Source organism: Chitinophaga rupis, from assembly GCF_900109685.1.
Lineage (GTDB): Bacteria > Bacteroidota > Bacteroidia > Chitinophagales > Chitinophagaceae > Chitinophaga > Chitinophaga rupis.
The window spans coordinates 115,343-338,658 of record NZ_FOBB01000009.1 but is presented as its reverse complement, the minus strand read 5'-3'; the positions used below and the strand labels follow the sequence as shown (position 1 = coordinate 338,658).

Sequence of the window (223,316 nt, the reverse complement as noted above, 5' to 3'; positions counted from 1 at the left end):
AGCCCCTACGATAATGCTATGGCAGAACGCGTAAATGGCATTTTAAAACATGAGTTTGGGCTGAAAAGGACGTTTAGCAACTATGGCGACGCCGTCAATGCTGTTGGTAAGGCCATCGACTATTATAACCGTGTCAGGCCTCATATGAGTTGTAACTATCTGACACCCAATGAGGCACATACCAGAACAGGCCCTTTGGCCAAAAAATGGAAGCCAAGAAAAAAAACAATGAGTAAATTACCCTTGTAAAGCGCTCGCTGAAACAATCTACAACCTGTAAAGCCAATTCTGCATTCAATACGTCAACTGTAAGGTTTTTCTGTACTAAGACAAGCCATCTCTTATAAGGGATGGCTTATATATAGTTCACATATAGCTTACATATAGCTTATATATGGCTTATTCCTTCTTTTGCAATGGGTTGCAGTAGCACCCGGAGGCAATTTATCCCGGGCAAAAAAAAGACCTGGCAGCTGCCAGGTCCGGGTATTATTAAGGTGTAAGATGGAATCAGGTTACTTCGTTGATCAGGTCTGCAAAGTTGCGGATGCCGATAGCTTTGGCGCTGGTATACCCTTCCGCATACTCAACCCCTACCATCTTGCCCAGCATGCGGCAGCGGTGTATTACGCTGTCAAAAAAGCCGGGGGATGAGATGTAGGTTTGCAGTGAATCATCCTGCGGGGCCAGGAACTGGGTTTTAAAAGCGCGGATAGCTTCCAGCTTGCGCTCCATTACCGGGGTAATATCCACCACCAGGTCCGGTTTATAATAACGGTCCTGTATAAAGTGATATACCTGTTTGGGACGCCAGGCTTGCTGGGGCTGCCCGTTATCAAAGGTTTCCACTTTACGCAGGCCGGCCAGAAAACAGCTGTCGGCTATTAACCTGGCGGCCCTTCCATGATCCGGGTGACGGTCGTCTATAGCATTAGCAAGCACAATGTCCGGCCGGTACTTTCGTATAGCCGTTACTACTGCCAGCTGGTCTTCTTTTGTGTTCTGGAAAAATCCGTCGGCCAGGCCAAGGTTATCACGTACCTGCAGGCCCATTACTGCAGCGGCGGCCTGTGCTTCTGTTACTCTTATTTCAGGTGTACCGCGGGTGCCTAGTTCCCCTCTAGTAAGATCGGCTACCCCTACTTTCATTCCCTGTGCGGCATGTACCATTAAGGTGCCTGCGCAGGATAGCTCCACATCGTCCGGATGGGCGGCTATAGCCAGTATATCCAATTTCATGGGTGCAAAGGAACATAAAAAAATGAAGTTTTTCCGGGGGCTGTTTAAAGTATGACTATAACATGTCATATAGCAGTGTTTATTTGTATATTAGGCACCTAAAAAATCCCCCCCGTTATGCCACTATCGAAAACCCTTGTTCACCCAGGTTACAACAAAACCCATTTGCCAGCAAGATCAAATGACCATGCAAAAAAACATTCCGCCGGCTGGCTAAGCCTGGCCGCCCTTGCCCTGTGTATGCTGGGCAGCGCCTGCAGCCGGGAAAAACAGCAGGAGGTGCAGCAGCTGCCGGACACACAGCCCAATGAAAACGGCAACCAGCCTAATGCCGCCAAAACAGGTCCTAAGAATGTAGTGTACATCGAGGTTAATAACAACCACATGGCCAATGCCGGTTGTTATACTATGAAAGGCAACGGGCAGCCGTTCTTTGACATAGCCATTATTTTTGCGGCCAACATCAACTATGATACGCAAGCCAAAAAAGCCGTATTGTACAACAACCCGAATGTGACCAATGTACTGAACAACAAGGCCACCTTTATTAAGCCCCTGCAGGACAAAGGCATTAAAGTGCTGCTGTCTATACTGGGTAACCACCAGGGCGCGGGTTTTGCCAACTTTACCAGCCGTGCGGCAGCCAAAGCCTTTGCACAGCAGCTTAGCAGCACGGTTACCACTTATGGGCTGGATGGTATTGACTTTGATGATGAGTATGCGGAGTATGGCAAGAACGGGCTGCCGCAGCCTAACGACAGCTCTTTTGTATTCCTGCTGGATGAGCTGCGTAAGCTGATACCCACTAAGCTCATTACCCTGTATAACATAGGCCCTGCCGCTGCAAGGCCCAGCTATGGCGGTAAAAAGATAGGCGACTTTGTGAACTATGCCTGGAACCCTTATTACGGCACTTATGCTGCGCCTAACTTTGCCGGCATGACCAAGAGCCAGTTAGGCCCCGCTGCCATCTGGATCAATCACACAACTGTAACTACTGCCAAATCACTGGTTACAAGAACTATGAATGATAGTTATGGTGTAGTGTTGTATTATGATCTGAACCAGACCAACAATCAAAGTTATTTCAACACACTGGGCCTGGTTACGCAGAAAGACAGTGTGCGGCTTAGTTCCGGCTGCCTGCGTGCGCTGAACTAATAACTACCAGGCATATATTATCTTGCGGGGTAGATGTTTTAATAACAGGCAAAAGTCTGTATATTACCATCTACCCCATTTTTATTATGAATAGAGTATCCCTTAAAGACGTTGCTAAAAAAGCCGGAGTAGCACCTTCAACTGTGTCATTGGTACTAAACGGGAAAGCTAAGCAAAGGCGCATCAGCGATACGCTGGCTGCCAAAATACAAAGCGTGGCCAAAGCCGCCGGGTACCAGCCGCACCCTGTAGCTGTTCACCTGCGTACCGGCCAGTCCAAAATACTGGGATTGATCGTAGAAAGCATTTCCGGCAGCTTCTTTGCCGCCCTTGCCCGCACCATAGAGCAGGAAGCAGAAAAATACGGTTACAAGGTTTTGTATTGCAGTACGGAGAACAATCCACTCAAAGGCCGTGAGCTGATTCAAATGATGCTTAAGCACCAGGTGGATGGTTATTTAATTACCCCTGCGCCAGGCATGGAAAAAGATATACAGCAGCTGGTGCAGGACGGTAAGCACCTGGTATTAATGGATAGTTATTTTGAGCATATTGATACGCCCTATGTGCTGATAGATAATTACAAAGGTATTTATACCTGCATGGATCACCTGCTGAAAAAAGGCTACCGCAAAATAGGCTTTGTTACTGTAGACCTGGAGCTGGTGCAGCTGCAACAACGTTTGCTGGCTTACCACAATGCCTGCAAAGCATATAAGATCCCTGCCACGCAGCAACCAGTATTAAAGATCCCTTACAACGAGCCCACTAAAAATATTACCCGCCATATCAACCGCTTTTTAAACAAGCATAAAACACTGGATGCAGTATTATTTGCCACTAACTACCTGGGCGTAGCAGGCGTGGAAAGCCTTACCCACCTGGGTTTACGCGTACCGGACGATCTGGCGGTTGTATGTTTTGACGATCATGATGTGTTCCGGTTGTACCCACCCGGCATCAGCGCATTGCAGCAACCTATTGCCGATATTGCCAAAGCAGCAATATCATTACTTATGAAACAGCTGGGCGCCAGTAAAGGAAAAATAGGCAAGCAGCAGATCGTTTTGGAGGGCAAGTTTATTCAGCGGAAGTCAACGTGAGTAGCTAGCTGTTAGCAGTTGGCAGTTAGCCTTTAGCTGTTGGCTGTTGACTATTAGCCATTAGCGGTTAGCAGTCTTTGTAGGCTGAAAAGTTACCGTAATTAAATGTTCCTGACTGTTCATGCCCCCACTGCAAACTATTCAATAAACTCATATCACTGCATCAAATATCCGGTCAACATCCATCCGCAGTACCCTACTGCTAGCAGCTAACAGCCAACAGCTAATAGCTAACAGCTAATAGCTAACTATTAACTGCAAACTATTTTTTTAACAATACTTTTTGGATTCTTAAAAAGAATATTATTTTTACGTAGAACTTATTGCGAACTAGAGTATAATTCCACTTCATACTGTGGCTGAAACCAAAGAATCTATCACCATTTAAAAAGCTTGTTATTCGTAAATATGTAATGTACTGGCATCGGGTCCTGTGAGGACTTTTTTTTAATTCCAATGTGCTAAATCGATTTTGCTTTACGGGGAGGGACACCGCGTTCCGGGACATCTATTTTAAAAACTACGGTATTTAAACTTGTTCTCCGCTGCATAACAATATGCGGCCTGCTACTGCTATGTCCCTCCTCCCGCTGATCTGCTGTGCTGTAAAAGCATACTGGCATTGCTTTGCTCATCTATTCTACTAATAAACAAAAAACCAAAGCGTATGAAGAAAACATCAACCTTTCTTATGCGAAGTGGCTTACTAAGCACGTTATGGCTCCTAACGTGTTTGTTAGCCTTTTCCCAGTCCCGGAAAATTACGGGGCGGGTTATTGACGCAAAAGACAACTCTCCCCTACCCGGTGTTACCGTGCAGGTAAAAGGTACTGCCACCGGTACCCAAACACAGGCAGACGGCAGCTTTACGCTGGATGCCGCTGAAGGCGCCACCCTCAGCTTTTCATTTGTAGGTTACATTGCGCAGGACAAAGCCATTGGCGCAGGTCCTTTAAATGTAGCATTAGCTCCCGATGTAAAATCACTGCAGGATGTAGTGGTGATCGGTTATGGTACACAAAAACGATCCGACATTACAGGTGCAGTAGCCTCCATCAAAGCTGCACAGCTGGAAGAAAGACCTTTACCCTCCGTGAACCAGGCCCTGGCAGGCCGTTTGCCGGGTGTGAACGTATCTGAGAACTCCGGCCGTCCCGGCGGACAAACAAGGGTACGTATCCGCGGTTTCAGCTCCATTAACACCTCCAACAACCCGCTGTATATTATAGACGGGGTAATGTTGCCGGTAGGTACACAAACACAGAATTCCAACGCTATTGACTTCATTAATCCATCAGACATTGGTTCTGTAGAAGTGCTGAAAGATGCATCTGCCACCGCTATTTACGGTTCCAGGGGCGCTAACGGCGTAGTGCTGCTTACTACCAAACGTGGCTCTACCACCGGTGGTAAAATTACGTACGATGTAAACTTTGGCTTGCCCACCATTGGCCCCCACCGTGTAAAAATGCTGGATGCCAATGAATTCCTTTTTGTAGAAGAGCAGGCCTATAAAAATGCGCAAACCTACGACCCTGCAGGTTGGGCGGCCGGTAAATACAAAGACCCGGTTGTAAAAAGAATGCAGTACCTGGAAGGTAATACTGCCGGCAAACCAGAGCTGTTCCGCTTAGATGCAAGCGGTAAACCGGCGCCGATCTATAATACCGACTGGTTAAAAGAATCTACCCAAAGCAAGCTGTCGCAGAACCACCAGGTATCCTTTACCAATGGCAATGAAAAGGGCTCCTATGGCGTGTTCATGGGCTACCTGAACGATAATGGCCTGCTGCTGAACTCTTACCTGAAACGCTACTCAGCCCGTTTTACATTTGATACGGAAATTAAACCCTGGTTAAGCGTAGGCGGTAACCTGAGCTACAACTACCAGAAAGAAAATGTGGTGGATATTGGTACCGGCGGTTTGAACTCCGTGCGTATGATCACAGAAGCACTGCCCATACTGCCCATCAAATATAAGAATGGCGCGTGGGCTGGTAACTACCAGTATGAAGGTATGGAAGGCGGCGAAAACCCGGTGAACATTATGACGAACCGTTTCTATGAAATGGTAAGCCAGACCGTATTGGGTAATTTTTATGCTAACATTCACCTGGCTCCCGGACTGGAGCTGCGCTCTGTATTAGGTACATCCGTAGTGAACCGCGACCGCAGTGAATACAATGGCCGTAACCTGAACCAGATCTCTGCCGATCAGAAAGGCCGTGCAGTGCTGGATGATAACCGCGAAGGTTTTATCTCCACAGAAACTTACATGACCTACACTAAAAAGATCGCGGAAGACCATTCCATTACCGCCATGGGAGGCGCCTCCTGGTACCTGACCAACATTAAAGGTTTCCAAACCATTGGTGAAGGTTTCCAGAGTGATTACCTGAAATTCAACAGCGTAGGCGCTGCTACAACTTTCCCAACGCCCAGCTCCCGTGCAGCGCGTTTTGCATTTAACTCCTACTACGGCAGGATCAACTATGCGTTTAAGGAAAAATACCTGTTAACGCTGACCGGCCGTGCGGATGGCGCCTCTAAATTCGGTGAATCCAATAAATACGCGTTCTTCCCGTCTGCCGCAGTAGCCTGGAGGATTTCTGAAGAGCCTTTCCTGAAAGGCAATCCTACCATTTCGCATTTGAAGCTGCGTACCAGCTATGGCGCTACCGGTAACTCAGAGATCAATACTTATGCATCCCTGCCTTTACTGGGTAACTATACTTCCATTTTCAATGATGCACGCGCCGCAGGCATTGGCATTAGCCGCCTGGCTAACCCTGACCTGAAATGGGAAAGGACCAAACAGGCCGACATTGGTTTGGAAATAGGCCTGCTACGGAACAGGATCTCTCTGGAAGTGGACGGTTATTACCGCAAAACCACCGACATGCTGCTGGAAGCGCCCCTGCCCTTCTCCACCGGTTATGCTACCATTATCCGTAACATAGGCAGCATGGAGAACAAGGGTATTGAAATTGGTATCAACACAGTGAACATCCAGACAAAAGACTTCACCTGGAGCACCAGCTTCAACGTATCCCGCAACAAGAACAAAGTATTATCACTGGCTACGCCGGCGCCCCTTTTCAGCGGTAACCCCGGCTTTACCAACCCTACCGGTATCCTGAAAGTAGGCGCCTCTGTAGGCTCTTTCTGGGGCCTGGTGCGTGAAGGTACCTGGGCATCAAAAGATGCAGCAGAAGCGGCCAAATTTGCCAGCTACCGCAGCAGCCAGAAAATACTGCCCGGTGATATCAAATACCGCGATGTGAATGGCGATTACCAGATCAATGATGCTGACCGCATGATCATTGGTGATAACAACCCGGATGCTTACGGTTCATTGATCAACACTTTCCGTTACAAGAACTTTGAGCTGACCGTGGACCTGCAATACTCTTACGGTGCAGATGTGCTGAACATGACCCACCACTCCGGCGAAGACCGTGTGGCAATTGCCAACAGCTTCAAATCCGTACTGGATGCATGGACGCCTGATCACCAGAACACGCCTATTGCAGCGCTGCGCGATACCCGTGCCGGTTATGTAACGAATGTGGATACACGCTGGGTAGAGGATGGTTCTTTCCTCCGCGGCCGCAACCTGCTGCTGGCGTATACTTTCCCTACAGATGCGCTGAAAAGATGGTACCTGAACAAGCTAAGGATCTATGGATCTGTACAGAACTTTTTCCTGTGGACCAAGTTCTCCGGTAATGATCCGGAAGTAACTACCTACGGTGAAGCATTTGCGCAGGGACAAACCTTCTTTGACTATCCCAAACCTACCCGGTTCACGCTGGGATTGAATGTTGGTTTGTAATTCATTGTTGACAAAAAGAACTTACATTATGAAACTACTGAAGATAAAATATATAGCCCTGCTGCTTTCCGGCACCTTATTGCTGGGTGCAGGCTGCACCAAGTTCCTGGAAGAGCAGGACCCATCCAACCTTTCGCCGGACAGTTATTTTACGCTGCCGGAACATGCGGAAGCATCTGTAAACGCCGTGTATGCCAACTTAAGGTTCCAGTCGGACGGTGCGGGCATTTTCTCCGCCAACTTCCAGCTGCTGGAAGCCATGACCGGTACCTCCACTTCACAAACCGGCCAGAACTCTGATCTGAACAACCTGTTAAACCTGGCGTTTAATCCCGATAACGTGCACATACGCCAATGGTGGCAGGCGCTGTACAGGGGTATTTCCAATGCCAACCTCTCCATCAAAAAAATACCGGACATTAACCCGATGGATGAAACACTGCGTAAAAGATATATCGGCGAAGCCAAGTTCCTGCGCGCACTGCATTACTACTGGCTGGTAAGGCTGTGGGGCGATGTGCCTTTGCTTACGGAGCCTATCCAAAACGTAAACGCACCGGAAGTATACGCCGGCCGTACCTCACAGGACAGCGTGTACATGCAGATCGTAAAAGACCTGACAGAAGCAGAAGCATCCGGCCTGCCGAATACGGAGACCAGCGGCCGCGCCTCCCTGGGCGCAGTAAAATCACTGCTGGCAAGCGTATACCTGACCATGGCCGGGCAGCCGCTGAACAAAGGCGCCGCTTATTACAAGCTGGCTGCAGATAAGGCTAATGAAGTGATCACCAGCGGTTCTTACAGCCTGTTCACCCGTTACATGGACCTGCACAACCCATCTACCAAGAACCGTGGAGAACACATCTTCATGGCGCAATATTCTGCATCTGTATCTGATGCACGTAATGGTTTCCAGAGCATTCTGCTGCCTAACTTTGGCGGTATCTCTGCTTACGGAACACAGGTGGGCAGCACTGTACCTACTGTTTCCTTCTTTGATTCCTTTGAAGATGGTGATAAACGTACGGAAGAGCAGCAGTTCTTTTACACCAAGTATTATACAGATGGTAATGGTGCATTGAAGGATCTGAATGCCCCCTACATTTACAAACATTTTGATACTACTGCTAACGGCACCTTTGGTATAAAAGGTACTGCGCAAAGTGGCTTGAACTGGCCGCTGCTGCGCTATGCAGAAGTATTGCTGATCTATGCAGAAGCACAAAATGAAGTAGGCGGCCCTACCGCTGCTACCATTGCCGCGCTGAAACAGATCCGCGACCGCGCTAAATTAACCACGCCTGCTACCTTTACACAGGCCACTTTCCGTGAAGCTGTATGGCGCGAGCGCTGGCATGAGCTGTGCTATGAAGGTAAAAGCTGGTTCGATATGGTGCGCCTGCGTAAGGTGTATAATGAGAGCACACAGGGCTTTGATAACTTTGTGGGCCACAAGTTCAGCTACGGCCCTACCCTTGCTGAAAAACACCTGCTGGTGCCCCTGCCCACGCTGGAGTATAACAATAATCCCAGCCTGCGCCCGCAGAACCCGGGATACACAAATTGATGATGTTTTGAGTAATAAACGAAGAAGGAGGTATGTTATACCTCCTTCTTCGTTTATATATGCTTGTTATGCTACTTAGTTTTCACAACCACACCTATCTCACCCTCCTTCAATCCGTATTGTTTTAGCTGCGCCGGGTCAGTGAGCACCTTCACTTCTGTAATATCCCGTGGTTCTATGGCTGCTAACTGTGATTCCAGGTTGGTGGTGAGCACACTATCGCCCATAATATACCTGAAGCTGCTGTCGCTGCCCAGCTTTTGCAGGGCGGCTGCATATGCAGGCGACAGATTGCTGAATAAGCGGTTATAACGTTTACGGGCAAACGGTTTTGTTTCCAGGTAAAAAACGCCATTAGCAGCCCGCTCTCCAAACTTTTCAATCGTCTTGCGGCCCCTTGCAATGGTGATCATGGCTATCTGGTCGGGGCCAATATTGTTTACGGCTGATGATTCCACTTCCACGCTGTCTACCACGTATACCTGCACCGCATCGTCTGCAGCTTCCTGCGCTTTAGCGCCGGCGCCCATCAATAGTAAACAGCAAATACCTGTGAATAATTTCATGGCCCTAAATTAGGCCTTAATTCGTTAAAGTAGTGTTAGTGTGAAAAGGGGTTAGTTATACGCGCGGTAGTAGCGGTACATTTCTATTTCCTGTACAATGGCTTCAATATCACGGTCTTCTTCCGTATCATATTCGCTTTTAAGATTGCCGCCAAAAAAGAAGGCTACGGTTTGCCACATGCGTGCATTAAAACCGCCTTTCAGCTCCTTGATGATCTCATAGCAGTTTTCGCCGCTTTCGCGGTCAATCAGCTTCATTAATACCTTGCCCTGGTAAATGGAAAGGTTTTCCAGCTTATCGCCAAATTCAGCCTTTAATTCTTTCTCTTTGGTAGCCAGGTAAGCCTTGCGGTCTTTTTTATTGGGCAGGGTAGCCAGGCGGCTGTTCACATCTTTCAATATGCGGGCCGCAGATTTAGCGTATGGGTAAGTTACATATACTGCATTGCGTAAGCGGGTCCAGCGTTCGCGTTCCTTACGGAGCTTGCGGGGCAGCTTTTCTGTTATTTCAAATATTTGCAGGGTAATGGAAGGGAGGGTATCTGTGCCGACGATCACTACTCTCGCATTTACACCCTGGCCGCCGGCAGATTGCGCTGCCACATCTTTCCGGCATAGGCTGCATAAGACAAGTGTGAGAATAAATACTACTGTTCTAAGACGGCACATTCAGGTGAAACGGGATTTTATCTACTAAAGTTACAATAAAAAGATCTGAGATTTCAGCTTTACGATCTGTCATTTTATTGTGCCGCACCACACTTTCAAATCTAAAATCGTAAATCGTAAATCTAAAATCTCATAACGGTTTCAATTTCAACACCTGTTCGGCAAAATTATTCATGGCATGCGTTACAGCGGGCAGATCGTGCGAAGTAAGGGAGCTGCCTAATACGTGCACGCCTGCGCCCGGTATAGGCACGGCTGCTTTCCGGGTGGCAGGGGTTCCCAGCGCTTTTTCCATATCCAGAATGGCGGCTACCCGCACGGTGGGATCCTGGTGAGTTTCATCTTTATAATAATAAAGATTTAACACCGGCTGGTGGATCTTTTCAAAGGTGCTTTTCGTCATGCCGCTTTCCAGCAGGTTCTCCAGTTGCACCACGGCTTCCAGCCGGTAGGTAGTGTTCCAATAGCGTGCTACTGCCGGATCACCCTCCTTATTGGTATGATTGTAATTGCCTTTTTTCACAATGCGCGCTACCTGCAGGCCCCAGGGATTATTAGCCAGGAAAGCCAGCGGATCATTAATAGCAATGTTGGGCGAAAGGTTCATTACTGCATATACTTGTTTGGGGTACTGCGCGGCCAGCATCAGCGCCAGCGTGCCGCCGGTGGAGGTTCCGGCAATGATCACGGTATCGCCCAAAGCCATTCCTATGGCCAGGGCTTCCTTCGCATCGCGCCACAGGCCTTCTGCCGTCATGTTCAGTAAAGGTTCGGTAGTATCAATGCCATGCCCGTCCAGGCGGGAAAGGTACAGGTTACAGCCATAGCGGCGGGCAAAGTCCGGCACTACGGGATCGCCCTCTTTACGGCTGGCAGAAAAACCATGCAGGTATACAACACTATAGGGTGTTTTGCGGTGCAGGGAATCGTACCATACAATACGGGCGTCGTTATCCGGCTTCAGGTGATGCCGGCTTTCACGGAGGGCAATGTAGCCGGTTAAACCGGCTGAATCGGTGGGTACTGCAGGCAATGCGGGATCATACACAGGTGTGGCAGGGCTGGGGCCCAGGTAATAGACCACTACTAATACTACGATCACCACTAGGGCTATACGCAGCCATTTGCGTTTCATGGGGAAGGATTTTTGAGTCCATAGTCCATAGTCGATGGTCCATAGCCTACTGCGGAAATCAACTACTTCATGGTACAGCTTGTATCCGGATACCAGTCTACAGCCACTGTTTACGGCATCGAGCGTAATGCAAACTACACGATATTCACAACGTCATAACCATTGTAAGTTACCATGCGCAAAATGCAATGGACCATGGACCATCGACCATGGACCAACTCACGCCTCCTGCAATGCCGTGGCGGGCCGTGCCCCGCGTACAGGGGTCTGTTTATTACCCTTTATGCGCTGGTACATACTCATCAAAAAGCCGGCGATCATAATCAGCACACCAATCCACAACACATTGATAAAGGGGAAAATAAAGGCCTTCAGCACAATGTAATCATCAAACGTACCTGCTTCCTTCACTTCCAGCTCTATCTTGTTTTCCTTGGGCAGTATTTTGCTGAACCGCACATAAAGCGCTAAAGGCGATAAGGTATCCGGGATGCTGAACTGGTAAGTATTGTCACGAATGAAATACACCGGCTGCAGCTTAAATTCTTCGTTATTCTTGGTATGTACTTCCAGCTGCGCACCTACTGCCAGGTCGCCGGGTTGCGGCTCATAATTGCGGTGTTTGGGCTGCGGCTGTAAAGCGGTGAAGATGATGTAACCGTTGGAGAAAAATATTGAATCGCCCTGTTTTACTTCATGCGGGCTGTATTGCGCAGTATCATTGGCTTCATCCTTACGCGGCACGGCGGTTACATACGTAAAAATATCGCGGGTGAGGTAGTGTCGGCTGGATGGGTTAGGCGTTAAGCCCTCCTGCCCTTTGGTATTAATGAAAGCATCCGGGTACAGCGTAAAATTCTCCAGCATGGCGCCGTTGGCCGGATCTTTTTTCTCATACCGTACTACATAATATGTTTTAGGATCACCGGCGGCAGTAGAGTCACCGGCGTAAGTTACATGGTAAGCACCCATCTGCACCGGGAAGTTGCGGGGCAGCATCAGGTTCTCCCGGGGATTCTCCTTGCTTTCCTTACCAAAGAAACCATTATCCAGCATCTTCATACGGTCAATGGAGATGGTTTCTTTTTTAGAGGAAGAAATGAGCACGCCCAGTAATACCAGCCCAAAACCAATATGCGCTACAGAAGCGCCGGCAGACTTTACCTTACCTTTTAACCCGGTAAAAATATAGCCGAAGTTGGCCACCACCGCGTAAACGCTGCCAAACAGCATTATGTAAATAGCTACCAGGAAACCGGCGCCATAGGTATCAAAGTTTATGTTGCCCAGCCAGCCTATCAACGCAGTAGCTGCAATTGCAATAAGAGTAGGCCACAATAGTTTGGCGGTAAGCTGTTTGCGCGGTGTATCCTTATACTTCAGGTATTGCACCATAGCGGTAAGCAGGCCCAGTACAATAGCCACCCAGATCTGGATCTTATTGTAATGGAATACCGGTTCCAGCGGGGGCGCCAGCTGTTTAATATTAAATGCCTTGCGCAGGCCGGAAAGGTCCAGCAGCTTGTTCCACACCGGTATAGAAGTGGTGAAGGTGATCTGTATAGCAGCTATCAGCAGCACCAGGGCGCCTACAAATAACCAGAACTCACGGGAGTAAGAGCTTTCTTCCCTTTTTATATCCGGTATCTCTTTGCGGCGTGCTATCAGCAGCCAGAAAGCAGGAATGGTAAATACACCCATATATACCAGCAGCTGCCCGCTCATACCCAGGTCGGTAAAGGAGTGTACGGAGGTATCGCCCAAAACGCCGCTACGGGTAAGGAAAGTAGCGTACAGTATTAATACAAAGGATATAAAGAAGAAGAAGAAGGTGGATTTAAGCGCATGGCCCGTGTGCCGGAAGGCCAGCAGGGTATGGATGCCTGCTACCATGGTTAACCAGGGAACCAGGGAACCATTTTCAACCGGGTCCCAGGCCCAGTAACCGCCAAACGTAAGGGATTCATAAGCCCAGGCAGCGCCCATCATTACGCCGGTGCCCAGTATCATACCGGCAAACAGTGCCCAGGGCAGCGCGGGTTTGGTCCACTCCGTATACTGGCGGGTCCATAAGCCGCTTAAAGCATAGGCAAAAGGTATGATCATGGAAGCAAATCCCAGGAATAATACCGGCGGGTGTATCACCATCCAGTAGTTCTGCAGCAGCGGGTTAAGGCCGTTACCATCTGTGATCATGCTCAGGTAATCTGGTCTGGATACCCAGGGCAGGTTTATATTCTCCTCTGCCTGCCTTAATAACAGGAAGGGGTTGCTGCCTACGCGGTAGCCCAGTATATAAATGCCCAGCAGCATGCTGGCCAGGCAAAGCTGTGCAAAGGAAAGTACGGTCATTACCGGCGCTTCCCATTTTTTAGCCCTGAACAGTAAAATAACGCCTAATACACAGTGCCAGATGCTCCAGAGTAAAAAGCTGCCTTCCTGGTCGGCCCAGAAGCTGGACAGGAGGTATTTTACTTCCAGGCTGCGCGATGAGTTGCGCCACACATATTTATATTCAAAAAAGTGGTTATACAGTACGTAATATAGAATACCGAAAACGGCAAATACGGAAGCTATTTCTATTACAAAGGCTATGCGGGCCAGCTTTTTCCAGGAATCCTGCAGGGTGGTTTCTTTGGCCCTTATTACGTTAAAATAAGCGATGGTGGCTACCAGGGAGGCGATGAATGACAGTACAGCGAAAAAATGTCCAAACTGGCCGGGCAGCAGATGTTCCCCTATGTATTTAGTTTCCAAAATGTTGCGATGATTAAACGTCCAAAAATTTCAGACCTCAGATCCTGGATTTAAATGCAGTAATACCCTTTAAACCGTACATCTGAGATCGTAAATCCACTCCACTTACATTTGCTTGGTACTCATGGCTACCTGGTCATCCTTGTACTTGGAAGGGCATTTCATCAGGATCTTATTGCAGTGAAACTCCCCTTTTTCTATTTTACCGGTCAGCACCAGCTGTTCAGCCTTTTCAAAATCCGTAGGTTTGGTACCAAAAAAGATCACTTTACGGGTTTCGCCTACCTTATCCTTCATATAAAAGGTAAAGTAGTTGGCATCTTTTACCGGGTTGTATGAGAGGGCCTGCGCCTTGTCCAGCGTGCCGATCACATGATATTCCTTTCCTTCCTTTTCCCGGGCTGTAGCAAATGTTTCATAGGTGCTAAAATCTCCTACCATAGTCACAATTATGCCAATGGCTACGGCAATCACCACCAGTAAAACGATATTTGTTTTCTTCATAACTTATTTTTTCAGGCAAGCTTCCTTTTTCCAGCCGCAAAATTAACGCAAAAAGGAGTTGAGTGTTCTTAATTTTATATAAAAGGCAGCCGATTTACGATTTTAGACCCCGGATCCTGGATTTTGAAGCCCCGGCCGCCCCTGAAATCTAAAATCGTAAATCTGAAATCTAAAATATTAGTTCCCTATCTTTGCGCCGAAATAAGAATTGAATTTTCAATATCATGGCCGATCTGTCACAATTTGATCCTAATTCAGTAGGTATCCTTTCCAACAACATTTTTGGGCTGCCTTTCAATGAAGAGGATGCAAAGCTGGTACTGTTGCCTGTTCCCTGGGAAGTAACCGTATCCTATTCCAATGGTACGGCCCGTGGCCCGGAACAGATCTTTAAAGCCTCCTTCCAGGTAGACCTTCTTGACCCGGACGTAAAGGATGGCTGGAAAAAGGGTTTTTTCATGCGGGAACCGGATAAGCACATGCTGCTGCGCAGCGATTACCTGCGTAAAGAGGCTGAGCTGTACATTAAATTCCTGACCGAAGGCGGTGATATTGGGGATAACCAGTTCCTGAAAAAGACCCTGGTGGATGTGAATACCGGCACCAAGGTAATGAACGAATGGGTATACAACCAAACCCTGGCCCTGCTGAACAAAGGCAAGCTGGTAGGGTTAATTGGCGGTGACCACAGCACCCCCCTGGGCTATTATAAAGCCATTGGGGAAAAGAAAGGCGACTTTGGCATTTTACAGATAGATGCCCATTGCGACCTGCGGGATAGCTACGAAGGTTTCAAATACTCCCACGCCTCCATTATGTACAATGCCCTGAACGAAGTACCCCAGCTCAAAAAGCTGGTACAGGTGGGTATTCGCGACTATTGCGAGGAGGAGCTGGACTTTGTGGAAAATAATAAAGACCGTGTAACCACCTTCTTTGATAAAGATATTAAGGAAGCCCAGTTTGAAGGAGAGTCATGGAAAGATACCTGCGACCGTATTATTGCTGCCCTGCCCCAGCAGGTGTACATCAGCTTTGATATCGATGGGCTGGATCCCAAGCTGTGCCCGCATACCGGTACCCCGGTGCCCGGCGGTTTTGAAGTAGCGCAGATCTTTTATTTATTCAAACGCTTACTGGCCAGCGGCCGGCAGCTGATCGGCTTTGACCTGAACGAGGTGAGCACCTCTCACGATGAATGGGATGCCAATGTAGGCGCACGCGTGCTGTTTAAGCTGTGTAACCTGCTTGTAATGAACAATGAATAATTAAGAATTAATAATTACGGAGGCATATTTGCAGCGCAACAATAATATTCCGCGCAGTCCGTCATTACCATTATTAATTCTTCATTTTTAATTATTACCTAAAATGTTCAAGATAAGGATATTGCACCCCAATACCATCACCCGCCTGCGTTTGCAGCCCGTGGTACATGGCATGGCAGGCCTGTTGTTCTTCTTTAACGCCATCGGTATTTATAACAGCCGGCAGCCCAATGGATTTATGACAACATTCTTCCTGCTGCTGGGGTTGGCGAGTCTTGTTTTTCCGTTCATTATGCGGCGTTTCCGCAACTTTTCCGGCGCTAACAGCCTGATGCGCCTGTTACAGGCATTTGCCTGTTTCAGCGGCTGCTTATATTTCCTTACCCACCTGCAACCCCTTATTGGCGTCCTGCATCTGCTGGTAGGCATAGGCCTGGGCTATATTGGCTGGACGGAGCATAACATGCTGCAGCCGGTATATGTAGTGCTGGATACCATTGGCGTTACCATGCCTACCACCTTTTCCAAACAGGTAATAGGCTGGAACCAGCTCAATAACGTAATTTTGCGTAACGACCTGCTGACCATTGACTTTAAGAACAACAAGATCATTCAGCTGGAAGTGCTGGACAACATACCGGATATTAAAGCCGCAGAGATTAACGGTTTTGCGAAAAGCAGGATCGCTTAGATAGAATTAAGCTAAAAGCAGAAAGCACAAAGCATAAAGCATAAAGCATAAAGCATAGGGGATAACACAATCAGCTTTATGCTTTCAGCTTTTAGCTATTAAACAAACACGATGCTTACACAAAGCCCATACATATTGTACTCCGACGGGAACGGAAATATTTTTGAGGATACCTCCCTGTACGCTACCGGCCGTAGCGCCTGGGATGCGCTGCCTATACCGGCAGAAGAGTGGATTGAGCTGCCCGAAGGAGGCCAGTTGTACGAGCTGCCCGGCCGCCGGGGTATTGGCATTAATGCCGGTACGGAAGAAATGGCCCTGTGTGATAAAGGCTGGGCCGTAGCTGCTTTTATTCCTCCGGCACATACCGGTTTTTATTTAGCAGCGTATGAAACCCTGCCGGATGCTCCCACCCTGCCCCTGTTCTGCTATACGGCAGTAGGCTGGCTGGATGGTAAGTTCTATGTACCGGCTACCCGTATTGAGCAGGACATTCGCCAGGAGTGCGCCGGTTTTGATGATAAGCAGGTAAAACAAGGCGTAAAGGACTTATTACAAGCATACCCGCATAACCGCCTGGTGAAACACCTGGCAGATAATTGCGCCTTAACCTACCACTGCCCTGCAGCCCGTAACTATTTTATGGGACGCTGGGAATGCCCCATCCCCTCTTCCCCCGCCTGTAATGCCAACTGCGTAGGCTGTATATCTTTTCAGCCGGAAGAGGAGAGCATTGTATCTACCCAGGAACGCCTTACGTTTAAACCCTCTCCCGAAGAGATCGTAGAATATACCGTGCCCCACCTGGAAAGCGCACCCTTCCCTATTGTTAGTTTTGGACAGGGTTGTGAAGGCGAGCCTTTGCTGATGTGGGAAACTATCCGCGAATCTATTTTAGAGATCCGTAAGCACACGCCGAAAGGCAGCATTAACATTAACACCAACGGCAGTAAGCCCGATGCAGTACGCGTGCTTTGTAAAGCAGGCCTTAACAGTATTCGCGTAAGCACCAACTCAGCCCAGGAAAGATGGTACACGCCCTATTACCGGCCCAATAACTACCACTTTGAAGATATTGTGGAAAGCCTGAAAATAGTGCGCGGATTTGGCGGGTGGACCTCCATTAATTATTTCGTGTTCCCGGGCATGACGGATAGTGAATCTGAATACGAAGCCCTGCGTAAGCTCATTAAGGATACAGACCTGTGCATGATACAATGGCGCAACTTTAACATTGATCCTGACTGGTACCTGGGTAAGCTGGGTATTACGGATACGGGCGATCGTTTGGGTATGGCGCAATTACTGGAACTCATACACGAAGAATTCCCACATCTGAAATTCGGGTATTTTAACCCGCCCATGGAAAGGATCAAAGGGGATTATGCACGGGATTTTGCGCACTAAACTTACGTTGCAGTAACATAAAACCCAGGGAGGTTAACAGGCACCAGCCCGTTACTACATACCACCAATCCCGGAAGCCAAGCCGCTCTACCAGGTATGCGCTTAATGAAGGAGCTACTATCTGCGCTACAGAATAGGCGATGGTATACAATGCAGCATACTGCCCGCGGTTATGCTCCTGGCTGCGGCTGATCCAAAAGGCATTCATAAAAGGCATGCTGAACATTTCACTGAAAGTAAAGAACAGGATGTATACCCATGCAGCTATTCCCCAGGCAGGCAGCAGGTTAAAGCTCAGGTAAGCCATCGCAGTTAGTAATATGCCCCGGGAAATAAAGGTGAGATTGGGTTTGGTGCCTTCCAGCTTGTACACCAGTATCATTTCCAATAGCGCGATCGTTAACCCGTTGGAGCCCAGTACTATGCCAATGTAAAACTCGCTGAGGTGCAGCGCTGATTTAAAGTACAGCGGCACAATAGATCCCAGCTGGAAAAAGCCCATTGCAAAAAAAGTTACCAATACCGCAAATAGCAAGTACAGCACATCTTTGTAGGCCGATGGCCCTTTAGGGATTTCCTGTGCGGTGGTATCTGCCGCTGCGCCGCCTTTTACTATTTTGCCCGGCGGCAAAAATACCCGCATCAGCAGCGCTGCCAGGATACACGTTAACCCATCTGCCCAGAACAAAAAATTATAGCTGATGCCTGCCAGCATGCCCCCTACGGCCGGGCCAATGGAAAAGCCCAGGTTCACGGCCAAACGGTTTAAGGAATAGGAACGCACCCGGTTCTCCGGGCTGCTGTACCAGGCCGTGGCCGCGGCATTGGCCGGGCGGAAAGCATCGCCCACCATGCTGAGTACAAAAGTGCAGATGCTGATCTGCAGCATGGTTTGCATTTGTCCTAATATGATAAACAAAATACCGTTCAGGAACAGGCTCCAGAACTGGATTGGGTAAAAACCGATCTTATCGGATAAGCGCCCGCCCAATAATGCGCCGAATATAGACCCTACGCCAAAAATGCCTACTACCAGCCCGGCCTGCGCTATGCTCATATGCATATGCTGGGTAAGGTAAATGGTGAGGAAAGGCAGCACCATGTTACCGCTACGGTTAATGAGCAATACCAATGACAATAACCAGGTAGACGGACTGAGTCCGGAAAAGGCTTTTTTGTATAATGATAACAAGGAAGACGGGTTTGGGAGTGCGAAGTTAGTAAATAGTTGGCAGTGGGCAGTTGGCAGTTCTTGGGAAAATGTACAAGGAAAGATGGAGTAGCTGTTATGTTATTTTAAATGCTGAGAAAGTTTGCAATTGCTTTTAAGACTTCAATTGCCGGGGCGTTTAAAAAACATGCTTTACAGTTATTGAACATAAACATACAATCAATCAGATCGGCCAGCATATGAAGCAGTAACCCCAATCCGATTATATTAAATGGTTTCCGCAAAAACAGTAATACAAAATAAACGGCTATCACATAACCGGTATGCAGGTAGTGAAAGCCCAAACTGCACCGGTTAGCCTGAAATACAGGAGTAGCCAGCAGGTGGTCTGCATCTACCAGCATGGTTGCAATTAATATCAAATAAACCTTTTTCCATTCCTTCCTGAAAAAAAGAAATGCAATAAAAAATGGAAACCCTAAGTGTAAAAAATAATGTAGGAATACCTGCAATTGTATCGGTTTGTGCTGTTGATCAGTCTCTTTTAAGCATTTACTAAATCTTAAAAATAATAATACAAAAAACAATGGCCGCAAAATACTTACAAAAAACTAAGTTCAGTTAAACATCCTACGCTCCCCTCCACCTCCCCGGACTACCCGCTGCAAACTGCCAACTTTTTTACTAGCTTTGCCCGCTATGACAATGGACCTGGTCCTGCTTTTCTGTTTTTCCCTATGTGCAGGTTTTATTGATGCAATTGTTGGCGGTGGCGGATTGATTCAAACACCAGCCATCCTGTTCACCTTTCCGCAATACCCGGTAGCTACCCTGCTGGGTACTACCAAAATACCTTCGTTCTCCGGCACCAGTATGGCTGCCTGGCAATATGCCAAACGGGTACAGTTTGACAGACCGCTGCTGCTGGTTACAGCGGTCACTGCTTTTTTTGCCGCGCTCTGCGGCTCGTCGCTGGTGGCATATTTACCCAATCATTTTCTAAAGCCGGTAATGCTGGTGCTGTTAATAGCAGTAGCCATTTACACCTATCTGAAAAAGGATTTCGGGCAGCAACCCCACCAGCCTGCCGGCCCCGTGCGCAATACCTGGGCATGGGGGATCGTTATTGGAGGAGTATTAGGGTTTTACGACGGATTTTTTGGTCCGGGCACCGGCAGTTTCCTGATCCTGGCATTCATTAGCCTTATGGGCTTTGATTTTTTACATGCCAGCGCCCATGCGAAAGTGGTGAACCTGGCCACCAACGTGGCTTCTATTACTTATTTTGCATCGCACGGGCACATTTTATGGCCGGTAACCATTTTAATGGCTGTCAGCAACTTAACCGGCTCTTTCTTTGGCGCACGTTTAGCCATTTTAAAAGGTAACAGCCTGGTACGCAGGTTCTTTTTGCTGGTAGTGTGCGGCACTATATTGCGGTTTGCGTATGAGCTGTGGAAATAAATGGCCCACGGTTAGCAGTCCACTGACAACTGCCAGCTGATGACAGACCCCGGATGTTAATATTTGGTTATCGAAGCAAATGACGACGGACCGCTGCCAACGGATATGAACCTGGATGTTAATGTTTGGTTATCGAAGCAATGACGACGGACCGCCGCCAGCGGATATGAACCTGGATGTTAATGTTTGGTTATGGCTACACGAAGGCCGGCTGCCAGCGATGATGGAGCAGATGCTAATATCTGATTTTGGTGCAAACACTTATATATAAAAGGGTTAAAAACCGCTAACAACTCCGCGGACAGTGGACGGTCGTCTGTGATCCGCGGACTGCAAAAAAAACATTACATTTGAGGATATGCAGGAGCAGGATAATCAGAAAAGTATCAAAGCCTTAGGCGTAACCATTGGCGTACACGCGTTACTGTTAGTAGCGCTGATGTTTGCCGGCTTTTCTGCGCCCCCGCCCCTGCCAGACCAGGACTTAGGTATGGAAGTAAACCTGGGCACATCAGATGAAGGGATGGGCGACGAACAACCGCTGAATCCCAACCCGCCCAGCAGCGCTTCCGCCAACGCCTCTACGCCGCAAAACCAACCCACACCTGCGCAGGACAATGCCACTACGCAAGACATTGCTACACAGGATGAAGAAGCGGCTCCGGAGATCACCAAGCCGGAAAAACCGGTAGAGCGGCCCAAAGAAATTCCAAAGAACCTGGAGCCCAAACCCACTAAAACCGTTAAAAAGCCTTCCGAAAACCCGCCCGCGCCGGTGCCTCCCGCACCCAAGCCCAAAGCGGTTTACAGCGGAGGTACAGCCAATAATGCCAACAGTGGTAACAATGCCAATGGTACCAACAACTCAACCGGTGAGGGTAATACCGGCAAACCCGGCGACCGCGGACAGATCAACGGTGATCCTAACGCCAGCGGCTACACGGGTGGCGGTTTAGGCGGTGGCAGAAGTGATTTCCGCCTGCACGGCAGGTCGCTGCTAAGCCGCCCGCAGCCTACGTATGACGGAGATGAAACAGGATACATCGCAATCAATATCAAAGTAGACAGGCAGGGGAATGTGATCGAAACTACCCATAGCCTCCGGGGTTCTACCCTTAATAATGCCAGACTTATAGAAATTGCCAAGAGAGCTGCCCGGGAAATTAAGTACAATGCAAGTCCGGATGCGCCGGAAGTGCAGTTCGGGACTATCCGTTTTTATTTCAAGGTACAATAATACGAACAGGACAATACTGGCATAAAAAATGCTAAGAAAGTAAACACATCCATAATCAGGAAGGTGAATTGAACGTTATAGTGTAGTACAGCTGTGCACTTTCCATTTTTTGCGCCCATCAGTCTATCAATGATTCTATGCGAAAAATTGTCATTGCCACTTTAGGCCCGCTATTGCTTTGTCAACTAGCACAGGCCCAATCATTTGCAGGTTTTCATACAAGTAACTACGCCGGTATTTACGGCGTGTTAACCAACCCGGCATCTGCCGCGGGCACCCGTTATAAATGGGATGTGAATATCATTGGAGTAGACGCAAAGGCCGGTAATACCTATGCCAGTGTAAAAAAGTCTTCTTTAATTAACCAGCCCAATAAATTTATACGTGACCGTGATTATTTCCTAGATACCAGCGCCAGCAGCCGGCAATATGGCTGGGGCATGGCAGAGATCCTGATGCCCTCCGTATTATACTCTATTGATGAAACGCAGTCCATTGCTTTCACCTGGCGCATACGCGCCGCAGCCAATGGGGGTAATGTGGAAACACCCATCGCCAATTTCTTTGGAATAGATTTTCCCAACCCGCGTTTTGTGGGCCGTAACTATAACCTTGATTATGCGAATGTTGCAGTGCACACCTGGAACGAGTTTGGCCTGAGCTATGCCCGTGTAATCAAAGATGACGGGGAGAACCGCTGGAAGGCCGGCGCTACCCTCAAGTACCTGAGCGGCATTGCTTCCGGTTATGCCGTGGCCAATGACGCTACTTTTATAATGAACACCCGGCGGGATGCGACCATTAGCCGCGGTACCCTTAAAGTAGGTTATAATGAAACCGTTGATAACTGGGAGAACCCGGATTACAAGAACTTCAAGCTCTTTGAAAATCCGGGTGTTAGCCTGGACCTGGGCGTGATCTACGAATGGCGGCCGGACGGCGGCGATGGTTTTGGCGATTATGACAGCGAGGCCTGGAACCCGGATGCCAGCACCTATAAATTGCGTATAGGGGCTTCCGTTACTGACATAGGCGGCATCTTTTACAAAAAAGCGCCGGCCAATGCGGACCTGGACCTTACCACAGGCCACATTAGCCCCGATTCGCTCAAATACCGCGATAATGAAGGCTGGCAGCGTTACTACCGCCGCGTACGGGATTATTTTACACCCATCCCTACCTACGATGGGTATTTCATGAACTTACCTACAGCCCTGCATTTGTCCGGTGATTATAATATTGACGGCCGCTTTTTTATAAGCGCCAATGCGGTAGTAGGTTTTTTATCCGGGAAAAAGGATGACAGTAAGAACTATGCAATTACACAATTACAGGTAACTCCACATTTTGATATCCGCAATTTTGGCGCTTATTTACCCATGGTGGTGAACCGCTTTGGCCAGGTAGATGCCGGTGTGGGCTTACGCTTAGGGCCCTTGGTGATAGGCTCTGCCAGCATTATCTCCAACCTGCTGCGTTCACAGCTCAACCATGCAGATGGGTTCCTGGCCCTGCGTGTGCCCATGATCAGCCTGAAGAAGCGGGATGGCAGCGGTGGCCGCTACGGTAAACAATTACAGCAGATACAGTGCGCGCCTAATTGATGCGCACATGTCTGATTTAATGCACCGCGGCACACCGGTTAAACAGCCAATAAATGCCTGGCAGCATTCTAATGCTTAAAAATACCTTCATTTAATTTTTTTATCGAAGTTTGCATTACGGAATGGTTTTTCTGTAATACCAACTTATATGAACTATCAGCAAACTGTTGATTACCTCTACCAGCACCTGCCCATGTTTACCCGGGTAGGCGCCGTAGCCCTGAAGAATGATCTGCATAATACACTGGAGCTGTGTAACCTGCTGGATAATCCCCAGCACAAGTTTAAATCCATACATATAGCCGGTACTAACGGCAAGGGCTCTACGAGCCATATGCTGGCCGCCATCTTACAGCAGGCCGGTTATAAGGTAGGCCTGTATACCTCCCCTCACCTGCAGGATTTCCGCGAACGGATACGTATAAACGGGCAAATGGTACCGGAGAAGTTTGTGGTGGAGTTTGTGGAGCAAATGCAGGACGCCATTGCCGGCATAGAACCTTCCTTCTTTGAGCTTACCGTAGCTATGGCCTTCCATTATTTTGCGCTGGAGCAGGTAGATGTAGCGGTAATAGAAGTAGGCCTGGGCGGGCGGCTGGACAGCACCAACGTAATTACGCCGGAGCTGTCTGTGATCACCAACATCAGCTATGATCATATGCACATACTGGGCAATACCCTGCCGGCAATTGCAGCAGAAAAAGCAGGCATTATAAAAGCAGGCGTACCGGTAGTAATTGGCGAAACACAGCCCGCTGTACAATCCGTATTCATTAACAAAGCGGCGGAAATGCAGGCGCCCATTCACTTTGCCGACCAGGAATGGCTGGTGCAGGAAAGCAATTTAAACCCCACCCATCCCGGCAGCGGTTTGCAAATGCAGCTGCTGCATAAACAGCAACAGCAGGTAAAACATATCACCCTGGGCCTTAGCGGGCAATACCAGGAAAAGAATATTATGACGGTGCTGAGCGCTGTAAAAGTATTACAGCACAGCGGATGGAATATTCCGGATGCAGCCCTGCACGATGGTTTGTTACACGTAAAAAAGCTTACCGGCCTGCGCGGACGTTGGGAGGTAATGGGCGAAAACCCGCTGCTGGTAATGGATGTAGGCCACAATGAAGCCGGCATAAAAGAGATCATACAACAATTGCGGCACACCAGGTACCAGCAGCTGCATATTGTAACCGGTTTTGTAAAAGATAAAGCGGTGGATGCGGTATTGCCCCTGTTCCCGGCTACCGCCACATACTATTTCACCAAAGCGCAGATACCGCGTGCGCTGGATGAGCATATCCTGGCGGAAATGGCTGCTGCAAGCGGTTTAAAGGGGCACACCTATGCCACCGTGCAGGAAGCCTTACAGGCTGCCAAACAGCATGCCCATAAGGATGATATGATACTGGTATGCGGCAGCTTCTTTATAGTATCAGAAGCTATGTAGCCCTTAAACGATCTTTAGCTGCTCCAGCTTCAGCAGGGCGTATAAGATACAGGTTACGTGCAGGCTTTGTTTGATCTCATGCTTTAACAGCATTTGCTTCAGCTCCTCCATAGTAAGATATACGATCTCTATTTCTTCGTTCTGGTCCAGCTGCTGCTCCTGTACCTTTTTACCGCCGGTAGCCAGGAACATATGCGTTACGTTGTTGCTGGATGCCGGATTCGGGCAGATCTCGCCCAGATATGTCATCTGCTCAAATGAATGGCCGGTTTCTTCCAGCAGCTCACGGCGCATGGCTATTTCCGGCGATGTATCTTCCGGGTCCATGGTGCCGCCGGGTATCTCCAACAGGGTTTGTCTGAATCCCTGCCGGAACTGCCTTACCATGATCACGCGCCCATCTTCTGCAATGGCCAGGCCATTTACCCAGTTAGCATATTCCAGCACGTAATAAGGTTCTACAATTTTGCCGGTGGGGGTGATACAGCGGTCTTTACGGGCCGTTAGCCAGGCATCCTTATAAATGTATTCTGAATGCAGCGTTTTCCAGTCTAATGAAGCCATTATGATTGTTTAATGTTGGTTGGCGGTACTATTGTTTCCTACTTATCAAATCCCCTCTCCTTCAGCTTTTCAATGTGCGCAAAATGATGCTTGCCATGCCAGGCATAATTGGCGGCAACGGTTTTCAGCTTAAAGGTTGTATTGTGCTCCGGGTGTACAAAAGACCGCTCCCAGTCCTCCGGCGACATGCTTTCCATTAAATTCACCCAGCGGGCATGCAAGGCATGCAGCAATGTGATGGACATGTTGATAGGGGTGCGTTCCATATCGCCCAGCTTAGCCCAGGCAGCTTCATCGTAAGGTTTAATAACCGGGTTATCTTCTGTAAGCGCCAGCTTAAAGCGGGTTAGGGCATTCATGTGGCTGTCTGCTACATGGTGCACCACCTGCATCACCGTCCAGCCACCTGGGCGGTAGGGTGTGTTCAGCTGCCACGCATCCAGGTCCTGTACGGCTATTTCCAGCAGGGAAGGTAAATAACGTATATCGTTGATATAGATCTTAAGGTCTTCGGGCTTAATAAGCATGGGGGCCTCAAAGCGGCCGATCGGGTATTGTAGCTGTTCCAGCATAATTAATAATGAATGAGTAATTAATAATTAAGAATGAATAATTAATAATCGAAAAGCAAGTACTTAAAGCTACAATAATAGTACAGGAATGCAAATAGAAGAGAGCTCACAGGCTTAATAATTCATCTAATCATGCAGTATAAATAAGGGCAATTACATTCCCAGTAATAACGCATCCCAGGCATATACCTGCACTGCATGCCACCATTATTATTAGTTCTTAATTATTCATTATTAATTATTCTTCGCGCAGCGCTCTTCCCGTCATGTGCAGGAACACATCCTCCAGGTTCGCTTGCTTCACCTCTTTCTGGCGCTCAAAGCCGCCGGCTACCAGGTTATCAATTAAAGCGTCGGGGGAGTTAATGGCAATGATCTCGCCTTTATCTACAATGGCGCAGCGGTCGCAAAGGAACTCTGCTTCGTCCATATAATGGGTGGTGATCACTACCGTAGTGCCCTGGGAGCGCACCAGCTGTATCAGCTCCCACAGGTTGCGCCGCGCCTGGGGGTCCAGGCCGGTGGTGGGTTCATCCAGGAAAATGATCTTGGGTTTGTTAATGAGCGTAGTGGCTATGGAAAAGCGCTGTTTTTGCCCCCCGGAAAGCTGCTTGTACTTGGCGGTAGCCTTATCTTCCAGGTTAAACCGCTGTAGCAGCTCCTTAGGATCCACGGGCTGGTTGTATAAACCGCTGAACAGGTCTATCAGCTCCGTGAGGTTCAGGTTGGGGTAATAACCGGAGCTTTGCAGCTGCACGCCAATGATCTTTTTAATACCATTGGGATCTTTATCCAGGTCCATTCCATCTACCATTACCTGCCCGGAGGTTTTATCACGTAAGGTTTCTATGATCTCCAGCGTGGTGGATTTACCGGCGCCGTTGGGCCCCAGCAGGCCAAAGATCTCGTTCTCATACACCTCAAAGCTGATGCCTTTAACCGCGGTAAAGTCGCCATACTGTTTTACCAGGTCCTTCACCGTAATGATCGTTCTCTTTTCCATCTTTCAAAAGTAAAAAAGTAAAAGTAAAAAAGTAAAAAAAGCGAAGAAGCCGCACTCCATAGGCAAATGCCTACAGTCTGCGGCTTCCAGTTTTTAATTTTTACTTTTTTACTTTCCTTAGTGTTTAATAAAAACCTGGGTAAAGAAAATAATGTTGCCCTTGCCCTGTGCGGAGCCAATACCTATCAGGTTATAGTCGCCCAGCATATTGCGGCGGTGCCCGGGGCTTTTGATCCAGCCATTCACTACGCCTTCTGCATCCAGGTTGCCATAGGCCACATTTTCAGCGGCGGCAGCTACCCGGCCCAGTTTTTTACCTACATGGTCCACGCGCTCCTCAAAACCCTCGTGCCCAAAACCGGTACGGCCTTTGGCCATATCCTGGCTATGGTCTTCTGCCTCTTTGCTGATGGTTGATACCAGCTGCAACGGAGCCAGCCCTTTGGATTCCCGGAACTTGTTGGTGTAATACAGGATCTGCTCATCCATGCTCTTGGCGGCCACGCTGCTATCAGCAGCCACAGTGCCCCGGTGGCAGGCCCAGGCCTGCATGCTCAGGAAAAAGCTCAAAAATAACAGTACGATCTTGCGTTGTTTACTAATAACCATATACTTATTAAATAATTGAAAAAGGGAATGTCCCTGTTAGACTATTTAAAACGGTTCAGGTTTAGCAAGTATTGTACCTATTTTTAATTTATAAGCAGAAAGCATAAAGCGGAAAGCACAAAGCTGATTGTCTGGTATGCTTACCATTGCTTTGTGTTTTCCGCTTTCTGCTTTACGCTTTATGCTTTTTGCTTACCCCCGGTAATTCGTAACAATCTGCTGCCAGGTATCCATCATGTTTTTGGAGCCTATGAAAATAGGTACCCGCTGGTGCAGCTGTGCGGGCTTCAGCTCCAGCAGGCGTTGCCGCCCGTTGGCCATAGCCACGCCCCCGGCCTTTTCCATAATGAACGACATGGGATTGCACTCATAGCACAGGCGCAGGCGCCCTGCGGAGAATTTGCCAAAGGCGGGGTACATGAAAATGCCGCCCTGGATCAGCGTACGGTGTATTTCCGCTACCAGGCAGCCTACAAAGCGGTGCCGGTATAGCTTATCCTGCTCATTACGGGCCATAAACTGGTCAATAGCGGCGCGGATGCGGGGCTCATACATATGGTAATACCCGATGTTCACAGAGAAAATATCGCTGTCAGCAGGGCATTTAAGGTTCGGGTGCGACAGGCAGAACTCCCCTATGGAGGGGTCCAGGGTAAAACCCTGCACGCTGCGGCGGGTAGCATATACCAGCATGGTAGAGGAGCCGTAAATAATATACCCGGCTGCAATCTGCTGGGTACCCGGCTGCAGGAAGTCTTCCAGCTCACAACGGCTGCCGTTAGGGCTTAAACGCCGGTATACGGAGAAAATAGTGCCTATGGAAACGTTTACATCTATATTATTGGAACCGTCCAGGGGATCCAATAAAACAACATATTTAGAGTTCCTGGAATGCTCATCATCAAAAGCAATAAAGGTTTCATTCTCTTCAGAAGCCACGCCACAGCAGTAAATGCTGGTTTGCAGGGAGTCAATGAACTGATCATTCGCAAATTCATCCAGTTTTTTAACGGATTCGCCCTGTACATTGGTTTTACCAACCTCACCCAGTATATCGGCAATACCGGCCTTGTTCACCTCTACATTCACACGTTTGGCAGCCAGCCCTATATCCCGTAATAAGCCGGATAGCTGGCCGGTTGCTCCCGGGTAATTCCTAAGCTCCTGGATGGTAAATTCATCTAAGGTCATCACCTTTTGCTTGCTGTTCATATATGGTTATTAGATTTGGGTACGAACGAATATAAAGTAAAATAGTTCTATTTTAACGGGACTGTCATTTCTTTTCTAACATATTTTAAAACAATTTCAAAGTTGCCGTAATTTGCCGGAACTTTTTTTAACAGAAGATATTTTGCCCTATGAAGGTTTTCAAATTTGGCGGAGCAAGTTTAGAAAGTATTGAACGCATCCATAAAGTGGGCGCCATTGTGCAGTCTTTTCCCGATGAAAAGATCCTGATCGTTATATCCGCCATGGGTAAAACCACCAATGAGCTGGAAAAGGTGGCCCAGAACTTTTTTATGCGTAAACGGGAAATAGCCGCCCAGCTGCTCTTTAATTTAGAGCAGGCACATATAGAAACCGCCGCTGCCCTGCTGGGTAACCGGGAGCATGCCGTGTTCCAGCAGCTGCAGCAGTTCTTCACCGAAGCGGAATGGACCCTGGGTGAAAAACCCCTGCGTACCTTCGATTACTACTATGACCAGCTGGTAAGCCTGGGCGAGCTGTTAAGCACCGCCATTGTAAGCGCATGGTTTAACCAGGCAGGCATTGCCAATACCTGGATAGATGTGCGCGACATTTTCCGTACCGACGATAACTTCCGTGATGCCAACATTGACTGGGCAGTGACCCAGCGTAACATTACAGAAAAGGTATTGCCCCTGTTTAACAGCACCAATGTGGTAATAGCACAGGGCTTCATTGGCAGCACCGATCAGAATGAAAGCGTAACCCTGGGCCGCGAGGGCAGCGACTACTCCGCCGCTGTATTTGCCAACATGCTGGATGCCGAAAGCCAAACCATCTGGAAAGATGTGGAAGGCTTAAAGAATGCCGATCCCAAGCTGTTCCCCAACACTATTAATATACCGGAGATCAGCTACAGCGAGGTGATTGAAATGGCTTATTACGGCGCACAGGTTATTCACCCCAAAACCATTAAGCCGCTGCAGAACAAACAGATCCCGCTGTATGTAAAATCATTCCTGAACAAAGATCTTCCCGGCACTGTGATCAAAGAGGAAGCAGACCATGCGCAGCTGCCGCCCATTATTGTGCTAAAGCAAAACCAGGTGCTGATCACCGTTACCTCCCGCGATTATGCTTTTATTACGGAAGATAAGATCAGCGATCTCTATGACATCTTCCACGCCCTCAAAATAAAGATCAACCTGATGCAGAATGCGGCTATCAGCTTCTCCTGCTGTATTGATAACAGCCCGGAAAAAATTGAGCAGCTTATTAAAACCCTGCACCAGGATTTTAAGCTGGCCTATAATGAAGCGCTGCAATTGCTTACCGTACGTTATTATGAAAATGGTTTACTGGAAGAGCTAAGCAATAACAAAACCATTTTACTGGAACAAAGATCACCCATTACCGTGCAAAGAATTTTAAAGGACCCCGCACCACTCGCCAGCGACATGCAGTTATAATACACTGATTTTCAATACCCATACAGGGGAAATATTGCATTACGTCACAATTTATATTGACGTGTGCAACCTTTCTTTAACTTGCTCGTCTTTATAAGAAAGTAATCAAAATGAAAAAGGTCATCCTGCTATTAATGTTCTGTATCGTTGTACTGGCATTATGTACCTGGGGAAACCGTCTTTCAAAAGCACCAGCCGCTGATAAAGTAGAGTTACGCCCTGAATTGGTGCCGTTTTACCTGGTTACACGCATACCGGAATTTTTCATACCATCAAAACAACACAACGATGCATGCACTAATGCATGCCGCAAGATCTAAACTGTAGGCATTTTCTAAAACCGTCAATAAATATTACAACATTTAATGCCGTAGCCGTCCGTCATGGCTGCGACCAATCTGTGAATATGAACAGGATCATACTAACGGGGCTTTTTATGCTCTTAACCCTGGGTTCCGCATGGGCCCAAAGCGCCAGCAAACAAGGCAAAATAACAGTCAGGATCATTGATAGCAAGAACCAACCCCTGGGCTTTGCCAACGTGCTGGTACGCGCCGTAAAGGATAGCGCGCTGGTAAAAGGTGAGCTGAGTAACGAACAAGGCAATTGCACCATTGATAATATACCTTTCGGACATTACTATATACAATCTACCCTCATGGGGTATGCCCCCGTACAGAGCCCGGCCTTCATCCTGGATGCGAACCACCAAAACCTCTCCTTACCCGCCATACAATTAGTACAGCAAACCAAGAACCTGCAGGCGGTTAATGTAACCGCACAAAAGCCTTTTATTGAACGCAGCGCCGGCAAAACCACGCTGAACGTGGAAAGCAGCGTATCGTCTGCCGGACAGAGCGTGCTGGACCTGCTGCGCAAAGCGCCCGGCGTTACCATTGATAAGGATGATAACGTAATGGTAAAAGGCAACCAGGGTGTAACCATTATGCTGGATGGTAAGCTCACCTATTTATCCGGTGAGCAGCTGAGCAACCTGCTGAAAAGCACGCCCGCTGAAACCATTTCCCAGATAGAGATCATTACCACCCCCGGCGCCAAGTATGATGCAGCCGGCAACAGCGGCATCATTAACATTAAAACCAAAAAGGGACAGCTTACCGGCATCAACGGCACCATAAATGCCAGCATGGGCCAAAGCCGCTACCCCATTTACAATGCCGGTGGTACCCTGAACTGGCGCACCACTAAGTTTAACCTGTTTGGTAACTACAACTACGGCAACCGCCGTTTTTATACCCTGCGGGAGCTGTGGCGTTATATTAATGCGGATGAGCCCATGCTGTTCCACCAGGATATCTGGCAGCGCAACCAGTTTAAGAACAGCACCTACAAAGCCGGTATGGATTACTTCATTAGCAAGCAGCATACTATAGGTGTACTGGTGAACGGGTACAACAATTCTTTCCGCAACAGCATTTACAGCGCTACCGATATCGGCAAGCAAACCGGCGAAATAGATTCTGTGCTGAACACCCTTACCACCAATAACAACAAGTTCAATAACGTAGCCGTAAACCTGAACTATAAGGGCCAGCTGGATACCAACGGCACAGAAATAAGCATGGATGCAGATTACGCCCGGTTTAAGAATAACCGTAACCTGAACCTGCGCGACAGCCTGTACGACCGCCACCAGGAAACCGTGCGTGACCCGCACGCCATCCGCAACATGGGTAATACCAATGTTACCATTAAAAGCATTAAAGCCGACCTGGTGCTGCCCCTGAACAAACAATCTAAAATAGAAGCCGGCGTAAAAGCCAGCTTTGTGGAAACAGATAACAAGCTGCGCTATGATTCGCTGAAAGGGAAGGACTATGTATACGCCCCTTCCCAAAGCGACCAGTTTATTTATAAGGAGAACATCCTGGCGGCCTACACCACCTATAAGCTGCAATGGCGCAAGTGGGATGTGCAGGCCGGCCTGCGCCTGGAGAAAACCATTTCAGAAGGGAACTCTATCAGCCTGCAAAGCAAGATCAAACGTTCTTACCTGGACTTTTTCCCCAGCCTGGCAGCAGATTATAAAGTGAATGAGGATAACAAAGTGGGTCTGTCCTATTCCCGCCGTATTGACCGCCCGGGCTACAACGGGTTAAACCCCTTCCTGTTCTTCCTGGACAAGTATACCTATGCCCGCGGTAACCCTTACCTGCGGCCGGAGTACACGGATAATACAGAGCTGTCATACTCCTATAAGCAAAAATATATTCTTACCATAGGGTACAGCTATACCCGGGATGTGATCGATGAGCTGCTTACGCAGAACGACAGCACCAAGATCACCCTTAGCACCAACATTAACTATAACAACCGGAAGAACTACAGCCTGTCGCTGGTACTGCCGTTTGATGTTACCAAATGGTGGAACATGAGCAATACGCTGAGCATGTATTACAATAAATACGACCTGCAATCTGCCAATATTAATGTGCAGAACAGCCGGGTGGAATACTACTTCAGCTCCACCAACACCTTTACCCTGCCGTATGATATGAAGGCGGAGGTAAGCCCCTATTATAACTCTCCCTTTGTGGCGGGTATTTTCAGGGGGCAGGCCCAGTATGATGTAAGCCTGGGTTTGCAAAAACAGGTACTGAATAAGAGCGGCACCATCAAGTTCAACGTAACCAACATTTGCAAGGCTGGCAATATGTTCAAGGGCACTGCGCTGTATGATAATGTGGATACCCGTATCCGCAATACCTGGAACCAGACCGTTTATACCCTTGCTTTTAGCTACCGCTTTGGCAACAACAATATAAAAGGCGCCCGCGAGCGGCAGACGGGGACTACGGAGGAAGCGAGGAGAGCGGGGAACTAGAGTGAAGTTGCTTTTGGGATAGGGATAGTTTACAGATCACCGGTTACGTTATTTACCGCCATTTATGATAGTAGCCGGTGATTTGTTTTAAGATGCACTTATTATTGTTTACAAGCCATTTACCGCCATTTGTAGTTTGTAAGGATAGTAAGAGAGGCCGCCACACGGATGTGGGCGGCCTTTTTCTTATGGGGGAAAAACAGTCATGAGCATTCCCTGGGCGGAAGGAGAATGGGAACTAACGGATCAATAGAAGAACTGCTCTGAAACAACTTTACCATCCTTTACTTCAAAGATGCCAATTTCCTCCGTTTCCATACGGGGCTTGTCCTTATAAGTAACATCCCGCCTTAACACCACGCTAAAGAAATTACCCGCTACTAACGGCTCGCTGCAATACTGGCTATGAACGGTTTCTATCATTCCACGGTGCGCTACGCCTTTGGCCTTCAATGCTTCCAGGCCTTGGGTTATTACCTGCACGCCCCTTAATGCAGCATGTTCCGGTTCCCGGGATAGCACCTGCCCGTCATAAAGCCCGTCCTGTATTTCAATCCATTTACTTTGGCTGGCTAGTTCGTAATACCGGTTTGCAAGTTCCTGTGTTGTCATAAATTCCTTTTTTTAAGAATGATCTTTTAACACCACAAAGATGTCCGGGCGGAGTGACAACCCTATGTCAGCAGCCCTGAAGTAAGTTTCTAACGGCAATAACGGCAGCATGCCGGAAGGTGATGCCATTATATAGGCCGTATTACACTGCCGTTTTTACGAGGGGCCTTAAAAATGACACAAGGCGTATGATTTTTCATAGTGTGGAAGAAGGAACTGCTTTTCCAGCAGTAAGAAACTATAATTCTATAAATTTACAAATCTAATTAGCTCGGTTTTATTAAAGTATCTTATTGAGCATATGTGTAAATTTTGTTACAATGAATGGTCGTCCTTCGAGATAATAAAATATTTATCCTCTTGACTAATTTACAATTGGTACCAGATAGGTAAATCCTTAAAAAGCAGTTGTTTTGCAGGGATGGTGACACTTACTATTGTCTTTATTGATCTAACCCAATAGAGGATAGTAACATAAGCTAATAATTGCTGGTGCTTACCCTTAAGATCCGCACACATAAAAAGCCCGCTGAATTTGAATCAGCGGGCTTTTTAGTAACGGCGCTTACGAGATCATTTAACAGCATGATATGATTGCAGGTCTAATTTTTCTATTTTATCTCTTAGTCGATCAAGGTTATAAGTAGTTTGCATATTCATCCATACCTCAGCAGAGCCTCCAAATACCTTACTAATTTTTAAACTCATTTCTGGTGAAATGTCTGCATGTCCGTTTAATACATTTGACAACGCTGGCCTCGTTATTTTAAGCAAGGCAGCGGCATCAGTCACCGTTATCCCAAGTTCATTTATTACGTTGTCACGAAATAAAATTCCGGGATGTTGGATGGTCATTTTACGTTCCATCTATAGTACATTTTTTTTCTTCGCTAATGGTAGTCCCTATAATCTAAATCATAGGCATCGCCATTCTCAAACCTAAACATCACTCTCCAATTTCCATTAACAGTCAAGCTCCAAAATCCTTCATATTCACCATTTAGGGGGTGAATCTTCCAGTTTATAAAGGCTCCAAAATCATGTGGAACCGCTCTAGCCTGATCTATTACCTGTAGCATATGTCTTATTTTAGTAATCCACTCTTTTGGTAGCTTACTATCATCATCTTTGCACCATAGTAATTTTAGTGCTTTGTTCTGAAAAGACTGAATCATTGATTCGATATTTTACTTTTTTTAATGCTGCGAACAGCTGATAATTTGTTTTCGTCTCCATGTGATTACAATTAAAGGGATTTTCGATTAAATTATATTGTATAGCGTAAAGTTACACTTTACATCCTTAACCGCCAAATTTTATTGACAAAAATTTAGTTGTATTTCCCCATTCGTAGTAATTCGTAATTATTTTTCCCTTGTTTGTACGTAATTTTCCCAAATTCCCTGTCCTACTAAGGAAAGGGGGAAAATTACCTTAGGGGTTTCTATCCGCATCCGCGTATGAACAATGTGAAAATTACAGAGTGGCAGCATCAAATTGCACGTTACGGGAATGAGCAGGCCTTTGCAGAGCTGTTCCGCCATTTCTACGACCGCTTGTTACGCTTTTGCCTGCAATACGTACAGGCACGGGAGGCCGCGGAAGAAATTGTGTCTGATGTATTTGTAAAGGTCTGGAACCGCCGGGAGGCGCTGGAAGGCATTCACAACCTGGAAGTATACCTCTTTGTAGCCATAAAAAATCATTCGCTCAATTACCTGCAGCAATATTCCAACCTGCGCATAACACCGCTTCCTGAAAATGGCCTGGCGCAGCTTACCAGCCCCATTGACCCTGAACGGGAAATGGAATGGAAAGAGATCCTTTTTAAAATGGACCAGGAAGTAGAGCGCCTGCCCGACCAGTGCCGTAAAGTTTTTAAGCTCATCAAAGAAGAAGGTTTTAAGTATAAAGAAGTAGCAGAGATCCTCAATATATCGCCCCGTACTGTTGAAACACAATTGGTGCGCGCTATGCGCCGCCTCAATGAAGCCATTGGCCCTTACCTCTCCGGCAATAAAGAAAATGGAAAAAAGATCTTCCCCTTGTAAGTAATTCTCACTCCTCGCCCTGTCCTCTCTGTAACAATCAGCTCCATCTATGAATGAAGAATTATTTGTTACACTCATGACCAGGAAACTTGCAGGCGAAGCTACCATGCACGAGCTGCAGGAACTGGAGGCCCTGTTGCAGGCGCATGCAGAACTAAGGGAGCGTGCTGCCATCCTGCAAAAACATTTTACAGAATCGCACTATTATTCATCTGCCAATACAGAACAGGCATTGCAACGTACGCTGCAAAGGCTGCAGCTGCCGGAGCAGGCGCCGCTTACAAGCCTAAGCACGCCACCGCCTAAACGCAGGTATTTGCAGCGCAGCCTGATCATAGGATCTGCCATTGCCGCATCTGTAGTATTGGTTTTGTCGCTGTCTGATCTGCTGAACCGCAGCACACCTGTTAAACAGCTGGCCGCTGTTAAAGCAGATACTGCGCAGTGGATGAAACGGCAGAATGGTAAGGCCACCAAAGCGGTTATTGAATTAACGGATGGCAGTAAAATATGGCTGAATGCCGACAGCCGCCTCAGTTATCCGGAAGTGTTCAGCAACGCCTCCCGCGAAGTATACCTGGAAGGTGAGGCCTTTTTTGATGTAGCCAACAATCCCGGCCGCCCGTTTATTATTCACCTGCGTAAAGGCACTATACAGGTGCTGGGCACCTCCTTTAACATACGCGCTTATGAGAATGAGCCCGTGCAAACCTCTGTAAGCACCGGTAAAGTAGCCTTCATTCCCCTGTATGAAAATGGGCAGCGCAAGCCGGATACTATCTTAATTACACCGGATGTAAAGGTTACCTATGCACAACAAACCGGCCAGCTGATAAAAGAAGCTACTACAAGTAATGATGATAAAGCCTGGACGGAAGGCCGCCTGGTATTTAAGAATGCCACACTGGAAAGCATTGGCGCCGAGCTGGAACGCACCTTTGGTAAAAAAGTAGAGTTCCTTTCTGAAACGCCGCGGCAGTACCGCCTCACCGGCTCTTTCCAGCACAACTCATTACAGGATATTATGTACTACCTGGCCAGGTCCAGGGCATTCCGTTATGAGATCACCGACAGCACGCTCTTGATCAATGAATAATTAAACCAAAACCTAACAAACAATCATTATTTAAACCAAAGTCTCCACGCTATGAAAGAAAGACCTTTACCAGGCTTCTTACTGCCAGCTTTCCGCTCATGGTGCTTCCCGGTCCTTGTCTGCATGGCTTTATTCAGCATGCTGGATCTTAAAGCCCAGGTAGCACTTGCATACGGCATGCCGCCGCCGTATAGAATGCAACAGGAAAAAACAACTGATACCAACCCGCTGGACAACCGGGTTAGCCTGCAGGTTAAAAATGAAAACCTGGACCAGGTACTGGAAAAAATTGAGCAGCAAACCGCTTATGTGTTTGTATACTCAAACGACGTGATTAAAACCACGCAGCGCATCACGCTCAATGTAAAAGATAAACAGCTTTCTGAAGTACTGCCCATGGTGCTTTCCCCGCTGAATGTAAGCTATGAGCTGATCAGCAATAAGATCATTCTTCGCCAGGGAAACGAACCCGCCGCAGAGTACCGGCAACAGGAAACCGTTACCATCAGCGGCAACGTAGTAGATGATAAAGGCGATGGCATTCCGGGAGTGAATGTACGCCTGAAGAATACCAATACCGGCACCACTACAAGGGAAGACGGTTTTTTTACGTTAAAGATCCCCAGTGGGCAAGCCAATGGTACCTTGGTTTACTCGTCCATTGGCTTCATCACAAAAGAAGTGGGGATCAATAGCCGCACCAGCATTACTGTTATGCTGAATGCGGAGTCAAAAGACCTGGGCGAGATAGTGGTTACCGCCTACACTACACAAAAGAAAGCGCAGGTAACAGCCGCTATCAGCACGGTATCCACCAAGGATATCACCAGCCGCCCTTCCAGCAACATGTTCCAGGCCTTACAGGGTTTGGCGCCTAACTTAACCATCCAGCAGAATAATGCGGAACCCGGCGCTGCGCTGAACCTGAACATACGCGGGGTAGGCAGCTTAACCGGTAATGCACCGCTGATCATTATAGATGGGGTACAGGCAGGCAGCACCGGCCTGCAGAACCTGAACCCCTATGATGTAGAAAGTATTTCCGTGTTAAAAGATGCCGCTTCTTCTGCCATTTATGGATCACAGGCCGCTAACGGCGTTATCTACATCACTACCAAAAGAGGTAAGAAAGATGATAAGCCCAGTGTGCAGTACAACGGCATGTACGGCCTGCAAACGCCTACTACCCTGCCCCGGCAGGTAGAAGCATGGGAATATATGACCATGAAGAATGAAGCTTTGGTGAACTCCGGTAAAACCCCGCAGTTCTCATCAGAAGAAATTCAGTACTGGCATAACCGTGGCTCCTACCCTGCCCTGCTGCGCGAAATGGTGCGTAAAACCACCCCGCAGCAAAACCATAGCCTGAGCGTAACCGGTGGCGGCAAAAGCAGCAGCTACCTGATATCACTGGGTTATGTGGATCAGGGCAACATGCTGCAGAACAAATGGCTGCCATCAGACCAGGCGTTCTACTACAAACGTTACAATGCCCGTGCTAATATAGGCATAGACGTTAGTAAGTATGTAAAGGTGGCCGCTAACATCGCTTACACCAAATCCTACACCCGTACACATTCCGCAGATATGGGCATCCTGATGCGCGATGCCATGCGCGTACCGCGTATTTACCCTGTAAAAGACAGCCTGGGCAACTGGGTAGTGCCTGCGCTTACCAGCAACAGCGTGTTTGCGCAGCTGGGTGAAGGCGGCTACAAGCTCAATGAGCAGGATAACCTGCTGGGTGGTGTGGATGTAACCATTACACCGGTTAACCACTTCAGACTGAACTTTAATGCCTCCGGTGTATATAACATCAATAACGAAACACGCCGCATTAACAAGTACACCTATGCGCCCTATTATACCACGGCCGCACCGCCTCTGTATAATGAGATGCATGAGAGCGAGTATAAAGACCTGAACACAAACGTATATGCCACTGCCGAATACGAGAACACCTTTGGTAAACATTATGTAAAAGCACAGGTAGGCGCCCGTACAGATGCTATAAATGAAGGCTATGGTTTCCGGGCCGACCGTTTTGGCACCACTAACCTGGATAATGACTGGGCCATTGGCGGCGGTTACCGCCCCAAACCAGATGGTACCTTTGATTATGGCAGCATTGGCGATTACAATGATATTATCAACCCGAACCTCTACGCGCTGAACTCCCTCTTTGGCCGTTTGAACTATGCCTACGACGATAAATACCTGGCAGAGTTCACCTGGCGTTACGATGGATCTTCCAAGCTGGCCCCCGGCCACCGCTGGCAGTTCTTCCCCGCCTTTTCACTGGGCTGGCGTATTACTGAAGAAAACTTTATGCAGTATGTAAAGGAGAATATCGGCAATGTAAAGTTCCGCTTTTCTTACGGCCAGGTGGGCAACTCCAACATTGGCGGGTTTAACTATCTGTCGCGGGTGTATATCAATTCCAATTTTGGCTATTATTCCTTTAATAACTCGCCGGCGCCCGGCTCCATCTTCTCTACCTATAATGATCTGCTGAAATGGGAGTCATCTGCCATGACCAACTATGGCGTGGATGCAGATTTCTTTAAAGGCGCGCTTACCGCCTCTTTCGATTATTTCAATAAGAACACCACTGGTATTTACCTGTTCCAGACGGTGCCCGGTACAGCCGGTGTTACAACCGATCAGGAAAAGTCTCCGCTGGAGAATGTAGGAAAGGTAAATAACAAGGGCTGGGAGCTGGCATTAACCTACCGCCTTACTACCGGCAAGGTAAACCATGCATTTGGCTTTAACCTGTCAGACAACCTGAACAAGGTAGTAACATTCGGGCAGGAGTCCATCCGCGGCAGCGACTTCTCCTACATTATTAAAGAAGGGTTCCCGATCTCCTCTTACTACGGTTATAAATCCAATGGCCTGTACCAGAACCTGGACGATATCAAGAACGCACCCAAAGTGCCTTTTGCATACAACCAGCAGGTAATGCCCGGTGATATTAAGTATATAGACCGTAATGGGGATGGTGTGATCAATGCAGATGACCGTTATGTATTTGGCAATCCCTTCCCGCGTTACACCTTTGGTTTTACCTACAATGTAACCTGGCATGGCTTTGACCTGAACATGTTCTGGCAGGGTGTGGGCAAACGCTCCCAGTTCCTGCGCGGCGATATTGTGGAAGCCTTCCATAATAACGAGGACCACGCCTTTGTGCAGCACCTGGACCGCTGGACGCCCACCAATCCTAACGCCACTTACCCGCGTTTAACCATTGGTACGGCAGATGCCAACAACTTTGCCTACTCTGACTACTGGATGTTTGACACCAAATACATACGCCTCAAGAACCTGCAGGTAGGTTATACCCTGCCCCGCGGTGTTACCAATACCGTACATATTGAGAGCGCACGTATTTATTTCACCAGCCAGAACCTGATCACCATTATGCCTAAACGCTTCCGCGAAATAGGCATGGATCCTGAGTTCACGCAGTTTGATGATAAGCTGAACTTTTCCAACTACAATCCGATCGCAGGCCGCAACTATCCCAACGCCGCTACGTTTGCGGTGGGAGTTGATGTGAAATTCTAGGGGTAAGAAAAAAAACAAATCAATGAAAAAAACACTTGTCATAATCGTTTTCGCCGTAGGGCTGTTTGCCTGCCGTAAGCTGGACCAGCCCATTACACGCGAGTTTACGGAAACAGCCTATTGGCGCGACCAACAGGATGCGCTGGATGCCCTTTCCGCCTGTTATGAGCATTTATCCAAAACGGATTATTTCTTTGGCGATGAAGGCCTGAGCGATAACGCCTATGTAAATGGCTCCGGCTTCCTGAACGTAACAGCCATTGCCAATGGCGGTTACGACCCGTCAAACGCACGCGTGGCGGATAACTGGGGCTATTACTTTACCACCATCCGCCGCTGTAACATTTTAACAGGGAATATAGATAAGGTGCCTAAGCTGGATAGCACGCTTAAGCACCGTATTACAGCAGAAGCCCGCTTTATACGCGCCTACGCTTATTTTCAGCTGGCCACCTGGTATGGGGACGTACCTTTTTTCACCAATGTCCTCTCTATAGATGAATCACGCACTATTAACCGCACACCTAAAAATACCATTATCCAGTTTGTATTGAGTGAGCTGAATGCCATCCGTGCCGACCTGCCGGTGAATAACTATTCCGGCAGCAGCGGGTATGCGGATAAGGACAAAGGCCGTATAACCCGTGGCGCCGCCATAGCCTTCAGCGCCCGCGTGCACCTGTACAACGGAGAATGGCAGGCCGTAGTAAGCGATTGTGAGCTGCTCATTAACAAAACAGAGAATGGCACTTACGGCTTAATGGATGATTATGCCAGCATTTTCACCGTGGGTAATGAGTATAACAAAGAAGTGGTGCTGGACCTGCAATATGGAGGCGGCCGTACTTATGATGTTCAGCGCGCCTTTATGCCGCAAACCGTAGCCCTGTTAAGAAGTGTGCTGGTGCCCACGCAGGACCTGGTAGATGATTACGTGATGACGAATGGTAAAGGCATTAAGGAAGCAGGCTCCGGCTATAATGAAAATGATCCCTACACCAACCGCGATCCCCGCTTTAATGCCACCATCCTGCATCATGGCTCTACGGTAACGGACTTTAACGGTGCGGTGCAAACCATTCTTACACAGCCCGGCTCCAATCCGGCCACCAATACTGTGGACGACCAGGGCGCCTCTCCCACCGGTTACTATTTTTATAAATATTACGACCGAACCTCCACCAACTACCAGTCCGGCTTAAACCTCATCCTCATCCGCTATGCCGATGTATTGCTGATGTATGCAGAGGCCAAGAACGAGCTGGCGCAGCTGGATGCCAATGTATGGAACAATACCATCCGCGCATTGCGGGTACGCGCCAAATTCACCGATGCCGGCGCTACAGAGTTCAATGCCGCTTTAACACAGGAGCAGCTGCGTACCGTTGTGCGCCGTGAAAGGCGCGCTGAGCTGGCATTTGAAGGCCTGCGTGTGTACGACATACGCCGCTGGAAAATTGCAGACCAGGTGCTGGCAAAACCGGTAAGAGGTATTAAGGTAACATCCGGCGCGTTCAACAGGGATCCCAATGGTTATATCATTGTGGCAAACCGCACGTTCACAAATCCAAAACACTACCTGTGGCCGGTGCCTACATTTGAACGCGATCAGAACAAAAATCTTTCACAAAACCAGGGTTGGTAAACCTACAAATTCCCGTATATGCTTAAACGTATAGCTTTCATATTTACCGCATTGCCCGCAGTAGCAGCTATGTTCCTGGGCAGCTGCAAAAAAGACGATTATAAGCTCAACACCAATATTAAACCGGTGGAGCACCTGGGTGCGCCGGCCGACAATAAATTCGTAAAGCTGCAGCCCGCCACCAGCGCCGCTGTTAGCTTTGAGTGGGACCAGGCCCGCGCAGAAGACGGCTCCCTGGTATTGTACGAAGTAGCCTTTGATAAAGAAGGCGGCGACTTCTCCAAGCCCATTGCCAAATACACATCAGACGGTGGCGGTGTGCAGAACAAGCTGTCCCTTTCCCACAAAGAGCTGAACACCATTGCCAACAATGCCGGCATCCCCGCATTAGGCACTGGCAAGCTCAAATGGACGGTGCTGGCCGCCAAAGGGTACAATGTACAGCCGGCAGCTGAAAGCCGCATCCTGGAAGTAGAAAGGCCCAATGGCTTTGCAGAGATCCCGGTGGATGTGTTCCTGACTGGTGAAGCTACAGAAGCAGGCGCCGACCTTTCCAAAGCCCTGCACCTGAAAAGCATCACCAGTGGCGTATTTGAAATTTATACTTCCCTGAAAGACGGTAAATACCATTTCGTGGACCGTAATACCGGCACGCCCACCATGTATTCCCTGGATGGCGCTGTGCTGAAAGAAGGTGGTGAAACCACGCAAAGCGGCGGCACTAAAGTGTACCGCATCCGTTTAGACTTTAATAACACCACCGGCACCATGACAGAGATCACCGGTATGGGATTATGGTTTGCACCGGATAATAAGATCCTGTTTAACCTTAACTATGCAGGCAATGGCACCTTTGTAGCCAGCAACCAGGTTATCACCTTTAAGCAGGAATCCTGGGGCCGTGATGAGCGCTACAAGTTCCGTATGAATGTGAAGTCAGCAGACGGTACTGCCGGTGAAGAATGGCTGGGCAGCTCCAATGCAGATAACAGCCGTCCCACAAGCGCTACACCGCTTAGTTTCTGGCAGCTTTATCCCATCGCTAACAACGATCAGTGGAACTATTGTTACAAGTTCCAGACAGAGGTAGATACCAAGAACTGTGACGTAAAAATGTACTTCCAGGCAGACAAGGCCTATACCCACGAAGTAATTGTACTGTAAGCATCAGAAAAAGGTGAAGGGTGAAATTTTTCGCCTTTCACCCTTCAAACACTTTAAACTTTTAATTCATCAACATGATCGCTTTACAACGTTTGCTGGCGCCTTGCATGCTGCTGCTGTCCGTTACCTGGGTCTCCTGCCTGAAAGAGCCGGTAGATGATGGTCCCGGCCCGGGCGCAGGCAAAGCTACCTATAAATATAACTGGCCTGCCATTGCAGATTCTGCACAGGCTTCCCTTACCGCTAATTTTTATAATGCTAACGGTAAATACTTTAATAAGAACAACGCCGGTGATGTAACCTTTAACTACTGGCCGCAGGCCCATGCGCTGGATGTGCTGGTAGATGGTTACCTGCGCAAGAACGACGCCGCCGTTAAAACCCGCATGACCGACCTGCTGGATGGTGTAAAGGCAAAGAACGGCAACACCTACATCAATCATTTTTATGATGATATGGAGTGGATGACACTGGCCTGCCTGCGCGCTTATGAAGCCACCGGCGACGACCGTTTTAAAGCCACCGCACAGGAGCTTTGGAATGATATTAAAGGAGGCTGGGACCTGGTATGGGGCGGCGGCATACACTGGAATAAAGACAAATCAAAGAATTATAAGAACACACCCGCCAATGCACCGGCCTGTATTATTGCCGCCCGCATGTACCAGGTAACGCAGGATCCTGCAGACCTGGACTGGGCAAAGAAAATTTACCAGTGGCAAAAAACCACGCTGGTAGATCCCGTATCCGGCCTGGTATACGATGGCATTAACCAGGATGGCAGCGGCACGGTGAATAAAGACTGGAAGTTCACCTACAACCAGGGCGTATTCATTGGCGCTGGTATAGAGATGTATAAGCTCACCGGTGAGCTGGGCTATTTGAACGATGCATTGAAAACAGCCAACAACGCCCTCACCGGCGATTTCACTAAAAGCAACATCCTTAAAGATGAAGGCCAGGGTGATGGCGGCTTATTCAAAGGAGTACTGGTACGCTATCTTATGCTGCTCATCACAGATGGTGACCTGGGCAGCACAGATAAAACCAAGTTTGCCAGCTTTTTACAGCTGAATGCGCAAACACTGTGGCTGCAGGGCACTGCCCGCCCGCAGGTGCTCTTCAGCCCCAGCTGGACCAGCGTTATTACCACCACCGATCTTACCACGCAGTTAAGTGGTACTATGGTGCTGGAAGCAGCTGCAAGGCTGAAAGAAATGGGTCTCATAGACAACTAGATATACAAGACCTGGCAGGGGTGGAAACCTGCCGGTCTTTTTAAATTCAGCACATCAATACCAGCTTTTCATCCATCGGTAAGCGTTTTTCATAGGTTTATGCAGTAATAACCGCCTTTTTTACGATTTTTGAAATCGCATGAGCCGGTTTTTACTGCATATTTTATTCTGGGTAGTGTACCTGCTGCAGGATTCGTTACTGCAATTTCTGTGGGTAGCCCCCGCCATTCCGCAGGTACCGGAAGGCAAAGCTTTTGTAATGGCCGTTATGGCCGGCATAGCCGCCGGTATCCCTAAAATGATCTTCGTCTATTTTATCCTGTGCTTTTCCATGAACAGGATCCTGAAAGAAGGCAGCCGCATCTGGCTGGAATCCCTTTATATTATCCTGGTGTTTATAGTAGTGCTTATATTTTACCGCGCTATCTTTTCCTATTATGTATACATGAATATCTATCACGGCTTGCTGAAACCCTCGCCCATGTTTGGCGGCAGCAGCCTGCTGGTAGCCCTTATGGACTTTGGTTTTGTAACCGGCACCGCCGTTACGCTGCACCTGCTGCGCAAACAGCTTACCAGCAAAGAGCGGGAAAAGAACCTGGTAAAAGAAAAGCTGGAAACAGAGCTTAAGTTCCTGCGCAACCAAACCAACCCGCACTTCTTATTCAATACGCTGAACAACATTTATGTGCTGGCCCGAAAAAAGTCAGACCTCACCGCAGAAATTGTGATGAAGCTGTCCAAGCTGCTGCGCTTTATGCTGTATGAAACCAGCAAAACTTTTATACCCGTAGCAGAGGAAATAAAAATGCTGGATGATTATTTAGAGCTGGAAAAGATCCGCTATAACGACCGGCTGACTATTACTTTTGAAAAAGAGATCGACAATGGCGCCTATCCCGTAGCGCCCCTGCTGCTGCTGCCTTTTGTGGAAAATGCATTTAAACATGGCGTAAGTGAATCACGGTTTGATTCTTTTATTTACATTGATATTAAATTACGGGAAGGCCGCCTTACTTTCCATATTGAGAACACAAAAGAAAACGGCGGCGCACACCCCGTAACAGATAATATCGGGTTAGGCAATGTGCGGAGGCAGCTGGAGCTGATGTATAAAGATTATCAGCTGGAGGTAGAGGACCAGCACACGCTTTTTAAAGTATACCTGACCATAAACCTGGATAGCCATGCAAAAATATAGCTGCCTTATTGTGGAAGATGAGCCGCTGGCCGCAGAAGTGCTGAGCGATTATATTCAGCAGGTGCCTTTCCTGCAGCTGCAGGGCATTTGCAGTGATGCCATTTACGCCATGGAAATACTGCAAAAAGAAAAAGTAGATGTAGTGTTCCTGGATATTCACCTGCCCAAGCTGAAAGGCATGCAGTTTATAAAAGCGCTGAAAGAACCGCCGCAGATCATTATTACCACCGCTTACCAGGAATATGCATTGCAGGGTTATGAGCTGAACGTGGTGGACTATCTGCTTAAACCCATTGAGTTCAGCCGCTTCCTGATGGCGGTGAACAAAGTACAAAAACCAGCAGCAGTATCCCCCGCAACGGCTGCTGCCGCAACCCCGGAAAGAACGCACCTGTTCTTTAACGTAAGCAAAAAAATGGTAAAGGTGTACCTGGATGAGATCTTGTACATTGAAAGCATGAAAGAGTACATCCGTATTGTAACCCGCGATAAAACTATCCTCACCAAATTCCAGCTGGGACAAATAGAAGAGCTGCTGGCCAAGAACAATTTCCTGCGCGTGCACCGCTCCTTTATTGTAGCAAAGAACAAGATAGATGCCTTTACTGCTACTGATGTAGAGATCAACGGCGCTCCCATTCCCATTGGCCGCAGTTATAAAGAGCTGGTGATGCGGGTATTGGAGCAATAAATTTCAGCTACCTGGTTTTAGCAAAAGAAAGTAACTTTGGGGCCACCCCAATGTTTACAGGTATGTATGTTCGGTTAACTATAGTACCCCTGCTATGCCTCTTTTGTAATTTGTTAACGGCCCAGGATCTTCGTGAAAGTGATTTCACCCGTTACTCCCGGCAAGAGGGTTTATCTGATGATAATATTACCAGCCTCGTGCAGGATGCCACCGGTTATATCTGGGCGGCCACGTCCTCCGGCCTCAATCGTTACAATGGCAGCCAGTTTATGCAGTTCCATAATACAGACGATAGTTTGTCGCTGCCCGCAGAAGAGATCAAAGGCCTGGTATTTTTAGGCCAATCGCGCCTGGGCGTGCGCACGGGCGTGGGCCTGCATATGATCAACACTGCTACCGGCGATGCACGTAATATCTTCATCCCCTACAAACAAAAAAAGTTCCAGTATAAGTTCAATAATATCATGTCGGTGCGGAGCTGCAACAACGGGGATATCATTGTGCTTACGCGCCCGGGCATTTACCATTACGATAAAAATTACCGCCTCGTATACAGGTATGATCATTACAAAGACAGCGAGATCACACAGCCGCTGATCTTCGGCATTGGCTTGTTGCAGCTGGATGAGCAGCGGTTCATCATCACTTCCTATTTAGGCTTTTATCTCTACAACACCGTTACACACCGGGTAAAAAAAATGGAGGCGGCAGACTGTCCGCTGCTGGCGGAATACCTGCCGCTTTCCCAATCCAAGGTGTTCCAGATCAGGACCGGCCGCTTTTTTATACTGCCTGAGAATTCCGATAGCCTCATCTATGTGGATGTGCCCACACAACAAAAAATAGTAAGCCGCCTGCCAGTGCTCCCCTACCAGGAACGGCTGATAGGCGAGCGTTCCAAGCTGATACAGGTAAATGATACACTTTTTTATTTTACCGGACAGGTATCCGGTTTTCATAAAATGATCTTTAACCCGCAAACCGGCAATGCGCACATTTTCCCGGAAAAATATTTTGCCGCCTACAGCTGCAACAGCTTGTTAAAGGACCGCGATGGCTACTTATGGGTAGGCACTAACAAGGGGCTATTCCACCAGCACAACCGCCAGGGGCGGATAGAGCAGGCCGCGCTGCCGTTAAGCATCAATACCGCATTCCCCAATTTAATAATGGATGATGTGTATGGCGCCGGCGATCAGCTGTACGTAGCCTGCCGGGAGAACGGCGGCCTGCTGGTGTTTGACAAGCAGCCTTTCCGTTTTAATAAGCGCATCAGCTTTAAAAGCTATGCCGCAGCAGCAGATAATATTTATTGCTTAGCCCCTGCAGATGAGCATAGCTTACTGGTAGGCACGGAACGTCCCCTGCTGCGCCTGGATCTGCAAACCCATAAAGTATTGCAGCACTGGGACCTGCCGGAGTATGAAGCAGCCGACCTGCAAACGGACCATCGGGGCCGTACCTGGATCACCGCAGCCAATATTTATACTTACAGCGCAGCCACCCGACAGCTGACACCCGTTAATACCGCTACGCCCCTGTACCGCGGCATACAACGCGCGCTGCGCCTGGGCCTTGACACTGCCGGCAACATATGGATGGCAGGGCATGGCCTGTGCCGTTACAACCCCTTCACCCAACAGTTTGACCGTTTGGTAGATACCTTTCCCTACATTAAAATGCCGGACCGCCAGGTGAATAATTTTGTGGTGGATGAGCACAACACTATCTGGTGTAACAGTAACAACAATGGCCTTGCCGGCTATAACCTGCGTACCGGTAAATGGCTGCATTATACACGTAGCAACGGCCTGCAGGATAATAATATTGCCGCTATGACGGTGGTAAACAACCGCCTGTGGATGGCCGGCCACTCCGGCCTCTCCTGCCTGGACCTGGCCACCCTGCGTATGGTTTCCTTTGGTAAGGAAGATGGCTTCCCCGACCTGCCGGTAGCAGACGGCAGCAAATTTTATTACGATACCGCCAGCAGGCAACTCAGCATAGGGTTTTCCCGTATTCTTGTAAAATTCGACCCTGAAAGTTTGCTTACAACAATGACGGCGCCGCCATTTTTTATTGAAAATATTAGCATCGGTGATCAGCAGGAGATCCATTTCCCTGCCAAAGAAATTACCACCAGCTGGTACCGGAATGATATTACGGTTACGCTGGGCAGCATTAATTTCCTGTACAGCAGCAGCCAGCGTTTTGCCTATCGCATCTTAAAAGCAGATAGCAGCGGCTGGCAACAGCTGGGCGTCCGGAATACCTTTAACATAGCCAGCCTGGCGCCGGGTTTATACCGCGTGCAGGTAAAGCTGTTTGCCATTAACAACCGCTGGCCTGAGCAGGTTCAGGAGTTCACTATTCGCGTGCTGCCGCCCTTCTGGCTTACGCCCTGGTTCTTTGGCCTGTTGTTATTACTGGCAGCCATAGCAGTGTACACAGTATTCAGATGGCGTACCGGCATTTTGCAACGGCAGCTGGCATCCGAACAATCACTGCGTATTAAACATGAAGAGCTGAACTCCATTAACGAGCAGCTGGCCGAGGCGCAGCTGCTGGCCCTGCAAACGCAAATGAACCCGCACTTCATTTTTAATGCGCTCAATGGTATTAAGCGAATGATACTGGAGCAGGACATCTCCAATGCATCCCGCTACCTGAGCAAGTTTGCGCAAATGATACGCCTTACGCTCAGCCAGTCCAAACAGTCTTTTGTAACGCTAAAGGAAAACATTGAGTACCTGGAAAGTTACCTGCAAATGGAAAAGCTGCGTTTTGATGACTCCTTCACCTACACCATACAAACAGATGATGAGCTGGCGGATGAAGATATTACCATTCCCACCTTAATGATACAGCCATTGGTGGAAAATGCCATCTGGCACGGGTTAATGCACCGTGAAGGAGAAAAAGCCGTGGACATTGTTTTTAGCCTGCAGGGCGAAGTGTTCACCTGCACTATTACAGATAACGGCATTGGCATACGGCAGGCGGAAAAGCTGAAACAGCAGCGCAAAACTACACACCGCTCCGTGGGGCTGGATAACCTGCGCAACCGCATCAGCATCATGAATGAGAAATATCATATGGATTGCGCATTAACCATCACAGACCGTAGCGATAACGGCCATCATAATACCGGTACACAAGCGGTGCTCCGCTTTAAACTAACTGATCTTTAAAATACACAGTATGAAAGCAATCATTGTTGACGATGAGGTGAATGGCATTGTAACCCTCCGCAAAATGCTGGAAAACAACTGCCCACAGGTGAATGTGCTGGCCAGCTGTTCCACTGCAGCCGCTGCCAGCCAAAAGCTGCAGGAGCTGGAACCCGATGTGGTATTCCTGGATATCCAGATGCCCGGTAAGAACGGCATTGAAATGCTGATGGACCTTTCACGCCAGGATTTTGAAGTGGTATTTGTAACCGCGCATAATGAGTATATGCTGCAGGCTTTACAATACAGCGCCGCAGATTATTTACTGAAGCCGGTGGATGAGGACCGCCTGATGGAAGCGGTGCAACGTGTTGAAAAAAGACGCGCTGCGGAGAAGGAGAACGAGCCTGTATCCACGCTGGCCTACAACATTCACAAAACCGGTATGCCCATGGAAATGCGCCTGTGCCTGCCTACACTCAAAGGCTTCACCGTACTAAAGCTGGATGAGATCGTGTACTGCGCAGCAGAAAGAAGCTATACTATTGTGCACCTGGTGAATAAGAGATCCATCATTGTATCCAAACCATTAAGCGATTATGATGCGCTGCTCACCGGTACTAATTTCCTGCGTGTGCATAAATCGTACCTGGTAAACCTGCAGCATGTAATTGAATACCAGCGCGGGGAAGGCGGCACTGTTATTATGACCAACGGCGCGCAGATAGAAGTAAGCCGCCGTAAGAAAGAGCCGTTTATGGCAAGGATGAAAGAGCTGTTCCATTTTTAGCAAAGGCCTTTGGAAAAGCGGAGGCTGCCGTTTATTTTAAATACAAAACCGTTCATAGTTTTCAATTTTTCAAAAAGCAGGCAACCCTTATCTTTACTGCCGATTCACATTTTTATTAACCCTTAAAAACATTTCACATTGAGTACAAAAGAACAGTATTGCTGAAGCATGCCGAACTACCTTCAGCAACTTGAAGCTGACCCCATTTACACAGAATTGGAAAACAGATTTTTAAACAGCTGCTCCCGCTGCGGTAATACCCGTAGCCGGGTTGTGGAGATATTATATCTTCTGCTGATCATGACATTACAGGAAAGTCCTTTTCCAGGGATTTTGTCTTCATCAGTTTGTGGCCCCAAAAACATATTGCTTTCAGCATCACTATGTACGCCACATTCAAAAGAGAAACCCCTTTCAGTATAGGTATGACACGAACAGGGGCCGAACTACTACCTCCCCTGTCGCATGTAAGCTGCTGCTATTCTTTGGCGGGAGTGGTCCGGGATCATGGGTGGAAAGGCATTATGCCTGCCCATCCATGATATACGGCGCCTTACCATATATATTGCGGAGTTTTAAGATCGTACACCATTAACCGCTTACAACAACCGGCGGGCTGTTTGCAACCTACCAACGCCTTTCCGCCATTACGGGGTGCTGTTTGTATACGCTTCCCGGCCCCTGGTTGAATTTGTTACAAGCCCTGATGATCCTTGTTTACATTTGATTTGATCTTTAATTCAACCAATTCATGATCCCAGCTCCTTCCGCCAAAAAGGTTACAGCAAATCAATTATAGCTCGTAAACGGGAACCATGCTTTAAAAAAGGAAACAAGAATTATGACAGCGCATTCTGTAGCATCAAATGTAAACACCATTTTACGGACCGGGCTAATAGCCGGCACCCTGGACATTCTCTCTGCCATTACCGTGTATGCGCTTATTATGGGGAAAGCTACACCCGTGCAGATCCTTCAGGGCGTTGCCAGTGGCATATTTGGCAGGGAAGCATTTGCCGGCGGTGTTACCATGGCCTTAACAGGGCTGCTGTTCCATTACGCTATTGCGCTCATCTTTACAACAGTTTATTTCCTGTTGTATCCCCACCTGCCTTTTTTACACCGGCAGTGGGTAGTAAGCGGCGTATTGTTCGGCGTACTGGTATGGCTGGTAATGAACCTGGCCGTATTGCCCCTTTCTAATTTTCAGCAGGCGCCTTTGCGCTGGGCGCCTGCTTTATTAGGCATGGCTATTATTGTTGTAATGATAGGGTTACCGATTGCTTTTAATGTACAGAAGTATTACCGGTATTAATGTATCATTTTATCAGCGTCATCATTTGCTGTATCAGCTGCATCATAGCCGTGGGGTATACGCCCAAACCTACCAGCAGCATTACTATCAGGCCCAGGGTAATATTACCGGCCAACGGTAAGGAAGGTTTGATGAAAATACGTTGAGACGTATCCGTAGTGCGGAACATCATAGCCACCACCCTCATATAATAGTACAGGCCTATAACACTATTGATCACCAGCATCAGGAGCAGGAACCAATGGTGCCCGTCAACGCCGGCCATTACAATATAGAACTTGCCAATGAAACCCGCTGTAAGCGGAATGCCTGCCAGGGATAACAGCATCACCGTAAATACCAGCGCCACCCAGGGATAACGCCAGAACAGGCCCCGGTAATCCTCCACCGTTTCCGCATCCTGCACGCTGCTGCTCATTACAATCAATACACCAAATGCACCAATGCTGGTGGGGAAATAGGCCGTCAGGTAAAAAGCAATAGCCTCCAAACCCGATTGCGTATCAGATAAAAAAGCCACCAGCAAATAACCCAGGTGTGCAATGGAAGAATAAGCCAGCATACGCTTAATATTCTGCTGCGTAAGGGCCAGCAGATTGCCCACAAACATTGAAGCAATGGCTGTAATAGCCAGTATCCACCACAACATGGTATAATTGCGGCCATCAATATCCTGGTAAAAACGGATCAGCACCACCAGCACCCCGCCTTTTGAAATAGTAGCCACAAAAGCAGCTACCGGTAGCGGCGCTCCTTCATAAATATCCGGCGCCCACATATGAAAAGGCACAATACCCAGCTTAAAACCAATCCCTATCAGCATCAGCCCAAAACCCGCAATTACAGGCAGCGGAAAAGTGCCGGCCTGCCGCAGGTAAGCGCCAATACCGGGAAAATCCATATGCCCGGTGAAACCATATACCAGCGCCATCCCGAACAATAAGAACGCGGAGGACAACGCCGCCAGTATCAAATATTTTATGCCCGCTTCATCTGAGCGCTGACGGGCACGCAGATACGCAATAAGGCCATACAGGCTAATGCTCAGCATTTCAAGCCCCAGGAAGAACGACATAAAATGCCGGCTGATCACCAGCACCAGCGCACCGGCAGTAGCCAGCAGCAACAGCAGGTAATACTCCTCCTTACGTTCTTCCCGCTCCTCAAAATAGTTATAGGATAACAGTACAATGATCAGCCCCGACCCTACAATAGCGCCGCTGTTGAACAGCGCAAACATATCTATTACTATCAGCGGGGCAATGGTATGTGGCAACAGTGTGGCCACCGGCACTACCGACATCAGCGCCAGCGCAAAGGCCACCAGGGTTACATAATATATAAGCCGGTGATTACGCCAGATCGCTACCAGCAGCATACACAATACCGCTGCTCCGCAGATATTGAATAAAGGCCCCAGGCTGAGTAAGTCTTCGAAAGTCATAGCAGAGTGAATTACGAATTATCAATTACGAATTGAGTAGAGCATGGACGATACTGTTACGGCGCATGATTAATTACGAACGATGAATCACTTACTGGCACTACACGCCCACTGCTTTCAGCTTGTGGAACATGCGGCGCGGAGAATGTCGTAATCCGTAACTCGTAATTCGTAATGGTGCCCAGCACCGTTTGCGGATACACGCCCAGCCACAATATCACTACTACCAACGGCGCCATGATCAGCCATTCCCGCAACCCCAGGTCCGGCAGGGCATACTGCCGCTCTGACTGTCCGAAGAATACTTTTTGCATAATGCGCAGGGAGTATACCGTGGCAATCACCAACCCGATAGTAGCCAGTATGGTCATGATATGGTTTGCCTGCCAGCTGCCTAACAGGATCATGAACTCCGCTACAAAATTTCCCAGCCCGGGCAATCCCAGCGATGCCATTACAAAGATCATGGTTACAGTGCCCATAGCCGGCATGGCAGGCCATAACCCGCCCATACGGCTTAGCTCACGGGTATGCATACGCTCATACAAAGCGCCCGCTATCATGAACAAAGCCCCGGTGCTAATACCATGTGCGATCATTTGCATCACCACACCCTTATAGGCCAGCTCATTAAAAGCAAAAGCGCCCAGCAGCACAAAACCCATATGGCTAACGCTGGTATAGGCAATTAAGCGTTTCAGATCCGGCTGCGAATAAGCCAGCTGCCCGCCGTACAAAATACCTGCTACACCGAGCAGCATAGCCCAGGGTGCAAAGTCATGCGATGCAGCCGGGAAAAGCGGCAGCACAAAACGCAGAATGCCATACGCGCCTGTTTTTAATAACAGCCCTGCCAGCACCACGCTACCGGCGGTAGGCGCTTCAGTATGCGCATCGGGCAGCCAGGTATGAAAGGGAATAGCCGGCAGCTTTACAACAAAGGCCACCAGGAAACCCAGCATCAGCCATTGTGCTACCGCGCGCTCCATAGGAGTATTTAACAGGTAAAAATAATCGAACGTATATACGCCGGTGTTAGCGCCATGAATAAAGTACAGGCCCAGTATAGCCAGCAGCATTAACAGCCCGCCGGCCTGCGTAAAAATGAAGAACTTATACGCCGCATATTCCCGCCGCTCATGCCCCCATATCCCTATCAGGAAGTACATGGGTATTAACATCACCTCCCAGAAAAAGTAAAACAGGAACAGGTCCATGGTCAGGAACACACCGGCTATGCCGGCAATTACAAACAGCAGGTTAAAGTGAAAGAAGCCAATTTTAAATTTTATTTCCCGCCATGATATTAATACGGATAATGCGCCCAGGAAAAAAGTAAGCGCCAGCATTACCAGGCTTAGTCCGTCCATAGCCAGGTGCAGGCTAATACCAAAATGAGGGATCCACGGTTGCTGCCAGTTGTACATCCAGTGCCCGGCAGGCGTTGGATCTGCAGCGTTGCTCACCCACAAAACGGTTACCAGCAGCAGGCCGCACAACAGGCTTACCAGCGCAATCCACCGGCATAGCGCAATGTTCCTGGCCGATGCCAGCCAGGAAAGCAAAGCGCCGAACATTGGGATCAGTATAATATATAACAGGACCATGCGGATTTACGATTTAAGATTTACGATTTTAGATCTCAGACCTTATACATATACACGCCATATCAGCACGCTTAATATCACCACAGCGCCCAGCACTACGCCCATAATATACCAGCGCAGAAGGCCGCTTTGCGTGCGGGCCAGCATATTATGTAACCACTCCGTGATACGGGCCAGCGTAGTATAGATGCGGTCTATCATATCGCGGCGGTTCATGCGGGCCGTACGCACAAAAGGATGTACCAGCATTTCATCATACAGGGCATCAAAGGCCCAGCCGCTGAACCATAATTTGCGCAGCCAGCGCATAAAAGGCATTTGCGAAAAACGCAGCATGCCATCCGGCCTTTCTATTACCCATACCCAGGCAATGTAAATACCCAGGAAGGTAAGTCCCGCAGCCAGCAGCTGTGAGGTCCATTCCAGCGCAGTAGATTCCTGCTGCAGCTGCACGGCCGGTAATATATGCTGCAGCCAGTCACTGAACAGTGTTACATGTCCCATGGTATGCGGCAGCTCCACAAAACCGGCCAGGGTGCTGCACAGCGCCAGTATGTACAGCGGTATCATCATGCTGTTGCCCGGTGCATGCGGCGTGTGGTGCGATGCTTTAGGCCCGTAAAAGGTGAGGAACACCATGCGGAAAGTGTACATAGCTGTAAGGAAAGCGCCGGTAATAGCAGCAATCCAGTAAAACGTATGTCCGTGCACGGAGGACCATGCCAGCCACACGATCTGATCTTTACTATAAAAGCCGGATGTAATAAAAGGGATGGCCGACAGCGAGGCTGAACCAATTAAAAATACCCAGAACACCGCCGGCAGCTGTTTACGCAGCCCGCCCATTTTAAACATATCCTGCTCATGATGCATGGCTACGATCACCGCGCCTGCGCCCATGAACAACAAGGCTTTAAAAAATGCATGTGTTACAAAATGGAAAATAGCGGCCGACCAGGCCCCTACGCCCAGCGCCAGGAACATATACCCTATCTGACTGATGGTGGAATAGGCCAGCACCCGTTTAATATCTGTTTGCACCAATGCGCTGCAGCCCGCCAGTAATAAAGTAACTGCGCCAATAACGGCTACCCCGGTTTGTGCAGCCGGGGCCAGCTCAAACAATACATGTGTACGTGCAATCAGGTACACGCCCGCAGTGACCATGGTAGCTGCATGTATCAATGCGCTTACCGGTGTAGGGCCGGCCATAGCATCCGGCAACCAGGTTTGCAGCGGCAATTGTGCCGACTTGCCCACTGCGCCGCCTAATAACAAAAAAGCGATCAATACAATGGTGCTGTTACCCGCAGCCCATAGCTGTGGGGCCTGATCCAGGATCTGTTGTATCTGTAAAGTACCGGTGTACTGGAATAACATGAACAGGGCAATGGCCATGGCAGTATCGCCCACCCGTGTTACAATAAAGGCTTTGCGGGCCGCATATCCATTGGCAGGATCCTTATACCAGAAACCTATCAGCAGGTAACTGCACAAACCAACACCTTCCCAGCCAAAGTATAACAGCAATAAATTATCCGCCAGCACCAGCAGCAGCATAGCGCCTACAAACAGGTTCATACAGGCAAAAAAGCGGCTGTAATCCGCATCCTCTGCCATGTACCCGGTAGAATATACATGAATAAGAAAACCTACAAACGTGATCACAAATACAAAGGCCAGCGATAAGGCATCCAGCCGCAGGTCAATACCCGCGGTGAAGGAACCGGCCTGCATCCAGGTCCATAAGTGCTGTACTATAATATGCTCACCGGATTGCAGGAACGGTAATCCCAACACCAATGTAATAGCCGCCGCTATTCCCATACTGCCGCAGGCAATCACAGAAACCGCCGCCTTGTTCAGGGAGCGCCCGGCCAGTATAAGTACCAGGGCAGAAAAGAATGGCAATGCCGGTATGAGGAAAAGCATAAAACAATGATTTATGATTTGTTGTACTTTTTATCCCTTCATCCTGCTGGCTTCATCACTATCCAGTGATTTTAGCTGGTGATAGAGCTGCAGGATCAGCGCCAGCCCCACAGATACTTCTGCAGCAGCCATTGACAGAATGAACATGAACATTACCTGCCCGTCCGGCTGCGCCCAGTGTGAGGAAGCCACTATAAAGGCCAGCCCCGCCGCATTCAGCATAATCTCTACCGACAGCAGCATAAAGATCATGTTACGGCGTATCAGCATACTGATAAGCCCCAGCACAAAGAGGATCCCGGCCAGTGTCATGCCTGCAGTTGTTGGATGAATATTCATGATGGTTTGCTTTGAAGAAAACGGTGTAAGGTTTTTGGTTGCTGCCGGCCTAAATGATATGCGCCCACAATGCCCGCCATCAGCAGCATAGCGCTAAGCTCCACGGCCAGTATATAAGGCCCGAACAAGCTACGGCCCACCGCTTTAGGCGGTACTTCCTTAATACCGGTAACGGGCGTATGATTTTGCGCGATCAGATACACCAGCTCCCCCAGCAGTATTACGCAAAACAAGGCGGGCACCATCCACATACCAGGCTTTAACCACTGCTTTTCTAAACGCGTGCTTTCCGGTCCCAGGTTCAGCATCATTACAAAAAAGATGATCAGCACCATAATAGCGCCGGCATACACAATGATTTCAAGTGAGGCCATATAAGGCGCGCCATACAGGTAAAAGATCACCGCTACCGACAACAGCGACACGATCAGGTACAGCAATGCATGCATGATATTGAACCGCGTTACTACCATCGCGGTAGAGAAAACAGCAATAGCCGCTGTTATGTAAAAGAAAACGCCCATGGGATTTACGATTTACGATTTTAGATCTTAGATTTTTTGAAGAACGATGAATGGAGCATAACACATTCAAATCGTAAATCGTAAATCTAAAATCTAAGATCCTTCTTACGGTAATAAGCTCTTGATATCTACCGGCGGCTCTTCATGTTCGGCTTCGCCTTTTGCTTTGCCATCTATTGCCATGCCGGCCACCCTGTAATAATTATAACCCGGGTATTTACCCTCGCTGTTGATCAGCAGGTTTTCCTTTTCATACACCAGGTTCTGGCGGTTATATTCCGCCATTTCAAAATCAGGTAACAGTTGTATGGCGTAGGTAGGACAGGCCTCTTCACAAAAACCGCAAAAGATGCAGCGCGAAAAATTGATCCTGAAAAATTCCGGGTAACGCCGCCCGTGCTCATCTTCCGTTGCCTGCAGCGAAATACAATCCACCGGGCAGGCCGCCGCGCATAAGTAACAGCCCACACAGCGCTCACCTCCATCAGGATCGCGGGTAAGGGCTATGCGGCCCCGCCAGCGGGCCGGCAGCGGCGCTCTTTCCTCAGGATACTGGTAGGTTTCCCTTTTATGGAACATGTGCAGGAAAACCAGCCACATACTGCGCAACAGACTAAACATAGTTTTAGATTTTAGATCTTAGATTTTAGATTTAGAAGAACGACGAATGGAGCATAACGCATTCAAATCGTAAATCGTAAATCTCAAATCTGAAATCAGATGAGTAATTTAATAGCAGCCGTTATCAACAGGTTTACCAGTGACAACGGAAATAAGATCTTCCATCCGTATTCCATCAGCTGATCATACCGCGGACGTGGCATAGACGCCCTTAACAGGATGAACAGCATAATAAACACAAACGTTTTTAATACAAACCAGATCACTGGCGGAAGAAAAGCAGGTCCCAGCCAGCCACCGAAATATAATGTTACCACCATGGAGGAGATCAGCGTGATTCCCATATACTCCCCTATGAAAAACATACCGAACTTCATACCGGAATACTCCGAGTGAAAGCCCGCCACCAGCTCACTTTCCGCTTCCGGTATATCAAAGGGCAGGCGGTGTGTTTCCGCAATACCCGCAATCAGGAAAATAAAAAAGCCTACACATTGCGGCAGGATGAACCAGCCGTTCTTTTGCGCTGCTACGATCTCACTGAGGTTAAAGGAACCACTCATGATAACCACGCCCATCAGGGACAGGCCCATAAAAACTTCATAGCTGATCATTTGCGAAGCGCCACGCATAGCGCCCAGCAAAGCATACTTATTATTGGAGGCCCAGCCGCCCAGCACAATGCTGTACACACCCATGGACGACATGGCCAGGAAGAATAATACCCCTACATTAAAATCCGCCACCACCACATTGGGTGCAAACGGTATAATAGTAAAGCTTAACAGCACACTGGCCACTACTACTGCCGGCGCAAATACAAACACCACTTTATCCGCAAAAGGCGGAATCCAATCCTCCTTAAAGAAAAGCTTGATGGTATCTGCCAGCACAATGAACAGCCCAAAAGGCCCGGCGCGGTTAGGCCCGTATCTGTCCTGCCACAGGGCCAGCATCCTGCGTTCCAGCCATATTAAACCGGCTGCTGTGTTCAGGATCACGAACAGTACGCCACCAATAACTAACCAATAATGACCAGCACTCATAAAAAATGTTTTTGAAGCTCATCTATAATTTCGCAAGCACCGGCACCCCAACTACATCTATCCCCGGCAAACCTACCGGTATCCCGGCCATGCCTTTATGCAGCCTGGCATCGGTTTTTACCGTAAACGTATATGGATGCCCGTTAACCGATAGCTGCAGCTGATGCGATTCCACTACCTGGTAACGCTGCGCATCTTCCGGATTCAGCAAAATGTAAGGCGCCGGCATACGTTCTGCCACTGCAGGCGTATGTACGCTCAACTCTTCTGATCCGAAAATGTGGTATAAAGGCACCAGCATTAAATGCCCGGCCAGCGGAACAAAATTGTCCGGTGAATAGGAAAAATAAGGCGCCTGCCCGTTAGCTTTGGGCTCTATCAGCCGCTTGCCCGAATCCCCGTCGTGCAAAGAGCAGCCTACCTCTGTCTGGAATTTGTTGATGGATTGCACGGAGTTCCAGCCCGGCCACCAGAAGAAGGGTATCATGGAGGATGGCGGTTCCCCGCGGTAACCTTCCATGGTGAACGACAAAGCCGTATCCGCATCTTCCGGCGGTTTGGGTTCGCTCACATTTACATTGGCCAGCATAGCTGTGCGGCCGCTGTAACGGTGTGGTTCCCGCGGTATCTTTTGCCCGGCTATACGAAAATCGGCCGGTGGGGTTAAATGATCTATGCCTGCAAAGATGGCCGCTGAACGTGCCAGCGCCTGCGTTACATCATCGAGGTACACCAGGTTTTTTAAGCGTGCATTATTAGTAGCAGCGCCCAGCTGTAATAACCAGCGCCAGCTTTCCTGCACCACGCCGCTGCCTGCAAATACCTGGAAGAAACGTTGCGCCCGGCCTTCATTATTCACCAGCGTACCGTCTGATTCTGCAAAGGTGCCGGCAGGCAATAATACCGTGGCTTTTTCTGCAGTAGCATTGTACAGGTGATCGAGCAATACCACTTCCTTACAATGCTGAAAGAACTGGTCTGCTATATGCCGGTCTAAGCGCCGGTACAGGTCATTTTCCAGGATAATAACAGTATCTATGTCTCCGTCCAGTACTGCATTCACCGCAGTTTCCAGGCGATGGCTGCCCAGCATTTCCAGGCCCAGGCTGTTACATTCCGGTGTAGTAAGCACCAGCATAGCTGCTTTGCCTTTTTGCTGTAATGCCCAGCTGATATTGGCGGCTTCCCGCATGGTACCTTCACAGCCGCAGCCATAGCCGGCAATGATCAAAGGCCGTTCTGCGGCCAGTAATGCATCGGCAATGGCCTGCGCCAGCTGCTGCTCCTCTTCCGAAAGGTCTTTTACAGCCGCTACCGGAGCGCCTAATAGCTGGCTCACGGCAAAGCCTATACGGGTAATGTTATCCGGGGCGGTATGATAAGTGCGGGTGGCTATTTCATCCAGCCCGGTGGGTTGTATATGCAATATATAAAAAGGTCCGTGTTTATCCTGCATGGCTTCACGCACCGCCGCATCCTGCCAGGCCGGCACATGCGTGGTGTTCATAGCATCCTGTAAGGGTTGCTTACGTACCGCCTGCCGAACAGATAAGGCCATCATAGGCGCGGTGTTCAACAGGTCTTCACCCAGTATCAGCACCGCATCTGCAGTAGCTGCCTCCTGCATGGAGGGTGTGCGCACAGGCCCGTTCTTTAATATTTTCAATGCCAGCGTGGCCAGGTCATGTTCTGCATCTGACATGCCCAGGTAAAAATTATCTTCCCCTACCAGCTGCTGTAATACAAAGTTAGATTCCAGCGAAGCGCGCGGGGAACCAATGCCAATAGTGCGCCCGGGGGGAAGCTTGTCCTGTAAATATTGCAATGCAGCACCGGGATCAATAGCATGATCCATAAGACCGCGGATGGCCACCTCCCGTATGCGGCGCTCACTGTTCACAAACTCATAACCATAACGCCCGCGGTCGCAAAGGAAATAGCCGTTCACGGCACCGTTATAGCGGCTGCTGATCTGCCGTAAGGAACCATAACGCTCACCGGCAATAATATTACAGCCCAGGCCACAGCCCTGGCAAATGGAGGGCGCATAGGTCATATCCCATTTGCGGGTATAATGCTGTTTGAGTGTTTTGTCTGTAAACACGCCCGTAGGGCAGACCTCAGCCAGGTTGCCGCTGAACTCACTTTCCAGCGTACCCTCTTTATAACGGCCAAAGTATACATGGTTATGCGCGGCAAAAACATCCAGGTCCTTGCCGCCTGCAAAATCTTTATAAAAACGCACGCAACGGTAACACTGGATGCAGCGGTTCATTTCATGGTTCAGGAAAGGACCCAGGTATTGATTTTTATAGGTGCGTTTGGAAAAATGATAGTTGCGGTAGCTATGCCCGGTCATTACCGTCATATCCTGCAAATGGCAGGAGCCGCCTTCGTCACACACAGCACAGTCATGCGGGTGGTTGGTCATCAGCCAGCCTATTACCTGCTCCCTGAAAGCAGCTGCTTCCTTATCGCTAACGGATATACGCAGCTGATCTTTTACCGGCTCCATGCAGGACATGATCAGCTTTCCTTTGGTATCTTTTTCATCCTTAAATGATTTTACCGCGCATTGCCGGCAGGCGCCTACAGAGCCCAGCGCCGGGTGCCAGCAAAAATAAGGCAGGTCCAGGCCCAGCGACAGGCAGGTTTCCAGCAGGTTCTTGCCTTCCTTTACTTCGTATGACTTGCCATCAATGTGTATGATTGCCATAGGGACATTTTTTTTCGTGTACATGCTGTTCAAAATCTTCCCGGAAATATTTCAGCGCGCTTTGCAATGGTTCCATAGCGCCGGGGGCCAGCGCGCAAAAAGTATTACCCGGTCCCAGCAAATGCGTATGCATTTCCAGCTGTACCAGGTCTTCTTCCGTGCCATGCCCCTGTTCCAGGGCATACAATATTTTTTCGGTCCAGGGTAAACCTTCCCGGCAGGGCGTACAAAACCCGCAGGATTCCTGTGCAAAGAAATGCTCCAGGTTATGTACAAAGCCCACCGGACAGGTTTGGTCGTCCAGCACCACCATAGTACCTGTGCCCAGGCGGCTGCCCGCTGCAGCTACAGCGGTAAAATCCATGGGAGTATCCAGGTGGTCAGCTGTTAAAAAATCCGTGGATGCACCGCCGGGTAAAGCCCCGCGGAAACGGTAGCCGTTTTGCATACCACCGGCATAATCTTCCAATAGTTCGCGCATAGTTACGCCCATGGGCAATTCCCAGGCGCCGGGTTTATTTACGCGTCCGCTCACACCATATATTTTCGTACCCCCGTCGCCGGTACGGCTCAGGGACTGGAACCAGGCGGCTCCTTTATTGACTATATGTGGAATGAAACAAAGCGTTTCTACATTGTTTACGATGGTTGGATGGCCAAACAAACCGCTGATCTGCGGAAAAGGCGGTTTGGCACGGGGTACGGCGCGCTTGCCTTCCAGTGAGTTCAGCAGGGCGGTTTCCTCCCCGCACATATAGCGGCCTACGCCGGTGTGCAGGTGCATTTCCAGGGAAAAATCCTTTCCTAAGATATTGTTGCCTAAATAACCGGCAGCATATGCTTCACTCAGCGCTTTGCGGATCACCTGTGCCGCTTCTTTATATGCCCAGCGCAGGAATACAAATGAGGTAGTGGCCTGTATAGCATAGGCCGTGAGGATCATGCCTTCTATTAACTGGTGCGGATTACCTTCCAGCAGCCAGCGGTCTTTGAAAGTACCGGGTTCCATTTCATCGGCATTTGCCACCAGGTATTTGGGACCTTTTACATTCATAGGTACAAAGCTCCACTTCATACCTGTGCTGAAACCTGCGCCGCCCCTGCCCCGCAGGTTAGATTCTTTTATGAGCGCAGTCACCTCCTGCGGCGCCATTTGCTGTAATGCTTTGCGTAATGCCTGGTAGCCCCCCAGAGCTTCATAAGCCCTGAGGTCCAACGACAAGCCGGGTTGAATATCCGATGTAAGCGGAGCCTCCATAATTTATTTGCAGTTTATAGTTGCCAGCTGGCAGTTCACGATGAGCGTTTGCCTGACTGCAAACGGCCCACTGGCAACTGCCAGCTATTTATTCATACTTATCCAGTATCTCACCGATATTTTTCCCATTCAGATCCCGGTAAAGATCTTCGTCTATCATTAAAGCCGGCGCATGATCACAGGTACCCAGGCAGGCATTGGGCAGCAGCGTAAAACGCCCATCCGGCGTGGTTTGCCCGTATTTGATCTGCAACAGCTCCATCAGCGTTTTGCGGATATTCTCATAACCCATTACCCAGCAGCTGATGCTGTCACATACCAGGATCACATGGCGGCCAACCGGCTGCCGGAAAATGAGATTGTAAAAGGTAGCCACGCTATCTACTTCATCCGCACTCATACCTAACAGCGCAGCAATATCTTCCACGTTCTCATCAGATACCCAGCGGCGCTGCTGCTGCACTATCTTCAATGCTTCTATTACCGCCGCTTTTTTTACAGGCACCTGCTGCAGCTCATGCTCTATTTTTGATATTTCTGTTTGTGTTAACATAGTATCGGTTTATCTATCAATATCCGCCAGCACATAATCCATCCCGCCCAGTATAGATAGCAGATCTGCCACCGTATAGCTGCGGGCGATGTAAGGGATCATTTGCATATGCGGGAAAGAGGGTGTGCGTACTCTTACACGGTAAGGCGAGGTATTGCCATCGCTGGTAAGATAATAGCCGTTCCATCCTTTGGTAGCTTCTATACAGCTCATGGCCTCACCGGCCGGTATTACCGGGCCCCAGCTAACATTGAGGAAATGGTGGATCAGCGTTTCAATATCGTGCATGGTATACTGCTTCACCGGTGGCGTGGCCAGCGGGTGGTGCGACTTGAAATCCCCTGCCGGCATATGTTCCAGGCACTGCTCAATAATGCGCAGGCTTTGCCGCATTTCGTCTACCCGTACCCGTGCCCGGTCATAACAATCTCCGTTGTTGGCAGTTGGTATTTCAAAAGCAAAGTTCTCATACCCGCTGTAAGGCCGCATTTTACGCATATCCCATTCCAGGCCGCAGGCGCGCAAACCGGGGCCGGTAACGCCCCATTCAATAGCTTCTTCCAGCGTGTAAATGCCAATGCCTACGGTACGTGCTTTAAACAAAGCATTCTGCATTACCATCTTATCATACTCGCGCAGCTTGGGCGGGAAATAGCGGATAAACTCGCGCACCAGCTTATCCCAGCCATTGGGCAAGTCCTGTGCTACGCCGCCTATACGAAACCAGTTAGGATGCATACGGCCGCCGCAAATAGCTTCTATAATCTCAAATACGCGTTCCCGGTCGGTGAACATATAGAACACAGGCGACAGCTGCCCTACATCCTGCGCAAAGGTGCCATACCATACCAGGTGGCTGGCAATGCGGAAGAACTCACACAGCATAACGCGTATCACCTGCGCACGCAGCGGCACTTCAATACCGGCCAGCTTTTCAACAGACAGCAAATAGGCCAGGTTGTTCATAACCCCGCCTAAATAGTCAATACGGTCGGTATAGGGAATATAGGTATGCCATGACTGACGCTCGCCCATTTTCTCCGCACCACGGTGGTGAAAGCCAATGTCGGGCACTGCGTCTACAATGTCTTCTCCGTTCAGCTGCAGAATAATACGCAGCACGCCATGCGTGCCGGGGTGCTGGGGGCCTATGTTCAGGAACATAAAATCCGCATCTTCGCTATGCAGCTTCAGGCCCCAGTCTTCCGGGCGGAACTGCAGGGCTTCCTGCTCCCGGTCTACCTTTTCATCAAACAGTTTGAATGGTCCCATTTCCGTGGCGCGCGCAGGATGTTCTTTGCGCAATGGGTGACCTTCCCAGGTGCTGGGCATTAAAATACGTTTCAGTAAGGGATGGCCGTCAAAGCGGATACCGAACATGTCAAACACTTCGCGCTCATACCAGTTGGCGGCAGGCCATATATGGGTGATGCTGGGCAGGGAGGGATACTCGCCCCGCAATCCTACTTTCAGACGCAGGAAAGCATTTTGCCCGAAGGAGAAAAGGTGGTAAACAACGGTGAAGTCAAAGGGTATATGTCCGTTCTGCGGTCTTTTATACGCACGCTCATCAATGGCCGTAAGGTCATAGAGCATGCGGTAAGGAAGGTTAATATCGGATTTCAGGTATTGCAGCACGGTCACCAGCTTTTCCTGCGGCACCCAAAAGGTGGGCATGGCATCGCGGGTTACCTGTTCTTTACAGGTTTGTTCTCCAAAGCGGGCATCCAGTGCTGATTTAATATCGTTCATATTGTTTCGTTGCAGTTTTCTTAAGGGTACTTTAATAATCCCACTCCCCACCCCTTACCATTTCACGCAAAACACTTCTATTCGTTACGGGTCGTGGACCACTGCCCCATCCTTTCCATTTCACGCAAAACAGGTCCATTCGTTATAGGCCATGGACCATCGACCATGGACCGTGGGCCTCCGGCCCCCTCAAATCTCATCCGGCGTTTTGAACTGCGTCATTTGCTGCCGCTTATCATGTAACACTTCCCGCATTGAGATCTTATCCGGTTTTATCACGCCCTGATCGCCGATCATCCAGCTAAGCGGGCGTATTTCCTTACCCACGGATTGCTGCAGCATTAACAGCCCTTGCATAAAAGCATCGGGCCGCGGCGGACAACCAGGTACATATACATCTACCGGTAAAAATTTATCTACGCCCTGCACTACGCTATAGATATCATACATACCACCGGAGTTGGCGCAGGAGCCCATGGAGATCACCCAGCGCGGTTCCATCATCTGCTCATACAGGCGTTTAATAATAGGCGCCATTTTAATGAACACGGTACCGGCAATGATCATCACATCTGCCTCACGGGGTGTGCCGCGTATCACTTCCGCACCAAAGCGCGCAACATCATACTTGGGTGTCATGGCGGTAGCCATTTCCACAAAACAGCAGGACAATCCAAAGTGAAAAGGCCACAATGAATTTTTGCGGCCCCAGGCCAGCAAGCGGTCTACAGAGCTTAATATCATGCTTTGCTGCATGGCCTGTTCCAGGGAAGTATTACCGTTTACTTTACCGGTTTGATCCTTTGCGTTACTTAACCACCAATCCATGGGAGAGAATTATTTATTACAGATTATTAATTACACATTAGGTAATAGTTCGCCTGCATGCATTTCAGGTTATGCATGCTTACGCGGAGGAAGTATGTAATTACGAAATAACAACGAAGAACAACAGACAGTAACCGTTACGGTTTCCTTCATTCGTAATTAATCCTTTGCAATAATTTGAATAAAAAAAGAAGAAGCATGTAATTACGAACAGCAGCAACATTCTTACGAACGAAGTAACCACATACGGTCTCCTTCATTCATAACTCGTAATTGACAATTCGTAATTGGATCCGTGTGTCGGCGAACCATCAAAACATTATTACAAATGCAGTAACCACATACGGTTCCCTTCATTCATAATTTGTAATTGACAATTCGTAATTGAATCCGTGTGTCGGCGAATCACCAGAACTATTACAAACGCAGTAACCACATACGGTTCTCCTTCATTCGTAATTCGTAATTGACAATTCGTAATTGATTCCAATCCAGTCTGGCTGTAAAGAGGAGTAGAAGGCCAGTCTTTTTATTAGATCCGTGGAATAAATAAATACATCCTTTTTTTCAGATAGTCCTATATACCTTAATGTATTTTTCCGTAGTGTTAATGGGCCGGTTGTGGTGGTGGCAGCTGCATGCTTCCACTGTCAGCTGCTTTGCTGCTGCTGCTGCGCATTTTTTTATAGGCCCGCAATATCTTCTTTCCATCCGGTCCGAAATCCAGCGCGCCGTTGCGCCATTCATAGATCAATACCACTAATAAAATAAAGATAAATATACTTACGCCAATGTAACCAGCCCAGCCCAGTTCATCAAATGCAATGACCCATGAGATAATGAAAACAGTTTCAATATCAAAGATCACGAACAACATGGCAATAAGGTAAAATTGAGAAGGGAAGCGCAAACGTGCAGAGCCTGTGGAAAGGATGCCGGATTCATAGGCTTCACCGGTGGCACGGTCTTTATGATGCTGCCCCAGGATATATGAGATTCCCAGGATGGCACCAACCAGTACCAGTACAATGGCCCCGAAAACTATAAAGGGCCAAACAGGAGCTGTTTCAATAACTGATTCTTTCAAGATACATCGCCCTCCAAGCGAACAAGAACTTTAAAAGTCAGTCTGTTAATCTGTCAAATAAACTACATGCTACGTATCTACTACTGTCTTACGGTAATGAATATGTGATATGAATGTACAAAAAATAATACAAACCACCATTTCCATTTTAGATTTTAGATTTACGATTTTAGATTTAATAAAAAGACTACTTCGCATCAATCAAATCTAAAATCGCAAATCCAACATCGTAAATCAGGTATGGGTGCCGCTAATGTAGCTCTCCAGGTTATTGATAATATAGCGCTGTTCGTCAATAATGAACTTTACCACATCACCAATAGAGATCAGGCCTATCAGCCGTTGCTGCTCATCCGTTACAGGCAGGTGGCGGATACGTTTATCCGTCATCTTTACCATACAGTCTTCAATAGAATCGTTTTCGCAGACCGTAATAGGCCGTTCGGTCATAATTTCACGAATAGCAGTTTCCTTGGATGCCCTGCCTTTAAGGATCACTCTGCGTGCATAATCGCGTTCTGAGAAAACGCCGAGGAATTTACCCTGATCATCAACAACCATCAAAGCGCCAACATTTTTATCCACCAGAATTTTTAACGCTTCAAATACGCTGCTGTCCGGGTTAATGGAGTACACTGCATGACCCTTGGCCTGCAGGATATTTCGTACAGTTCCCATAACGAGGCCTTTTAAAAATGAAGAAATATGAAAAACCAGTTATTGTAAGTTAAGGTTTTTGTGCGGAAAAAGCAATACAGGAGTGAGGGGCGCGTAGTTAGCGATTAGTTATAAATTATTAGTGCCTGATTTTAAACAAAAACCAGGCACTAACAGGTATGTATCTATTAATAAAGTTATTCTAAGGTCCTGGCGCCGCTTACAGAGGCCGGGGCCGTCTGGTGCAGGTCAAACACCACAATTTCATTATTTCCCTTTTTCAGCCAGCTGGCAGGGCAATACAGGCGTGTTTGCGGGCCTATATCCCAGTAGCGGCCCAGGTTATGCCCATTAACCCAGATCAGGCCTTTTTTTAGCTGGGTAAAGTCAATATAGGTGTCACCCACGCGGGACAGCTTAAACGTTCCTTTAAAGAACTGCCCCGGTTTGGCGGTGGTACCGCTGGTGGGATGCAGGTTCTGAATATATTTTTCCGTCATGGGCAGGCCAAACACGTCCCAGCTCATAAGCGTCATACCATTCAGGGTTACGCGATCAGTAATGCCTTTGCGGTCAATGATCTGCTGTGCAAAGTTGATACGGCCCATACCTTCTACCAGTATTTCCAGCACCGGGTCTTTTACATTGCTCTTGGGAATCTCAATGCTGTTCTCCCCTAAACGGCGGTCTAGCTTACCCATGTACTCTCCGTTCAGGTAAATGGTGGCATAATCATGCAGGTCCGTGATGGTAAGCTTGCCGCTTTTATGCCCCACCAGGGTGGTGCGGTACAGCATAAAACCATAATCCTGCGCATAGGCTTCAAAGGGCTGCGGCTGTGCGGAATGCACCGCCTCCGGCAGTTGCTCCCATACACTGGTAAAGGGTATCATGGGTACGGCCGGGAAGCTGATGGTAGGTATAGGCGCCGGTATGCGCGGCAATGCTTTATGCAGATGGTTGCTGATCATTTGCCGGAATGCCATGTATTTGGCCGTAGCTACGCCCTGCTCATTAATAGGCGCATCATAATCATAGCTGGTAAGGTCCGGCTCATAACCTTTGCCGCCGGAATTGGCGCCGGCTGTGTAGGCGAAGTTGGTGCCGCCATGTATTACGTACAGGTTGAAAGAGCGTTTATTATCCAGCAGGTATTTTACTTCCCGCAAAATGCCTTCTTTATCAGGCCGCGCCCATTGCTCGCCCCAATGGGTTAACCAGCCGGGATAAGATTCACTGCTGAAAATAGGCACATCCGGGTACAAGTTGCTGGTTGCAGTAAAATCAGCCTCAGATGCGCCGGGATCCAGGCCTATAGCGGCACCAGGCACAGTGCCGGCTTCCAGGTTAGGTTTGGCAGCACCATCTGCCGTATAAAAAGGCCCGGTAATACCATTCTGCACCCATAGCTCTTTCAGGCGGTTCAGGTAGGCTTTGTCATTACCAAAGCTGCCGTATTCATTTTCTATCTGCACCATTAATATAGGGCCTCCGTTGGCTGCCAGCAACGGTTTTACCTGGGCCGACAATGCAGCTACATACCGCTCTACGGCCTGCATATAACGCGGGTCCAGGCAGCGTACCTTAATATCCGGTGTGCGCAGCAGGTAAGGCGGCAAACCGCCGAATTCCCACTCCGCACATACATACGGGCCGGGGCGCAGTAATACCCACATGCCCTCCTGCTGTACCATTTGAATGAATTCCGCAATGTTATGATTAGTGCTGCTGAAGTCAAAAGTGCCCGGCTCCTGCTCATGGTAGTTCCAGAACACATAAGCGGCAATGGTATTACAGCCCATGGCTTTGGCCATTTGAATGCGGTGTTTCCAGTATTCTTTGGGAATGCGGGCCGGGTGCATTTCCCCGCTGATGATCTGGAAGGGTTTTCCATCCAGCAGGAATTCGGTCTTTGAAAATTCAAAACTGTGTTTGTCCTGCGCATAAGCGCCCTGCATAACAACGCAGGCCAGCAACAACAGATGGCTCAGTAAAAGTGTTCTCATTGTCCTTGGTAAAAAAATTAGGGTCAAAGTTAACATTCTGCAAACGGATAGTAGGGTAAAACAGGTAAAGGTTAAAAATGCATGTGAAAGGGTGAAAATACATGAAAAAATGAAAGGTGAAAAATGAATTTGCTCCATTTTCCACCTTTCATATATACGTTACATTTACACGTTCCCTTTCTTCAGCTCTTTTACAGCATGATCACAGGCGCGGGCGGTGAGCGCCATATAAGTGATGGATGGGTTCTGGCAGGCGGAGGATGCCATGCAGGCCCCATCTGTTACAAACACATTCTTTACGGCATGCAGCTGGTTCCAGCTGTTCAGCACAGAGGTCTTGGGATCGCGGCCCATACGTGCAGTGCCCATTTCATGGATACAGTGGCCGGGAGGCGGCATATCATCATAGCTGGTGATGTTCTTTAAGCCGGCAGCTGCCAGCATTTCTTTGGCGCTTTCCAGCATATCCTTACGCATGGCCAGCTCATTTTCCTTAAACTCACAATCAATATCCAGGGTAGGTAAGCCGTACTTGTCTTTTTTGTCTTTGTTAAGCGTGGCCTTGTTCTCATAGTATGGCAGGTGCTCGCCCCAGGAGCCAATGCCCATACTCCACTTGCCCGGCTCCGTCAGTGATTCTTTAAGGGCTGCGCCTACACCTTCTGTACCATTGCCACGGCCACGGCCTGCGCCGCCCTGGTAACCAAAGCCACGTACATAATCTTTCATTTTCGTAGCCTCGTTCACGTTACGGAAGCGGGGAACATAAATACCATTGGGCCGGCGGCCTGCATTGTAGTACTGATCTTCAAAACCATCAAACTCCCCATCTGCGCCTACGCCAAAGTGGTGATCCATCAGGTTATGGCCTACCTGCTCACTGTCATTTCCCAAACCATTCGGAAAACGGTTAGAGGTTGAGTTCAGCAGCACGAAGGTAGTGCCTAAGGTAGAGGCATTCAGGAAAACAATATTTGCATAATACTCCACGCTTTGCAGGGTATGCGCATCCAGCACGCGTACGCCGGTGGCCTTGCCTTTCTGCTCATCATAGATCACTTCTGTTACAATACTGTCCGGCCGCAGGGTGAGGTTGCCTGTAGCTGCTGCTGCCGGCAGCGTAACGCCGTTGCTGCTGAAATACCCGGTAAAGGGGCATCCGCGGTGGCACAGGTTGCGCGACTGGCACTGGCGCCCGTTCTGCATAGGTTTGGTAGCATGTGCTACACGGCCTATGGTAATAATGCGGTCGTTATACTTTTCTTTGATCCGTGCAGCCACATGCTTTTCCAGGCAGTTCATTTCCATGGGCGGCAGGAACTTGCCGTCCGGCAGCTGCGGCAGCCCTTCTGCCTGGCCGCTAACGCCGGCAAAGGTTTCCACGTAATCATACCAGGGCGCAATATCTTTATAGCGGATAGGCCAGTCTACTCCATGTCCGTCTTTTGCATTGGCTTCAAAATCCAGGTCGCTCCAGCGGTACACCTGGCGGCCCCACATCAGGGAACGCCCGCCTACATGGTAGCCACGTAACCAGTTGAATGGTTTGATCTCGTTATAAGGATTTTCCTTATCGTTTACCCAATACTGTTTGGAGGATTCGTCAAAGGCATAACAGCGGCTCTGGATGGGGAAGTTCTGCTTAACCTCATTGGAGAGCTGCAGGCGGTGCGGAAACTCCCAGGGCGCCATCATGGCGGTGGTATAGTCTTTTACGTGTTTTACATCATTGCCCCTTTCCAGCACTAATGTTTTCAGTCCCTTTTCACACAGCTCTTTGGCTGCCCATCCCCCACTGATCCCTGAACCCACAACAATTGCGTCATAGGTATTTTCTTTTACTGCTCTAATGTTGAGATTCATTGCACTGGACGATTAGAATTACGAATTATTCAATTACGAATTACGAATTGAATGCAGCGGTTGATTACCTTATGCACTCATTCATAATCCGTAATTGTAATAATTTCAATAATCCCTGATCATTTAATGTTGTGATGATTGTAATTACGAACTACCCAATTCGTAATTTGTAATTGAATAATTCGTAATTAACTATATGTTTCCTTTCTTCATTTCCTTTACTGCGTAATCTACTGCACGGGCGGTAAGCGCCATATACGTGAGCGAAGGGTTCACACAGGCGGCAGAGGTCATACACGCGCCATCTGTTACAAACACATTCTTCACAGCATGCATCTGGTTCCAGCTGTTCAGCACAGATGTTTTAGGATCACGGCCCATACGCGCCGTACCCATTTCATGAATGGCCATACCGGGGTAAGATCCGTTGTCAAAGGTATGGATGTCCTTAGCGCCGGCTGCTTCCAGCATTTCAGCGGCATCGTTCATCATATCCTTACGCATCTTGGTTTCATTCTCAAAGAAACCGGCATCAAATTTCAGCACCGGTTGTCCCCAGGCATCTTTCACGGAATTATCCAGCGTTACCTGGTTCTGCTCATAGGGCAGGCATTCTCCAAAACCACCCAGGCCCATGCTCCAGGTACCGGGTTCTGTGAGCATTTCTTTAAAGTCCTTTCCTACGCCCATTTCGGCAATACCCCGCTGCCATCCGCTGCGGCTGGCGCCACCCTGGTAACCAAAGCCACGCAGGTAATCGCGCTTATCACTGCCTATGTTGCGGTAACGCGGTACATAAATACCGTTGGCGCGGCGGCCAAAGAAATAATGATCATCAAAACCTTCCACGGTACCGGAAGCGCCTGTACGAAAATGGTGATCCATTAAATATTTACCCAGCACGCCGCTATCATTACCCAAACCATTCGGAAAACGTTTGGAAATGGAGTTCAGCAACACAAAGGTGGTACCCAGGGTAGAGCCGTTCACAAAAATGATCTTGGCATAGTACTCCGTCATTTGCTTGGTGTGCTTGTCAATCACTTTTACGCCGGTAGCCTTGCCTTTTGCTTCATCATAAATGATGGAGTTCACAATAGAATCCGGTTGTAAGGTAAGGTTACCGGTAGCCCTTGCAGCCGGCAGGGTAGATGACTGTGTGCTGAAATATGCGCCAAACGGGCAACCGCGGCTGCACAGGTTACGGAACTGGCATTGGGTACGGCCGGGCAATGGCTGGGTAATGTTAGCCACGCGGCCCATGGTGATCCTGCGGTCTTTGAACTTTGCCTCTACCCTTTTCTTCACTTCTTTCTCTACACAGTTCATTTCCATGGCAGGCATAAACTTGCCATCCGGCAGCTGGGGCAGCCCTTCTGCCTGTCCGCTGATACCGGCAAAGGTTTCCACGTAATCATACCAGGGCGCTATGTCTTTATAGCGGATCGGCCAGTCTACTGCAATACCATCTTTCAGGTTGGCTTCAAAATCAATATCGCTCCAGCGGTACGACTGGCGGCCCCACATAATGGATTTACCACCCACAATATCCGGGCGGTACCAGTCAAACCGTTTTACTTCGTTATACGGGCTGTCTGAATCTTTGATCCAGAACTTTTCGTTATGCTCACTATACGGATAATCGCGTTTCAGTTTGGGATGCGTTTCCTTTTGCTCGTTGGTGATACGGCCGCGGTGCGCAAATTCCCAGGGATCTTTGGTAGCGGTATCATAATCCTTCACATGTTCCAGCGGCTTTCCGCGATCCAGCATTAATACTTTCAGACCTTTTTCTGTGAGCTCTTTAGCAGCCCATCCACCACTTACACCAGAGCCTATTACAATAGCATCGTATGTATTTTGCTCCTGTGCTTTTATATTCAGATTCATGGAATTTCAGTTTTTGAGAGTGAATATCTTTAGCTTTTAGCAATTAGCTTTTAGCCTGTAAATTGTAAACAGCAAACATTTTTAGCTATTAGCTAAAAGCTAATGGCCAACCGCTGCTCAATTACATAGCCCAGGCCTTATCTCCTTTTTTATAGGGGATACAGCCTTCAAATTTACCGGGAACAGCTACATAACGCAGGGCTTTGGTAGCACCGGGTTCGGAAGTGAAGTAGCCTAACAGGGTAAGCTCTTTAATAAACTGGAAATAATGCGTGGGATCATCTTTCCCTTTGTTCTCACGTTTATTATAAGCTACACGCTCTTTATCAATCTCTGTTAATACTGCTGTTTTTTGTTCTGCAGTCAGGTCTACAAAGGCTTTTTTATACTGTTTGTTACTGGCTTCATCTATTTTTTTCAGACCATCCAGCAGGATCTGCTGATCTTTTTGCTCATAACAATCATTCATCATCGTAACAATGAAATCGTCAACCTTGGCCGCTTTTGCACCTGGCGTACCGGTTTCCGGGATAATGGTTTCCGCTATTTCAGCTAGTGTGGATTTGGTTTCCGGCGCCTGCAGGGCATAGTTCTTGGGTGCAGAGCTTGTACAGCCATCCAGGGCCGCTAACGTGGAAGCAGAAATGGCGCTACCCAATAACAGGGCAACGTTCTTGATAGCATCTCTTCTGTTCATAATAGTAAATTGATTTGACCTTTCGGCTCAAGTTTTGAAAAAAAAAGCAAAAAACAAACACCGTCCGTAAAATAATCAATAATGGATAATTAAGTACTACTAACCTTTTTTATATGGCCGGCCGGGAATCCCTGTACATTAACAATTTTCATAACATGCAGGATCCTATCAAACAGCCTGAACCATAAAAAAGAGAGCGGCTGTCCCTCTCCGGAACAGCCGCTCTTATATTAATTGTTAATTCTTAATTATTCATTACATCACGTACTTCCCTTTATTATCCACCAGTACCACTGGCAGGCGGTGATGCTTTTCAAAATAGTCGTACGCCGTTTTCAGCTCAACCCAGAACTGCTGGGAACTGTTATCTGTTAAGGATACGCCGCCCAGGTAATCCATAGAGCGGGTATTGCCGAATTTAACGGGGTATACATGCACCGGGATAAAATCCTGCCCGGCGTTCTTGGCATTTACCGCCAGGATGTATACTTCCTCAATAAATTCGTCTGTTAAGGGAATACAGCCAATAGTGAGGCAGCTGCCATGAATATAAATTTCGCCGCCCGGCTTTTTTGCATCGCTCAATATTTTATCAGAGTAGTTGGGATAGTTTAAGCCCAGTGACAGGTGATAGTTGCTGTTAGGATTAAAATCATTGATGTAGTAGAACCCTTCCGGTACCTGCCGGTCGCCTTCCTTACGTTTGGGCCCCATTTTGCCGGAGAGGGTGCAAACCCGGTATGATTTAAACAGGCGGAAAGTATCGCTGGCGCTGTTCTTTACCCAGATCTCCAGCTCACTGTCCAGCTTAAAGGAACGCAGGAAAATGTATTTGGCCGGGTAGGTCAGCCCTTTTTTCTCAAACTCTTTCTTCAACGCTTCCTCTTTTTCGCGATACGCTACGCCCACTTTGGGAAACAGCTTCTGATTCTCCAGGAACGACTGTTGTGCCTGGGCCATCACAGATAAGCTACACATCAATAATACCGCTACAATAATCCGCTTCATATACTTTTAAAAAGAATTTTTAACCATATATACCCTTAACCGGGTCATTTTAATCCGTTGGATAGGTTTAAATATGCTAACACGAACAATAATAGTGCAAAAATAATATATATAACAATACCAATTTTGCGATTCACCAGCTTAATAATATAGTGGTTGTGGCCCTCGTAAATAAGATAAGCTGTAATGGCTTGAAATATACCCCCTAACAAGAACAAGATACCGAATAATGTTTGTGTCCTCATAAAACAAACGTGCTATCATTGTGGATTATTGTCAAAATTACGAGGGTATGTGCGGATGTGCAAGTAAAGGGGGTGCTGAGATGCTAAAGGTAAGTTAAAATGCTGCTGCAGAGGAGGGGTTGGATGTAAGCTAAAGACGATGGGTTAAGCCCGGTCATTTCAGAGGGCCGTGTACGCTCCTGGATTGACAACAGGTATCCGGGATGCACGGAGCTGTGATCCAAAACATTGATAATTAAGGGCTGGCCTTCCGCCAGCCCCTATCCTATTTCATCAGAGGTTGCCTCTACGCTCCTGTTCTCTTTCTATGGATTCAAAAAGCGCTTTAAAGTTGCCTTTCCCAAAGGATTTGGCGCCCTTACGCTGTATGATCTCAAAAAATACCGTTGGGCGGTCCTGGATGGGTTTAGTGAAGATCTGCAGCAGGTAACCTTCTTCATCCCGGTCAACCAGGATGCCCAGCTCCCGCAGCGGTGCAAGATCTTCATCAATATGCCCTACCCTTTCCAGCAGCTCATCATAATAAGAGCCGGGCACGGTCAGGAACTCTACACCGCGGCGCTGTAATTCGCCAACGGTATGTATAATATCATTGGTGGCAATAGCTACGTGCTGTACGCCGGGGCCGCCGTAAAAATCCAGGTATTCTTCTATCTGCGATTTCTTTTTACCTTCTGCCGGCTCATTGATAGGGAATTTCACACGGCCGTTGCCATTGCTCATTACCTTACTCATGAGGGCTGAGTATTCCGTTGAAATATCCTTATCGTCAAAAGAGATCAGGTTGTGAAAGCCCATGGTATTGCCATAAAAGCTTACCCAGGTGTTCATCTCGTTCCAGCCTACATTGCCCACGCAATGATCTACATACTGTAAACCGGTATCAGTGGGGTTATACACGGTTTTCCATTCCTTATAACCGGGCAGGAACAGGCCTTTGTAGTTTTTGCGCTCTACAAAAATGTGCACCGTATCGCCGTAGGTATGAATGCCGCTGCGCACCACCTCCCCGTGTTCATCTTTCTCAACAGTAGGCTGCATAAAGGGTTTGGCGCCTCTTTTCACGGTTTCTTCAAAGGCAGCCCGGGCATCATCTACCCACAGGGCCAGCACTTTAACACCGTCGCCATGCTTTTCTATATGGCTGGATATTTCATTGCCGGGTTTCAATGGTGTGGTAAGCACAAAACGCAGCTTGTTCTGTACCAGCACATAGGAACAACGGTCGCGCATACCGGTTTCAGGGCCGGCATAGGCCACTGACTGAAAGCCAAAAGCAGTTTTATAAAAGTGAGCGGCCTGTTTGGCATTACCTACATAGAATTCAACATAGTCGGTACCGTTCAGCGGTAAAAAATCCTGTGTATTGTTATTTACCACAGGTGCAGTAGCTGTATGCATATATGAGCGGATTTTAAAAAGTTTTGGTGTATGATGATTGGTTTATGAATGCGGGTGTATGAAAACGCCTGCAGGCATGCAATACCGTTGGAGTAATAGCTCAGAAAAAAATAAATGATAAGGGAAATACTACCCAAAGGCAGCTGCTGCCGGCTATTAAGCCGTTAACGAATCCATGGCCAGGGTGGCCATTAAAAAGTAGTATGTATGCAGGTTGTGCATGAGATTGTTGCTACTGCAAGTATACGAAAGTATTTGGGAACTAAGGGGATTATTTCATTTTCATTTGGGCAAAATAAGGATGGTCGGGGTTCACGATCAGTTCCTGCCGTTGCGGGTGTATCAGTACATCCATGTCCTCCAGCGGAATAGCACCAAGCAGAGGCTCTGAATCACCGGGTAATACCATTGCCCTGCAGGTGGTTTGCCGGTTCTTAAAACGGATCTCTACAGGAGCCACTACATCATACTCAACAATATGGCCGTTAGCTAACTGCGCTTTTCTTTTTTCTACAACCGGCAATTGTAACTGCTCCTGTATATTTTCATTAATGGCCAGCATATAAGAACCCGTATCCACCAGAGCACTGATCCACATGCGTTTCACCTCGTCCTTGTCCATATAACCACGACGAGCTAATTCCAGGTCTCCACCGTTGATTAATTCTATATCTGCGTAAACTAATCCCATAATTACAAATATAATGATTTATAAAATTGATCCTATAACACAAAAACGCCCGGAAAGTTCATCACTCCCCGGGCGCTCAATCCCTTTTTCCCTCCTACACCAGCTGCAGCTTATACAACCGCTCATTAATATAATCTATCTCCTCAGCGCTCAGCTTCACATTAATTGCTTTCGCATTCTGTATGGCCTGGTTCGCATCACGCGCACCTACCAGCGCTACTGTAATGCCCGGCCTTTCAATGGTCCAGCGGATCACTAATTGTGCCACCGTAGCACTTTTGCTTTCTGCCATAGGCCGCAGCTCATCCAGGAAAGCATTAATGCGGGTAATATTTTCCGGCTGATAAAAGCGGTTGCCTTCACGGGTATCTCCTTCATTAAAAGAGTGCCCCGGTTTTATTTTACCAGTAAGAATGCCTCTCTGCAGTGGGCTGTAAGCCAGTATGCCGATCTTGTTCTCTATACAATAAGGCACCAGCTCTTTTTCAATGCCTCTTTCCACCATGCTGAAAGGCACCTGGTTAGAGGCCAGCTTTACCACGCTATTGGCCGCTTTAGTTTGTTCAACATTATAGTTACAAACGCCTGCTTCGCGGATCTTACCCTGCTCTTTCAGGCGTAATACTGCTTCATAGGTTTCTTCAATGGGCGTAGTAACATCTGCCCAGTGAATTTGCAGCAGGTCAATATAATCGGTGCCTAAGCGCTTCAGGCTGTCCTCACATTCCTGGATCACGCTTTCCTTGCCGGCATATTTGTAAATGTCAATGTCCTTACCACTGTTATCCTTGCTTTTAAAAGCCAGCGTTCCTTTGTCCAGGTCCCAGCGCATACCGAACTTGGTCAGGATCTGCAGCTGATCACGCTTTTGGCCTTTAATGGCTTCACCTACGATCTCTTCACTCAATCCCTGCCCGTAAATAGGCGCCGTATCTATGGAGGTTACCCCGTGATCAATAGATACCCGGATCGCTTCCAGCGCATCCTTACGCTCTGCGCCACCCCACATCCAGCCGCCAATAGCCCATGCGCCAAAGGTAATGGCAGACACTTTTAAATTACTCTCTCCTAGTTGCCTGTATTCCATATGATGATTGATTTAGAGGGTATCAAAGATAAAATAAATCACCAGCGGGGCAGCTATTTTTTTGGGCGCCTGTACCTATTTTATTGGATAGTAACCCCTACTCCGACCAGCTCATCACATACTGCTTATCTTCAATAGCCAGCGCTTCTTCCGTGATCTGTAAGGGATGGAAAGTATCCACCATCACGGCCAGCTCTTTTGTTTCCTTTGCGCCAATACTTTTTTCCACGGCACCGGGGTGCGGCCCATGTGGGATACCACCGGGGTGCAGCGTGATCATGCCGCGGGTTACATGTTTGCGGCTCATAAAATCCCCATCCACATAATACAGCAGCTCGTCACTGTCAATATTGCTATGGTTGTAAGGAGCAGGAATAGCCTGGGGGTGATAATCAAACAAGCGCGGGCAAAAAGAGCATACCACAAAGTTGCTGCCCTCAAAGGTCTGGTGCACCGGCGGCGGCTGGTGTACGCGTCCTGTAATAGGTTCAAAATCATGAATAGAAAAGGCAAACGGGTATTCACAGCCATCCCAGCCTACCACATCAAAGGGGTGATGGGCATAGTGAATAGGATACATCATCCCCTTCTTTTTAATACGGATCAGGAAATCTCCTGCTTCGTCAATGGTTTGCAGGTGCTGCGGCTGGCGGATGTCCCTTTCGCAGAACGGCGCATGCTCCATCAATTGTCCATATTGGCTCAAATACCGTTTCGGAAAACGGATAGGACTAAACGATTCTACAATGAACAGCCGGTTATTGGCATCTGAAAAAGCCACCTGGTAAATGGTGCCCCGCGGTATCACCAGGTAATCGCCATAGCTGAAAGGCAGCTGCCCGTACTGGGTATGCAAAATGCCGGAGCCTTCATGCACAAAGATCAGCTCATCCGCATCCGCATTTTTATAAAAATAATCCTGCATGCTTTGCTGCGGCGCAGCCAGCACTATCTGGCAATCACTGTTCACCAGCACGGCCTTGCGGCTGGCCAGGAAATCGGGGACAGGCTTAATGTTAAACCCCTGGAAGCTGCGGTGTTTCAGCATTTTTTCCTCCGCAATACGTGGCGCCGCGGAATAAGGCTCATCCACCTTTATGATCTCCGTAGGCGGGTGACAGTGATACAGCAGCGAATAATGGGAAGAAAAACCTTCCGTAGAAAAAAGCTGCTCTGAGTACAAAGTACCGTCAGGTTTACGGAATTGAGTATGACGTTTATGCGGGATCTGTCCCAGCTGATGATATTGAGGCATGGTTGTTTTTTTTGAAAAATGAAGCAGGAAGTTAGAAGCAGGATCTCGGGTACAAGATGTACGAAGTCATACATCTTACCGCTGGTTTCATTTCACCGAATCCATGGCCAGGGTGGCCAGCAGGAAATAGTATTTCCACCTGCGCTTGTCTATATAATACGTGAAATTCCGGAAGTAAGGCATAATAGCACCTTTATATATCCAAATATAGCCTATTGGTTTAAATCAGCAAAGCTGCTGCTGTATAACAGCACCTGCTGCACATCTGCTCAACAAAGATGTGTGCAAAGCTCTTATATTTAGTATTTATTCGTATTAACCCAATTTTATTTAAATTATTTCAAAAATTTGACAATTGAGTTGTTTTTTAAGCATAAAACCAAGACTTTTGTTACCAGAAAGTAAATTTTCTATAATAGTGCTACCAATATCCACATACTTCACTACCGCTGCACGCTCCTTCTCCGGGGCTGGCATCAGCACTATTACAACATCCACCATTACAACCCCTGTGCGGGGTTAATATAAACATATCGTCTCACGACCACTCCGGTGGTAGGTCCCGCGAAAGGGAACCACACTTTTTCTACGCATTCACTAATTTAAGTTTCACATGCAGGTATTAAAATTCGGCGGTACATCCATGGGTAGTACCAGGGCCATAGAGCAGGTTTGTAACATTATCCTACACCAGAAACCCCAGGGCCGCTTTGCCATCGTAGCCTCTGCCATGGGCGGCATTACAGATAAGCTGATCCGCTGCGGACAGCTGGCCGCCAAAGGCCAGGAGCAATACAAAACCGTGTTACAGGAAATTGAAACCTTACACCTGGATACCATCCGTACCCTGTTTCCCATTACCGCGCAAAGCAGCCTGATTAGCCAGGTGAAGAAAAAGCTGAATGTGCTGGAAACCCTGTGTGATGGTATTTTCCAGGTAGAAGAGCTGAGCAAACGCTCCCTCGATAAAATTATGAGCTTTGGCGAGCTGGTATCTTCGTATATGCTTGCCGAAAAGCTGAAACAGCTGGGCGCCACCGCTGTATGGAAAGACAGCCGGGAGCTGATTGTTACCGACGCATTCTTTGGCAGCGCCCGGGTAAATTTCCTGGCTACCAACCACCAGATCGCAGAATACTTCCAGGAAGAAAAGGCCGATTATGTAGTGATACCCGGTTTTGTAGCCGCCAGTTCTGATGGGGAAACCACTACCCTGGGCCGCGGCGGCTCCGACTATACCGCCGCTATTGTAGCTGCAGCCGTAAATGCCAAGGTGCTGGATATATGGACGGATGTTAGCGGTATGATGACCGCCGATCCCCGCCTGGTATCACAGGCCATTCCCATTCCGCATATCAGCTACGAGGAAGCCATGGAGCTGTCGCACTTTGGGGCCAAGGTTATTTACCCCCCTACCATACAGCCGGTAATGACCAAACGCATTCCCATCTGGATCAAAAATACCTTTGCACCGGAAGATCATGGCACCCTTATTCATGTGCACGACGGCCATAACCGTAGCTATCCTGTAACCGGCATTTCCGGCATCCAGAACATTGCATTACTCACCCTGGAAGGCAGCGGCATGATCGGCATACCCGGTTTCTCCCGCCGCCTGTTTGATTCCCTGTTACAGGAACGCATCAACGTGATCCTTATCACCCAAAGCTCGTCGGAACACTCTATAACCGTAGGCATACACGAAGCAGATATGCTGAAGGCCAAAACCACGGTAGACAGTGAGTTTGCACAGGAGATCCAGGAAAAGCAGATAGAGCCGCTTATTGTGGAAAGGGACCTTTGCATAGTAGCCGTAGTAGGCGATAAAATGAAGAACCACCACGGCACCAGCGGCAAGCTGTTTGGCGCTTTAGGCCGTAATGGGGTGAATGTGCGGGCCATAGCACAGGGCTCCACGGAAAAAAATATTTCTGCCGTTATAAACCGCCCGGATATTAAAAAAGCGCTGAACGTAATTCATGAAGCCTTTTTTGAAACCCCGCTGAAACAGGTGAACGTATTCATAGCCGGCGTAGGCAACGTAGGCGGTAAGCTGCTGGAACAGCTGGATCAGCAGCATGCCTACCTGCAAAAAGAGCTGGGCCTGCAAATAAGAGTAGCCGGTATTGCCAACAGTAAAAAAATGTTGTTCGGGCATGAAGCCATTAATATTCAAAAATGGCGCGAGCTGCTGAATGAGCAGGGCGAAGCCACCGATATATGGACCTTTGTACAAAAAATAAAATCGCTGAACCTGCGGAACAGTGTATTTGTTGATAATACCGCCAGCGGCGATGTGGCGGCCGTGTACGGCGAGTTCCTGCAGCATGGCATTTCCGTGGTAACCTGTAATAAGATCGCCTGCGCATCAGACTATGCCTATTACAAACAGCTGAAAGAGCTGGCCCGCCAATACAATGCATCGTTCCTGTTTGAGACCAATGTAGGCGCAGGCCTGCCGGTGATCAATACTCTGAACGACCTGATACGCAGTGGCGATAAGGTGAACAGCATAGAAGCCGTATTATCCGGCAGCCTGAATTTTGTGTTCAATAACTTTGTGAAGGATGCCTCTTTCCGCGAAGTGGTAAAAGCTGCGCAGGATGAGGGTTATACAGAACCGGACCCGCGTATAGACCTGAGTGGTACCGATGTAATGCGCAAGATCCTGATACTGGCCCGCGAAAGCGGCGCCGTAATGGAGCTGGATGATATTACCAACCATTCCTTTTTACCCGTAGAAGCGCTGGAAGCGCCCTCTGTACCGGACTTCTATGAGCAGCTGGATGTGCATGCCGGCCATTTCCTGGCGCTGCGCCAGCAGGCCGATGCCGAAGGCAAACGCCTGAAGTTTGTGGCCAGCTACAAGAATGGGCAGGCCGCTGTAGGCTTGCAGGCCATAGGCCCTGACCACCCGTTCTACCAGCTGGAAGGCAAGGATAATATTGTGCTGTATACCACCAACCGTTACTCTCAGCAGCCGCTCATCGTAAAAGGCGCCGGTGCGGGCGCAGATGTAACGGCATCGGGGATATTTGCGGATATTATACGTACAGCGCGGTAAATGCTGAATGCATAAAGCTGAAAGCTGAAAGCATAAAGCATAAAGCCTTATTATCCGCTGCATTAGCGTTCAGCATTCAGCCTAATTAAATAATTCGTAATTATAAACCATGGATTCAATAAAAGTATTCGCTCCCGGAACCGTCGCCAATGTAGCCTGTGGCTTTGATGTGGTAGGGTTGGCAATGGATGCGCCGGGTGATGAAATGATCATTCGCAGAAGTGAGCAGCCGGGCGTACAGATCAAAGCAGTGCACGGCGCCAGGCTTTCTACCGATGCTGCGCAGAACGTGGCCGGAGTAGCCTTACAGGCCCTGTTGCAGAAATACGATAACCCGGATGTTGGCTTTGAAGTAGAAATATTCAAGAACATACAACCGGGCAGCGGCATAGGTTCCAGCGCCGCCAGCTCTGCCGGCGCCGTAGTAGGCGCTAACCATTTATTAGGTCAGCCCTTTACGCCTAAACAGCTGGTACGTTTTGCCATGGAAGGCGAGCGCCTGGCCAGCGGCGCAGCGCATGCGGATAACGTAGCACCTGCCATCATGGGCGGTTTTACACTGGTAAGAAGCTACAAACCATTGGACATTACCAGCCTGCACACACCTGCCGACCTATGGGTAACAGTGATCCATCCGCAGATAGAAGTAAAAACTTCCGACGCCCGCGAAATATTGAAACAAAAAGTATTGATGACAGACGCCATCCGCCAGTGGGGCAATGTAGGCGCGCTGGTAGCAGGCTTATACCAGGAGAACTATGGCCTTATCAGCCGCTCACTGGAAGATGTGATCGTAGAACCGGTGCGCGCTATCCTGATCCCCGCCTTTTATGAGCTGAAGCTGAAGTGTAAGGAAACCGGCGCTTTAGGCGGCGGTATCTCCGGCTCCGGCCCTTCTGTGTTTATGCTTAGTAAAGGGGAAACCATCGCCCGCCAGGTAGCCGCTACTATGGACAGCGTGTATGCCCCGCTGGGTGTGGATTACAAAGTACACGTTTCTCCTATCAATAAGGAAGGCGTAAAAGTGATTAGCTAAAACATTTTAGATTTTAGATTTACGATCTTAGATTTTATGACCATATGCACCCCGGCGTAAAATCATAGATCGCTGCATTAAATCTAAAATCGTAAATCTAAAATCGTAAATAAGAACGATGTTATATTTCAGTTTACAGAACAACCAGCACCGGGTATCCTTCGAACAGGCAGTTGTACAGGGCCTGGCGCCGGATAAAGGTTTATACTTCCCGGATCATATTCCGGCACTGGAAAAAGACCTGGTAGATTTCCTGGATAACTACGATGATCTTGATATTGCCTACCGGGCCATTCATCCCTTTATAGGAGATGAAATACCGATGGCTAAGCTGCAGCAGATCATTCACGATACGCTCAATTTCCCCTTTCCGCTGCATCCCGTGCAAAAGGATATTTATACGCTGGAGCTGTTTCATGGCCCTACCCTTGCATTTAAAGATGTAGGCGCCCGTTTTATGGCCGGCTGCTTAGGATACTTCCGCCGTAATGACGCCCGCCCGGTAACGGTGCTGGTAGCCACTTCCGGCGATACCGGCGGCGCAGTGGCCTATGGTTTTCATCATGTACCCGGTGTACGCGTGGTGATCTTATACCCCAGCGGTAAAGTAAGCACCCTGCAGGAAAAACAGCTCACCACCCTTAACGGCAATATTACCGCCCTGGAAATACAAGGCACGTTTGACGATTGCCAGCGTATGGTAAAAACTGCCTTCCTGGACCAGGAGCTGCAGCTGCATAGCCTGCTCACATCCGCTAACTCTATTAACGTAGCCCGCTGGCTGCCGCAAATGTTCTACTATCTGCTGGCCGCCAAACAGGTGAAGGTGATGGGCGCTGATCCCAACATCGTGTTCTCTGTACCCAGCGGCAACTTTGGCAATATCTGCGCAGGTGTTATGGCAGCGGCCATGGGCCTTTCTGTAAAACATTTTGTGGCCAGCACCAATGTGAATGATACGGTGCCCCGCTTTATGCTCAATGGCCAGTACGATCCCCGCCCTGCCACGCCTACCCTTTCCAATGCAATGGATGTGGCAGATCCCAGCAATTTCGTACGCATCTTACAGTTATTCGCCAACAGCCTGCCCGACTTGCAGCAAAAAATGTCGTCTTACAGCTATACGGATCAGCAAACAGTAGCCGCTATGGAACAGGTATGGAAAGAGCAGCATTATATGCTGGACCCTCACGGCGCCGTAGGCTACCTGGGCCTGCAGCAATACCTGCAGCACAATCCCGGCAAGGCTACCGGCATTTTCCTGGAAACGGCCCACCCGGTTAAGTTTGCAGATACTGCTCCTAAAGACCTGCAAAAGGCCATTACAATTCCGGAGCGCGTGCAAAACCTGTACAAGCTGCAAAAACAGGCCGTTCTGCTGCCGGCGGAATATGACGCGCTGAAAGAGTGGATGATGCAGCACTGATCAATGTTTACATAGTATTTTTCCAATAAAGGAGCCCCTTGCGGCTCCTTATTTTTTGCCCTTTTTACCACATCAACCCTACATTAAGTCCACATCAAGTCCACGTCATGTCCACAATGTATTGGTGTACTATTGCGTTATAATTGCACAAAAACCTTACTATGACTATCCTTCAGCCCTGTTCCAACCCGGCTACTGTCTATGAAACTAGCTACTACAGGCGCTTTGCAAAGATTGTTAGTATTTATGCGCCGCATGCTTATTTTCGTGCCATGAAATATTTGCCGCTCCTGTTATTTGTCCTATGCCTGGCCTGTAACAATACCGCCACTCCTGGTAAACAGTCCGCAAAGGATTCTGTATTATACACGCCGCTTATACTGCCTTTAACGGATTCTATTCTCCAGTTCCCGGATAATGCCGCCCTGTACTTCCGCCGGGCCCTGCTCCTGTTCAATACCGATCCTGCACTGGCCCAGGCTGATTTTGAAAAAGCGGCCGCCCTGCAGCCTACGGTAACCGATCATTGGGCCGGCGCCGGCGAAGCTGCCCTGGTAACAGAACATTACAAGGAAGCCGGCGCTTATTTTGAAAAAGCCTTACAAACCGCACCCACCAACAGTTACCTGCAATACCGCCTGGCTATGGCCTGGATAGAGATCAAACAATACAATCGTGCTGATAGCCTGGCCGCCCGTATGGAAAAAACCACAGACGGTTATGCCCAGGCTTTTTACCTGAAAGCCCGCATTGCAGAAGATCACCAGGATACCGCGCAGGCCATCACTCACCTGAAAGCAGCAGTGGCCAAAGCCGGCGCCCAAAGCGAGTTTGAAGCCGTAATGGAGCTGGCCGACCTGCTACGGGCCCGCCATAATGCAGAAGCGGTGAAATATTATGAGATAGCTTTCCGGCAGGATCCTACCAATGCAGATCCGCTCTACGATATGGCACAGTATTACCAGGAACAGGGCAAACAAAAGGAAGCCACGTTCACGTATAAACGCTGTATAGAGGCCGACCCCGGTTATGCGGCTGCTTATATAGCCCTGGGTAAACAGGAGCTGCAGCAACAGCAATGGAAGCCCGCCCTGAATTATTTTACCCTGGCGGCCAAAGCCCAGCCTACAGATGCAGAAGCCTATTACTATCGTGGCATGTGTTATGAGCAGCTGGGCAACAAAACCGCCGCCCGGGATGATTACAGCAAAGCGCTTACCTTCCGCAAAAGCTACCCGGAAGCAAAGACAGCGCTGGAGAGAGTGAAGTAATTGTCGATTACGAATTATTCAATTACGCTCCCGCCCGAGCAATGCATAGCCTGCCCCGCCCAGCGGGGAATACCATTGAAAGTAATTATGATATGAGTAATTACGAATGAAATGCAGCGGAGATTATGGATTGCTTAATCATTTTTATAACTATAATTGCAATAGATATTGGTTGAAAACGATGTGTACAACATTTCAAACCTTCGCTTCGATCACAATTCGTAATTGAACAATTCGTAATTCATGGATAAGAACACAATCGTCGCTCCTTCCCTGCTGGCGGCTAATTTCCTGGAAATAGGCAAAGAGGTAGAAATGGTGAACCGCAGCGAGGCCGGCTGGCTGCACCTGGATGTAATGGACGGGCAGTTTGTGCCGAACATCAGCTTTGGCATTCCCGTTATTACAGCAGTAAAAAAGCTGGCAAAAAAGGTGTGCGATGTGCACCTGATGATAGAACATCCCGAACAATATGCCGAAGCCTTTAAAAAGGCCGGCGCAGATATATTAACGGTTCATGCAGAAGCCTGTGTGCACCTGCACCGTAATATCCAGCAAATAAAATCCCTGGGCATGAAAGCAGGTGTGGCCCTGAATCCGCATACACCGGTACAGATCCTGGAAAACGTGATCAGTGATATTGATGTAGTGCTGGTAATGAGCGTGAACCCCGGATTTGGCGGCCAGTCCTTTATACCGCAAACCCTGCCTAAGCTGCGGCAGCTAAAGGCTTTGATCCAGCAACATCAGTCTCAGGCGCTCATTGAGGTAGATGGCGGCATCACCGTGGCCAATGCAGCTGAAATAGTGGCTGCCGGCGCCGATGTGCTGGTGGCAGGCAATACCGTCTTCTCTGCCCCTGATCCTGAAGCGGTGATCAGACAGCTGAGAAATGCAAAATGATGTACAGATTCCCTACAGTCCCAGCTGCAGGATCGTGTCCCTGGACAATGGCTTGGTAAGATAGCCTTTCACAAAAGAATAGGTTCCTACCCGTTCGCGGTCATTCTCGTCAATGGAGGAGGTTAGCACATAGATCTGGATCTTCCTGCTTAACGTGTTGGCTAAAGTGGAATAGGCATCCAGGAACTCCCAGCCATCCATTACCGGCATGTTAAGGTCCAGTAATATTACATCCGGTAATGCGCTGTCATCTCCCTGGTGTCCCGCCAGGTAATCCAGCACCTCCTGAGCATCAGAGAACGCCTGCATGGAGTTACTGATCCCCTGCCTGTCTATCATGATCTGTGTAATTTGCTGATGAATAGGATCGTCATCAACAATAAAAATCAAATTGAGCCGGTTCATAGATGGGGATTATTCAGGTTTATAGCTTTAAATGTAAGAATAATATTTGGTCCTGAACCTTATAGACCGTTTTGCTGCAACAAGTTATGAAAGGCTGCCACCGGAACTACGTTTATACTTACCATGCAGCAGGCCTATTATTGCTTACCTCATAAACACAGCGGCTCAAACATGCTATAGCCCTGGCCCTTTAGCTGCTATCTCACAAGCGCACCGCATCATTAACACCCGGTTGTAAAACGCAGCAGCAAGCCCCGCCATACCTCCGGTCTATAACTTTTCCACGATTGTGGATTTCCTTTTTCGACAATTCTTAAAGGAGTAATATCTTTGGGCACAAAACGAAGAAAGATGAAAGTAATGATTATCATGGGATCGGAAAGTGATAAGCCCGTTATGCAGGAATCGCTGAACCACCTGGCGTATTTTAATATTGAAGGCGAGATGATAGTAGCCTCCGCGCACCGCAACCCTGACAAAGTACGTGATCTGTGTATCAATGCGCAGAAGAACGGGTTTGGCGTGATCATTGCCGCGGCTGGTATGGCAGCTGCATTACCCGGCGTAGTATCTGCTTATACTTCATTACCCGTGCTGGGCGTACCCTTGGAAGGTGGCTTATCCGGCGGCGTAGACGCTTTGTACTCCATTGTACAGATGCCGGCAGGTTTACCGGTTGGTACCCTGGCAGTTGGTAAAGCAGGCGCCCGCAATGCAGCCATCCTGGCCGCCCGTATACTGGCATTAGGCAATCCGGCCATTGCAGAGCGCGTAGAAGCGTTTAAACAAAATGGCTACCGGATTTAGTAATTGCTTAACAATTCTGCCAGCGGGTTTGACCGAAAAAAAATTATATTACAGCTTATTAGCTAAAATCAAACTAGATTTTGACAGAATCAATTATCAACTTAGATAGCATTAACCCTATCGAGTTTTTCGGTGTCAACAACGGAAAGCTGGACCTGCTCAAAAAGAAATTCCCGCTGCTAAAAATACTTTCCAGGGGTACGCAGCTTAAATTATCCGGCGCACCTGAAGAGGTAGCTACTGCCAAGGATAAGATAGGCCAGATCGTAAAGTACCTGGAACGTAATGGTAACCTCTCGGAAGGATATTTTGAACAGATCCTGGGGGAAGAGGAAAAGGTAGATAATTTCACAGACCGCAACCCGAACGATGTGCTGGTATTTGGTCCAAATGGCCGCACCGTAAGGGCTAAAACAGCCAACCAGCAAAAAATGGTAGGCCTGGCAGAAAAGAATGATATTGTATTTGCCATAGGCCCTGCCGGTACAGGTAAAACCTATACTGCCGTAGCCCTGGCCGTACGCGCCTTAAAGAACAAGGCCGTACGCAAGATCATCCTGACCCGCCCTGCGGTGGAAGCCGGCGAAAGCCTGGGCTTTTTACCCGGTGACCTGAAGGAAAAGATAGACCCATACCTGCGCCCGCTGTACGATGCGCTGGATGATATGATCCCCGCCGACAAGCTAAGCTATTTTATGACCAACCGCGTGATAGAAATAGCGCCGCTGGCGTATATGCGTGGCCGTACGCTGGACAACTCCTTTATAATCCTGGATGAAGCGCAGAACGCAACCGACCTGCAGCTTAAAATGTTCCTGACCCGTATAGGCGCCTCCGCCAAAGCTATTATCACCGGCGATCTTACGCAGATCGACCTTCCCAAGAACCAGAAATCCGGGCTGGAAAAAGCCACCCGTATCCTCCGGCATATTGACGGCATAGGTTATCTGCAGCTCGACGAGGAAGATGTAGTAAGGCACCGCCTGGTAAAAGCCATTATCAGGGCTTATGAAGGCGCCAAGGAGGAAGAGGAGCAACGCAGCGGCGAGCCAAGGCCGATCATAGAGCGCCGGCATTAGTTGAGTTGCGCGCCAGGCGCGCAATGTCCACAGTCCATGGTCCATAGTCCATTGCATAGAGCGCAATGCTGTATGTTCGCAGAAGGCATACTTGCCTTTCCACGTAATACCTAAATACGCAGTAGGCTATGGACCATCGGCCGTGGTCCGTGGACTGTGCGCGGAACGCGCACAATTAACACTTCCTTAACAGCGTTTATAGTAAGTTCAACGCCTGAATAACGGGGACGCCTGCGTATGGTTTGCAGTTGATACGTGTGAACGTATAGCTTTCTTTGTAGATTTAGACTTTCCCCCTATTTTTGCCAATGTTATTTTTAATTTAGCAACTGCATGACCAAATTTTTGCGAATTCTTACCCTGCTGTTAATAACAGGATACTTGCTGAGCGGTTGTAAAAAACGGGCTTCACCACAGGAGGTGGCGCTTGAATTTATGCATGCCATCCAGGAATCCAACTTTGAACAAGCCAGGGATTACGCCACCAAAGAGTCGCAACAGGTAATTCAGCTCTACTCCTTCTTTGACGCCCGCCGCAATGAAACAGAGCGCGAAAAGATCAAAAATGCCCGCATAGAGGTGATCGACAGCAAGGAAAACGGCGATAAAGCCACCGTTACCGTGCTTAACTCCTCCTCCAAACAAAAGGAAATGTTACAGCTCATCAAAGAGCATGGCCAGTGGAAGATCTCCCTCACCTTTGAGAGCATTATCCCGAACTACATACCGCCTGCTACCTTTGATTCCAGCAACATTATGCAGCCCGATACCCTGATGCCTCCTGTACCGGTAAAGTAATTTCCATCCACAGGCCGCCCTGCTACCTGATCAATGGCCACCAGCCATAGTATAACAATACCCGTTATCAGTCACTTACGCTATTTTAGCCCGGAATTTGGAATATGGGATCCGACGCTTTATTTTTGCGGCGCGTAAACCGTGCGGCCTTAAGGCACTGCCCCATCCATTACAGTTCACCTTTCAGAGCCGGTTAACAGTGAAAATGAGCATATGCCTGTGCATGGTGCTATAACGCGGCATTAGCGTTCAGCATTAAGCATTCAGCTTTAAGCATTTATTTTAGAGTAGTAACCATAAAAAGCAAGCAGATTATTATGACAACGAATCCATGGCACAGCGTTAATCCCGGGGCCGAAGCACCGCATATTGTAAATGCGATCATTGAAATACCTAAAGGCTGCCGCGCTAAATACGAGCTGGATAAGGAAAGCGGGCTGCTAAAGCTGGACAGGGTACTGTATTCATCTGTATACTACCCCGCCAATTACGGCTTTATACCCCGCACCTATTGCGATGACCATGATCCGCTGGATATCCTGATCCTTTCCCAGGTAGATGTAGTGCCCCTGTGTATTATGGATGCCAGGGTAATAGGCGTAATGCAGATGATTGACAGCGGCGAGGCCGATGACAAGATTATTGCCGTTGCAGCCAATGATATGAGCGTAAACCATATCAACGATATTACAGAACTGCCGCCCCACTTCATTGCTGAAATGCGTCATTTCTTTGAAGAATACAAAAAGCTGGAAAACAAGACTGTAAAGGTGGAAGAGTTCCAGAACAAACAGGTAGCTGAAAAGATCATTAACGAAAGCATTGTTGCTTACGAGAAAATGTTCACGAATAGATAGTATCAGACCATGGTCGATGGTCCATAGTCCATGGCCTTTATCAGGGTAAGAAGCAGTACGAGATCAGGCAGGAGAATGCTGCGTTACCCCGTACAACCTTTTCAAACGTTAAATGCAATGGACTATCGACTATTGACCATGGACCCTTTTAATTATCCTCAGCTTATGCGTACGCAAGCCGCTTTCAGCATGGATAATGCCCTGGTTGTCGATCGGATCTATACGTACTTTCCCGGATGAATGAATGATCTCATGATCATTCAGCAGAATGCCTACATGGGTGATACGGCCCTCTGCATTGTCAAAGAAAGCCAGGTCGCCGGTGCGCGCTTCCTGCAGAAAATCTACCGTAGTACCTTGTGTGGCCTGCTGATAGGCATCGCGTTGCAGGGGTATGTTTAACAGCTTGAAAACGGACTGGGTAAAACCGGAACAGTCAATCCCAAATACGGAACGGCCGCCCCATAAATAACCGCTGTTCAGATACCGGGATGCTATGCGCATAATGTTTTCCGGCTGCGGCTGACCTTCCTGCTGAATAGGTTGGATTTCCTCAAACTGTACCTCTGCCTTTCCCCAAACTGTTCGTTTGCTATTACCAGCAGGCGCTTTCAGCAAACAGCCGTAAGGAATGTACATGGGCCAGCCGTTGAGGGTTACCGGCGTTACCCAGTGAGGAGCATAATGAGTGTAGGGGGCATCAAACAGTTGCTGATCAATCGTTTCAAAATGAGTGGAAGTGCTCCAGCCTTCGTACCCGTCGTACTGGTTTTTCACTTTTACCCATCCGTCGGCACCGGTTTCCAATAAGGTTACACATTCTCCCCAGAGACCCTGGGATACCATTTCACTTTTATGGGCTGGCTCTGCCCGCAGAGGTGTTACCGGTACTACAATAATGGCGTGTGGCATATTAATTGTATTAATACTATGTTCGTATCTTTAAAGTGTGACGAGAATAGTACAAAAATAAATGAACCATTTTGGCATTCATACGTAAATATATAGAATAACACAATGTACCAGCAATTAAGCAACTTATCCGACAGAGAATTGATTTCCCGGGCCCGCAAATTAAAGGACCGGGAAGCCGAAGGCGTATTGCTGGAAAGATATAGCCATCTGATGGTAGCTGTTTGTTTACCTTACCTGAAGAAAAACCCCGGCACAGGCGCCCAAACCGTTTTCCCCCAACTGCTGCAGCGCCTCAGCAACGGCCTTAAGGTCCAGTCTATTCAAAAGGCCAATGAATGGGTACATCAAACCATTAAAACGTACTTTGCCCAACCTGAAAAGCAAGTCCCCTACTACCCATCCAGGGAATCGAGAGACCGGCTACACACAGAGAACAGAGTGGAAAAAGCCGCTAACAATACAATAGAGAAACAGGCGTTGATAGCCCAGGTAAAAACGGCAATAGCCAAACTGGGCAACGATGACCGTTACTTAATGGAACAATTTTACCTGGAAAATAAAACCTTTGCCGACCTGGCTGCTCAAAAAGGGACAACCGTTGATAAGATCCGTAACCAACTGAAGAAAGCTAAGAGCAGACTAGCCACGCAATTGACGAATTAGCCCATGCCAAATAACATCCATAACGAAAACGAAAAGTTGTTGAAGATCTTTGCAGGTATCCGTTGCCTGAATAAAGACCAGCTGCCACGCTACCTGGAAGGCCGCCTCACCGATGTGGAAAAACACCTGGTAGAGCAGCACCTGGTAGACTGCGATTTATGCGCAGAAGCCTTGCTGGCCCTGCAACAGGAAGGCCTGATGGAACAATATCCCAGCCTTTCCACCGGCATTCAGCAATACATACGCGATAGTATTAAACCCGTATCACAGGTACATAAAATGGAGCATTACGCCCGTAAGGTAAAACAGCGGGAAAGTATGCTCATTTATTTCTGGCTGGCAGCCTTTGTAGTAGGTGGCGGCGCCCTGCTGTTCGGCATCAGCCAATATAGTGGCCGTAAACCTGCTGCAGCACGTACAGCCGTACCCGTAGTAGCGGCAAGTGTAGCCAGCCCGGCCCCGGCACCTGCCGCCGTACCGGTGGATAGTACACAGCTGCAGTTATCGCACAAGCCTCCTGCACTAGCCGCCGCCACTAACCCGGGCACACCGCCCCCGGTAGTACCTGCCGTGAAAAAGGATACTGTAAAAGCAGCCCCTGTGGTTAAAAAACCGGTAGTGGACAGCGCCGCTAAAAAGCCGCCCGTTGCAGCACCCAAACCACCGGATAGTTCAAAGAAGGCGGCAGATAAACCAAAGGATAACCCTGAAACCGCCGCTAAGCCTGCTGCCAAAGACACCCCCGCAGCACAGATCGCAAAGAATAAAGAAAAAGAGAACGAGAAAAAAACTGATAACGATAACAAACCCAAAACAGGCGCCAACGCCGCACCGGCCACTTCCGGTAAAGTAGATACAGACGAGTACCTGTATAAAGCTGCTATGGTATACCAGCAGCATGGCGACCTCGATGAAGCCATCTCCCGCTACAAACATCTTTCCGGTACCAGCAACAGCCGTGTTAGCGAAATGGCCCGTTACCAGATGGCCGTATGTTACCGCAGCAAAGGCCAGATGGGCAAAGCCAAGCGTATGTTCAAGGAAGTAGTACGCATGGACGGCACCATGAAGCAGGCCGCACAGCAGGCACTGGACAATATGTAATGTGCTGATGTGCAAATGACTGATCATTTGCGCCAATCCCCGCATTACACCTGCGTATTTGCGCATTGCATACCGCACAGCTGCTTCATTTATGGAAACTTTCGTGCTATGCATCATATAGATGAAGCATCTATCTTTACCCTGTGATTAATAACCTGCTACCAACGGACGAAGAATTGCTACAACGCTACAAAGCAGATGGTAACAGCACCCATATAGGCCAGCTGTTTGACCGTTATGCCCTGTTGCTGCTGGGTATGTGCATGAAGTACCTGAAGAACGAAGAAGATGCCCGCGACAGCGTGCAGCAGGTGTTCCTGAAAGTGTTATCTGATGTGAACCGTCATGAGATCCAGTACTTCCGCGCCTGGATATACCAGGTAGCCAAAAACCACTGCCTGATGCAGCTGCGTAAAAAATATACACGCCACCAGGAAGAGATCATGGAAAAACATATGCCCGGCACCGCGGCGCTGGAAGATACCAGCACGTTCAGAGAAAAAGACCAGCTGCTGGAAAATATGGAGCATGCCCTGGAACAGCTGAATACGGAACAACGCACCTGTGTACGGCTTTTCTACCTGGACAAGCTATCGTACCAGCAGATCAGCGGACAAACAGGTTATACCCTGCTGCAGGTAAAAAGTTATATCCAGAACGGGAAACGGAACCTGAAACAATTAATAGAAAAACAACCCAGCCATAAACGTTAATATTGCATACTGTGAAAGAGGATCTAAATGACATATTTGTAGTAACCGGGCAATGTCCTGCACAACAGCAGCTGCTGAACTATGTGCAGGGTAAGCTAAGTGCAGCCGAGCAGCACGAAGTGGAAAAACATGTAGCGGATTGTGAGCTTTGCAGCGATGCGCTGGAAGGGCTGGCTGCCATTCCCCAGAAAGAGCGTTTACCCGTAATGGTGAGGCAGATGAAGTGGCAGCTGCTGCGTAAGCTGCGTAAGAAAAACCACCGCAGAAGAGCAGCGGATTATCCGGTGGATTATTATATTCAGCTTGTACTGATCGTAATGGCTGTTCTATTTCTGGTGCTGGCAGCTTTCTGGATGATGCACTTTATGTTGAAATAATGTATACATCAATATAACGTTTTATCCCCCTTCGCCTTCCAATCCTTAAACACCTGTAAAGCAGCGGCATCCGGGAAAGCAATGAACGGTATCTTCTTGCCGCTATGGTGTACTTCTATTTCATGGTAAATAAAGGAATCGTCAAAGTCAATGGCAGCAGCATCTTCCTTGGTATTGGCAAAGTATACTCTTTGCGGACGGGCCCAGTAAATGGCACCCAGGCACATGGGACATGGCTCACAGGAGGTATAGATCTCACAGTCGTGCAGCTGGAAAGTGTTCAGCTGCTTACAGGCATCGCGTATGGCCACTACTTCAGCATGCGCGGTAGGATCGTTGGTTAGCAGCACCTGGTTCCAGCCTTTGCCTATGATCTCCTCCCCTCTTACCACAATAGCGCCAAAGGGGCCTCCGTCACCGGTTTCCATTCCCTTGCGGGATAGCTCCACCGCTATTTGCATAAAACTTCGCTCTCTTTCGCCTATCATAAAATGAGTGTTTATACCAAATGTAAATAAAAAACCCGGGCGAAGAATCGTCCGGGTATTTCCTTGTAACTGTATATCGTTATATTTTGTCAATGCTCGTTTAATGTTGCCCGTTACCGTTGTTCCTGATCACTACTACACCATCAAACACATCTACCAGTACCGGCTTGCTCTTATCAATCTCACCTGATAGGATCTTCTTGCTTAACAGGTTCACAATCTCTTTCTGGATCAGGCGTTTCAGCGGGCGTGCGCCGAACTGCGGATCATAACCCTGTACAGACAGGTAATCCAAAGCGTAATCAGATAAATCAAGTATCATGCCGTTTCTGGCCATCAGCTCTTTCAGCTGCTGCAGCTGTATGGTGATGATACCTTTGATCTCTTCCCGCATCAGCGGCTGGAACATGATCACTTCATCCACCCTGTTCAGGAACTCCGGACGAATGGTTTGTTTCAGCAGGGTCATTACTTCCTCACGGGTAGCATCCACTACTTCTTCACGGTTCTTTTCATTGATCTTCTCAAAATTCTCCTGGATAATGTGGCTACCCATGTTGCTGGTCATAATGATGATGGTGTTCTTAAAGTTCACCACACGGCCCTTGTTGTCTGTTAAACGGCCATCGTCCAGTACCTGTAACAGGATGTTGAAAGTGTCAGGGTGTGCTTTCTCAATTTCGTCCAGCAACACCACGGAGTAAGGTTTACGTCTTACGGCTTCTGTAAGCTGTCCGCCTTCTTCATACCCGACATATCCCGGGGGCGCACCTACTAACCTGCTTACGGCATGTTTCTCCTGGTACTCACTCATATCTATCCGCGTCATCATGCTCTCATCATCAAACAGGTAATCTGCCAGCGCTTTCGCTAACTCCGTTTTACCTACACCGGTAGTACCCAGGAAAATAAAGGAGCCGATCGGCCTTTTAGGATCCTGTAATCCGGCACGGCTTCGGCGGATGGCGTCTGCCACTGCAATAATGGCTTCTTCCTGTCCTACCACCCGTTTGTGTAATTCATCTTCCAGTCTTAACAACTTATCCCGCTCACTCTGCATCATGCGCGTTACCGGTATGCCGGTAGCTTTGGCTACATTTTCGGCTATATCTTCCGCGTCCACTTCCTCTTTCAACAAGCGTTTGTGGTTGTCAGACAATTCATTCAGCTCCGCTGTGTACTTTGCAACCAGCTGCTCCTGTTCTTTTACCTTGCCGTAGCGGATCTCTGCTACTTTACCATATTCACCGTTCCTTTCCGCCTGTTCGGCTTCCTGTTTCAGATCTTCAATTGCAGCTTTCGCATTCTGTATCCTGTCCACTACTTCTTTTTCCTCCTGCCATTTAGCTTTAAAGGTGTTCCTTTCTTCGCTCAGGCGGGCTATTTCGGCATTTAACTCCGACAGCTTTTCTTCATCATTTTCACGTTTAATGGCCTCGCGTTCAATTTCCAGCTGCCGGATCCTTCTCTCCAGTTCATCCAGCTCTTCCGGCATGGAGTTCATTTCAAGCCGCAGCTTGGCTGCGCTTTCATCTATGAGGTCAATGGCCTTGTCTGGTAAAAAGCGGTCGGTAATATAACGTTGTGATAATTCTACTGCCGCAATAATGGCTTCATCCTTTATCCTTACATGGTGATGGCTTTCATAGCGTTCTTTCAGCCCTCTCAGTATAGAGATGGCGTCTTCTGCGCTGGGCTCATCTACCATTACGCGCTGGAAGCGGCGTTCCAGGGCTTTATCTTTTTCAAAATATTTCTGATACTCATTCAGCGTGGTGGCGCCAATGGCCCGCAGCTCGCCGCGCGCCAGGGCAGGCTTTAAGATGTTGGCCGCATCCATAGCGCCTTCCATAGCACCTGCACCGATCAGGGTGTGTATCTCATCTATGAACAGGATGATCTGTCCTTCGCTTTCTGTTACTTCCTTTACTACAGATTTCAGCCTTTCTTCAAACTCACCGCGGTATTTAGCGCCTGCCATCAATGCACCCATATCCAGGGCAAAGATGGTTTTGGAGCGCAGGTTATCCGGCACATCGCCGTTAATGATACGGTGCGCCAGTCCTTCTACGATGGCTGTTTTACCAACACCCGGCTCACCTACCAGTATAGGGTTGTTCTTGGAACGGCGGGAAAGGATGTGGAGCGTTCTCCGGATCTCTTCATCCCGGCCTATTACAGGATCCAGCTTACCGGCGCTGGCAAGCTCATTCAGGTTCTTGGCGTATTTCTGCAGGGAATTGTACTGCGCATCGGCTGTCTGGGAATTAACCGTATTACCTTTACGCAGATCTTTTACAGCGGCCTTCAGGCCCTTTTCCGTTAAACCGGCATCTTTCAGCAATTTGGCAGTATCATCGTTGCCGCCCAGTAATCCAAGCAGCAGGTGTTCTACACTTACAAATTCGTCTTTAAACTCTTTGATGCTGCTGCCGGCGCGCAGTAAGGCACTGTTAGCGTCGCGGCTCAGGGTTTGGGCCGGTTCTGCACCGGATACCCTGGGATATTTCTTCAATTGCTCATCCAGCTTACCGGAGATAAAACCGGTATTTACATCATTTTTCTTGAGTAAATACGCGATGGAGTTATCTTCATCATCTACCAGCGCTTTTAACAAGTGGCCTGTTTCAATGGCCTGCTGCTGGCTGTTAAAGGCCAGCTGCTGCGCATGTTGCAGCGTTTCCTGGGATTTGATGGTAAAATTGTTGAGGTTCATTGTCTTAAATTTTCTCCTTTTGTTATTGAATTTAGTCTGTTGACCATTGGCTCCTTTACAACAAATCACGCTCCAACCCAGTTTACTGGCAATTTTGACATATTTAACACGCTTTCACTGCTCTTTTTTCAGGTTGAGGTGGCTTTAGCTGCTAATATTTCAGGGGGCTACAGGCCCCAGTCCATGGTCCATAGTCGATAGTCCATTGCCTGCTGCGTGATTTAATGTTGTACTTGATACTAAGTGCTTCTGCATTTCAGCGAATATTAAGCAGGAAACAACCTAATCACGAAATATTTTGCTCACGCACAAGGCCATAGACTATGGACCATCGGCCATGGACTGCCGGCCATTCGGCCGGCGACTAAACAAATCGCCCAGCCTGCCTGTTTATGTTATACACCCAAAAAATAGCACCCCATGTCTTTTGACTTACTGACCGCTGTTAAAGGTCTTTTCACCAGCGATGTTATTTCCCAGGCCGCAGCGCGGCTGGGCGAAAGTGAATCCGGCGTACAGAACGCCGTCAGCGGTATTATTCCCGCCTTACTCACCGGCCTTTTATATAAAGCCGGCCCCCAGGGCGATTCCAATGGCGCCCTCAACCTGGCCAAAGAAGCGGCCGGCGCCAATACTACCGGCACCATTATCAGCAGCCTGCAAAACAATGCAGGCGGCTGGGTAGGTAAGGGCACGGAGCTGTTACAGGGTCTTTTCGGCAATAAAGTAGGAGATCTTACCAGCGCCATTGCCGCCTATGCAGGTATCCGGGAATCCTCTGCCGGCACCCTGCTGCACGCGGCCACCCCGGCGGCCCTGGGCGCTGCAGGAGAATATGCTGCCAACCAGCATCTGAGCGGCAGCAGCTTCCTGGCCTTTTTGAACAGCCAGAAAGAGCAGATCCTTTCTGCCGTGCCGCCCGGGTTTAACCTGGCCGGTTTAATAGGCTTAGGCAGCCTTACGGAGTTAAGCCGTAAGCTCTCCAACATGGCAGCCGGCTTTGCCAGCACTCCGGCCGGTAAAACCTCCGAAAGCATGACGCAGACCGCTCAAAAGGCCGCCGGCAGCACCCGTTGGTTATGGTCGCTGTTATTGATATTAATAGCCATTATATTACTCTGGTACCTGGTAAAAGGCTGCGGCGGAGGTAAAACCACCGATACCGTGATCACGGATACTGTAAGCTCCGAAACCATGATGGATACGGCTATGGCACAGGTATCGACCCCGGAAGTAGTAACGCGTGAAAGTATTAAGGTAAGCCTGCCGGATGGTACGGTGCGGGATGCATATAAAGGAGGTATTGAAGATCAGCTGGTAGCCTTCCTGAAAGATGACAGCAAGCAACCCGGTAAGGATGTATGGTTTGACTTTGATAACCTGAATTTTACTACCGGCAGCGCCAACATTAGCCCCGACAGCAAACCGCAGCTGCAGAACATTGCGGATATCCTGCGGGCATTTCCCAAAGCAAAGATCAAAATAGGCGGTTATACGGACCGTTCGGGTGATAGCCTGGGCAACATTAAGCTGTCGCAGGCCCGTGCAGATGCAGTACGTAATGCCCTGTTAAAGCTGCATACAGATGCGGCACAAGTACCCGCTGCTGAAGGATATGGCTCACAGTTTGCCAAAGCACCGGCCACCGCTTCCGATGAAGAAAAAAAACACGACCGGCATATTTCTGTGAGTGTGAGAGAGAAGTGAGTCCATGGTCGATGGTCCATAGTCCATAGCCTACTGCGTATTGATGTTTTATAATTATATGCTGTGTAACCAGGAAGTAGTTCATGCACGCTCAGGGCTGTGGACCGTGGACTGTCCCGCATAACCACGAAGTAATTCGCCCGCGAAGCAGGCAATGGACCATGGACTATGGACCATCGGCTATTCCTTTTTCACCAGCACAATCTTGCCTCTATCCGCCTTATACATGCCTTCATAATACTGTTCCAGCTCAGGGAAAGTGCTGGCCGGGAAAGTGCCGGCATTACCCTGCACGGTACGTATATACGTAATTGTGCTATCCTTTACCAATGCTACTGATGCATAGGTACCGAACCGGCTTTTTAACAGCGTGGGTTTAGGCAATGCTTCTACAGTGTAGCCCCCAGGAATGGTAAGCAACACCGTATCCACATCCGTATAGGCAAATACCCGCTGAATATCGGAACGGCGCTGCTCCTCCGTATTAATGCGTAAAGAACTTTTATTCAGGACATTGGGCTCAATGAACATCCGCTTGCCGCTGATGGCAACATAGTTACGGGCTGTTATATCCAGCTGCTCTTCAATGGCCGGCAATGTATCATGTTGTTCCAGGCAGTTATAACGGTTTACATCATAGCTGGGCAGGGACAGTGCCGTACGGATCCATTCCATTAATTTTTCACGGGAGGATTCATGCAACCTTTGCAGCAGATCGTCCTGCTGCATACCGGTGCTGATAGTACGCACCTTTGCCTGTACGTTGCCTTCCGGTGTAATATGCGCTTCCAGCCGCCGCAGCTGCTGGTTTTGCAGGGGACCATATGCCGGTGTGTGTATCAGCTTTCCCCCATTCTCTGTAATGATCAATACCGGGCGGTCAGCTGTAAAACCGCTTAAATAACCGGCAGGTAAATAGGCACTTGTACATTCCAGCCAGGTAGTATCCTTACCACGCGGCACACAGGCGATCATGTGATTAAACTGATTGCTGGGAAAATCACTTTCAAAAGCAATTTGTCCTTCACCGGCGTGCACCAGTGTACAATAGGCTGTAATGCCCGCCTCTTTTAACAAAGCGCACATGTAGTTGGAAAGCGCCTTACAATCGCCATAACCTTTATTGGCTACATATTCCGCATCAAAGGTTTGCCAGCCGCCTATACCCAGCTGTATGCCTACATAACGGGTATGCTGCTGTAAGTATTGATACAGTACCCGTATCTTCTCTGAAGGATCGCTTACGCCGTCTGCCAGCTGATGCACCGTTTGTTTGACTGCTGCGGGCAGCACATCCCGGTCCTTATTCAGCACATACGTAAACCTGCCGTATTCTTCCCAGCTGTTCATACTGCCTTTGTAGGCGCCCATTTCAAAACCGCTGGGCGCCAGCAGCACAGCTGTGGTACGCCGGCGCCAGGCCGGGGCCATTATTTCGTCAGGCCTTGCCTTGATCTGTTTTGCCTCCCAGGTATAAGTACGTATATCCTTTTCTGTAGTTACCTGCGGGGCGCCTTCATATAATACCTGCCGGTACCGTAATTGGTATGCCAGCGGTACACTTACCAGCAGGTGGCTTTGCTCTACCGCCATGTCCCTGGCATCCTGCGGTACCCAGTCCGGAAAAAAAGCCGTACAGTTATAATCAACCGTTACTTCATATTCTACCGTGTAAGGGTATACGCTGTAATAAAAGGAATGACGTTTTAAGCGATCGTCTGTAACCATTGAAGAACCGTCCAGATATGCCTCGTCTGTAACATCACTTTGCTTCAGTTTTTTAATGGCTTTACCACTGGCATCATATAACACCCCGTGAATGGAGCGGATGGTTCTGAGCTTATCATACCATTCCACCATGCGTGCATATTTTGCCCCGGATTCATCCAGCACAGTGATCACGTAATGATTAATCAGCCGCGCCTCACCGGTACCGGTTAACTTAAACTGCACCTCTTCCCAGCGCTTTACCGCATGAGCGCCTGCTTTCAGCTCTGCAGGAATAGTAGCAGCCGGGTATTCCGGGTCGCCTGCTTTTGCTATGGCAGTGGTTAACAGGAAAAGGCAGCAGCAGGAAAAGGATAACAATAATGTACGCATGATCATTTTTTCTTTTTCAGTACGATCTGTTCGCCCTGTTTCTTCACGATCATATCAAAAAAGTCACGCAGGGTTTCGTATTCCTCCGGCATAAATAAAGCCTTATCCAGCTTTATGCGGGAACGGAACTGTATAAAGTTATCGTTCTTAGCTATCAGATACTGAAACAGGCCTTCATCATCATTGAACTTTACCATGGCGGGCTTAGGCAGCTCCTCCACTTCATAACCGGCCGGTATTTCCAGGTTCATGGTATACACTTCATCAAAAGTGGCCGGCATTTCCACCGGGTAAAAACGCGTGGCCGATTTAAAGGGATTGGTTTTGGTAGCTTCGCCAAACATCGGGTTCAGGTACAGCATATCTTCATCACCGGGCTGCCACTCAAACTCATAGGATATGCCTAAGGGCACATCCAGGCTGTCTGTATTTAACAAAGCAGTATTGCTCAGCTTTGAATAGGTTTTGGCAATATCCTTAAAACATTCCTCTTTACCTTTTTCATGTATCAAACCACGCAGGTTATAGGATTCAAAGTAAGAAGGCCGTTGCTGAAAGGTGCCTTTCAGGACGCCGTTCTCTCCTGCCGCCAGTATTACACTGGTGATCTTTTGTTCCCGCAGGGAATCTGCGCTAAAAAAAGTAGGCGTAGCTTCTTCATCCATAATACGGGCATGGCCGTTATAACAGGAGGCATGCAGCTTACCGAAACCCAGCGGGTAAGAAGCATCCAGGTAAGCAACAAGGTTATCACCCAGCTGTAATTCCACTACAGTATAATTAAAACGGCTTACGATTGGATACAGGGGATTCACTACACCATGGCTGCGGGTGCTCAGCAGCACCGGGTATGCTTTTAGTCCTGCTTTGCGCAGCATGGCCACCAGCAGCAGGTTAATATCTGTTACATTCCCGTTCTTAGTAGTGAACACTGTTTTCATGGATTTATCCATGTACAGCGAGGAGTGATCGTTACAGGTAAAGTTATTCCTTACATAAGAATAGATCTTACGCGCTTTTTCTTCATCAGATCCAGCGCCTTGCGTAAGGCCGTCTACCACATCGCTCATGTAACCATTGTTCTTATCCAACCCACCGCCATAAGAGCTTTCTTTCATCAGGTCTTCTACCAGCTTGGGCCAGGTGCCCAATACCGGTTTTACTATGCCGCCCGGTGGTTTAATGGCAGCCAGCTGAAAATCGATCTTGGTAATATGGTTATTAATACTGGTGGTAAATGCTTCTTCTTTCAGCGCAGGTACCTCTTTAGCTACCCAATTGTAGATAGTTATATTAGCTTTTACATCTGCCTGCTCTGTTCTTGAAGTAGCAGGCTCCCCATACCCGCCGCCGGCGCTCACCCGGAAAGGGAAAGTACGCTGAGATTCTTCTTTTTTACCGGTTAATGGATGATACCCCTGTGAGATAAAAACATATTCATAAAACTCAGGGATAGCAGCCGTGTATTCACTCCAAAGAATGGGATACTCTCCCTGGAATGCCCAGGGCTGCAGGTTAAAGATAAAAGGAGAAGTTACTGTGTAGGTGTATTCAATAATAGAACCTTCCTTTACGGCCGGCAGCGTGAACTTCTTTGTGCGGTGGTTCTTATCCAGCTCCTCAGTGAATACGCCTTTGCTATCCATCCGGGTGTCTACTACCTTCCCGTCCTCCAGGTTATAGGTAACAGCTTTAAGGTTGCTCACCTTCTCCTCGTCATTACCGCTTACGTACAGGTAAATTTCTTCATTGGCGGCTTCATAACCGGTTTTGTCCAGGATCTTCACCCGCCGGTAGCGGGTGTACACTAAGCGCAGATCACTCTGATAAGCTTCAAATTCTGTAGATCCAACATCTGCCAGCACCACGGCATGGGCGCCGGTATCCAGCTCGTAACGGGTTTTCTGGAAATCTTCCGGGGAGATCTTTCCATACCGGATCTTGTTTTTCTCTTGTGCTACCGATGCTAAGGTGAACAAACAAACGGTAAGAACACTAACTGTTCGCTTAAATTGCATATAGGGATAAATAAAACTGTGGCGAAAGTAATTATTTTACTATTCCAGGCCATCACACGAACGGGGCAGTCGCAAAACGCCCGCTGATCCCAATTTCAACCCGCAACCGCTGCCTACTTTTTCTTTTTCAGTACGATCTGCTCGTTCTGTTTCTTCACGATCATATCATAAAAGCTACGCAGGGATTCATATTCATCCGGCGCAAAATAAGTCTTGTTAAGCCTTATACGGGAACGGAACTGAATAGCCTTATCTGTTTTTTCTATCACATACTGGAACACCCCTTCACCCTCATTAAACTTTACCAGGGCTGATTTTGGCAGCTCCTCTACTTCGTAACCAGCTGGTATCTCCATATTCAGCACGTAGTTATGATCTACTTTGGCGGGCATTTCAACCGGATAAAAACGCTGCTGTGATTTAAAGGGATTACTTTCCATTGCTTCCCCCAGCATGGGATTAAAATATATCAGGTCTTCTTCTCCCGTGTTAAGAGCGAAATCATATTTAATAATCACCGGCGCATCCAGGCTATCCAGGTCCGTGATCTCAGCCCCGCTTAGTTTTGGATATGCTTTGGCCAGCGAGTTAAAGTATGCTTCTTTGCCTTTATCATGTATCAACCCGCGCAGGTTATAGGAATTATTATAGCTAAGCCATTGCTGTAAAGTGCCTTTCATGCCTTCTTTACCTGCTACCATAAAGATGGAAGTGGTTTTCTGATCCGGTAAGGAATCTGTATTAAACTGCACGGCCCGGGCAGCGGTATCCAGTATGCGGGCATGCCCGTTATAACAGGAGGCGTGCAGCTTACCAAAACCCAGGGCATGGGCCGCATCCAGGTAATGAGGCCCATCTGCCAGCTCCACATCTGCTATGGTATAGTTAAATTTAGAGATCAGCGGATATTGAGCATTCGTATACCCGTTCCTGCGGGTGCTTAATATCACCGGGTAAGCCGTGAGCCCGGCCTTGCGCAGCATAGCCACCAGCAGCAGGTTCACTTCCGTTACATTACCGTTCCTGCCGGTGAATACGCTCTTTAATGTTTTCTGCATGTACAGCTCATCATAATCTGTGCAGGCATAATTATTCCTTACATAAGCATAAATATTACGCGCCTTTTCTTCATCAGTGGCTGCGCTCCTTGTAAGCTGTGCTACTATGTCGCCCAGAAAGCCATTGTAATTATCCAGGGGAACGCCATAGTCCTCCCTTTTCATTATTTCCTTAGCAAGCTGTTGCCAGGTACCCATTACCTGGTGCACAGGGTTATCCGGGTATTTTATGGCAGCAAGCTGAAAGTCAATTCTGGTAATGTGGTTAAGGAGGCTGGTGGTAAAACCTTCCTCTTTTAACACCGGTACATCTTTGGCTACCCAACGGAAAGTGCTCACGTTCGCGTTTACGTTTATGCGTTCAGTTTGCCCGGAGCTTGTACCATATATTGCTTTTGGATCATAGTGAATGGAGAAGTTTTTCCTCGCATCTTCCCGCGTTTTAGTTTCAAACTTCTGATAGCCCTGCGCAATAAAAACGTACTCGTACATCTCCGGGATACCTACGGAATATTCGCTCCAAAGTACCGGGTATTCACCCTGGAAAGCCCAGGGTGGCAGAATAAATACATAAGGAAATATAATGGTGTAAGAGTACTCAACAATAGCCCCCTCCTTTACGGCCGGTAGCGTAAATTTCTTTACCCGCTGTTCTTTATCTATCTCCTGGGTAAATACATCTTTACTATCCATTTTAGTTTCCACCACCTGCCCGTTCTCCAGATTATAACAGGCTGCTTTAAGGCTGGTCAGCTTTTGTTCCTTATCGCCATTCCCGTACAGGTAAATTTCTTCATTGGCAGCTTCGTACCCGGTTTTATCCAGGATCTTCACCCGGCGGAAATGTTTGAACGATAAGGTAAAATGATCACCTTCCGTATCAAACTCAGTGGAGCCTATATCTGCCAGCACTACCGCATGTGCGCCGGTATCCAGCTCGTAACGGGTTTTCTGGAAATCTTCGGGGGTGATCTTTCCGAACCGGGTCTTGTTTTTTTCTTGTGCGAGTGCTGATAAGGTAAACAAACAACCGGTTAAAGCAATAATTGTCCGCTTGAATTGCATATAGGGATAAATAAAACTGCGGCGAAAATAACCATTTTCCTCTTTCGCCCTATAACACGAACAGGGCAGCGCCCGGCCTGCCGGGTTTTAGCAGTATGTTTTGTACCTTGCAGGGGCAATGCTAACGGCTATAGAAAAGAATACGCGTTTTATTAAACAACAGGCAGTAGCGCTGGGCTTTGACCATTGCGGTATTGCCCGCGCCGTGCAGCTGGATGCGGATGCCCGCCGCCTGGAAGAGTGGCTGCACAAGGGTATGCATGGCTCCATGCATTATATGGAGAACTATTTTGATAAACGTATTGATCCCCGTAAGCTGGTAGATGATGCACAATCTGTAATAACCCTGTTATTAAATTACTACCCTGCGGAGCAGCAGCACCCGCAAGCCCCCAAAGTAGCAAAGTATGCATACGGTAAAGATTACCACGAAGTAATTAAAGCAAAGCTAAACACCCTGCTATTGCAAATGCAGGAGCAGATAGGTGAAGTAAGCGGCCGCGGATTCGTAGATTCTGCACCTGTGCTGGAACGCAGCTGGGCGCAGCGCAGCGGTTTAGGATGGATAGGTAAGAACGGCAACCTGATACATAAGCAGGCCGGCTCTTTCTTTTTTATTGCAACGCTGATCACCAACCTTCCGCTGGAATATGATTCGCCGGTTGGCGACTATTGCGGCAGCTGCACCCGCTGCCTGGATGCCTGTCCCACACAGGCTTTGGTAAAACCGGGCGTGGTAGATGGCAGCCGCTGCATTTCTTATTATACCATTGAGCTAAAGGATATGCTGATCCCCAATGAAATGCAGGGACGCTTCCAGGACTGGATGTTCGGTTGTGATATTTGCCAGGATGTTTGCCCCTGGAACCGCTTTTCAAAACCAAATAAAACTGTGGAGTTTGTCCCCATTCCTGAAATACTTAACTTCAGCACACGTGACTGGGAAGCCTTGTCTGAAGAGGCTTTCAGGGAAATATTCCGTTACTCTCCGTTAAAAAGAGCTAAGCATAAAGGCATACAACGCAATTTGAAATTTATAAGTTAAGTACTACATTTGTCTTACAAAGCAGCAGCCATAACATAGACAATACATTTCTCCAGCGTGATCGCTGTTCTATTTCCTTCATAAACTATTATGCGCAACATAAATTATTCGTTAAAGATCTTATGGACCTGAGTGCCATAACGTGGAATTTTAGCATTAAAAAAGGCCGAATTCCTTCGGCCTTTCTTTTTTTCTGCATTTAACGTACATTGTATATCCATCTTTCTAAACCGTCTGGTATTTATGGATATAAGCGTTCTGACTGCCCCCGGGTTGGGCAGCTCCGGTCCTTTACATTGGCAAACATTATGGGAACAGCAGCCTGGCATTCAACGGATCGAACAAAAGAACTGGGATGCGCCGGTATGTGCAGACTGGGTTAAACAAATAGAGCAGGCAGTAGCTGCCGCAGGCCCGCAGGTAGTTATTGTAGCGCATAGCCTGGCCTGCATAGCGCTGGTACACTGGGCTGCGCAAACAAAGCTGCATATAAAGGGCGCCCTGCTGGTAGCGCCGGCCGATGCGGAACGCCCATCTTTCCCAAAGGAAGCCAAAGGCTTCTCTCCCATTCCCTTACAGCCCCTTCCCTTTAAAAGCATTGTAGTGTCCAGCACGAATGATGAATACACCACACCGGAACGTTCGCACCTGTTTGCAGATGCATGGGGCAGCCGTTTTGTGAACGCCGGGCCCAAAGGACACATTAACGCCAGCTCCGGCTTAGGGGAATGGCCGGAGGGAAAGAAATTGTTAAAAGAACTGCTCCACGACTGGAATACCCTTTGAATTGCTGGATAACTTCATTTAAAGCTGTAATTTCGCTTTTCAATTGCTATAAGCTATAAAGATTATTGTATGGATACCAAGAAAGTGGAGAAGATTGCCAAAGCGCTAGCAGACCCTAACCGCCTATTGATCTTAAAGGAGTTAAGAAAAAACCAGGACTGTTTGTACTGTTCCGATATGTATGAATTTATAGATCTTACCCAACCCTCTATCTCCCACCATCTGAAACAGCTGTCCGATGCAGAGCTGGTAATTCCGGTAAAAGAAGGCCGTTACGTAAAGTACCATTTGAATGCTGCAATGATAGACCAGTACGTAGAATTTTTACAGACCTTAAAAAGCTGACACTTTTTTTACACTTAATCTATCGAAACATTTCAATACGTCTATATCTTTGTAACCCGGATGAACTTTTTGGGTTTCCCAGGTTCTAACCAATCGAAACATTTAAATAAGTCTATAACAAAGTACCCTTTTTTATGAAGCATCAGTTATTGTTATTCCGTTCCGGCATCAGCCTGTTCCTGCTCTCTTCCCTGATCTCAGTGTTGCTGCAGGCCTGTGCCACCCGGGCCAGTGAAAAAGAGCCCGCACCCGCCGCCACCGCAGCATCTACAGCCATTCCGGCTGACGGCCATATTGTACGAACCAGCAACTTTAGCGATGAGCTGGAGATCACCGGCTCCCTGGTAGCCAACCAGGAAGTAAGCATTGTGAGCGAGCTGCAACGCAAGGTTGTGCAGGTACATGTAAAAGAAGGTAACGTAGTTTCTGCAGGCGCCCTGCTGTTCCAGCTGGATGATGCAGACCTGCAGGCCGACCTGGAAAGGCTACACCAGCAGGAGAAGCTGGCCATCCTGAACGAGACGCGCCTGAAAGACCTGATAGCGCATGATGCAGCCATGCAGCAGGATTATGACCAGGCTATCACTAACCTGAAAGTGCTGCAGGCAGAGATCCGCGCCCTACAGGTTACCATTGCCAAAACACGCATCCGCGCGCCGTTTAACGGCCGTATCGGTATTATCCGCGCTTACCAGGGCGCATTGGTATCTGCCAACACCGTGCTCACGAACATTGTGGACGACAGCCGTATTAAAGTTGAGTTCCAGGTACCGGAAAAATATGCAAACCTGATCAGCATTAATGAGCAGCAGGCTTTTAGCGTAGCATCCGATACCGCGCAGCACCATGCTACCGTGATCGCAAAAGAATCCAGCCTGGATGCGCAAACCCGCACGCTGCTGATAAGAGCTATTGCTCCCAATGCGCAGCACACGCTGGTTCCCGGGCAAAGCGCACGTTTAACACTGTCCCTGCATACTGCAGACAATGCACTGAAGATCCCCAGCCAGGCGCTGATGCCATCTTCACAGGGATACGCAGTATATGTATCTAAAAATAAAACCGTTCAATTCACCGAAGTACAGATAGGACAACGCGGCGCTTACGATGTACAGATCTTAAAAGGATTAGCCGCCGGCGATACCGTGATCACCAGCAACCTGCTGCGCCTTACGCCCGGTGCAGCCGTGGACCTGGTTACGGTTAAATAAAGTGAAGTGTTGAAAGGCGAAACAATATTACAGTAGCATCAAACATACTTCGCCTTTCATCCTTCACCCTCTCTCATTTATTTCTAACAACTTCTTTTTTTATGAGTGCTATTTCACAAATGAGCATCTCCAGGCCCGTATTGGCCGGGGTGATGTCAGTACTGCTTATACTTTTTGGTATAGTAGGTTATAGTTTCCTGGGCACACGGGAATACCCGGTAACAGATTCTCCCATCGTAACAGTTACCACTGTGTACCCCGGCGCCAGCGCGGATATTATTGCCTCGCAGGTAACCAAACCGCTGGAAGAGGCTATTGCGGAAGCCAACGGGATCCGCGCTATGTCGTCCGTATCACGCGAACAGGTGAGCATTATTACCGTAGAATTTAACCTGAGCGCCGACCTGGAAGCAGCCGCCAATGATGTGCGGGATAAGGTTTCCAAATCAAGGCAGCAGCTGCCTACGGACATAGAGCCCACTGTAGTGGAAAAATCCGGACCACCGGAGTTCCTGGTGTTCCTGACCGTAAAAAGCGCTACCAAAAGCCTGGAGGACATTACAGACTTTGTAAACATTAACATTAAAGAACGTTTACAGTCCATTCCCGGGGTACGCCTGGTAGATTCCTATGCAGGCCGCAAACGCTCCATGCGCTTACGTATGGACCCTGTGAAGCTGGCTGCATACGGACTAACGCCTACGGATATACAAACGGCGCTGCAGCGTGAGAACGTTGACTTACCAAGCGGCCGTATTGAGGGACAAAACACGGAAGTAACGCTACGCACTCAGGGAAGATTAGTGACGGAAGCGGATTTCAATAACATGATCGTTAGCCAGAAGGATGGCGCCATCGTAAGGTTCCAGGATGTGGGTACAGCAGTAATGTCATCACAGAATGAACGCACGGCGATGATAGAAGTGGAAGGCAAAACAGCGCTGTATGGAGTAGGTACCGGTGTACAGCCGCAGCGTGGCGCCAACTCCCTGGCTATTGTGGATGAGTTTAAAAAACGTTTTGAAGAGATTGTAAAATCAGCGCCAAAAGAATACCAGATCTCTTTAGGTAAAGATTTTACGGTACCGGTGCGTAACTCCTTATCAGAAGTAGAGGAAACACTGATGATAGCCTTTGGGCTGGTAACGCTGATCATTTTCATTTTCCTGCGCGACTGGCGCAGCACCATTATTCCCATTGTAGCTATCCCGGTATCCATCATCTCCGCGTTCTTTATTATGTACGTGGGTAACTTCTCCATCAACGTATTAACCCTGTTAGGATTGGTGCTGGCCATTGGCCTGGTGGTGGATGATGCCATTGTGGTGCTGGAGAATATTTACAGTAAGGTAGAACAGGGCATGCACCCGATGCAGGCCGCACGCACGGGTTCCAATGAAATATATTTTGCGGTGATCTCCACTACCATCACGCTGGCGGCCGTGTTCCTGCCCATCTTATTCTTAGGTGGTATCACCGGCCGTTTGTTCAAAGAGTTTGCAATAGTGGTAGCAGGTTCCGTGTTAGTGTCGGCATTTGTGGCGTTAACCTTATCGCCTATGATGAGCGCTTACTTACTGAAGGCCGGCGCCACGCATGGCTGGCTATACCGCAAAACAGAACCCTGGTTCGTAGGATTGAACAACGGGTACGAACGTTCACTGCGCTTCTTTTTCCGTTATCGCTGGGCAGGTTTTGGATTGCTGCTGCTGTCATTTGCCATTGCTTATGTGCTGGCACCCAAGCTGCCTTCAGAGCTGGCGCCACTGGAAGACCGCTCTATGATAGGCCTGGCAGTGATTGCACCGGAAGGTACTTCCTATGAAAGTATGGAAGCTACTATGAAAGAGATCAGTAACTACGTAGCGGATTCTATCCCCGACCTGAACAACAGCCGCACCTATGCCGGTATTGCAGCCAGTATAGGCACCCTGGCACAACCTGTGAACGGAGGCTTCCAGTGGATATTCCTGGAAGATCCGAAAGACCGTAAAAGCGGCCTGTCGCAGGCGCAGGTGTACCAGAAGCTGATGGGCGCTGTGGGGCGTTTCCGCAATGTATTATGTATTCCCATACAGATCCCTACCATCGGCGGTTTTGCTACAACACAGCCGGTGCAGTATGTTATTAAAGCGCCGGACCTGCAGCAGCTGGTGAACATTATGCCCAAGCTGATGGGCGAAGTATATCAAAGCAAAAAGCTCAGCTTCCAGGATCCTGACTTTAAAGTGAACCGCCCGGAGATCAGTATTTCCATTGACCGGCAACGGGCTGCCCAGTTAGGCATCTCTACCCAGGAAATTGGCCGTACGCTGCAGCTGGCGCTGAGTGGCCGCCGTTATGGATATTTTATTTATAACGACCGGCAGTATGAAGTGATCGGGCAGCTGGACCGTAAAGAAAGGTCCACACCGGAGAACCTGCGCTCCCTGTTTGTAAAAGCTGCTAACAACGACATGGTATCGCTGGATAACCTGGTGTCTTTGAAAGAAGGCATCAGCCCTCCCGCTATTTACCGTTACAACCAGTCATATGCGGTAACGATTTCCGCTACCCCGCCGCCCGGCGTTAGTTTAGGACAGGCCATCAAGGAGCTGGATGGTATTACCGCAAGGGTATTGCCCAAAGGTTTCTCTACCGACCTGGCAGGCCAAAGCCGCGATTATGCGGAAAGCAGCTCCAGCCTGTTCTTTGCCTTCATCTTTGCCATCATCCTTATTTACCTGGTGCTGGCCGCACAGTTTGAAAGTTTGATAGATCCGTTCATCATCCTGTTAACGGTGCCGATGGCTGTAACCGGCGCATTACTGAGCCTGTGGCTCACCGGGCAGTCTATCAACATCTTCAGTGAGATCGGTATCATTATGCTCATAGGTTTGATCACGAAGAACGGGATCCTGATCGTGGAGTTTGCCAACCATAACAAACAGGCCGGGCAAACGGTAAGAGAGGCGGTGCTGAATGCCGCGGTATCCAGGTTCCGCCCCATTTTAATGACCACGCTGGCCATGATCTTTGGCGCATTGCCCATTGCGCTGTCGCTGGGTAACTCCTCCGGCAGCCGTACCTCACTGGGTATTGTGGTAGTGGGTGGATTGATCTTCGCCGGTGTGCTTACCCTGTATGTGATCCCCTCTGTTTATTCATATTTCTCCCGGCCCGCTAAACCAGCGTTACGGGATGTTAACGGGGCTGCCGGGTTAGCGCATGCTGGCGGCCACCCTGTTGCTGTACATACAAACGATGCATTATGACAAGTAGAACATTTTTTCCATATAGTATTTTATTATCGGCCGGACTATTCCTGTACAGTGCTACCGTGCACGCACAAACGATCTCCTTATCGTTGCAGGATGCAGTGTCTATGGCCATTAAGAATAACCGCCAGCTAAAGGCGGCCAACATTGACATCAGCGTGGCGCAGGAACAGCGGAAAGTGGCGCGCAGCCTGTCCCTGCCCTCTGCCGGCATAGGTGCGCAGTACGCACATTATTTTGACCTGCCGGTGTTCTTTGGCTTAGGGGAAACGAATGATAAGGATAAAGTTCCCTACAGCCGTTTTGGCGGGCGCGATCAGTTCTCTGCTGCGCTCTCTGCCTCCTACCCGGTATACAATCCGGCTGCAAGGCCCTCCCAGCGCGAAGCGCAGCTGCAGGAAAAAGCCAGCCGCAGCAGCTATGCCGCTAAAGAAATAGATATAAGCGCTGCTGTAAAGCGCACTTACCTGGGCATACTGGTGCTGAACCAACGGTTAAAGCTGCAGTATGAAAGCCTGCAGCGTAATAAAAAAGCCCTGCAGGATGCCAGCTCCTTACTGGCGCAGGGCCGGGCTTTGCGGGTAGACACGCTGCGTGCATACACCAGCGTTAAAAACCTGGAGCCTGATATTCTGCGGCTGAACAAAGCCATTGAAGTAGGCAAGCTGCAGCTTACCACGCTCATAGGCATTGACTCCCTGCAGGAAGTGAACCTTACGGATTCCCTGCTGCGGCATCCGGAAGTTATTGTGATACCGCAGGAAACCGCGGTGTACGAGGAAGCAAAAGCCAACCGCCCGGACCTGCAGCAGCTGAACATTAACCGCCAGATCAGTGAGCAGGGTATTGCCCTGGCCAAAGCAAGACGGCTACCTGTAGTGTCTTTGGTAGGCCAGTACCAGCTGCAAACACAGGCGCGTAAGTTTGATTTCACCAATGCCTCCTGGCCGGCAGCATCTTTTGCAGGTGCACAGGTATCTGTACCCTTATTCAGCGGCAGCAGCAACCTGGCTAAGATCAGGCAGGCCAAGCTGTCCTATGAGCAATCGGGTATTGAGATCACGGATGCTTATGAGCAGCTGAAAACAGAAGTGCGGCAGGTGATAGCCAACTTACAGGAAACTTCTGAAAGAATGCAAACGCAGCAACAGGTACAAACCACTGCGAGTGAGAGCTATACAATTGTGCAATACCGCTATCAGAAAGGCGTAACAACAAGACTGGAATTAACGGATGCGGAACTGGCCTTAACAACGGCCCAGCTGAACTACCTGGAGGCGGTATATGATTACCTCTCTGCCAGGATTGAGCTGGACCGCACTACCGGCAAACAATAACAGCGGTTCTATTTGTTTAGTGTTTTTTAAATGTACAAAGGCCGGATTCTTCCGGCTTTTGCTACAATTGCCATATCTACCCCATAAAAAAAAGGCCGGAAGAATCCGGCCTTTTGTTATTCCACGTCATCAATGGCTGATGGTTAATCAGCAACTAATTTTATGTTTATCGTTTATTGATCTGATAAAATACTTCGTTCCAACGCAGCTCATTCCTGAACTGGTACAGTTTTGTTTCTTTGTCGATACGCACATATTCAATACCGGCCATGTCTGCGAAGTCCTGCATATGCGCAGCGGTTAAGTGCTGGCTGTAGCAGGTATGGTGTGCGCCGCCGGCCTGGATCCAGGCTGCGCAGGCGGTGCTCATATCCGGCAGGGGCTTCCACAGCACACGTGCTACGGGCAGCTTGGGCAGCTCGTGCTGCGGTTTTACGGCTTCCACTTCATTCACCAGCAGGCGGAAGCGGTTACCCATATCAATTACGGAGGCATTAATGGCAGGGCCTTCAGCTACATTAAATACAAGTCTCACGGGGTCAGCCTTTCCGCCAATACCTAAGGGATGCACTTCGCAGGAAGGTTTGCCGTTAGCAATGGAGGCACATATTTCCAGCATGTGCGCGCCTAATACTAAACGGTTATCCGGGTCAAAGTGGTATGTATAATCCTCCATAAAAGAGGTACCGCCCGGCAGGCCGCTGCCCATTACTTTCATGGCGCGCACCAGGGCCGATGTTTTCCAGTCGCCTTCCCCGCCAAAGCCGTAACCATCCGCCATCAGGCGCTGCACGGCTATACCGGGCAGCTGGTCAAGGCCATGCAGGTCCTCAAAGGTATCAGTAAACCCTTTAAAGTTACCTTCTTCCAGGAAAGCACGCAAGCCTAATTCTATCCTTGCAGCAGTTTGTAAGGAAGCATGCTGATCGCCACCTTTGCGCAGCGAAGCTGCCACCTGATAGCTTTGTTCGTATTCAGCCGTTAAGCGGGCTATTTCCGCATCGCTTACCGCTTTTACTTTGGCTACTACATCCCCTACTCCATAACCATTTACGGAGTAACCGAACTGCAGCTCAGCTTCTACCTTATCACCTTCAGTAACAGCTACCTGGCGCATGTTATCGCCAATACGGGCAAAACGGGCGCCCTGCCAGTCGTACCAGCCGGCGGCAGCGCGCAGCCAGGTGCCTATTTCTTCCTGCACACTGCTCTCCTGCCAGTGGCCTACTACCACTTTGCGGTTCATGCGCATGCGCGACATCATAAAACCAAACTCGCGGTCACCATGGGCCGACTGGTTCAGGTTCATGAAGTCCATATCTATTTGTCCCCAGGGAATATCGCGGTTAAACTGGGTATGCAGGTGCAGCAAGGGACGTTGTAATACTTTGAGGCCGCCTATCCACATTTTTGCAGGCGAGAAAGTATGCATCCATGCAATGATGCCTATGCAGTTAGCCGTGGTATTGGCTTCCTGGCACACGCGGTATATTTCATCCGGGGTTTTAACCACGGGCTTAAATACAATCCGAACGGGAATGCTGGCCGCGCCATCCAGTGACTTGGCAATAGTTTGCGCATGTTCTGCTACCTGTTTTAATGTTTCTTCTCCATACAGGTGCTGGCTGCCGGTAATGAACCAAACCTCGAAATTCTTTAAGTTTATCATGAATGAAGCTTTTTGTAATTACGAATTAGGCTTAACGCTGAATGCTTAATGCTGAACGCGAATGCAGCGGATCATTTATAATTCCTTACTCCTGCCCGTAGTATGCGTCTGGTCCGTGCTTACGCTCAAAGTGCTTACGGATCAGCGTATCCTTTAAGCGCGGGGCCTGTGGATTGGCCTGTTCCGTTAACAGGGCCATGCGGGCCACCTCTTCCAGTACGGCAGCGTTATACACGGCTTTATCTGCATCCTTACCCCAGGTAAAGGGGGCATGATTGCCTACCAGGATCATTTCCACCTCTTCATAGGATAGTTTTTTATCCTTAAAGCAGTTCATGATCTGGAAGCCGGTTTCGTATTCATAGTTTCCTTTGATCATGTCATCATCCATAGGTGGTGCGCAGGGAACATCCACGGTCAGGTGATCGGCATGCGTGGTGCCAAAGATGGGAATGTCGCGCTGTGCCTGTGCCCAGGCTGTAGCGTAGGTGGAGTGCGTGTGCACAATACCGCCTATTTTTTCCCAGTGTTTGTACAACACAGCATGTGTTTTAGTATCGGATGAGGGACGGTGCTTGCCTTCCACTACATTAGCATCAAAGTCCACTATCACGATCTGTTTGGGCTTTAACAGCTCGTAGGGCACACCGCTGGGCTTAATGGCAAACACGCCTTTGTCGCGGTCCACTACGCTCACATTCCCGAAGGTGAACAGCACCAGCCCTAAGCGGGGCAGGGCCATATTGGCTTCATAAGCCTGTTCCTTAATGGATTTATACGGATTGTTGCTCATGCATAAAATTTTTCGGTGAAGGCTCCCAGCTCCAGGAACTTCGTGTACCGGTTAGCGTAATACTTTACTTTTTCCGGCTGTGGGTGCCAGGTATGTTCAAAGCCTGATGACATAGCTTCCTGTGCAGCAGTTACATTTGGGTAAATGCCGGCGCAAACAGCGGCAAACATGGCGGCGCCTAATGCACAGGCATGCTCGCTGCGTACTATTTTAATGGGGCGGTCCAGCACATCGGCCAGTACCTGCATGGCATATCCCGACTTTTTGGATACACCGCCCAGGGCCAGCACTTCGTGAATGGGTACGCCTTCCTTTACGAAACGTTCTACAATGCTGCGGGCGCCAAAGGCTGTAGCCTCTACCAGGGCGCGGAACATTTGCACCGCATCTATACCCAGGTGCAGGCCTACTACGGCGCTGGTTACGGTATGGTTGGCATCCGGCGTACGGCGGCCATTGAACCAGTCCAGCGCCAGCGGATCATTTGGCGTTAAAGGCAGCTGTTCTGCCTGTTCTGCCAAATAAGCCAACAGCTTGCTTTCTGCCATTGCCAGCTGTTCCTCCTCTTCCTTCATAATAGCATATAAGGGCTGCATGATGAAGCGGCGCAGCCAGGCATATACATCGCCGTAGGCCGATTGGCCGGCTTCCAGCCCTAACATGCCGGGCACCACGGAACCATCTACCTGCCCGCAAATACCTTTCACAAACAGGTGGCCGGCTTCTTCCAAAGGCGCCATTAATATATCGCAGGTGCTGGTGCCAATTACGCGGCATAATGCGTAGGGCTGTATGCCTGCGCCTACTGCTCCCATGTGCGCATCAAAGGCGCCGGTGCCTATCACCGTATCTGCCGGAATACCCAGGCGGGCGGCCCATTCAGCGCTGATGGTACCAGCGGGTACTGTAGCCACCACGGTATCTGTAAACATTTTATCGTACTTGCCTAACAGCGGGTCCAGCTTTTGCAGAAAGCTACCGGGCGGTAAACCTTCCCAGGCTGCATGCCACATGGCTTTGTGGCCGGCGGCACAGCGGCCGCGCAGTAGGGTAGCTACCTGGTTATTGCCGGTAAGCACTGCGGGGATCCAGTCGCAATGCTCTACCCAGGAAACGGCTTTTTCGCGCACGGCTGCATCTGTTCTTACCACATGCAGGATCTTGGCCCAGAACCATTCGCTACTATAAATACCACCGCAGTATTTCGTATAATCCGTTCCGTTAGCGTGGGCTACTTCGTTTATAAGGGCAGCTTCCTCATTGGCGGTATGATCTTTCCATAATACAAACATGGCATTGGGATTCTCCTCAAAGCCGGGTAATAATGCCAGGGGGGTGCCCTGCGCATCTACGGCTACGGGGGTAGAACCGGTAGTATCTACAGAAATACCTTTTACCTGCTGTGCAGTACCGGCAGGGCATTGCTGTAAGGCAGCCTTAATGCTCTGTTCCAGGCCTTCCAGGTAATCCAGCGGGTGCTGCCGGTATTGCTGCAGGGCTGCATCGCAATACAGGCCCTGTTTCCAGCGGGGATAATAATGTACTGCGCTACCTGCCTCCTGCCCTGTGCGGGCATTTACCACCAGTGCGCGTACAGAATCGGTTCCAAAATCCACCCCTATTACAAAAACATCATTTTTCATAACAACAGATTAAACTGTGCTTTTATTGTCGTAGTGACATTTATTAAAAAGAACAAAAAAATTAAGAACGCTGAATGCCGAACGCTGAAAGCGTAACGCTTAACGATTGCTGACGACGTGGCAATTAGCCATAAATAACTGGTGATACCGTTTTCATAACGCCCGGTTATACGGGTACTCCATCCATTATTTCAAATTGCCAGGATCGGCCACAAAGTTGAGGAACGCGTGGAACTTGGCGCTGTACTTTCTTTTGTCCAGCTTATAATAGAACGCACCTCTTTTGGAACTGGCTCTTTCCTTGTCTTTCTGTTTTACCAGCAAGCCGGTAGACAATACCTTCCTGCTAAAATTACGCTTGTCGAACACGGTATCATATACTGCCTCATACAAGATCTGTAATTGTGGGATCGTAAACTTCTGGGGTAACAGCTCAAACAGAATGGGATGAATGGCTGCCTTGTACCTTAATCTTGCCTGGGCCTGCGCTACCATTTCCACATGATCAAAGATCAGCTTCGGCAATTTCTTCAGGGAGATCCATTCTGCGCGGTATTCCTCGCTTAGCTGCTGCTTGTAGGTGTTAATGTCTATCAGCGCAAAATAAGCTACAGAAATGGTGCGCTCCATCATGTCGCGGGTGGGGCTGCCAAAGGCCATCAGCTGCTCCATGTACACTCCTTCCAGGCCGGTAAGCACTTTCAGGGTACGTGCGGCGGCTTCCTCAAAGCCTTCATCCGGCTGTACAAAACCTCCCATCAGGCTCCATTTGCCCTTCTCCGGCTCAAACCCACGTTTTATTACCAACAATTTCAGGTCCTGCCCGTCAAATCCAAAAATAATACAGTCTATGGCTACCAGCATTCTAGTTTGCCGGGAATAACGTGTCATACACCCAGGTGTTTAGTTTATGCTAATATATATCACCCGGCTCATATTCTATAAACAACTGCTAAAAAACCATCAGACCGGTAGTTTTTTGCCTCCGGGTGGTTAAACCGGCCTTTTGCCTGTTTGTTTCCTTTTGCAAGATATACAATTAAATGTCATCTATACAATTAATTTTAAAGGTAAGCAAAAGGTGGTTAAAATCATATACGCAGCGGTTAAAATGTAAGCGGAACGCAGCCAGGAAAGGGATTATAAGGCCCGGCACGTCGTTCAGGGGCTTGCCGGGACTGAAGCTGGTTACAGCGCATCCACATCCAGCGTGGTATAATCATCTGCAAAGGCAATGATGTTGGAATAGCCCTCAAACTCCTCACGGGTGTGCATAGTGGTAAGCACTACGCAGCGCATGCCGGCATTGGCAGCGGCTTCTACTCCCTTAGGCGCATCTTCAAACACAATACAATCCGCAGGCGGTACTCCTATGAGGCTGGCGGCCAGCAAAAAGGTTTCCGGGTGCGGCTTGCTGATCTGCACACTTTCCGCGCTTACAATTGCTTTAAAGTAGTGGCGCAGGTTCAGGTTATCCAGCACAAAATCCACGTTAAATGTAATGGCGGCTGAGCCAATGGCCATGGGAATACCCTGCTGGTAAGCCTTTTCCAGGAATGCCGGTAAGCCGGCTATAAGCTCCAGGTGCGGCTTATAGGTTTGCTGGTAACGCCTTTCCTTTTCTACGGAAAGCTCCGCCATCTCGTCTGCCGTAAAACGTCCTTCCCCGAAGATGCGGATCAGCAGCTCATCGTTCTTACCATACATCTGTTTTTTTACGGCCTCCCGTTCCAGGCTGGCTCCCAGGTCCTCCGTGAGGATCTTATACCAGGCGTCTAAATGATAGCCCATATCGTTGATCATGGTGCCGTTCATGTCGAAAAGAAATGCTTTCATGGCACAAAAGTAAAAAAGCGGAAAGCAGAAAGCAAAAAGCTTAAAGCTGCCATTAGCGGATGATGGTGTGTTTGTTGTTATTCTTCTTCACTGATGTTCTTGAGCTGCATTAACAGGGAGTAGGCGCCTTTGGTTACAAAGGCCTGCCGGCTCAGGTTCTCATCCCCTGAAATGATGGCTACCAGGCCCTCTGCATGCGCGCCCGTTTTCACGGGCTGCATTTCAAAGATGCGCTGATCCTTTTGCACAAAAACATATTGCTGGTTCTGGTAACGTACAATCGCTTCTTCCGGTAAGGCCCAGGCAGTATCTGCGGTGGTTTCTATGGTGGCGTTCATGAAAGTGCCGGGTATCAGGGAGCGGTCATAGTCTTCAAAATGGCAGTGCACCTGCACGCTCCTGTCCGGCTCTACATCCTGGCCTACCAGGATGATCTTACAGCGGTACTTTTTAGCCGGGTTGCCATTGGTATAGGCCAGCACCTCCTGGCCTATAGCCAGCTTGTTGATGTCTTTTTCAAATACGGTAAGGCCCAGGTGAATATCGTCCGGGTTCACGATCTCGAACAGCACATCCGGCGGGTTCACATATTTGCCGATGTTCACATTCACTTTGGTTACAAAACCATTAATAGGCGCGTAAATATTCACCTGCCGTGAAATGGAGCTTTCATTCAGGCGTGCGGCGTTCACCCCTATGAGCTTTAACTTTTCATCCAGCCCGCGTAACAGGATCTGCTGGCTTTTATACTCTGCCTCTGTTTGCTGGAACAGCTTATCGCTGCTGGCCTTACTCTGGTTCAGCGTCTGCTGGCGTGCATATTCCTTTTCCAGGAAACCCAGGCGGGCTTTCGAGGTCAGGTAATCCTGCTGCAGCTGAATAAACTGCTGATCTTCCAGCACGCCGATAATATCGCCTTTGTTCACATGCATACCGGGCAGCAGGTTGGTGGATTTTAAATATCCGCCCAGGGGAAAGCTTACGCTCACTATATTCTGCGGCGGCACATCAATTTTACCGCTTACCCGCAGCTCTTCGGCCATGTGATGTTTTTCCGGCCGGGCGGTAACAATGCCTGCGTTCTTAAACTGCGCATCTGTTAACTGCACCAGGTTACCGGCTGTTTTCTGCGGCGCTTTGTCCTCTGCTGCTTTCTTTTGCCCGCAGGCTGCCAGCAGCAATGTCAAAACCCATATATACCGTTGTATATTCTTCATTTTATCTGTTCATTAAAGCATTGATGTTAACAATAGCGCTGTTCAGGTTATTCAACGCATCTATGTATTCATTGCGGATGCCTACTGCCTGGTTGGTAAGCAGCACCCATTCCAGGTAGTTGATCTCCCCGTTCAGGAACTGGTCATTGGCGCCCTGTATGATGGTATCTGCACTCTGCAGGCCGGTATCCTCAAAATAAGATACGGCCTGTAAGGCTTTGTGGTATTGCTTCAGCGCCTGGTCGTACTGCGACTGCAGGTTTTGCACACCGGCCTGGTAATTATTCTCTGCCAGTGTTTGATTGATCTTTTGTGCGCTGATCCTGGCTTTTTGCGCACCAAAGAAAATAGGGATGCCTATGCCTACCTGTACAGACTGAAAGCGTGTGCCCGCAGAATAATACTTATCATCTGCCCCTGTGCCTTTAATGCTGGTATTGTTATATGCCACTAAAAGATCCGGCAGCAGCCTGGCTTTTTCCACGCCGTATTGCATAGCGCTGATCTGTTGCTGCTGCGCCAGCAGCTGCAGGTAAGGGTGTTGTAACAGGCCGGTAGTATCTGTAATAACGGGCAATTTCATTTTTAAGGGAGCCTGTTCCGGTTCCACATCTGCAGCAGTGTTCAGCAGCAGCTTTAGCCTGGATTGCAGGATGCTGTAATCCTGCGATACCTGGTTGAGCTGCTGGCCTGCCTGTCCGCGTTGAGCCGTAGCCGTAGCTTTTTCCACTATATTACTTTCCCCCAGCTTCAGGCGCAGGGTGGCCTTATCCAGGAAGGCTGCATACAGGCTATCTATATACCGCAACAGCTGCTGTTTTTGCCGCAGGTACAACATATTATAGTATACTGTAGTCACCTGTTGCCGCAGCTCTTTTTCCTTTACTGCGGCGTTCAGCACCCCACCCTTCCATTCTGCATCCAGCAGGGCTTTTTGCCTGGTGTAAATGGTGGGGAACTTCATGCTCTGAGAAATGGTGAACTTTGTATCGTTGTAGGCGCTGTTAATTTGCCCGTAGTCGCCGGTGAGCATGGTTTGCGCTACATCCCAGCCGCTGCCTTTCAGCTTTTGCAGATAGTCTGCCTGCAGCTTATCGGTCCGCAGGCTGCGGTTGTTCTTCACAGCGGTATCAATGGCTGCCTGCAAAGAGATGGGTGTTTGCGCCCGTGCAGCCGGTATGCACAACAGTAGTAAGGGCAGTAGTACCGCCGCTGCTTTGGGCGGACGCGGATGCGTACCTTTTTCAAACAACAGGTATAAAGCCGGCAGCACAAACAGCGTAAGGAAGGTGGCTACCAGCAAACCGCCTATTACCACGGTGGCCAAAGGCCGCTGTACTTCTGCACCGGCGCCATTGCTTAATGCCATGGGCAAAAAGCCCAGGGAGGCCACGGAGGCCGTCATTAATACCGGCCGCAAACGCATTTTAGTACCCTGTAAGATCAGCTGTTTTACATCTGTAATACCGGTTGCTTTTAAGCGGTTGAACTCTGCTATTAATACAATACCATTTAACACGGCTACACCAAATAATGCAATAAAACCAACACCTGCAGAAATGCTGAAAGGCATGCCCCGTATAGCCAGCGCCAGTATACCGCCAATGGCGGATAAGGGGATGGCGGAGTAAATGAGCAGTCCTTGCTTAAATGAGTGAAAGGCCAGGTACAGCATAAATAATATGAGCAGCAATGCTACAGGCACGGCAACGTATAAACGTTGTTTGGCCGCCTGCAGGTTTTCAAATGCACCGCCATAGGCAACATGATAACCGGGTGGTAAGGTAATGCGCTGCTGTACCTTTTGCTGTAACTCTTCCACAATGCTCTGCACATCGCGCCCGCGCACGTTAAACCCTACTATAATGCGGCGCTGCGCATCTTCCCGCTGGATCTGGTTAGGGCCTTCCTCTATACTTACCACTGCTACCTGGCTCAAAGGCACCTGGGTGCCGGTGGCCGTGGGTATCAGCAGCTGCTGCACATCCGTTACACCTGTACGTTGGGTACCGCTTACACGCACCACCAGGTCAAAACGTTTTTCCCCTTCATATACCAGCCCGCTGCTTTGCCCTGCAAATGCGGCATTCACGGTTTTGTTAATATCGCTGATGTTAAGGCCATATTGCGCAATGGCATCGCGGTTATAGCGGATCACGATCTGCTGCATGCCGGTGGCCTGCTCCACGTAAAGCGCCTGCGTACCATTAATGGTTTGCACGATGCCGCCCAATTTGCCGGCTAAGCGCGCCAGCGTATCCAGGTCCTCACCGTAGATCTTACATACCACATCCTGGCGTGCGCCGGTCATCAGCTCATTAAAACGCATCTGCACCGGATACTGGAAGCCGAAAGTAACACCTGGCACATCTTCCAGGGCCTTACCCATTTTCTCTGCCAGCTCATTGAATGTTTTGGCAGAGGTCCATTCCTTTTTATCTTTCAGGATCACCATCATATCGCTGGCATCCAGCGGCATAGGATCTGTAGGGATCTCACTGCTGCCGGTTTTACTTACCACTTTTTGCACTTCGGGGAATTTTTCCAGTAATATTTTACTGCCCAGGGAAACTGCGTTCACAGAAGTATTAAGGTTACTGCCGGTGAGCACCCGGGCTTCTACTGCAAAATCCCCCTCTTCCAGCTGGGGAATAAACTCGCCCCCCATGTTGCTTAATACTATCAAAGCCACTACCAGCAGGCCTATGGCGGCAGCGATCAGCATCTTAGGATATTGTATTGCCCTGCCCAATACGCGCTGGTAACGTGCGCTGAGCTTATCCATCATCCTGTCTGACCAGCTTTCCTTAGCAGGTATTTTTTTGCTCAGGAACAGGGCGCTCATCATGGGTACGTATGTTAATGATAACAGGAAAGCGCCTATTAATGCAAAGGTTACGGTTTGCGCCATGGGTTTAAACATTTTACCCTCAATGCCGGATAATGCAAATACCGGCAGGTATACAATGAGGATGATCAGCTCCCCGAACACGGCGGCATTCAGCATTCTGCCGGATGTTTCCTGTACCAGGCCGTCCATTTCCCCTTGTGTAAGCTTTACCTTACCGGAGTGATGCAGGCGGTACATACAGCCTTCTACTATGATCAGCGTGCCATCTACAATAAGGCCAAAGTCCAGCGCACCCAGGCTCATAAGGTTACCGCTTACGTTAAAGATGTTCATGAGTATTACGGCTATGAGCATGGATAAGGGAATAACCGATGCTACCAGTAAACCTGCCCGTAAATTGCCCAGGAACAATACCAGCACAAACACCACTATCAGCGCGCCTTCCAGCAGGTTGCGCTCTACAGTGCCAATGGCGTTCTCCACCATTTTGGTGCGGTCCAGGAAGGGATCTATGATCACACCTTCCGGTAAGGTTTGCTGGATCTGTTTAACCCGCTCTTTGATGTTACGGATCACGGCATTACTGTTGGCGCCTTTTAACATCATTACTACAGCGCCGGCTACCTCACGCTCGCCATTATACGTCATAGCGCCATAACGGGTGGCATGGCCCAAACGTACCTCCGCTACATCCCTTACCAGTAGCGGCGTACCGTTGGCGGTATGTTTGATCACGATCTTACTGATATCATCCGGGCTGCCTACCAGGCCTTCACTGCGGATGTACAGGGCAATAGGCCCTTTTTCAATATAGGCGCCACCGGTGTTCTGGTTATTGTTTTCTACGGCGGTAAACACATCATTGATGGTAATGCCCTGCGCGCTGAGCTTTTCCGGCACTACTGCTATTTCATATTGTTTCAGGTAGCCGCCAAAGCTGCTCACATCCGCCACACCTTTTACACCCAGCAATTGCCGGCGTACTATCCAGTCCTGTATGGTACGCAGCTGCATGGGATCATATTTATCCTCATATCCCTTTTTGGCCCTTACCGTGTACTGGTAGATCTCTCCCAAGCCGGTTGTAACGGGCGCCAGCTCCGGCATACCCAGGCCCTGCGGGATCTGTGCCTGTACGTGCTGCAGGCGTTCTGTTACCTGCTGGCGTACCCAGTAAATATCTACATCATCCTCAAATACAATGGTTACTACGGATAAGCCGAAGCGGGAAAAGCTGCGCATTTTTTTCAGGCCGGGAATATTGCTGGTGGCCTGCTCTATGGGAAATGAGATGAGGCGTTCCACATCCGGCGCGCCCAGCGAAGGGCTTACCGTAATTACCTGTACCTGGTTATCTGTAATATCCGGCACCGCATCAATGGGCAGCCGGGTTACTTCATAAACGCCATACCCTATGAGGGCCAGCATACAAATACCCACGATCAGTTTATGACGGATCGAAAAATGAATAATATGGTTAAGCATGATTGTTCGATATGCAATATGCAGATATGCAGCCGCGCAAATGAGTATACCGTAGCGCTCATTTGCGGTTTGCAAATTCAGTAATTAAGATAATAAATACAACGGGGATGTGCTAATAGCTATATGCGTACAGCGTGTATTACACCTGCACATTTGTATAGCTGCACTTTAGCATACGGACTTCGGAGGCTGGAAAATATCGGGATGGTAAATAAGGGGGTGAAAGCGATTGATATAAGCGGGATATACCACTACTACCTGGCGCTGTGTGGCTATTGTTAATTGTGGTTGTGAGGGTGGCGGCGGTACCGGGCTGGCATTGGTTACATGCTCATGTGATTTGAAGGGCAGCTCCCTATCGCGCTCCCAGTCCTTATCCTTTACATCGCCGCTGAAATAGTGCTCTACTACAAAGCCCCATACGGAAGTGCCGGGTTTTTCGGCCCGGTGCTCATTTAAGTGTGCAAAGAACACAGGGATCTTGACGAGCTCGATCAATTCCGTCGTGTTACACAAGTAAATGGTAAGTAGTAATATGCTGATAGCACGATGCACGGGGCAAAAGTAAGTAAAAAAGCAGAAAGCGGAAAGCTTAAAGCATAAAGCTGGGAAGTATTGCGCCTGGAAAGCGAACAGGTTAAGGAAAAGGTGAAAGTGGAAAGCATAAAGCTTAAAGGGGTAACATTGCGCCGGGGAAGCGGACAGGTTAACGAAAAGCTTAAAGCGCAAAGCAGAAAGCTTAAAGCCCTGGGTAGTACGCGAGGAAAATGAACGGGCCAAGAAAGAAAAGTGAAACAGAAAACAGAAAGCAGAAAGTTGGAAAGCTGCAAATATTGCGCGGGGCAATGACTAATTAAAAAAGCAAAAAGCATTGAGGTAATTGGGCTTTCTCCCTTCTCCTTTATGCTTTTTGCTTTATGCTTTCGGCTTTGCGCTTATTTAACAGCTTCCCTCCATGCAGTAGCCATTAAGCTGGCGCCGGCTACGCTGGGGTGTACGCCGTCGCCGGTCCAGTAGGAACCAGGGGCTACTTTCTGTGCTTTATCAAAGATGCTTTGATAAGGTATGAATACAGCGCCAAAGCTGTCGGCTATTTCGCGGGCGGCCTTACGGTAATCATTAAACGCCGGAAACCATTTATCGTCAACGGCTTTTACACCATTTACGGCAAAGGGCTCACCGATCACGAACTTCACATTGGGCAGCTTTTCCCTGGTGCGGGTAAGCAATGCTTTATAATCATCGCTATATTTCTGTACGGTGCCGGTATAACCGCCGGTAAGGGTATGCCAGTAATCATTTACGCCTATCAGGATGCTCAGCACATCGGGTTTAAGATCCAGGCAATCAGCATCCCAGCGTTCTGCCAGCTGGTATACCTTATTACCGCTGATCCCTTTATTATAGATCTGCAGGGTTTTATCCGCATGTTTTTCCAGTAAAGCGCCGGCTGCCAGGAAAGCGTATCCGTGGCCCAAAGCGCCGGCATCATTTGCATTCATGCTATCGCGTTTGCGGCCTACATCCGTAATAGAATCGCCCTGGAAAAGAATCACGGCATTTTTCTTCAGCTCAATTTTAGCGGCAGCAGGTGCGTTACGGCGTTCCGCAGCCATTGCGGATGTAACAATTTCCTGTAGGCTCATGGCCATTACACTACCTAAAGCGGCTTTTTTCAAGAAACTTCTGCGATCAGATTGTGGAATCATATGATTTCGGATTTACGATTTTACAGTTTAGATTTGGATCGTGGCGAATGCGTATCCCGGTTATAAATCTAAAATCTAAAATCGTAAATCTAAAATTAATGGGCGCTTTTCTCAAAAACTACGGCAATATTATATGGCTACTGGCGGGTATTATTGCCGGCAGTGTACTGGGATTAGTGCTGGGGCCGCGTGTAACGGTGCTGAAGCCCATTGGCGATATTTTCCTGAACCTGTTATTCACGGCGGTGATACCGCTGGTGTTCTTTGCCATTGCATCGGCCATTGCCAATGTGGACCGTACCCAGAAACTGGGCCGCGTAATGTCCGTGATGGTAATGGTGTTTGTGGGTACGGTGCTGGTAGCGGCTTTCCTGACCATTGTGGCCATCTGGCTGTTCCCTATTCACCAGCAGGTAAGCGCACAACCGGGTGTTACGGAAAACATACAGGCGTTAAGCTTAGGGGAGCAGATCACAGCCCTGCTCACCACCAACGAATTCTTTGAGCTGCTATCACGCAAAAGCATGCTGCCGCTGATCATATTTTCTGTAATGATAGGTTTTGCCGTGTTAAGGGCCGGCGATGCAGGCGAACCTTTCCGCCGTTTCCTGAACAGCGGCAACGAGGTTATGAAAAGCCTTATTATTCTTATCATGAAGCTGGGACCCATTGGGTTGGGCGCTTATTTTGCCTACCAGGTGGGTATCCTGGGCCCGCAGCTGTTTGGATTATATGCGCGGTCCATGGCGCTGTATTACGGTTTTTGCCTGTTCTATTTTGTGGTGCTGTTCAGCGTATATGCGTTTATTGCAGGCGGTATAGCGGGTATTAAAAGATACTGGAAAAATAACGTGGTGCCTTCCCTTACAGCAGTGGGTACCTGCAGCAGCATAGCCACTATTCCGGCTAACCTGGATGCCGCTAAAAAAATGGGAGTGCCGGATCATATCAGCAATATTGTGATACCATTGGGCGGTACGCTGCATAAGGACGGGTCCAGCGTTTCCTCCATCGTGAAAATAGCAGTGGTGTTCGCCATGTTCGGCCGCTCGCTGAGCGGGGCAGATACTATACTTTTAGCATTAGGCATTACCGTTATAGTAAGCATGGTAGAAGGCGGCGTACCTAACGGCGCATATATTGGCGAGCTGTTAATGGTATCTGTGTACGGATTTCCGCCGGAAGCCTTACCCCCGGCCATGATCATAGGCACGCTGGTAGACCCGATGGCCACTTTGCTGAATGCTACCGGCGATACAGTGGCGGCTATGATGGTGACGCGTTTTGTGAAGCGGAAAGCAGAAAGCGGAAAGCAGAAAGCTATCGAAGCGGTTGTTTGACCCGCTACATTGCATTGAGCGTTCAGCGTTAGGCATTAAGCGTTTAGCGTAAAATCTTCTTCCCTCCCCTCCATACTTCCACTATTTTACGGGTATTGCGGATGTCCTGCGATGGATCTGCGCTGAGTACAATGAAGTCGGCCTTTTTGCCGGGCTGCAGGGTACCGTAGTCGCCGTCAATGTGCAGCATTTGCGCACCATTGCGGGTGGCGGCGGTAAGCACTTTCAAAGGGTTCATTCCGGCTTCTGTCATCAGCTGCAGCTCCAGGTGTTCGGAGAAACCCTGGGCGCGTACGGGTTGTGCGCCGGAGTCGGTGCCCATTACGATCTTTACTCCTGCGCTGTCCAGCTTGTGCAGGTTACGCTGCGCAGTATGAAAGGCATTTATTTTCTTTTGCCGGTTGGGATCATCCTGCTGCTGTTTTTTATAATCGGCGCTAATCAGCATTTCCCACACGCCGGGTTCCAGGGAGGCTTTAAACAAAGAATCGTTTAGCCATTCGGGTTGATCGGCATACGCGAAGTTAAAATCATCAATGCACAGGGTGGGTATGTAATAAGTGCCTTTGGCCTTAATGTCGTTGATGATAGCTGCGTCTACTTCCTTATCGCGGATGCTGTGTGCCAGCACGTCCACACCGGCAGCTACCAGGCGGCGGGCATCTTCCAGGTAATATACGTGTGCGGCTACACGTAAACCCTGCTTATGCGCTTCTGCAATGGCAGCTTCATATACAGCGGGCTGCAGCCTGGGCTGGGTGCTGTCCCCATCTACCCACATCTTCACAAAATCTACTTTCAGAGTGGCCAGCTGCTGAATGGCTTTTACTGCTTCTTCCGGCGTTTGCGGGCGAAAAGCCTTGTCTGCAAAAGCGGCAGGCGGGGTACCATCTTTAGCGGCTAATCCATAGCCTGCGGTATAAAAAGTAGCACCAGGCAGCTGTCCATGCTGTGAGGCATTGCGCAGCGGGAAAATAATCTCCCTGTCCGTACCCAGGCTTAATACCTGGCTAATACCAAAGGATTCATATTTCTTCAGCTGGCGGATAATATTGCTCTGTGAATAATTCTCCGGCCCTGCCTTGTTGCCTTTAAGCAGGCCCAGGTGCCCATGCCCGTTCACCATAGCAGGCATCACCGTTTTACCGGTTCCATCTATTACCCGCGCACTGGCCGGGGCCGGGACGCCGGCGGCCAAGATCTTTGTTATACGATCGCCTTCGAGCACCAGGCTTACCTTCTTTTTAGGTGCAGCGCCGGTACCGTCTATTAATGTAATGTTCTTCAGTACTGTACTACGGGTGGCGGCAGCAGGCGCCTGCTGCGCATTCACATGGTATACAATAACTAACAGGAGTATCAATACTAAATAGCGGCGTAGGTTCATAAGATGTTACTTGTTGATAACACCGAAGGTAGCTTTTTCTCTGCGCTTTTAAAAGCCTGCGCAAGGTCGGTGATAAGGTCGTCTGATTCTTCCAGGCCTACGGACAGGCGGATCAGGCTATCGGCTACACCGGCGGCGCGGCGTTTTTCGTCCGGGATGGATTTATGCGTCATGCTGGCGGGATGGCATAACAGGCTTTTAATACCACCCAGGCTTTCGGCCAGCTTAAAGTAATGAGTGCTGGTTACAAAGGCCTGTGCTGCTTCATCCGTATCTTCTTTTAACGTAAAGGATACAATGCCGCCAAAACCTTTCTGCTGTTTTTTTGCCAGCGCATGGCCGGGGTGGGATGAAAGGCCGGGGTAAAATACTTTATCTACCGCGGGGTGCTGCTCCAGGTACTGCGCTATGGCCAGGGCATTGGCGCAATGCTGCTTTACGCGCAGGTGCAGGGTTTCAATACCACGTATCAGCAGGAAGCTGTCGAACGGTGAAAGAATTGCCCCACAGGCATTCTGGTAGAACTTAATTTCTGCACCCAGGGTTTTATTGCGCGTTACTACCACGCCGGCAATCAGGTCGCTATGGCCGCCTAAATATTTGGTGGCGCTGTGCACAACTATATCTGCACCCTGTAACAGCGGTTGCTGCAATACCGGTGAGGCAAAGGTATTATCCACACATAACCAGCACTGATGCGCTTTTGCGATGGCGGCTATGGCGCTGATGTCGGAGATCTTTAACGTGGGATTGGTGGGCGTTTCCAGCCATATTAAGCGGGTGGCGGGCGTAATGGCATTTACTACGGCCTGCAGATCAGCAGTATCTACATAATGCACTTTAATACCAAACTTCTCATACACCTTGCTGAATAAACGGAAAGCGCCGCCGTAAATATCGTCTACCGCTACGATCTCATCGCCTGCCTGTAGCAGCTTTAAGATAGCGTCAATGGCGGCCAGGCCGCTGGAAAAGGCTATGCCGGTTTCCCCGCCTTCCAGCTGTGCTACAATGTTTTCCAGTGTTTGGCGGGTAGGATTATTGGTTCGGGCATAATCAAAGCCTTTGTTCACGCCGGGTGCCTCCTGCACGAAGGTGGAGGTTTGGTAGATTGGTACGGCGATAGCGCCGGTTAGTTCGTCTACGGGGATGGAGTGGATTAGTTGTGTGATTGTGCTCATATTCTTTTTGTTTTAATTGTTTTTTGTTCCTTTTTGCTTCCCCAAAAAGGAACGCAAAAAGGGGACCGCAACCGGTTACCGCCCGGTTGCGGGAGGGTACGTTGATTAGGCGGTGTGCTACTGTGGTGACGGGCGTTTGGGCCTTGACAGCAACGCGAAGAGCTCATATTTGTGTCCTGACAGCGACACGGATCAGGTGAAGACCGTAAGGGACCAACGCGATGGCCAGCAATGGCTATACGCTGAGCTATAGCAAAAGCGACTGTGGCGTTGAGCGTTGGTGCCTTGATAGTAATGCGATGGATCAGGCAAAGGCCTTATGCTGTTCCATAGCATGCTATTGTAGTGCCGGTGGCGCCGGTGTGGTGCCGGGCAAAGGCCGTACGCTGTCCGGTAGCACAGAACGTAGCTAATGCTTTTAATACTTATTAATGCTTATCAGGAAAGGTGAGCAAGACAGGTGGTGCCATTTATGGGTGCCAGTTTACGGGAAGCCGGTTTATCCGGTTTATGGATTGCCATAAAACAAAAAAACTCACCTGATAGCCAGGTGAGTTTCTCTTTATTGTACAAAACCTTAAAGTAAACTTAGTACTGGGCTTATCTTTCCCGGTATTACCGGGATGGATGTAGCACCTTGCTCACCGCGTAAACGGTGGCTGGTTGCTAAGGCTTCGCAGGGCCATTTCCCTCTGCCTTTCTTGATAAGTGATCGTAAAGAACTGGTGCAAAGATACAGGCGGGATTGAAATCTCCAAAAAAAATTTTGCCACTTCCCTCCCGTTAACATCTGATTAGGGCCTTAATACCGCTAACAATCGTAATCTTGCGCCACAACAAATTGTAGTGTAAATTCTAGGCAAAGTTATAAAACCGCCCATTCCTGGGTGGTTTTTTATTTCTGTTTAGCGGCGGCGATAGTAGCTTCAATTCCTTTTTCGTAGGTGCTTGGCTGGTAGTTAAAGTAATCATTGAACTTGGTTGAATCAAAGATGTACGGATGATTATTCTGGTACAGCATTTCATGCAGCTCGCCAATAGTGGTATTAAAAATGCCGGCCATCTTCACCATAAAGCTACCCAGTTTTGAATAAGCCGGTTTTACCTGCAGCTGCTCTGCTATCAGCGCGGCATACTGTTTACCGGTAAGGGCAGGATTATAAGTGGGCATATGCCATACCTGGTTATCGCTGGCAAGTGTTTGACCCAGCAGGTACATGCCTTTGCCGGCGTCCGGCGCATAGGTATAACTGTGAGGCAGATCGTCGTTTCCCAGCCACATTCCTTTTTTACCTTTTAGCATATTGTTGATGAGCAGGTTGTTTAGAATGCCTGTGGTATCGGCGCCAGGACCATAAAAATCCGCGGATCGTGCAATGCTGGCCTGCAGGTTGCCTGCTTTTACTTCGTTCATTAAACGGGTGGCTATCTGCGCGCGGATCTCTCCCTTTTTGCTGATGGGGTTATAGGGCGTATCCTCTGTCATAGGCCCGTTCACCAGGCCATACATATATACGTTATCAAAAAAGATGAGGCGGGCGTTGGCAGCCTTGCAGCCGTCTATGGCATTCTGCATCACCTTAGGCCAGGAAGCAGCCCATACCTTGCGGTCATACACCAGGCCGGCGCACAGGTACACTACGTTTGATCCGTTGATGGCGGCTTTGGTTTGTTCATAATTGGTAAGGTCTGCTGCGGCTATATCTGTTTTTGCAGAAAGGGCTTTGGGCTGACGGCTTACCAGCTTTACTGATTGTCCGTTCTTTAGCAGCTCTTTGGTTAACTCTGTGGCAATGACGCCGCCGGCGCCTAAAATGGTGTGTGTCATAGTGGTTAGTTTCCTTTATTATTGATAGTTGAATGGCCTTGACGGTTTAAAGACGAATGAAGATAAATATTATTGTATGAAAATTTATTTGGATTACTGAACACTGTTCATTAAGTTTGCATCGTAAACAAATTAACATGGGCATCGCAGACAGAAAGGAAAGGGAAAAGCTGGAAATGAAACGGCTGATCATGGAGGCATCTATGCGCATGTTCCTGGAAGTGGGTTATGAAAAAACCTCCATCCGCAACATTGCTGAAAAAATAGAATATAGTCCGGCCACCATATACCTGTATTATAAAGATAAGGACGAGCTGCTATATGATCTGCAGGCACAGGCTTTTGAGCAGCTGTTTGAGACGTTCAAGGAAAAAGCCACCGGCAGAAGCCCGATGAAAAAACTAGAGCAGATAGCCAAGGCATATGTGCAGTTCGGCCTGGAAAAACCAGATCTGTATGACCTGATGTTCATTATCCGCTCCCCCATGAAAAAGCTGGAAAAAGAGGATGGTACTGATGCCTGGGATAACGGGGACAATTGTTTTAACTTTTTACTGGATATAATACAGCAGGGCATTGATCAGAAGCTACTGCGGTTTAAAGATAAGCTCGTAGCCGCATTGTCCATTTGGTCTATGGTACATGGCCTGGTATCACTGCATGTGCGCTGCCGTATGAAAGTGATGAACATGGAAGAGGATGGGGTTATTAATGCTATTGATACTACCATTGATGAATATTTAAAAATGATAAAAATTTAAAAGGGAATTGGCTCCCTTTTTTTTGCCCAAATACTAAACAGTGTTCATTATGTCAACGAAGATCAAAAGATTACTAACAGTCATATTACTAGTACTGGTTAGTGTGGCTGCTTCACCTGCTAAAGCCCAGCCAGGGCCGCTGGAGCAATATATACAGGATGCTTTTGCTCATAACCAGGCCTTACAGCAACGGAACTTTCAGCTGGAAAGATCGTTGTACGCCCTGCAGGAAGCCAGGGGTATGTACCTGCCGCAGGTAAGCCTGCTAGGTACTTATACTAAAGCCAGTGGCGGCCGTACCATTGACATTCCTACCGGCGACCTGATGAACCCTGTGTATGCCACACTGAACCAGCTTACCAATTCGCAGAAATTTCCCAACATCGAAAACACATCCGTACAACTAAGCCCGGATAACTTTTACGATGCCAAGCTGCGCACCTCTCTCCCATTGATCAACTCAGAAATATGGTATGCCAACAAGATCCGGCAAGAGGATATTACCCGGCAGCAGGCTGCAGTGAACGTATACAAACGCCAGCTGGTGAAAGACATTAAATCGGCCTATTATCAATACTTCCAGGCCGTACGCGCGGTAGACATCTATAACAATGCATTGCTGCTGGTACAGGAGAACGTCCGCGTAAATCAGAGCATGTTACGCAACGGTGTACGTAACAGTACAGCGCTTACCCGCTCGCAAACAGAACAGGAGAAAACGCTGGCCGCTATTACTGCTGCCCGTAACAACCAGCAGAACGCACGCGCTTATTTTAACTTTTTGCTGAACCGGCCCTTAACAGACAGTGTACTGATAGACAGCGCTGCACTTGCGGTAACGGAGCGTGCATCCGTTGACGTGAATACCGATATCAGCGGCCGGGAAGAGCTGCTGCAAATAGATAAAACCCGCAGTATGGCACTGCTGCAGCAGAAAATGCAGCAAAGCACTTTAGTGCCTAAGCTCAGCACCTTCCTGGACCTGGGCTCACAGGCCTATAACTTTAACTTCAACAGCTCATCGCGCTATTATATCTGGGGACTTGACCTGCAGTGGAACATTTTTACCGGCGGGCAACGGCGTAACCGCGCCAAACAATCCGCCATGGACGCCGCTACAGCAAAGGCTGCGTATGATGAAACGGCACAGTCGTTACAGCTGGAGCTGAACACGGCCTCCAATAACTACCGCACTGCCCAGAGTAATTATAACAGCGCGCAGATCCAGCTGCAATTAGCTGAAAAATATTACCGCGACCAGCTGAAGGTGTATAAAGAAGGGCAGCTACTATATATAGAGCTGCTGGATGCGCAGCAGCAGCTAACCAATGCCCGGCTGGAATCTTTACAGGCATATGCAGGGGTGCAGGTGGCGCAGGCGGAGATAGAGCGGGCGCAGGCCAGTTATCCGCTGCGCTAATTATGAATTATTCAATTACGAATTACGAATTGAATGCAGCGTAGATCTGAGTTTACAGATTGTATAGCTGTAATATACCGATACCAATATCAATAATAATAACGATAACAATAAACTTTACTTATATGAAACCGCTCCATGCCATACTGCTGCTGATAGCCGGTGCTGCACTGTTCAGCTCCTGTGGCAGTCCAACTACTGCTTCTGAAATACCTAACACCACGGTAATACCGGTAGAGCTGCAGCCGCTGAATGCGGAAGCACGCAACATTAATATTCCGGTATCCGGCCAGTTCACTACAGACGATGAAGTGCTGCTATCCTTTAAAACCGACGGTATTATACAACGCATCCTTGTAAAAGAAGGAGATGCCATCCGCCAGGGACAAACCGTAGCTACGCTGAACCCTACTGAAATTGATGCACAGGTACAACAGGCGCAGCTGGCATATGAAAAAGCCCAGCGCGATCATCAACGCGCCAATAACCTGTACAAAGACAGTGTAGCCACCCTGGAACAATTGCAGAATGCCAAAACAGCTTTGGACATTGCACAGCAACAGCTGCGCACTGCACAGTTCAACCGCAGCCATTCTGTAATTACCGCACCGCGTAACGGTTATGTGCTGCGCAAGCTGGCCAGTGAAGGGCAACAGGTAAAATCCGGCACCGCAGTGCTGCAAACCAACGGCGCACAATCCGGTAACTGGATGCTGCGGGTTTCTGTAAGCAATAAGGAATGGGCGGCTATTCATTTGCAGGACAGCGCTGCTGTAGAAGTAGAATCTGTACCCGGTAAAATCTTTCGTGGTACGGTATCCCGCAAGGGCGAAGGTATAGACCCTGCCACCAGCTCGTTCCAGGTAGACATTCATTTAACAGGTGAGAAGCCGGCGGCTATTGCCTTTGGCATGTTCGGCAAAGCTGTGATACACCCGCGCAGCAGCGGTAACACCAGCGCCAGCGGCCCCTGGGCTATTCCCTACGACGCATTGCTGGACGGTGATGGCGGCAGCGGATATGTATTTATAACCAACGATGGCAAAACCGCTAAAAAAGTAAAGGTGAGCATCGCCGGTATGGAAAAAGATAAAGTGATCATTAGCGAAGGGCTGGAAGGCGCACAGAGCCTGATCATTTCAGGGAGCGCTTATTTAACAGATGGAAGCAGCATACTAAGTAAAAAGTAAAAAAGTAAAAATTAAAAAGCAGGATGCAGGATGTACAAGATGTACTAATATACTAATGTGCCGGTTATATAATGTATGGCTGTATTGGTAAGTAATGTAGGAATGGAAGGATGAATGGCCTTGTATTATAGCCTGGAATTTAAATGATAGCTTTTTGCATCCGTACGCTATTTTTTAATTTTTACTTTTTGCCTTTTTACTTTTTACTTAATTCTTCAAACTACCAACATGAAAATATCAGATTATGCGGTAAAAAATTACCAGTTCACGCTGGTGATCTTTATCATGATCATTGTGCTGGGTGTTGTTACCCTGCTGAACATGCCCCGCTCAGAAGACCCGGAAATGCACTCCCCTGCCTATACCGTAATAGTGGTGTATCCCGGCACCAGTCCTAAAGATATGGAGGAGCTGGTGGTAGACCCGCTGGAAAAAGAAATATACGGGCTGGAAGATATTAAACGCATCCGTTCCACTATCAGCGACGGGCTGGCCGTGCTGCGTATTGAATATAAGTACAGCAGCAACGTGGATAATAAGTACCAGGAAATTGTGCGTACAGTGAACAATAAACGCCGCGACCTGCCCCAGGACAATATCAGCATTGACATTCAAAAACAGCAGCCCTCTGATGTGAACATTATACAGTTAGCGCTGATCTCTGAAAATGCACCGCGAGACAAGCTGAAATACTATGCAGAAAACCTGCAGGATGAGCTGGAAAAACTACAGCCGCTGAAGAACGTAGAGATCTTTGGCCTGCCGGAACAGCAGGTGCGCGTAGAGCTGGACCTGGAAAAGCTGGCGCAGCTGAACCTGCCCATTGCCAACGTGATCAACAGCCTGCAGAATGAAACCATCAACATTCCCGGTGGCAGCATTGATGCCGGTAACCGCATCTTTAACATTAAAACCAGCGGAAACTATCATACCATGGAGGAAGTGAAAAACACCATTGTGTACACTTCCAACGGGCGTAACCTTTTCCTGAAAGATATTGCCAACGTATACTACGGTTATGAAGATGCTACTTACCAAACGCGCCTGAACGGCTTTCGCTGCATCTTTGTAACCGCTGCACAAAAGGAAGGCGAGAACATTAGCAAAACGCAAACCGTTTACAAACCGGTTATAGAAAAGTTCAAGAAAACGCTGCCTAAGAATATAGACCTGGTACAGAATTTTGACCAGGCGAGTAATGTGAACCGGCGTTTGAGCAGCCTGGGAGGCGATTTCCTCATCGCTATTCTACTGGTGGCCATAACCTTACTGCCATTGGGTTTCCGGCCTTCGCTGATCGTAATGATCTCTATCCCGTTATCGCTGGCCATAGGTATTATTCTGCTGCAATTGTTCGGTTATAACCTGAACCAGCTAAGTATTGTGGGCCTGGTAGTGGCGCTGGGGCTTTTGGTGGATGATAGCATTGTGGTGGTGGAAAATATTGAACGCTGGCTGCTGGAAGGGCATACGGCGCTGGAAGCTACCTTAATGGCCACCAAGCAGATAGGCATGGCCGTAGCGGGATGTACGGCAGCGCTGATCATTGCCTTTATGCCGCTGGTATTTATGCCGGAAGGTTCCGGCGATTTTATCCGCAGCCTGCCGCTGGCAGTAATATTCAGCGTACTGGCGTCTATGTTAGTGTCGCTTACGATCATTCCTTTTCTGGCCAGCAAGCTGCTGCGCAAACATACCGGCCACCCGGACGGCAACATTTTCATGCGCGGCCTGAAACGCCTGATACACGGCAGCTATGCCCGTTTCCTGGATAAAGCCCTGCAACGGCCGGTGCTTACCATTGTGATCACCGTCATCATTTTTGGCGGCTCTGTTATGCTGTTTGGCGTAGTAGGCTTTGGCCTGTTCCCCGCGTCGGAAAAACCACAGTTCCTGATCAATATTACTGCGCCGCCGCAGTCCAACCTGCAGTACACCAATAATGTAGCAAAGGATATTGAAGCTGTGCTGCGTAAGGAACCGGCCGTGAAATACTTTGCCACAAACGTTGGGAAAGGCAATCCGCGTATATACTATAACGTGATACAGGAAAATGAGCATACCGACTTTGCTGAGATCTTTGTGCAGCTGGATGAGCATACCAACCCCTCAGATAAGCTGGCGCTGATAGAAAAGCTGCGTCACCAATGGACACCTTACCCCGGCGCCAAAGTGGAAGTGAAGAACTTTGAGCAGGGCCCGCCGGTAGCAGCTCCTGTGGAGGTGCGCCTGTTTGGCGAGAACCTGGATACCCTGCGCGCGCTGGCCGGCAAAGTGGAAATGATGCTGCAACGCACCCCCGGCACCATGTATGTTGATAACCCGGTAAGCCTGTTAAAAAGCGACATCCGTGTAGCTATACAACCTGAAAAAGCGCAGCTGCTGGGCATTCCCTCTGTGAACATTGACCGTACCGTGCGGCTGGCCGTATCCGGCCTGAACGTAGGCAAGTACACCGATAATAATGATAACGACTACGACATCCTGCTTACCCGTGCACATGAAGGCCGCCCCACGCTGGACGTATTCCGTAACCTGTACGTGAACAATATGCAGGGCAAGCCTTTCCCGCTGGGACAAGTAGCGGAGCTTACCCTGGAAACCTCGCCGGTGAACATTAACCACCAGGAAAAACGGCGCGTGGTATCTGTAAAAGCCTTTGTGCAAAAAGGCTTCCTGGTAGACCGGGTAATTACAGACGTAATAGAAAAAATGGATAAGCTGGCCCTGCCGGCCAGCTACAGCTACGAGATGGGCGGCGAAGTAGAATCGCGGAATAACTCCTTCGGCGGCTTTATGAGCATTATTATTGTTACCATCTTCCTGTTCATAGCAGTACTGATCCTGGAATTCCGCACATTCAAAAGCACGCTCATTGTACTGTCGGTGATACCGCTTGGTATGGTAGGCGCTGCTGTGGCGCTGTGGCTCACCGGCAACTCGCTTTCTTTTGTGGCCATTATTGGTATGATAGCCCTGGCAGGTATTGAGGTGAAGAACACCATATTGCTGGTAGACTTCACTAACCAGCTGCGGGAACAGGGCAAATCGCTGGAAACCGCTATCCGTGAAGCTGGTGAAGTACGCTTCTTGCCCATTGTATTAACTTCCTTAACGGCTATTGGCGGTTTAATACCCATTGCCATTTCCAGTAACCCGCTGATTGCGCCGCTGGCCATTGTATTAATTGGTGGGCTGATCAGCTCCACCCTGCTTTCGAGAGTTGTAACACCGGTGGTGTATAAGCTGATACCACCGAAGGTATAGCCATGTAAATGTGCTGATGGGAAAATGTGCTGATGGCTGGTAAATATAACCAGCACATCAGCACATTTTTTTTGTATTTTGGCGTACGGATGGCATTTCATTTGCGCATATATATCCGCACATTAATTTTTTATGATCTTCCGGAAACTATTACTCTACTGCGCCCTGGCCGGGACAATACCGGCAGCGCTGCAGGCACAGAACCAACCGTCTTTTGACCCTGCCTACCAGTTTGTGCAAAGCGGCAACCTGGTGCAAGACAAGAACTTTTACCTGCTTACCCTGCTGGAGCAGGAGCCTACCCTGCACAAGGCCCTGGAACATAATAAGATCTTACAGCAGATCTATAAGCAACAGCTGAAGGAGGTAGATAAAATAACAGACAGCTGTAAGAATGCCGCCTGTTTTGCCACTCCCCTGCTGTTTGACAGTAATGAGATCAAAGCCATTGGCAATGCATTGGAGCAGGTGTATAAAGCGCAACCCGCTTTCCGCGCCACCTTGCAGCAACACCTGAAACCCAGCGGCGCTTTCATGCGTTATGAATCCCTGCCGGATGTAAAGATCCTGGAAGAACGCTGGCGGGAGGAAGCCAATGGGTTGAACTACATCCTTACGGCCTATACCCGGAACACCGGCTTACGCTACCCCCGCATAGATTCCGCCATGTACAATGTGCACAGCGATACATATACCCGCGCGGTAAGGGACATACTGGTAACTTACAAACAACACCCGGAAGCATCCGGCCTGTTCTTTACCCCTACCCTGCATTTGGCTATGGACCTGCTGCAGCTGAATAAAAAAGACCATGCAGCCCGGCATGAACCCATGGCGCTTACCAATCAGAAAACGCTGGCGCAGCTAAGCAGTGTGCAGTGGGATAAATTTGATTATTCGGCCATCCTGGTACTGGGTGCAGGGCCGGATGATGATGCGCCGATCAGTGTAATGAACAAACTGCGCTGCCGCACTGCTGCCGATATTTACCAGAAAAATAAAGCGCCGTTTGTGATCGTATCCGGCGGGTACGTGCATCCGTTTGGAACAAAATACAGTGAAGCCATAGAAATGAAACGTTTCCTGGCAGATAGCTGTAATGTGCCGGAAACAGCCATCCTGGTAGATCCGCATGCCCGGCATACCACTACTAACCTGCGGAATGCCAACCGCATATTATTCCGCAACGGTTTCCCGACAGATAAAAAAATATTGTGCACCAGCAGCAAGGCACACCTGATCTATGTGGCCAGTGTGTTCTTTGAAAAGGTATGTCTTAAAGATATGGGATACCTGCCCTACCGCAAATTGCGGCAGGTCGATGACCTGAGCATTGAATATTACCCGGTGGCGGAGAGCTTGCATGAAGATCCGCTGGACCCGCTGGATCCGTGATGATGTGAAGATTATTTTTTGCTGGTATAAACCAGGTACTCAAAGGTGTTAAGGCTGTTGTTTGGACTGGGATTGAGGACCTTTATTCTTACCTGGTGCTTTTTGTCAGGTAATTTGTAGTTCCAGCACAGGTCATTGCTGCGGGTTTGAAAGCTGGTAGGCAGCGCTATAGTACCGGTTTTGCTGCCATCAATATATACTTCCATGGTAATGCTGCTATCAGGTACATTGGACCCTTGTTTACGGGCATCTCCCTTTAAAACAAAACCGGTTCCTTCAAAATCAAACGAGAGCTCCTGTACATTGTTTTTATAAAGCGGGATACGGTCTACCGGATGCAGGCCTTCAAAGCTTTGTTCCAGGCGCACGGGCTGCGGTGCTTGCACGGCAATGGTCACCTGCTCATTTGCTACCTTTCCGCCGTTACGGCGTATCATTTCCAGCGCATGTTTATAGCTGGTGTTATATACTTTATTGAGGGAGGTGCTGGTGTATTTGAAATCCAGTCCTTCTGCTTCCTTTAATCCCATTTTCCAGTAAGCAGGTATACGTTTATATCCCAGCATGGCGCCTAAGATGCCCCCGGCAGATGAAGGGTTACAATCTGCATCCTGCCCCGCCCTGGTGGCAATGTCCAGGGTTTTAGTGAAATTGCTGTTGCCGTATAATAATCCCAGCACAACATAAGCTGCATTGATCTTGGCATCTATATCAAAGGCGTTGAACACGCCATCGGGGCAACCATTTTCACTGGACCATTTCTGCTGGATCTCGTACCAGCTGCGGTGCCAGTCGTCCGGGTACTGCTGGTGCCAGCGGATCACGTCTTCAACACACTGGCGGAATGTGCTTTTTGCCGGTACGGTTTTCAGCGCTTCCGTAACAATGTATTGCATATCATCGGCAATAAATGCCAGCGAGTACATGGCGCCTATGTATACGCCGCCATACCAGCCATCCCCATAGTTCATGATATGACCTACCTTATCGCTGATGGCCGACGCCGTGTTAGGCATACCAGGGCTCATTAAACCGGCAAAATCCGACTCTATCTGGTAATCAATATCATCTGCATGGGGATTGTTAGTCCAGTGGCCGGATGCCGGCGCTTTAATACCCTGCAGGATATTATAACGGGCCGATTGGTTGGCATGCCACAACATATAACCGGCACGGGCAAACGCCTGCGCAAAAGAGTCTACCGGGGCATCCAGCCCCGCGCGGTCCAACACTTCTACAAAGGTGAGGTCCATGTAAATATCATCGTACAGGCCGGGATTTTCCAGCATGGTCTTTTTCAGGTAACCATCATACCAGCGCAGGGGCTGATAGTCCTGTATAAAGGTGCCATTGAAACGGAATTCGTAAGGCCCGCCGAAAGTAACACCAATGGTTTGCCCGGCCCAGCCGCCCATGATCTTATCTTTGAGCGCCTGTTGGGAAAGCGTTATGGTGGAAGATTGCTGCGTTGTGCAATGAAACGAAAGGCAGGCAAACGCGATCCATACTATGGAATATCTCATTCCGTGGAATTTAGGAGGTTTAACTATGGATAATTTAAGGAAAAAACATCAGATCATCCATAAATTTCCCCTTATGGTGGGGGTAAACGGCCGGATCATCTATTAAGTGTTACGTAGTGTGCCGGGGTACCCCATATTTGTATATCTATTTTGCATATCTATGATCAAGAAACTATTTACAGCTATTACCGGCCTGTTGTTGGTGGCGGGTGTTTCCTATGGACAAAAGCTTCATTACGGGTTAAAGGCCGATCTGCAGTTCACCAGTCTTAATGGCCGGGGAATGCAGGGCAGCTTTAATCCCGGGTATGATGCGGGTATTTTCCTGGAGTATAATATTACTTCCAAATGGGGTATTCAGCCGGAGGTATTGTTCTCCCAGTTCAATAACAAAAAGGATGATGATTTCCTGACGTATTATGTGAACTCCGGTAACAGCAGCGCTAAATCTTCCATAAAGCTTAGTTACGTAAGCATACCGGTGCTGCTGGCTTACAAAGTGAACGACCTGTTCACCCTGAATGTGGGGCCGCAATTCAGCGTACTGGTATATGATAATGAAGATCTATTGCTGAAAGATAAAGCTGCTTTTAAGAACACCGATTATGGCGTGGCCGCAGGTTTAACCCTGCATGTATCGCAGGTGCGGTTCTATGGCCGTTACACACTGGGGCTGGGGAATATTAATAATATTGATGACCGCTATAAATGGCATAGCCAGCAGATACAGGTGGGACTTGGGGTGGCTATTAAATAGCGTAAAGCATAAAGCTATTGGAGCGGAGAAGGATTCTTATGGCAAGCATCCGTTTCAATAGCTTTTTGCTTTACGCTTTATGTTTTGCGCTTTTTGCCTTAAACATTCGCTTCAATAGCTTTCTGCTTTATCCTTTCTGCTTTATGCTCATCTCCAGCGCCTTCGTAGTAGTATAATATTTAGCGATCATGCCCGGTACTTCCCAATCCGGCAGGCTGCCGCCTTTCAGGTACTCCATATAACGCTGCAGCACCTGCGCAAAATGCGCTTCGTGGCCTACCTTATACTTTGCAGGGATCACGATCTTAAAACCCTGTTTACTTTTTTCCAGCGACAAACCAGGATACTTACTTTCCAGCTGCTTTAAAGCTGCCTGCAGGTTCTTTTCCAAATCTGCTGCTTTGGTTTTACCCACCGCCTCTACGTACAAAGTTGGTTCAAACTTTTCATCCTTTCCCTGGCGGATCACCAGGTTGCTGTTAGTGCCGCGCAGCATGGAATAATGCGTGTCGCCGCTGCCTTCAGGACCTGCGTATTGCCATAGGGCGGTTACTTTTACATGCACGCCTTTAAGCGTGTAACGGGCTTCACCATTAGCATGTACATTCAGTACTGTGTCTTTGGTAAATGGCTGCAGAAAATCCGGGAAGCTATCCAGGCCGGTGATGGTGCGGAACTGCGATAAGGTGATGGGCGTAGGCCAATGGCGGGCGCCCTGCAGCTGGATATCTTTTTTATAATCCAATACTACTGCGGGGAAACATTCCCATTGCACCAGGTCAACCAGATGGGTGCCTACATCCACAATGGCATCGCCCTGCTGTGCAGGATCAAAGAACCAGGCCGGCCGGGTAAGGGCTTTGCCGGATACATATTTGTAGAAATTGTGCACGCTTTCCATTACCACGCCAGGCTCTTTTTCCGTGCCTGGCTGCAGCTCACCAAAAACGTCGTGTATGCGCGACAGTTCGCCCTGCAGGGTGTTGGTGATCTCTGAGCGCTCCGTCATAATATCATAGAGCAATACCTTTTTTGCTTTGGCATCCTCAAACGTTTTTTGCAGCATAGCAAAACCTTCGGGGCTAATAGCCATGGGCTTATCGGCCAGCACGTTCATACCGGCTGCCACGGCTTGCTGTATGTATTCTGTTTTGCGGTGGTTATTGCCTGCCATTACCACTACATTGCCTTTCTTTTCCTGCACCATTTTTTCCAGGAAGTCAGGGCCTTTGTACACATCTTCCTGCCAGTGGGTAGGCGCTTCCGTACGGGTGTTGTACTGGTCAATGAAACGCAATTGTTCTTTCAGCTCCGGGCCGTCCGGTGCATACACATGCACTACGGAATCTATGCCGGGGATCATAGACTTTTGCACCAACGCTGCGTGAAAGTGGCCGGGATCCAGTGTTATGAGCTTAATGTCTGCTTCCGTGGCGGCAGTGGTTTCCTTTTCTTTTTCTTTTTGTCCGGTGTTGCAGGCATTGTTCATCATGCTTAACACTAATAGTGATGTTACGATCTGTTTTTTATTCATGGTTCGTCTGATTGCTTTATAATGTATAAGGCCAGCGTTGCGGGCGGGTGAGCATCGCATTGGCGGCATCATCGTTCTTAAAACGTTCATTCACCGGATCCCAGTACAGCTTGCGCTGCAGCTTCATGGCGGCATGGTTCAGCAGGCAAATGGTACAGGCGCGGTGGCCTACTTCTATGGGCGTAATGGGCATTTGACGGCTGGCTATGCTCTCCAGCCAGTTACCATGATGGTCTTTGGTATCGTATAAATGCACCCCGCTTTCCGGTATCACGGTACTGAGTATACGCGGATCGCTTGCATCCAGCGATTTGCTGTTCTGATCCTTTGTTACCGGATCGCTGGAAGTGGCGGCGTAGTTGCCACGTGTAACAAAGATCCATCCTTCTGAGCCTACAAATTTTACCCCGTTAGGGTATTCATTACTGGCCAGCACCTTTACCCCATTGGCAAAGATAGTTTCCGATTTAAAAGGACCATGCACATCCCATAAATTACCGGCAGGCGGAAACTGAGCGGTGGCGCTTATTTCCACGGGGCCGGTATATTCCGTATCCAATCCCCAGTTTACAATATCAAAATGGTGAGCGCCCCAGCCGGTGATCATACCTGCACCAAACTGCTCGCAGCGCAGCCAGCCGGGACGTGAAAAATCGGCCTGCGGATGCACACGTTTTTCTGTATAAGGCACATAAGGCGTTTCTCCCAGCCATTTCTCGTATAACAGGTTGGCGGGCAGCGGCATTTCTTTTTCTACTGTGCTTTCTTTGGGATCGTCAATGGGAAGGCCTACATATACCGTATGCACTTTACCAATAGCGCCATTACGCACCAGCTCACAGGCCCTTTTAAACTGCGGCATAGACCGTTGCTGGCTGCCTACCTGCAGTATGCGTCCGCTGCGGTGCACTTCGTTGCTAAGCAGCCGTCCTTCTGCAATGGTTAAAGAGGCCGGCTTTTGCATATATACATCCTTACCGGCGCGCACGGCATGTATGGCGGGCATTACATGCCAGTGGTCCGGTGTGCTGATGAGCACTGCGTCCACATCTTTATTGTTTAACAGCTCCTGGTAATCTTCGTAGGTTTTTACACCATCGTAAGGCTTACCGGTTTTCCTGCTGTAATAGTCGTTCACCAGTTTTTGCGCGGCTGTTACACGGTTGCGGTCCAGGTCACAAACAGCTATGATCCTTGCCTGGTCGTATTTCCATACACCGGGCATATCGTGCCCGCGGGAAATGCGGCCATTACCGATGGCGCCAATGTTAATACGGTTGCTGGGGGCATATTTGCCTAATACATGGGCGGGTACAATGGTGGGGAAATTGACGAGGGCCAGCGCGCCGGCGCCTTTCAGTGTGTTCTTTAAGAAGGTTCTCCGCGTGGAATGGCGGTCATGCTGTTTTTTCATGGGTTATCATTTTTGTATACAGTTATATGGTTAGGGTTAATACGGTTTATCCTTTTCCGTTATAACGGAATGATCTTGTATTATAAACATGGAATATCCCGGTTCATTTCTTTTACGGGCTGCTAAAACAGTATTAAAGATAATAAACCCGATTAATCGTCCTCCCACAATTTTAAGTTTAGATGATTGCTGCTTATTTACAGGTCAAGATCAACAGGCCCCAGCGGAACAGAACAACAGAGCAGTACCTTCCCATCTGCCGGAGGGTCAAGGGGATCAGGGGAATAAGCAACCTGTCCATCGATCACACCCGTTTCACAGCGGTGACAAACGCCCATGCGGCACGACCACGCAACCGGAACATCACAGGCTTCTGCGGCTTCCAGCAAGCTGCCAAAGCGGGGATGCCAGCGGAAAGATATTTTGCTTTTACTAAAGGTAACGAAGGGGCCCTGTCCCACATTTTCCAGGGGTAAGTGAGGCGCCTTTCCGCCTCCGGCCACCGGTTCAGGACCACTTCCGAATAGTTCGGTTTTGATATTGCTGCCGGCGAAGCCGATGGTTTTTAATGCAGGTATGATATCCTGCAGATACCGTGGCGGCCCACACAGGTAACATTCACTTTCTATTGGCAGCTGCATGGCCTGTAATTCCTGCAGATCAAGATGTCCTTTGAGATCATAGTCAATGCCGTAAAGCTCCGCATCATCAGGGGAGCTGTATACAACTACACGATGAAATGCGGATAGCTGCATTCCAAGGGATCTTATTTCCTCCCTGAATGCTTCATAAGCGCTGTTCCGGCAGGAATGGATCCACCAGAGCTCACGGCCCGGACCCTGGCTGGCAACATACTGCAGCATACTTAATAAGGGCGTAATACCTACTCCGGCGCTCAGGAGCACCAAGGGCCCCTTGCCTTCAGACAAAGTGAAAGTGCCACGTGGTGCGCTGATCTCCAGAACATGTCCCTCACGCACCTGCTCATGCATATAAATGCCGCCCGGGCCGTTGACTTCCCGCTTTACTGCAATACGTAAGCTGGAGGCGCCCTGCGGTCCGCAAAGAGAATACATGCGGATCAGCGGAGCGCCATCTTCTGCAGGATGTAACCGGACTGCAATGTGCTGTCCTGGTAAAAAAGCAGGCATGGGGGAACCGTCCACTGCGCTCAGCTCAAAAGAGCGTACGCCCTCACATTCCATACGTGTACGCTGCACAACAAAAGGCCGGAAGCCTGTCCAGGCAAGCGATTCAACAGGCCCGCTTAACCCGGCATTTCCTTTGGCCACACCTTGCAATGCAGCGTCCAGCAAATTCCGGAAAGACGTTTTCCAACCCTCGCTGAGCGCTGGAATTTTTAAGGCCCTTTGCAGCTTATCTTCCGGATGATCCTTTAGATAAAGCAATCCGTCAATCTCAGCGACGCTCATTTGCTCAATGCCGTCTGCAATCTTTTCTATCACATCCCCGGCGCCAACATCACCTTCCTGTATCACACGGAAATAAAACCCCGGCCGTTTATGCTTAACAAGCAAGGCCGGCATTTCAGGTACCCCGGTACTGATGCCCACCCGCCAACAGGTTACCCGGGGCTGCGTGACCTCAAAAATTGCTGAACCGATCCGGAAACGGTCGCCAATACAAACCTCGTTGTCGGCCAGGCCCTTTCCCTCTACTGTAATGTTTTCACCAAATTGTCCATAAACAAGATCATTACGTTGAAGGGTTCCGTTCCAGTACTGATATGATTCGGCCTGGTAAACCATAACGGCGCGATGCTCGCCGCCATGCGCCATGAGATCTGCCTGCGCATCACCATCAAAATTGAGCTTTCTTACACGAACACGTCCGGCAACAGGTGTTTTATAAACAGATGTTCTAACCATTTGACCACGCCATGGGATATTCCGTGGCTGGCCTACATTTACGGAGATAACTTTCATACTACCGTTTGTTATTGGTTAAGGGGTACCCTTTAAAGCTGTTATCGGCTGCTTTGTTGTATTAATGCGGCGCTGCTGCAAATGCATAACAGCATGAGGGAAAGTACACTTTTCACGTGAAGAGTTAAGTTACGATAATTGCAGGTGGGATGCAAAGGGTATATGTGCAAATGGGGATTGAACCAGGCCAGACCAGGGATCCACACGGGTGGGACATGGACCGGACCAGAGATGCACATGGATGGAGTGCGCTTTTACCCAGGGTTGAATGAGAGTGTGACATGGGAAGGACACGGGAGAGCAGCGCATAAAAGTAGGGAAGGGTATGTAAATGAGATAGTATGTAGTAGGAAAAATGGAGCGCTCAAAACGTGCATTTTCATTCAAAATGTTCATTTTCGCTCAAATGTGATCAAAACGTTCACTTCATTTGGGTAGTTCTGTGAGGGCCTTTATTTTTGCCAGGTACACCAAAATTATATCGTTATGGCAAAACAAGTTGGCCCTGTTTTTCTCACAGGCACTGTAGGTAATATTACCTATTACAAAATGGACGGGCAATATTATGCACGTTCCAAAAGTTCATTAAGCCGCAAGCGGGTAAAACGTTCCCGTAGTTTTAAGCGCACCATGGAATATGCGGACTGGCTGGCACAGGCGTCTAAGATAGCAGCGGCTATTTACCGGTTATTTCCCCGTAAAACAAGGCAGCATGATGATTACCGTACCATTACCGGTCAGGCTATGCAGCTGTTGAAATCAGGTGTGGAAAAGGAGATTATACAAGAGCTACTTGAAAAGGAGTACCGGCACAAATTTGATCCGGAATTAGCGGGATATATTGACCTGGATCAAGAAAAAGAGAATGGTGAGTTACACAATGCTGTAACACAGTCTTCCGGTACAGCGGCTATCTTACCGGATATGCCCGCACAGCAAACAGCCGGCATCAGCGTGCCTTCACCTAAAACAAGCAGGCGTTTGCAATACTATAATATAAGAGGCGAGAAAATACAGCGGAAACAAGGCGGATGGGCGGTTATACCGAAAACATACGAAACAGCTACGGTTCAGCCAAACGGGGCCCTGGTATATGCCGAAGATGCAGCCTTTACACTTCCATCAGGTAAAACGGACATTTGTAGCCTTCCCGCACCAGCACCGGCTTAGATACATTAAATACTTTTACACCACCCGGCGCTTCGCCTGCCAGGGCGCCCATATGCGCGTGCCCATGAAAAGCGGCCAGCACTCCCCTCCTGCTTAACGGCTCTGCCAGGCGGGATGAGCCCAGGAACGGGAAGATCTGCTCCGGTTCGCCCATTACCGTGGCTTTTATGGGCGAGTAATGCATAACGGCTATCTTCTTTATATCTGCATGCTCCTGGTCAAGGCGGGCCAGGGCGCGGTCCAGGTGAAGGGTTTCATCCACCGTTTCCTGCACAAAGGCTTTCATAGCGCCTTCGCCAAAAAAGGAAAGCATATGGTTATCAAATCCGCCGCCAAAACCTTTGATACCGGCAAAACCCACGTTTTGGATCACCACGGCTTCCCCATCCAGCATTGTTACATTATGATGCTGCAGCATGATCTGCCGGATCAGCTTATGGCGGCCTTTTTCATGATCATGATTGCCTAACACGGCTACTACGGGAATGGTGCAGGCTTTCAGCTCTTCTACCAGCACCTGCGCTTCGGATTCATCGCCGGTATCTGTAAGGTCGCCGCATAAAAGCAGCACATCGGCCTTTTGGGATACTTCCTGAAAGAATGGGATCCAATTCCCTTTGTCCGATTCACGAACATGAATATCGCCTACTGCTGCAATGCGTGTTTTTCCGGATGCTGCCATGCTATACGGTTTTAATGGTGTACGATCTATAGTCCCAGTCCTTCACATCTACCTGGTACTGCGTCTGGTCTATCATGGGCCCGCGGCAAACCCGTTCTACGGGTGCGGGCAGCTCATATTGTTCCTGCGTTCTTCTAATCAGCTCATCCAGCAGCCATTTGGGAACAATGTCCCGGTGATCTGCCGGGTATACGAACTGGAAATTAACCAGCTGCGACAGCAGTAAATGCCAGTGCTGATCCAGGCGGGTAAGCAGGTGTTGCCAGTTTAGCTCTTTCCCGTATTTAAGTATAATGTGATTGATATCTGCGCCATCAAAGCGTTCCCGGTTCTGCACATAGATCTTACAGTAGATCAGCTCTTCCGGCGGTAATAATTTCACCTTTACGCCTACAAATTCCGCTTCAGGTGCGCGCTCAAACCAGCTATCATCCATATGAAAGATGTTAGCGGGGGAAGCAAAGATGATATCAACAAAATATTCGCCTTTGAACACTTTTGCCAGCCAGCGAACGTCTGTCAGCTCTGTGCGGTAACCTTCTTTAGCTGCAAACAGCTTCAGGATGGCCGGGTAATCGGGAGGTGCACAAAAAATATCCAGGTCTTTAGTATCCCGGTAAATGCCGGTGTAATGGAACATGGCAAAGGCGCCGCCCAGCATAAAGGGTACGCCGCTCTCCCGCAGGTGCAGTAAGGCTTCTTTATAAAATACGTGCGAGGTATTGTTTTGGTGCTCTTTTGGAATCATATATGGGGAATGCTTCAACAATCATTCCACCACAAACGTGCCCGGCAGTAGTATTAATCCTCCCAGCTGCTCCATTCCTTTGATTGAAGGTTGATACGGATAATAGCGCCTGCAATGAGGATGCAGGCAATGCTTAAAACGATAAGTATAATAGCGATCATAGGTGGTTACAATTAATACTAAAGTAAAAGAAAATACCAGCATTCATTTAAGAGCTTAAAAACTTAAAGTCTTAACGCAATTAAATATTGAGTGTATTATTGAGGCAATTTGACAAATAAAAGCATAATATTTGTTATATTTGTGGTATGTCAGAAACAATTTTAAAAGGAAAGAGGATCGTGCTGATTCACTGGAAGAAGCAAAACCAGGTAGAGGTTTTTTCCAACCTGAAAAATTTCTGCCTGAGTTATCCTCAATACAATTACAATACGCTCAACAACTATTTAAGTAAAGATAAAATAGCCTTTGAAAACGACCTTGTTCGTGTAGAAAGGAAAGAGATCATTGCCAAGCCAAAATCAAACCTTACGCCTTCTGAAGGCACAAGAAATATAGCTCCTGTTGTGCGAAAGGTGCCTATGAAAAAGGCAGATGACGAGGTTCGGGATCTGCGTTACTGGCTAAGCCAGCCTGTAAATAAAAGAGCAGAGGCAGTCACTTTCCTGGTTTCCCAAATGCTTAAAAAGGGACAGCGAATGGATAAAACAGCTATAAATAAAATAAGGACTGAGCAATGACATTAGCGCAAGATTTTGAAGATTTTATAAAGCTGCTCAACAAGTTTGATGTAGAATATATGGTGGTAGGCGGCTATGCAATGGCCTTTCATGGTAAGCCGCGCTATACAGGCGACCTGGATATCTGGATCAATATATCTGAAGCAAATGCAGAGAAGCTGGTCCAGGTAATTAAAGCATTCGGAATGGCTTCTTTAGGCCTGGAGAAGGAAGACTTTTTACAGCCAGGTTATGTTTCACAGATCGGTTACCCGCCACTGCGTATTGATATACTTAACAGTATTGATGGAGTAAATTTCAAAGAAGCCTTTCAGAACAGGCAAAAGATAGTAGAAGGCGACCTGGAAATTTCTTATATCAGCCTGAATGATCTGGTACAGAATAAAGTTGCTTCCGGAAGAAAACAGGATATCCAGGATGTTAGAGAAATAAAAAAAGCGCTTCCAAAACAAAAACCTAAGCCAGGAAAAAGAAAAGGCCCCAAATCATAAAGCGGATCCCATCCCCATTTTTCACACCTCATGCAACTATAGGATACCCATCCTCAATAATTATTACATTTACCCAATAATTCAGCCAGGTAAATTGTAACACCATTGCAGACACTTTAAAACAGTTATGAAAAAGTTATTAACCTATAGTTTTTCCCTGCTTGCATTAGCACCAGGAACTTTTGCGCAAACCAAAACCGCTTACACCGTCCCCATTTACCAGGAGCTGCCGCTGGGCGCTATACAGCCATCGGGATGGCTGCGCAACCAGCTGGTGATTATGCGGAACGGTACTTCAGGCCACCTGGATGAAGTATATAAAAAAGTGAAACAGGATAACGGCTGGCTGGGCGGAAAGGGTGATGGATGGGAGGAAACACCCTACTGGCTGGATGGTGCACTGCCCCTGGCCTATCTGCTGGATGATAAAACCCTGCAGGAAAAAGTGCTGCGTTATGTGAACTGGACGCTGGACCATCAACGCCCTTCCGGTTATTTTGGCCCGCTTACAAAAGCAGAACGGGAACAACATATTACCATTGATGCGCAACATGCCGCTGACGGTGAGGACTGGTGGCCTAAAATGGTGATGCTAAAAGTGCTGCAGCAATATTACACCGCCACAAAAGACCCACGGGTACTGCCTTTTATGACCCGGTATTTCCACTACCAGCTACAGGCATTAAAAACAGCGCCGCTGGGTAAATGGACGGAATGGGCTACCTCCCGCGGTATTGAGAATGTAATGATAGCGCAATGGCTGTACACCAAAACACATGATGCAAAACTGCTGCAACTGGCAGAGCTGCTGGAATCGCAATCCTTTGCGTGGACTACCTGGATGGGGAACCGGGATTGGATGATCAGCACCACTACTTACCGCGATATGGACGACTGGATGAAACGCCATGCCGTGAATGTGGCCATGGGCCTGAAAGCGCCGGCCATTAACTACCAGCGTACCGGTAACAAAACCTACCTGCGCAACCTGCAAACCGGCTGGCACGACCTTATGACCGTGCATGGGCTGCCCATGGGTATTTTTTCGGGCGATGAAGACCTGAACGGTAACGACCCTACGCAGGGCGTAGAGCTGTGCGCTGTAGTAGAAGCCATGTACTCCCTGGAAAACATTATTGGCATTACCGGTGAAGTACCTTATATGGATGCGCTGGAAAAAATGGCGTTTAATGCCCTGCCCACGCAAACTACGGATGATTATAATAACAAACAGTATTTCCAGGTGGCTAACCAGGTACAGATCAGCAGGGGCGTTTTTGATTTCTCCCTGCCCTTTAACCGGGAAATGTGTAATGTGCTGGGCATGCGCAGCGGGTACACCTGCTGCCTGGCTAATATGCACCAGGGCTGGACAAAATTTGCCCAGCACCTGTGGTATACCACGGCTGGCAATGGCGTAGCGGCATTAACGTATGCCCCAAACCGTTTGACGGCTAAAGTGGGTAAAGACAGCACTGCTGTTACCATTAACGAAGTTACAAGCTACCCTTTTGAAGACCAGGTGCATTTTGAGCTAACCATGCCTAAAGCGGCTGCCTTCCCTTTTCAGCTGCGCATTCCCGGCTGGTGCAAAGAAGCCACCTTACTGTTGAACGGGCAGCCGTTGCAACATGCCAAAGGCGGGGAAATAACTACTGTAAACCGTACCTGGAAAAACGGCGACCAGCTTAGCTTACAGCTGCCTATGGAAATAACTACCACAGTATGGGGCCGTAATTCCCGCTCAGTAGAAAGAGGGCCACTGGTATATGCATTAAAGCTCAACGAAAAATGGGAAAAGGGAACGGATGCGGAAGAAGGCGATTACCTGAGCGTATATCCTGAGGAAGCATGGAACTTTGCATTACAGCGCGCTGCAGTGGAAAAACCGGCCGCACAATTACAGTTCAGCACCGTAAAACCTGCGGGTGATGATTTTGTATGGAACCTGGAACACGCTCCCCTGCAGATCACGGCGCCGGCTAAACGCCTGCCGGGCTGGGAAGCGGTGAACGGGGTGGCTTACCAGCCGGTAACAGACCGCAATGGGTTTTATAAAGGCAAAACAGATAGTACCATACAAAAAATCACCCTGGTGCCGTATGGTTGCACCAAGGTGAGGATAGTAGCGTTCCCGATAGCGGAATGAGAGTAGCTGTTAGCTGTTAGCAATTAGCTGTTAGCAAAACACCAAACAGCTAAAAGCTAACAGCTAAATGCCAATAGCTAAATCTAATAGCTACTTCTATTGTTTTACAAATTTAATCACCACCGGTTGCCCTGCTTTCCGCCGCAGCACCGCTGTATAGGTGCCGCTTGTAAGGCTTTCCGTGTTCAGGGTAACCCTGGTTTGATTGCTGATATCGTACCCAGCCAGCAGCAGCTGACCATCGGTACGGTATATATCCAGCGTTTGCCACCTGTGAGCCAGTTTTAACGGACCAATGGTAAGGGAGGTGCTAACAGGGTTTGGAAACAGCTTCATTCCCACGCTTTCAGGAGTTACCGGGTCAATAGCTGTTATAATCATGGTTTGAGGCGCTGAATACACCGCATTTCCACAAGCAGTCCGCATAGCCTGTACCCTGTATGTTCCCAGATTCCGCACCGTGTATGCGGGACCTTCGGCGGAAGGTATTACAAACGTCCATTCGCCTGCTGAATTTTGTACCTGCCATCTATACTCCACGCCTGCTTCCGTATTGGTAACCGTTAAGTTAGGCCCGTTAACCGCAAGCACCGGCGCTTTAAATTCTTCTATCGTAATGGTGGTGGTATCGGAATGCGTTATTGGCGCACAGGAAAGACCCTGCCGCGGCTTAATAACAAAGAAATATTTTCTGACACCTGTTACGGTATCTTTTTCCACATCAAAACGCATTGCCCCGCCAAAATACACCTGGGAAGAAAGTGGTGCAAAAGCACTGCCGTTAGTACTTTCCCATAATTCAATGGTTGTCTTGTAGTCCACATTGGTGGGATTAAATGTTACTGCAACAGGAATTTCGGGGCAAGGGCTGGCTTCAGCAGCTGCCGTACCGCTTTGTATAATCGTAGTGCGCAGCTCCAGGTTGATACTTTTGCCGGCATTGCCATCCACCACACAACGGTATTGATACCCATTCCATGATTCCGGGATAGCGCTCATTTTCAGCGATGCTGTTGCAGCGCCGGTATAATTTGCATTATCTGCAACAGCGCTAAAACCACTACCATTATTCACCTGCCACTGATAGCTGGTACCTGTAATGTCTGCAGTGAGTGTAGTATCTGTTACCGAACAAAGTGCTACGATCTTTTCTCCCTGCTGATTCCTGAAAACAGAAATGTTGCCGCTGGAAAAATTTGATACTGCAATATCTGCTTTACCATCTCCGTCAAGATCTCCGATATCGCTGTCCGTAACGGAACCCACCTCATCCTGTACATCGAAATACTCGGGTGGACCTAAGGATAGAGTGCCCTGACCACTTGTATTGCGGAACAGCAGTAAACCGCCGTTATCACTAACGGCAATATCCGGCAGTCCGTCACCATCCAGCTGCCCTATAGCAATGTGCTGCAGGTTGGATTTTATGCCGTAGGTGCCTGTTTCATAAGTAAGCGGCGGCGCGAAAGCGATATTCCCGGAGCTGCTGATATTCCTGTAAACAATAAGCTGCCGGCCGCTACCAAGTACCAGGTCCGGTTTATGATCGTTGTCAAAGTCAGCTACAGCAAGCGCGGAAGGATTATTAGCAGGTTCGAAAAAGCCGTTGTTAACAAAGGAAATATTACCCGGCGTGCTGGAATTTTTTAATATCCTGACCCTGTTACCGCCGGCAAGCGCAATATCCGGTTTGCCGTCATTGTCAAAATCTGCAGAACGGATCCTGCTTCCGAAGAACTCGTAAACGGTTTCTCCTGCTGGTGCAAATGAAATGATGCCGTTATCCCCGGTATTTCTGAAAACTGATATAGTAGTGGTAAATTCAAAACCATCATAAGTATGTCCGATAATATCGGCTTTCCCGTCACCATCAAAATCATTGATAAGAAGATTTAACGGATCAAGGCCTTCCGGCAGGGCTACTTTTTCTGCGAATAAAATATGACCCGGTGTACTGATGTTGCGGCAAACATAAGGCGTGTTAAAATAGGCATCCCTGAAAATAATATCCAGCTTGCCGTCACCGGTTATGTCAGCAACCGCCATCCTGCTGATCAGATATATACCGTCAATATTTGTACCAGGTGCAAATGATACCATACCGCCGGTACTGGTGTTATGCAGCACTGCAACACTTCCATCAAAGTCGTGACAATACACCAGATCGGATCTGCTGTCGCCATCCAGGTCTGCCATAAAAACATCATGGGTTCTGTTGTAAACAGCTCCTGCAAGCTTCCAGGCAAAAGAGACATCCGTGATCCCTGTATCTCCGCCGTTATAAGTCATATTAAATGGCTGGCCGGCATACGCGGTGTTGTTATTCACTGTAACCGTCAACGGCGCATAGGTGGCGCCGGTTGGCACCGTTACGGTAAGAGCCGTACGGGTAGCTGCTTTCACAACAGCTTTTACCGCCCCAAAATAAACATAGTTGGCATTTACATCACTCCGGAAGTTAGTACCCGTGATGGTAACGGTTGTTCCTGCAGGACCGCTAAGCGGTGAAAATGAAGTAACAGTGGGTGGAGGAAATGCAAATACACCTGAGGAGAGAGCTGTTCCACCCTGTGCGGTTACTGCAACACTCCCGGTACCGCCTTCGCTGATCACCGCTGTAATAGTGGTTGCAGACTGCACGGTGAACGATGCCACGGGCGCTCCTCCAACCAATACCTTTGAAACGCCTGTAAAATTTGTACCAGTGATGGTAATCACCGTACCCTTATCTCCACCGGAGGGTGTAAAGGAAGTGATGGCCGGAGGCGGATAGTATGTGAACCCAGGTAAAGAAGCCGGTCCGTATGGCGATGCCACACTTACGCTGCCGCTTGATCCGGCGCCTACTACAGCGCTAATACTGGTATGGGAGTTTATAGTGAATGAAGCCGCAGGCGTACCTCCCAAAGTAACGGCTGTAACATCTGTAAGAAATTTGCCTGTAATGGTGATGGTATCCCCTGTTTTGGCTGACAATGGTGTAAATGAAGAAATAACCGGCGGACCATGAAAAATAAAGCCATCAATCTTTGCCGTACCATATGCATTAGTAACTACTATTTCGCCCGGCGCTCCTTTTCCTACGATGGCTGTTATAGTGGTTGCATTCACTACCGTAAAAGAAGCGGCCGGCACGCCCCCGAAACTAACAGCCGTTACACCGGAGAAGTTAGTGCCGGAAATTGTTACGGTAGTCCCTTCCACTGCTTCTGCGGGGTCAAAAGAGGAGATGTAAGGGTCCGTTATCCTGTTCCTGAACAAGGTAAGCGCATTGCCAGTAAAATCCGGCGCTACCATCTCCGGTTTCCCATCCCCGTTAAGGTCTCCGATCACAACACGGAAGGCCGCTTCCGCAAAAAATTTCACGTCCGGTGCAAAAGAAACAGTTCCGGTAGCAGAAGTGTTTTTTGATATAAACACAGCGTTGGCCTCATCTGATATAGCAAGATCGGGTTTGGCATCACCATCCAGATCGCCCATTGCAATATCCATACGCTCTGAAGAAGGGCTGCTGAACGGAAAACTTACCAGCGGCCCAAAAGAAATTGAACCGGCTGCCGAGGTATTGCGCAGTACTGAAAACCCCGCATAGTCCACTACAGCTATATCGGCTTTACCATCACCATCTATGTCGCCTGCAGTGAGCGACACAGGTTGGGTTGGGACAGTAATATCCATTGCGGCATCAAACGAAATAGTTCCGGGGGCGCTGGTATTCCTGTGTATGGCTAAAATGGCGGTCTGCGGCGCTGTTGTTGCTATATCCAGCTTACCATCGCCATCAAGATCTGCTATGGCAATGCCATAGGACAAAGGAGCTGTAGTAAGATCCACTTTAGGAGCAAAAGATATAACCCCGCCGGCACTGGTATTTCTTAAAACCGTAATGCTACCGGCAAGATAATTGGATATAACCAGGTCGGGCTTCCCGTCCCGGTCTATATCGCCTATCAGTACCTTATAAGGATTGGTTCCTGTGGCATAAGTTACAGGCGCCGCCATTGACACCACTCCCGGCGAGCTGGTATTCTTATACACCGCAACATTCCCGCCACCTGAAATATAGGTGGCTGCCAGATCCGGTTTACCATCGCCATCCAGGTCTCCGGCAGCAACTGCATAAGGCATATCAGCAATGGGAAGATCTTTTTTTACGCTGAAAGACAGCGCACTTCCGGCGCCGGTGTTCCTGAATACAGACAGCGTAGATGCAGGCACGTTACCATTACAGGCAGCCGCCAGGTCCGGCTTCCCATCACCATCCAGGTCAGTAATAGCAACTGCAAAAGGATAGAGCGATGTTGTAAGGGACGTTTGCCGCTCAAATGATCCGCCGGTAAATGGTCCTCCATCCGGAAACGTAACCATAAATGGTTTGGCGGAATAAGCGGTAAGATGATTGACCGTAACAGACATGGGCATGAAGGTAGCCCCTGCCGGTACTGTAACTGTTAATGAAGTTGATGAAGCGGCTGTTACAGCCGCTTTTACAGCGCCAAAGAACACGATGTTATTGGCAGGAACAGCACTGAAGCCAGTGCCCGTTATGGTCACCGGTGTGCCTATAGCACCTGCTGCCGGTGAAAATGAGCTGATAACAGGTTGTGCGAAAGTCTGTAACGATAAAAAGAAAATGCTTAAAAACAGTACCCATTTCCGGGCTGTAACAGGGGAAAATTGTTTCATGGTAAGGGTTATAGAAATTGTATAGGCCTTAATCCGGTATAAATAAGGGGCAATATAATATAAAATCCTAATACCAGAAATGATTACATGCTAAGGTTATCTTAAAATAAGCTTAAAAACGAAAGAGGCATATCAAGATATGATACACCTCTTTCGTTTTAAGCTTCGTTCTTTATTATTTCAATCCACGGCTCTTTAACAGCGGCCCTATTTCCGGATCGTGCCCGCGGAAATCCCTGAACATTTTACCATAGTCCAGCGTGTTGCCGCGCGACAGGATCATATCCCGGAAGCGCTGCCCGTTGGCGCGTGTTAAGCCTCCATTCTCCTCAAACCAGGAGAAAGCGTCATGGGCCAGCATTTCCGTCCAGGCGTAGGCGTAGTATGCGGATGCATACCCGCCGGACCAGATATGCAGGAAGTAGCTGGAACGGTAGCGGGGCGGCACCTGAGGCAGATCCAGCCCGGCATTGTGTAAAGCGGTGGCTTCAAAAGCATCCACATCTTTAGGCCATGCGCCGGAATCCGCAGGCAGGGTATGCCAGGCCATATCAATGGCGTCTGCTGCCAGCGCTTCTGTTAAGGAATATCCCTGGTTAAAGGTGGCTGCTTTTTTAATTTTATCTACCAGCTGTTGCGGCATTGCCGCGCCGGTTTTATAATGTTTTGCATAATTGCTGAATACCTTTGGATCCATGGCCCAATGCTCATTGAACTGGGAGGGGAACTCCACAAAATCGCGGGCGGTTTGCGCACCGGAGATAGCGGGATATTGCTGTGATGCAAAAAAGCCGTGCAGCGCATGTCCAAATTCATGGAACATGACTCTTGCTTCTGTAAAGCTAAGGAGCGCAGGCTGGCCAGGTGCAGGTTTGGTAAAGTTGCATACATTGTAAATAACAGGTTGCTTACCCAGTAATTTAGACTGCCCCACCAGGTTGTTACACCATGCACCGCCGGATTTGTTATCCCGTTTAAAATAATCGCAGTAAAAAAGCCCGATCTGTTTTCCATCCTGGTCTATTACATCAAACACGCGCACGTCTTTCTGATACACAGGCAGGTCGTGCCGTTCCTTGAAATCCAGCCCGTATAATAAATGTGCGGCATAGAACACGCCGTTGGTAAGCACTGAATTTATTTCAAAGTAAGGCTTGATCTCGTTATCGTCCAGGTTGTACTGCGCTTTGCGTACCTGCTCTGCATAATAGTTCCAGTCCCAGGGAGCCAGCTGTATGCCTTTAGCTTTCTGATCGATCAGCGCCTGGATGGTGGCGGCTTCCTGTTTGGCTTTGGCCGTGGCGGCAGGTCCCAGCTTTTCCAGGAAAGCGGTTACTGCTTCGGGGGTTTTAGCCACCTGGTCCTGCAGGTTATAGGCTGCATAATTTTTAAAATGCAGCAGCTGTGCTTTCTGCGCACGGATGCCGGCCAAACGGATAATAAGCTGGCGGGTATCGTTGGAATCTCCTTTCTCGTTGCGTGTCCAGGAGGCGTTAAAAAGCGCCTGCCGTGTAGGCCTGTCTGTTATAGATTGTAAAGATGGCTGCTGGGTAGTGTTCTGTAAGGGCAGCAGCCATTTACCATCCAGCTTACGGTCTTTGGCGGCCTGCGCGGCGTTGGCCAGCGCATCGTCTGTTAAACCAGCCAATGCTGCCTTATCACTTACCACTAATGCCCCGGCTTTAGTGCCGGCCATTACCTTAGCATTAAAAGCTACACTGAGTGAGGCCCTTTCCTTGTTCAGCTTTTTTACAATTTCTTTATCAGCATCGGATAAATTAGCGCCGGCCATTTCAAATTGCTGGTGGTAGTATTCTACCAGGCGTTTGGATTCTGCATCCAGGTTCAGTTTATCGCGCTCCTGGTAAAGGGTATGCACGCGTTTGAAAAGTTTTGTGTTCAGGTAAATGGCATCATCATTGGCGGCCAGTGCGGCGGCTTCGTCTTCCCTTACCTTATCCAGCGTGTCGTTGGTATTGGCATCTGCCAACAGGTCAAATACATTCCTGACGCGGGTTAATAAAGCTCCGCTCTTTTCCAGCGCCACCAGTGTATTTTCAAAGGTGGGCGCAGCGGTATCTTCTGCAATGGCCTGTATTTCGGCCTGCTGCTGCTTAATACCTTCTTCTATGGCAGGCTTAAAGTCGGCATCCTTGATCTTTGTAAAGTCGGGCGCTTCAAAGGGCAGGCTGCTTTTTACAAAAAAGGGATTGGCGCCTGTTGAATCTTTGCCGCTGGTGGATGTGTGGCCACCATTACAGGCAGCCAGCGCGCCTAACAGTAATATGCTGAGTGGTAATTGAGTAACCTTCATAGATAACCATTTTTTGGGTATTGCTAAGGTATCTACAAATTACCAATCCCGGCGGTATTAATGTGATCACCGGCTATTGAACAATGTAATCGTTAATGATCTTCTGGAAGATGTGTACAAACAGTACTGCCACATAGGGCAGAATGAAGCTCTCCTTTGCATGTTTTACGATGAGCACATCGGCCCACAGATCGTATTCAAATACATATTCCTGCAGGCGGCCTACATAATGGGAGGCATCTATTTTATCCAGCCCCAGTGAATGTACCAGGTAAGGCTCGGAAATGGGTACGGGCACGGCTTCCAGGTATGCTACCCCATTGAGGTTGGTGGTAAGAATACGGGAATGTTCGTCTGTGGTGGTCAGCAGGTCGTAGGTAAAAATAACATCTTTGCCTTTTACGCGGATCAGTGATCCGTTTGTGATCTCAGATAAAGCTAACACAGGAGCGCCTGATTTTTTTGCAATATAGTTATTATAATGTTCAGGCGCGCCCATTAATCCAGTACAAAGCGGTACCCTACCCCTTTGATGGTGAGGATCTGGAGGTTTTCATCCTCTTTCAGGTGCACCCGCAGGCGGGTGATGTACACGTCCAGGTTGCGGCTATTGAAAAAGGAATCGTGGCCCCAGAGCAGGTCCAGGATATTTTTGCGGTTAATGATGCTGTTGCGGTTCTCATACAGGATGCGCAGCAGCTCGCTTTCCCGGTACGACAGCTTTTTTTCTTCCAGGCCATTAGACAGCAGCTGCCGGTTGGTATAAAAGCGGAACTTGCCCATACGGATGGGTTCATTGGAAGGAACAGGCGCATTTTCCGTTTTGCGCAATACATTTTTTATACGTGCGATCAGCTCTTCCATGCTGAAAGGTTTACGGATATAATCGTTACCGCCCAGCGTAAAACCCTTTACCAGGTCGTCTGTTTGCGTTTTGGCGGTGAGGAATAAGATCGGTACTTCTGTATTGATGGCGCGGATCTCTTCTGCAATCTCAAAACCATCTTTATTGGGCAGCATTACATCCAGCACACATACCGCGGGATCCACTTCTTTGAACAGCGACACCGCATTGGCGCCATCCCGCTCCATAATAACCTCAAAGCCGCGCCGCTGCAGGCTTTCCTTTACGATCTTTCCCAGTGATATTTCGTCTTCAACGTATAAGACCCTGATGCTCATCTTATCCTATTTTATACTTTACAATACGGCGTTTCCCATCATAATAAATAACCGGCGCTTCTGCAAAAGGCATTTTTACTGAAAAGGTGCTGCCTTTATGCAGCTCACTTTCTACTTCAATAAAACCCATATGCCGCTGCAGTATGTGCGATACATAGCTTAGCCCCAGGCCGTATCCTTTGATATTATGCCGGTTACCGCTGGGCACACGGAAGAACTTTTCAAAGATCCGGTTCTTATATTCTTTGGCTATGCCTATACCGTTGTCGGTTACACGTATTTCCAGGTAGCGCTTATGATCAATAATGTGGATCAGGATCTCCGGGTCTTTGATGCTGTATTTTAAGGCATTGTCCAGCAGATTGTATAACACGCTGGTCATGTGCAGCTTATCGGCAGTAATAATAAAGTTGGTGCCGGTAGTTTTTAATGTAGTAGTGGCCTGTTGTTTTTCAAACTGCAGCTTCATGGACACCATTACGCTGCGTGCCAGCTCCCTGATATCAAACTGCTCTTTATTCAAAGCAATTTCCCTGTTCTCAAACATAGACAGCTTCAGTACTTTATCAACCAGCAAAGCCAGGCGCTGCATTTCATTGGCGGAAATATCCAGGTATTCATGGGTGGTTTGCGGATCGTCCAGCGCATCAAAATTGCGCAGCGCTTCAATAGCTACACTTACAGTTGCAATGGGCGTTTTCAGCTCATGCGTCATGTTGCTGATAAAGTCGTTCTTCAGCTGTGCCAGCTTTTGCTGTTGTTTAAGGTTACGGTATAAGAGCAAAAAAGATAATGCCGTTACTCCCAGCAGCAGGCACGATACCGCGATAGGCTGGCTGATACGTTTTAACAGGTACCAGGTATTATTTTCAAATACCAGCTGGTAGGTAACGGGTTTTGTAAAACCAACGGTTACGGAATTGCGATCCAGCTCATCGGGGAATGGGCTGAACTCTCCTTTTGTTGTATCCACCGGTGTTTCAAGAATGGTAAAGGGTACGTTGATCCGTTCCCTTGCCAGCACCCGCTTATACTGCCTGGCAATATCCTTTGCGGTAATGGAATCGCTCAGGGAATCTACACCCGCCAGAAATTCAAAGACCCTGTTGCCAGGACCCGGAGGGCCGGGGCTAGCCAGCCTGTACTGCACATTCACTGAATCATCCCTGCCGGCAGCACCGTTTTTTATAGCTACAACCATGGCACGCCGTAAGCCAGGCAACCTTCTCACTACTTTATCCCTGGTCCTTTCATCCAGCACACTGGAAATGCTCACCATACCCTGCCGCTCATGAATGCGTATGTTATCGGGGTCTCCTTTCAGCTTAGCAGCCTGCAGGCGGAAAATGGTTTCGCGGAACAGCACGTTGGTGCGGGCAGTGAACAGCTGCCGCTCCTCACGATAATTTTTCCTGAGCCAATACACCTGGAAAGCTGTAATAACCAGGATGGTAAAGGCTATCAGAACAGCGGTAACTGGTATGGAGATCTTATATCGCAACAGCTATGAGTTTGTAAATGCAAAATACACCAAATGTATTACTTCCCTTTTCCCACCGGACGAACATTAACCTAAATTAACATTAAAGCAAGGCATGTTAACCTGCGTTGCAACAGGAACGGCCTAGCTTAGTTCCATAAAATATATTACATGAAAAAGATGATCCTTACGTTTTCTACGGGCCTGTTGATAGTGGCTGCACATGGGCAGCAAACACAAGGCCGGGTGGTATATGAGCGTACCATACAGCTGAAGATGGACTTCCAGGGAATGGGCGATGAAGCCACACATGCCATGCCCAGTACCCATAAAGAAAAGCTGGAAGTATTGTTCGGCAATAATCAGTCGCTACGCCGTGCGGTGGAAGAAGATGCCCCGGATGAAATGGCGGAAAGCGCAGGCGGCGGCCTGCGTATACGCATGGAAGTAGCCGGCGACAACGACATTATCTATAATAATTTCAGTACCGGCCAATCCGTGGAGCAACGCGAGTTTGGCCCGAAGAACTATATTATTTCGAACAGCATTCCACACCTGCACTGGAAGCTTACGGGCGAAACCACTACTATACTTAATTATCCCTGCCAGCAGGCCATTACACAACGCATCGGCAAACGGCGGGAGGCTTCTATGGAGAATGGTGAAATGAAAAACCGGGAAGTAGCGGATACTGCCAATATTATCGCCTGGTTTACGCCGGCTATTCCGGTACCGGCCGGGCCGGAGCTGCAGGGACAATTACCCGGGCTGATACTGGGACTTGATATTCATGATGGGCGTGTGGTATATAAAGCAGTAGAAGTAGCTTCGCAGGTGGATCTGGGGGCTGTTAAAGCGCCTTCCAGGGGAAAGAAGGTAACAGCGAGTGAGTTTGAAGCGGAAAGAGAGAAGATGATAGCGGAGATGCAGAAGAATGCAGGAAAAGGGAGGAATATGATTAGGATTGGAGGGTAGGGAAAAGACCACGGTCCACAGACGACGGTCCACTGTCTGGGGTTTGGGATGATAGCGTTTGTAAACGGTCCACTATTTACAGATAGTGGACCGTTTTTAGTTTATTATCCCCCTATCATCCTCATTCCCCCACCTCTTTTAACTGCTGAAAGCCCATTCTTATTAAGGCTATACGTAAAGCTTAACTGGAAAAAACGCTGCAGGTTCTTAATACGGCTGTCTTCAATATAATTCTGGTTACTGGTACGTGTGATGCCTACATTCTGGTTCAGCAGATCATACACACTCAGCTTCAGCTCTCCCCTGTTGAAATGCAGGAACTGCCGGCTAAAGGAGGCATTCCATAAAGGCACACTGGCATTAAAGCCACTGGCACGCCGGCTGTTTATGGTGTAAGTAAAGCTGGTATTGAAATAAAACTGTGCAGGCAGCTGCCAGTTGAACTCTCCTTCATATTGCTGTGAAAAATAAGTGGTGTTCAATGCGGACTGCAATGAATAGCTGGTTTTATAATAATTGAACCCGCCGATAAGCGACAGATCTATTTCATCAGTGGGGTTCAGATCCAGGCGCAGTGATGGCCCCAGGGTAAAAGTATTGATGTTGTTCTGCACTGCATTAATGAACTGTTTTGTTTTGCTGTAACCCATATTGCTGCTGCAGTTAATAGTACCTTTTAAGATGCGAAGCGGCAGCCCCAGGTTAATGTTGCCGGTCATGTTATACACGCCGTTCACATTTACCGGGCGGGTATGCTTAATGCCCAAACTATCCAGCACATCATAATTCACGATCTTATTCTGTGTTTCCTGCAGGTTAAAAAACCCGAACAGGTTCTTATTCTTAAAAGGATTCACGGATACAAAATGCAGCTGCACAGCGTGGGTAAATTCCTGTTTCAGATCAGGATTACCTTCGCGGATATTGAGCGGATCGGAAATATCGGGCACCGGCTGCAGCTGCGACATATTGGGCTGGTTGGTGATGGCCGCATAATCGATATTGAGGTGGCGGTAGCGGGTAAAGTCGTACTTAAACCGCAGGGATGGCAGCAGGTTATAGAATGTTTTGCTGATCACGGAATCCGTAGTACCGGCAATGATCTTGCCTTTTAATGCGGCCTGCTGCCAGTTAAGCCCCGCAGCAAGGCTGAACTTTTTTTGCTGCGTGCGCAGGCGTAAGCCAGCGTTCGTATAGCCATAGCTGTTTTCAAAGTTATTGGTAAGGTCATCGTTCAGCTGATCGAATTTGCCGTTTAGCTTGTTGTAGTCATAGGTTATTTTTTCGGACGTGCTGTTAGTATTACTGCGGCCCAGGCTAAATTCCAGCAGGGAGCGTTTGAAGACGGGCTCTGTATACACTGCCCGTACGTTATAGCTATTCAGGCTGCCGGATACGGTATTGTGCTGGTTAATAGAATCGTACGATGCGCTATTGTTGTAAAAATGATTTACGGATAGCAGGCTGCCATCGCTCTCACTGTTATTAAAACTGGTTTGCAGGTTCAGTGAAAGAGTTCTGCCCTTACGGTGAAATTTTTTCCTGAATAACAGCTCATTACGGAAGTTGGCGCCATGCCCTTCCGTGGCATTATTGCTGAAACCCTGGTTGGCCAGCTGTTTATCTTCCGAAAATGTTTCGTAGCTGTTGTAGCTATTGCTGCGTGTTTCCTGGTAACCGAAGGAAGGCGATATTTTAATGGAATGGAAAGAATCGATGCGGATATCTGCGCTCAGGTTTAACCGGTGCGTATTATTCAGGTTATCGCTGACAGCATGCTGGTTATAGAAATAAGAAGAATCCGGCAAAAAATACAGGCGCTGTACATTGCTTTCCTGGTAAGGATTATAGCTGTTGTAAAAATAACTGCTGGTAAGGTCGGTTTTAGTGCCGATTACGTTATTATAGTTTAAACCTCCGCCCCGGATGGTTTTGATACCGTTGCTGTTGCCATTACCGACGAGCGCTGTCATGGGATCACCTGCATTCAGGGTAAGGTTGACGTTACCATTACCGCTTTGCCGCATGCGGTTCAGCTCACCGGTAAAATCCATGAGGTCCATAAATGAAAAACCTTCTGCATTGGTATTATTGGCCATACCGATGGCGGAAAACTGGCGCGCACCTTTAAAGGAGTTCATATTAAAACGGCCTTCATACCGGTCATTGGTACCGGCGCCTGCCATGGCTTTGCCGAACAGGCCCTTCTTTTTGTCCTGCTTTAATTTGAGGTTAATGGTTTTTTCGCTGTTGCCATCATCAAAACCGGTTAGCTGTGCAGCGTCACTCAGGCGGTCGTATACCTGTACTTTGTCTACCGCATCGGCAGGCAGGTTCTTGGTGGCGATCTTGGGATCAGTGCCAAAAAACTCTTTACCGTCAACGAGCACACGATTTACTTTTTCTCCCTGGGCTTTTACCGTACCGTCCTTATCAACCTTCACGCCGGGCAGCTTTTTCAGCAGTGCCTCTACGCTGGCATTGGGCTGGGTTTTAAAGGAGCCTGCATTATACTGAATGGTATCCCCCACCAGGGTAACGGGGGGCGCTTCGGCAGTGACTTCCACTTCATTGAGGGTGCGGCTCAGGTCATGCAGCACAATAGTGTTAAGGTTATTATTGGGTGCGGATGCGCTGATGGTAACGGGCCGGCTGGTGCTGTGGTAATTAACATGGGTTATCAGCAGGCGGTATTCTCCCGCGGCCAGGCCTGTGAGCTCAAAAGCGCCCTTGTTGTCCGTCATGGTGAAGCTGACCAGCGAGGAATCCTTTTTTTGCAAAAGGGTGATGGTGGCCGAAGGTACGGGCTGTTTTCTGGCGGTATCCGATACCGTACCTTTGATAACGCCATTTTTTTGCGCATGGGCTGCGAGCACACAACAGCAGGTAAGCAGGAGTAAGCAGATCTTTTGCATGGGAGTGATTTACAGGCGGCAAAATAGCTTTACCACCTGCAAAAGCCGGTTAACGAGCCTTGCATTAATGTTAAGAAAGGTTAATAAAACGGTTCCGGACATTCAGAAAAAAATGTTAATATTCCGGTTGTCCTTGATTATGTTTAGAACCTGTCCTAGATTTCGGATGAAATGAACTTTACCAGACGTTTACAAATATTCATAATCTTCATGCTACTGGGTACGGCCACCTACGGACAGGTGCATATACAGGGTACTGTGTATGAGCGTACCGGGCGTTTGGGGATGGAAGGTGTAAGCGTAAGGAGCAACTCCGGCGCGGGAACGGTAACGGATTCATCCGGCCACTACAGCATCCGGCTGCCATATGGGGATTCCATTAGTTTCTCATACCAGGGAAAATCTACCCAGAAATTTGCCATCAGGGAAATTCCCTGGAACCATGCATTTGACATGAAAATACATGTGGACGTACAAATGCTGCCCCTGGTGGAGGTTAAAGAAAAAAGCTATCACCTGGATTCTATAGAAACCCGCAATGAATACCATAAAATATTTGACTTTTCGCCGGAATACATAACCAGCGGGAACGGCGGCGCCGGTGTGAACCTGGATGCATTGCTCAGCTTAAGGAAGATCAAACGGATGCAGGTTTTTCAACGGCGGCTGGAAGAGTATGAGCAGGAGAAATATGTGACCCACCGGTTTAGCAAAACCCTGGTTGCGAAGATCACGGGGCTAAAATCGCCGGAGCTGGAAAGCTATATGATCGAGTACCGGCCGAATTTTCAGATGCTGATGAGTTTTGAGAATGAGTATGATTATTATAGGTATATTCTGGAAACGAGCAGGTATTATAGGGAGGATCATGGGGTGAGGCGGTGATCGTCTATTTTCTGTTCCAGATCAGTAACCCTTTGCAGCTCTGTGTTGAATTTATCTAATCGGCTCTGTATATATGGGCTGTTACGGACCCGCTCTAAAAGTAAAACTGCCTTAGCCGGATCTCCCTGTGCAATGGCAAGATCTGCCCGCAGGATCATTACTTTATAAAGATTGCGGCAGTGATGATCCTTATCTTTTTCAATTGCTTTGTCAAGTACTGCGGATACTTTTTCCAGCTCATCTTCTTCATCTTCACTTTTATAAGCAAAATCCAGTGCCAGTGAAAGCCGTTTGCTGGCGGCTTCTACTTCCTTGCTGTAGGTCTCCTCTTCTTGTATAGCTATCTTCCTTCCGATCCTGATACAGTTTCCCGCAACATCTGAAAACATAAATTCACGGACACCGAATTTTTTGTCCCTGATCTCGCTGATCCTTGGCAGACCGCGGGTAGGCAGCTTTCCGTAATGACTACGCAGCGCGTTGGTAAATGCCTCATACAACTCATCTGCTTCATCTGTTAGTATGTAACAAGTATGATAGCACTGGTTGGGAACGTGTTGTTTGATGCCATAAAAATCAAGTCTGAGCCAGCCTTTTTCCAATATAGCATAAGGGTTGGGGCTTTTCTGGTGATAGGTTGCTTCAAAGCCGAGCACCCGGTAAAAATCAATCAATTCATCGAGGGATCTGCAGGGGAAAATGGGTGTGATAATGTTCATTTGCAATTTTTCAGTATTGCAAAGCTAGATATCCGGCAGCGTCTAAAATTGTAAGTTTTCGACATTCAGCAGCTGGGAACAGGCACCCTGTCAATGACTTTCAGATATGCATTTGGTTTTAACCCGGTAAATTCCATGAAATCGTGATTAAAATGTGCCTGGTCAAAGTAGCCAGCATCCAGCGCAATTTCCGCAAAGGAAGCCTTTCTTCTGAAATCATTTACTGCAGTTTCAAAGCGCGCGATCCTTGTATACAGCTTGGGTGAAAATCCTGTAATTTCTTTGAAGAGCCGCTCAAACTGTCTTTGTGATAAAGGAACATTTTTAAGGAGTGTATCCATATCTACCAGCCCCTTTAGTTTGTCAATGCTTTGAACGGCATTAACAATGTGCGGATTTACCGGTCTTTTTACTAGGGATTCCAGGAAACCTGCGGCCATATGCAATCTTTCCTGGTTTGTGGATGCTGAGAATATTCTTTCTTCGAGCTCATTCCCTTTGCTGCCACAAAAGGATGTTATATCAATAAACTGATTGGTTAATGCCGATGCAGGCATTGAAAATAGTACAGGGACAGCGTATGGGAAAAATTCAACACCGAGAATGCCCACATTCTCTGGTGAAATAAACCGGGCATGCGTTTTTGATTGTCCTTGTATACCTGAAGTAAAGGATCTTGTAAGCTGTCCGTTTGCAGCTATTTCACTAAATTGGCCTTTATAGTGGAAAATAAGTTTGGGAGCGCTGGTTGCAATGGAGAAATGTGTAAAACAATTTTCTGTGGATGCAGCCGCTTCGCCGATCCAGAAATATTTTACGTATGCGGAGAGTGTTTTAGAGGGTTTTATTTGGTAATACTTCATAAGTTTGCCCTGCAAGATAGTCATTATCTAAAAAAGCCATATTTCCTGTAGTAAGATAAATGGTGTTGCGCTTGTTCCTGCCGTTGAAGACCCACACATGCATAGAAGCGGCACTTTTTGTTAGTTGCCCGGGTTCTTGTTTCCAGTCGTGCGTATAAGGCTTGCCAGGTAGTTAATAAAAATGCCCGCCACGCCAATTAAAATAACCACAACGCCCCGGTAAGGGTAGCTATCTAAAACAGGTATTATAAAGCCGATAAAAACCACTGAGCTGATAACCGTAACCAATAGGATCCTTTGGGCAAGGAAATAAGTTAGCACCTGTGCTATTAAAACAATGAGTACATATATAATGGCATATGCCCGAATGGATATACCCCATGCTACCCCTCTTGAATTTATCCATTGCATTTTATGCGCAAGGAAATTTATTTGCTCATAGAGAAAGATGAAAAATACAATCTGAATAAGCGGCAGTAGGAAATGATGTTTATGGGTTTTGAATTTCATTGGAGCTGTTTATTACGATATATTATGCTTACTAGTGTATCCGTTCCTTTTATAACGCTGATCTGTTTATGACACACTCAAAAGTACCATCCGCCTTCGGTTTCAGGAGTCGTGAAAGCGTATCCATAGAAACAAATAAATATGATAATACCGGCCAAAAACAACCCCGCCCCTATCAATAACAGATACATAAACAACTTAAATCTTTTCTTCTTGAAAAAGGGACAGGTTATTAAATAAAGTAAACCACAAATTGCAAGTACTATTCCAAAATTATCATAGTAAAAGGGGATTTCGTCCAAAAACGAGGCGGCATAAACAGCTGCCGCCAGGATTGGCATAAAGATCAGCGTCGCTAAAGTAAAAATTTGCTTTATCATTTTCTATTTTAACCCTCCAAATCATAGACTTTGGGTCATGTGCATTTAAGCTGTAACATTCTCAAGAAACGGTAAAACTCTCTATCTACGATGGTCAATATTACTACCAAAAGTGTGTTATAAGTTAATTAGCCCTAATGTGACACACTTTGGTAATAGGAACCAGTTATTTGCACAGTTAAGTTGAAATTCTCTAATTTTTAATCACTGCAGTGCAGCCAAACACTATCCTATGGGATTGTCCGGAAGAAATTCAGGAAAACTTATATAGAAATCTGTTTTTTTCGCCTCTATCCATTTATCAAGTTTAAAAGTTTCAACATCTTTCATAAATCTTTCATATTCCTCTTTTGCATTAGACCCGTCAAACAATTTAAAAGGAACATTATGCAATAGATGAGATTTCCAGTATAATGGCTTATCATCAGTTTCCATACCTTGCGCCCGAAATTCTACAAGTGTAGAATATAAGATATAAGCTAAAAAATGTTGCTCAAACATATAATCACATTTTATATCCACCCCAACAACCTATTTTGAGGGCTTAGATAAAGTCAATTTAGTTATAAGTACAGCCTCGCTTATAACTACTAATCCAAACATAAAAATAAGGGTAGGCTTATCCATACTATAAATAGCAATCAAAAATGCAACAATAGGAATAAGTAATATTCCTTCCCCTTTAAAACCTGGTATGCGTTGAAAAAGTAAGACCAAAACCCACAAGATGACGCTACAATAGATACCACCAGAAAACAATAGTACTATTACATGCGAATCTTTTATGGGAGTTAAGAATTGAAAAAAAAGTATGCACCACAAAACCATTAAAAGAAGATACATTAAAAAAAGATACAAAGTTTTCATATAATCGTAGCTGCTACTATTAGATATACATTTATTCGGAGAAGAATGATCAAACTTCTTTTATCTGTGATGTATATGATCTGTATTGATGCTAACCGCATCCACTACCCCTGGATAGCGCATAACAAATGGTCAACTAGAACCAATTGGAACAGATATATGCACTTTATTTCAAATGCACCTATATCTGTCCCAATATTTTACGATTATTATTTGTTACTGCTCTTCTTCTATAATCAAGGCATTTATATAAGAAAAGTCACCATAAGTTGTGTTAAGTGATGCATACACCGCTATACCAATTTTGCCGGTAGCATCCGGAGCAACACCAGTAACTACTGTTTGAACAGCCGTATTGCCCAGCGCATTTTGCTGCAGCTCTGCTCCGCCATTGATACGCCATACCCCGTACCGGGCATCTGATACACCTGTTTTACGGGAACCCACGAGTTTCAATGTGTAAGTCTTAGCTGTGTTCAACCCTGCAACAAGCAGGTTGTCTGTTGTAGTATATTTTGTGCTATAATTAAACCAGAAGCTTTTTAATACCTGGTCTGGTACAATGCCGCTATCGTCTCCTGTAGTTTGCCCGGAATCATCGTTCCCATTTGAGCCGCCAAAAGCAGTCCAGTAAGCTCCCGTGGCGCCACCGTTGTCTATTGTCCAGCCGGTGGTGGGATCCGTAGCTGTAATGTGGTTATTGGTAACCGGCCCGTATACATTAAACCAGCCCGGCACTGCCGGCGCCTGTGTATTGGAGAAATTAACGCGTAGTATTTTGGGACCGCCTGCGGGATATACCTGCACGGTTGCATCATCGCTTACCTGCTGACCACCGGCGGTTGTAACCGTTAAACGGAAAGTGTAGGTACCACTTATCAACCCGGTAATAGTACAGGTTTGAGTAGCTGCATTTGTTATGGTAGATGTATTAGGCCCTGTAAGCTGGCTCCATTGATAGCTGCTGATCGTATTACCGTTGGGAGTGATCGTACCGGTAAGCTGCAATCCGCTACTGGGCAATGTAATGTTGATATCCTGTACTGTAACAGTTGGCATACTGGTGGACGGCTGAAAGTTCAGGCTTACACCAAATAGTGATTCAATATAGATCCGGTCCGCCTGTGCTAATGCAGGATAAAACCGGATGCGGCCGTTTACACTGTCTATCATTACGCCATCCGTAGCATCGCGGTATTGAAATAAGCCGTTACGCCAAACTTTTATATTTCCTAAACGCAGGCTGGCATTTGTGTAGCTGGTATCTCCTGCAACCGGCGCACCGGCGCTGCCTACCTTAAACTGCAGGCTTTTACCGATGTTGGCGCTTTTATAAGTGATGGTATCCTGGCCAACAATAGCTAATGCAGTATCGCCCAGGTTCACCAGTTCCAGGCGTTTGAATTGCGTACGGCCGTTGCCGGTGCTATAGAGGAAACCAAGTGTGTCGCGCGTTTTGTTCTCTATTGCGAATTCGGCTTTTTTCACTATTACGGTGTCTTTCTTTACCTGCAGGGTGGATTGGGAAAATGCAGTAAAGGTGAGTAACATGAACAGGGATGTTATTAGTGTTTTACACATGACGGTTTATTTGGTATAGGGGATATAATTTATTCTTCTTTTTAGGTAACGGCCGGTGAATTAATACTAGCCGTTCCGGCTTCTTTTACAGTTAAATAAGCCAAAGATGCGACATATCTTTCCAGATAACCTCATTAGGTTCACCATCCACTCTGCTGCGCATACCAGGCATTCCAATTCACCACTGACTCCTGCCAATTGAAATAACGCAAAAGAGCGACTGGATCATTTGCAACAAAAATCAATATTATTCTATCGAATAATAGAGGCATCTAAATGTTACATTTCTTTAAACACATTTTTTCAGAATCAATATTCTACTAAAAAGCTGAATGCTAAAAACGTCTCCTTTAAATTTTCGAATAAGTCTTCCATTTCGGAAGAACATATCCTATTTGAGTTTATAAACACAACTTTCTTTCCTTGAAATGCCCCACAATAATTATAAATCTCCAATAAACAAGATTTGAACGTATGTAAATCGTGACCAAAATAGCCTCTATCCCCTACAAAGTCCAAGCTACTTAAATAAAAGAAATCTCTTTCCTCTTTTACCAAAGCCATATCAAAATAAAACACATTCTTCTCCGGCATCAATTTACTTAAGCCAGAATAACTCATACAAGCAGAAATGTATTCCAGCTTTAACGGAGAACCAACAGGACAATTAAACCAATCAAACGACTTATCAGTTTGCCACATATTAAAGACGTCTACAACCCTTTGATCATATTCCGAATTTCCTATATTAAACACGTTTCCGTATACTCTTAGTTTATCTTCGGTTTGGATTTCAAAGTCACAACTCAAAACCAAGATATCAAATTGAATAAAGAAATTACAAAAACCATATCTGTTGTTAATGCTAATCTCCACGTTTATTTCATCACCTTCATTTATATCATCTTTTCTAAATTGAATACCAGAAAACACAAACATTCGCCCCGTACGAGGAGCATAAACATCCAGCGACATATAGCTGCATTTTAATACCTCCTGCTCTTCTTTTCTTAGTAAAACATCTATTATTCTACCCATATATAAAGTTTTTTATTGTGTTCCTCCCGTACCGCCGGCAGTTGCAGTTGAAGATGGAATCTCTTTGTATGAATGAATCGTTCCCTGGTAATGATCTGTGCTATAACCATATTTATAAATTGGCTCCCCCGCACTATTAACCCCAATCTGCTTCTTCAAGATTCTATATATATTCTCAACTCCTTTCGGCGGATCAACTTTATATTCGATTGCACCAATCCAGTCTTTACCATTGCTGGCAGTACGGCCTTCAAAAATCTGCGGTGAGCCATCAGCCTTAAATATTTGATTGCCACGCCCGGCAGCCACTTCTGTAATTTCAGTATTAAACCTACCGGCCCCTTTTCCTGTAAATTTTACGGGTTCAAAACATGTATTATGTACTAAAACCCCTAATGACGATACAAAATAAGAATGAAATTCAGAAACAGTAAAATTGTAAACGAAAGCACTAGTATCAAGTTCATTCTTAATAGCAACTGCACATTTTCGATTTGAAAACAATGTTAAACTGTCTCCATACTGTATATTCTTTGCTAAAACCCAAGTATTATTAATCCAAAACGGGTGTTCTGGTGTAGCATATAATACTTCGTTTTCAAAAGACAGTCGTATCAGTTTTTTCACCTCTTTTTTTGAAAGCGCTGTAACAATTTTAAGCTCTTTCTTTCTAGTCACATCATTAAACGCCCAAACTGAATCTTCTACCTGTATGTTTTCGATAGTTTTAAACCCATTGTTAGTCAATATCTTTGTACCTGCTACGAAGCAATTCTTGTTTAAGGAAGCTTCACCAGTTGCCAGTTTAGCTTCTGCACTTAATTCAGCGGATAGTCCCTTCAATTCGGCCTTAACAAGCGCGCCAGCACCAACAAGCGTGGCTACATGCGAACCGATATCTATACTCCTAACAACATCATTTTCAGCATACGCATAACTACTATTCCAGGGATATTCACCGCCTATGGGATCCACACTCAAGAACCTTCCCACTCTAGGATCATAAATCCTCATCCCATAATCCTGCTGGTTTCACTCTCCCTTTACCTCATTATCATTCTCCTTCCCATTAAAGCCATGCCTATACCACTCAATGCGTCGCTACCACTACTAACTGCTCCGGTGCCGGTTATTCTACCTGTATAACTACCATCTGATTCGTAGTGGTCAATAGTACTGCCTCCGGCAGACAGCGCCTTTTTCGCGCCTCGCTGACGATAGCCAGCAGATGCCCAGATGGTTGTTTCCGCTCTTACCATATTACTTTATCAAAGAACTATAAGAAACGAAGACAGCTTGCTCTTCTCACCTCCTCTATATCCTTATGTCTGTGAGATTTTATGAAGGCAAATACTCTTCAAAAACAACGATATCAATTACTGAAGCTTCACATAACTTTATAATAACAGATTTAACCTCATCCCACATCAACCCTCCCAAGCCAGCGCCTATTTTTGGCAATCCTATTTGTTTAATATTATTATTCTCGGCATATTCTAACATTTTAGACAAACTTCCTTTTATCGCTAACAAATCTGCCCTAGTTCTCCATGACTCCTGAGTACCCAAGTTAAAAACAGTATACGGGAAAACACTATATATAAACACATCTCCAAGACCAAACTCTTTTCTATTGCATAGCTCTTTATACTCTTCATACATTTTAGGAAAACGGCGCCTAAATTGCAGGGCAATACCTTTACCCATTGCGCTTTTACAATTACAACCGTGAGCATAGGAGTATAGTACAGGGTAACTAAATAAATCCCCCTTTATGAAAGAAACTGCCATTATCACTTTTTTTTGTTCCAAACTTCATAAAAATCCTCTGCGCTAATGAACTCATTCTCTGAATAATCAAAAAACTCGAATGGTTGGTCCCCTAACATATGGTTACCTATTATTGGATGATCAATATCCAAATACACTATTTCGTCCTCATAAACCTCAATTTGTTTACTAATATAATCTCCGTCAAATTCAAGATAAAAATATCCCAATTTACCGTCAGCACTCTCGCCTTCCTTTTTAAAATATTTCAATCTATTCATAACACATTATTTTTAGAATCAATTACCGCCAAGGGTCAGTCCACGGCTTTTTATACGATCTCCTAACTTCGTGGTAACGGGTGCGGGCCTGTTTTCAACATTTGTTGCTAAAGTGCTCATACCCAACCTGCTGCTGCCATATAACTCTGTTTCCGTTTGGGTAAGGTCTCCATGATTTACCGTAGCATCCTTGCTGGTGTACACGCTCATAATGTTACCGGTAGCATCCCGTACGTACCAGGTTTGCTGGCCTTTTACATCCTTACTGATACGGTTACCGGCCGCATCATAGGTATAGGTAATATCTACACCATTCGTTTTACTTATTCCCTTTATTTTCCCATATACCGTCCATTCTATATTATTGATCACTGCCCTCTTTATAATATTTCGTTAGTGAAAAAAAAATCCTTTCCTGAAAGAGAGCTTTGTGAACGAGTTCTACTGACTATATTTAATATACTCTCTGGAAGATCCTGGTAATCTAACTTAATTGCTGGCAAAGCAACAAGATGATATTTATAATCCATTTCTGCCATAAGGACTGTTTTGTCAAAAACAATCAATCCTTTTTTTGCCATAAAAACATAGTCTTCCAAATATCGATTCCGTTGTTCTACTGTTTGAAGCGATTTTATCACATCAATATTTTGATTAATCCAAATATTATTATCTGCGATCTCTGGTAAAGCCCTCATAAATTTTATCACTTCATGATAAATGGCCTCTTCTAATTCTAAAATGGTTGCAGGTAGTATACCTCCTCCAGAAGCAAACAATGCGATATTTTGATCAACATCGATAGCAAACCAATCTATATCCATTCCATGATACATTTCCTCAATCTTCTTCACATACTTTATTTTAATTATTATTTACTTTGTTGTCAATGGATGCAGATAGCTTAATATATTATCATCAGCGTCGTAGCTCACATCTTCCTTAACATCATCCAATAAGGAAGGAGTCCATGTACTAGCTGCTGTATTCAGGTTATGCAGCGCATTCATGCCTTTCAGCCTGTTCAGCACATCATAATTAGTAAGCGTAGCGGCAGTTCTTCCAGCAAAAGATCCACTCACCAACTTCATAAAACAATTTGAACAGACATATATCCATTCTTTAAAATGCACCTATATCTGTCCCAATATTTTACGATTACTATTTGTTACTGCTCTTCTTCTATAATCAAGGCATTTATATAAGAAAAGTCACCATAAGTTGTGTTAAGTGATGCATAAACCGCTATACCAATTTTGCCGGTAGCATCCGGAGCAACACCAGTAACTACTGTTTGAACAGCAGTATTACCCAGTGCATTTTGCTGCAGCTCTGCTCCGCCATTGATACGCCATACCCCGTACCGGGCATCTGATACACCTGTTTTACGGGAACCCACGAGTTTCAATGTGTAAGTCTTAGCTGTGTTCAACCCTGTAACAAGCAGGTTGTCTGTTGTAGTATATTTTGTACTATAATTAAACCAGAAGCTTCTTAATACCTGGTCTGGTACAATGCCGCTATCGTCTCCTGTAGTTTGCCCGGAATCATCGTTCCCATTTGAGCCGCCAAAAGCAGTCCAGTAAGCTCCCGTGGCGCCACCGTTGTCTATTGTCCAGCCGGTGGTGGGATCTGTAGCTGTAATGTGATTATTGGTAACCGGCCCGTATACATTAAACCAGCCCGGCACTGCCGGCGCCTGTGTATTGGAGAAGTTAACACGTAATATTTTAGGACCACCTGCCGGGTATACCTGAACAGTCGCATCATCACTTACCTGTTGGCCACCGGCAGTGGTAACCGTTAAACGGAAAGTATAGGTACCGTTTATTAACCCGGTAATAGTACAGGTTTGGGTAGCTGCATTTGTTATGGTAGATGTATTAGGGCCTGTGAGCTGGCTCCATTGATAGCTGCTGATCGTATTACCGTTAGGAGTGACCGAACCGGCAAGCTGCAATCCACTGGTGGGCAATGTAATGCTGGCATCCTGCACTGTAACAGTTGGCATACCTGCTGATAGCTGAAAATTCAAGCTTACACCAAATAGGGATTCAATATAGATCCGGTCTGCCTGTGCCAATGCCGGATAAAAGCGGATATGGCCGTTTATACTGTCTACCATTATTCCATCAGTAGCATCCCGATATTGAAATAATCCGTTACGCCAAACTTTTATATTTCCTAAGCGCAGGCCGGCATTGGTATAGCTGGTATCTCCTGCTGCCGGTGCACCGGTGCTGCCTACCTTAAACTGCAGGCTTTTACCGATGTTGGCGCTCCTATAAGTAATGGTATCCTGACCAACAATAGCTAATGCAGTATCGCCAAGGTTCACCAGTTCCAGGCGCTTGAATTGCGTACGACCGTTGCCGGTGTTATAGAGGAAGCCGAGTGTGTCGCTCGTTTTGTTTTCTATTGCGAATTCCGCTTTTTTCATTATTACGGTGTCTTTCTTTACCTGCAGGGTTGATTGGGAGAATGCGGTAAAGGTGAGTAACAGGAACAGGGATGTTATTAGTATTTTACACATGACGGTTTATTTGGTATAGGGATGTATGTACTCTGATTATAATTCTTTCGTTACAAATAAGACTACTATAGCATTTGTTGATAACATTCTCAAGGGGACAGTGAAATTTCCTGCCTACGATGGTCAATATTATTACAAAAAGTATGTTATAAAGTTGATTAACTCTATCATTTATCACTACACCTAGTTTATCACCAGCTATAGCTTATATTCTCTTAAACCAATAATTGCTACTTGTCGAGGTGGATATATTCTTCCCTAAAATCATACAAGTTGAATCTCCTTCATGACAAGGTGCAAAACTTATTATATGAGGACTGTGCTTAAAGTACAGTTTACCACTGCTTTCAAATCCGCATGTCCCCGCATCCCAGAATCCACATGTGTCATCCAAAAATGCAACTCTCATATTCGTATAAAATGTAGAATCAGTGTTAAAAATGATTATCAAACCTTTTGTACCTACTGAGTCTGTTGCCAATAAAGCTCTTTCAGTACGGGTAGTATCCAAAACATAACTTCCTGCATGACTAATCTTACAGCGGTTTCTTGCCTCTTCTTCGCTCAATCCGCAAGAAACAACCAATACTAATATCGCCAAAGAGAATTTATACATATACATAATTTTAATATATTTTATAATGTCATTAGCTCTAATGTATATTTTGCCAAATATTGGATGTAGGGATTTCATACATTCCAGGATCTGGTGCACTTAAATCTTTTTGATTTAACAATGGACTTTCCCATGGCAAGAACAAGTTGAAAGTTTGACTAATATTTCCATAAGGAGTCTGTTGATTAGGATCTCTCACATAAGAGTTAGGAAATGTATTCATGTCATTGGGATTCTTCACCAAAGCGCCTGAAGACAAACTTGTGATATTTAAAATCTTCACATAAATACCCTTAGCATCAGGCATAAAGGTGATAGTTCCTGAGCCAACGAAGCCAGTTATCGAAAATAAAGTCCCTGTTCTTACAAAATCACTCCCCAATTGGGACAATCCAAAGGAATATTGTCTTGTCTCATTCGCTATGAGTCTGCCTTTATTAAAGTCTGCAAGTGCAGCCTTAAAAATATCGGAATTTAAGAATTTGGAGCTTATAACTCCATTAACTGGGAAATTATAGTTTTCGGGACCAGTCCCTGTAGTGAAGTTTCTCATTAAATTATCTACTACAAATGCTTCATAGTTAGAAAATTTTGAGTTATTTGACTCGTCTACATTAAATGTGGCCCCACTCCAAACAAACAAATTTAATTTATTAGCGGGGTACGGATCCGTATTATCTGTCACATATTGCCCCGATGGAGAACAAAAGTAAGTACCTTTAAGCTCCTCATTCGCCCATGTTCCAACACTAAACAAATTTTGATTTACATCAAATCTGGCTGCTTCTGATGCAATACCATCTACTGTTGCCATAGCTGCTTTCTCTTTAACTCCTGGCGCGTTAGGATTCTTTGAAGGTTCTGCACCATCCAAATCAATAAAGCTAATTGGCATATTTCCAGCAAATTGATAAGGGGTATAATATGGGTATTTTTTCGTCAACGGATCCACACTTAAAAACCTCCCCACCCTCGGATCATAAATCCTCATCCCATAATCCTGCTGATTCCCCTCTCCCTTCACCTCATTATCATTCTCCTTTCCGTTAAACCCAAACCTATAACCACTCACCGCCACACTACTACCATCACCCGTACTACTACCTCCACCTTCATAACTATCATCCGCAATCGTCGCATTAAACGCATCATTAACTCCACTGTTAAACCCTTCTGTGAAATTGATCGTCTGTGAAGCGGTATAATCCCCTGGCTGGTTACCAGCACGGCTACCCAGCGTTAATGATTCCGGCACCGTATATCCGTTCACTACACTGCTGCCTGTAGACCATCCGCCTGCAATATGATGCCCATTACGGCCAGGCATCAGCATACCAAAAGGATAATAATCCTGCGCAGATGTGATTTTAGCTTCGTAGTGGTCAATGGTGGTACCGTTCAGGGAAATAGGCTTTTTCTCATCCGACACCGTTGCCAGCACATTACCTAAATGGTTACTTAATTCAAAGAGCTTGTTACCTCTGGTAAAAATAATATTTTTTCCTTCACCTAATCCTGGCATATTCGTGGTAACAGGTGCGGGTCTGTTTTCAACATTTGTTGCTAATGTGCTCATACCCATCCTGCTGCTGCCATATAGCTCTGTTTCTGTCTGGGTAAGATCCCCATTATTCACCGTAGCATCCTTGCTGGTGTAAACGCTCATAATGTTACCGGTAGCATCCCGTACGTACCAGGTTTGCTGGCCTTTTATATCCTTGCTGATACGGTTACCGGCCGCATCATAGGTGTAGGTAATATCTACACCATTCGTTTTGCTTATTCCCTTTATTTTCCCATATACCGTCCATTCTATATTATCGATCCCTGCTTTATCATCATGTATAAGATTACCGATAGGATCGTACTTGTAGTTTTCATCCCCCTGGTTCTTAATATCATTACCATAGTCACCATCATTTGCTACATCACTTACGGATAACAGCTTATTGGTACCGGCAATATAGTTATAGGTAAGATTATCCATCTGGATAGACTTACCGGCAAACAGCGGGCTGCCGTTACGCAGGTAGCTTAATATATTACCATTGGCGTCGTAGTTCACATCTTCCTTAAAATCGTCCAATAAGGAAGGAGTCCATGTGTTAGCGGTTGTATTCAGATTATGCAGGGCATTCATGCCTTTCAGGCGGTTCAGCACATCATAATTATAGGCGTATAACAACGGTTCTCCCAGTGAAGGAATGTTCACGCTCATAGCACCTATATTGCCATTGAACAGGGGCTTAAAGTTAGCGCCTGCATCCGCTGCTTCTGCAAAGGGTTTTACCCCCTGCTTAACAGGCGTATAGTCATTACCATAATAGTGCAGGGCAAAGCCAAAAGCATCTTTTGCTACAAGGCTACCGGGGACGCCATCACCGCCCATGTCAAATCCGGGTGTCATGGCAGTGCTGTTCACTCCTTTTAACCATCCTTGCAGCGTATAGGCGTAGTCTATCCCCTGCACCTGTTGCTGGCCCAGCACCATTCTGGCCAGCGGGCCGTGTTTATAATACTGGTAAAAGGCATCATTTTCCCAATATATCCCATCACGGCTGGTAGCCACGTTCGTGAGGCGGTTTTCTGCATCGTACGTGTAACGGTGATAGAAAGCGTCTATTTCGCCCGGCTGGTAAGCAACCTCATTCACCTTACCGCTGATAAGATCATAGCGGTATACCATTTTCTTCCAGCGGTTATTGGTAGCCTGCATAATGCCTTGCTTGTAATCCTGCACCAGCGTGTCTACATTCCCGTGAATATCATAGCTGTAAAAGGTTGCTGTTGCATATTGCCCCTCTGCCATTTCAGCGGCGGTATTGTAAAAGGCTGTCCAGGATACACGGTTACGCAGGTTGGCGGCGGTAAGCTCATGCTGACTTTCATCTCCTTCCAGCGGCGTGTAAGCCTGGTCATATATAGTGCGGGTGATCTGTGTTTTGCTAAAGGCCATACTGTTTAACCAGTTAGACAGGCTAACATCATTACGGCAGATATAATCATCCATACTGCCCCAGCCAATGGTTTGGCCCACTTCCGTGATCCGCCCCAGCGGATCATATAGCGTGTAGCTATAGGCATTGGTAAGCGCCTGCTTTGCATTCTGGGAGATGGCAAGCCTGCCCAGGCGGTCGTACCAGAAATAACTTTCACCAGCATCGGGCGTATGTTGGGCTACCACCTGGTTCAGCGAATTATAGTGGTATTCTGTAGCCATTTTATGATCGGGCGTCTTCTGCTGCCTGGCTTCACGGGCTGCCCTTACCTGGTTCAGCCAGGTTTCGCTGCGGTCCACTACCGCGCCCGCCGGCGGTATGGTTTTAACCAGGTTACCTGCCTGGTCATAGTAATATAAAGTATAGTGATACTCACTGGTATGATAGGTAACTGTGAAGTTTTCAAGATCTGCGGCCTTCAATGCGGTGTTAATATAATCCCTGTCAAAAGTACCGAGTACAGAATCCTTATAGGCCTTATACATCTCTGTGGCAGTACTGATCACGAAGAAATCATTGTCTGCACAGCTGTTGTCAATCTCAACAGATGGGAATACCGGCTCTGAGCCACCGCATAACAATGGACCATTATTAACCGTATAACAACTGTCGGCACTCGGACAAGATATAACGGACTCGGATATACCTGCTATGCCAGGTACAACACTTACAAACCGGTTGGCGTTGGATAAGCTTTCTAATTTAGCGAATGCATAACTTTTATCTACAACCGGAGTACTTGTATAAGTCAGATCTACTGCTTCATCTGAACAACCTGTTACTCCGGATGCATTTGCCAGCAGGAAAAATCCCTGATCATCATGCCTGCCCACTGCTGCTATGGTGCCGTCCGGGTTCTGTATAACTGAATTTAAAACCTCGTTGCCGGTCAGTGGAATATGATTAGACCAGGCCAGGCCTGTATTTTCAGGATTTATTTTTTGCAGGTATATATCCCCTGGATTCCTTCCCTCAGGAGGCGTTACAATAACACTATTATCCGGTGAATAAAATGTATAGAAGCCGATATAGTTATCATTCGACGGGGCCGATAGGGTTTTGGCTGATAATATATTACCGTTGTTATCCAGGTCTAATATATCGCCCCTGCCATCAACAGTTCCCCATTGATCTGAATTCAGCAGGTTTATTTTATAGCCCTGTGGCGTTTTATTAATACCATACACCCAGTTGGTTCTGCTATCCAGATCATAAGCACGATAGGATGTTATGGCTCCGTCACCTTTCCGGATCTTCATCAGAACAGCATCATAGAAAGTTGCTCCCGCGAAGTAACCAGATCCTGCTGCTACCAGCTGGTCACCTTCTTCCAGTAAGTATATCGTTGGGTCAGAAGAGCTACTGCCCATATGTTTTACCCAACGCAAACCACCCTGGCTGTTTAAGGCGCCCACTATCCAGTCGGCTGTTTCCGGTGCAAAATTATATATCCCTGCAAAAGCGTAACCACCATCGCTGGTAGTAATAATGTCCATTCCCAGCTCACCCGATGTTGTATTATAACCAATGGACTGGCTCCATTGAACGTTACCTGTAACATCTGTTTTGACGATAAAAATTTCCTGGCCGCCGCTATGGAAAGACTTAGTATTCCCCAGTGCAATGTACCCTCCATCCGGAGTGCGTTTTATTTTACTAAATTCATCATCCTCAGCTCCGCCGTATGTTTTGGCCCACTGATAGGCGCCATGAATATCCGTTTTAATAATATAGGCATCCTTTTTACCATTGCCGCTACCGGTTGTGGAACCGGCCATTATATAACCATTGTCGGCGGTCTTTTGAATACTGGTCAATATATCTGTTGAAGAAGATGCCATTGGCGAAACTGCTTCGGACCTTGCAAAGCTGGTTTGTCCGCCGGTATTAAATGCAGCATAAGTGCGCATTTGCTGCCCCGGTATACATACTAACGTGTCACGCGATATGGTATGTGCACAGCTATCTATGAACTTGAGATACTCCCAGGCCTGTTTGGCAAAGCCCAGGTGGTTATTCATGTAGTTAGCAAACAGCTGGTTCTTCTGCGGCTGATTTTCCCCGTCGTCTGAAACCGTGGGCAATGCGCCTGGGTACATTGTTTTATATTGTGCATACAGGCTATCCACTACATCACAGGTAGCACAGGCTGGCGCTACATTACACTGCATCCAAACGGGAATATTCAGCGGCGAAGAAAAGTACTTGCAGGTAAAATCTGTTCCGCTGCAGGCATCCATCAGCTTTTGCAGATCGGCCGTTGAAATATGTATCTGCCGCGTGCGCAGCAAATAAGCCGGCATATCCGCATCAAACGGCCTCCGGTTACTCTCATAATCACGCTGCAGCTCCTGCAGCTTCGCACATTCACAATCCGCCGGTTTGGTATAGCTTACTTTATTGGCATAAGCCGGCTGCCGGTCGTAGGGCTTAGGCACTGTGATCAGCTGCGCGTTACAGATCAGCGGATCCATGGGGTGCTGGTCGTTGTAGTCCTTCAGCACCTGTTCAAAGCTTCTGTCTGCATTGGTGCTGGAGGGTTTTACGGTACTGGCGCCAAAAGGATGGTCTGCATCCCCACCTTCTTTACAAACCTGTATCAGCCTGGCCTTTATTTCATTCCAGACAGCTGTACCGTATTGGCAAGGGGCCAGCTGCTGCAGCCAATATTCTGTATAGGCATTACAGTTATCCGCAATTGCCTGCTGCAGGGCTGCATTTGCTGCAACGAGGCCGGCATTTGCATCCGTATTATTAACATCCATATAAGGCAGCTGCTGCTGACTTATTGCGTCTGTTGCAATATTAAAATGGGATTGCTTGCCTGCGGGGGCCGATTGATTGCAGGCGTTATTTACCTTACCAATAAGCATATCATGCTTTATCTGCAGGTATATGCTGCGGAAGGTCCGCCAGGCCATATCCAGGTCACCAGGGCATAAGGAGCCTTCATCAAAAGCAGGCCGCGCGTTCTGATAAGAGACCCTGCACCCATTGTCACTTTCATTACATTTGATGCTTACAACGGCCACGCTCCAGAGGTTAAAAGTGCCCTCTGCGCTAACCTTGCAGTTCAGCATTTTATTTTCCAGCTCACTTTGCAGACCGGGCCATTGCTGCAACAACGCATCTTTTCCAACAGCCGGGTAATCCGCAAACGGGGCGCTGGTGCTTCCAGTAGGGTTCAGATAACCTGCTGCCCTGGCTTCGGCATAAGTATCAACCGCCTCAAATGCCCTATCCCAACTGTAGCTGCCTGCGTATTTCTCCAGCTCCAGCAGCTTACAATACTCCGGATGAAACGGCAGCAAAGTAGCCGCCCAGGATGACCTGAACTTTTCTGCAAACTGCTTAGGGTTAAGCTTCTGAGGTGTTACAAAGGCATTAGTCCGCTCATCATACACCTGGTCGGGGTTACCGGTTTCATCACGATACACCAGTGTTTCATCCTGGTAAGCAGGGGGATGATCATCACCCGTAGTATAAAACACAGAATACTGATCCTGCGCATTAATATTCGCGTACTGACCTGAAGGAGCGCTTACATCCATCAGCATGGCCTGACGAATATCATCCGTTTCAGATGATTTGCCGCACAAGGCATTACAGGATTCCATTGCACTCTGGTAAGCGGCCTGCACGTCCTTTTCATAGTCCGCTGCGGCTCCCTCCGGTTTAACGCTGTTTACGTATTTCTGGCGGAAGTCATCCAGTGTACCCAGCTGGCTTAAACAAGCCGCGCAATTGGGCACACATTCCAGGTTGCTCACCAATGAACGCTGCTGATCGATAAAATCGTCCAGCGTTTTACACAGGTTGGCCGGCGCAAATACATTATCCCGGTAATAGTCCAGCCCCTCCTGGCTTATAATAAGCCGCTTGGTAATTTCATAACTGCCTTCTTTAAGATGTACAGTAAACGGAACATTAAACGCCTGACCGGGCTGCCCGCAAACAGCAGGATCTATAGCGCCGACCGTATAGTTCATCACCAGCTTTTCAAACGGTTTTCTATCCGGCAGCCGCTGGTTATAACTATCATCCGTGATAGTTACCTGCAGCTCATACAGGCCGTTATAACACACATCGTTCCCATTGCAATCTTTCTTTGTTAATACCGGTGGTGTTAGCGTGTAGTTAAAATCATAATTGTCCTCCATTGTTACCACCTGCGACTGGCGGCTTTCCATCACAAGATCTTTTATCACATTTTTGCCCGGGCCGGAAAGGACATCTGTATTGGAAAATACGGTGTAAGAAGGTAATGGCGCCATATCGGCATTGGACGGCAAACCCGCTAACGCAGTGGCAATGGTACGGCCATGCATATCCACATAGCTTACTGAATACTGGCCATTGGCATCCTTTACCGTGTTTTTAAAATAGTGGCTTTTGTCGCCGGCTTCTGTACCAAACATAGCATCCAGGTCATTATCGCCGGGCGCTCCATAATAGTACTTGGTTTCATGGTCGCTGCCCAGTTTATATACAGGGCCTAATCCACCCTGGCGGCTAATACGGCCGGTGTTATCCTGGGTATAGGATGTTTCAGTAAAGGCATGTTGCTGTGCATCAGGTATAAAGCGGCTTACGCCCGTGTTTTTGTCGGGATCGGGATTATTGGGAGAATAATAGGTAGCTGCCCCTCCTCCCATTTCTGCTGCGCTGGCATTCAGAAATTCCGAAGGATCATTTATATGGTCGTATTTATCCTTGTCATATTCTGCACCGTTTATATCTGTATTAAAGTTCTGGCTGTACTTAATAATGTTATTCAACGTTGGCGCCGGCATTACCTGTATAACCGGCCGGCCCTGGTAGTCATAGTAAGATTCTCCTACCAGGGTTGTATTAGTGCTGTTGTCTTTGGTTACTGTTTGCCGGCTTCTGAGACTGCCGTCAAAATACTGCACTACCACCTTACGCTTACCTTCCTCTGCAAAGCTGATATCCGACTGCCAGTTCAGGCGCCGCTGATGCCCCATGAAATTAAAGCGCCCCAGGCCGCCTGCGAAGTCCGAGCTCCAGGCTGTTTCCAGCCGGCTGTTATTTTTCTTATCCTGCACAGCTCTTACCCGGTAGAACAGTACGCCACCGTTATCATAGATCAGCGGCACTGCGTAGCTGTTGGCTGCTACCGTAACACGGCTGGCATTATTCTCAAATAACAACCGGGGATCGGGCGGCGTACCATAACGCCCCAATGCAGAGGAATCGATATAAGCCCATTCAAGATCGTACTCATCTGCTCCTATGGCAGCAGGCCAGCTGACATTAATTTCATCCGTTCCATCCGTGTTCTCCGGGTTTACCGTGGTAAAATTTTTAATCGCATCGTCCACACAGGACAGCTTGTACACCGGGTGGGCCTGCATTTCATTTTCCAGCATCAATACGGGCAACAGACCAGCCACAGAAGCGGTAACACTTAATACCTTTACACTTACCTGGTGCGCATTACTGAAAACAAAGCTACTGCGGGCCATAAAAGCATGGGCGGTATCATAGCTGATCTCCAGTGTTTTGTCTATAGAGTCGATTATCAGACCGGGGGTGGTATAAATAATACGCACATTCGCAGTGGCGGTAAACTGCGCCGGTAAATATAAGGGCGCGTATTCGTTGATCTTAAAGGTGACCACATTGGTAACCTGGTAAGGCGTATCCAGCTTGCTTTGCAGGGTAGCGCTGAAGTAAGCGCTGTCCTGTACGGCGGTCATGGAGTCTTTAGCCAATTGCCCTTTGCTGCCATCCAGCACTTTCTTAAATACTATGCCTGTACCTGTTTGTGCATAGGAGCTGCCTGCAAGTGTAATAAGCAGGGCAGTTAAAAGCCACAGACCGATCCGGTTATGCAATAAACGCATCATATCTTTCATAGATTGGGAGATCCAATAAATATTTTATACTCTTTATAAGCGGGGGTAACTTTTAGCTCGTTACCCTCTCTGCTGAAGAACTGTTGCTCATCAAAGCGGCGCGCATCTGCCGGCAGCTGTTTATAGTTGTTCAGAACAGCCCGCACAATGGCATATTCATCATATTCCGATCCTGGCGCTGTGTCCTGTGCATCCATTAACAGGGCTGTTTTCACTATATACCGCATGGAAAGCAAACGTTGTGAAAGTGTATCCAGCGTAAGCTCCATATATTTATAGGGCACGCCTTCCTTAAAACTGATCTGCGCCAGCTTTTGGCTACCCTTATGCGTGATCTCACAGCCGCTGACGCCTGTTCTTTCCAACGACTCTTTCACAGGCAGCAAAGGATTGGCCTGCTTTTGAGAAGAATCTGATACTGCTACATACATCAGCTTATCTTCCTTAAACAAAACAACTGTGTAACGCTTGTTATGAATAGTTTCCGTATTACCTAGCACATAGCGGTAAGACTCCCCGGACAGTTCCATTTTACCGTTCAGCGAATCCAATACCTTCCCGGGTGTATGTTCATTGCTATAGGTATAATATATATTGAATGACTGCGGGCGGGCGCTATAAAAAGCCTGCACTTCCTTCATCACCTGCATGATCTTTTCTGCTTCCTGCCCTGATTGTGCGGTTGCCGGCCCGCTTATGGCCATTAGCAAGGCGGTTATCAACGGTATATACTTATTCATGATCACTGGTCTTCTTTTAACAATGCGGTTCTTGTTTCCTTAATGGTTTTAATCCCTCTTTCTGTTTCTTTTTTCAGGCGGATAAGAGTGCCGTCATCATCATACTCATAGAAAGTGGCATAGTTGTTTTCATCCAGTTCTGCCATTAGTCGCAGGGTTACCGGGTTATATACAAATGATTTCATATTGGCATTAAAAGGATGCACTCTTACATCATCAAAATGTGCAATCACGCTACCTGTTGACTGGAGGTTAATGGATATGCGGGTGGCGCCGGCGGGAATATTCACCACCTGTTCTATCCGCTGCCAGCCTTCAATAATATTCCCGGACGGCTTTGCGATAACGGTTGTATTGCCTGCTGCCTGTTCTATCACAATCCCTATCTGGCTATTTGCATAACTCTGGCAATGGCAGTCCTGGGCTTCCTTTACCCAGGCGCTTACCAGCACCTGCTTATCAGATAATGGGGAGAATACCGGCAACAGGGCGTCTGCCGTAGCCCTTACACTTTTCAGCACTACCTTACTATCTCCGCAATCACTGTTAGCTGTATTAAATGAAAGTCCGAACGTGTTATTATCGTCTGCCACCAACGGGGCGCTAACGCCGATTGAAGTACCGGCAGCTACACGCAGGCTGTATTTACCGGTATGTTTCTCAAGCGTATCCAGGTCATCCCTGTACGTTGAAAAATCAAAGTTCCTGCCGCTGGCGCATGCGTTATCACAAATAACAGGTTCAAAGAAATAATCCTCAAACCCGTCAAAGGCGCTTTCACGATAACGGCTGTTCTGTACTACTGCCACTGGTAAAGTATAATCATATCCATACAGGCCGGTATTATAGCGGCCCAGCGGGTCTTTATTCTCCAGCTCAAAACCTTTCCTGTTAAACAGGGTGCTTTCTGAATTCCATACCCACTTTAATTCATCATACTGCGGCAGCATTAATTTATCGCTCTGAATATTCCAGAATGGTATAAATAAGGGTAACTGCCCATCTTGCCGTATATTGGTTTTGGCCTGAAAAGGCGGTGTAGCACGGGTATCGTAGTAAGTATAAGCCCTGTAAGGCCGCCAGTTGCCGGCCAGGCTATATACATAGGGATTTACACTTACGTCTGTAACAGCGCTATAACAGATGCCGGAGGTAACTGTGGTGCAGGTGTAACAGGAATCCACCTGGAGCTGGGCGGTGGTAGTGCCCTCCTCTACCGGCACTACATAGGTTACATCCAATGCAGGCCGTTTCGCAGGATCTGAATACCGCTGTGAGCAAAAAGTTCCATAAGCCGCAGGATTACCGGAAGCGATACGCGACGTTATAGAAAAGCCCCTGTTTTCATTTTGCTTCCAAAAATTAACTTGATCCAGTGCATTAAACGTAATGTCCTGAAAATGCGAAGTAATATCCAAACGAAAATTGTCAAAACTAAGCCATGTTCGTGTTAAGGTATCTCCCGACGTTGTTGTATTATGCCATTGCAATCCAGGCACAACCAGGCATGTTGAAAAAAATCCGGCTTCAGCAGAAGTAGTATGTGCATTTGGATAAACAGGCGGCATGAACCCACCCGGATATGCATAGAGTTTAAGCGTGGCAGTTTGTATAACTGCATTTGCCGGGATATTTTCAACACCTCCGAACCTGAAATTTGTAAACACTGTGTAGCTCTCCTTACTACCTTCAGGGGCTGTATTCTTATTATATTCATAGGCGCCTACCATTTTTTGCGAAAGTGTGTCCTTAACCAAATTCTGATAGCCATTTTGAGTAGTTACATTACCAGTGGTATAAAAAGGATCAGTGAAAACATGATCAGATTGGCTAATATTATAAAGCGTCATTGCTTCTGTTACCTGAAATGTTTTATTTATAACGTTGCCGCCCTGATAAGTAATCTTACCATCACCCGTACACTCATTTGAAACTAATCCCCAAAAATTTACAGGGTTGCTGTTCAAAGACTTCAATGAAACTACACAATCGCCTATCCTTGCTTTATAAACGGTGCTTACAGCGTCCGTAGTTAAGGCAAAAAAGGGTTTGTTGATATTATCACTTAATACATTACATATTCTATAGTCCAGTGCATATCCGGCATCATTAGCGTCCTGCACCAGGGTAGAGACCAGTATATTATCCGTAGCAGGTATAAACAACCGGTGGGAAGCTATCAGGTAATCGAATAGCGGCTTCAGACAAGTACAGGTGCAGGAAGTTCCTGCTGCTGCAGCCATTGTCAAGCTTTTGGCAACCGTCTTTTTCGGGGGAAGGGCACTACTCTTCCTGGTTATTATAGAGTCGTACTTTATTAATGTCTCCGTTCCATCTGCCATTTGCTGCAACCTCCAAACGGTCACCTTTTGCGCGACGGCCATGCCTGAGAACAGGCATACCAGCAGCGTAATCACTATTAATATTTTATTTATTACTGACATCATTATATGTTCCGTTTACTGTAAGTAATGTTATTGCGCCGAAGCCATTTCCACCACAATTGTATGGGAGGTAGTCCAGGTAGCTGACTGGCCGCTGCTAATAGCTTTCTCATCTGCATTTACCGTAACTTTTAATCCATTCATATCGTTTGATGAGATCTGTACTGTATAGCTACCCTCAGGCAGGTTCAGATTTTGCGCTAATTCAACGGTATCAAAATAATCCTCATTGAATACTTCCTCCTGGGTAACCGCATTCTTAACAACAATACTAAACCTTCCTCCAGGTCCGCTTGCACCTGGTTTAACACGTATATTAAGAGAACCGGGTAATACACAGATACCATTATTTCCTGTATTAGCATAGTCCTGTCCATTGGCATTAATATTTGCAATGGCCTGGTTGTTAGCATCCTGCTGACTTTCATAGGAGGAATAAGTATGCCCGGGCACTGTATATTTCACCAGCGATCCCTCATGCTCTGCATCACAACCCTGCTTTGAAAATTTCCGGAATTGCTCGCTATTCCAGTACTGCGTGCGGGGAGTAGTGGATACTATTATCTCTGATGGATTCCTCAATACAAATTCCTGAAGCACATCCGGAGGACAGAATTTTTCCTCGCTCCCTACGATCACATATATCCCCTGCGTTCTTTTAGTGTACACACCTACCCCATAATTTTCATTCACCTGCGTATCAAAGTGGATACAGTAAGGAATGGGATTGTCAACAGGACCTAACGGAGGTTCTGTTGTATAAACAATAGCATTATTTGTCAGATCACTTGTTACATTTACCTCAAATTTCCCGATGGCATCCGGCACATCCGCCTCCGTTCTGCCCCTTACTGTTATACGGCAGGGCGGGCCGCTACAAACACCATTCGTGTTGGCATACTCCTGTCCGTTTTCATCTATATCTGCCTGCGCCAGCGCGTCTGCATCATCCTGGCTAATCGTAGAAGTATAGGTTCCGGCAGGCACCGTATAGGTTACTACTGATCCTGTACCGCTGGTACATTCCTTTATAAAGTCATGCTTAAGCTCCTGGTTGCTGTAAGTGTGAATGATACAATCCTCAATATTATAGGCAGTGGGAATGCAATCTGTTACCGTGCCGGCCTTTTTACGGTCTGCCGCTTTCCAGAACTGCTTAAATTCTGTGGCGCTGGCGCCTATGATCTTTGCCCTCACGTCAATTACTAAACTGCCATCCACAACCGGGTTTTCAAGCATGCTTACCTCTCCTACTGCAGCATTTATATTCCTGCGGCCGGAACGTATAATTTTCAATGAAATATCATTACCGCTAAATGGCGTACCATCTGCATCTATAAAGTAAATATCCGGTGCGCCGCCATTCATGGCATTGGCATCTACCGCCCATATTTTTCCGGCGCTGGGAAAGGTAGCCGGCTGCGGATCGCAATCCGTTCCATAGGTTTTGGGATGTGACCATATGAGCAGCTCATCTCCGCCGGTAAAATAGCTGGCTTCCGTACCTGCCAGCAATCCCTGGGTAATCCTTCCCTCCTTCATATAAACATGATCCAGGGTAAAGCCTATATTCTTATAAGCGCCTCCCATACCGTCGTATGCCCAGGCAGCAGGATAGGTAAAATGATAAACAGGATCGTTAAATTCATTTTGCGTGCTGGTTAACACCGGTTCCCCGGTTTCACTGTCATATAGCAGGTTGGCGGTACTTACCCGGCTGCCTTTATCCACCGCCCGTACGCTGTCAATTATACCATGGCGGCTAATTACCTTGGTAAGGGCTACGGACCGGAATTTGTTCTCATCCCGTTGTGCCAGGTTATACAGGGAGGGTATGAGCCACGGTATTATACCTGCGGCAAACATTTCCGTATTCAGGTTTATGTTATATGCGTTGGCAACAGAGCGTTGCTCCCGCATATCCATCATTACTTCCACGTCTTTTCCAATAGAAGCATTGGCATCAATAATACCTTGTGGAGTAATAGCGGTTACCGTATTATTCAGATGTTTGAACTCCTGGTTCAGGTTATCTACATGATAGAAGTTTTCGGTATAGGCGATATAATGATCCGGGTCTGATTCTGCATAGGTTGCTTTTGAACGCAGTTTGCCGTGCATATCGTTCAGCTCTACCTTAAATCCCTGGCTTATTGCCAGGAAGTGCTTTGCATCGATGCGAAGGAAATTCGCCAGCGCTGGCTTATATTTTTTCTTTCCGTCTGCCAGCTCCGTTCTGTCGGTAAGCGTAGGAAAATCGTAGCTGGTAAAGAAGGTAGTTTCCTCATAACCATTGGCAGAGCGGATGTTTTTTGAATGGATAGACCGTACCCTTACCTTGCTGTAACCAACTACCGGCGACGGAAAAAAGGATTCTCCCAGCGGTTCTTCCGTATAACCTATGCTTACCGGCGCCAGGGCAGCCACCTGCTCTTTATATTGTATAGGCACGCGCCAGGGATTTTCCTCCCCGCCCAGCATAGGCTCATAGGATGCCACGCCGGAGCTGATAACTTCCATTTTACCATTTACCCGTTTGGTAGTAGTATACTGGTATTCCTCGCCATACTGTGCTTCCTTTTGCCTGGTCATGGCATTCCAGTGGTCATAGGTAACTATTCTTTTTACCCTTAACCCGCCACCATATTTTTTAAAGAAAGGATTGTTCAGCCGTATGTAGGTGCGGTTCAGGTCCACTTCTTTCGCCCAGTCTTTTTTTCGTGCATTTTCATCAAAGGAGGTGAACATGCTCTTAATATTATCAGCCATGCCCACAACTACCTTTACTACTGATCCTACATCAGCATCGCTCCCAACATCTGAGCCGGGATAGGCCTTTGACGGCAGGTTAAGGCGCAGGAACTGGATAGCTGCTTTGGCCAGCGGGCTATATGATCCGCCTTCTTCCCCGTTATTGTCAATGGCCTTCATTTTTACCCAGATGGTATTACCATCATTAATATACCCGTAGCCGCCATCTGAATAATCCAGCGTAGCGTAACAGGAAACATATTCACTTCCGGAGCCCCATTTATCCGATGGCATTTTTACAAAAAGCTTAAAGTAAGTGGTGCCCAGGCCCCTGAGATAGCGCTCAAAAACCTCCGGTTTACTGTTTACTTTTTTAGGTACATTAATACCTACATATAAATTATCTACGGTATAGTAGATATTTTGTTTGCTGTACACCTTATTGGTAAGATCGCTTAACAATTTAGGTTCCGACGCTGAAAACCCGGCTACCTTAAATAGCTGTGCAGCCTGTTTATTCTGCACATAAGCATAATCGTCGCCTTCATAGGTGATCTTCATACGCGCTCCTGAAGGTTGTACAATAGAATCAAGCGTCCAGGCAACAGCATTTGCAGCGGCAATAGTACTATCCTGCAAAGCATAGGGATATTCCGCATTTGTAATCACATTATTAGCTGTGGAGCCGGGATTCAGCAAGGGATCCTTATAGTTACCCCAGCGGTCATATGATTTGGCATTATACCGCGGGTTATTAGTATTATAGGAGAATATATAAGGGTTACGCCTTCCTTTATTGTTGCCGTTATAGGTAAACCATATACTATCCAAAGTAAGCTTGCCATTATCATTCACCTGGCCATTCTCATCCAGCACACCTGCATTAATGCCTTTGCATAATCTATAGCTATAGCTGAAATGTACTGTTTTTACCGGTGTTGCACTTGTTCCATGCTTCTTAAAATCAGCTTTTGTATACAGGTTGATTTCATCCAGCTTTTTAGCGGGACCTTTTTGTTTTTTGCCGTCCCGGTCAATTTCATACAGGTCTTCCCGGTCGCTGACGGTAAAGGTGGCAATCATGTTCTTGGACTCTATAGTATTAAGATACCACAGCTCCTTCTCACCGTATACATAGTTCCCTTTATCATCGCGGTTGTCAGTCTTTAGCCCTTCATTATATCCTGCCTTATCGCTATAAGGTGTCCTCCATTTATATGGATTAAGGATGCCTGCCATCTTTGTGTAATTGAATTTTACGGCATCTCCCGGGTCGTCGTCTGAAATACCATTGCCTGTAAGATCCACATAGTCCGGTGAGAGGATACCCGTTAACAGGAAAGAATGCGCATAGGCGGGCATATCTTCACGACTGAAATAATTGTCATTACCCTTTGTATTCCCTGTTGTATCATCAGTACCTGGAACATATGTTACCAGGCCTTCTGCCGCATTACCATCTGATGCGTTAACAGAAAAAGTAGCCTCCTGTTGTTTGAGATTATATACCGGCAACCCGTATACGTATCTTCTGCCATCGGGGTTTAATACATCTATTTCAGAAAGGTGGTTCTCTTTGCGAAACGTGTTTACGCGTTTTTCTTTTAATATGGCGCCGCCATTTACCTCAAATACATCTTTTGTTTGCGGCGGATAAAGGAATTTAGTGGGGATGATCTCCCTGGGGTGGCCAAGATACTCCCAGTACAGCTTCATGGCCCCTTTCTTTCTGAACTGGAAGTAATCTACCTTTATGTCATAAAACTCGCCGGCTACAAGGTTTACCTCAACCTTGCCCATGCTTGATTCACCTTCTCCCTGTATGCCCCATCTATTAATCAGGAAGTTACCATTGATGTAAACTGCAGCGCCATCGTCACTACCGGTAGATATGATATAGTGGCCGGTAACATCTGCTTTCAAACGCCCTCTCCAGCTGATGGAAAACTCATCGCTCATGGCTGTTACAACATCAGCAGGCAATCCATTGGTCATTGCGCCTACTGTGGCAAAATTGATCTGCGGATCCAGTCTTGAATATAACCAGTGATTAACATCTGTTCCCTGGTGATAGTCGCCCATCAGGCCAGTACCATCGCCGGTTGTTTCATCCGGGAACTTATTATCACAGTTTTCCAGCTGAAAGGTATTGAGCTTGTAGTTTTCTATATACTTTGTAAGACCTACCGTGCTGGCTTCTTTTGCAGTGAGATAAGATATTACCTGGGTTCTTTTATCCCGCGATGCTTTATAAGCCTGCTCTTTCCTCAGCTGAATGTTATCTATATAGTTCTTATTACGATAGCGCTTCAGCACATTTGTTGTGCTAAGCGTGCTGCTGCTGTTATCCGGCTGAAACAAGTCAACCGTCACCGCATCATCCCCGCCTACTGCATCATAAAAAGTTTTGGTATTCACTACTTTTTCCGCAGGGTTACGAAAATAAGCAGCTTCAAAGAGTTTATCTGATTTCCGGAAACCAATAGTGGCTGCCAATGGATTTTCTTCTACCCACGGGCCGCTTTGCGTATTGGCGCTTACATAATTCAGGTCAACACCACCATGCACTATTTGAGGCAGCGCACCAAGATCAAGGCTTACCCGGCCGGAGGCATCCTTTGTACGCATATGATGATCGTACACATAGCCAATATCACCACGGTAGGCTCTGAACATGCCGCCGGTGCCCTCTCCCGTCATGGAAAACACATCATAAGTATAAGCCGGTATGCCAATATTTTTGGTTTGCGGTTTTTCCCGGTAGGGAATATCCTTTTCCCGGTTATAGTCCAGCAACGCCCCCGGATCTGCAGCGCCGTTCTGATAATTCAGATAACCATAGGCCGGTATAGAACGATGCTGGTCTTCGGGCGCAATATATTGCCTGGATTGATAGCCGCTGACAGACAAGCTGGGGTGTAGTACGGTAAACTGCGTACCCAGCAAAAATGAAGCAGAAAAGTTCACACTTGTATAAGGCAGGCTAATAGTAGGCATATATGAAGGATATGCAAATGAGAGCAATGTGCCGGAATAGCTACCACCATAGGTGCTCAGGTATTGGGAAAGCTGCAATGACTTCATACCTGTTCTTGTATTATAGGCCGTGCTGACAGATGTACTGCCGCTAAAGCCTATTGCATCTGCCTGCTCCTGACTTGTTTTAAGAGCCAATGAAGGGGATAGCGTAATACCTTCCTGTGAATTATTGGTCAGGGATAAGCCAGCAGTTAACACACCTTTACTACCAGCAGCAACGTTAATGGTAGGGTTTACGCCTACCTCAAGCCCCCAGCCACGGTATGTATTGGTAAAAACGCCAAGGCTACCACTCAACCCTATCGGAAAACCTACTACCTCTGCTCCCAAACCTAAGGTTGCACCGGTTGTTTTATTCTCCTTTATGGAAGCTGTTTTGGCAATAGAGTCTGTTCCATTAAAGTCGTCCGGTATGCCGCGCATATTACGGGTAATGGCTCCGGGGTTTATATTCCATCCCAGACCCACCCAGCTGGCTTCCTGGTCCATGGTAATACCACTGTTATAGCCAATTGCAACAGGATAGCCGCCCACATCCATTAAAGGCACAGTGTATGAGAAATCACCCGTAAACAGATCTACCATATTGGTGTTGTTTACCGGGTGAAAAGCGCGGCTTTCTGGTTGCCCCGGACCACCGATATTACCGGCAGCAGGAGCTATTACTTTTGTTTTATTGTCTTTTGCGGTGCTCTCCGGTAAAACATTCTTTATGCTGTTTATATGCACAGCAGGCTTTACAGCAGTATTGGAAGTAGCCGCCGGATAACTGCGGTTACCAGTGTTTTCTATTGCTCCCCTTGCATAATGTGGCAGTATGGTTTCCATATAAAGCATCATCAGCCATATTATAGCAATCACTTTCCTGCCTTTTGCAACTCGTGCCAGTATCATGTAAAATATATTTAGGTATGCTGTTATTGTTTATGCTGCCGGGTATAAATGAATTTCATTTGCCAGTACTCGTGACGGGAGTTTAACAAACGGAATAAATAGGTTTTCCTATCTTCCAGCCGGCTTCCTTTTAAACCCAGCTCCAGCAGGTTATCACCTACAGCCAGAGATAGCTTCCCATGCTGAATAGCATTGCTACCTTCCTGCAAAGCGATTATTTCATACTGCACGGTTTTATCATTTGCATCATTGCTATAGGAAAAATAAAGTGGGCCGCTACTACTAGTGACTGACGCCCCCAGCTCTTTTTTCAGCTGCATATACGCATTTGCGTTGGCTGCCTGCCTGTTTTGTATGCCTTTGATCCGGAAGGTCCAAACTTCCGTTTGCGCTGCATAACGGGGACCGTTATTTGCAGTGATGGTCCATGCATAATTTTTTGCTGTATCCAGTGCCATTGCGGATGAGGGGTAGTTCACAAAAATGTTCCTGTTATGCATGGCACGGAACACAGGAATATTCTGCTGTACTGCTTCTGCTGGCGACTGCCCGTTGCGTACTTCCACCAGCACCATATCATAGTTCAGGTCTTTAAAAATATTCAGCGGTGCAGGCGGCAGCCAGGCAAACTGGGGTAGTGCAGTTTCCAGCACGCTGCCATTGGCCGGCGTATTTAATAACGGCGGGCTTACCGGCTCCACGGTAAAAGGAATACAATCTTCCGCCAGCAGCGCGCCACTGTGGCCACTTGCCACAATGCTGTAACAGGCCTGGTAATTGCCGGTGGCCAGCAGTCCGTTCACATCCCGGTCTACTGCTGTAGACAAGTATTCATACTGCACCGGGTTTGCATCTTCCATTCTTATCTGCTTTGCTCCTTTATATAAGATTATAGTGCGTGAAATGCCGGTTAACAATGGCTGGTTAGTTTGCGCATCTGACAAGCGAAGCATAATCTTCACATTTACCGGTGCGCTGGAAGCAGATACCAGCAGCATGTTCCACAACTGTGATTTTTGCATTACACCTGCCGGGGGCAACTGCACCGTCATACTCACCTGTGCCTGCGTGTGCAGCGCAACCAGCATGCATGCATATATCCATAGGTACTTTTTCATCACGCTTATTTATTTAAAATATTCTTGTATAGGTTAATCTTCCCGTATTGTTAGGTACCAGCTGTTTATTGGCGCCGGGAATAAAGCCCTTATCCCCCATTAAAGCTATTTCTCCCAGCCTGGGCACATTCACCCGCACATTACCGGTATAGCCCAGCTGTTCCAGGTTATACACGGTTTGTTTGTTATACTTCACTCCTCCACCGGTTTCCAGCCATTGATTCACTTTAAACTGAATGTTGCCGTCTGCACCATACAAGGCGTAATCCTGGTTGGCAGCCGCCGATAAAGCGCCGTTCAGCGTAAAACGGCCCAGGAACACCGTATGATTCAGCAATATGTTTTTGCTATTGAAGTATACAAAGTTGCTGTCTGTTTGCTTGTTGTAAAACCGGGTATATGAAAGAACAGTGTTCATCATAATACCCCTGCACTGGTAAAAATGGCTTACTGAGCCCACCAGCGTATAAAACAGGTTTTCGGTGTAACGGTCATCGCTCAGCTTCATTAACTGGGAGCTGGGTGAATAACCTACTGATACTACCGGCCACCTGCGTACCCGCAATGTTGCCTGTATACTCTTAAATATGGTGCTGGTATGATAATCTACATTCTGGTATAAGCTGGTAAAATCATTCTGCCGTATAGAGCCGGATAATGTAAGCTGCTTATTAAAGAGCGGCTGATCTACTCTAAGTGACCATGCACTTTGCGAAGAGCCCGTAGTATATAAGCTGAATGACTGGAAATTGGCCCCCATTTTTTTATACATGGCATTAACGCTGGTGCCGGTAGCCGGTATAAAAGAGAATGACTTTATAGAATAGGCTTCATTGGAGCGGTTCCCGAACTGAAACACGCTACCCATAGCGCTTTCCTTATCTGCTGCTCTTGCATAGTAAGGCAGGGAAGATTTTGCTATTTCCCCTACCAGGTAATTATGCTTGTTCAGCTGCCATTTGCCTTCCAGCGATATACCCATGATCCTGTAATCCGGTGCAGATTGCGGTCCGGCGCCGGTAGTGTCGGTATTGTAATTGTACAGCTGTTTTTTGCCGGTGTACCAGGTAAAAATCAGATTGTTCCCTTCCCGCATACCGGCTCCTACCCTAATAAGGTTCAGGTATTGCCGTGACCTGTTCTCATTTACAATAAAGTTCCTGAACCGGTAATCGACCATACCGGTTGCAAATGCTACATAGTAGGAAGGATTATATTCAGCTTGCACACCCAGTATACTTATATCTTTTGCCGTTAGTTCCGAATAATCTACCATTGTTCTGCCAAGACCTATTGAGCGTATAGCCAGCAGCTGCTTATAGCCTTTGGGAAGCACTGTATCCGGCAGGTTCATGGCATGCAGGTTATCAGACAATTCCTTATTATTCCGGCTTTGCGCCAGCACATCCATCAAACGTTCATTATTTGCGCCAAACTGCTTTTTCTTTTGCTGGTATAGCTTATCAAACCGGGCAAACTCCTTTTGTAATGAATCTAATTGTTCTGCAGCCGCCTTACGTTCGGCTGTCAATTTCTGAAGAGCGGTATCAGCTTTTGAATATTCAGGCTTCTGCCAGTTATCTTTGGGTGGCCAGTGCTGCGACAGGTTAACATTTTCCATAGCATAAGATGGAAGCTTTGCCAGTGAGTCCCGTGCACTGGCATACAGCGCTCTTTCCTTTGCCTCTATTACCTGCTGCAGGCCTGAAGGGGCCTGTAGCTTGTATTTTAAACGGCTGATCTCATTTGCCCTGAGCTCCAGACTATCCCTGAGCAGCTGCAGTTGCTGTAACTGGTGTAAACGGCCGGCATCCCAATGACGGGCATTATTCATCAGCATATTCTTAAAATCACGGTTCGTGTACCGGAGGTTAAGCCCGGTAACATTCCTGAACAGCGAAGAGTTGCCCATGTTGGTTGAAAAAGCTACTCTTAGCGGGTATTGATTGCGTATAGTAATATCAAGAAATGTTTGAACGGTATGCTGATAGACATCTTTTTCCACATAAGGCGTATCTACGTTTGACTGGTAGTACACATCATACATGACATTGCCATGAACCGTTAGAAAAGGGGAACGCAGGGGAACCTGCGAAGTATGTCTCCCTACCCGTACTGGTATTGCCATCGTATCCTTTTTAGGCAAAGGATAGGTGGTAACCGTTACGCCCTTACAACCATTGTACATGAGGTAGTAACCGGTATCCTGCCGCGACTGGCTATATCCGTTGGATATAAAAAGCAAAAAAAGTAATAGTATAGAGGTACAGGTTCTCAAAACAATGTGTTATTACATATTCCTTACTGTTCATGCATGCGGATCCCGCGTGCATAACGCACATTAAATTCACATGGATTGCTATTGCTAGCATTTAAAAATGACAATAATGGATACTGTAACAGGGAAAAACAGGGAGATTTAGCTGTTTACGCTTGTTTCACAGTATAGGGTAACCATTTGATCTTTAATTCCGGGTTACTATCTCTTGTGTATTGTCCTGATATTTCATATTCGGGTAGTAAAAGGGCTAAAGCGCACAATTATCTACATAGGTATAAAAGATTCCGGAAACAAAGATTTAGATATTTATCGGATTATGCAAATTTTTGTCCGAAAAAGTCATACTACTTTTGTTATGCCTACCTGTTTTATTACATCACCCATCAATCAATAAAAGAGGGGCAAACATCCGCACATTTTTTCAAACATGCAAATATTTGCCCCTGGTCATCACTCGCTTATAACTATGGTCTTCTTCTCTCACTTCATGCCATACAGCTCATTAAACAACAGCTTGAACGTTCCATGCGATTGCCCGCGGAAAGTGATCTCCGGGCCAAAGGCATACAGCTTGCCGCTGCCTACCGGCGCTACAAATGCCGCTACTCCATCTTTCAGGTAAGCCTGTCCCCAGGCCCAGCCGCTGCGCAGCGGTTTGTCTGTTGCAAACCAGGCAATGGGTTTAATGCCTTTTTCTGCTGCGCCGGCATCCAGCTTAAATACCGGGCTGTTATCAAAGTTAATATCGCTGAGCGATGGCATACCCCAGGCAGCTGTTTGCGTACTGTCTACCGCTACCTGCAGCACGCTGCCCGGTACAAAATATTTTGTGCCGGGCAAAGGACGTTCCTTGCCTTCTTTAGTGGTTTCTACCAATGCATTGTGCACGGGTAAGCCTAAATGATAAGCGAGGTTAGTGCTGGTACCAATGGTTACTACGGTGCCACCTGCTTCCAGGAACTTCTTCAGCTCAGGTACTGATTTTTCAACAGTGATCTTACCCAGGTTATGGCGGAACTCCTCCGGAATTTCTTCCGGCACAGGATCCTTGAACTGGAAGCCGCCGCCACGGCCGCCTTCCGTCATGCCTTTAGGGGCCGGGATGGCACGGGTCACAAAAACGATCACATCATATTGTTTACGAAGATTGCCGGTGTCTATGTCTTTCGGATAAATTACTGAAAAAGGGAAATGATATTGCTCTAAGATCCAACGCACCCAACCGGATGGTATGGAACCGCCATAGGTATCCCACAGGGCTATACGCGCGGGGTTCACAGCTACCAGGCCACCAGGCTTTTGTTTTACGCCCGTGGCTTCCACACCTAATGTTACAGCAGATTGCTGCAGCAGTGTTTTAGCTTTAGCGCCGGCAGGTACAAAGAAAGAGCCCTGTGGCGCTTCCGGTGTAGCAGTGGGCACGCGGTATACTTTTACGCCTGCTTTCAGCAGATCATTCACCGCAATAAAAGCATTGTTTTCGTGTGCGCTTAACAGGTAGCCAGCGGAAGCAGCTGTTACCATTGCTTTGGGTGCATCCTGCAGCTGACCATAAGGGATCTTTTCAAACGGGCCCTGGAAATCATCCAGGATGCGGTCGTACTGCACGCCCATCTGGTAAGCCAGCGTCCAGCCGGCGGCGTCATAGGGACGGATGGGGGGCCCGCCTGGATACAGGAAATCATTCGGATGATCCTGCGGCTCGAACATATCCAGCACATGCGGACGGAAAGCCTGGTTGGTGCGCACTACATAAGAACCTGCAGGGTACTGCTTACCTGCCACAGTAAATGCAGCTGTTGCCTTTTGTATGCTGATGCCATTCTTAACCAGCGCATTCAGGAACTTTACTGCCGTGGCAAAGTCCGGCTGATCAGCGGAGAGAATATAACCACGGGGATCGCGGTTGGTCGGGTTCTTTAATACCGCATCATAATACTTCATGTCAATGTTGCTGCCTCTCCTGCCCCAGCCGAACGGATCGCTTTCATCTGCACCGGTACCGGTGCTGTCGGCGCCGGCCTTATCTGCTTTGTAAGCGGCTGTAATGGCTTCGGAACGCTTGGGCGATAAGGTCCAGGTATCCTGGTTACCGCGGTCAATGGCGTTCTTCCCCATCTTGTAAATGTTGAACAATACTTCATCGCGCTGGCGGGCGGCATAGTCCAGCACCGCGTAGTTCAGCGATACAGAGTAATCTATAGAGCGGCGGAAATGCCAGTCGTCTGTCGGTTTTACAGGAAAAGGTGTGGCGCCGTTAGGAATAAGGCGCTGTGGCACTACCGGTATTTTTTCCGGTGTGGGATTACCAATGATCTCTGTTAGCAGCCCGATCATGTTATGGTACTGTGAAGTAGTACGCAAACCGCCATTGTACCAGGTGGAGAAGCTGGAACCGGTTAAACGGGTAAAGCCGGGTTTATCTTCTGCATTCAAACGGGTATACATGGCAGCGCCCAATGCATCGATACCGGTGATCATTAAAGGGTCAAAGAAATAGTTGAAGGGATCGCGGTACGGCGGGCCTGCCAACACAGAACCTTCCGGCCCGCGCTGGTGGTGGTTGTACATGATCTGTGGCATCCATTCCATGTACAGCTGCTTGCCCATGTTGGTGCTTTCCTTTGTGTTCATCATGTAAAAGTCACGGTTGTTATCGTGACCTATGTACTTTTCGTACAGGCGTGGTATCTGGTCTGTGGAGCGCTTCTTTGGATCACTGTTACGCATATACCAGTTGGCTACGAGCTCCTGGCCATCCGGGTTGGCATGGGTAAACAGAATGATCACATTGTCCAGGATGCGTTTGGTTTCATCATCCTTACGGCTTAATACCTGGTATGCGGTTTCTATCAGCTGGTGAGAGCCTACTACCTCTGTGGCGTGCAGTCCGCCATCAATCCACACTACGGCCTTACCTTCTGCTGCCATGGCTTTTGCCTGCTCCATACTCACATCTTCTGCACGGGCCAGCTTTTGCGAGATCTCTTTATAATGCGCCAGCTTTTTCATATTCTCTGCAGAGGAGATCACCAGCATATACTGGCTACGGCCTTCTTCCGTTATGCCAATATCTACCAGCTTCACACGGTCAGGGTCTGCGGCGGCCAGCTTTTTAAAATATGCCGCGGTTTGTGTGTAGTTGGCTAGGTAGTAATCATCCCCGATGTTGAAGCCAAAGTGCTCCTTTGGTGAGGGAATGTTTTGCGAAAAGGACGGTATGGCCAGGCATAGTCCTATTGCAATGGAGGTGAAGAATTTATAGTTCATGCGCCTTATTTTGAGTGTAAAAAATTGAGGGTTCGCCATTAAAAGGGTGACGGAGTACAGCATTAAAACCTTCAGGTCCTTAAATGGACAAACCCCTCAATCTTAATTTTGTTTATATAGCTGGTTAAATAGTAGCTTAAAGGTGCTGTGTGATTGTCCGCGGAAAGTGATCTCCGGCCCAAAGGCATACAGCTTGCCTTTACCTACGGGCGCTACAAAAGCAGCTACGCCATCTTTCAGGTATTGCTGTCCCCAGGCCCAGCCGCTGTGCAGCGGCTTATCAGTAGGGAACCACATCAGTTTCTTAATACCGCCTGCTTCGCCGCTGAGCTTAAACACCGGGCTACGGTCAAAGTATACATCATTGCTGGCTGGCATGCCATAGTTTTCAACAGCTGTAGTATCTAATGAAGCGGTTAGTAAGCTTCCCGGAATGTAATATTTGGAACCGGCTAATGGCTTCATCACTCCTTTACTGTTCTTTTCCATTAATGCGCTTTGCACCGGCAGCTTCAGGTGATAGGCCAGGTTGGTGCTGGTACCAATGGTTACTATCTCTCCGCCTTCTTCCAGGAATTTTTTTAACTGCGGTATGGAGGTATCTGCATTGATCTTGCCTAACCAGCCACGGTACTGCGCAGGCAGATCTTCCGGCTTAGGTGGTTTGCTTTCATTACCGCCCATGCGGGGTGCGCGTTTAGGCTTACCCGTATCCGGGATAGCGCCGGTTGGGAAAATGATCACATCATACTTCTTCTTTAAGCCGCCGGCATCAATGGCTTTGGAATAAATAAATTCTGCAGAGAAATGATATTGCTCCATTAACCACAACATCCAGCCGGCCGGTATGGAACCGCCGTAGTTATTCCAGATGGCGATCTTCATGGGCGACAGGGCTGTCAGCGCAGCTGGTTTTTGATCAGTACCGGTAACGGTTATACCAAAATCCGCTGCATCTTTTTCCAGTATAGCCTGTGCTTTGGCAGCCACCGGGATATAATAGGCGCCACCTGCGGGTATGCGGTATACTTTTACACCTGCTTTCAGCAGATCATTTACTACTATAAATGCATTGTTAATGCGCGGATCTATCAGGTAACCCACTTTGGCTGCGGCTACGGATTGTTTGGGTGGTGATTGCAGCTCGCCATAAGGCACCTGCTGAAACTGACCGTCCACGGCATCCAGGATGCGATCGAATTTTATGCCCATCTGGAAAGCTAAGGTCCAGCCGGCAGCATCATATGGCCGGATGGGCGGGCCACCGGGATACTGGAAATCATTCGGATGATCCTGCGGTTCAAACATATCAATTACATGCGGACGGAAAGCCTGGTCTGTTCTAACGATATAAGAACCAGCGGGATAGCTTTTACCACCTGCAGTAAAAGCGGCCGGTGCTTTTTGCACTTCAATACCGGACAGGATCAGCGCATTCAGGAAACGTATAGCCGTGGGAAAATCCGGCTGATCCGCAGGTATAATATATGCCCGTGCATCGCGCAGCTTAGGATCTTTTAAGATCATGCTGTAGTACTTATTGGCAATGGTATCTTCCCGGCCAAAGGAAAATTCGCCGCCCTCCTCTCCTTCTGCTGCAGCTGCTGCCGTATCTTTTTTCTTCTTGTCTGCTTTGGATACAGCCTGTATGCTGTCTATGTATTTCGGATAGAATGTCCAGTTATCGCGGCTGCCACGGTCAATGGAGTTCCTGCCCATTTTATAAATATTATACAGCAGTTCTGTTCTGTAACGGGCGGCATAATCAAGCACGGCGTAGTTCAGCGACACAGAATAATCGATTGACTGGCGGAAATGCCATACCTGCGGCACTATTGGGTTAGGCGTAGCACCATTAGGGATCAGGCGCTCCGGCACCAGCGGTACGGTTTCCGGCGTGGGATTACCTATGATCTCTGTGAGCAGGCCTATCATGTTATGAAAGTAAGGGGCAGTACGCAAACCACCATTCCACCAGGTTGAGAACTGGGAGCCTGCGCGCTGGGTGTAACCCGGCTTACCTTCCACATTCAGGCGGTTGTTCATGGCGGCGCCTACGGCATCAATACTGGTTACGATCAGCGGATCAAATACATAGTTGAACGGATCGCGGTACGGGGGGCCTGCCAGCACAGAGCCTGCGGGTCCGCGCTGGTGGTGGTTATACATGATCTGCGGCAGCCACTCCACATACAGCTGGCGGCTGATGTTCTGGCTCTCCTTCATGTTCATCATGTAAAAGTCACGGTTATTATCGTGCCCCACATATTTTTCGTACAGGCGTGGTATGTTGCTGGCGCGTTTTTTAGGATCCGCTTCGCGCATATACCAGTCAGATACCAGCTCCTGCCCGTCCGGGTTGGCATGGGTAAGCAGAATGATGTCGTTGTTCAGGATGTTCATGGTTTCCGCATCCGTACGGGTTACCAGCTGGTACATGGTTTCAATTAACTGGTGCGCGCCTACTACTTCTGTAGCATGCAGGCCGCCGTCGATCCATATTACGGATTTGCCTTCAGCGGCCAGGCTACGTGCTTGCTCGTCCGTAAGCCCTTTTGCATGCGCCAGTTGTTGAGAAAGCTCTTTATAACGTTTCAGGTTCTTAATATTCTCCGGGGAGGATACGATGAGCATGTACTGGTGGCGGCCTTCTTCCGTCATTCCGATATCCACCAGCTGCGTGCGGTCAGAAGCGGCCAGCTTTTTAAAGTAGGCTGCTGTTTGCGTGTAGTTAGCCAGTTTGTAGTCATCGCCGATGTTAAACCCAAAGTGTTCCTTTGGTGAGGGAACAGTTTGCCCCCATGCCATGACTGCGCTGAGCAATGGCAGGGTTAACAGGCAGTAAAATTTGTTTCTCATAATTCAGCAATATGAATGTGAAGTTAGCAGTGTGTTTTTGACGTGGTATTTTAGCGGCGTTATTTTATTTTGCTATGCCTGCTTCTGCCAGCAATACCAACAGGGTACGCTGTATGGCCAGGTAACCATTATCATTGATCCACCACTCCTGCAGGGCATGTGCGTTACCGCCCTTACCGCCGCTACCCATGGTAATGGCCGGTATGCCTTTGGAAATGGGGATATTGGAATTGGTAGAGCCTACGCGTAATTTAGGTGATCCGCCAATGAATGCAATGGCTGCCTTTGCGCGTTGTATAACGGCCAGGTTACTGTCTAAGCCGCCGGAGGGGCGGTCGCCTATCAGCTTTACATCTACAGTCAGATCTGCGCCGGCGCGTTTCATCTGGTTCTCTTCCAGCAAACCCCGCTGCACTGCCTCCTGCAGCAGCTTATCGGCAGCGGCTACACGCTCCGGGCTTTCTGAGCGCATATCCACTTCCATCCACGATTCAAAAGGAATAGAGTTTACAGAAGTACCGCCGCCTATTACGCCTACATTATAGGTAAGCCTTTCGCCCGGCTGCCGGGTTAAGCTGTCGGCTGCTACGGCCCAGTAATGAATGGCGCGGCCTAATGCATTGTGCGGATTAGCCAGGCCAAAAGCGCCGGAGGAATGGCCGCCCGGGCCTTTGAACATGATATTATAACGATGGGAGCCTAATCCGCGGTGCGTAATGCTTTCCGTATCCCAGCCGTCAATGGCAATGTAGGCATCTATTTTACCGGGGCCTTTATCGCTGAATAGGTTCTTTACGCCCCGCAGATCACCCTGCCCCTCTTCCCCTACCACACCGCAGAACAGCACATCTGCCTCTGTTTCAATACTATTCTTTTCCATGGCTTTTAACACCGTAAGCACCATGGCCAGCGCGCGGGTATCGTCTATAATACCCGGGGCGGCCAGTGTGTCGCCCCTATGCTTTACCGTTACATCTGTTCCTTCCGGGAAAACCGTATCCAGGTGGCCTTCCAGCACTACTACCTTTTTGCCGTTCTTACCTTTGCGTTTGGCCAGCACATTGCCTACATTATCAATCCACACAGAATCCGCGCCAGCGGCCTTCATCATGGCTGCATACTTTTCTGCGCGTTTCATTTCCTTAAAAGGCGGCGCTGCAATTTCTGTTAGCATCAGGTGATCGCTGAGCGTTTGCGGCTCCATATCAATGATAGACTGGAATGCTTTTTTAACGGCCGGCTTATCTGCCAGCGCTTTTATTTCTGTTGTGTACTGTTTATCCTGGGCATATAGCGCTGCACCGGCTTGCAGCAGCACGGCTGCCAATAAGGTTTCCTTTACTAATTTCCGCATATAATTATTTTCATTTCTTTTTAAAGAGCCCTGAAGCATTATTAAAGATTCTTAAACCTTACACCAACACGGCAATCACCGGGTTCTCCCCTTGCTTCGTCACAAATGTTGTTAAAGAAAGTTACGATCCTGCGGCCGTCGCCCAGGTTCAGTATAAATTTAAAAAGGAAATAGTCATTTACCTTCACATTGCTTAAACTTACCTGGTTCATGGCTGCTAACTCTGCGGCAGTGAAGGAGTATGATTTTGGAAAAGTGGTCACCGTTTCATACAAATGATCATTGGTACCTACAATGCTGGGCAGCGGAAACTGGGCAATATTGGTGTACTGGTTACCGGGCGATGATATTACCAGCGGGTATGCCGGCACGCTGGACTCTGCCTTGTTATAGCTGGCATATACTTCTATAGAGGTTACCGTGGCCTTACCAAACCCTTCCCAGTTAAGGGTAAAGGCAAACTGCTCATTGGCCAGGTTATCATCTTTCAAATTAAAGAAGGCCACCTTACCAGCCTGGCGTGTAGGCAATGCCGTTTTAGTGGTATCTATTATTACAATGGGTACGGCGGTATATTGATAATCCTCCCATTCATAATGCGCCTTTTTACAGGAATTCACGCTCCATGCACCTATTAACAGGATAACTATTACTACTAAACGCTTCATCTGATTATAATTTAATGACCGTAAATTTTTAATACTATTTATCCCAGAACACAGGCGTAGTTTGCTGCGCTATCTGCAACTGGCTGGTATTGCCTCCCAGGCTGGTGTTGGCGGTTAGCTCCGTTTCGGAATAGTACAGCCGCAGCGGGAAGGTGTTCAATGGCGACAGTGGCGTGCGTAATACGGGTAAGGCGGTTCTGCGATAGTCGTTATACGCTTCCATACCGTTGCCATAATCTGCTATGTATTTCTGTGTCATTACCAGGGCCAGCTTACCGGCATTATCTGCTGCATCATATTTAGCTAACAGCGCATCTGCAAAGCTGCTAATGCTGGCAGGCGGTATAATAGCGCCCCCGTTGGAGGATGCATAGGCGCTTACACTGGCCAGGTGGGCGGTAATACCATCCCGGAAGGCCTGCCGCGCATCATCACCGGTATTTAAGGTGAGCGCTGCCTCAGCACGAATGAACTTTACCATGGCATTGGTGATGTAGGGAATAATACCTGCGCCGGTGCCGTCTGTTACCGTTACCACCTTTAAGGTACCGGTAGCGCCCGTATTGGTGAGGAACAGGTTAGTGACGGGCAGGTTATTAATGGGTGCATTATCATACAAACCACCGGCCGGGTAAATACCAAAGGTTGAGCGGCGGTTCAGATCCGCAGGCGCCGCCGTACCATCGCCCGGGTTACGGCCGTAGTAACCGTTACTGTTAGTAGAGTTGTTCAAACCTGCTGTTGCATTCTGGCGGATAACGTAGTAACGCAAACGGGGATCATCATTATCAAACAATAGGTCTATCAGCGCCTGGCACATATAAAAGTTCTTGCTGCCCTGGTATTCTGAACGGTGCCAGGGATGCCGGTTATTCGGGTTCTGGTTAGGACCGAACTTAAACGTGTAATCCGCACCGTTAGAGTTGGAGGTACCGCCTATGAGGGTAGACGGATCTGCTATAAGCGCTTTAATGGCTGCGGCAGATGCTGCAGGATCTACCAGCCGTAGCTGGTTATGCAGCTTTAGCTTCAGCGAATTGGCCATGCTGATCCAGGAGGTTTTAAGACCGCCATAGATCATATCGGAGGTAGATGGTACCAGGCTGTTGGCGGTTACCTTCCCGGCATCTGCAATGGCTTCGTCTATCATTACCAGCAGCTTGGGATAGATCTCCGCTCCCTTTTCAAAGGCAGGGCTTACATTCTCCTGCCCCTGCTGCGTTTCCGAATAAGGTATATCGCCCCACATATCCACCATCAGGCTTACCAGGTATGCTTTTTCCAGCTTGGCAATGGCTACATAGCCCCACTGCTCTTCTTCCGTACCGGTTTTGATGATGGTTTCCAGGTCGTTCAGCGTTTGGCTGTAAAAGCCGTTCCACGAATCATCAAAGCTATTGCCGGCCTGCTGGTAGCGGCTTAAAGCAGCAGAGGATACCATGTGCTGCATAAAGGTGGAGGTGCCGCTATTCAGCTGGTACATGTTAGCTGCCATGGATACTTCTGTAGAAGGCAGCAGCAACGACAGCTCCGCGGTGGTTGGATTATTGGGATCGGTATTAATATCCACAAACTTATTACACCCGCCTGCTACCGGTATAATACCGGCCAGTAATAATGTATATGCTATGTTTTTAATTGTCGTCATCATAATCAGATTAATTGATCAATATCCCCAAATCAGAAAGAACATCTCAGGTTCACGCCAAAACGCCTTGTGGTGGGCACTGCCAGGTTATCATACCCCTGTGAGTTTCCTACACCCAGTGAGCTTACTTCAGGATCGAAGTTGGAATACTTCGGGAAGTTGGGTGCGTTGTACCACAGGTTACGGCCGGTTAAGGAAATGGAGGCGGAACCAAAAGGCGTTCTGCCCAGCAGGCTTTTTGGCAGATCATATGCCAGCGATACCTCACGCAGGCGGAATACCGTAGCATCAAAGATGGAGCCTTCATTCACACCACCGGGGCCCATACCGCCACTGAAGAAATGATCTTCGTAAGACATGGCTACATTGTTCGGGATCTTTTTCCCGGTTGCGTCATGTAACGCGGTGAGGGTATTAATATCTCCCAGCACCCCGGGCGATACAATCTGGAACTCACGGTCTTCCGTATCCCTGGTTACCCCGCGCGACATCATTTGCCCAATGGTGTTGGAGTAGATCTGGCCACCCTGCTTCCAGTCGAACAATACATTCAGCGAAAGGTTCTTATAACGGAAGGTATTGGTGATGCCTAAAATAAAATCAGGATTGGGATTGCCGATAGGCAGCAAAGCGCCTGACTGTAACGGCTTACCGGTGTTTGGATCAATGAGGATATCACCATCCGAATCCCGCGCATAACCGGTACCTTGTATTAAGCCATAGGGCTGGCCTACAATGTGCACGCTGCTGGTACCATTGGTGCCGCCATAGCTGAAGCGCTCATACCCGCCCAGGTCTTTAATGATGTTGCGGTTGCGGGTAAAGTTGGCCCCTATATCCCAGTTAAAACCCCCGCTGGTTTGTATGGGCGACAGGTTTAACCCTACTTCTATTCCTTTATTGGTGGCCTCGCCCAGGTTCAGGATCTGCGTGGTATAACCGGAGGATGGCGCTGCGGTTACCTCAAAGATCTGGGAAGTGCTTCTTTTATTATAGTAAGTAAAGTCAATGCCTATACGGTTATTGAAGAACTGCAATTCTGTACCTAATTCAAGCTCTGTAATGAACTCCGGTTTCAGGTTAGCATTGGTAAGCAGATTGGCCTGCGTTACCACATTGTATACCGCGCCGCCAGCGGGCGTAAATGGTAAGCCCACATTGGCCGGCGTGGTAGATGCTCCCAGTATAGGATTTATCTGGTAAAAGCTCTGCGTTTGATAAGGGGATGCCTCGTTACCTACACGGGTATAACCGGCCCTTACCTTACCAAAATTCAGGATCTCTTTATCCATATGAAAGGCTTCCGTAAACACCAGCGATCCATTTACACCGCCGTAAAAGTAGCTGCGGTTGTTGGCCGGCAGCGTGGAGGATACGTCGTTACGGCCTACCAGGTTTAAGGAAGCAAAGTTCTTATAGTCCAGCGTAATGTCCGTAAAGAAGGCGTAGTAACGCTGTTTAAGGATGTTGCGGTTATTGTTTAGCTGGATGGGCGTAATGGAGCTGGTGTTATTCATATCTATCAGGTCCGCTACAATAATGTTATCGCCGTAAAATGCCTTACGGTCTGTTAAGCGCTGGTTTACGTTGTTACCTACTATGGCGCGTAACGACAGATCAGCGCTAAGCGGGCGGGTAACGGTTAACAGCAGCGTGTTATCCAGCTCCTGCCGGTAAATATTGTCTGATGTAATGCTGCCGTTGGGATAAGATGAAGATCCTTTACCGCGTGTGCTGATCCTGCGATCAGTATAAGCATTAAAGCCAATGGTGTTCTGCACATTTAACCAGGGCAGCGGATCAAAGCCTAATACCAGGTTACCATAATACCGGTCTACCGCACTGGTGGAAAGGCTGTGCTTTACCGACCAGTAGGGATTATCCACCCCGGTATAGTCGTACACGTTACTGCCATCGATTGGATTTTCGTAAGGATAATTAGTAAGGTCGTAGCTGGTGGGCACATACATTAATGTAGACATGATAGACCCCGTAAGACCGCCCACCGGCGGCGTTTTCTGCCGGGTGATCACATAGTTGATGGAACCGCTTGCATAGAATTTGTTATCTAACCGGATATTACCGCCCACGTTCATGGAAGTACGGTTAATTTCATTATTCGGTACAATACCGTTATTCATGGTATGTGAAAAACCTGCGTTAAAGTTGCCCTTTTCACTGCCGGATGAGATGGTGATGGCATTTTCATATACACTGCCATCCCGGAAGAAATTCTTCACGTTCTGGTCTGCATAGGACTTATAAGGCACCTGTTTGGGTGTTACGCCATCTGCCTCATAAATTTCCGGAAACACGGCAGAGCTGAACTGGCGGGTAAGCTGGTGCGGAATGGTAGTGCGCGTAGGCAGCATGCTTTTCACTCCGGGAAAAGGCTGGCCCCAGGAAGCGTATACCCCATGACGGTAGTCGTTATTGGTGCCCTGCCCGTACCTGGTCTGGTACTCCGGCAGGCCGGCTACCTGCTCCACCGAGTAAGAGGTATTGTATGTGATCTCTAACCCTTTTCTTGATTTCTTTTTACCGGCTTTGGTGGTGATGATGATGGCGCCGTTGGCTGCACGGGAGCCGTACAAAGCCGCTGCTGCTGCACCTTTCAGCACCGTCATGCTTTGGATGTTATTAGGGTCGAGGTCAAAAGCGCGGTTGGTTACGCCTACCCCACCCACAGAAGCGCCGCCCACATTGGCAAAGCTGGAGTTATCGAAAGGCACCCCATCCACTACAAACAAAGGCTGGTTGTTGCCATTGAGCGAGGAGTTACCGCGGATAGTAATATTGGTACCACCACCGGCCACCCCACCGGATGATTGAATGTTCACCCCTGCTACCTTACCGGTTAATGCGCGGATAGGATCGGGCTCTGATTTCTGCGCCAGCTTTTCTGAAGTAACGGTGCTTACGGAATAGCCCAAACTTGTTTTCTGGCGGGCAATACCGGCTGCTGTTACAACAATATCGTGCAGCTGTTTTACAGCGGATTGCAGCTTGATGGTTTCTGATGCGGAGGCAGGTATCTCTGTTACGCTATAACCAATAGCGGAGATCACCAGCGTAGCGCCCTGTTTTACTTTAAGGGTAAAGCTGCCATCCACGCCGGAGGCCACGCCATTGCTGCTGCCCTTTTCCACGATGGTGGCGCCGGGAAATGGCTCGCCGGTTTCCCCCAGGATCTTGCCTTTAATAATGGTATCTGCCGCGGGGCGCAAAGCTGCCATATCATTGGCGGCAAAATGTTTTACGGAAGCCCCGTCGTGATTATCTTTTAAGATGATGAACCCTTCATTGCTCACAACATAGCCAATATCCTTCCCCAGTACCCGGTTCAGTACTTTGCCCAATTCTTCTTCATCTGCTTTTGCAGTTACTTTTCTGTCCAGCGCTATCTGGCTGGAGCTGTAAACGAATTTTACTGCTGCTTTGCTGCGGATCTGGTTGAGCACCAGCTTCAGGCTCATATCATCTGCCTGCAGTGAGATCTTTTTGCTGAGAATACCTTGTGAATACACTGCATTTGCATAGGTGATACCGGACAATAACATACCTATCATCAGGTTCAACGACGTTCTTTTCATGCGTTTGGTCAGACAGGTATTTGTCTTTAAATGTTTGTGCATAGCCCTTTTCTTTGTGAGATTTCTGGTTGATTAAGACAAAGGAATTCCCTTCCGCGCTGACACGCGGCTTCCCAATAGCTTCATTTTGACAAAAGCTGAGCTTATGCTTCCCTTTCCTGAAGCAATACTTCCAATAGATTTTACCTGGCTACAGGTAGTGATTTACTTACCTGTGCTGCTGTTCACCGGTAGCTGCATGTGTAATGTTGTGAGTGGCTTTTACCCTGGTCATAGGCTGAATTTTAAAGTGTGATTTTGGTTGATAAGGTTCATGACTCTTTTTTTAGCTTTAGCAAAATAGCTCTTCCTTTGATCTCAAATTCCAGGTTGAGCGCCTGGCTGATCATCTCCATCGTACTTTTTAGTGACTGATCTGTAAAGTCGGCTGTTATCAGATTATTCCGGATGCCTGCATCCTGCAGGTCTATTTCTACATCAAATTTTTTCTCTATCCGCGGTACTACATCTGCCATACGCACATCATTAAATGCCATGTCGTATTCTGTTCCTTTTGTGAGCTCATGAACGGATGTACTGTTATTCTGGTCCTTTGCTATGGCGGCTGCCGGCTCAGAGTAAGTGGCCTGCTGGTTAGGGAGCAGGATGATCTTTTCTGACTGCGGCGCGCTTAATGATATTTTACCGGTAAGCACTGCTACCTGCGTTTCTGTGCCGGTGCTGCGTATGTTAAAGCTGGTGCCCAGCACCGTGGTGGTAAGCGTACCGCAATGGATCCGGAAAGGGTGTGCAGCATCTTTTGCTACTTCAAATAATGCCTCGCCCTGTAGGGTTACGGTGCGGCTGCCGCTGCCGAATGTAACGGGAAAAACAAGCTTGCTGTTACCCTTTAACCAAACTATTGATCCATCAGACAATATGTGTTTCTTTATTTTCCCCGCAGTACTCGTCATTGCCGTAAGGCGGTGCGGGGCTATTACGTTCAGCAAGCTATTTTTAAACAGGAAACCTGCAATAATAAGACAGGCTACAGATGCTGCGATCCTTACACTACGCGCGCTGGTGAAAAGGCGGCGTACCACGGCGGGCTGTGATGTTTTGTCAATGCGCGCCAGCAGCCGCTCATACCCCTGTGTACGTGCAGCTTCTTTTTCCGCTTCCGGCAATGCTTCAAATGCCTGCTCATCTGCCATTGCATCCAGCCACTGTTCCAGCTGAACAGTTTCTTCCGCACTCAGGGCGCCTTTCAGGTATTTATCGATCAATGTTTTCAATTCTTTGTTATTCATCAGTTTCCCGGAACTTGAAATTTACAATGGCTGTATGGGTGTGTTCTATATATATGTACACTGAGCGGATGCAAACACCTACTCATCTCCCAAAAAAAATTAAAATTATTTATGAAAGTACGCCATTTACTAAACGGGTACACAGCAGCATACTTATATGCAATAGATAAAAACAGAATATATGCAACGCATTAAAAAGAGGAGATGATCAACAGGAAGCAGAAGTAATGCCCCAGCACCATTCTTAACTGGCGCAATGCTTTGGTGAGATGGTTCTCTACCGTTTTGTGGGAAATGTTAAGCGTGCTTGCAATGTCATTGATGGAGAGATGTTCCTGGCGGCTCATGCGGAATACCTGCTGGCACTTTTCCGGCAGCCTGGAAATTTCTTTTTCCATGGTATTCTTCAGGTCATTGGCGGCCATATTTTCTTCGTTGGAATTATCGGCCAGCGGTACAGAGGCCTGGCTGGCATATTTCCTGCGCACCTGGTCTGACTTTAAATAATTAAAGAGCTGGTATTTAACAGCGGTGAATAAATAAGCGGATAATGAATGGGTGAGATCGAGTGTAGCGCGTTTCATCCAAAGCGAAAAAAATACTTCCTGGATGATCTCTTCTGCTGCTTCTTTAGACTTTAAACGGTTATAGATATACGAAAAAAGCCTGGGCCAGTATTCGTTGTAGATGGCTTCATAGGCGGTTTTATCTCCCTCCTTTAGCCGTGCAGTCATGGCTGCATCATCAAACGAATTATATTTATTAATAATGTTCAATATTTTTGCCCTTTCCGCCCATTTATGGATATAAATAAACAAAAAAGAACTAAAAAATCATAACAATATCCTAAATTATGGACATCTATTTAAAAAAATAGCACATTCATTGCATGTGGGTGTATCATAATATTACAAAAAAAATCCCCTGTACACCCGGATGAGTATCCGGTAAATGCAAAAGCCAGGCAACATATGGTTACCTGGCTTTTTGCGTAACTGCTGTATTACTATGGTTGTTGCATCATTCTTACAGTGCCATACACCGGGCCTACGTGATTATCTTTCCGGGCCTGCAGCTTTACCGTAACGGTTTGTTTGCCTTTGGTAAGCTCCACCGGAATAGGATACACCACATCATAAAACTTGCTGGCCTTATATTTATTCAGATCATCCGTACCTACCTGCACACCATCTATTAATATATCAAACTTGCAGTAACGGTTATCCATACCCCAGTAAGTACACTGCAGGCTGTTTTCCTTTTCCGGGTTCACCTTCATAGTAAACTGCATGTACCCGTCGTCCCACACGGCCCTCCATTTTTTACCATGCTCTTCGCCGGTAGTGGTTTTATCGCTGGTAGTGAAATTATGATCACGCTCCGGCTGCATTTCCGCAATGCGCAGCGCATCTACCGTGCGGGATTCTATTTCCTGCTGTTTCTTCTTTTCTGCTTCATATTTAGCCTGTTGCGATTTCCAGCCATCCGGGGTAAAGGCATCCCAGTACACGCTATAGTATTCATTCTGAATGGTGTTGAACGGCACCAGTGTCACATCTGCCGGCTGGCCTATGTTGCTGGTATGGAATACCAGGGATTGCGGATCATCTGTACGCAGCCATTTGTTGGCATCTTTTTCAGCGGTCACCAATACCGGTATGCCTGTTACAGGATCCGGCTCTTTATTACCTAACTGTCCGGCCAGTACTACAGGGCCGTAGAACAGGGCTACACGGCCCGGGTTATCGGGCATTGCTTCGGTATACACATCCATGGGTAAGGTTAGCGCTACTTTATCACCGGTTTTCCAGGTACGGTTAATGGTAATGTAACCATCCTCACCGGGGGTAATGGCCTGCGGTTTACCATTTACCGTGAGCTGCATACCCTCCTGCACCCAGCGCGGCTTGCGGATGCGTAAAGCAAATGCAACGGGCTTTTTAGCGGTAACGGTAAAGGCTACTTTATCACCGGCAGGCAGCTTTGTTTGCTGTTCCAGCGTAATGCCTTTCTGCTGCCAGTTCAGGCGCGATGCAATGAACAGGTTCACATACAGGCTGCCATCTGTGCCTTCAAAATAAATGCTCTCACCATACTTCACATGGTTTTCCATACCGGAACCCACGCAGCAGGTAAAGGTGTGGAACGAATCGCTGAACTCCTTACGGGTGCCCATACGCAGCGGCACAAAGTAACACATCATACCGCTTTCGTGGTTCTGGGAAGAAAGGATGTGATTGTATAATGCGCGTTCGTAAAAATCCATCAGGTTAGCTGCGGGCTGCAACGCAAACAAATGCCGGGTTAGTTTCAGCATGTTATACGTATTACAGGTTTCCATGGTGTTTTCTGTGAGATAATCGTTTAGCTGGTCCGGAGGGCCCAGGTACTCATAGTTACTGTTACCACCCGGTGCATAGGAGTGGTGCTGTGTAACCGTGTTCCAGAAGAAACGCCCGATAATGCTGTCCTTATCAGCGCCCGTTAGCTCATATCGGCGTATGCAGCCAATTACCTTGGGTATTTGCGTATTGGAATGTTTACCGGGCAGCACATCCTGCTGAAGGGCCAGTGAATCCAGCACACGGCGGTCGTGGAACCTGTAGGAAAGGTCCAGGTATTTCTTTTCACCGGTAAGGGCGTAGGTGTTCACCAGCGCTTCGTTCATGCCGCCGTATTCACACAGCAGCATTTTCTGCACCAGGGAATCCGGTAAGTGACCTACTATTTTCTCCGTCCAGTCGGCCATACCTTTTTCTACATCCAATGCCTGCTGGTTATTACAATAGATATAAGCATCCAGTAAACCCGCCATGATCTTGTGCACAGTATACCAGGGCGACCAGCCGCCGTTGAGATCAAACCCACGGGAACGGATATGCCCTTCCGATACTAATTGCCAGATGCTATCCTCGCTGGGAATAGCGCCTATATAACCTGTTTTGCGGTGCTGCTGGCATTCTGCCAGCTCGCTTACCATGTAATTCACTTTATCCAGGAAACGCTTATCGCCACTGGCCGCATAATGCATAGCGCAGGCAGAGAGGTAATGGCCCAGTGAATGCCCTGCCAGGCCGGATGATTCCCAGCCGCCATAACGTTTAGCTTTTGCCTTCAGACCGGAATGCTCCCGGAAATCGGCCAGCAAACGGTCCGGCTCTAATAACGAGAGGTAAGCAACATCCGCATCCTGCGCCTTTTTAAAAGGCCCGTCCAGGATCTGTACATCTTTCAGGTTAAAGCTGTAAGCATGTACCGGCACCTTAGCGGCTACCTTCATTATCTTCTCCTGCCGCTCCGGTACGTAAGACTGTGCCAGCAGGGCGTTATAACTTGTGTGTAACAGCAGGATGGAAAAGAGTAATTTCTTCATTGTAAAATAGTTTAGGAAGCTGCAATGCTTGTTACAATGACGTGGAATAAGCCATTTATTTCAATTGATAGAACCGCCAGTTAGTTTTGAAATCTTTACTGATAGTTTGATTGGTAAGAATGGCGCGTAACATTTCCACCGGCATTTCATTTTCATGCAGCACCGCGTCATGATATTGTTTGTATGTCATTTTACCACTATCCACCAATTCCTTTTTCAGTGCATAGAACTGCAGGCCGCCGATCATGTAAGCCAGCTGGTATAAAGGGCTGTAGCCCAGGCCTGCTACAAAAGAGCGGCGTACTTCGCCGGCTGCATTGGCCCGCTCATGTCCTACCCTATCCACCAGGAAATCTATACACTGCTGGGGCGTCCATTTGCCCAGGTGAAAATTAAGGGAGAAGATAATGCGCGCGCAGCGGTGCATACGCCAGAACAGCATGCCCACACGATCTTCCGGGGATTGCGGGAACTGCTGATCCCACAACAACATTTCCCAGTACAGCGACCAGCCTTCTATCCAGAACGGCGTATCAAAATCCCGGTAGGCTTTGTAACGGCGGTTCATATACATCTGCAGGTGGTGGCCTGCTATCAGCTCATGATGCACGGTAGCACGGGAGAAATGCGGGTTATTACCACGCATGCTCATCAGCTTATCTTCCTCGCTCATATCATCCGTTGGGTAAGAGATGCTTAACACTTCCCCGCCGGTAAAGAAGGGATTCACCAATTGCCGCTCCGGCGTCATCATGATCATGCGCCAGCTTTCTTCTGCCAGGAGCGGAATGGTTACCAGCTCTTTCTGTTTCAGGAAGGCAACGGATTCATTGTATAGCTTCATGATCGCCTCCGGTTGTTTGCCGGCAGGCACATAGGTGTTCTTTACTTTTTCCAGCGCCTTTTTCCAATCGTCGCCAAAACCCATTTCCCGGGAGGCTTTCAGCATTTCGGCATCACACCAGGCAAATTCCTTGTTGGCTATTTGTATCAGCTCTTCCGGGGTGTAAGGGATCAGCTCATCCTGCAGCTGGCGGATCAGCTCATCACGGCCAATGGGATAGCCGATAATACCGCTGCCATCATCCTTAGCGCCGGGAGCAACTTTTTCCTGCGCTTTCCAGGCAATGGCATAGGTGCTTAAAGCGGTATCCAGGTCGGCATAAGGTTTGGCCATCCACCAGGTGTATTGCGGATCATAGCTGTTGTAGAACTGGTGTACGCTGTGCAGCGCATCTTTTAAGCCTTTTACAATACCCTGCGCTCTGAGAATGTGGTAGATATCAACATTCTTTTCTTCCCGCAGCGCTTTAGCTTTCTTCAATACATCTACCGACATGCTGTGAAAGTCTGCGGCCAGCTGTTGCGCATTTTGCTCTGTGCCCCGCCGGCGCAGCTTTTCCACTGCGTAAAGCTTATCGGCAAAAGGAAACCATTCTTTTAACTGATTGTATTGCGTTTCTTCTTCCTGTAAGCTATGCAGCTGTGCCTGCAGGTCTTTTTTGAACAGGATATAATCTACCCGGCTACCGGTAGGCAGGGCATTAAAATCAACCTGGTCCAGCTGCTGCAGGTATTGATTATTCAGCTTTTGCAGCTGCTGCCTGCGTTCCGGCGAGTTACCTACAAAATAAAAACGGCTGATGCTGCCTTTGTCCGCATTATACGTTACCATGAGGTTATTGATCTCGCTGGTTTGCTGGTATAATGCTACAGGCGCCTGCTGTTGTGCATGCGCTATTGAGTTAGCGGCTGCCAATGCCGTCAATACCCATACGATCCTGGTTGCTGCCTTTTTGCCCATCATGTTATATGTGGTTTACTTATCCCCGTTGCGGGTGGAAAGGTGTTATATCCATAGAAGCAGGTATGCCCTGCACCAGCTCACTTACCAGCTTACCGGTACCTGCGCCCAGGCTGATGCCCAACATGGAGTGCCCGGTGGCAATGGTTAAATTCGTATACTGTTGTACGTTACCAATGTAGGGCAAGCCATCTGCACTGCAGGGGCGATAGCCATACCATACCTTATCTGCCGCAGGCATAGGAATATCATACGCCGGGAAATAGCGCTTTACGGATTCCAGGATGCCCTGCACCCTTTGCATACGCGGCGGAGCATTTACCCCGGTAATTTCCATGGTGCCGCCAAAGCGGATCTTGTTCCCGTCCATGGGTGAAATGGCTACCCGGGCCTCGCTTAATATAATGGAGTGATGCACTTTATAAGGCGCATCTTCATACGTTACGGAATATCCGCGCCCGCCTACCATGGGTAAGCGCAGGTTCAGCTGTTTGGCCACTGCGCTGCTCCACACACCGGCTGCCAGCACCACATGATCTGCGGGGTATTGCTGGTTAGCTGTTTTCACGCCCTTCAGCACCCTGCCTTCTGTAATAAAACCCGTTACTTCCTGGCTGCCTATCAGCCGCACGCCTTTTTGCTGCAACCAGTTCAGCAAACATTGCATAAGCTTATTGGGATACAGCTGCGCATCGCCGGCAAAATACAGTGCGCCTATTGCATCTATATCCGCACCAGGCTCCATGGCCTGCAGCTCTGCTTTATTTAACAGGCGGGTATCTAACCCTAAGGCTAAAGCGTCTTTTAAAGTATGTTCCGCATGGTGCGCATTTTCTGCTGTTTTAAACAGCTCTAACATGCCTTTGGGCTCATAGGCGAAATCCATACCCGGCAGCTGCGCCCAGCTTTC

159 protein-coding genes, 1 pseudogene and 1 riboswitch (1 of these 161 cut by a window edge) are annotated in these 223,316 nt (G+C 48.0%); of the genes and pseudogenes, 58 read left to right on the top strand and 102 right to left on the bottom strand.

Annotated elements, in window-relative coordinates:
* Positions 1-249, top strand: a 249-nt coding sequence (locus BMZ54_RS27305; protein ID WP_143081155.1) for an integrase core domain-containing protein, incomplete at its 5' end; no start/stop codon positions are given.
* A 261-nt stretch (positions 250-510) separates the two neighbouring features.
* Here the strand turns inward: BMZ54_RS27305 and bshB1 are convergent.
* Positions 511-1,239, bottom strand: a complete 729-nt coding sequence (bshB1, locus tag BMZ54_RS27300) for a bacillithiol biosynthesis deacetylase BshB1 (protein ID WP_089919493.1) — start codon at positions 1,237-1,239, stop codon at positions 511-513.
* A 165-nt stretch (positions 1,240-1,404) separates the two neighbouring features.
* Between bshB1 and BMZ54_RS27295 the strand changes: the two genes are divergently transcribed.
* The 4 genes from BMZ54_RS27295 to BMZ54_RS27280 all read left to right on the top strand — a co-directional run bounded on the left by BMZ54_RS27295 (position 1,405) and on the right by BMZ54_RS27280 (position 8,905).
* Positions 1,405-2,400, top strand: coding sequence for an endo-beta-N-acetylglucosaminidase H (locus BMZ54_RS27295; protein WP_202909370.1), 996 nt, complete (start codon positions 1,405-1,407; stop codon positions 2,398-2,400).
* An 86-nt stretch (positions 2,401-2,486) separates the two neighbouring features.
* Entirely contained in the window at positions 2,487-3,503 is a 1,017-nt protein-coding gene (locus tag BMZ54_RS27290; protein WP_089919491.1) for a substrate-binding domain-containing protein, read from the top strand.
* Between the two features lie 667 nt (positions 3,504-4,170).
* A complete protein-coding gene (locus BMZ54_RS27285; protein WP_089919489.1) occupies positions 4,171-7,338 on the top strand; it encodes a SusC/RagA family TonB-linked outer membrane protein in 3,168 nt (1,055 codons plus the stop codon).
* Between the two features lie 28 nt (positions 7,339-7,366).
* Positions 7,367-8,905 (top strand): RagB/SusD family nutrient uptake outer membrane protein, encoded by a 1,539-nt coding sequence (locus tag BMZ54_RS27280; RefSeq protein ID WP_089919486.1) that lies wholly within the window; start codon positions 7,367-7,369, stop codon positions 8,903-8,905.
* Between the two features lie 71 nt (positions 8,906-8,976).
* On the opposite strand, the gene BMZ54_RS27275 is transcribed toward BMZ54_RS27280, so the two are convergent.
* The 5 genes from BMZ54_RS27275 to BMZ54_RS27255 form a co-directional block, all read right to left on the bottom strand.
* A complete protein-coding gene (locus BMZ54_RS27275; protein WP_143081154.1) occupies positions 8,977-9,471 on the bottom strand; it encodes a hypothetical protein in 495 nt (164 codons plus the stop codon).
* Positions 9,472-9,522: 51 nt separating this feature from the next.
* Entirely contained in the window at positions 9,523-10,140 is a 618-nt protein-coding gene (locus BMZ54_RS27270) for a DUF4294 domain-containing protein (RefSeq protein ID WP_089919482.1), read from the bottom strand.
* A 130-nt stretch (positions 10,141-10,270) separates the two neighbouring features.
* A complete protein-coding gene (locus tag BMZ54_RS27265; RefSeq protein WP_089919479.1) occupies positions 10,271-11,275 on the bottom strand; it encodes an alpha/beta hydrolase in 1,005 nt (334 codons plus the stop codon).
* A gap of 219 nt (positions 11,276-11,494) precedes the next feature.
* Positions 11,495-14,032: a cytochrome c biogenesis protein CcsA gene (ccsA, locus tag BMZ54_RS27260; protein WP_089919477.1), complete on the bottom strand. Its 2,538-nt coding sequence runs from the start codon at positions 14,030-14,032 to the stop codon at positions 11,495-11,497.
* Between the two features lie 105 nt (positions 14,033-14,137).
* The gene (locus BMZ54_RS27255) at positions 14,138-14,536 is read right to left on the bottom strand and encodes a cytochrome c maturation protein CcmE domain-containing protein (RefSeq protein ID WP_089919475.1); all 399 of its coding nucleotides are present in this window, start codon (positions 14,534-14,536) and stop codon (positions 14,138-14,140) included.
* 224 nt (positions 14,537-14,760) lie between these two features.
* Here BMZ54_RS27255 and BMZ54_RS27250 point away from each other — a divergent pair, with 224 nt between their 5' ends.
* From BMZ54_RS27250 to BMZ54_RS27240, 3 genes are all read left to right on the top strand, one after another.
* The gene (locus tag BMZ54_RS27250) at positions 14,761-15,804 is read left to right on the top strand and encodes an agmatinase family protein (protein WP_089919474.1); all 1,044 of its coding nucleotides are present in this window, start codon (positions 14,761-14,763) and stop codon (positions 15,802-15,804) included.
* Between the two features lie 103 nt (positions 15,805-15,907).
* Entirely contained in the window at positions 15,908-16,495 is a 588-nt protein-coding gene (locus BMZ54_RS27245; RefSeq protein ID WP_089919472.1) for a hypothetical protein, read from the top strand.
* Between the two features lie 111 nt (positions 16,496-16,606).
* Positions 16,607-17,902 (top strand): radical SAM family protein, encoded by a 1,296-nt coding sequence (locus BMZ54_RS27240; protein WP_089919470.1) that lies wholly within the window; start codon positions 16,607-16,609, stop codon positions 17,900-17,902.
* On the opposite strand, the gene BMZ54_RS27235 is transcribed toward BMZ54_RS27240, so the two are convergent.
* On the bottom strand, positions 17,868-19,094 hold the full coding sequence (locus tag BMZ54_RS27235) for an MFS transporter (RefSeq protein ID WP_238386701.1): 1,227 nt from the start codon (positions 19,092-19,094) through the stop codon (positions 17,868-17,870). The two genes, BMZ54_RS27240 and BMZ54_RS27235, sit on opposite strands and share 35 nt — an antisense overlap.
* A gap of 104 nt (positions 19,095-19,198) precedes the next feature.
* Positions 19,199-19,585: a DUF6122 family protein gene (locus BMZ54_RS33595; RefSeq protein WP_089919465.1), complete on the bottom strand. Its 387-nt coding sequence runs from the start codon at positions 19,583-19,585 to the stop codon at positions 19,199-19,201.
* Positions 19,586-19,772: 187 nt separating this feature from the next.
* Between BMZ54_RS33595 and BMZ54_RS27220 the strand changes: the two genes are divergently transcribed.
* The 4 genes from BMZ54_RS27220 to BMZ54_RS27205 all read left to right on the top strand — a co-directional run bounded on the left by BMZ54_RS27220 (position 19,773) and on the right by BMZ54_RS27205 (position 24,825).
* On the top strand, positions 19,773-20,537 hold the full coding sequence (locus tag BMZ54_RS27220) for a sulfite exporter TauE/SafE family protein (RefSeq protein WP_089919463.1): 765 nt from the start codon (positions 19,773-19,775) through the stop codon (positions 20,535-20,537).
* A gap of 358 nt (positions 20,538-20,895) precedes the next feature.
* The gene (locus tag BMZ54_RS27215; protein WP_089919461.1) at positions 20,896-21,774 is read left to right on the top strand and encodes a hypothetical protein; all 879 of its coding nucleotides are present in this window, start codon (positions 20,896-20,898) and stop codon (positions 21,772-21,774) included.
* 137 nt (positions 21,775-21,911) lie between these two features.
* The gene (locus BMZ54_RS27210; protein WP_143081153.1) at positions 21,912-23,378 is read left to right on the top strand and encodes a DUF5723 family protein; all 1,467 of its coding nucleotides are present in this window, start codon (positions 21,912-21,914) and stop codon (positions 23,376-23,378) included.
* Positions 23,379-23,526: 148 nt separating this feature from the next.
* On the top strand, positions 23,527-24,825 hold the full coding sequence (locus tag BMZ54_RS27205; protein WP_089919457.1) for a bifunctional folylpolyglutamate synthase/dihydrofolate synthase: 1,299 nt from the start codon (positions 23,527-23,529) through the stop codon (positions 24,823-24,825).
* A 3-nt stretch (positions 24,826-24,828) separates the two neighbouring features.
* On the opposite strand, the gene BMZ54_RS27200 is transcribed toward BMZ54_RS27205, so the two are convergent.
* The 5 genes from BMZ54_RS27200 to fbp form a co-directional block, all read right to left on the bottom strand.
* Complete coding sequence (locus BMZ54_RS27200) at positions 24,829-25,389, bottom strand: NUDIX hydrolase (RefSeq protein ID WP_089919454.1); 561 nt, start codon at positions 25,387-25,389, stop codon at positions 24,829-24,831.
* A gap of 38 nt (positions 25,390-25,427) precedes the next feature.
* Positions 25,428-25,961 carry a YfiT family bacillithiol transferase gene (locus BMZ54_RS27195; RefSeq protein ID WP_089919452.1) on the bottom strand — a complete coding sequence of 178 codons (534 nt, stop codon included), beginning with the start codon at positions 25,959-25,961 and terminating at the stop codon, positions 25,428-25,430.
* Between the two features lie 238 nt (positions 25,962-26,199).
* Positions 26,200-26,964: an ABC transporter ATP-binding protein gene (locus BMZ54_RS27190; protein WP_089919450.1), complete on the bottom strand. Its 765-nt coding sequence runs from the start codon at positions 26,962-26,964 to the stop codon at positions 26,200-26,202.
* 117 nt (positions 26,965-27,081) lie between these two features.
* Positions 27,082-27,573 (bottom strand): CAP domain-containing protein, encoded by a 492-nt coding sequence (locus tag BMZ54_RS27185; RefSeq protein ID WP_202909369.1) that lies wholly within the window; start codon positions 27,571-27,573, stop codon positions 27,082-27,084.
* 192 nt (positions 27,574-27,765) lie between these two features.
* Complete coding sequence (fbp, locus tag BMZ54_RS27180) at positions 27,766-28,785, bottom strand: class 1 fructose-bisphosphatase (RefSeq protein WP_089919448.1); 1,020 nt, start codon at positions 28,783-28,785, stop codon at positions 27,766-27,768.
* A 149-nt stretch (positions 28,786-28,934) separates the two neighbouring features.
* On the opposite strand from fbp, the gene BMZ54_RS27175 reads away from it, so the two are divergent.
* Entirely contained in the window at positions 28,935-30,233 is a 1,299-nt protein-coding gene (locus tag BMZ54_RS27175; RefSeq protein ID WP_089919446.1) for an aspartate kinase, read from the top strand.
* A 406-nt stretch (positions 30,234-30,639) separates the two neighbouring features.
* Positions 30,640-33,078 carry a TonB-dependent receptor gene (locus tag BMZ54_RS27165; protein WP_162277683.1) on the top strand — a complete coding sequence of 813 codons (2,439 nt, stop codon included), beginning with the start codon at positions 30,640-30,642 and terminating at the stop codon, positions 33,076-33,078.
* 246 nt (positions 33,079-33,324) lie between these two features.
* Here the strand turns inward: BMZ54_RS27165 and BMZ54_RS27160 are convergent, their stop codons facing one another.
* From BMZ54_RS27160 to BMZ54_RS27150, 3 genes are all read right to left on the bottom strand, one after another.
* Entirely contained in the window at positions 33,325-33,690 is a 366-nt protein-coding gene (locus tag BMZ54_RS27160; RefSeq protein ID WP_089919440.1) for a SnoaL-like domain-containing protein, read from the bottom strand.
* A 573-nt stretch (positions 33,691-34,263) separates the two neighbouring features.
* Positions 34,264-34,557 carry a HigA family addiction module antitoxin gene (locus BMZ54_RS27155; RefSeq protein ID WP_202909368.1) on the bottom strand — a complete coding sequence of 98 codons (294 nt, stop codon included), beginning with the start codon at positions 34,555-34,557 and terminating at the stop codon, positions 34,264-34,266.
* Between the two features lie 23 nt (positions 34,558-34,580).
* On the bottom strand, positions 34,581-34,865 hold the full coding sequence (locus BMZ54_RS27150) for a type II toxin-antitoxin system RelE/ParE family toxin (protein WP_089919438.1): 285 nt from the start codon (positions 34,863-34,865) through the stop codon (positions 34,581-34,583).
* A gap of 285 nt (positions 34,866-35,150) precedes the next feature.
* On the opposite strand from BMZ54_RS27150, the gene BMZ54_RS27145 reads away from it, so the two are divergent.
* The 11 genes from BMZ54_RS27145 (at position 35,151) to BMZ54_RS27095 (ending at position 51,624) form a co-directional block, all read left to right on the top strand.
* The gene (locus BMZ54_RS27145; RefSeq protein ID WP_089919435.1) at positions 35,151-35,741 is read left to right on the top strand and encodes an RNA polymerase sigma-70 factor; all 591 of its coding nucleotides are present in this window, start codon (positions 35,151-35,153) and stop codon (positions 35,739-35,741) included.
* 76 nt (positions 35,742-35,817) lie between these two features.
* Positions 35,818-36,837 (top strand): FecR family protein, encoded by a 1,020-nt coding sequence (locus tag BMZ54_RS27140; protein WP_162277682.1) that lies wholly within the window; start codon positions 35,818-35,820, stop codon positions 36,835-36,837.
* 51 nt (positions 36,838-36,888) lie between these two features.
* The gene (locus tag BMZ54_RS27135) at positions 36,889-40,410 is read left to right on the top strand and encodes a TonB-dependent receptor (RefSeq protein ID WP_089919431.1); all 3,522 of its coding nucleotides are present in this window, start codon (positions 36,889-36,891) and stop codon (positions 40,408-40,410) included.
* Between the two features lie 22 nt (positions 40,411-40,432).
* Entirely contained in the window at positions 40,433-42,055 is a 1,623-nt protein-coding gene (locus BMZ54_RS27130; protein WP_089919429.1) for a RagB/SusD family nutrient uptake outer membrane protein, read from the top strand.
* A gap of 18 nt (positions 42,056-42,073) precedes the next feature.
* Positions 42,074-43,219, top strand: a complete 1,146-nt coding sequence (locus tag BMZ54_RS27125; RefSeq protein ID WP_089919427.1) for a SusE domain-containing protein — start codon at positions 42,074-42,076, stop codon at positions 43,217-43,219.
* A gap of 74 nt (positions 43,220-43,293) precedes the next feature.
* Positions 43,294-44,457, top strand: coding sequence for a glycoside hydrolase family 76 protein (locus BMZ54_RS27120; RefSeq protein ID WP_089919425.1), 1,164 nt, complete (start codon positions 43,294-43,296; stop codon positions 44,455-44,457).
* Positions 44,458-44,596: 139 nt separating this feature from the next.
* Positions 44,597-45,658, top strand: a complete 1,062-nt coding sequence (locus BMZ54_RS27115; RefSeq protein WP_089919423.1) for a sensor histidine kinase — start codon at positions 44,597-44,599, stop codon at positions 45,656-45,658.
* Positions 45,645-46,349, top strand: a complete 705-nt coding sequence (locus tag BMZ54_RS27110) for a LytR/AlgR family response regulator transcription factor (RefSeq protein WP_089919420.1) — start codon at positions 45,645-45,647, stop codon at positions 46,347-46,349. The genes BMZ54_RS27115 and BMZ54_RS27110 overlap by 14 nt, the downstream gene beginning before the upstream one ends.
* Before the next feature lie 62 nt (positions 46,350-46,411).
* A complete protein-coding gene (locus BMZ54_RS27105; RefSeq protein ID WP_162277681.1) occupies positions 46,412-49,540 on the top strand; it encodes a sensor histidine kinase in 3,129 nt (1,042 codons plus the stop codon).
* Between the two features lie 10 nt (positions 49,541-49,550).
* Positions 49,551-50,309, top strand: coding sequence for a LytR/AlgR family response regulator transcription factor (locus BMZ54_RS27100; RefSeq protein ID WP_089919416.1), 759 nt, complete (start codon positions 49,551-49,553; stop codon positions 50,307-50,309).
* Positions 50,310-51,150: 841 nt separating this feature from the next.
* Positions 51,151-51,624, top strand: a complete 474-nt coding sequence (locus BMZ54_RS27095; RefSeq protein ID WP_089919413.1) for a hypothetical protein — start codon at positions 51,151-51,153, stop codon at positions 51,622-51,624.
* Between the two features lie 4 nt (positions 51,625-51,628).
* Here BMZ54_RS27095 and BMZ54_RS27090 read toward each other — a convergent pair whose 3' ends face one another.
* The 23 genes from BMZ54_RS27090 to BMZ54_RS26975 form a co-directional block, all read right to left on the bottom strand.
* The gene (locus BMZ54_RS27090) at positions 51,629-53,068 is read right to left on the bottom strand and encodes an NADH-quinone oxidoreductase subunit N (RefSeq protein ID WP_089919412.1); all 1,440 of its coding nucleotides are present in this window, start codon (positions 53,066-53,068) and stop codon (positions 51,629-51,631) included.
* A gap of 56 nt (positions 53,069-53,124) precedes the next feature.
* A complete protein-coding gene (gene nuoM / locus BMZ54_RS27085; protein ID WP_089919410.1) occupies positions 53,125-54,675 on the bottom strand; it encodes an NADH-quinone oxidoreductase subunit M in 1,551 nt (516 codons plus the stop codon).
* Positions 54,676-54,717: 42 nt separating this feature from the next.
* Positions 54,718-56,607: an NADH-quinone oxidoreductase subunit L gene (gene nuoL, locus BMZ54_RS27080; protein WP_089919408.1), complete on the bottom strand. Its 1,890-nt coding sequence runs from the start codon at positions 56,605-56,607 to the stop codon at positions 54,718-54,720.
* Between the two features lie 30 nt (positions 56,608-56,637).
* A complete protein-coding gene (gene nuoK, locus BMZ54_RS27075; protein WP_089919407.1) occupies positions 56,638-56,946 on the bottom strand; it encodes an NADH-quinone oxidoreductase subunit NuoK in 309 nt (102 codons plus the stop codon).
* Positions 56,943-57,470: an NADH-quinone oxidoreductase subunit J gene (gene nuoJ, locus BMZ54_RS27070; RefSeq protein WP_089919405.1), complete on the bottom strand. Its 528-nt coding sequence runs from the start codon at positions 57,468-57,470 to the stop codon at positions 56,943-56,945. The genes nuoK and nuoJ overlap by 4 nt, the downstream gene beginning before the upstream one ends.
* Before the next feature lie 105 nt (positions 57,471-57,575).
* The gene (gene nuoI / locus BMZ54_RS27065; RefSeq protein ID WP_089919404.1) at positions 57,576-58,091 is read right to left on the bottom strand and encodes an NADH-quinone oxidoreductase subunit NuoI; all 516 of its coding nucleotides are present in this window, start codon (positions 58,089-58,091) and stop codon (positions 57,576-57,578) included.
* Positions 58,092-58,186: 95 nt separating this feature from the next.
* The gene (nuoH, locus tag BMZ54_RS27060; RefSeq protein WP_089919402.1) at positions 58,187-59,137 is read right to left on the bottom strand and encodes an NADH-quinone oxidoreductase subunit NuoH; all 951 of its coding nucleotides are present in this window, start codon (positions 59,135-59,137) and stop codon (positions 58,187-58,189) included.
* 22 nt (positions 59,138-59,159) lie between these two features.
* Complete coding sequence (nuoG, locus tag BMZ54_RS27055; RefSeq protein WP_089919400.1) at positions 59,160-61,853, bottom strand: NADH-quinone oxidoreductase subunit NuoG; 2,694 nt, start codon at positions 61,851-61,853, stop codon at positions 59,160-59,162.
* Entirely contained in the window at positions 61,834-63,111 is a 1,278-nt protein-coding gene (gene nuoF, locus BMZ54_RS27050; RefSeq protein ID WP_089919398.1) for an NADH-quinone oxidoreductase subunit NuoF, read from the bottom strand. Before nuoF ends, nuoG begins: the two co-directional genes overlap by 20 nt.
* Before the next feature lie 88 nt (positions 63,112-63,199).
* Positions 63,200-63,664: an NADH-quinone oxidoreductase subunit NuoE gene (gene nuoE / locus BMZ54_RS27045; protein WP_089919396.1), complete on the bottom strand. Its 465-nt coding sequence runs from the start codon at positions 63,662-63,664 to the stop codon at positions 63,200-63,202.
* Positions 63,665-63,673: 9 nt separating this feature from the next.
* Positions 63,674-65,467, bottom strand: a complete 1,794-nt coding sequence (gene nuoC / locus BMZ54_RS27040) for an NADH-quinone oxidoreductase subunit C/D (RefSeq protein ID WP_262487621.1) — start codon at positions 65,465-65,467, stop codon at positions 63,674-63,676.
* 138 nt (positions 65,468-65,605) lie between these two features.
* The gene (locus BMZ54_RS27035; RefSeq protein ID WP_089919393.1) at positions 65,606-66,244 is read right to left on the bottom strand and encodes an NADH-quinone oxidoreductase subunit B; all 639 of its coding nucleotides are present in this window, start codon (positions 66,242-66,244) and stop codon (positions 65,606-65,608) included.
* Positions 66,245-66,851: 607 nt separating this feature from the next.
* Positions 66,852-67,331 carry an NADH-quinone oxidoreductase subunit A gene (locus BMZ54_RS27030; protein WP_089919392.1) on the bottom strand — a complete coding sequence of 160 codons (480 nt, stop codon included), beginning with the start codon at positions 67,329-67,331 and terminating at the stop codon, positions 66,852-66,854.
* Between the two features lie 234 nt (positions 67,332-67,565).
* Positions 67,566-68,009, bottom strand: a complete 444-nt coding sequence (locus BMZ54_RS27025; protein ID WP_089919390.1) for a CBS domain-containing protein — start codon at positions 68,007-68,009, stop codon at positions 67,566-67,568.
* Between the two features lie 176 nt (positions 68,010-68,185).
* Positions 68,186-69,994 carry a glycoside hydrolase family 35 protein gene (locus tag BMZ54_RS27020; RefSeq protein WP_089919387.1) on the bottom strand — a complete coding sequence of 603 codons (1,809 nt, stop codon included), beginning with the start codon at positions 69,992-69,994 and terminating at the stop codon, positions 68,186-68,188.
* A 165-nt stretch (positions 69,995-70,159) separates the two neighbouring features.
* Positions 70,160-71,857, bottom strand: coding sequence for a GMC oxidoreductase (locus BMZ54_RS27015; RefSeq protein WP_089919386.1), 1,698 nt, complete (start codon positions 71,855-71,857; stop codon positions 70,160-70,162).
* Between the two features lie 192 nt (positions 71,858-72,049).
* Entirely contained in the window at positions 72,050-73,747 is a 1,698-nt protein-coding gene (locus BMZ54_RS27010) for a GMC oxidoreductase (protein WP_089919383.1), read from the bottom strand.
* Positions 73,748-73,868: 121 nt separating this feature from the next.
* Positions 73,869-74,444: a gluconate 2-dehydrogenase subunit 3 family protein gene (locus BMZ54_RS27005; RefSeq protein ID WP_089919381.1), complete on the bottom strand. Its 576-nt coding sequence runs from the start codon at positions 74,442-74,444 to the stop codon at positions 73,869-73,871.
* A 255-nt stretch (positions 74,445-74,699) separates the two neighbouring features.
* On the bottom strand, positions 74,700-75,452 hold the full coding sequence (locus BMZ54_RS27000) for a L,D-transpeptidase family protein (RefSeq protein ID WP_089919379.1): 753 nt from the start codon (positions 75,450-75,452) through the stop codon (positions 74,700-74,702).
* Positions 75,453-75,970: 518 nt separating this feature from the next.
* Complete coding sequence (hppD, locus tag BMZ54_RS26990) at positions 75,971-77,098, bottom strand: 4-hydroxyphenylpyruvate dioxygenase (RefSeq protein WP_089919374.1); 1,128 nt, start codon at positions 77,096-77,098, stop codon at positions 75,971-75,973.
* 271 nt (positions 77,099-77,369) lie between these two features.
* On the bottom strand, positions 77,370-77,789 hold the full coding sequence (locus tag BMZ54_RS26985) for a clan AA aspartic protease (RefSeq protein WP_089919372.1): 420 nt from the start codon (positions 77,787-77,789) through the stop codon (positions 77,370-77,372).
* Between the two features lie 94 nt (positions 77,790-77,883).
* Positions 77,884-78,876, bottom strand: coding sequence for an aldo/keto reductase (locus tag BMZ54_RS26980; protein ID WP_089919370.1), 993 nt, complete (start codon positions 78,874-78,876; stop codon positions 77,884-77,886).
* Positions 78,877-78,973: 97 nt separating this feature from the next.
* Positions 78,974-80,131, bottom strand: coding sequence for a homogentisate 1,2-dioxygenase (locus tag BMZ54_RS26975; RefSeq protein ID WP_089919368.1), 1,158 nt, complete (start codon positions 80,129-80,131; stop codon positions 78,974-78,976).
* Between the two features lie 613 nt (positions 80,132-80,744).
* On the opposite strand from BMZ54_RS26975, the gene thrA reads away from it, so the two are divergent.
* The 5 genes from thrA (at position 80,745) to rpe (ending at position 87,831) form a co-directional block, all read left to right on the top strand.
* A complete protein-coding gene (gene thrA / locus BMZ54_RS26970; RefSeq protein ID WP_089919366.1) occupies positions 80,745-83,195 on the top strand; it encodes a bifunctional aspartate kinase/homoserine dehydrogenase I in 2,451 nt (816 codons plus the stop codon).
* A 109-nt stretch (positions 83,196-83,304) separates the two neighbouring features.
* The gene (locus BMZ54_RS26965) at positions 83,305-84,231 is read left to right on the top strand and encodes a homoserine kinase (protein ID WP_089919364.1); all 927 of its coding nucleotides are present in this window, start codon (positions 83,305-83,307) and stop codon (positions 84,229-84,231) included.
* 118 nt (positions 84,232-84,349) lie between these two features.
* A complete protein-coding gene (thrC, locus tag BMZ54_RS26960; protein ID WP_089919363.1) occupies positions 84,350-85,657 on the top strand; it encodes a threonine synthase in 1,308 nt (435 codons plus the stop codon).
* 161 nt (positions 85,658-85,818) lie between these two features.
* A complete protein-coding gene (locus BMZ54_RS26955) occupies positions 85,819-86,928 on the top strand; it encodes a tetratricopeptide repeat protein (protein ID WP_089919361.1) in 1,110 nt (369 codons plus the stop codon).
* Between the two features lie 243 nt (positions 86,929-87,171).
* Positions 87,172-87,831 (top strand): ribulose-phosphate 3-epimerase, encoded by a 660-nt coding sequence (rpe, locus tag BMZ54_RS26950; protein ID WP_089919359.1) that lies wholly within the window; start codon positions 87,172-87,174, stop codon positions 87,829-87,831.
* A gap of 12 nt (positions 87,832-87,843) precedes the next feature.
* On the opposite strand, the gene BMZ54_RS26945 is transcribed toward rpe, so the two are convergent.
* Positions 87,844-88,236, bottom strand: a complete 393-nt coding sequence (locus BMZ54_RS26945; protein WP_089919357.1) for a response regulator — start codon at positions 88,234-88,236, stop codon at positions 87,844-87,846.
* A gap of 351 nt (positions 88,237-88,587) precedes the next feature.
* Between BMZ54_RS26945 and purE the strand changes: the two genes are divergently transcribed.
* From purE to BMZ54_RS26925, 4 genes are all read left to right on the top strand, one after another.
* Complete coding sequence (gene purE, locus BMZ54_RS26940) at positions 88,588-89,043, top strand: 5-(carboxyamino)imidazole ribonucleotide mutase (protein WP_089919355.1); 456 nt, start codon at positions 88,588-88,590, stop codon at positions 89,041-89,043.
* Positions 89,044-89,123: 80 nt separating this feature from the next.
* Entirely contained in the window at positions 89,124-90,122 is a 999-nt protein-coding gene (locus BMZ54_RS26935; protein ID WP_089919353.1) for a PhoH family protein, read from the top strand.
* 333 nt (positions 90,123-90,455) lie between these two features.
* Entirely contained in the window at positions 90,456-90,920 is a 465-nt protein-coding gene (locus BMZ54_RS26930; RefSeq protein ID WP_089919351.1) for a DUF4878 domain-containing protein, read from the top strand.
* Between the two features lie 317 nt (positions 90,921-91,237).
* The gene (locus tag BMZ54_RS26925; RefSeq protein WP_089919349.1) at positions 91,238-91,777 is read left to right on the top strand and encodes an inorganic diphosphatase; all 540 of its coding nucleotides are present in this window, start codon (positions 91,238-91,240) and stop codon (positions 91,775-91,777) included.
* 129 nt (positions 91,778-91,906) lie between these two features.
* Here BMZ54_RS26925 and BMZ54_RS26920 read toward each other — a convergent pair whose 3' ends face one another.
* Positions 91,907-92,689 carry a C40 family peptidase gene (locus tag BMZ54_RS26920; RefSeq protein WP_089919345.1) on the bottom strand — a complete coding sequence of 261 codons (783 nt, stop codon included), beginning with the start codon at positions 92,687-92,689 and terminating at the stop codon, positions 91,907-91,909.
* A gap of 105 nt (positions 92,690-92,794) precedes the next feature.
* Here BMZ54_RS26920 and BMZ54_RS26915 point away from each other — a divergent pair, with 105 nt between their 5' ends.
* The 4 genes from BMZ54_RS26915 to BMZ54_RS26900 all read left to right on the top strand — a co-directional run bounded on the left by BMZ54_RS26915 (position 92,795) and on the right by BMZ54_RS26900 (position 95,549).
* Complete coding sequence (locus tag BMZ54_RS26915) at positions 92,795-93,355, top strand: sigma-70 RNA polymerase sigma factor region 4 domain-containing protein (protein WP_089919343.1); 561 nt, start codon at positions 92,795-92,797, stop codon at positions 93,353-93,355.
* A 3-nt stretch (positions 93,356-93,358) separates the two neighbouring features.
* The gene (locus BMZ54_RS26910; RefSeq protein WP_143081152.1) at positions 93,359-94,459 is read left to right on the top strand and encodes a zf-HC2 domain-containing protein; all 1,101 of its coding nucleotides are present in this window, start codon (positions 93,359-93,361) and stop codon (positions 94,457-94,459) included.
* 143 nt (positions 94,460-94,602) lie between these two features.
* Complete coding sequence (locus tag BMZ54_RS26905) at positions 94,603-95,172, top strand: RNA polymerase sigma factor (RefSeq protein WP_089919340.1); 570 nt, start codon at positions 94,603-94,605, stop codon at positions 95,170-95,172.
* An 11-nt stretch (positions 95,173-95,183) separates the two neighbouring features.
* Positions 95,184-95,549, top strand: coding sequence for a zf-HC2 domain-containing protein (locus BMZ54_RS26900; protein WP_162277680.1), 366 nt, complete (start codon positions 95,184-95,186; stop codon positions 95,547-95,549).
* Between the two features lie 8 nt (positions 95,550-95,557).
* Here BMZ54_RS26900 and BMZ54_RS26895 read toward each other — a convergent pair whose 3' ends face one another.
* Both BMZ54_RS26895 and clpB read right to left on the bottom strand, forming a co-directional pair.
* Positions 95,558-96,037: a nucleoside deaminase gene (locus tag BMZ54_RS26895; RefSeq protein WP_089919337.1), complete on the bottom strand. Its 480-nt coding sequence runs from the start codon at positions 96,035-96,037 to the stop codon at positions 95,558-95,560.
* 100 nt (positions 96,038-96,137) lie between these two features.
* Positions 96,138-98,753 (bottom strand): ATP-dependent chaperone ClpB, encoded by a 2,616-nt coding sequence (clpB, locus tag BMZ54_RS26890; RefSeq protein ID WP_089919335.1) that lies wholly within the window; start codon positions 98,751-98,753, stop codon positions 96,138-96,140.
* Between the two features lie 420 nt (positions 98,754-99,173).
* On the opposite strand from clpB, the gene BMZ54_RS26885 reads away from it, so the two are divergent.
* Positions 99,174-100,460, top strand: a complete 1,287-nt coding sequence (locus tag BMZ54_RS26885; RefSeq protein ID WP_089919333.1) for an OmpA family protein — start codon at positions 99,174-99,176, stop codon at positions 100,458-100,460.
* A 180-nt stretch (positions 100,461-100,640) separates the two neighbouring features.
* Here BMZ54_RS26885 and BMZ54_RS26880 read toward each other — a convergent pair whose 3' ends face one another.
* The 3 genes from BMZ54_RS26880 to BMZ54_RS26870 all read right to left on the bottom strand — a co-directional run bounded on the left by BMZ54_RS26880 (position 100,641) and on the right by BMZ54_RS26870 (position 106,701).
* Positions 100,641-102,560: a DUF3857 domain-containing transglutaminase family protein gene (locus BMZ54_RS26880; RefSeq protein WP_162277679.1), complete on the bottom strand. Its 1,920-nt coding sequence runs from the start codon at positions 102,558-102,560 to the stop codon at positions 100,641-100,643.
* Positions 102,561-102,562: 2 nt separating this feature from the next.
* Positions 102,563-104,578 (bottom strand): transglutaminase domain-containing protein, encoded by a 2,016-nt coding sequence (locus BMZ54_RS26875; RefSeq protein ID WP_089919329.1) that lies wholly within the window; start codon positions 104,576-104,578, stop codon positions 102,563-102,565.
* Positions 104,579-104,691: 113 nt separating this feature from the next.
* Positions 104,692-106,701 carry a DUF3857 domain-containing protein gene (locus BMZ54_RS26870; protein ID WP_089919328.1) on the bottom strand — a complete coding sequence of 670 codons (2,010 nt, stop codon included), beginning with the start codon at positions 106,699-106,701 and terminating at the stop codon, positions 104,692-104,694.
* 118 nt (positions 106,702-106,819) lie between these two features.
* Between BMZ54_RS26870 and queG the strand changes: the two genes are divergently transcribed.
* The 6 genes from queG to BMZ54_RS26840 all read left to right on the top strand — a co-directional run bounded on the left by queG (position 106,820) and on the right by BMZ54_RS26840 (position 114,682).
* Positions 106,820-107,746, top strand: coding sequence for a tRNA epoxyqueuosine(34) reductase QueG (gene queG, locus BMZ54_RS26865; RefSeq protein ID WP_089919326.1), 927 nt, complete (start codon positions 106,820-106,822; stop codon positions 107,744-107,746).
* 243 nt (positions 107,747-107,989) lie between these two features.
* The gene (locus BMZ54_RS26860) at positions 107,990-108,532 is read left to right on the top strand and encodes an RBBP9/YdeN family alpha/beta hydrolase (protein WP_089919324.1); all 543 of its coding nucleotides are present in this window, start codon (positions 107,990-107,992) and stop codon (positions 108,530-108,532) included.
* A gap of 69 nt (positions 108,533-108,601) precedes the next feature.
* On the top strand, positions 108,602-108,877 hold the full coding sequence (locus BMZ54_RS26855; protein WP_089919322.1) for an ArsR/SmtB family transcription factor: 276 nt from the start codon (positions 108,602-108,604) through the stop codon (positions 108,875-108,877).
* 134 nt (positions 108,878-109,011) lie between these two features.
* The gene (locus tag BMZ54_RS26850) at positions 109,012-110,088 is read left to right on the top strand and encodes an efflux RND transporter periplasmic adaptor subunit (protein ID WP_089919321.1); all 1,077 of its coding nucleotides are present in this window, start codon (positions 109,012-109,014) and stop codon (positions 110,086-110,088) included.
* A 101-nt stretch (positions 110,089-110,189) separates the two neighbouring features.
* The gene (locus tag BMZ54_RS26845; protein ID WP_089919319.1) at positions 110,190-113,342 is read left to right on the top strand and encodes an efflux RND transporter permease subunit; all 3,153 of its coding nucleotides are present in this window, start codon (positions 110,190-110,192) and stop codon (positions 113,340-113,342) included.
* A complete protein-coding gene (locus tag BMZ54_RS26840; protein ID WP_089919317.1) occupies positions 113,339-114,682 on the top strand; it encodes a TolC family protein in 1,344 nt (447 codons plus the stop codon). The genes BMZ54_RS26845 and BMZ54_RS26840 overlap by 4 nt, the downstream gene beginning before the upstream one ends.
* A 166-nt stretch (positions 114,683-114,848) precedes the next feature.
* Here BMZ54_RS26840 and araA read toward each other — a convergent pair whose 3' ends face one another.
* The 9 genes from araA to BMZ54_RS26795 form a co-directional block, all read right to left on the bottom strand.
* Entirely contained in the window at positions 114,849-116,351 is a 1,503-nt protein-coding gene (gene araA, locus BMZ54_RS26835) for an L-arabinose isomerase (protein WP_089919316.1), read from the bottom strand.
* An 85-nt stretch (positions 116,352-116,436) separates the two neighbouring features.
* Positions 116,437-117,144 (bottom strand): L-ribulose-5-phosphate 4-epimerase, encoded by a 708-nt coding sequence (locus BMZ54_RS26830; RefSeq protein ID WP_089919314.1) that lies wholly within the window; start codon positions 117,142-117,144, stop codon positions 116,437-116,439.
* Positions 117,141-118,787 (bottom strand): ribulokinase, encoded by a 1,647-nt coding sequence (locus BMZ54_RS26825; RefSeq protein ID WP_089919313.1) that lies wholly within the window; start codon positions 118,785-118,787, stop codon positions 117,141-117,143. Before BMZ54_RS26825 ends, BMZ54_RS26830 begins: the two co-directional genes overlap by 4 nt.
* 186 nt (positions 118,788-118,973) lie before the next feature.
* Entirely contained in the window at positions 118,974-119,678 is a 705-nt protein-coding gene (locus tag BMZ54_RS26820; protein WP_089919311.1) for an NUDIX hydrolase, read from the bottom strand.
* 297 nt (positions 119,679-119,975) lie between these two features.
* Positions 119,976-120,623, bottom strand: a complete 648-nt coding sequence (locus BMZ54_RS26815) for an HAD family hydrolase (protein ID WP_089919310.1) — start codon at positions 120,621-120,623, stop codon at positions 119,976-119,978.
* Positions 120,624-120,700: 77 nt separating this feature from the next.
* Positions 120,701-121,840 carry an efflux RND transporter periplasmic adaptor subunit gene (locus BMZ54_RS26810; protein ID WP_089919308.1) on the bottom strand — a complete coding sequence of 380 codons (1,140 nt, stop codon included), beginning with the start codon at positions 121,838-121,840 and terminating at the stop codon, positions 120,701-120,703.
* Between the two features lies 1 nt (position 121,841).
* Positions 121,842-126,176: a CusA/CzcA family heavy metal efflux RND transporter gene (locus BMZ54_RS26805; protein ID WP_089919306.1), complete on the bottom strand. Its 4,335-nt coding sequence runs from the start codon at positions 126,174-126,176 to the stop codon at positions 121,842-121,844.
* Between the two features lie 168 nt (positions 126,177-126,344).
* Positions 126,345-126,674 (bottom strand): hypothetical protein, encoded by a 330-nt coding sequence (locus BMZ54_RS26800; RefSeq protein ID WP_143081150.1) that lies wholly within the window; start codon positions 126,672-126,674, stop codon positions 126,345-126,347.
* Between the two features lie 437 nt (positions 126,675-127,111).
* Complete coding sequence (locus tag BMZ54_RS26795; protein ID WP_089919303.1) at positions 127,112-127,885, bottom strand: SGNH/GDSL hydrolase family protein; 774 nt, start codon at positions 127,883-127,885, stop codon at positions 127,112-127,114.
* Between the two features lie 98 nt (positions 127,886-127,983).
* Here BMZ54_RS26795 and BMZ54_RS26790 point away from each other — a divergent pair, with 98 nt between their 5' ends.
* On the top strand, positions 127,984-129,225 hold the full coding sequence (locus BMZ54_RS26790) for a dicarboxylate/amino acid:cation symporter (protein WP_089919302.1): 1,242 nt from the start codon (positions 127,984-127,986) through the stop codon (positions 129,223-129,225).
* A 43-nt stretch (positions 129,226-129,268) separates the two neighbouring features.
* Here the strand turns inward: BMZ54_RS26790 and BMZ54_RS26785 are convergent, their stop codons facing one another.
* The 3 genes from BMZ54_RS26785 to BMZ54_RS26775 form a co-directional block, all read right to left on the bottom strand.
* Positions 129,269-130,612 carry an amidohydrolase family protein gene (locus tag BMZ54_RS26785; protein ID WP_089919300.1) on the bottom strand — a complete coding sequence of 448 codons (1,344 nt, stop codon included), beginning with the start codon at positions 130,610-130,612 and terminating at the stop codon, positions 129,269-129,271.
* Positions 130,609-131,793 (bottom strand): trans-sulfuration enzyme family protein, encoded by a 1,185-nt coding sequence (locus BMZ54_RS26780; RefSeq protein ID WP_089919298.1) that lies wholly within the window; start codon positions 131,791-131,793, stop codon positions 130,609-130,611. Before BMZ54_RS26780 ends, BMZ54_RS26785 begins: the two co-directional genes overlap by 4 nt.
* 597 nt (positions 131,794-132,390) lie before the next feature.
* Positions 132,391-132,504, bottom strand: a riboswitch (SAM riboswitch).
* A gap of 184 nt (positions 132,505-132,688) precedes the next feature.
* A complete protein-coding gene (locus BMZ54_RS26775) occupies positions 132,689-133,621 on the bottom strand; it encodes an NAD-dependent epimerase/dehydratase family protein (RefSeq protein ID WP_089919295.1) in 933 nt (310 codons plus the stop codon).
* A 137-nt stretch (positions 133,622-133,758) separates the two neighbouring features.
* On the opposite strand from BMZ54_RS26775, the gene BMZ54_RS26770 reads away from it, so the two are divergent.
* From BMZ54_RS26770 to BMZ54_RS26750, 5 genes are all read left to right on the top strand, one after another.
* Positions 133,759-134,382, top strand: a complete 624-nt coding sequence (locus BMZ54_RS26770; protein ID WP_089919293.1) for a TetR/AcrR family transcriptional regulator — start codon at positions 133,759-133,761, stop codon at positions 134,380-134,382.
* Positions 134,383-134,431: 49 nt separating this feature from the next.
* On the top strand, positions 134,432-135,802 hold the full coding sequence (locus tag BMZ54_RS26765) for a TolC family protein (RefSeq protein WP_089919291.1): 1,371 nt from the start codon (positions 134,432-134,434) through the stop codon (positions 135,800-135,802).
* A 125-nt stretch (positions 135,803-135,927) separates the two neighbouring features.
* Positions 135,928-136,992 carry an efflux RND transporter periplasmic adaptor subunit gene (locus BMZ54_RS26760; protein ID WP_089919288.1) on the top strand — a complete coding sequence of 355 codons (1,065 nt, stop codon included), beginning with the start codon at positions 135,928-135,930 and terminating at the stop codon, positions 136,990-136,992.
* A gap of 228 nt (positions 136,993-137,220) precedes the next feature.
* Positions 137,221-140,259, top strand: a complete 3,039-nt coding sequence (locus BMZ54_RS26755; RefSeq protein ID WP_089919287.1) for an efflux RND transporter permease subunit — start codon at positions 137,221-137,223, stop codon at positions 140,257-140,259.
* A gap of 132 nt (positions 140,260-140,391) precedes the next feature.
* The gene (locus BMZ54_RS26750; RefSeq protein WP_089919284.1) at positions 140,392-141,654 is read left to right on the top strand and encodes a YdcF family protein; all 1,263 of its coding nucleotides are present in this window, start codon (positions 140,392-140,394) and stop codon (positions 141,652-141,654) included.
* A gap of 11 nt (positions 141,655-141,665) precedes the next feature.
* On the opposite strand, the gene BMZ54_RS26745 is transcribed toward BMZ54_RS26750, so the two are convergent.
* Positions 141,666-143,177: an ADP-ribosylglycohydrolase family protein gene (locus BMZ54_RS26745; RefSeq protein ID WP_089919282.1), complete on the bottom strand. Its 1,512-nt coding sequence runs from the start codon at positions 143,175-143,177 to the stop codon at positions 141,666-141,668.
* A gap of 160 nt (positions 143,178-143,337) precedes the next feature.
* Here BMZ54_RS26745 and BMZ54_RS26740 point away from each other — a divergent pair, with 160 nt between their 5' ends.
* Positions 143,338-143,934: a porin family protein gene (locus BMZ54_RS26740; RefSeq protein ID WP_089919280.1), complete on the top strand. Its 597-nt coding sequence runs from the start codon at positions 143,338-143,340 to the stop codon at positions 143,932-143,934.
* A 127-nt stretch (positions 143,935-144,061) separates the two neighbouring features.
* On the opposite strand, the gene BMZ54_RS26735 is transcribed toward BMZ54_RS26740, so the two are convergent.
* From BMZ54_RS26735 to BMZ54_RS26725, 3 genes are all read right to left on the bottom strand, one after another.
* On the bottom strand, positions 144,062-145,468 hold the full coding sequence (locus BMZ54_RS26735) for a putative oxidoreductase C-terminal domain-containing protein (RefSeq protein ID WP_089919278.1): 1,407 nt from the start codon (positions 145,466-145,468) through the stop codon (positions 144,062-144,064).
* 16 nt (positions 145,469-145,484) lie between these two features.
* Positions 145,485-146,882, bottom strand: coding sequence for a Gfo/Idh/MocA family protein (locus BMZ54_RS26730; RefSeq protein WP_089919276.1), 1,398 nt, complete (start codon positions 146,880-146,882; stop codon positions 145,485-145,487).
* A 197-nt stretch (positions 146,883-147,079) separates the two neighbouring features.
* Positions 147,080-148,828 carry an MOSC and FAD-binding oxidoreductase domain-containing protein gene (locus BMZ54_RS26725; RefSeq protein ID WP_089919275.1) on the bottom strand — a complete coding sequence of 583 codons (1,749 nt, stop codon included), beginning with the start codon at positions 148,826-148,828 and terminating at the stop codon, positions 147,080-147,082.
* Positions 148,829-149,314: 486 nt separating this feature from the next.
* Here BMZ54_RS26725 and BMZ54_RS26720 point away from each other — a divergent pair, with 486 nt between their 5' ends.
* Complete coding sequence (locus BMZ54_RS26720) at positions 149,315-149,998, top strand: hypothetical protein (protein ID WP_089919273.1); 684 nt, start codon at positions 149,315-149,317, stop codon at positions 149,996-149,998.
* On the opposite strand, the gene BMZ54_RS26715 is transcribed toward BMZ54_RS26720, so the two are convergent.
* Positions 149,940-150,680 carry a metallophosphoesterase family protein gene (locus BMZ54_RS26715; protein WP_089919272.1) on the bottom strand — a complete coding sequence of 247 codons (741 nt, stop codon included), beginning with the start codon at positions 150,678-150,680 and terminating at the stop codon, positions 149,940-149,942. The genes BMZ54_RS26720 and BMZ54_RS26715 overlap by 59 nt on opposite strands.
* 373 nt (positions 150,681-151,053) lie before the next feature.
* Positions 151,054-151,341 (bottom strand): annotated as a pseudogene (locus BMZ54_RS33590) (hypothetical protein); the annotation flags it as partial.
* Positions 151,342-151,736: 395 nt separating this feature from the next.
* Between BMZ54_RS33590 and BMZ54_RS26700 the strand changes: the two are divergent.
* From BMZ54_RS26700 to BMZ54_RS26690, 3 genes are all read left to right on the top strand, one after another.
* Entirely contained in the window at positions 151,737-152,168 is a 432-nt protein-coding gene (locus tag BMZ54_RS26700; RefSeq protein WP_089919269.1) for a hypothetical protein, read from the top strand.
* Positions 152,165-152,659: a nucleotidyltransferase gene (locus BMZ54_RS26695; protein ID WP_143081149.1), complete on the top strand. Its 495-nt coding sequence runs from the start codon at positions 152,165-152,167 to the stop codon at positions 152,657-152,659. The genes BMZ54_RS26700 and BMZ54_RS26695 overlap by 4 nt, the downstream gene beginning before the upstream one ends.
* A gap of 127 nt (positions 152,660-152,786) precedes the next feature.
* Positions 152,787-154,808 (top strand): beta-L-arabinofuranosidase domain-containing protein, encoded by a 2,022-nt coding sequence (locus BMZ54_RS26690; protein WP_089919267.1) that lies wholly within the window; start codon positions 152,787-152,789, stop codon positions 154,806-154,808.
* Between the two features lie 96 nt (positions 154,809-154,904).
* On the opposite strand, the gene BMZ54_RS26685 is transcribed toward BMZ54_RS26690, so the two are convergent.
* The 5 genes from BMZ54_RS26685 to BMZ54_RS26665 all read right to left on the bottom strand — a co-directional run bounded on the left by BMZ54_RS26685 (position 154,905) and on the right by BMZ54_RS26665 (position 164,491).
* The gene (locus BMZ54_RS26685; protein ID WP_089919266.1) at positions 154,905-159,494 is read right to left on the bottom strand and encodes an FG-GAP-like repeat-containing protein; all 4,590 of its coding nucleotides are present in this window, start codon (positions 159,492-159,494) and stop codon (positions 154,905-154,907) included.
* Positions 159,495-159,669: 175 nt separating this feature from the next.
* Positions 159,670-161,808, bottom strand: a complete 2,139-nt coding sequence (gene dcp / locus BMZ54_RS26680) for a peptidyl-dipeptidase Dcp (protein ID WP_089919265.1) — start codon at positions 161,806-161,808, stop codon at positions 159,670-159,672.
* 73 nt (positions 161,809-161,881) lie between these two features.
* Positions 161,882-162,253: a hypothetical protein gene (locus BMZ54_RS26675; protein ID WP_143081148.1), complete on the bottom strand. Its 372-nt coding sequence runs from the start codon at positions 162,251-162,253 to the stop codon at positions 161,882-161,884.
* A 53-nt stretch (positions 162,254-162,306) separates the two neighbouring features.
* The gene (locus tag BMZ54_RS26670) at positions 162,307-162,990 is read right to left on the bottom strand and encodes a response regulator transcription factor (RefSeq protein ID WP_089919261.1); all 684 of its coding nucleotides are present in this window, start codon (positions 162,988-162,990) and stop codon (positions 162,307-162,309) included.
* 1 nt (position 162,991) lies between these two features.
* Positions 162,992-164,491 carry a sensor histidine kinase gene (locus BMZ54_RS26665; RefSeq protein ID WP_089919259.1) on the bottom strand — a complete coding sequence of 500 codons (1,500 nt, stop codon included), beginning with the start codon at positions 164,489-164,491 and terminating at the stop codon, positions 162,992-162,994.
* Between the two features lie 150 nt (positions 164,492-164,641).
* Here BMZ54_RS26665 and BMZ54_RS26660 point away from each other — a divergent pair, with 150 nt between their 5' ends.
* Positions 164,642-165,445 carry a GLPGLI family protein gene (locus BMZ54_RS26660; protein WP_089919257.1) on the top strand — a complete coding sequence of 268 codons (804 nt, stop codon included), beginning with the start codon at positions 164,642-164,644 and terminating at the stop codon, positions 165,443-165,445.
* A gap of 104 nt (positions 165,446-165,549) precedes the next feature.
* Here BMZ54_RS26660 and BMZ54_RS26655 read toward each other — a convergent pair whose 3' ends face one another.
* Positions 165,550-168,360 (bottom strand): outer membrane beta-barrel protein, encoded by a 2,811-nt coding sequence (locus BMZ54_RS26655; RefSeq protein ID WP_089919254.1) that lies wholly within the window; start codon positions 168,358-168,360, stop codon positions 165,550-165,552.
* A 210-nt stretch (positions 168,361-168,570) separates the two neighbouring features.
* On the opposite strand from BMZ54_RS26655, the gene BMZ54_RS26650 reads away from it, so the two are divergent.
* Positions 168,571-169,245 carry a carboxypeptidase-like regulatory domain-containing protein gene (locus BMZ54_RS26650; RefSeq protein ID WP_143081147.1) on the top strand — a complete coding sequence of 225 codons (675 nt, stop codon included), beginning with the start codon at positions 168,571-168,573 and terminating at the stop codon, positions 169,243-169,245.
* On the opposite strand, the gene BMZ54_RS26645 is transcribed toward BMZ54_RS26650, so the two are convergent.
* The 32 genes from BMZ54_RS26645 to BMZ54_RS26485 all read right to left on the bottom strand — a co-directional run.
* Positions 169,227-169,964, bottom strand: coding sequence for a bleomycin resistance protein (locus BMZ54_RS26645; protein WP_089919250.1), 738 nt, complete (start codon positions 169,962-169,964; stop codon positions 169,227-169,229). The two genes, BMZ54_RS26650 and BMZ54_RS26645, sit on opposite strands and share 19 nt — an antisense overlap.
* Before the next feature lie 65 nt (positions 169,965-170,029).
* On the bottom strand, positions 170,030-170,851 hold the full coding sequence (locus BMZ54_RS26640; RefSeq protein ID WP_089919248.1) for a helix-turn-helix domain-containing protein: 822 nt from the start codon (positions 170,849-170,851) through the stop codon (positions 170,030-170,032).
* A 96-nt stretch (positions 170,852-170,947) separates the two neighbouring features.
* Complete coding sequence (locus BMZ54_RS26635; protein ID WP_089919247.1) at positions 170,948-171,337, bottom strand: hypothetical protein; 390 nt, start codon at positions 171,335-171,337, stop codon at positions 170,948-170,950.
* A gap of 77 nt (positions 171,338-171,414) precedes the next feature.
* Positions 171,415-171,717: a hypothetical protein gene (locus BMZ54_RS26630; RefSeq protein WP_089919245.1), complete on the bottom strand. Its 303-nt coding sequence runs from the start codon at positions 171,715-171,717 to the stop codon at positions 171,415-171,417.
* A 225-nt stretch (positions 171,718-171,942) separates the two neighbouring features.
* Entirely contained in the window at positions 171,943-172,218 is a 276-nt protein-coding gene (locus BMZ54_RS26625; RefSeq protein ID WP_089919243.1) for a hypothetical protein, read from the bottom strand.
* A 582-nt stretch (positions 172,219-172,800) separates the two neighbouring features.
* A complete protein-coding gene (locus BMZ54_RS26615; RefSeq protein WP_143081146.1) occupies positions 172,801-174,165 on the bottom strand; it encodes a PKD domain-containing protein in 1,365 nt (454 codons plus the stop codon).
* A 309-nt stretch (positions 174,166-174,474) separates the two neighbouring features.
* Complete coding sequence (locus BMZ54_RS26610) at positions 174,475-175,203, bottom strand: hypothetical protein (RefSeq protein ID WP_089919237.1); 729 nt, start codon at positions 175,201-175,203, stop codon at positions 174,475-174,477.
* A 12-nt stretch (positions 175,204-175,215) separates the two neighbouring features.
* Entirely contained in the window at positions 175,216-176,217 is a 1,002-nt protein-coding gene (locus BMZ54_RS26605) for a polymorphic toxin-type HINT domain-containing protein (RefSeq protein WP_089919235.1), read from the bottom strand.
* A gap of 324 nt (positions 176,218-176,541) precedes the next feature.
* Complete coding sequence (locus BMZ54_RS26595; RefSeq protein ID WP_089919232.1) at positions 176,542-176,994, bottom strand: macro domain-containing protein; 453 nt, start codon at positions 176,992-176,994, stop codon at positions 176,542-176,544.
* A 2-nt stretch (positions 176,995-176,996) separates the two neighbouring features.
* Positions 176,997-177,254: a hypothetical protein gene (locus tag BMZ54_RS26590; protein ID WP_089919231.1), complete on the bottom strand. Its 258-nt coding sequence runs from the start codon at positions 177,252-177,254 to the stop codon at positions 176,997-176,999.
* Positions 177,255-177,272: 18 nt separating this feature from the next.
* Entirely contained in the window at positions 177,273-177,626 is a 354-nt protein-coding gene (locus BMZ54_RS26585; protein WP_089919228.1) for a hypothetical protein, read from the bottom strand.
* An 8-nt stretch (positions 177,627-177,634) separates the two neighbouring features.
* Entirely contained in the window at positions 177,635-178,108 is a 474-nt protein-coding gene (locus BMZ54_RS26580; RefSeq protein ID WP_089919226.1) for a hypothetical protein, read from the bottom strand.
* A gap of 21 nt (positions 178,109-178,129) precedes the next feature.
* Entirely contained in the window at positions 178,130-178,345 is a 216-nt protein-coding gene (locus BMZ54_RS26575) for a hypothetical protein (protein ID WP_089919224.1), read from the bottom strand.
* Between the two features lie 77 nt (positions 178,346-178,422).
* Positions 178,423-179,787, bottom strand: a complete 1,365-nt coding sequence (locus BMZ54_RS26570; protein ID WP_089919222.1) for a PKD domain-containing protein — start codon at positions 179,785-179,787, stop codon at positions 178,423-178,425.
* A 205-nt stretch (positions 179,788-179,992) separates the two neighbouring features.
* A complete protein-coding gene (locus BMZ54_RS32815; RefSeq protein WP_143081144.1) occupies positions 179,993-180,403 on the bottom strand; it encodes a hypothetical protein in 411 nt (136 codons plus the stop codon).
* Between the two features lie 37 nt (positions 180,404-180,440).
* The gene (locus tag BMZ54_RS26565) at positions 180,441-189,272 is read right to left on the bottom strand and encodes an RHS repeat-associated core domain-containing protein (RefSeq protein WP_143081143.1); all 8,832 of its coding nucleotides are present in this window, start codon (positions 189,270-189,272) and stop codon (positions 180,441-180,443) included.
* Between the two features lie 5 nt (positions 189,273-189,277).
* A complete protein-coding gene (locus BMZ54_RS26560; protein ID WP_089919218.1) occupies positions 189,278-190,021 on the bottom strand; it encodes a LolA3 family protein in 744 nt (247 codons plus the stop codon).
* Positions 190,022-190,023: 2 nt separating this feature from the next.
* Positions 190,024-192,264 carry a hypothetical protein gene (locus BMZ54_RS26555; RefSeq protein ID WP_089919216.1) on the bottom strand — a complete coding sequence of 747 codons (2,241 nt, stop codon included), beginning with the start codon at positions 192,262-192,264 and terminating at the stop codon, positions 190,024-190,026.
* A 231-nt stretch (positions 192,265-192,495) separates the two neighbouring features.
* Positions 192,496-199,149, bottom strand: a complete 6,654-nt coding sequence (locus BMZ54_RS26550; RefSeq protein ID WP_089919214.1) for a DUF5977 domain-containing protein — start codon at positions 199,147-199,149, stop codon at positions 192,496-192,498.
* Positions 199,150-199,172: 23 nt separating this feature from the next.
* Positions 199,173-200,267: a hypothetical protein gene (locus BMZ54_RS26545; protein ID WP_089919212.1), complete on the bottom strand. Its 1,095-nt coding sequence runs from the start codon at positions 200,265-200,267 to the stop codon at positions 199,173-199,175.
* 13 nt (positions 200,268-200,280) lie between these two features.
* Positions 200,281-202,512: a hypothetical protein gene (locus BMZ54_RS26540; RefSeq protein WP_143081142.1), complete on the bottom strand. Its 2,232-nt coding sequence runs from the start codon at positions 202,510-202,512 to the stop codon at positions 200,281-200,283.
* Positions 202,513-203,028: 516 nt separating this feature from the next.
* Positions 203,029-205,818 carry a M14 family metallopeptidase gene (locus BMZ54_RS26535; RefSeq protein WP_089919207.1) on the bottom strand — a complete coding sequence of 930 codons (2,790 nt, stop codon included), beginning with the start codon at positions 205,816-205,818 and terminating at the stop codon, positions 203,029-203,031.
* 102 nt (positions 205,819-205,920) lie between these two features.
* Positions 205,921-208,677: a M14 family metallopeptidase gene (locus tag BMZ54_RS26530; protein WP_089919206.1), complete on the bottom strand. Its 2,757-nt coding sequence runs from the start codon at positions 208,675-208,677 to the stop codon at positions 205,921-205,923.
* Positions 208,678-208,741: 64 nt separating this feature from the next.
* A complete protein-coding gene (locus BMZ54_RS26525) occupies positions 208,742-210,031 on the bottom strand; it encodes a M20/M25/M40 family metallo-hydrolase (protein ID WP_089919517.1) in 1,290 nt (429 codons plus the stop codon).
* 41 nt (positions 210,032-210,072) lie between these two features.
* Entirely contained in the window at positions 210,073-210,699 is a 627-nt protein-coding gene (locus BMZ54_RS26520) for a hypothetical protein (protein ID WP_089919203.1), read from the bottom strand.
* A gap of 34 nt (positions 210,700-210,733) precedes the next feature.
* The gene (locus BMZ54_RS26515; protein WP_089919201.1) at positions 210,734-212,347 is read right to left on the bottom strand and encodes a SusD/RagB family nutrient-binding outer membrane lipoprotein; all 1,614 of its coding nucleotides are present in this window, start codon (positions 212,345-212,347) and stop codon (positions 210,734-210,736) included.
* 32 nt (positions 212,348-212,379) lie between these two features.
* Positions 212,380-215,982, bottom strand: a complete 3,603-nt coding sequence (locus BMZ54_RS26510; protein WP_089919199.1) for a SusC/RagA family TonB-linked outer membrane protein — start codon at positions 215,980-215,982, stop codon at positions 212,380-212,382.
* Between the two features lie 269 nt (positions 215,983-216,251).
* Positions 216,252-217,229 (bottom strand): FecR family protein, encoded by a 978-nt coding sequence (locus BMZ54_RS26505; protein ID WP_089919197.1) that lies wholly within the window; start codon positions 217,227-217,229, stop codon positions 216,252-216,254.
* A 191-nt stretch (positions 217,230-217,420) separates the two neighbouring features.
* A complete protein-coding gene (locus BMZ54_RS26500; RefSeq protein ID WP_089919195.1) occupies positions 217,421-218,047 on the bottom strand; it encodes an RNA polymerase sigma-70 factor in 627 nt (208 codons plus the stop codon).
* A gap of 188 nt (positions 218,048-218,235) precedes the next feature.
* Positions 218,236-220,602, bottom strand: coding sequence for a glycoside hydrolase family 127 protein (locus tag BMZ54_RS26495; RefSeq protein WP_089919193.1), 2,367 nt, complete (start codon positions 220,600-220,602; stop codon positions 218,236-218,238).
* A gap of 55 nt (positions 220,603-220,657) precedes the next feature.
* Positions 220,658-222,409 carry a DUF885 family protein gene (locus BMZ54_RS26490; RefSeq protein ID WP_238386700.1) on the bottom strand — a complete coding sequence of 584 codons (1,752 nt, stop codon included), beginning with the start codon at positions 222,407-222,409 and terminating at the stop codon, positions 220,658-220,660.
* A gap of 16 nt (positions 222,410-222,425) precedes the next feature.
* Positions 222,426-223,316 carry the 3' portion of an NAD(P)/FAD-dependent oxidoreductase gene (locus BMZ54_RS26485; protein WP_089919191.1) on the bottom strand. It continues 360 nt past the right edge of the window, so the window shows 891 of its 1,251 coding nt (coding positions 361-1,251); its start codon lies off the right edge, out of view; the stop codon is at positions 222,426-222,428.

What these genes read in the sequence shown, in the direction of transcription:
- bshB1 (WP_089919493.1), bottom strand. Translation starts at nt 1,239, where the DNA reads ATGAAATTGGATATACTGGCTATAGCCGCCCATCCGGACGATGTGGAG.
- BMZ54_RS27290 (WP_089919491.1), top strand. Translation starts at nt 2,487, where the DNA reads ATGAATAGAGTATCCCTTAAAGACGTTGCTAAAAAAGCCGGAGTAGCA.
- BMZ54_RS27285 (WP_089919489.1), top strand. Translation starts at nt 4,171, where the DNA reads ATGAAGAAAACATCAACCTTTCTTATGCGAAGTGGCTTACTAAGCACG.
- BMZ54_RS27280 (WP_089919486.1), top strand. Translation starts at nt 7,367, where the DNA reads ATGAAACTACTGAAGATAAAATATATAGCCCTGCTGCTTTCCGGCACC.
- BMZ54_RS27275 (WP_143081154.1), bottom strand. Translation starts at nt 9,471, where the DNA reads ATGAAATTATTCACAGGTATTTGCTGTTTACTATTGATGGGCGCCGGC.
- BMZ54_RS27270 (WP_089919482.1), bottom strand. Translation starts at nt 10,140, where the DNA reads ATGTGCCGTCTTAGAACAGTAGTATTTATTCTCACACTTGTCTTATGC.
- BMZ54_RS27265 (WP_089919479.1), bottom strand. Translation starts at nt 11,275, where the DNA reads ATGAAACGCAAATGGCTGCGTATAGCCCTAGTGGTGATCGTAGTATTA.
- BMZ54_RS27255 (WP_089919475.1), bottom strand. Translation starts at nt 14,536, where the DNA reads ATGAAGAAAACAAATATCGTTTTACTGGTGGTGATTGCCGTAGCCATT.
- BMZ54_RS27250 (WP_089919474.1), top strand. Translation starts at nt 14,761, where the DNA reads ATGGCCGATCTGTCACAATTTGATCCTAATTCAGTAGGTATCCTTTCC.
- BMZ54_RS27245 (WP_089919472.1), top strand. Translation starts at nt 15,908, where the DNA reads ATGTTCAAGATAAGGATATTGCACCCCAATACCATCACCCGCCTGCGT.
- BMZ54_RS27240 (WP_089919470.1), top strand. Translation starts at nt 16,607, where the DNA reads ATGCTTACACAAAGCCCATACATATTGTACTCCGACGGGAACGGAAAT.
- BMZ54_RS27220 (WP_089919463.1), top strand. Translation starts at nt 19,773, where the DNA reads ATGACAATGGACCTGGTCCTGCTTTTCTGTTTTTCCCTATGTGCAGGT.
- BMZ54_RS27215 (WP_089919461.1), top strand. Translation starts at nt 20,896, where the DNA reads ATGCAGGAGCAGGATAATCAGAAAAGTATCAAAGCCTTAGGCGTAACC.
- BMZ54_RS27210 (WP_143081153.1), top strand. Translation starts at nt 21,912, where the DNA reads ATGCGAAAAATTGTCATTGCCACTTTAGGCCCGCTATTGCTTTGTCAA.
- BMZ54_RS27205 (WP_089919457.1), top strand. Translation starts at nt 23,527, where the DNA reads ATGAACTATCAGCAAACTGTTGATTACCTCTACCAGCACCTGCCCATG.
- BMZ54_RS27200 (WP_089919454.1), bottom strand. Translation starts at nt 25,389, where the DNA reads ATGGCTTCATTAGACTGGAAAACGCTGCATTCAGAATACATTTATAAG.
- BMZ54_RS27195 (WP_089919452.1), bottom strand. Translation starts at nt 25,961, where the DNA reads ATGCTGGAACAGCTACAATACCCGATCGGCCGCTTTGAGGCCCCCATG.
- BMZ54_RS27190 (WP_089919450.1), bottom strand. Translation starts at nt 26,964, where the DNA reads ATGGAAAAGAGAACGATCATTACGGTGAAGGACCTGGTAAAACAGTAT.
- BMZ54_RS27185 (WP_202909369.1), bottom strand. Translation starts at nt 27,573, where the DNA reads ATGGTTATTAGTAAACAACGCAAGATCGTACTGTTATTTTTGAGCTTT.
- fbp (WP_089919448.1), bottom strand. Translation starts at nt 28,785, where the DNA reads ATGAACAGCAAGCAAAAGGTGATGACCTTAGATGAATTTACCATCCAG.
- BMZ54_RS27175 (WP_089919446.1), top strand. Translation starts at nt 28,935, where the DNA reads ATGAAGGTTTTCAAATTTGGCGGAGCAAGTTTAGAAAGTATTGAACGC.
- BMZ54_RS27165 (WP_162277683.1), top strand. Translation starts at nt 30,640, where the DNA reads ATGAACAGGATCATACTAACGGGGCTTTTTATGCTCTTAACCCTGGGT.
- BMZ54_RS27160 (WP_089919440.1), bottom strand. Translation starts at nt 33,690, where the DNA reads ATGACAACACAGGAACTTGCAAACCGGTATTACGAACTAGCCAGCCAA.
- BMZ54_RS27155 (WP_202909368.1), bottom strand. Translation starts at nt 34,557, where the DNA reads ATGGAACGTAAAATGACCATCCAACATCCCGGAATTTTATTTCGTGAC.
- BMZ54_RS27150 (WP_089919438.1), bottom strand. Translation starts at nt 34,865, where the DNA reads ATGATTCAGTCTTTTCAGAACAAAGCACTAAAATTACTATGGTGCAAA.
- BMZ54_RS27145 (WP_089919435.1), top strand. Translation starts at nt 35,151, where the DNA reads ATGAACAATGTGAAAATTACAGAGTGGCAGCATCAAATTGCACGTTAC.
- BMZ54_RS27140 (WP_162277682.1), top strand. Translation starts at nt 35,818, where the DNA reads ATGACCAGGAAACTTGCAGGCGAAGCTACCATGCACGAGCTGCAGGAA.
- BMZ54_RS27135 (WP_089919431.1), top strand. Translation starts at nt 36,889, where the DNA reads ATGAAAGAAAGACCTTTACCAGGCTTCTTACTGCCAGCTTTCCGCTCA.
- BMZ54_RS27130 (WP_089919429.1), top strand. Translation starts at nt 40,433, where the DNA reads ATGAAAAAAACACTTGTCATAATCGTTTTCGCCGTAGGGCTGTTTGCC.
- BMZ54_RS27125 (WP_089919427.1), top strand. Translation starts at nt 42,074, where the DNA reads ATGCTTAAACGTATAGCTTTCATATTTACCGCATTGCCCGCAGTAGCA.
- BMZ54_RS27120 (WP_089919425.1), top strand. Translation starts at nt 43,294, where the DNA reads ATGATCGCTTTACAACGTTTGCTGGCGCCTTGCATGCTGCTGCTGTCC.
- BMZ54_RS27115 (WP_089919423.1), top strand. Translation starts at nt 44,597, where the DNA reads ATGAGCCGGTTTTTACTGCATATTTTATTCTGGGTAGTGTACCTGCTG.
- BMZ54_RS27110 (WP_089919420.1), top strand. Translation starts at nt 45,645, where the DNA reads ATGCAAAAATATAGCTGCCTTATTGTGGAAGATGAGCCGCTGGCCGCA.
- BMZ54_RS27105 (WP_162277681.1), top strand. Translation starts at nt 46,412, where the DNA reads ATGTATGTTCGGTTAACTATAGTACCCCTGCTATGCCTCTTTTGTAAT.
- BMZ54_RS27100 (WP_089919416.1), top strand. Translation starts at nt 49,551, where the DNA reads ATGAAAGCAATCATTGTTGACGATGAGGTGAATGGCATTGTAACCCTC.
- BMZ54_RS27095 (WP_089919413.1), top strand. Translation starts at nt 51,151, where the DNA reads ATGACAGCGCATTCTGTAGCATCAAATGTAAACACCATTTTACGGACC.
- BMZ54_RS27090 (WP_089919412.1), bottom strand. Translation starts at nt 53,068, where the DNA reads ATGACTTTCGAAGACTTACTCAGCCTGGGGCCTTTATTCAATATCTGC.
- nuoM (WP_089919410.1), bottom strand. Translation starts at nt 54,675, where the DNA reads ATGGTCCTGTTATATATTATACTGATCCCAATGTTCGGCGCTTTGCTT.
- nuoL (WP_089919408.1), bottom strand. Translation starts at nt 56,607, where the DNA reads ATGCTTTTCCTCATACCGGCATTGCCATTCTTTTCTGCCCTGGTACTT.
- nuoK (WP_089919407.1), bottom strand. Translation starts at nt 56,946, where the DNA reads ATGAATATTCATCCAACAACTGCAGGCATGACACTGGCCGGGATCCTC.
- nuoJ (WP_089919405.1), bottom strand. Translation starts at nt 57,470, where the DNA reads ATGGGCGTTTTCTTTTACATAACAGCGGCTATTGCTGTTTTCTCTACC.
- nuoI (WP_089919404.1), bottom strand. Translation starts at nt 58,091, where the DNA reads ATGTTTAGTCTGTTGCGCAGTATGTGGCTGGTTTTCCTGCACATGTTC.
- nuoH (WP_089919402.1), bottom strand. Translation starts at nt 59,137, where the DNA reads ATGAGTGCTGGTCATTATTGGTTAGTTATTGGTGGCGTACTGTTCGTG.
- nuoG (WP_089919400.1), bottom strand. Translation starts at nt 61,853, where the DNA reads ATGGCAATCATACACATTGATGGCAAGTCATACGAAGTAAAGGAAGGC.
- nuoF (WP_089919398.1), bottom strand. Translation starts at nt 63,111, where the DNA reads ATGGAGGCTCCGCTTACATCGGATATTCAACCCGGCTTGTCGTTGGAC.
- nuoE (WP_089919396.1), bottom strand. Translation starts at nt 63,664, where the DNA reads ATGTTAACACAAACAGAAATATCAAAAATAGAGCATGAGCTGCAGCAG.
- BMZ54_RS27035 (WP_089919393.1), bottom strand. Translation starts at nt 66,244, where the DNA reads ATGGATTGGTGGTTAAGTAACGCAAAGGATCAAACCGGTAAAGTAAAC.
- BMZ54_RS27025 (WP_089919390.1), bottom strand. Translation starts at nt 68,009, where the DNA reads ATGGGAACTGTACGAAATATCCTGCAGGCCAAGGGTCATGCAGTGTAC.
- BMZ54_RS27020 (WP_089919387.1), bottom strand. Translation starts at nt 69,994, where the DNA reads ATGAGAACACTTTTACTGAGCCATCTGTTGTTGCTGGCCTGCGTTGTT.
- BMZ54_RS27015 (WP_089919386.1), bottom strand. Translation starts at nt 71,857, where the DNA reads ATGAATCTCAACATTAGAGCAGTAAAAGAAAATACCTATGACGCAATT.
- BMZ54_RS27010 (WP_089919383.1), bottom strand. Translation starts at nt 73,747, where the DNA reads ATGAATCTGAATATAAAAGCACAGGAGCAAAATACATACGATGCTATT.
- BMZ54_RS27005 (WP_089919381.1), bottom strand. Translation starts at nt 74,444, where the DNA reads ATGAACAGAAGAGATGCTATCAAGAACGTTGCCCTGTTATTGGGTAGC.
- BMZ54_RS27000 (WP_089919379.1), bottom strand. Translation starts at nt 75,452, where the DNA reads ATGAAGCGGATTATTGTAGCGGTATTATTGATGTGTAGCTTATCTGTG.
- hppD (WP_089919374.1), bottom strand. Translation starts at nt 77,098, where the DNA reads ATGCATACAGCTACTGCACCTGTGGTAAATAACAATACACAGGATTTT.
- BMZ54_RS26985 (WP_089919372.1), bottom strand. Translation starts at nt 77,789, where the DNA reads ATGGGATTAGTTTACGCAGATATAGAATTAATCAACGGTGGAGACCTG.
- BMZ54_RS26980 (WP_089919370.1), bottom strand. Translation starts at nt 78,876, where the DNA reads ATGGAATACAGGCAACTAGGAGAGAGTAATTTAAAAGTGTCTGCCATT.
- BMZ54_RS26975 (WP_089919368.1), bottom strand. Translation starts at nt 80,131, where the DNA reads ATGCCTCAATATCATCAGCTGGGACAGATCCCGCATAAACGTCATACT.
- thrA (WP_089919366.1), top strand. Translation starts at nt 80,745, where the DNA reads ATGCAGGTATTAAAATTCGGCGGTACATCCATGGGTAGTACCAGGGCC.
- BMZ54_RS26965 (WP_089919364.1), top strand. Translation starts at nt 83,305, where the DNA reads ATGGATTCAATAAAAGTATTCGCTCCCGGAACCGTCGCCAATGTAGCC.
- thrC (WP_089919363.1), top strand. Translation starts at nt 84,350, where the DNA reads ATGTTATATTTCAGTTTACAGAACAACCAGCACCGGGTATCCTTCGAA.
- BMZ54_RS26955 (WP_089919361.1), top strand. Translation starts at nt 85,819, where the DNA reads ATGACTATCCTTCAGCCCTGTTCCAACCCGGCTACTGTCTATGAAACT.
- rpe (WP_089919359.1), top strand. Translation starts at nt 87,172, where the DNA reads ATGGATAAGAACACAATCGTCGCTCCTTCCCTGCTGGCGGCTAATTTC.
- BMZ54_RS26945 (WP_089919357.1), bottom strand. Translation starts at nt 88,236, where the DNA reads ATGAACCGGCTCAATTTGATTTTTATTGTTGATGACGATCCTATTCAT.
- purE (WP_089919355.1), top strand. Translation starts at nt 88,588, where the DNA reads ATGAAAGTAATGATTATCATGGGATCGGAAAGTGATAAGCCCGTTATG.
- BMZ54_RS26930 (WP_089919351.1), top strand. Translation starts at nt 90,456, where the DNA reads ATGACCAAATTTTTGCGAATTCTTACCCTGCTGTTAATAACAGGATAC.
- BMZ54_RS26925 (WP_089919349.1), top strand. Translation starts at nt 91,238, where the DNA reads ATGACAACGAATCCATGGCACAGCGTTAATCCCGGGGCCGAAGCACCG.
- BMZ54_RS26920 (WP_089919345.1), bottom strand. Translation starts at nt 92,689, where the DNA reads ATGCCACACGCCATTATTGTAGTACCGGTAACACCTCTGCGGGCAGAG.
- BMZ54_RS26915 (WP_089919343.1), top strand. Translation starts at nt 92,795, where the DNA reads ATGTACCAGCAATTAAGCAACTTATCCGACAGAGAATTGATTTCCCGG.
- BMZ54_RS26910 (WP_143081152.1), top strand. Translation starts at nt 93,359, where the DNA reads ATGCCAAATAACATCCATAACGAAAACGAAAAGTTGTTGAAGATCTTT.
- BMZ54_RS26895 (WP_089919337.1), bottom strand. Translation starts at nt 96,037, where the DNA reads ATGATAGGCGAAAGAGAGCGAAGTTTTATGCAAATAGCGGTGGAGCTA.
- clpB (WP_089919335.1), bottom strand. Translation starts at nt 98,753, where the DNA reads ATGAACCTCAACAATTTTACCATCAAATCCCAGGAAACGCTGCAACAT.
- BMZ54_RS26885 (WP_089919333.1), top strand. Translation starts at nt 99,174, where the DNA reads ATGTCTTTTGACTTACTGACCGCTGTTAAAGGTCTTTTCACCAGCGAT.
- BMZ54_RS26880 (WP_162277679.1), bottom strand. Translation starts at nt 102,560, where the DNA reads ATGCGTACATTATTGTTATCCTTTTCCTGCTGCTGCCTTTTCCTGTTA.
- BMZ54_RS26875 (WP_089919329.1), bottom strand. Translation starts at nt 104,578, where the DNA reads ATGCAATTTAAGCGAACAGTTAGTGTTCTTACCGTTTGTTTGTTCACC.
- BMZ54_RS26870 (WP_089919328.1), bottom strand. Translation starts at nt 106,701, where the DNA reads ATGCAATTCAAGCGGACAATTATTGCTTTAACCGGTTGTTTGTTTACC.
- queG (WP_089919326.1), top strand. Translation starts at nt 106,820, where the DNA reads ATGCTAACGGCTATAGAAAAGAATACGCGTTTTATTAAACAACAGGCA.
- BMZ54_RS26860 (WP_089919324.1), top strand. Translation starts at nt 107,990, where the DNA reads ATGGATATAAGCGTTCTGACTGCCCCCGGGTTGGGCAGCTCCGGTCCT.
- BMZ54_RS26855 (WP_089919322.1), top strand. Translation starts at nt 108,602, where the DNA reads ATGGATACCAAGAAAGTGGAGAAGATTGCCAAAGCGCTAGCAGACCCT.
- BMZ54_RS26850 (WP_089919321.1), top strand. Translation starts at nt 109,012, where the DNA reads ATGAAGCATCAGTTATTGTTATTCCGTTCCGGCATCAGCCTGTTCCTG.
- BMZ54_RS26845 (WP_089919319.1), top strand. Translation starts at nt 110,190, where the DNA reads ATGAGTGCTATTTCACAAATGAGCATCTCCAGGCCCGTATTGGCCGGG.
- BMZ54_RS26840 (WP_089919317.1), top strand. Translation starts at nt 113,339, where the DNA reads ATGACAAGTAGAACATTTTTTCCATATAGTATTTTATTATCGGCCGGA.
- araA (WP_089919316.1), bottom strand. Translation starts at nt 116,351, where the DNA reads ATGATAAACTTAAAGAATTTCGAGGTTTGGTTCATTACCGGCAGCCAG.
- BMZ54_RS26830 (WP_089919314.1), bottom strand. Translation starts at nt 117,144, where the DNA reads ATGAGCAACAATCCGTATAAATCCATTAAGGAACAGGCTTATGAAGCC.
- BMZ54_RS26825 (WP_089919313.1), bottom strand. Translation starts at nt 118,787, where the DNA reads ATGAAAAATGATGTTTTTGTAATAGGGGTGGATTTTGGAACCGATTCT.
- BMZ54_RS26820 (WP_089919311.1), bottom strand. Translation starts at nt 119,678, where the DNA reads ATGACACGTTATTCCCGGCAAACTAGAATGCTGGTAGCCATAGACTGT.
- BMZ54_RS26815 (WP_089919310.1), bottom strand. Translation starts at nt 120,623, where the DNA reads ATGAAAGCATTTCTTTTCGACATGAACGGCACCATGATCAACGATATG.
- BMZ54_RS26810 (WP_089919308.1), bottom strand. Translation starts at nt 121,840, where the DNA reads ATGAAGAATATACAACGGTATATATGGGTTTTGACATTGCTGCTGGCA.
- BMZ54_RS26805 (WP_089919306.1), bottom strand. Translation starts at nt 126,176, where the DNA reads ATGCTTAACCATATTATTCATTTTTCGATCCGTCATAAACTGATCGTG.
- BMZ54_RS26795 (WP_089919303.1), bottom strand. Translation starts at nt 127,885, where the DNA reads ATGATTCCACAATCTGATCGCAGAAGTTTCTTGAAAAAAGCCGCTTTA.
- BMZ54_RS26790 (WP_089919302.1), top strand. Translation starts at nt 127,984, where the DNA reads ATGGGCGCTTTTCTCAAAAACTACGGCAATATTATATGGCTACTGGCG.
- BMZ54_RS26785 (WP_089919300.1), bottom strand. Translation starts at nt 130,612, where the DNA reads ATGAACCTACGCCGCTATTTAGTATTGATACTCCTGTTAGTTATTGTA.
- BMZ54_RS26780 (WP_089919298.1), bottom strand. Translation starts at nt 131,793, where the DNA reads ATGAGCACAATCACACAACTAATCCACTCCATCCCCGTAGACGAACTA.
- BMZ54_RS26775 (WP_089919295.1), bottom strand. Translation starts at nt 133,621, where the DNA reads ATGACACACACCATTTTAGGCGCCGGCGGCGTCATTGCCACAGAGTTA.
- BMZ54_RS26770 (WP_089919293.1), top strand. Translation starts at nt 133,759, where the DNA reads ATGGGCATCGCAGACAGAAAGGAAAGGGAAAAGCTGGAAATGAAACGG.
- BMZ54_RS26765 (WP_089919291.1), top strand. Translation starts at nt 134,432, where the DNA reads ATGTCAACGAAGATCAAAAGATTACTAACAGTCATATTACTAGTACTG.
- BMZ54_RS26760 (WP_089919288.1), top strand. Translation starts at nt 135,928, where the DNA reads ATGAAACCGCTCCATGCCATACTGCTGCTGATAGCCGGTGCTGCACTG.
- BMZ54_RS26755 (WP_089919287.1), top strand. Translation starts at nt 137,221, where the DNA reads ATGAAAATATCAGATTATGCGGTAAAAAATTACCAGTTCACGCTGGTG.
- BMZ54_RS26750 (WP_089919284.1), top strand. Translation starts at nt 140,392, where the DNA reads ATGATCTTCCGGAAACTATTACTCTACTGCGCCCTGGCCGGGACAATA.
- BMZ54_RS26745 (WP_089919282.1), bottom strand. Translation starts at nt 143,177, where the DNA reads ATGAGATATTCCATAGTATGGATCGCGTTTGCCTGCCTTTCGTTTCAT.
- BMZ54_RS26740 (WP_089919280.1), top strand. Translation starts at nt 143,338, where the DNA reads ATGATCAAGAAACTATTTACAGCTATTACCGGCCTGTTGTTGGTGGCG.
- BMZ54_RS26735 (WP_089919278.1), bottom strand. Translation starts at nt 145,468, where the DNA reads ATGAATAAAAAACAGATCGTAACATCACTATTAGTGTTAAGCATGATG.
- BMZ54_RS26730 (WP_089919276.1), bottom strand. Translation starts at nt 146,882, where the DNA reads ATGAAAAAACAGCATGACCGCCATTCCACGCGGAGAACCTTCTTAAAG.
- BMZ54_RS26725 (WP_089919275.1), bottom strand. Translation starts at nt 148,828, where the DNA reads ATGAAAGTTATCTCCGTAAATGTAGGCCAGCCACGGAATATCCCATGG.
- BMZ54_RS26720 (WP_089919273.1), top strand. Translation starts at nt 149,315, where the DNA reads ATGGCAAAACAAGTTGGCCCTGTTTTTCTCACAGGCACTGTAGGTAAT.
- BMZ54_RS26715 (WP_089919272.1), bottom strand. Translation starts at nt 150,680, where the DNA reads ATGGCAGCATCCGGAAAAACACGCATTGCAGCAGTAGGCGATATTCAT.
- BMZ54_RS26700 (WP_089919269.1), top strand. Translation starts at nt 151,737, where the DNA reads ATGTCAGAAACAATTTTAAAAGGAAAGAGGATCGTGCTGATTCACTGG.
- BMZ54_RS26695 (WP_143081149.1), top strand. Translation starts at nt 152,165, where the DNA reads ATGACATTAGCGCAAGATTTTGAAGATTTTATAAAGCTGCTCAACAAG.
- BMZ54_RS26690 (WP_089919267.1), top strand. Translation starts at nt 152,787, where the DNA reads ATGAAAAAGTTATTAACCTATAGTTTTTCCCTGCTTGCATTAGCACCA.
- BMZ54_RS26685 (WP_089919266.1), bottom strand. Translation starts at nt 159,494, where the DNA reads ATGAAACAATTTTCCCCTGTTACAGCCCGGAAATGGGTACTGTTTTTA.
- dcp (WP_089919265.1), bottom strand. Translation starts at nt 161,808, where the DNA reads ATGAAGGTTACTCAATTACCACTCAGCATATTACTGTTAGGCGCGCTG.
- BMZ54_RS26670 (WP_089919261.1), bottom strand. Translation starts at nt 162,990, where the DNA reads ATGAGCATCAGGGTCTTATACGTTGAAGACGAAATATCACTGGGAAAG.
- BMZ54_RS26660 (WP_089919257.1), top strand. Translation starts at nt 164,642, where the DNA reads ATGAAAAAGATGATCCTTACGTTTTCTACGGGCCTGTTGATAGTGGCT.
- BMZ54_RS26655 (WP_089919254.1), bottom strand. Translation starts at nt 168,360, where the DNA reads ATGCAAAAGATCTGCTTACTCCTGCTTACCTGCTGTTGTGTGCTCGCA.
- BMZ54_RS26650 (WP_143081147.1), top strand. Translation starts at nt 168,571, where the DNA reads ATGCTACTGGGTACGGCCACCTACGGACAGGTGCATATACAGGGTACT.
- BMZ54_RS26645 (WP_089919250.1), bottom strand. Translation starts at nt 169,964, where the DNA reads ATGAACATTATCACACCCATTTTCCCCTGCAGATCCCTCGATGAATTG.
- BMZ54_RS26640 (WP_089919248.1), bottom strand. Translation starts at nt 170,851, where the DNA reads ATGACTATCTTGCAGGGCAAACTTATGAAGTATTACCAAATAAAACCC.
- BMZ54_RS26635 (WP_089919247.1), bottom strand. Translation starts at nt 171,337, where the DNA reads ATGAAATTCAAAACCCATAAACATCATTTCCTACTGCCGCTTATTCAG.
- BMZ54_RS26630 (WP_089919245.1), bottom strand. Translation starts at nt 171,717, where the DNA reads ATGATAAAGCAAATTTTTACTTTAGCGACGCTGATCTTTATGCCAATC.
- BMZ54_RS26625 (WP_089919243.1), bottom strand. Translation starts at nt 172,218, where the DNA reads ATGTTTGAGCAACATTTTTTAGCTTATATCTTATATTCTACACTTGTA.
- BMZ54_RS26615 (WP_143081146.1), bottom strand. Translation starts at nt 174,165, where the DNA reads ATGTGTAAAACACTAATAACATCCCTGTTCATGTTACTCACCTTTACT.
- BMZ54_RS26610 (WP_089919237.1), bottom strand. Translation starts at nt 175,203, where the DNA reads ATGGGTAGAATAATAGATGTTTTACTAAGAAAAGAAGAGCAGGAGGTA.
- BMZ54_RS26605 (WP_089919235.1), bottom strand. Translation starts at nt 176,217, where the DNA reads ATGAGGATTTATGATCCTAGAGTGGGAAGGTTCTTGAGTGTGGATCCC.
- BMZ54_RS26595 (WP_089919232.1), bottom strand. Translation starts at nt 176,994, where the DNA reads ATGGCAGTTTCTTTCATAAAGGGGGATTTATTTAGTTACCCTGTACTA.
- BMZ54_RS26590 (WP_089919231.1), bottom strand. Translation starts at nt 177,254, where the DNA reads ATGAATAGATTGAAATATTTTAAAAAGGAAGGCGAGAGTGCTGACGGT.
- BMZ54_RS26575 (WP_089919224.1), bottom strand. Translation starts at nt 178,345, where the DNA reads ATGAAGTTGGTGAGTGGATCTTTTGCTGGAAGAACTGCCGCTACGCTT.
- BMZ54_RS26570 (WP_089919222.1), bottom strand. Translation starts at nt 179,787, where the DNA reads ATGTGTAAAATACTAATAACATCCCTGTTCCTGTTACTCACCTTTACC.
- BMZ54_RS32815 (WP_143081144.1), bottom strand. Translation starts at nt 180,403, where the DNA reads ATGTATAAATTCTCTTTGGCGATATTAGTATTGGTTGTTTCTTGCGGA.
- BMZ54_RS26565 (WP_143081143.1), bottom strand. Translation starts at nt 189,272, where the DNA reads ATGATGCGTTTATTGCATAACCGGATCGGTCTGTGGCTTTTAACTGCC.
- BMZ54_RS26560 (WP_089919218.1), bottom strand. Translation starts at nt 190,021, where the DNA reads ATGAATAAGTATATACCGTTGATAACCGCCTTGCTAATGGCCATAAGC.
- BMZ54_RS26555 (WP_089919216.1), bottom strand. Translation starts at nt 192,264, where the DNA reads ATGGCTGCAGCAGCAGGAACTTCCTGCACCTGTACTTGTCTGAAGCCG.
- BMZ54_RS26550 (WP_089919214.1), bottom strand. Translation starts at nt 199,149, where the DNA reads ATGATACTGGCACGAGTTGCAAAAGGCAGGAAAGTGATTGCTATAATA.
- BMZ54_RS26545 (WP_089919212.1), bottom strand. Translation starts at nt 200,267, where the DNA reads ATGAAAAAGTACCTATGGATATATGCATGCATGCTGGTTGCGCTGCAC.
- BMZ54_RS26535 (WP_089919207.1), bottom strand. Translation starts at nt 205,818, where the DNA reads ATGAACTATAAATTCTTCACCTCCATTGCAATAGGACTATGCCTGGCC.
- BMZ54_RS26530 (WP_089919206.1), bottom strand. Translation starts at nt 208,677, where the DNA reads ATGAGAAACAAATTTTACTGCCTGTTAACCCTGCCATTGCTCAGCGCA.
- BMZ54_RS26525 (WP_089919517.1), bottom strand. Translation starts at nt 210,031, where the DNA reads ATGCGGAAATTAGTAAAGGAAACCTTATTGGCAGCCGTGCTGCTGCAA.
- BMZ54_RS26520 (WP_089919203.1), bottom strand. Translation starts at nt 210,699, where the DNA reads ATGAAGCGTTTAGTAGTAATAGTTATCCTGTTAATAGGTGCATGGAGC.
- BMZ54_RS26515 (WP_089919201.1), bottom strand. Translation starts at nt 212,347, where the DNA reads ATGACGACAATTAAAAACATAGCATATACATTATTACTGGCCGGTATT.
- BMZ54_RS26510 (WP_089919199.1), bottom strand. Translation starts at nt 215,982, where the DNA reads ATGCACAAACATTTAAAGACAAATACCTGTCTGACCAAACGCATGAAA.
- BMZ54_RS26505 (WP_089919197.1), bottom strand. Translation starts at nt 217,229, where the DNA reads ATGAATAACAAAGAATTGAAAACATTGATCGATAAATACCTGAAAGGC.
- BMZ54_RS26495 (WP_089919193.1), bottom strand. Translation starts at nt 220,602, where the DNA reads ATGAAGAAATTACTCTTTTCCATCCTGCTGTTACACACAAGTTATAAC.
- BMZ54_RS26490 (WP_238386700.1), bottom strand. Translation starts at nt 222,409, where the DNA reads ATGATGGGCAAAAAGGCAGCAACCAGGATCGTATGGGTATTGACGGCA.